At 43.6% G+C, this 230,686-nt stretch carries 251 protein-coding genes, 1 other RNA gene, 3 riboswitches and 1 other annotated feature (1 of these 256 cut by a window edge); of the genes, 219 read left to right on the forward strand and 33 right to left on the reverse strand.

Features of this window, described 5'->3' with window-relative positions; all coding sequences use genetic code 11:
- Nucleotides 1–77 precede the first annotated feature (77 nt).
- Nucleotides 78–698 carry a transcriptional repressor LexA gene (lexA, locus tag ABE021_RS01860; protein ID WP_430286469.1) on the reverse strand — a complete coding sequence of 207 codons (621 nt, stop codon included), beginning with the start codon at nt 696–698 and terminating at the stop codon, nt 78–80.
- 188 nt (nt 699–886) lie between these two features.
- Between lexA and yneA the strand changes: the two genes are divergently transcribed.
- The 6 genes from yneA (at nt 887) to ABE021_RS01890 (ending at nt 5,318) form a co-directional block, all read left to right on the forward strand.
- Nucleotides 887–1,201, forward strand: a complete 315-nt coding sequence (gene yneA, locus ABE021_RS01865; RefSeq protein ID WP_430286470.1) for a cell division suppressor protein YneA — start codon at nt 887–889, stop codon at nt 1,199–1,201.
- The gene (locus ABE021_RS01870; protein ID WP_430286471.1) at nt 1,201–1,860 is read left to right on the forward strand and encodes a YneB family resolvase-like protein; all 660 of its coding nucleotides are present in this window, start codon (nt 1,201–1,203) and stop codon (nt 1,858–1,860) included. Before yneA ends, ABE021_RS01870 begins: the two co-directional genes overlap by 1 nt.
- 65 nt (nt 1,861–1,925) lie before the next feature.
- Nucleotides 1,926–2,159, forward strand: a complete 234-nt coding sequence (locus tag ABE021_RS01875; protein ID WP_191688170.1) for a DUF896 domain-containing protein — start codon at nt 1,926–1,928, stop codon at nt 2,157–2,159.
- Nucleotides 2,160–2,266: 107 nt separating this feature from the next.
- Nucleotides 2,267–4,273, forward strand: a complete 2,007-nt coding sequence (gene tkt, locus ABE021_RS01880) for a transketolase (RefSeq protein ID WP_430286472.1) — start codon at nt 2,267–2,269, stop codon at nt 4,271–4,273.
- A 206-nt stretch (nt 4,274–4,479) separates the two neighbouring features.
- Nucleotides 4,480–4,926 carry a sporulation inhibitor of replication protein SirA gene (gene sirA / locus ABE021_RS01885; protein ID WP_430286473.1) on the forward strand — a complete coding sequence of 149 codons (447 nt, stop codon included), beginning with the start codon at nt 4,480–4,482 and terminating at the stop codon, nt 4,924–4,926.
- Between the two features lie 155 nt (nt 4,927–5,081).
- Nucleotides 5,082–5,318 carry a YneF family protein gene (locus ABE021_RS01890; RefSeq protein ID WP_430286474.1) on the forward strand — a complete coding sequence of 79 codons (237 nt, stop codon included), beginning with the start codon at nt 5,082–5,084 and terminating at the stop codon, nt 5,316–5,318.
- 86 nt (nt 5,319–5,404) lie between these two features.
- Here ABE021_RS01890 and ABE021_RS01895 read toward each other — a convergent pair whose 3' ends face one another.
- Nucleotides 5,405–6,331, reverse strand: coding sequence for an alpha/beta hydrolase (locus tag ABE021_RS01895; protein WP_430286475.1), 927 nt, complete (start codon nt 6,329–6,331; stop codon nt 5,405–5,407).
- Between the two features lie 13 nt (nt 6,332–6,344).
- A complete protein-coding gene (locus ABE021_RS01900) occupies nt 6,345–7,247 on the reverse strand; it encodes a hydroxymethylglutaryl-CoA lyase (RefSeq protein WP_430286476.1) in 903 nt (300 codons plus the stop codon).
- A gap of 118 nt (nt 7,248–7,365) precedes the next feature.
- Between ABE021_RS01900 and ABE021_RS01905 the strand changes: the two genes are divergently transcribed.
- The 4 genes from ABE021_RS01905 to ABE021_RS01920 all read left to right on the forward strand — a co-directional run bounded on the left by ABE021_RS01905 (nt 7,366) and on the right by ABE021_RS01920 (nt 10,563).
- The gene (locus tag ABE021_RS01905) at nt 7,366–8,550 is read left to right on the forward strand and encodes an acetyl-CoA C-acetyltransferase (protein WP_430286477.1); all 1,185 of its coding nucleotides are present in this window, start codon (nt 7,366–7,368) and stop codon (nt 8,548–8,550) included.
- Nucleotides 8,551–8,572: 22 nt separating this feature from the next.
- Complete coding sequence (locus ABE021_RS01910) at nt 8,573–8,824, forward strand: YqkE family protein (protein WP_430286478.1); 252 nt, start codon at nt 8,573–8,575, stop codon at nt 8,822–8,824.
- 60 nt (nt 8,825–8,884) lie between these two features.
- Nucleotides 8,885–9,994, forward strand: a complete 1,110-nt coding sequence (gene menC / locus ABE021_RS01915) for an o-succinylbenzoate synthase (protein WP_430286479.1) — start codon at nt 8,885–8,887, stop codon at nt 9,992–9,994.
- A 68-nt stretch (nt 9,995–10,062) separates the two neighbouring features.
- A complete protein-coding gene (locus tag ABE021_RS01920; protein WP_430286480.1) occupies nt 10,063–10,563 on the forward strand; it encodes a YhcN/YlaJ family sporulation lipoprotein in 501 nt (166 codons plus the stop codon).
- Nucleotides 10,564–10,608: 45 nt separating this feature from the next.
- On the opposite strand, the gene ABE021_RS01925 is transcribed toward ABE021_RS01920, so the two are convergent.
- Nucleotides 10,609–11,703, reverse strand: a complete 1,095-nt coding sequence (locus ABE021_RS01925) for a branched-chain amino acid aminotransferase (RefSeq protein WP_430286481.1) — start codon at nt 11,701–11,703, stop codon at nt 10,609–10,611.
- Between the two features lie 197 nt (nt 11,704–11,900).
- On the opposite strand from ABE021_RS01925, the gene ABE021_RS01930 reads away from it, so the two are divergent.
- The 3 genes from ABE021_RS01930 (at nt 11,901) to ABE021_RS01940 (ending at nt 15,213) form a co-directional block, all read left to right on the forward strand.
- A complete protein-coding gene (locus ABE021_RS01930) occupies nt 11,901–13,019 on the forward strand; it encodes an NAD(P)/FAD-dependent oxidoreductase (RefSeq protein ID WP_430286482.1) in 1,119 nt (372 codons plus the stop codon).
- A 70-nt stretch (nt 13,020–13,089) separates the two neighbouring features.
- Nucleotides 13,090–13,191: riboswitch (purine riboswitch) on the forward strand.
- A 148-nt stretch (nt 13,192–13,339) separates the two neighbouring features.
- A complete protein-coding gene (locus ABE021_RS01935) occupies nt 13,340–13,924 on the forward strand; it encodes a xanthine phosphoribosyltransferase (RefSeq protein ID WP_430286483.1) in 585 nt (194 codons plus the stop codon).
- Nucleotides 13,921–15,213, forward strand: a complete 1,293-nt coding sequence (locus tag ABE021_RS01940; protein WP_430286484.1) for a nucleobase:cation symporter-2 family protein — start codon at nt 13,921–13,923, stop codon at nt 15,211–15,213. Before ABE021_RS01935 ends, ABE021_RS01940 begins: the two co-directional genes overlap by 4 nt.
- A 58-nt stretch (nt 15,214–15,271) precedes the next feature.
- Here ABE021_RS01940 and ABE021_RS01945 read toward each other — a convergent pair whose 3' ends face one another.
- Entirely contained in the window at nt 15,272–16,174 is a 903-nt protein-coding gene (locus ABE021_RS01945; protein ID WP_430286485.1) for an aldo/keto reductase, read from the reverse strand.
- 62 nt (nt 16,175–16,236) lie between these two features.
- On the opposite strand from ABE021_RS01945, the gene ABE021_RS01950 reads away from it, so the two are divergent.
- The 12 genes from ABE021_RS01950 to ABE021_RS02005 all read left to right on the forward strand — a co-directional run bounded on the left by ABE021_RS01950 (nt 16,237) and on the right by ABE021_RS02005 (nt 26,681).
- Complete coding sequence (locus tag ABE021_RS01950; protein ID WP_430286486.1) at nt 16,237–16,782, forward strand: NUDIX hydrolase; 546 nt, start codon at nt 16,237–16,239, stop codon at nt 16,780–16,782.
- A 56-nt stretch (nt 16,783–16,838) separates the two neighbouring features.
- Nucleotides 16,839–17,354, forward strand: a complete 516-nt coding sequence (locus tag ABE021_RS01955) for a hypothetical protein (RefSeq protein WP_430286487.1) — start codon at nt 16,839–16,841, stop codon at nt 17,352–17,354.
- A gap of 83 nt (nt 17,355–17,437) precedes the next feature.
- Nucleotides 17,438–17,896, forward strand: coding sequence for a Fur family transcriptional regulator (locus ABE021_RS01960; protein ID WP_430286488.1), 459 nt, complete (start codon nt 17,438–17,440; stop codon nt 17,894–17,896).
- A gap of 104 nt (nt 17,897–18,000) precedes the next feature.
- Complete coding sequence (xerD, locus tag ABE021_RS01965) at nt 18,001–18,897, forward strand: site-specific tyrosine recombinase XerD (RefSeq protein WP_430286489.1); 897 nt, start codon at nt 18,001–18,003, stop codon at nt 18,895–18,897.
- 26 nt (nt 18,898–18,923) lie between these two features.
- Nucleotides 18,924–20,123: a phosphopentomutase gene (gene deoB / locus ABE021_RS01970; RefSeq protein ID WP_430286490.1), complete on the forward strand. Its 1,200-nt coding sequence runs from the start codon at nt 18,924–18,926 to the stop codon at nt 20,121–20,123.
- 5 nt (nt 20,124–20,128) lie between these two features.
- Entirely contained in the window at nt 20,129–21,430 is a 1,302-nt protein-coding gene (locus ABE021_RS01975) for a pyrimidine-nucleoside phosphorylase (protein ID WP_430286491.1), read from the forward strand.
- Between the two features lie 234 nt (nt 21,431–21,664).
- Complete coding sequence (locus tag ABE021_RS01980; protein ID WP_430286492.1) at nt 21,665–22,018, forward strand: anti-sigma factor antagonist; 354 nt, start codon at nt 21,665–21,667, stop codon at nt 22,016–22,018.
- On the forward strand, nt 22,008–22,454 hold the full coding sequence (gene spoIIAB / locus ABE021_RS01985; RefSeq protein ID WP_430286493.1) for an anti-sigma F factor: 447 nt from the start codon (nt 22,008–22,010) through the stop codon (nt 22,452–22,454). Before ABE021_RS01980 ends, spoIIAB begins: the two co-directional genes overlap by 11 nt.
- 3 nt (nt 22,455–22,457) lie before the next feature.
- On the forward strand, nt 22,458–23,249 hold the full coding sequence (locus tag ABE021_RS01990) for a SigF/SigG family RNA polymerase sporulation sigma factor (protein ID WP_430286494.1): 792 nt from the start codon (nt 22,458–22,460) through the stop codon (nt 23,247–23,249).
- Nucleotides 23,250–24,698 (forward strand): spore germination protein, encoded by a 1,449-nt coding sequence (locus ABE021_RS01995; RefSeq protein WP_430286495.1) that lies wholly within the window; start codon nt 23,250–23,252, stop codon nt 24,696–24,698. It begins immediately after the preceding gene.
- A gap of 111 nt (nt 24,699–24,809) precedes the next feature.
- Nucleotides 24,810–26,135, forward strand: coding sequence for a diaminopimelate decarboxylase (gene lysA, locus ABE021_RS02000; protein ID WP_430286496.1), 1,326 nt, complete (start codon nt 24,810–24,812; stop codon nt 26,133–26,135).
- 177 nt (nt 26,136–26,312) lie between these two features.
- Nucleotides 26,313–26,681 carry a GNAT family N-acetyltransferase gene (locus tag ABE021_RS02005; RefSeq protein WP_430286497.1) on the forward strand — a complete coding sequence of 123 codons (369 nt, stop codon included), beginning with the start codon at nt 26,313–26,315 and terminating at the stop codon, nt 26,679–26,681.
- Here the strand turns inward: ABE021_RS02005 and ABE021_RS02010 are convergent.
- Entirely contained in the window at nt 26,678–27,190 is a 513-nt protein-coding gene (locus ABE021_RS02010) for a DUF309 domain-containing protein (RefSeq protein WP_430286498.1), read from the reverse strand. The genes ABE021_RS02005 and ABE021_RS02010 overlap by 4 nt on opposite strands.
- Before the next feature lie 52 nt (nt 27,191–27,242).
- Between ABE021_RS02010 and ABE021_RS02015 the strand changes: the two genes are divergently transcribed.
- The 12 genes from ABE021_RS02015 to ABE021_RS02070 all read left to right on the forward strand — a co-directional run bounded on the left by ABE021_RS02015 (nt 27,243) and on the right by ABE021_RS02070 (nt 39,482).
- Nucleotides 27,243–28,004, forward strand: coding sequence for a segregation/condensation protein A (locus ABE021_RS02015; protein WP_430286499.1), 762 nt, complete (start codon nt 27,243–27,245; stop codon nt 28,002–28,004).
- Entirely contained in the window at nt 27,997–28,605 is a 609-nt protein-coding gene (gene scpB / locus ABE021_RS02020; RefSeq protein WP_430286500.1) for an SMC-Scp complex subunit ScpB, read from the forward strand. Before ABE021_RS02015 ends, scpB begins: the two co-directional genes overlap by 8 nt.
- 5 nt (nt 28,606–28,610) lie before the next feature.
- Complete coding sequence (locus ABE021_RS02025; protein ID WP_430286954.1) at nt 28,611–29,603, forward strand: serine hydrolase; 993 nt, start codon at nt 28,611–28,613, stop codon at nt 29,601–29,603.
- Nucleotides 29,604–29,813: 210 nt separating this feature from the next.
- Nucleotides 29,814–30,545, forward strand: a complete 732-nt coding sequence (locus tag ABE021_RS02030; RefSeq protein WP_430286501.1) for a pseudouridine synthase — start codon at nt 29,814–29,816, stop codon at nt 30,543–30,545.
- 126 nt (nt 30,546–30,671) lie between these two features.
- A complete protein-coding gene (gene resA, locus ABE021_RS02035; protein ID WP_430286955.1) occupies nt 30,672–31,199 on the forward strand; it encodes a thiol-disulfide oxidoreductase ResA in 528 nt (175 codons plus the stop codon).
- Between the two features lie 15 nt (nt 31,200–31,214).
- Complete coding sequence (gene resB / locus ABE021_RS02040) at nt 31,215–32,870, forward strand: cytochrome c biogenesis protein ResB (protein WP_430286502.1); 1,656 nt, start codon at nt 31,215–31,217, stop codon at nt 32,868–32,870.
- Nucleotides 32,870–34,054, forward strand: a complete 1,185-nt coding sequence (ccsB, locus tag ABE021_RS02045; RefSeq protein WP_430286503.1) for a c-type cytochrome biogenesis protein CcsB — start codon at nt 32,870–32,872, stop codon at nt 34,052–34,054. Before resB ends, ccsB begins: the two co-directional genes overlap by 1 nt.
- Before the next feature lie 178 nt (nt 34,055–34,232).
- Nucleotides 34,233–34,952 carry a response regulator transcription factor gene (locus ABE021_RS02050; RefSeq protein ID WP_430286504.1) on the forward strand — a complete coding sequence of 240 codons (720 nt, stop codon included), beginning with the start codon at nt 34,233–34,235 and terminating at the stop codon, nt 34,950–34,952.
- Nucleotides 34,949–36,712 (forward strand): ATP-binding protein, encoded by a 1,764-nt coding sequence (locus tag ABE021_RS02055; RefSeq protein ID WP_430286505.1) that lies wholly within the window; start codon nt 34,949–34,951, stop codon nt 36,710–36,712. The genes ABE021_RS02050 and ABE021_RS02055 overlap by 4 nt, the downstream gene beginning before the upstream one ends.
- Before the next feature lie 59 nt (nt 36,713–36,771).
- The gene (locus tag ABE021_RS02060; protein WP_430286506.1) at nt 36,772–37,320 is read left to right on the forward strand and encodes a sigma-70 family RNA polymerase sigma factor; all 549 of its coding nucleotides are present in this window, start codon (nt 36,772–36,774) and stop codon (nt 37,318–37,320) included.
- Entirely contained in the window at nt 37,298–38,497 is a 1,200-nt protein-coding gene (locus ABE021_RS02065; protein WP_430286507.1) for a hypothetical protein, read from the forward strand. The genes ABE021_RS02060 and ABE021_RS02065 overlap by 23 nt, the downstream gene beginning before the upstream one ends.
- A 74-nt stretch (nt 38,498–38,571) precedes the next feature.
- A riboswitch (FMN riboswitch) is annotated at nt 38,572–38,704 on the forward strand.
- 196 nt (nt 38,705–38,900) lie between these two features.
- Nucleotides 38,901–39,482 (forward strand): ECF transporter S component, encoded by a 582-nt coding sequence (locus tag ABE021_RS02070; RefSeq protein WP_430286508.1) that lies wholly within the window; start codon nt 38,901–38,903, stop codon nt 39,480–39,482.
- Nucleotides 39,483–39,527: 45 nt separating this feature from the next.
- Here the strand turns inward: ABE021_RS02070 and ABE021_RS02075 are convergent, their stop codons facing one another.
- Complete coding sequence (locus ABE021_RS02075) at nt 39,528–39,785, reverse strand: ferredoxin (RefSeq protein WP_430286509.1); 258 nt, start codon at nt 39,783–39,785, stop codon at nt 39,528–39,530.
- A gap of 107 nt (nt 39,786–39,892) precedes the next feature.
- Between ABE021_RS02075 and ABE021_RS02080 the strand changes: the two genes are divergently transcribed.
- The 39 genes from ABE021_RS02080 to ABE021_RS02270 all read left to right on the forward strand — a co-directional run bounded on the left by ABE021_RS02080 (nt 39,893) and on the right by ABE021_RS02270 (nt 74,040).
- Nucleotides 39,893–40,939: a helix-turn-helix domain-containing protein gene (locus ABE021_RS02080; protein ID WP_430286510.1), complete on the forward strand. Its 1,047-nt coding sequence runs from the start codon at nt 39,893–39,895 to the stop codon at nt 40,937–40,939.
- Nucleotides 40,939–42,375, forward strand: a complete 1,437-nt coding sequence (locus ABE021_RS02085; RefSeq protein ID WP_430286511.1) for a RecQ family ATP-dependent DNA helicase — start codon at nt 40,939–40,941, stop codon at nt 42,373–42,375. The genes ABE021_RS02080 and ABE021_RS02085 overlap by 1 nt, the downstream gene beginning before the upstream one ends.
- A gap of 79 nt (nt 42,376–42,454) precedes the next feature.
- Entirely contained in the window at nt 42,455–43,198 is a 744-nt protein-coding gene (locus tag ABE021_RS02090) for a LysM peptidoglycan-binding domain-containing protein (RefSeq protein WP_430286512.1), read from the forward strand.
- Between the two features lie 61 nt (nt 43,199–43,259).
- The gene (locus tag ABE021_RS02095) at nt 43,260–44,066 is read left to right on the forward strand and encodes a metallophosphoesterase (protein ID WP_430286513.1); all 807 of its coding nucleotides are present in this window, start codon (nt 43,260–43,262) and stop codon (nt 44,064–44,066) included.
- Complete coding sequence (locus ABE021_RS02100; RefSeq protein WP_430286515.1) at nt 44,059–45,033, forward strand: YpdA family putative bacillithiol disulfide reductase; 975 nt, start codon at nt 44,059–44,061, stop codon at nt 45,031–45,033. The genes ABE021_RS02095 and ABE021_RS02100 overlap by 8 nt, the downstream gene beginning before the upstream one ends.
- A gap of 59 nt (nt 45,034–45,092) precedes the next feature.
- A complete protein-coding gene (gene prsW / locus ABE021_RS02105) occupies nt 45,093–45,764 on the forward strand; it encodes a glutamic-type intramembrane protease PrsW (RefSeq protein WP_430286516.1) in 672 nt (223 codons plus the stop codon).
- 142 nt (nt 45,765–45,906) lie between these two features.
- Nucleotides 45,907–46,674, forward strand: a complete 768-nt coding sequence (gene sleB, locus ABE021_RS02110) for a spore cortex-lytic enzyme (protein ID WP_430286956.1) — start codon at nt 45,907–45,909, stop codon at nt 46,672–46,674.
- Nucleotides 46,675–46,737: 63 nt separating this feature from the next.
- Nucleotides 46,738–48,024, forward strand: coding sequence for a PepSY1/2 domain-containing protein (locus tag ABE021_RS02115; RefSeq protein WP_430286518.1), 1,287 nt, complete (start codon nt 46,738–46,740; stop codon nt 48,022–48,024).
- 68 nt (nt 48,025–48,092) lie between these two features.
- Nucleotides 48,093–48,728, forward strand: a complete 636-nt coding sequence (locus ABE021_RS02120; protein WP_430286519.1) for a flagellar brake protein — start codon at nt 48,093–48,095, stop codon at nt 48,726–48,728.
- 78 nt (nt 48,729–48,806) lie between these two features.
- Entirely contained in the window at nt 48,807–49,484 is a 678-nt protein-coding gene (cmk, locus tag ABE021_RS02125) for a (d)CMP kinase (RefSeq protein WP_430286521.1), read from the forward strand.
- Complete coding sequence (locus tag ABE021_RS02130) at nt 49,481–50,062, forward strand: lysophospholipid acyltransferase family protein (RefSeq protein ID WP_430286522.1); 582 nt, start codon at nt 49,481–49,483, stop codon at nt 50,060–50,062. Before cmk ends, ABE021_RS02130 begins: the two co-directional genes overlap by 4 nt.
- Before the next feature lie 78 nt (nt 50,063–50,140).
- Complete coding sequence (gene rpsA / locus ABE021_RS02135; RefSeq protein WP_430286523.1) at nt 50,141–51,280, forward strand: 30S ribosomal protein S1; 1,140 nt, start codon at nt 50,141–50,143, stop codon at nt 51,278–51,280.
- A gap of 113 nt (nt 51,281–51,393) precedes the next feature.
- Complete coding sequence (gene der, locus ABE021_RS02140; protein ID WP_430286524.1) at nt 51,394–52,704, forward strand: ribosome biogenesis GTPase Der; 1,311 nt, start codon at nt 51,394–51,396, stop codon at nt 52,702–52,704.
- A gap of 27 nt (nt 52,705–52,731) precedes the next feature.
- Entirely contained in the window at nt 52,732–53,748 is a 1,017-nt protein-coding gene (locus ABE021_RS02145) for an NAD(P)H-dependent glycerol-3-phosphate dehydrogenase (RefSeq protein ID WP_430286525.1), read from the forward strand.
- A 185-nt stretch (nt 53,749–53,933) separates the two neighbouring features.
- Complete coding sequence (locus tag ABE021_RS02150) at nt 53,934–54,137, forward strand: DUF2768 domain-containing protein (protein ID WP_430286526.1); 204 nt, start codon at nt 53,934–53,936, stop codon at nt 54,135–54,137.
- A 4-nt stretch (nt 54,138–54,141) separates the two neighbouring features.
- Nucleotides 54,142–54,861: a hypothetical protein gene (locus ABE021_RS02155; RefSeq protein WP_430286527.1), complete on the forward strand. Its 720-nt coding sequence runs from the start codon at nt 54,142–54,144 to the stop codon at nt 54,859–54,861.
- An 81-nt stretch (nt 54,862–54,942) separates the two neighbouring features.
- Nucleotides 54,943–56,421, forward strand: coding sequence for a stage IV sporulation protein A (gene spoIVA / locus ABE021_RS02160; RefSeq protein WP_430286528.1), 1,479 nt, complete (start codon nt 54,943–54,945; stop codon nt 56,419–56,421).
- Nucleotides 56,422–56,575: 154 nt separating this feature from the next.
- A complete protein-coding gene (locus tag ABE021_RS02165; protein ID WP_430286529.1) occupies nt 56,576–56,848 on the forward strand; it encodes an HU family DNA-binding protein in 273 nt (90 codons plus the stop codon).
- A 157-nt stretch (nt 56,849–57,005) separates the two neighbouring features.
- A complete protein-coding gene (gene folE, locus ABE021_RS02170; RefSeq protein ID WP_430286530.1) occupies nt 57,006–57,569 on the forward strand; it encodes a GTP cyclohydrolase I FolE in 564 nt (187 codons plus the stop codon).
- 73 nt (nt 57,570–57,642) lie between these two features.
- Nucleotides 57,643–57,864 carry a trp RNA-binding attenuation protein MtrB gene (mtrB, locus tag ABE021_RS02175; RefSeq protein ID WP_025784889.1) on the forward strand — a complete coding sequence of 74 codons (222 nt, stop codon included), beginning with the start codon at nt 57,643–57,645 and terminating at the stop codon, nt 57,862–57,864.
- A gap of 51 nt (nt 57,865–57,915) precedes the next feature.
- On the forward strand, nt 57,916–58,632 hold the full coding sequence (locus ABE021_RS02180) for a heptaprenyl diphosphate synthase component 1 (protein ID WP_430286531.1): 717 nt from the start codon (nt 57,916–57,918) through the stop codon (nt 58,630–58,632).
- A 22-nt stretch (nt 58,633–58,654) separates the two neighbouring features.
- Nucleotides 58,655–59,350: a demethylmenaquinone methyltransferase gene (locus tag ABE021_RS02185; protein WP_430286532.1), complete on the forward strand. Its 696-nt coding sequence runs from the start codon at nt 58,655–58,657 to the stop codon at nt 59,348–59,350.
- Nucleotides 59,351–59,376: 26 nt separating this feature from the next.
- Complete coding sequence (locus tag ABE021_RS02190) at nt 59,377–60,351, forward strand: polyprenyl synthetase family protein (protein WP_430286533.1); 975 nt, start codon at nt 59,377–59,379, stop codon at nt 60,349–60,351.
- 99 nt (nt 60,352–60,450) lie between these two features.
- Nucleotides 60,451–60,897: a nucleoside-diphosphate kinase gene (ndk, locus tag ABE021_RS02195; RefSeq protein ID WP_430286534.1), complete on the forward strand. Its 447-nt coding sequence runs from the start codon at nt 60,451–60,453 to the stop codon at nt 60,895–60,897.
- Between the two features lie 74 nt (nt 60,898–60,971).
- Complete coding sequence (locus ABE021_RS02200) at nt 60,972–61,742, forward strand: CheR family methyltransferase (RefSeq protein ID WP_430286535.1); 771 nt, start codon at nt 60,972–60,974, stop codon at nt 61,740–61,742.
- Between the two features lie 114 nt (nt 61,743–61,856).
- Nucleotides 61,857–63,038, forward strand: coding sequence for a chorismate synthase (gene aroC, locus ABE021_RS02205; RefSeq protein ID WP_430286536.1), 1,182 nt, complete (start codon nt 61,857–61,859; stop codon nt 63,036–63,038).
- A 3-nt stretch (nt 63,039–63,041) separates the two neighbouring features.
- Nucleotides 63,042–64,184, forward strand: coding sequence for a 3-dehydroquinate synthase (gene aroB, locus ABE021_RS02210; protein WP_430286537.1), 1,143 nt, complete (start codon nt 63,042–63,044; stop codon nt 64,182–64,184).
- A complete protein-coding gene (aroH, locus tag ABE021_RS02215; protein WP_430286538.1) occupies nt 64,144–64,509 on the forward strand; it encodes a chorismate mutase in 366 nt (121 codons plus the stop codon). Before aroB ends, aroH begins: the two co-directional genes overlap by 41 nt.
- A gap of 25 nt (nt 64,510–64,534) precedes the next feature.
- A complete protein-coding gene (gene hisC / locus ABE021_RS02220; protein ID WP_430286539.1) occupies nt 64,535–65,626 on the forward strand; it encodes a histidinol-phosphate transaminase in 1,092 nt (363 codons plus the stop codon).
- Between the two features lie 4 nt (nt 65,627–65,630).
- Nucleotides 65,631–66,743: a prephenate dehydrogenase gene (locus tag ABE021_RS02225; protein WP_430286540.1), complete on the forward strand. Its 1,113-nt coding sequence runs from the start codon at nt 65,631–65,633 to the stop codon at nt 66,741–66,743.
- A 14-nt stretch (nt 66,744–66,757) separates the two neighbouring features.
- Nucleotides 66,758–68,065 (forward strand): 3-phosphoshikimate 1-carboxyvinyltransferase, encoded by a 1,308-nt coding sequence (gene aroA / locus ABE021_RS02230; RefSeq protein WP_430286541.1) that lies wholly within the window; start codon nt 66,758–66,760, stop codon nt 68,063–68,065.
- A gap of 39 nt (nt 68,066–68,104) precedes the next feature.
- Complete coding sequence (locus tag ABE021_RS02235; protein ID WP_430286542.1) at nt 68,105–69,376, forward strand: tetratricopeptide repeat protein; 1,272 nt, start codon at nt 68,105–68,107, stop codon at nt 69,374–69,376.
- A 1-nt stretch (nt 69,377) separates the two neighbouring features.
- Nucleotides 69,378–69,932: a ReoY family proteolytic degradation factor gene (locus ABE021_RS02240; protein ID WP_430286543.1), complete on the forward strand. Its 555-nt coding sequence runs from the start codon at nt 69,378–69,380 to the stop codon at nt 69,930–69,932.
- A gap of 46 nt (nt 69,933–69,978) precedes the next feature.
- Nucleotides 69,979–70,425: a DUF2487 family protein gene (locus tag ABE021_RS02245; protein ID WP_430286544.1), complete on the forward strand. Its 447-nt coding sequence runs from the start codon at nt 69,979–69,981 to the stop codon at nt 70,423–70,425.
- 186 nt (nt 70,426–70,611) lie between these two features.
- Nucleotides 70,612–71,115 carry a ubiquinol-cytochrome c reductase iron-sulfur subunit gene (locus ABE021_RS02250; protein WP_430286545.1) on the forward strand — a complete coding sequence of 168 codons (504 nt, stop codon included), beginning with the start codon at nt 70,612–70,614 and terminating at the stop codon, nt 71,113–71,115.
- A 22-nt stretch (nt 71,116–71,137) separates the two neighbouring features.
- Nucleotides 71,138–71,812, forward strand: a complete 675-nt coding sequence (qcrB, locus tag ABE021_RS02255; protein ID WP_430286546.1) for a menaquinol-cytochrome c reductase cytochrome b subunit — start codon at nt 71,138–71,140, stop codon at nt 71,810–71,812.
- A 41-nt stretch (nt 71,813–71,853) separates the two neighbouring features.
- On the forward strand, nt 71,854–72,618 hold the full coding sequence (locus ABE021_RS02260; protein WP_430286547.1) for a c-type cytochrome: 765 nt from the start codon (nt 71,854–71,856) through the stop codon (nt 72,616–72,618).
- A 73-nt stretch (nt 72,619–72,691) separates the two neighbouring features.
- A complete protein-coding gene (locus ABE021_RS02265; RefSeq protein WP_430286548.1) occupies nt 72,692–73,309 on the forward strand; it encodes a DUF1405 domain-containing protein in 618 nt (205 codons plus the stop codon).
- Between the two features lie 59 nt (nt 73,310–73,368).
- Nucleotides 73,369–74,040, forward strand: coding sequence for a zinc metallopeptidase (locus ABE021_RS02270; protein ID WP_430286549.1), 672 nt, complete (start codon nt 73,369–73,371; stop codon nt 74,038–74,040).
- Nucleotides 74,041–74,078: 38 nt separating this feature from the next.
- On the opposite strand, the gene ABE021_RS02275 is transcribed toward ABE021_RS02270, so the two are convergent.
- A complete protein-coding gene (locus tag ABE021_RS02275) occupies nt 74,079–74,951 on the reverse strand; it encodes a YitT family protein (protein ID WP_430286957.1) in 873 nt (290 codons plus the stop codon).
- A 116-nt stretch (nt 74,952–75,067) separates the two neighbouring features.
- On the opposite strand from ABE021_RS02275, the gene ABE021_RS02280 reads away from it, so the two are divergent.
- The 15 genes from ABE021_RS02280 to ABE021_RS02350 all read left to right on the forward strand — a co-directional run bounded on the left by ABE021_RS02280 (nt 75,068) and on the right by ABE021_RS02350 (nt 89,700).
- Nucleotides 75,068–75,403, forward strand: a complete 336-nt coding sequence (locus ABE021_RS02280) for a nucleotide pyrophosphohydrolase (protein WP_430286550.1) — start codon at nt 75,068–75,070, stop codon at nt 75,401–75,403.
- Nucleotides 75,403–76,200: a 4-hydroxy-tetrahydrodipicolinate reductase gene (dapB, locus tag ABE021_RS02285; protein WP_430286551.1), complete on the forward strand. Its 798-nt coding sequence runs from the start codon at nt 75,403–75,405 to the stop codon at nt 76,198–76,200. The genes ABE021_RS02280 and dapB overlap by 1 nt, the downstream gene beginning before the upstream one ends.
- A gap of 33 nt (nt 76,201–76,233) precedes the next feature.
- Nucleotides 76,234–77,370 (forward strand): N-acetyl-alpha-D-glucosaminyl L-malate synthase BshA, encoded by a 1,137-nt coding sequence (gene bshA, locus ABE021_RS02290; RefSeq protein ID WP_430286552.1) that lies wholly within the window; start codon nt 76,234–76,236, stop codon nt 77,368–77,370.
- Nucleotide 77,371: 1 nt separating this feature from the next.
- Nucleotides 77,372–78,550, forward strand: coding sequence for a CCA tRNA nucleotidyltransferase (locus ABE021_RS02295; protein WP_430286553.1), 1,179 nt, complete (start codon nt 77,372–77,374; stop codon nt 78,548–78,550).
- The gene (locus tag ABE021_RS02300) at nt 78,528–79,508 is read left to right on the forward strand and encodes a biotin--[acetyl-CoA-carboxylase] ligase (RefSeq protein ID WP_430286554.1); all 981 of its coding nucleotides are present in this window, start codon (nt 78,528–78,530) and stop codon (nt 79,506–79,508) included. The genes ABE021_RS02295 and ABE021_RS02300 overlap by 23 nt, the downstream gene beginning before the upstream one ends.
- A gap of 243 nt (nt 79,509–79,751) precedes the next feature.
- A complete protein-coding gene (gene panB, locus ABE021_RS02305; protein ID WP_430286555.1) occupies nt 79,752–80,591 on the forward strand; it encodes a 3-methyl-2-oxobutanoate hydroxymethyltransferase in 840 nt (279 codons plus the stop codon).
- On the forward strand, nt 80,588–81,454 hold the full coding sequence (gene panC, locus ABE021_RS02310; RefSeq protein ID WP_430286556.1) for a pantoate--beta-alanine ligase: 867 nt from the start codon (nt 80,588–80,590) through the stop codon (nt 81,452–81,454). Before panB ends, panC begins: the two co-directional genes overlap by 4 nt.
- Nucleotides 81,455–81,458: 4 nt before the next feature.
- Complete coding sequence (panD, locus tag ABE021_RS02315; RefSeq protein ID WP_430286557.1) at nt 81,459–81,839, forward strand: aspartate 1-decarboxylase; 381 nt, start codon at nt 81,459–81,461, stop codon at nt 81,837–81,839.
- A 221-nt stretch (nt 81,840–82,060) separates the two neighbouring features.
- Nucleotides 82,061–84,835 carry an ATP-dependent DNA helicase DinG gene (gene dinG, locus ABE021_RS02320; protein WP_430286558.1) on the forward strand — a complete coding sequence of 925 codons (2,775 nt, stop codon included), beginning with the start codon at nt 82,061–82,063 and terminating at the stop codon, nt 84,833–84,835.
- A 79-nt stretch (nt 84,836–84,914) separates the two neighbouring features.
- Nucleotides 84,915–85,400, forward strand: coding sequence for a DUF5590 domain-containing protein (locus ABE021_RS02325; RefSeq protein WP_430286559.1), 486 nt, complete (start codon nt 84,915–84,917; stop codon nt 85,398–85,400).
- A gap of 31 nt (nt 85,401–85,431) precedes the next feature.
- Nucleotides 85,432–86,631, forward strand: a complete 1,200-nt coding sequence (locus tag ABE021_RS02330; protein ID WP_430286959.1) for a pyridoxal phosphate-dependent aminotransferase — start codon at nt 85,432–85,434, stop codon at nt 86,629–86,631.
- A gap of 51 nt (nt 86,632–86,682) precedes the next feature.
- Complete coding sequence (gene asnS / locus ABE021_RS02335) at nt 86,683–87,978, forward strand: asparagine--tRNA ligase (RefSeq protein WP_430286560.1); 1,296 nt, start codon at nt 86,683–86,685, stop codon at nt 87,976–87,978.
- Between the two features lie 27 nt (nt 87,979–88,005).
- Nucleotides 88,006–88,719, forward strand: coding sequence for a DnaD domain protein (locus tag ABE021_RS02340; protein ID WP_430286561.1), 714 nt, complete (start codon nt 88,006–88,008; stop codon nt 88,717–88,719).
- Nucleotides 88,720–88,724: 5 nt separating this feature from the next.
- Nucleotides 88,725–89,375 carry an endonuclease III gene (nth, locus tag ABE021_RS02345; RefSeq protein WP_430286562.1) on the forward strand — a complete coding sequence of 217 codons (651 nt, stop codon included), beginning with the start codon at nt 88,725–88,727 and terminating at the stop codon, nt 89,373–89,375.
- Complete coding sequence (locus ABE021_RS02350; RefSeq protein ID WP_430286563.1) at nt 89,368–89,700, forward strand: YpoC family protein; 333 nt, start codon at nt 89,368–89,370, stop codon at nt 89,698–89,700. The genes nth and ABE021_RS02350 overlap by 8 nt, the downstream gene beginning before the upstream one ends.
- A 39-nt stretch (nt 89,701–89,739) precedes the next feature.
- On the opposite strand, the gene ABE021_RS02355 is transcribed toward ABE021_RS02350, so the two are convergent.
- Both ABE021_RS02355 and recU read right to left on the reverse strand, forming a co-directional pair.
- Entirely contained in the window at nt 89,740–92,532 is a 2,793-nt protein-coding gene (locus ABE021_RS02355) for a PBP1A family penicillin-binding protein (protein WP_430286564.1), read from the reverse strand.
- Complete coding sequence (gene recU / locus ABE021_RS02360) at nt 92,532–93,167, reverse strand: Holliday junction resolvase RecU (protein ID WP_430286565.1); 636 nt, start codon at nt 93,165–93,167, stop codon at nt 92,532–92,534. The genes ABE021_RS02355 and recU overlap by 1 nt, the downstream gene beginning before the upstream one ends.
- A gap of 196 nt (nt 93,168–93,363) precedes the next feature.
- Between recU and ABE021_RS02365 the strand changes: the two genes are divergently transcribed.
- From ABE021_RS02365 to ABE021_RS02395, 7 genes are all read left to right on the forward strand, one after another.
- Nucleotides 93,364–93,726 carry a YppE family protein gene (locus ABE021_RS02365; protein WP_430286566.1) on the forward strand — a complete coding sequence of 121 codons (363 nt, stop codon included), beginning with the start codon at nt 93,364–93,366 and terminating at the stop codon, nt 93,724–93,726.
- Entirely contained in the window at nt 93,716–95,998 is a 2,283-nt protein-coding gene (locus tag ABE021_RS02370) for a DEAD/DEAH box helicase (protein WP_430286567.1), read from the forward strand. The genes ABE021_RS02365 and ABE021_RS02370 overlap by 11 nt, the downstream gene beginning before the upstream one ends.
- Nucleotides 95,988–97,265: a ribonuclease H-like domain-containing protein gene (locus ABE021_RS02375; protein ID WP_430286568.1), complete on the forward strand. Its 1,278-nt coding sequence runs from the start codon at nt 95,988–95,990 to the stop codon at nt 97,263–97,265. The genes ABE021_RS02370 and ABE021_RS02375 overlap by 11 nt, the downstream gene beginning before the upstream one ends.
- A gap of 86 nt (nt 97,266–97,351) precedes the next feature.
- Nucleotides 97,352–97,648 (forward strand): cell division regulator GpsB, encoded by a 297-nt coding sequence (gene gpsB, locus ABE021_RS02380; RefSeq protein WP_430286569.1) that lies wholly within the window; start codon nt 97,352–97,354, stop codon nt 97,646–97,648.
- Nucleotides 97,649–97,711: 63 nt separating this feature from the next.
- An RNA gene (rnpB, locus tag ABE021_RS02385) (RNase P RNA component class B) lies at nt 97,712–98,096 on the forward strand.
- A 137-nt stretch (nt 98,097–98,233) separates the two neighbouring features.
- Nucleotides 98,234–99,361, forward strand: coding sequence for a THUMP domain-containing class I SAM-dependent RNA methyltransferase (locus tag ABE021_RS02390; RefSeq protein ID WP_430286571.1), 1,128 nt, complete (start codon nt 98,234–98,236; stop codon nt 99,359–99,361).
- Nucleotides 99,362–99,424: 63 nt separating this feature from the next.
- Nucleotides 99,425–101,335 carry an ATP-dependent DNA helicase gene (locus tag ABE021_RS02395; protein WP_430286572.1) on the forward strand — a complete coding sequence of 637 codons (1,911 nt, stop codon included), beginning with the start codon at nt 99,425–99,427 and terminating at the stop codon, nt 101,333–101,335.
- An 89-nt stretch (nt 101,336–101,424) separates the two neighbouring features.
- Here the strand turns inward: ABE021_RS02395 and ABE021_RS02400 are convergent, their stop codons facing one another.
- Complete coding sequence (locus ABE021_RS02400) at nt 101,425–101,880, reverse strand: chemotaxis protein CheX (RefSeq protein WP_430286573.1); 456 nt, start codon at nt 101,878–101,880, stop codon at nt 101,425–101,427.
- Between the two features lie 162 nt (nt 101,881–102,042).
- Between ABE021_RS02400 and ABE021_RS02405 the strand changes: the two genes are divergently transcribed.
- From ABE021_RS02405 to ABE021_RS02415, 3 genes are read left to right on the forward strand one after another with little or no spacing between them, the layout of a single operon-like run.
- Nucleotides 102,043–105,642: a dynamin family protein gene (locus ABE021_RS02405; RefSeq protein ID WP_430286960.1), complete on the forward strand. Its 3,600-nt coding sequence runs from the start codon at nt 102,043–102,045 to the stop codon at nt 105,640–105,642.
- Nucleotides 105,643–106,485 (forward strand): sulfurtransferase, encoded by an 843-nt coding sequence (locus ABE021_RS02410; RefSeq protein WP_430286574.1) that lies wholly within the window; start codon nt 105,643–105,645, stop codon nt 106,483–106,485. It abuts the gene before it with no gap.
- Nucleotides 106,482–107,075: a metallophosphoesterase family protein gene (locus tag ABE021_RS02415; RefSeq protein ID WP_430286575.1), complete on the forward strand. Its 594-nt coding sequence runs from the start codon at nt 106,482–106,484 to the stop codon at nt 107,073–107,075. Before ABE021_RS02410 ends, ABE021_RS02415 begins: the two co-directional genes overlap by 4 nt.
- Before the next feature lie 3 nt (nt 107,076–107,078).
- On the opposite strand, the gene ABE021_RS02420 is transcribed toward ABE021_RS02415, so the two are convergent.
- Entirely contained in the window at nt 107,079–107,468 is a 390-nt protein-coding gene (locus tag ABE021_RS02420) for a ribonuclease HI family protein (protein ID WP_430286576.1), read from the reverse strand.
- A 195-nt stretch (nt 107,469–107,663) separates the two neighbouring features.
- Between ABE021_RS02420 and ABE021_RS02425 the strand changes: the two genes are divergently transcribed.
- Entirely contained in the window at nt 107,664–107,852 is a 189-nt protein-coding gene (locus ABE021_RS02425) for a zinc-finger domain-containing protein (RefSeq protein WP_039041742.1), read from the forward strand.
- 35 nt (nt 107,853–107,887) lie between these two features.
- Here the strand turns inward: ABE021_RS02425 and ABE021_RS02430 are convergent, their stop codons facing one another.
- Nucleotides 107,888–108,100 carry a cold-shock protein gene (locus ABE021_RS02430; protein ID WP_430286577.1) on the reverse strand — a complete coding sequence of 71 codons (213 nt, stop codon included), beginning with the start codon at nt 108,098–108,100 and terminating at the stop codon, nt 107,888–107,890.
- A gap of 122 nt (nt 108,101–108,222) precedes the next feature.
- Here ABE021_RS02430 and ABE021_RS02435 point away from each other — a divergent pair, with 122 nt between their 5' ends.
- Both ABE021_RS02435 and ABE021_RS02440 read left to right on the forward strand, forming a co-directional pair.
- Nucleotides 108,223–108,537 carry an HD domain-containing protein gene (locus tag ABE021_RS02435; RefSeq protein ID WP_430286578.1) on the forward strand — a complete coding sequence of 105 codons (315 nt, stop codon included), beginning with the start codon at nt 108,223–108,225 and terminating at the stop codon, nt 108,535–108,537.
- A complete protein-coding gene (locus ABE021_RS02440; protein WP_430286579.1) occupies nt 108,476–108,853 on the forward strand; it encodes an HD domain-containing protein in 378 nt (125 codons plus the stop codon). Before ABE021_RS02435 ends, ABE021_RS02440 begins: the two co-directional genes overlap by 62 nt.
- 18 nt (nt 108,854–108,871) lie before the next feature.
- On the opposite strand, the gene ABE021_RS02445 is transcribed toward ABE021_RS02440, so the two are convergent.
- Both ABE021_RS02445 and ABE021_RS02450 read right to left on the reverse strand, forming a co-directional pair.
- A complete protein-coding gene (locus ABE021_RS02445) occupies nt 108,872–109,408 on the reverse strand; it encodes a transcription repressor NadR (protein ID WP_430286581.1) in 537 nt (178 codons plus the stop codon).
- 29 nt (nt 109,409–109,437) lie between these two features.
- Nucleotides 109,438–110,727, reverse strand: coding sequence for a replication-associated recombination protein A (locus ABE021_RS02450; RefSeq protein WP_430286582.1), 1,290 nt, complete (start codon nt 110,725–110,727; stop codon nt 109,438–109,440).
- 135 nt (nt 110,728–110,862) lie between these two features.
- On the opposite strand from ABE021_RS02450, the gene cymR reads away from it, so the two are divergent.
- The 15 genes from cymR (at nt 110,863) to mtnN (ending at nt 125,571) form a co-directional block, all read left to right on the forward strand.
- A complete protein-coding gene (cymR, locus tag ABE021_RS02455) occupies nt 110,863–111,285 on the forward strand; it encodes a cysteine metabolism transcriptional regulator CymR (RefSeq protein ID WP_191688058.1) in 423 nt (140 codons plus the stop codon).
- 14 nt (nt 111,286–111,299) lie between these two features.
- Complete coding sequence (locus ABE021_RS02460) at nt 111,300–112,448, forward strand: cysteine desulfurase family protein (protein ID WP_430286583.1); 1,149 nt, start codon at nt 111,300–111,302, stop codon at nt 112,446–112,448.
- A gap of 23 nt (nt 112,449–112,471) precedes the next feature.
- Nucleotides 112,472–113,593 (forward strand): tRNA 2-thiouridine(34) synthase MnmA, encoded by a 1,122-nt coding sequence (gene mnmA / locus ABE021_RS02465; protein WP_430286584.1) that lies wholly within the window; start codon nt 112,472–112,474, stop codon nt 113,591–113,593.
- 13 nt (nt 113,594–113,606) lie between these two features.
- Complete coding sequence (locus tag ABE021_RS02470; RefSeq protein WP_430286585.1) at nt 113,607–114,284, forward strand: tetratricopeptide repeat protein; 678 nt, start codon at nt 113,607–113,609, stop codon at nt 114,282–114,284.
- Nucleotides 114,285–114,298: 14 nt separating this feature from the next.
- Nucleotides 114,299–116,812, forward strand: coding sequence for an SF1B family DNA helicase RecD2 (gene recD2 / locus ABE021_RS02475; protein ID WP_430286586.1), 2,514 nt, complete (start codon nt 114,299–114,301; stop codon nt 116,810–116,812).
- A 43-nt stretch (nt 116,813–116,855) separates the two neighbouring features.
- Nucleotides 116,856–117,061 (forward strand) — a binding site (T-box leader).
- A gap of 97 nt (nt 117,062–117,158) precedes the next feature.
- Nucleotides 117,159–119,789 (forward strand): alanine--tRNA ligase, encoded by a 2,631-nt coding sequence (alaS, locus tag ABE021_RS02480; protein WP_430286587.1) that lies wholly within the window; start codon nt 117,159–117,161, stop codon nt 119,787–119,789.
- 83 nt (nt 119,790–119,872) lie between these two features.
- Nucleotides 119,873–120,145: an IreB family regulatory phosphoprotein gene (locus ABE021_RS02485; protein WP_430286588.1), complete on the forward strand. Its 273-nt coding sequence runs from the start codon at nt 119,873–119,875 to the stop codon at nt 120,143–120,145.
- Nucleotides 120,142–120,561 carry a Holliday junction resolvase RuvX gene (ruvX, locus tag ABE021_RS02490; RefSeq protein WP_430286589.1) on the forward strand — a complete coding sequence of 140 codons (420 nt, stop codon included), beginning with the start codon at nt 120,142–120,144 and terminating at the stop codon, nt 120,559–120,561. The genes ABE021_RS02485 and ruvX overlap by 4 nt, the downstream gene beginning before the upstream one ends.
- Before the next feature lie 9 nt (nt 120,562–120,570).
- On the forward strand, nt 120,571–120,867 hold the full coding sequence (locus tag ABE021_RS02495; RefSeq protein ID WP_125103655.1) for a DUF1292 domain-containing protein: 297 nt from the start codon (nt 120,571–120,573) through the stop codon (nt 120,865–120,867).
- Between the two features lie 113 nt (nt 120,868–120,980).
- Nucleotides 120,981–122,105 carry an endolytic transglycosylase MltG gene (mltG, locus tag ABE021_RS02500; protein ID WP_430286590.1) on the forward strand — a complete coding sequence of 375 codons (1,125 nt, stop codon included), beginning with the start codon at nt 120,981–120,983 and terminating at the stop codon, nt 122,103–122,105.
- 20 nt (nt 122,106–122,125) lie between these two features.
- Nucleotides 122,126–122,764, forward strand: coding sequence for an O-methyltransferase (locus tag ABE021_RS02505; protein WP_430286591.1), 639 nt, complete (start codon nt 122,126–122,128; stop codon nt 122,762–122,764).
- A gap of 36 nt (nt 122,765–122,800) precedes the next feature.
- The gene (gene udk / locus ABE021_RS02510) at nt 122,801–123,439 is read left to right on the forward strand and encodes a uridine kinase (protein WP_430286592.1); all 639 of its coding nucleotides are present in this window, start codon (nt 122,801–122,803) and stop codon (nt 123,437–123,439) included.
- Between the two features lie 106 nt (nt 123,440–123,545).
- Nucleotides 123,546–124,019 carry a transcription elongation factor GreA gene (gene greA, locus ABE021_RS02515; protein WP_191688048.1) on the forward strand — a complete coding sequence of 158 codons (474 nt, stop codon included), beginning with the start codon at nt 123,546–123,548 and terminating at the stop codon, nt 124,017–124,019.
- Between the two features lie 105 nt (nt 124,020–124,124).
- Nucleotides 124,125–124,850, forward strand: coding sequence for a DUF1510 family protein (locus ABE021_RS02520; protein WP_430286593.1), 726 nt, complete (start codon nt 124,125–124,127; stop codon nt 124,848–124,850).
- A 28-nt stretch (nt 124,851–124,878) separates the two neighbouring features.
- The gene (gene mtnN, locus ABE021_RS02525; protein ID WP_430286594.1) at nt 124,879–125,571 is read left to right on the forward strand and encodes a 5'-methylthioadenosine/S-adenosylhomocysteine nucleosidase; all 693 of its coding nucleotides are present in this window, start codon (nt 124,879–124,881) and stop codon (nt 125,569–125,571) included.
- 218 nt (nt 125,572–125,789) lie between these two features.
- On the opposite strand, the gene sigK is transcribed toward mtnN, so the two are convergent.
- Entirely contained in the window at nt 125,790–126,494 is a 705-nt protein-coding gene (sigK, locus tag ABE021_RS02530) for an RNA polymerase sporulation sigma factor SigK (RefSeq protein ID WP_430286595.1), read from the reverse strand.
- Between the two features lie 179 nt (nt 126,495–126,673).
- Here sigK and ABE021_RS02535 point away from each other — a divergent pair, with 179 nt between their 5' ends.
- The 11 genes from ABE021_RS02535 to ABE021_RS02585 all read left to right on the forward strand — a co-directional run bounded on the left by ABE021_RS02535 (nt 126,674) and on the right by ABE021_RS02585 (nt 135,271).
- Nucleotides 126,674–127,189 (forward strand): YqeG family HAD IIIA-type phosphatase, encoded by a 516-nt coding sequence (locus ABE021_RS02535; RefSeq protein WP_430286596.1) that lies wholly within the window; start codon nt 126,674–126,676, stop codon nt 127,187–127,189.
- Nucleotides 127,186–128,289 (forward strand): ribosome biogenesis GTPase YqeH, encoded by a 1,104-nt coding sequence (yqeH, locus tag ABE021_RS02540; RefSeq protein ID WP_430286961.1) that lies wholly within the window; start codon nt 127,186–127,188, stop codon nt 128,287–128,289. Before ABE021_RS02535 ends, yqeH begins: the two co-directional genes overlap by 4 nt.
- A 16-nt stretch (nt 128,290–128,305) precedes the next feature.
- Nucleotides 128,306–129,148 carry a shikimate dehydrogenase gene (gene aroE, locus ABE021_RS02545; protein ID WP_430286597.1) on the forward strand — a complete coding sequence of 281 codons (843 nt, stop codon included), beginning with the start codon at nt 128,306–128,308 and terminating at the stop codon, nt 129,146–129,148.
- Nucleotides 129,135–129,425, forward strand: coding sequence for a ribosome assembly RNA-binding protein YhbY (gene yhbY, locus ABE021_RS02550; protein WP_430286598.1), 291 nt, complete (start codon nt 129,135–129,137; stop codon nt 129,423–129,425). The genes aroE and yhbY overlap by 14 nt, the downstream gene beginning before the upstream one ends.
- An 11-nt stretch (nt 129,426–129,436) precedes the next feature.
- Nucleotides 129,437–130,009, forward strand: a complete 573-nt coding sequence (locus ABE021_RS02555; protein WP_430286599.1) for a nicotinate-nucleotide adenylyltransferase — start codon at nt 129,437–129,439, stop codon at nt 130,007–130,009.
- Complete coding sequence (gene yqeK, locus ABE021_RS02560) at nt 129,996–130,550, forward strand: bis(5'-nucleosyl)-tetraphosphatase (symmetrical) YqeK (RefSeq protein ID WP_430286600.1); 555 nt, start codon at nt 129,996–129,998, stop codon at nt 130,548–130,550. Before ABE021_RS02555 ends, yqeK begins: the two co-directional genes overlap by 14 nt.
- A 15-nt stretch (nt 130,551–130,565) precedes the next feature.
- A complete protein-coding gene (gene rsfS, locus ABE021_RS02565) occupies nt 130,566–130,916 on the forward strand; it encodes a ribosome silencing factor (RefSeq protein ID WP_430286601.1) in 351 nt (116 codons plus the stop codon).
- Nucleotides 130,913–131,647 carry a class I SAM-dependent DNA methyltransferase gene (locus tag ABE021_RS02570; protein ID WP_430286602.1) on the forward strand — a complete coding sequence of 245 codons (735 nt, stop codon included), beginning with the start codon at nt 130,913–130,915 and terminating at the stop codon, nt 131,645–131,647. The genes rsfS and ABE021_RS02570 overlap by 4 nt, the downstream gene beginning before the upstream one ends.
- Nucleotides 131,648–131,737: 90 nt before the next feature.
- Nucleotides 131,738–132,373, forward strand: coding sequence for a helix-hairpin-helix domain-containing protein (locus tag ABE021_RS02575; RefSeq protein WP_430286603.1), 636 nt, complete (start codon nt 131,738–131,740; stop codon nt 132,371–132,373).
- Between the two features lie 40 nt (nt 132,374–132,413).
- Complete coding sequence (locus tag ABE021_RS02580) at nt 132,414–132,977, forward strand: ComE operon protein 2 (protein WP_430286604.1); 564 nt, start codon at nt 132,414–132,416, stop codon at nt 132,975–132,977.
- Between the two features lie 50 nt (nt 132,978–133,027).
- Nucleotides 133,028–135,271, forward strand: a complete 2,244-nt coding sequence (locus ABE021_RS02585; protein WP_430286605.1) for a DNA internalization-related competence protein ComEC/Rec2 — start codon at nt 133,028–133,030, stop codon at nt 135,269–135,271.
- Nucleotides 135,272–135,322: 51 nt separating this feature from the next.
- On the opposite strand, the gene ABE021_RS02590 is transcribed toward ABE021_RS02585, so the two are convergent.
- Complete coding sequence (locus ABE021_RS02590; RefSeq protein ID WP_025784809.1) at nt 135,323–135,457, reverse strand: YqzM family protein; 135 nt, start codon at nt 135,455–135,457, stop codon at nt 135,323–135,325.
- A gap of 156 nt (nt 135,458–135,613) precedes the next feature.
- Here ABE021_RS02590 and holA point away from each other — a divergent pair, with 156 nt between their 5' ends.
- On the forward strand, nt 135,614–136,624 hold the full coding sequence (gene holA, locus ABE021_RS02595; protein WP_430286606.1) for a DNA polymerase III subunit delta: 1,011 nt from the start codon (nt 135,614–135,616) through the stop codon (nt 136,622–136,624).
- 39 nt (nt 136,625–136,663) lie between these two features.
- Here the strand turns inward: holA and rpsT are convergent, their stop codons facing one another.
- The gene (gene rpsT / locus ABE021_RS02600) at nt 136,664–136,915 is read right to left on the reverse strand and encodes a 30S ribosomal protein S20 (RefSeq protein WP_191688036.1); all 252 of its coding nucleotides are present in this window, start codon (nt 136,913–136,915) and stop codon (nt 136,664–136,666) included.
- A 196-nt stretch (nt 136,916–137,111) separates the two neighbouring features.
- Between rpsT and gpr the strand changes: the two genes are divergently transcribed.
- The 25 genes from gpr to recO all read left to right on the forward strand — a co-directional run bounded on the left by gpr (nt 137,112) and on the right by recO (nt 161,853).
- A complete protein-coding gene (gpr, locus tag ABE021_RS02605; protein WP_430286607.1) occupies nt 137,112–138,155 on the forward strand; it encodes a GPR endopeptidase in 1,044 nt (347 codons plus the stop codon).
- Between the two features lie 44 nt (nt 138,156–138,199).
- Nucleotides 138,200–138,997 carry a stage II sporulation protein P gene (gene spoIIP / locus ABE021_RS02610; protein WP_430286608.1) on the forward strand — a complete coding sequence of 266 codons (798 nt, stop codon included), beginning with the start codon at nt 138,200–138,202 and terminating at the stop codon, nt 138,995–138,997.
- 183 nt (nt 138,998–139,180) lie between these two features.
- Entirely contained in the window at nt 139,181–141,004 is a 1,824-nt protein-coding gene (gene lepA, locus ABE021_RS02615; RefSeq protein WP_430286962.1) for a translation elongation factor 4, read from the forward strand.
- Nucleotides 141,005–141,075: 71 nt separating this feature from the next.
- On the forward strand, nt 141,076–142,209 hold the full coding sequence (gene hemW, locus ABE021_RS02620; RefSeq protein WP_430286609.1) for a radical SAM family heme chaperone HemW: 1,134 nt from the start codon (nt 141,076–141,078) through the stop codon (nt 142,207–142,209).
- 95 nt (nt 142,210–142,304) lie between these two features.
- Nucleotides 142,305–143,357 carry a heat-inducible transcriptional repressor HrcA gene (hrcA, locus tag ABE021_RS02625; RefSeq protein WP_430286610.1) on the forward strand — a complete coding sequence of 351 codons (1,053 nt, stop codon included), beginning with the start codon at nt 142,305–142,307 and terminating at the stop codon, nt 143,355–143,357.
- Entirely contained in the window at nt 143,354–143,926 is a 573-nt protein-coding gene (gene grpE / locus ABE021_RS02630) for a nucleotide exchange factor GrpE (RefSeq protein WP_430286611.1), read from the forward strand. Before hrcA ends, grpE begins: the two co-directional genes overlap by 4 nt.
- Before the next feature lie 47 nt (nt 143,927–143,973).
- Nucleotides 143,974–145,800, forward strand: coding sequence for a molecular chaperone DnaK (dnaK, locus tag ABE021_RS02635; RefSeq protein ID WP_430286612.1), 1,827 nt, complete (start codon nt 143,974–143,976; stop codon nt 145,798–145,800).
- Nucleotides 145,801–145,927: 127 nt separating this feature from the next.
- Nucleotides 145,928–147,061 carry a molecular chaperone DnaJ gene (gene dnaJ, locus ABE021_RS02640; RefSeq protein WP_430286613.1) on the forward strand — a complete coding sequence of 378 codons (1,134 nt, stop codon included), beginning with the start codon at nt 145,928–145,930 and terminating at the stop codon, nt 147,059–147,061.
- A 15-nt stretch (nt 147,062–147,076) separates the two neighbouring features.
- On the forward strand, nt 147,077–148,021 hold the full coding sequence (gene prmA, locus ABE021_RS02645) for a 50S ribosomal protein L11 methyltransferase (RefSeq protein ID WP_430286614.1): 945 nt from the start codon (nt 147,077–147,079) through the stop codon (nt 148,019–148,021).
- Nucleotide 148,022: 1 nt separating this feature from the next.
- Nucleotides 148,023–148,763, forward strand: a complete 741-nt coding sequence (locus ABE021_RS02650) for a 16S rRNA (uracil(1498)-N(3))-methyltransferase (RefSeq protein WP_430286615.1) — start codon at nt 148,023–148,025, stop codon at nt 148,761–148,763.
- Between the two features lie 16 nt (nt 148,764–148,779).
- Nucleotides 148,780–150,123 carry a tRNA (N(6)-L-threonylcarbamoyladenosine(37)-C(2))-methylthiotransferase MtaB gene (gene mtaB, locus ABE021_RS02655; protein WP_430286616.1) on the forward strand — a complete coding sequence of 448 codons (1,344 nt, stop codon included), beginning with the start codon at nt 148,780–148,782 and terminating at the stop codon, nt 150,121–150,123.
- A gap of 116 nt (nt 150,124–150,239) precedes the next feature.
- On the forward strand, nt 150,240–150,890 hold the full coding sequence (deoC, locus tag ABE021_RS02660) for a deoxyribose-phosphate aldolase (RefSeq protein WP_430286963.1): 651 nt from the start codon (nt 150,240–150,242) through the stop codon (nt 150,888–150,890).
- A gap of 100 nt (nt 150,891–150,990) precedes the next feature.
- Nucleotides 150,991–151,164 carry a 30S ribosomal protein S21 gene (rpsU, locus tag ABE021_RS02665; protein WP_025784794.1) on the forward strand — a complete coding sequence of 58 codons (174 nt, stop codon included), beginning with the start codon at nt 150,991–150,993 and terminating at the stop codon, nt 151,162–151,164.
- A 268-nt stretch (nt 151,165–151,432) separates the two neighbouring features.
- On the forward strand, nt 151,433–152,773 hold the full coding sequence (locus ABE021_RS02670; protein WP_430286617.1) for an NfeD family protein: 1,341 nt from the start codon (nt 151,433–151,435) through the stop codon (nt 152,771–152,773).
- A complete protein-coding gene (floA, locus tag ABE021_RS02675) occupies nt 152,773–153,774 on the forward strand; it encodes a flotillin-like protein FloA (protein ID WP_430286618.1) in 1,002 nt (333 codons plus the stop codon). Before ABE021_RS02670 ends, floA begins: the two co-directional genes overlap by 1 nt.
- A gap of 36 nt (nt 153,775–153,810) precedes the next feature.
- Nucleotides 153,811–154,341: a hypothetical protein gene (locus tag ABE021_RS02680; RefSeq protein ID WP_430286619.1), complete on the forward strand. Its 531-nt coding sequence runs from the start codon at nt 153,811–153,813 to the stop codon at nt 154,339–154,341.
- A 57-nt stretch (nt 154,342–154,398) separates the two neighbouring features.
- The gene (locus ABE021_RS02685) at nt 154,399–154,656 is read left to right on the forward strand and encodes a hypothetical protein (protein ID WP_430286620.1); all 258 of its coding nucleotides are present in this window, start codon (nt 154,399–154,401) and stop codon (nt 154,654–154,656) included.
- On the forward strand, nt 154,646–155,740 hold the full coding sequence (locus ABE021_RS02690) for a sporulation protein YqfD (protein ID WP_430286621.1): 1,095 nt from the start codon (nt 154,646–154,648) through the stop codon (nt 155,738–155,740). The genes ABE021_RS02685 and ABE021_RS02690 overlap by 11 nt, the downstream gene beginning before the upstream one ends.
- Nucleotides 155,741–156,697 (forward strand): PhoH family protein, encoded by a 957-nt coding sequence (locus ABE021_RS02695; protein WP_191688018.1) that lies wholly within the window; start codon nt 155,741–155,743, stop codon nt 156,695–156,697.
- A 53-nt stretch (nt 156,698–156,750) separates the two neighbouring features.
- A complete protein-coding gene (locus ABE021_RS02700) occupies nt 156,751–158,868 on the forward strand; it encodes an HD family phosphohydrolase (protein WP_430286622.1) in 2,118 nt (705 codons plus the stop codon).
- Nucleotides 158,869–158,887: 19 nt separating this feature from the next.
- Nucleotides 158,888–159,361 carry an rRNA maturation RNase YbeY gene (gene ybeY, locus ABE021_RS02705; protein WP_430286964.1) on the forward strand — a complete coding sequence of 158 codons (474 nt, stop codon included), beginning with the start codon at nt 158,888–158,890 and terminating at the stop codon, nt 159,359–159,361.
- Between the two features lie 4 nt (nt 159,362–159,365).
- The gene (locus ABE021_RS02710; protein WP_430286623.1) at nt 159,366–159,716 is read left to right on the forward strand and encodes a diacylglycerol kinase family protein; all 351 of its coding nucleotides are present in this window, start codon (nt 159,366–159,368) and stop codon (nt 159,714–159,716) included.
- A gap of 18 nt (nt 159,717–159,734) precedes the next feature.
- Nucleotides 159,735–160,142 carry a cytidine deaminase gene (locus ABE021_RS02715; RefSeq protein WP_430286624.1) on the forward strand — a complete coding sequence of 136 codons (408 nt, stop codon included), beginning with the start codon at nt 159,735–159,737 and terminating at the stop codon, nt 160,140–160,142.
- The gene (era, locus tag ABE021_RS02720; RefSeq protein ID WP_430286625.1) at nt 160,129–161,037 is read left to right on the forward strand and encodes a GTPase Era; all 909 of its coding nucleotides are present in this window, start codon (nt 160,129–160,131) and stop codon (nt 161,035–161,037) included. The genes ABE021_RS02715 and era overlap by 14 nt, the downstream gene beginning before the upstream one ends.
- 30 nt (nt 161,038–161,067) lie before the next feature.
- Nucleotides 161,068–161,853: a DNA repair protein RecO gene (gene recO / locus ABE021_RS02725; RefSeq protein ID WP_430286626.1), complete on the forward strand. Its 786-nt coding sequence runs from the start codon at nt 161,068–161,070 to the stop codon at nt 161,851–161,853.
- A 173-nt stretch (nt 161,854–162,026) separates the two neighbouring features.
- On the opposite strand, the gene ABE021_RS02730 is transcribed toward recO, so the two are convergent.
- Nucleotides 162,027–163,406 (reverse strand): glycine--tRNA ligase, encoded by a 1,380-nt coding sequence (locus tag ABE021_RS02730; RefSeq protein WP_430286627.1) that lies wholly within the window; start codon nt 163,404–163,406, stop codon nt 162,027–162,029.
- Between the two features lie 326 nt (nt 163,407–163,732).
- Between ABE021_RS02730 and ABE021_RS02735 the strand changes: the two genes are divergently transcribed.
- The 9 genes from ABE021_RS02735 (at nt 163,733) to ABE021_RS02775 (ending at nt 172,354) form a co-directional block, all read left to right on the forward strand.
- Entirely contained in the window at nt 163,733–164,362 is a 630-nt protein-coding gene (locus tag ABE021_RS02735; RefSeq protein WP_430286628.1) for a helix-turn-helix transcriptional regulator, read from the forward strand.
- A 10-nt stretch (nt 164,363–164,372) separates the two neighbouring features.
- Nucleotides 164,373–165,215, forward strand: a complete 843-nt coding sequence (locus tag ABE021_RS02740) for a pyruvate, water dikinase regulatory protein (RefSeq protein ID WP_430286629.1) — start codon at nt 164,373–164,375, stop codon at nt 165,213–165,215.
- Between the two features lie 163 nt (nt 165,216–165,378).
- A complete protein-coding gene (gene dnaG / locus ABE021_RS02745; RefSeq protein WP_430286630.1) occupies nt 165,379–167,190 on the forward strand; it encodes a DNA primase in 1,812 nt (603 codons plus the stop codon).
- Nucleotides 167,191–167,223: 33 nt separating this feature from the next.
- Nucleotides 167,224–168,342, forward strand: a complete 1,119-nt coding sequence (gene rpoD / locus ABE021_RS02750; protein WP_430286631.1) for an RNA polymerase sigma factor RpoD — start codon at nt 167,224–167,226, stop codon at nt 168,340–168,342.
- A gap of 60 nt (nt 168,343–168,402) precedes the next feature.
- Nucleotides 168,403–168,960: a hypothetical protein gene (locus ABE021_RS02755; RefSeq protein WP_430286632.1), complete on the forward strand. Its 558-nt coding sequence runs from the start codon at nt 168,403–168,405 to the stop codon at nt 168,958–168,960.
- An 84-nt stretch (nt 168,961–169,044) separates the two neighbouring features.
- Nucleotides 169,045–170,187: an acyl-CoA dehydrogenase family protein gene (locus ABE021_RS02760; protein WP_430286633.1), complete on the forward strand. Its 1,143-nt coding sequence runs from the start codon at nt 169,045–169,047 to the stop codon at nt 170,185–170,187.
- A gap of 145 nt (nt 170,188–170,332) precedes the next feature.
- Complete coding sequence (gene cccA, locus ABE021_RS02765; RefSeq protein ID WP_430286634.1) at nt 170,333–170,707, forward strand: cytochrome c550; 375 nt, start codon at nt 170,333–170,335, stop codon at nt 170,705–170,707.
- Between the two features lie 142 nt (nt 170,708–170,849).
- Complete coding sequence (locus ABE021_RS02770) at nt 170,850–171,548, forward strand: tRNA (adenine(22)-N(1))-methyltransferase (RefSeq protein ID WP_430286635.1); 699 nt, start codon at nt 170,850–170,852, stop codon at nt 171,546–171,548.
- Nucleotides 171,545–172,354, forward strand: coding sequence for a Nif3-like dinuclear metal center hexameric protein (locus ABE021_RS02775; RefSeq protein ID WP_430286636.1), 810 nt, complete (start codon nt 171,545–171,547; stop codon nt 172,352–172,354). The genes ABE021_RS02770 and ABE021_RS02775 overlap by 4 nt, the downstream gene beginning before the upstream one ends.
- Nucleotides 172,355–172,398: 44 nt before the next feature.
- Here the strand turns inward: ABE021_RS02775 and ABE021_RS02780 are convergent, their stop codons facing one another.
- Nucleotides 172,399–173,370 carry a 4-hydroxy-3-methylbut-2-enyl diphosphate reductase gene (locus tag ABE021_RS02780; RefSeq protein WP_430286637.1) on the reverse strand — a complete coding sequence of 324 codons (972 nt, stop codon included), beginning with the start codon at nt 173,368–173,370 and terminating at the stop codon, nt 172,399–172,401.
- A gap of 67 nt (nt 173,371–173,437) precedes the next feature.
- Nucleotides 173,438–173,917, reverse strand: a complete 480-nt coding sequence (gene vrrA / locus ABE021_RS02785; protein WP_430286638.1) for a VrrA/YqfQ family protein — start codon at nt 173,915–173,917, stop codon at nt 173,438–173,440.
- A gap of 111 nt (nt 173,918–174,028) precedes the next feature.
- Here vrrA and ABE021_RS02790 point away from each other — a divergent pair, with 111 nt between their 5' ends.
- The gene (locus ABE021_RS02790) at nt 174,029–175,324 is read left to right on the forward strand and encodes a DEAD/DEAH box helicase (protein WP_430286639.1); all 1,296 of its coding nucleotides are present in this window, start codon (nt 174,029–174,031) and stop codon (nt 175,322–175,324) included.
- An 11-nt stretch (nt 175,325–175,335) separates the two neighbouring features.
- Complete coding sequence (locus tag ABE021_RS02795) at nt 175,336–176,238, forward strand: deoxyribonuclease IV (RefSeq protein ID WP_430286965.1); 903 nt, start codon at nt 175,336–175,338, stop codon at nt 176,236–176,238.
- A gap of 99 nt (nt 176,239–176,337) precedes the next feature.
- Here ABE021_RS02795 and ABE021_RS02800 read toward each other — a convergent pair whose 3' ends face one another.
- Nucleotides 176,338–176,526: a hypothetical protein gene (locus ABE021_RS02800; protein ID WP_430286640.1), complete on the reverse strand. Its 189-nt coding sequence runs from the start codon at nt 176,524–176,526 to the stop codon at nt 176,338–176,340.
- Between the two features lie 159 nt (nt 176,527–176,685).
- Between ABE021_RS02800 and ABE021_RS02805 the strand changes: the two genes are divergently transcribed.
- Genes ABE021_RS02805 through ABE021_RS02815 form a run of 3 tightly spaced genes read left to right on the forward strand, consistent with a single transcriptional unit; the run spans nt 176,686 to nt 178,722 of the window.
- Nucleotides 176,686–177,459, forward strand: a complete 774-nt coding sequence (locus ABE021_RS02805) for a metal ABC transporter ATP-binding protein (RefSeq protein WP_430286641.1) — start codon at nt 176,686–176,688, stop codon at nt 177,457–177,459.
- Nucleotides 177,452–178,315, forward strand: a complete 864-nt coding sequence (locus tag ABE021_RS02810) for a metal ABC transporter permease (RefSeq protein ID WP_430286642.1) — start codon at nt 177,452–177,454, stop codon at nt 178,313–178,315. Before ABE021_RS02805 ends, ABE021_RS02810 begins: the two co-directional genes overlap by 8 nt.
- The gene (locus tag ABE021_RS02815) at nt 178,312–178,722 is read left to right on the forward strand and encodes a Fur family transcriptional regulator (protein WP_430286643.1); all 411 of its coding nucleotides are present in this window, start codon (nt 178,312–178,314) and stop codon (nt 178,720–178,722) included. The genes ABE021_RS02810 and ABE021_RS02815 overlap by 4 nt, the downstream gene beginning before the upstream one ends.
- Nucleotides 178,723–178,759: 37 nt before the next feature.
- On the opposite strand, the gene ABE021_RS02820 is transcribed toward ABE021_RS02815, so the two are convergent.
- The 4 genes from ABE021_RS02820 to ABE021_RS02835 all read right to left on the reverse strand — a co-directional run bounded on the left by ABE021_RS02820 (nt 178,760) and on the right by ABE021_RS02835 (nt 181,459).
- A complete protein-coding gene (locus ABE021_RS02820) occupies nt 178,760–179,344 on the reverse strand; it encodes a 5' nucleotidase, NT5C type (RefSeq protein WP_430286644.1) in 585 nt (194 codons plus the stop codon).
- Nucleotides 179,341–180,465, reverse strand: coding sequence for a flavodoxin-dependent (E)-4-hydroxy-3-methylbut-2-enyl-diphosphate synthase (gene ispG, locus ABE021_RS02825; protein ID WP_430286645.1), 1,125 nt, complete (start codon nt 180,463–180,465; stop codon nt 179,341–179,343). The genes ABE021_RS02820 and ispG overlap by 4 nt, the downstream gene beginning before the upstream one ends.
- A 92-nt stretch (nt 180,466–180,557) precedes the next feature.
- Nucleotides 180,558–180,893 (reverse strand): hypothetical protein, encoded by a 336-nt coding sequence (locus tag ABE021_RS02830; RefSeq protein ID WP_430286646.1) that lies wholly within the window; start codon nt 180,891–180,893, stop codon nt 180,558–180,560.
- Between the two features lie 44 nt (nt 180,894–180,937).
- Nucleotides 180,938–181,459, reverse strand: coding sequence for a DUF1189 family protein (locus ABE021_RS02835; protein WP_430286647.1), 522 nt, complete (start codon nt 181,457–181,459; stop codon nt 180,938–180,940).
- A 198-nt stretch (nt 181,460–181,657) separates the two neighbouring features.
- Between ABE021_RS02835 and ABE021_RS02840 the strand changes: the two genes are divergently transcribed.
- From ABE021_RS02840 to ABE021_RS02855, 4 genes are all read left to right on the forward strand, one after another.
- The gene (locus ABE021_RS02840) at nt 181,658–183,289 is read left to right on the forward strand and encodes a Na/Pi cotransporter family protein (protein ID WP_430286648.1); all 1,632 of its coding nucleotides are present in this window, start codon (nt 181,658–181,660) and stop codon (nt 183,287–183,289) included.
- Between the two features lie 16 nt (nt 183,290–183,305).
- Entirely contained in the window at nt 183,306–183,788 is a 483-nt protein-coding gene (locus ABE021_RS02845) for a DUF456 domain-containing protein (protein WP_430286649.1), read from the forward strand.
- An 84-nt stretch (nt 183,789–183,872) separates the two neighbouring features.
- Complete coding sequence (locus ABE021_RS02850) at nt 183,873–184,481, forward strand: superoxide dismutase (protein ID WP_430286650.1); 609 nt, start codon at nt 183,873–183,875, stop codon at nt 184,479–184,481.
- A gap of 104 nt (nt 184,482–184,585) precedes the next feature.
- On the forward strand, nt 184,586–186,775 hold the full coding sequence (locus tag ABE021_RS02855) for a peptidoglycan D,D-transpeptidase FtsI family protein (protein ID WP_430286651.1): 2,190 nt from the start codon (nt 184,586–184,588) through the stop codon (nt 186,773–186,775).
- A gap of 33 nt (nt 186,776–186,808) precedes the next feature.
- Here ABE021_RS02855 and ABE021_RS02860 read toward each other — a convergent pair whose 3' ends face one another.
- Entirely contained in the window at nt 186,809–187,264 is a 456-nt protein-coding gene (locus ABE021_RS02860) for a hypothetical protein (protein WP_430286652.1), read from the reverse strand.
- Nucleotides 187,261–187,620, reverse strand: a complete 360-nt coding sequence (locus ABE021_RS02865) for a hypothetical protein (RefSeq protein WP_430286654.1) — start codon at nt 187,618–187,620, stop codon at nt 187,261–187,263. Before ABE021_RS02865 ends, ABE021_RS02860 begins: the two co-directional genes overlap by 4 nt.
- A 169-nt stretch (nt 187,621–187,789) precedes the next feature.
- Between ABE021_RS02865 and rpmG the strand changes: the two genes are divergently transcribed.
- The 4 genes from rpmG to ABE021_RS02885 all read left to right on the forward strand — a co-directional run bounded on the left by rpmG (nt 187,790) and on the right by ABE021_RS02885 (nt 190,782).
- Complete coding sequence (rpmG, locus tag ABE021_RS02870) at nt 187,790–187,939, forward strand: 50S ribosomal protein L33 (protein ID WP_025784754.1); 150 nt, start codon at nt 187,790–187,792, stop codon at nt 187,937–187,939.
- Between the two features lie 62 nt (nt 187,940–188,001).
- A complete protein-coding gene (locus ABE021_RS02875; RefSeq protein ID WP_430286655.1) occupies nt 188,002–188,574 on the forward strand; it encodes a 5-formyltetrahydrofolate cyclo-ligase in 573 nt (190 codons plus the stop codon).
- The gene (locus ABE021_RS02880) at nt 188,556–188,762 is read left to right on the forward strand and encodes a YqgQ family protein (RefSeq protein ID WP_430286656.1); all 207 of its coding nucleotides are present in this window, start codon (nt 188,556–188,558) and stop codon (nt 188,760–188,762) included. The genes ABE021_RS02875 and ABE021_RS02880 overlap by 19 nt, the downstream gene beginning before the upstream one ends.
- A gap of 118 nt (nt 188,763–188,880) precedes the next feature.
- The gene (locus ABE021_RS02885) at nt 188,881–190,782 is read left to right on the forward strand and encodes an LTA synthase family protein (protein WP_430286657.1); all 1,902 of its coding nucleotides are present in this window, start codon (nt 188,881–188,883) and stop codon (nt 190,780–190,782) included.
- Nucleotides 190,783–190,874: 92 nt separating this feature from the next.
- On the opposite strand, the gene ABE021_RS02890 is transcribed toward ABE021_RS02885, so the two are convergent.
- Complete coding sequence (locus ABE021_RS02890; protein WP_025784750.1) at nt 190,875–191,054, reverse strand: DUF2759 domain-containing protein; 180 nt, start codon at nt 191,052–191,054, stop codon at nt 190,875–190,877.
- 161 nt (nt 191,055–191,215) lie between these two features.
- Here ABE021_RS02890 and ABE021_RS02895 point away from each other — a divergent pair, with 161 nt between their 5' ends.
- Nucleotides 191,216–191,851 (forward strand): MBL fold metallo-hydrolase, encoded by a 636-nt coding sequence (locus ABE021_RS02895; RefSeq protein WP_430286658.1) that lies wholly within the window; start codon nt 191,216–191,218, stop codon nt 191,849–191,851.
- 31 nt (nt 191,852–191,882) lie between these two features.
- Here the strand turns inward: ABE021_RS02895 and ABE021_RS02900 are convergent, their stop codons facing one another.
- Nucleotides 191,883–192,125 (reverse strand): DUF2626 domain-containing protein, encoded by a 243-nt coding sequence (locus ABE021_RS02900; RefSeq protein WP_430286659.1) that lies wholly within the window; start codon nt 192,123–192,125, stop codon nt 191,883–191,885.
- A 264-nt stretch (nt 192,126–192,389) separates the two neighbouring features.
- Between ABE021_RS02900 and comGA the strand changes: the two genes are divergently transcribed.
- The 10 genes from comGA to gcvPB all read left to right on the forward strand — a co-directional run bounded on the left by comGA (nt 192,390) and on the right by gcvPB (nt 200,967).
- On the forward strand, nt 192,390–193,391 hold the full coding sequence (comGA, locus tag ABE021_RS02905) for a competence type IV pilus ATPase ComGA (protein ID WP_430286660.1): 1,002 nt from the start codon (nt 192,390–192,392) through the stop codon (nt 193,389–193,391).
- Nucleotides 193,354–194,439 (forward strand): competence type IV pilus assembly protein ComGB, encoded by a 1,086-nt coding sequence (gene comGB, locus ABE021_RS02910; RefSeq protein WP_430286661.1) that lies wholly within the window; start codon nt 193,354–193,356, stop codon nt 194,437–194,439. The genes comGA and comGB overlap by 38 nt, the downstream gene beginning before the upstream one ends.
- 14 nt (nt 194,440–194,453) lie before the next feature.
- The gene (comGC, locus tag ABE021_RS02915) at nt 194,454–194,783 is read left to right on the forward strand and encodes a competence type IV pilus major pilin ComGC (protein WP_430286662.1); all 330 of its coding nucleotides are present in this window, start codon (nt 194,454–194,456) and stop codon (nt 194,781–194,783) included.
- Between the two features lie 20 nt (nt 194,784–194,803).
- Entirely contained in the window at nt 194,804–195,217 is a 414-nt protein-coding gene (locus ABE021_RS02920) for a hypothetical protein (protein WP_430286663.1), read from the forward strand.
- Nucleotides 195,210–195,506: a hypothetical protein gene (locus ABE021_RS02925; protein ID WP_430286664.1), complete on the forward strand. Its 297-nt coding sequence runs from the start codon at nt 195,210–195,212 to the stop codon at nt 195,504–195,506. Before ABE021_RS02920 ends, ABE021_RS02925 begins: the two co-directional genes overlap by 8 nt.
- Nucleotides 195,503–195,949 carry a competence type IV pilus minor pilin ComGF gene (gene comGF, locus ABE021_RS02930; protein ID WP_430286665.1) on the forward strand — a complete coding sequence of 149 codons (447 nt, stop codon included), beginning with the start codon at nt 195,503–195,505 and terminating at the stop codon, nt 195,947–195,949. The genes ABE021_RS02925 and comGF overlap by 4 nt, the downstream gene beginning before the upstream one ends.
- A gap of 161 nt (nt 195,950–196,110) precedes the next feature.
- Nucleotides 196,111–196,671, forward strand: a complete 561-nt coding sequence (locus ABE021_RS02935; protein WP_430286666.1) for a shikimate kinase — start codon at nt 196,111–196,113, stop codon at nt 196,669–196,671.
- A gap of 90 nt (nt 196,672–196,761) precedes the next feature.
- Nucleotides 196,762–196,853: riboswitch (glycine riboswitch) on the forward strand.
- A gap of 141 nt (nt 196,854–196,994) precedes the next feature.
- Nucleotides 196,995–198,095, forward strand: coding sequence for a glycine cleavage system aminomethyltransferase GcvT (gene gcvT, locus ABE021_RS02940; protein ID WP_430286667.1), 1,101 nt, complete (start codon nt 196,995–196,997; stop codon nt 198,093–198,095).
- Nucleotides 198,096–198,143: 48 nt separating this feature from the next.
- Nucleotides 198,144–199,490, forward strand: a complete 1,347-nt coding sequence (gcvPA, locus tag ABE021_RS02945) for an aminomethyl-transferring glycine dehydrogenase subunit GcvPA (RefSeq protein WP_430286668.1) — start codon at nt 198,144–198,146, stop codon at nt 199,488–199,490.
- Entirely contained in the window at nt 199,483–200,967 is a 1,485-nt protein-coding gene (gcvPB, locus tag ABE021_RS02950; RefSeq protein ID WP_430286669.1) for an aminomethyl-transferring glycine dehydrogenase subunit GcvPB, read from the forward strand. The genes gcvPA and gcvPB overlap by 8 nt, the downstream gene beginning before the upstream one ends.
- Nucleotides 200,968–201,009: 42 nt before the next feature.
- Here the strand turns inward: gcvPB and ABE021_RS02955 are convergent, their stop codons facing one another.
- Nucleotides 201,010–201,354, reverse strand: a complete 345-nt coding sequence (locus ABE021_RS02955) for a rhodanese-like domain-containing protein (protein ID WP_430286966.1) — start codon at nt 201,352–201,354, stop codon at nt 201,010–201,012.
- A 148-nt stretch (nt 201,355–201,502) separates the two neighbouring features.
- Between ABE021_RS02955 and ABE021_RS02960 the strand changes: the two genes are divergently transcribed.
- A complete protein-coding gene (locus tag ABE021_RS02960; protein ID WP_430286670.1) occupies nt 201,503–202,336 on the forward strand; it encodes a lipoate--protein ligase family protein in 834 nt (277 codons plus the stop codon).
- Nucleotides 202,337–202,376: 40 nt separating this feature from the next.
- On the opposite strand, the gene ABE021_RS02965 is transcribed toward ABE021_RS02960, so the two are convergent.
- Nucleotides 202,377–203,357 (reverse strand): DUF1385 domain-containing protein, encoded by a 981-nt coding sequence (locus tag ABE021_RS02965; RefSeq protein WP_430286671.1) that lies wholly within the window; start codon nt 203,355–203,357, stop codon nt 202,377–202,379.
- 137 nt (nt 203,358–203,494) lie between these two features.
- Here ABE021_RS02965 and ABE021_RS02970 point away from each other — a divergent pair, with 137 nt between their 5' ends.
- The 25 genes from ABE021_RS02970 to ABE021_RS03090 all read left to right on the forward strand — a co-directional run bounded on the left by ABE021_RS02970 (nt 203,495) and on the right by ABE021_RS03090 (nt 225,129).
- Nucleotides 203,495–203,923 carry a hypothetical protein gene (locus ABE021_RS02970; RefSeq protein WP_430286672.1) on the forward strand — a complete coding sequence of 143 codons (429 nt, stop codon included), beginning with the start codon at nt 203,495–203,497 and terminating at the stop codon, nt 203,921–203,923.
- Between the two features lie 60 nt (nt 203,924–203,983).
- On the forward strand, nt 203,984–204,430 hold the full coding sequence (gene aroQ / locus ABE021_RS02975; RefSeq protein ID WP_430286673.1) for a type II 3-dehydroquinate dehydratase: 447 nt from the start codon (nt 203,984–203,986) through the stop codon (nt 204,428–204,430).
- The gene (locus ABE021_RS02980) at nt 204,430–205,488 is read left to right on the forward strand and encodes a M24 family metallopeptidase (RefSeq protein ID WP_430286674.1); all 1,059 of its coding nucleotides are present in this window, start codon (nt 204,430–204,432) and stop codon (nt 205,486–205,488) included. The genes aroQ and ABE021_RS02980 overlap by 1 nt, the downstream gene beginning before the upstream one ends.
- A 20-nt stretch (nt 205,489–205,508) precedes the next feature.
- A complete protein-coding gene (efp, locus tag ABE021_RS02985) occupies nt 205,509–206,066 on the forward strand; it encodes an elongation factor P (protein ID WP_430286675.1) in 558 nt (185 codons plus the stop codon).
- 126 nt (nt 206,067–206,192) lie between these two features.
- Nucleotides 206,193–206,402 (forward strand): hypothetical protein, encoded by a 210-nt coding sequence (locus ABE021_RS02990; protein ID WP_025784730.1) that lies wholly within the window; start codon nt 206,193–206,195, stop codon nt 206,400–206,402.
- Nucleotides 206,381–206,779, forward strand: a complete 399-nt coding sequence (locus tag ABE021_RS02995; RefSeq protein WP_430286676.1) for a hypothetical protein — start codon at nt 206,381–206,383, stop codon at nt 206,777–206,779. The genes ABE021_RS02990 and ABE021_RS02995 overlap by 22 nt, the downstream gene beginning before the upstream one ends.
- Before the next feature lie 7 nt (nt 206,780–206,786).
- Nucleotides 206,787–207,689 (forward strand): stage III sporulation protein AE, encoded by a 903-nt coding sequence (locus tag ABE021_RS03000; protein WP_430286677.1) that lies wholly within the window; start codon nt 206,787–206,789, stop codon nt 207,687–207,689.
- 258 nt (nt 207,690–207,947) lie between these two features.
- Complete coding sequence (locus ABE021_RS03005) at nt 207,948–208,379, forward strand: hypothetical protein (RefSeq protein ID WP_430286679.1); 432 nt, start codon at nt 207,948–207,950, stop codon at nt 208,377–208,379.
- A complete protein-coding gene (locus tag ABE021_RS03010) occupies nt 208,366–208,911 on the forward strand; it encodes a SpoIIIAH-like family protein (protein ID WP_430286680.1) in 546 nt (181 codons plus the stop codon). Before ABE021_RS03005 ends, ABE021_RS03010 begins: the two co-directional genes overlap by 14 nt.
- A 151-nt stretch (nt 208,912–209,062) precedes the next feature.
- A complete protein-coding gene (gene accB / locus ABE021_RS03015; protein WP_430286682.1) occupies nt 209,063–209,590 on the forward strand; it encodes an acetyl-CoA carboxylase biotin carboxyl carrier protein in 528 nt (175 codons plus the stop codon).
- Between the two features lie 14 nt (nt 209,591–209,604).
- Nucleotides 209,605–210,957: an acetyl-CoA carboxylase biotin carboxylase subunit gene (gene accC / locus ABE021_RS03020; protein ID WP_430286683.1), complete on the forward strand. Its 1,353-nt coding sequence runs from the start codon at nt 209,605–209,607 to the stop codon at nt 210,955–210,957.
- Nucleotides 210,958–210,975: 18 nt separating this feature from the next.
- Nucleotides 210,976–211,374 (forward strand): Asp23/Gls24 family envelope stress response protein, encoded by a 399-nt coding sequence (locus tag ABE021_RS03025; RefSeq protein ID WP_430286685.1) that lies wholly within the window; start codon nt 210,976–210,978, stop codon nt 211,372–211,374.
- Nucleotides 211,375–211,484: 110 nt separating this feature from the next.
- Nucleotides 211,485–211,871: a transcription antitermination factor NusB gene (nusB, locus tag ABE021_RS03030; RefSeq protein WP_430286686.1), complete on the forward strand. Its 387-nt coding sequence runs from the start codon at nt 211,485–211,487 to the stop codon at nt 211,869–211,871.
- Between the two features lie 5 nt (nt 211,872–211,876).
- Nucleotides 211,877–212,737, forward strand: a complete 861-nt coding sequence (gene folD, locus ABE021_RS03035) for a bifunctional methylenetetrahydrofolate dehydrogenase/methenyltetrahydrofolate cyclohydrolase FolD (RefSeq protein ID WP_430286688.1) — start codon at nt 211,877–211,879, stop codon at nt 212,735–212,737.
- Nucleotides 212,738–212,823: 86 nt separating this feature from the next.
- Nucleotides 212,824–214,176 carry an exodeoxyribonuclease VII large subunit gene (xseA, locus tag ABE021_RS03040; RefSeq protein ID WP_430286690.1) on the forward strand — a complete coding sequence of 451 codons (1,353 nt, stop codon included), beginning with the start codon at nt 212,824–212,826 and terminating at the stop codon, nt 214,174–214,176.
- On the forward strand, nt 214,177–214,419 hold the full coding sequence (locus ABE021_RS03045) for an exodeoxyribonuclease VII small subunit (protein ID WP_430286692.1): 243 nt from the start codon (nt 214,177–214,179) through the stop codon (nt 214,417–214,419).
- Nucleotides 214,412–215,296, forward strand: a complete 885-nt coding sequence (locus ABE021_RS03050; RefSeq protein ID WP_430286694.1) for a polyprenyl synthetase family protein — start codon at nt 214,412–214,414, stop codon at nt 215,294–215,296. Before ABE021_RS03045 ends, ABE021_RS03050 begins: the two co-directional genes overlap by 8 nt.
- Nucleotides 215,297–215,393: 97 nt before the next feature.
- On the forward strand, nt 215,394–217,292 hold the full coding sequence (dxs, locus tag ABE021_RS03055) for a 1-deoxy-D-xylulose-5-phosphate synthase (RefSeq protein ID WP_430286696.1): 1,899 nt from the start codon (nt 215,394–215,396) through the stop codon (nt 217,290–217,292).
- On the forward strand, nt 217,289–218,110 hold the full coding sequence (locus tag ABE021_RS03060) for a TlyA family RNA methyltransferase (RefSeq protein ID WP_430286698.1): 822 nt from the start codon (nt 217,289–217,291) through the stop codon (nt 218,108–218,110). Before dxs ends, ABE021_RS03060 begins: the two co-directional genes overlap by 4 nt.
- A gap of 79 nt (nt 218,111–218,189) precedes the next feature.
- A complete protein-coding gene (ahrC, locus tag ABE021_RS03065; protein ID WP_430286701.1) occupies nt 218,190–218,639 on the forward strand; it encodes a transcriptional regulator AhrC/ArgR in 450 nt (149 codons plus the stop codon).
- Between the two features lie 17 nt (nt 218,640–218,656).
- Entirely contained in the window at nt 218,657–220,351 is a 1,695-nt protein-coding gene (gene recN / locus ABE021_RS03070) for a DNA repair protein RecN (RefSeq protein ID WP_430286703.1), read from the forward strand.
- A 136-nt stretch (nt 220,352–220,487) separates the two neighbouring features.
- Nucleotides 220,488–221,462 (forward strand): SpoIVB peptidase S55 domain-containing protein, encoded by a 975-nt coding sequence (locus ABE021_RS03075; RefSeq protein ID WP_430286705.1) that lies wholly within the window; start codon nt 220,488–220,490, stop codon nt 221,460–221,462.
- A 224-nt stretch (nt 221,463–221,686) separates the two neighbouring features.
- Nucleotides 221,687–222,481 carry a sporulation transcription factor Spo0A gene (gene spo0A / locus ABE021_RS03080; protein ID WP_430286707.1) on the forward strand — a complete coding sequence of 265 codons (795 nt, stop codon included), beginning with the start codon at nt 221,687–221,689 and terminating at the stop codon, nt 222,479–222,481.
- A 318-nt stretch (nt 222,482–222,799) separates the two neighbouring features.
- A complete protein-coding gene (locus tag ABE021_RS03085; RefSeq protein ID WP_430286708.1) occupies nt 222,800–224,371 on the forward strand; it encodes a DUF342 domain-containing protein in 1,572 nt (523 codons plus the stop codon).
- Between the two features lie 29 nt (nt 224,372–224,400).
- Nucleotides 224,401–225,129 (forward strand): glycerophosphodiester phosphodiesterase, encoded by a 729-nt coding sequence (locus tag ABE021_RS03090; RefSeq protein WP_430286709.1) that lies wholly within the window; start codon nt 224,401–224,403, stop codon nt 225,127–225,129.
- A 132-nt stretch (nt 225,130–225,261) separates the two neighbouring features.
- Here the strand turns inward: ABE021_RS03090 and ABE021_RS03095 are convergent, their stop codons facing one another.
- The gene (locus ABE021_RS03095; RefSeq protein WP_430286711.1) at nt 225,262–225,489 is read right to left on the reverse strand and encodes a DUF2627 domain-containing protein; all 228 of its coding nucleotides are present in this window, start codon (nt 225,487–225,489) and stop codon (nt 225,262–225,264) included.
- A 125-nt stretch (nt 225,490–225,614) separates the two neighbouring features.
- Here ABE021_RS03095 and ABE021_RS03100 point away from each other — a divergent pair, with 125 nt between their 5' ends.
- The 4 genes in view from ABE021_RS03100 to buk are tightly spaced (at most 38 nt apart) and all read left to right on the forward strand, a layout consistent with a single transcriptional unit that may run on beyond the window.
- Nucleotides 225,615–227,603 (forward strand): sigma 54-interacting transcriptional regulator, encoded by a 1,989-nt coding sequence (locus ABE021_RS03100; protein WP_430286713.1) that lies wholly within the window; start codon nt 225,615–225,617, stop codon nt 227,601–227,603.
- An 18-nt stretch (nt 227,604–227,621) separates the two neighbouring features.
- Entirely contained in the window at nt 227,622–228,533 is a 912-nt protein-coding gene (locus ABE021_RS03105) for a bifunctional enoyl-CoA hydratase/phosphate acetyltransferase (RefSeq protein WP_430286715.1), read from the forward strand.
- A 23-nt stretch (nt 228,534–228,556) separates the two neighbouring features.
- Nucleotides 228,557–229,654 carry a Leu/Phe/Val dehydrogenase gene (locus tag ABE021_RS03110; RefSeq protein ID WP_430286717.1) on the forward strand — a complete coding sequence of 366 codons (1,098 nt, stop codon included), beginning with the start codon at nt 228,557–228,559 and terminating at the stop codon, nt 229,652–229,654.
- Nucleotides 229,655–229,692: 38 nt separating this feature from the next.
- A protein-coding gene (gene buk / locus ABE021_RS03115) for a butyrate kinase (protein ID WP_430286719.1) crosses the window boundary here: on the forward strand, nt 229,693–230,686 show its 5' portion. The gene runs 137 nt beyond the window's last position; the window shows 994 of its 1,131 coding nt (coding positions 1–994); it begins with the start codon at nt 229,693–229,695; its stop codon lies beyond the right edge, outside the window.

A 230,686-nucleotide genomic window follows, 5' to 3' on the forward strand; every position in this document is an offset into this window, starting at 1 on the left:
CCAACAAATATTATAGAACCAAAAAACTGCGTACCTGTCATTTTAGGATGACGGGTACGCAGTTTTTATATACAAAATTAGTGAATCGTTCGGTATACACCGACCACTTTACCGAGAATGGATACGTTCTCAATAATAATAGGATCCATTGAAGAATTTTCAGGCTGCAAGCGGAAGAAGTCTTTTTCTTTAAAGAAACGTTTCACAGTGGCTTCATCTTCATCTGTCATCGCAACCACAATTTCTCCATTGCTCGCAGTATGTTGCTGCTTCACAACGACGCGATCGCCATTTAAAATGCCTGCTTCGATCATACTATCCCCAACAATCTCCAACATGTACAAGTTATCTTCCGAAGTTCCGAAGGTATCTGGAATAGGAAAGTATTCCTCGATATTCTCAATTGCTGTAATTGGAATACCAGCTGTGACTTTACCGACCAGAGGAACATGAAGGACACCAGTCTTTAACTCGTCCATTCCATCCTGGTCCAAAATTTCAATAGCGCGGGGCTTCGTCGGGTCACGTCTGATGAGTCCTTTGCTTTCAAGTCTAGCTAAGTGGCCATGAACAGTTGAGCTGGAAGCAAGTCCGACGGCCTCACCAATTTCCCGTACGGAAGGCGGGTACCCCTTTTTTTGAACTTCGTCTTTAATGAAAGTCAGGATATCCTCCTGTCTTTTGGAGATCTTTTTCAATATGTTCACCTCTTCACTTTTTTTGCAGCGGACGGTGCTCTGCGCGATGTTTCTATGAAAATAGTATAACAGGTGTTCGTACGCATAGCAAACAAAGGTTCTAATTTTTAGTGTTGACACACAAACCTTTGTTCGCATATAATGAAAAGCATAGAAGCGAACGTACATTCTGAAAGGGGAAATCATTTATGAAACTAATTAAGAAAAACAAGAACATCGTAGCTGCATTCCTATTGTTTACAATACTGACATTCGTCCTAATTCATAGACTTTCCGTTCCACAAGACTTTATTGAAGTGACAGTCGTTGAAGGGGATACGCTTTCTGAATTAGCAGAACGCTTTGCTGGAGATACGCCTGCCGATCGTTGGATACGCGAAGTTGCAGCACTGAATAATTTAACTGATTCTGCTATTATTGCAGGTGAAGAACTCAAATTGCCTGCATATTTCGAGTTGGAGGCGGATGATACTCGCCTCGTGCTGGCGGAGGAGGGGGAATAATGGGGAAACGAGGCAATTGCGTCTTATACTGCAGAGTAAGTACTGAAAAAGATACGCAGGAGCTATCGCTCTCTCGCCAATACGAAGAACTGACAACATTGGCGGATACATTGAATTTTAATATAGCTGCTTCATTTACTGACAAACATAGTGGATATGAATTGGATCGAGACGGGTTATTGGATCTCTTGGACCTTATTAAAGAGGATTCCATAGACGCTGTTCTCATTCAAGATGAAACACGTCTCGGCAGAGGGAATGCACGTGTTGCGGTGTTACATCTGCTTGCGAAAACGAATACTTCCGTCTTTACGAATCATGACAATGGCCCACTGGAATTGAACGAAATGGACTCCATGCTTCTTGAAATCCTAGCGATAGTTGAGGAGTATCAGCGGAAACTACATAATGCGAAAATTCGACGGGGGATGAAACGGGCAGTGGAGGCAGGATACCGGCCTGAACGTAATTTACGCAACCAAGGGAATGCGGAAGGCAGGGAGCGGGTTGAGGCACCTGTCCAGGAGATTGTTTCCTTGCGCGAAAAAGGACTCACTTTTGAAGAAATCACCTCTGTCCTTAAGGGACTTGGCCATCACGTGAGTAAAGCGACGGTACATAGGCGGTATCAAGAGCATATTGTAGAAGAGGAAGGCTAATTGGTTGCACTTCCTTCTGTTTTTGTTTACGTTCTTATTGACGAAGTTGAACTGGAGGGAACGTTATGTTGGAAGAAAATAAGATAAAACGTATTAATGAACTTGCAAAAAAAGCGAAAACTTCAGGTCTTTCCATTGAGGAAGCGAAAGAGCAATCTCAGTTGCGCAGTGAATATTTGAAAACTTTCCGTTCAACAATGAGAGACACCATTGAAAATGTTAAAGTGGTGGACCCTGATGGAAATGACGTAACTCCTGAAAAAGTGAAGGAAGCTCAAAACAAGAAGTTTTTAAATTAAGCAGTACGCCATTCTTTCTGACCGCAGTTTGTATTCCTGCGGTTTTTTCATTACAATGAATAAGGAATCTAGTTTAAATAAGAGAATTCGAAAGGGTGTAATTACCGATGACCAACACTATTGATCAACTGGCGATTAATACGATCCGGACGTTGTCGATCGACGCTATCGAAAAAGCGAATTCAGGCCATCCCGGCCTACCTATGGGAGCTGCACCAATGGCATATACACTTTGGACACAGCACATGCACCATAACCCATCCAACCCATCGTGGTTTAACCGGGATCGGTTCGTATTATCAGCGGGGCACGGCTCAATGCTGCTTTATAGTATGCTCCATTTAAGCGGTTATGATTTGCCGATGGACGAGCTGAAAAACTTCCGGCAGTGGGGATCTAAAACACCGGGGCATCCTGAGTACGGTCATACTGCTGGAGTCGAAGCGACTACAGGACCGCTAGGACAAGGTATCGGAATGGCTGTCGGCATGGCAATGGCTGAAAAGCACCTTGCAGCCACATACAATAAGCCAGGTTATGACATTGTCGATCATTACACGTATGCACTTTGTGGTGATGGAGACTTGATGGAGGGTGTTGCGGCTGAGGCTATTTCACTCGCGGGTCACTTGGAATTGGATAAGCTGATTGTTCTCTACGACAGTAATGACATTTCACTAGATGGTGAATTGGATATGTCTTTCACAGAGAAAATACAGAAACGGTTTGAGTCGTATGGTTGGAATTATATTCACGTTGGGGACGGAAATGACACAGCTCATTTGTCTGAAGCGATTGAACAAGCAAAACGGAATACAGGCGGCCCGACACTGATCGAAGTGAAAACTGTCATCGGTTATGGCTCACCTAACAAATCCGGTAAATCGGATGTCCATGGAGCGCCTCTTGGTGAAGATGAGATGAGACTGACAAAAGAAGCGTACAAGTGGACTTTTGAACAAGACTTCCACGTACCCGATGAAGTGTATGAGACATTCAAAACGTCTATTCAGAAACTTGGTGTAGAAACTGAATCCGAGTGGAACAAATTATTCGATGCTTACGCGAAAGAGCATGGCGAACTTGCTGAACAATTGAAAAATGCAATCGATGGAACAGACAAAGCTGCAATCGAAGCACATTTACCTGTTTATGAAGCAGGTAAATCCGTCGCGACGCGTTCAGCTTCAGGTGATTCCATCAATGCAATCGCAAAGGTCCTACCTTCATTCTTTGGAGGAAGTGCAGACTTAGCGGGTTCCAACAAAACTGCTATCAAAGAGGCAGGGGACTTCCTTCCGGGTAGTTTTGATGGTCGCAATATTTGGTTCGGTGTCCGTGAATTTGCTATGGGTGCAGCTCTGAATGGGATGACTCTTCACGGGGGTCTGAATGTATTTGGAGGAACTTTCTTCGTCTTTAGTGATTATGTTCGTCCCGCAATCCGTCTATCTGCTTTGATGGGCATTCCTGTCACATATGTATTCACACACGATAGCATTGCGGTAGGTGAGGATGGCCCTACCCACGAACCAGTCGAGCATTTAGCCTCTCTTCGTGCTATGCCTGGCTTGTCCGTGATTCGCCCTGCTGACGGTAATGAAACATCCGCAGCATGGAATATAGCTGTAACTTCAACGGACAAACCGACAGTACTTGTATTGTCCCGTCAAAACTTGCCAATACTTGAAAAATCAGCGGAACTTGCTTCATCAGGAGTCAGCAAAGGTGCGTATATCGTATCTCCATCTAAAGCTGATAAGCCGGAAGCGATCTTGATTGCAACAGGTTCTGAAGTTAGCCTCGCCGTTGAAGCACAAACTGTCCTGCTTGAAAAAGGTATTGATGTCTCAGTTGTCTCCATGCCTTCATGGGACCGTTTTGAAGAGCAAGACGCAGCCTACAAAGAACAAGTACTTCCTAAAGCAGTAACCGCACGACTATCACTCGAAATGGGTTCTTCCCTCGGCTGGCATAAATATGTTGGAAACGATGGGGACGTCCTAGCAATCGATACATTCGGTGCAAGTGCTCCAGGAGAAATTGTCATGAAAGAATACGGATTCAGTACAGAAAATGTTGTGGCAAAAGTATCGACTATGCTCGGTAAGTGATTTTGAAATAATAAAAGCAGGGGCGGACTCAGCCTCTGCTTTTATTATTTAATATAACTTTACATAGAAAAATCATGTCATATCTGTAGTTTTAATTAAATATTTGTTTATTAAGACAATTCGACATAAATAGTGGTGTTCTATTCCGGGAAGTGACAGCCTTTGCGGGAACCCTCCTGTACGATCATGTAAAGGAGTGGTCATACATGCGAACATACGGAATTTATAAAATCAAAGAAATGTACCAGACATTTGTCTTGGGACGTGAAAGACTGCTATATGATTTACTGAAAGCAGATGGAAGGGAAAATCATTTACAGGAAGTCCGCTATCTATGCGATCAATTAGAAATTAGAGATATAGAACGAGCAATCATGAGTGAACTCGGAAAAAACTTTCACACAGTGGAAGCGGGAGATATGAAATATACACTGACCCATCCATTAAAAGGAACGATTGATATCGGATTTTCGTCCCATGCTTTGCATGCAGCTTGTCATGGGTCCAGAATGCTCGATTTAGATTTGTTTGTTGCTCTTTCCAGTGTGGAAGACCGATATTTCGCAATTATGGATGAAGCGGGCGAGTGGGGCTGGCTAAAGCCGGTCAGGTATACATCTTCTCCATTAGAGCCTCAATATGTATTCGTATGATTAATAACATATAGGTAAATATTATGTTAAATCGACTTATCCTGCAGCAGAAAACATGAATCTGCTAATTGATACGTTGCGTACTGGGGTTCGGATGCTGTATAATCCTTCTTGGTGGAAACACTTGGACTATTGCAGTAGGGGAGGTAGTACGTATGACTGTTTGGTGGATCGTTGGAATTATTGTTGCACTCGCAGCAGGAGTTGCCCTTGGTTTCTTCTTAGCTCGTCAATATATGATGAAGTATTTGAAAGATAACCCACCGATTAATGAAGATATGCTCCGAATGATGATGATGCAGATGGGGCAGAAACCTTCTCAAAAGAAAATCAATCAAATGATGGCTCAAATGTCTAAAGCGTCTGAAAAAGATGCTAAGAAAAAGAAATAAACGCGTTGATATAATTCGTATTTACGGCACCATGAATAATAAAAATAACAACACCCGTTCAATGTATTGACATCGAACGGGTTTTTTTAATTTGAAAATCCATACTTTCTCAAGAACCTTTTAACTGTCGCTTCATATTCATCCGGATTTTCATTAAAGGAACGGGCGTGTGCCCCTTTCGGGAAAAGTTTAATCGACTTCGCCCCATTTTTAAGCTCATACAACTCTTCAGTCATACGTGGAAGGATAAAGTCATCTTCCAAACTATGAATGAAAAGCATAGGATGTGCCACCTGAGCGATGACTTGTTTTGGTGAGACTAAAGAAGTAGTGTACCCGTCGCGTATTTTCAAAAAGATATTAGCTATTCGAATGATCTTCGCCGTACGAAGTGGTGTGGTCGTTTTCAAAATATGAAAAACCTGCTCCGTGAAATCTGAAAAAGGGCAATCAGCTACATAAAAATCGGCTTCTTCCGGGTAGGTTCCCGCTGTTAAAATCATCGTTGCGGCTCCCATTGACTCGCCGTGAATTCCAAGTAGGGCTCTTCGGCCGATACGCTCGCGAACTGCCTGAATGATGGCACGCAAATCCATTTTTTCATAGAACCCAAAACTGGTCGTTTTCCCTCCAGACTCTCCATGCCGGCGGTGATCGTATACCACAGAGTTAAATCCAAGTCGTTCAAACATACGGGCAAACTTCATGGAATTAATTTTGTTTTCTGTGACGCCGTGGCAGATAATCACTGTTCTTGTAGTATCAAGAGGACGTAAATAGATTGCGTGCAATAAATAGCCATTCGGCGATTGAATGCGCATGGTGGTTTTCGGTACTGTCTCATACCAGTGCGCATCGAATCGTCTTGCGATGGACTCCCGTTTTAAAACAACCTCAGCATCTTTGATTTTGAGGAACATTAACCGATTGGTAGCAAGGATTCCAAATGCTGTTACTGCAGCGGTCACAATGAATGTGACTCCACCTGTGATGGCAAGCAGACGCTTTCTCAATAGATTCAGCTCCTTAGATCCTTCCGTTTTCATATAAACGGTACATGCCGATCTCGATAGGGCGGGACACATGTGGAGCAATTTTTTCGACTGCTTCACACACTTGTTTAACGTCGATACCTGTGGAGATACCTAAAGAGTCCAGCATGTTCACTACGTCCTCTGTCGCAACATTACCTGTGGCACCGTCAGCAAATGGACACCCGCCTAATCCGCCAGCTGCCGAATCGAACCGATCCACTCCTGCTTGTAAAGATGCGAAAATGTTGGCGAGGGCCATTTTTCGAGTGTCATGAAAATGAGCGGTTAACAGGACTGTAGGAAATGACTGACGCAGGCGTGTGAAAAGTTCGAAGCTCTGGACAGGATTTGCCATTCCGACCGTGTCTGCCACACTCAGTTCGTCAACTCCTAATGCGACAAATTGTCTGCATAGTTCGATACAATCATCCACTTCAATCTTTCCTTCATACGGACAGTAAAAAGCAGTTGAAATGCAAGCGCGTACAAAAACACCTTCTTCTTTCAGTTTGATAAGGACAGGAGCGAGTGCCTCTATACTTTCAGCAGTCGTACGGTTAATATTTTTTTGATTGAATGTATTACTTACCCCGACGAAAACAGCAATACTTGTTGCCCCTGATTGTTGAGCGAGTGCTACACCTTTCGCGTTTGGTGCAAGTACAATGGAGCGTTCCACTGGATCAGCCTGTTCCATTATCACTCGGGCATCGCTCATTTGAGGTACCCACTTAGGGGACACGAACGACGTGAACTCCATTTCTGTGACGCCTGATTTTTTTAATAGACGGATAAATTCAAGTTTTACATCTGTTTCAACCTGGTTCTTCTCGTTTTGCAAGCCATCTCGCGGTCCAACCTCGATAATTGTCGCTTTTTTTGGTAAACTAAACATACAATCCCTCCTATAGCCTATTCTAACGGACTGTAGCAGATGCAGGCAATTCATATGTGGGAATGTTCTGTATTTCACAAATGGGAAGAGTTTCATAACACAAATTGGGGGAATCGGAATGTCTGAACAAATCGTAATTGTGAGTGCGGTCAGAACACCAATCGGATCATTTTTAGGATCACTGAAAGACGTGAGTGCTATAGAATTAGGCGCACTGGTCATTAAAGAAGCTGTAAACAGGGCAGGGATTTCAGGAACAGATGTAGATGAAGTCATTATGGGGAATGTACTTCAAGCGGGTCTCGGACAAAATCCGGCTCGTCAGGCATCGATGAAAGCAGGTCTTCCTGAACAGGTTCCAGCGATGACGATCAACAAAGTCTGTGGTTCTGGATTGAAAGCTGTCCAGCTTGCCCGTCAAGCGATTCTATCGGGCGACGCAGACATAATTGTTGCAGGCGGTATGGAAAATATGAGTCGGGCTCCATTTATCTTGAATAATGCACGTGAAGGATTTAAAATGGGCGATCAAAAAGTGGTGGACACTATGATTTCTGACGGTCTTTGGTGTGCATTCAATGATTACCATATGGGGAATACTGCCGAAAATCTGTGTGATCGTTACCAATTATCACGTGAAGAACAAGATGAGTTCGCTGCCAATTCTCAGAAGAAGGCATCTGAAGCACGCATTTCTGGAAAGTTCATAGATGAAATTGTAGCAGTTGAAATTCCGGTGCGACGCGGTGAACCTATCCTTTTTAAAGAAGACGAATATATTAAGGATGGTACGACTGCTGAGAAACTTGCTAAACTTCGTCCTGCATTTAAAAAGGATGGAAGTGTGACTGCAGGTAACGCTTCCGGACTGAATGACGGCGCTGCAGCATTAGTGATCATGTCTCAGTCCAAGGCGGATGCATTAGGCATAACACCTCTTGCAACCATTACTGCGAATGCAAATGCAGGTGTGGATCCAGCGGTTATGGGCATAGGTCCTGTTCAAGCAGTGTCGAATGTATTGAAACGTGCACATCTTGCATTGGAAGACATGGACCTGATAGAAGCGAACGAAGCATTTGCCGCTCAATCACTTGCAGTCGATCGTGAATTGAAATTCAATCCCGAAAAATTGAATGTCAATGGCGGTGCCATCGCACTCGGACATCCGATCGGTGCTAGTGGTGCGAGAATACTCGTGACTCTGATACATGAGATGAAACGACGTGACGCAAAACGCGGACTAGCTACATTATGTATTGGCGGCGGTCAAGGTGTAGCAACGATAGTCGAACGTCCGTAAGCAGAAAAGAGGAGAACAACTGATGGCGAAAAAAAAGGAACAGCATCGTTCAGAAACCAAACCGAAAGAGGATGGAGCACTCCGGCTCGCAGATTCACTAGGAGAGGATGTTCTTTCTAAACTGAAAATCGCGAAAGAAGAACTTTCCCAAGCGGAATCCAAAGCTGAAGAAGCTCGCAAAGAGCAGATGATTAAAGAAAGAAAAGAGCGCGAAGCAAATAAGAGCTTTGCTGAATTACTTGACGAATTTGAAGGGAAAACACGTAAATACTAATGAAAAAAGCCGCATGTGTTTCACTCGTGCGGCTTTTTCCATGAAGAAAGGATGGAGGAAATGATTATTCGTGAAGTCATCATTCGCAAGCTGGAAATGACGATGAAAAATCCGTTTTCAACAAGTTTCGGAACGATGCACGACCGACAATTTCTTGTAATTGAAGTAATCGATGAAGAAGGAAACCACGGTTATGGAGAGGGAGTAGCATTTTCCATTCCCTGGTACACGGAAGAGACTACTAACACTTCTTTACATATGATCCGAGATTTCTTAGTTCCGTTGTTAAAAGAAAAGAGAATCCAGCACCCGGATGAAGTGAATGGGATTTTCAAATCGATTCGGAAAAATAATATGGCCAAAGCAGCGGTGGAATGTGCAGTATGGGATTGCTGGGCAAAACGTCAGGGTATGACGCTTTCAGAAGCGATCGGAGGGAAGAAAGATCGAATCGATGTCGGAATCAGCATTGGGATTCAACGGAATTTCCATACACTCGAAGAAAAGATTAATGAGAGTTTGAACTCTGGATTCAAACGAATAAAAGTGAAAATAAAACCCGGCTATGATATTAAACTGCTCTCGGAAATCCGTGACCGATTTCCAGATGTTCCGCTCATGGCGGATGCAAATTCCGCTTACACATTGGCTGATATAGAGTTATTAAAAGAGCTTGACCAATTCAACCTCACTATGATCGAACAACCGCTCGCATCAGATGACATCGTCGATCATGCATCCCTGCAACAGCAAATCCAAACACCCATTTGCTTAGATGAAAGTATCCTTTCGGCTGAGGATGCAAGAAAAGCGATTCAGCTCGGTAGCTGTCGTGTCATCAATGTGAAAATTGGACGAGTTGGAGGGATTACAGAAGCGAAGCGAATTCACGACGTTTGTCAGGAATCGGGAATACCGGTTTGGTGCGGAGGAATGTTGGAAGCAGGAATTGGACGAGCGCATAATATCGCATTGACCACACTGCCGAATTTCAAATTCCCTGGAGATACGGCGGGATCCTCATCCTATTGGAAACATGATATCATTTCTCCTGAAGTGATTGTCGAGGAAGGAACCATCACGGTTCCTCATTTGAATGGAATTGGGTACGAGGTTGATTTCAGCGAGATAGAGCAGCATTGTATTGAGCGTATAGAAATGCATTTATAAAATTCGTGCACATATTTTTTTGATTCTTGTCCATACTGAACTCAAACGGATATGGAGGAGAGAGACTCATGAAGAAAATTTGGCTATTGTTTTCAGCTTGCCTGCTAATGCTTTCACTTGCTGCATGCGGTAAAAAAGAAACAAATGTGGAGAACCAGACGAATGACACCGGTGTAGTGGAGAATGAAACCGGTACAACGACAGACATGGATGGAACAAATGATAATGCCACAAACGACCAAGCCGTGGAGAATGCAGATGAAATTGCTGATGCAGTCACAACCTTGGATGAAGTCGAACATGCAAGCGTACTTAAGATGAACAACAGTGCATATGTCGGGGCAACTCTTAAAGAAGGCACAACAGAATCCAAAAAACTGGAAGAGAAAATTGCCGACAAAGCTAAAGAAGCAGGGACCAATACCGACAAAGTATATGTCTCTACAAACCCTGATTTCACTAAACAAATTGATGATTACAGTGAAAAGATCCGAAACGGTAAACCGGTCGAAGGATTGTTTGCTGAAATAGGCGACGCCTTAAAAAGAATGTTCCCGGATGCTCATTAACCAAATAAAAATAACCCGTCACATTTAAGTGACGGGTTATTTTTATTACATTGTTTTTACAAAGGATGGCGAAAGCTCTGTTACCCACTGCAGTGTATCTTCTTGATCACCCACTTGTATTTTCGTTAACGTATCATAGATTTTCTTGGAGAGAGCGCCAGTTTTACCGTCATTTATGGTCATGATGTTACCATTCCAGTTCAATTCGCCAACCGGAGATATTACAGCAGCTGTACCGGTACCGAAAACTTCTTCCAATTTCCCCGCTGCATGTGCTTCGGCTAATTCTTGCATGGATATTTTGCGTTCCGTTACCGGGATGCCCCAATGTGCTAGGAGCTGGATGATGGATTTACGTGTAATCCCTTCCAGGATGCTTCCGTTAATGGAAGGAGTAATCACTTTCCCATCAATTATGAAGAATATATTCATGCTCCCAACTTCTTCTACGTACTTTCGTTCCACACCATCGAGCCACATCACTTGAGAATAGCCTTGAGCACTTGCAGTTTCTTGTGCTTTCAGTGCAGAGGCATAGTTCCCGGCTGTTTTTGCACCTCCAGTGCCCCCTTTGACAGCCCGCACAAACTCATTTTCCACTAAGATTTTAACGGGATAGATCCCTTCCTCATAGTAAGATCCGACTGGAGATAGGATAATATAAAATTGATAAGTGGTTGCCGGAGCAACGCCTAAGAAAGCTTCCGTTGCGATGACGAAAGGACGAATGTAAAGTGAATTTCCTTCTGACCTAGGCACCCATTCTTCCTCTATTCTCAATAATTCAAGAAGTGAATCGATAGCTTTCGCTTCATCCACTTGAGGCATGCAGAGTCTGTCTAGCGAACGGTTCAGACGTTTGAAGTTCTCTTCGGGCCGGAAAAGAAGAATGGAATTATTTTTTGCGCGATATGCTTTCAGTCCTTCGAAAACTGTCTGACCATAATGGAACACAATAGCGGCAGGATCGAGGGAAATCGGTGAATATGGGACTATGCGATGGTTTTGCCAACCGATCCCTTTGACATAATCTGCGATGAACATATGGTCTGTGAAATGACGGCCAAATGCAAGATTCTCTTCATTCGGTTTTTCTTTACGGGAATCGGTAAGGTTAATTTCAATCTTAGATGTCGTCATGGCTTATTTCCCCTTTTCAAATAAAAGTCATTTGCAATTGATATATCGAATACTGCCATTATACGCCATTCTGATAAAAATGAAAGAATAGTCCGTATATTAATTTTATTACAATTTTGAAAACGATTACAGAGTCCTTGGTTTGAGGAATTCGGATGTCCGTTGTACACTGTTAGGGAGAAAAGGAGGGAACTCAGTTGGAACAGATCATCATAATAGGATCCGGAATCCTGGGATCATCTACAGCGTACGAACTTGCAAAACGAGGGGCCTCTGTAACAGTCATCGACCGAGATGATTTAGGAAGTGCAACAAGAGCCGCAGCTGGAATCATCTGTCCCTGGCTATCTCAACGCAGAAATCAGGATTGGTACAAACTTGTCCGGAACGGCGCGAAGCATTATAGAACCCTCATCACAGAACTCGAAGCGCTCGGAGAGACCGAAACCGGTTATCGTCAAGTAGGGGCCATCAGTTTGTTTGCTGATGATCGTAAACTTCAAAAAGCATATGAACGTGCGCTCACAAGAAGAGAGCAAGCACCTGAAATTGGTGACATTGTTAGGCTGGGTGAAGTACAAACTAAGCAGTATTATCCTCCGATTGCGGAAGGATTTCAATCGATATACATATCCGGAGCAGCGCGTGTCGATGGACGGCAACTCCAACAAGCTTTAATCCGTGCCGCGGAGCACTATGGTGCTGTTTTTCTGAAAGGAAATGCAACTCTTTCTAAGGATACAGATGGGAACATTCAAGTGATGTATAACGATAAGACCCAGAAGGCAGATAAGATAATATTGACAACAGGTGCCTGGGCGTCTGATTTGAGTCCACTCAACATGCGTCTGAATGTGAGAGGACAAAAAGCTCAAATTGTCCATATGCAGCCATCTGATGAGAATAGTCTGAACTGGCCTGTCGTCATTCCGCCAGGTGACCAGTATCTACTCTCTCTCGATGACGGACGTGTCATTGCGGGGGCGACCCATGAAGACGAAGCTGTGTTTCGTCAGGCTCCCACAGCGGGCGGGGTCCAAGAAGTGTTGTCAAAGGCATTGAACGTGGCGCCAGGACTTGAAGATGCGGAGTTATTGGAAGTCCGTACAGGCGTACGACCTTTTACTCCCGGTTTTCTACCGGTTATTGGTCCATTGCCGCGTCATCCTGCGATTTTTGTAGCAAATGGATTAGGCGCATCGGGTCTCACGGCAGGCCCTTTCTTAGCGAAGTTGTTAGCCCAGCTAATTTCAGGAGAATCAACTGATATTGATCTATCGCCGTATTCGGTAGAGCAAGCCATCGAATTTAACTGAAAGAATCCGCTTACATTTTTTCCGTTAGAGAATAGGTCTTGTTTTCTTGAATGAGCGTGCTATACTAAAGTCAAAATCGAATACATTCACTCATATAATCGCGGAGATATGGTCCGCAAGTTTCTACCGGTTTGCCGTAAACAAACTGACTATGAGGGCAACGGACATGAGGATTTCTGCAGAACGACTGCAGATTTTCGTATGTTTCCATCTGGTGAATTATAAGCCGTGATGACCTTTGCTCCACTCATAGATATGACTGGATGCGCGGATCATACGGCTTTTTTGTATGTCCGCCATATCATTGAGGAGGAAATGCAATGCAATTGTTAAAAGACAAGATCATGAAAGAAGGAAACGTGTTACCAGGTGACGTTTTGAAAGTAGACTCCTTTTTGAATCACCAAATCGATGCAGAACTCATGCAGGCTGTTGGGAACGAGTTTGCAGAAAAATTTGCAGATGCAGGCATCACCAAAATCTTAACGTTGGAGTCATCAGGGATTGCCCCTTCAGTTATGGCGGCACTTCAGCTGAAAGTACCCGTAGTGTTTGCACGTAAAAGAAAATCACTGACTCAGAACAGCAATCTATATAGCGCCTCTGTTTACTCCTATACAAAACAGGAATCGAACGAAATTTCGGTATCTGAAGCACATATCAATTCACAAGATACATTGTTGATCATTGATGATTTTCTTGCAAATGGACAAGCGGTTCTAGGGTTATTGGAAATCGCGGAACAAGCAGGAGCGGCTACAGCAGGGGTTGGGATCGTAATAGAAAAAGGATTCCAGCCGGGTGGCGCAATGTTACGGGAGAAAGGGATTCGTGTAGAATCGTTGGCAATTATTGAATCACTGGAAGACTTGCAAATCACTTTCAAGGAGGCTGTCGAACAATGAAAACGACGCTTCTTGGAATACAGCATCTGTTAGCGATGTACGCAGGTGCAGTTCTTGTTCCGCTTATTGTTGGCGGCGCGATTGGACTGACACCTAAACAGCTTACGTATCTTGTGTCTGTCGATATTTTGATGTGTGGGGTGGCAACACTTCTACAAATTATGACAAATCGTTATTTTGGTATTGGACTCCCTGTTGTGCTCGGATGTACGTTCACAGCTGTCGGACCGATGATCGCAATCGGAAACTCATTCGGCTTATCTGCAATTTATGGATCGGTCATTGCGTCCGGGGTTATTATTGTGCTTATCAGTGGGTTCTTTGGTAAACTCGTCAAGTTTTTCCCACCCGTCGTTACAGGTTCCGTAGTTACAATAATCGGCATTACACTCATTCCAGTTGCGATCAATAACATGGGTGGTGGACAAGGTGCTGCTGATTTCGGCTCACTAACTAATATAATGTTATCATTCGGTACACTTGCTTTCATCGTTCTCGTCTATCGATTTTCTGCAGGATTTTTACGTGCAATTGCAATCCTGATCGGGTTGGTTGGGGGAACGATCGCCGCGATGTTCATGGGCGTCGTTGATTTCTCAGCAGTGGGTGAAGCATCATTTTTCCATATTGCTCAACCGTTTTTCATTGCAACACCGACATTCCATTGGCAGCCGATTTTAACCATGACAATTGTGGCTATGGTATCTCTTGTCGAGTCAACTGGTGTCTATTTTGCACTGGGGGATATTTGTGAGAAAGACATCAAGTCCAAAGATCTTGAAAAAGGGTATCGTTCAGAGGGGCTTGCATCTGTTATTGGGGGAGTTTTCAATGCATTTCCATATACGACTTTCTCTCAAAACGTCGGTCTCATTCAAATGTCTGGTGTGAAATCGAGAAAAGTTCTCGTGATTACAGCAGGCATGCTGATCGGACTAGGGTTCATGCCTAAAGTTGCTGCTTTGGCTACGGTTATTCCGAATGCTGTACTTGGCGGAGCGATGGTTGCCATGTTCGGAATGGTCGTTTCCCAAGGGATCAAAATGCTCGGCACCGTCGTTGTTAAGTCACAGGACAATGCGATGATCGTTGCTTGCTCGGTTGGAATCGGACTAGGTGTGTCCGTGGTGCCGGAATTATTCGCAAAACTTCCTGAAGGCATACAACTACTTACAAGTAATGGAATCGTTGCAGGCAGTTTAACGGCGATAACGTTAAATATTATTTTCAATATGTTACCGAAGAGAAAGCGGAAAAAAGTCATTGTGTTAACTGAGCAAGAAGCGTAATAAAAGAGAGTGGGGGCTTAATACAGCCTTCCACTCTCTTCCTTGTTTCACTATCGATTCAGATTCGATGCTGGCCATAGTTGTGCAAATCGAGAAATTTAATCAGGGAGTCCAATGTTTCACTACTAACAGGTGTCTCATAAGCGAGAATGGAATCCATCAGCTGATCGGTTGTCCGTGAGCCAACTAACGTCGACGCGACAGTCTCGTTCCGAAGACAAAATTGAATGGCAGCCGCATGCAGATTTGTTGTATTTTCTGTTAAATTATGGACGACCTCACTTAGAGCAGGTTGTTCATATTCAACAAACGAATCAGTTTGACCTACACGCTTCTCACTCTCAGCCGTCAAAAGACCTTTCGCCAAAGTACCTCTGGCGATAACTGAAGCGTTCTGATCAGCAATCATTTTAAACCATTCTTCAGGTCGCCGGTCGAGCATATTGTATTGCATCATGATGGAAACAGCATTACTTTCATTCAAAAACCGCTGAATCACATTCGGTCGGATTGATGAAATGCCATATTGTCGAATAATCCCCTCATCTTTCAACCGCTCAAACGCTTCAATCACTTCATCGATATTGTCTTCCATTGTTCCTCCATGCAGCTGATACAAATCGATATAATCCGTGCCAAGTCTCATAAGACTTGCTTTAACACCTTCCATGATATGTTCTTTTGAAGCATCCCAATGCCATGTTTTTCCGTCAGGATTCATTTTATTCCCGACCTTTGTTGCAAGGACAATATCATCTCTGCGATTGCGGATTGCATGTCCCATGACTTCTTCATTAGCACCGCTGTCGTACAAATCTGCCGTGTCAAAAAATGTGATACCCGCGTCTAGAGCAGCAGCTACGACATTGTCTACCTCATTTCGGTCAGTTGGCAGTGACATACAGCCCAATCCAAGCTCAGAAACAGAAAGACCACTATTTCCTAGTTCTCTTGTCTTCATCCAAACACCTCCATAACCCCCATGGTATACTGGACGAAACAAGATGGAAAGTGGGGGACCTTATGAAAAAATTCGAAGAACGAACGGTTACCAGTGAAACTCTATACAATGGCAAAATTATTGAACTCCGAGTGGAAGAGGTCGAACTGCCGGACGGCAAACGAGCAAAACGAGAGCTGATCAAGCATCCCGGTGCAGTCGCAATCATCGCCATAACAGATCAGGGGAAACTCGTTCTGGTTGAACAGTTCAGGAAAGCACTTGAACGGTCCATCATCGAAATTCCTGCAGGTAAAATAGAGCCTGGGGAAGATCCGGAGAAAACTGCAATCCGGGAGTTGGAGGAAGAAACAGGCTACCGAGCGAAAGAATTTACCTATATCCAGTCTTTTGCAACTTCCCCCGGATTTGCAGACGAAGTCATACATCTCTATTTAGCTAAATCCTTGGTAAGGGTGGAAAATCCAGCAGCGGGTGATGAAGACGAATTCATCAATCTTCAGGAAAGTACTATCGATGAAGCCGAGGAAATGATGAAAGACGGACGGATTTACGATGCCAAAACTGCTTTTGCTGTGCTGTATATAAAAGAACTCCTGAAAAAATGAACTAATTGTAACCGGACAAGCATAGAGTAATACAAACTATTCGGAGGTGCTTGTCTATGGTTCGTTCGTTATCGTTCTTGCAGTTGTTTGTAATACTCGCAGTAGGTTACATAGGCGGCGTGTTACTCTATCGGGGCATTCCAGAAGCGGATTTTACGTTTCTAGTCCAGCTGTACGATAGTCGTGCTGCACAAAACAGTTCCGCTTCTTTACTCATTCAACTAGCAACGGTCCTTTCTTTTTACGTTGTCGCAATGGTTCTGTCCTTCTCTAAGAGAACGAGATGGTTTGTGATGCTTATAGGCGCACTGAAGGCTGTATTATTCGGGCTTGCCTCCTCTCATATACTAGCGGGTGGTGTGAATATGCTCGCTTATACAGGGTGGTGGTTTCCGTTTAAACTGCTGGGGACTTTTCTCGTATTGTTATTTTGCTGGACGCTATCTCCTCCTTTCTTCACTCGCAAATCTGTTAAGCGAACCAACAACCTCAAAATACCTTTAATGATTGCCGGGGTCGGACTGGCCCTTTTCTTCGCAGACAAGGCTGTATACAGTCTCTTAGGAAATTAAAGGCGCTATAGGGCGGTTTCCTTTCTATTGTCATAACGAATGACGGTTTGCTATAATAGAATCATTCTTGAGGGGGGCGTCCTATGGAAAGCCGAATCGAACGCATAAAAAAACAATTACATGGGGCCAGCTATAAATTGACGCCTCAACGGGAAGCTACAGTCATGGTGCTTTTGGAAAACGAAGCAGACCATTTAAGTGCAGAAGATGTGTTTCTGCTCGTAAAGGAAAAAGCCCCTGAAATTGGTCTAGCTACTGTTTACAGAACACTAGAATTGTTAACTGAATTGAAAGTCGTAAACAAAATTAATTTTGGAGATGGCGTTGCGCGCTACGATCTGCGTAAAGAAGGAGCTGCGAGATTCCACCATCATCTAATATGTATTGAATGCGGAGCAGTCGATGAAATTCAAGAAGATCTCCTCGGTGAAGTAGAGAAAGTCGTTGAGAAACGTTTTGGATTTACAGTAAAAGATCATTGGCTCACCTTCCACGGGATTTGCAAACGTTGTAAATCCGAGGGGGATGCAAAGGGAAAGTGAGAGAGGACGGCAACATGCTGTCCTCTTTTAGCGTTTGAGTTGAACAAGGAGGGAAGGAGTCTGTGTCTGCAGGATAACCCTGTGTCATCAGGCATCCGAAACATGTGAGAGACTTAAAATTCGCTCTTCAAGATTATTTACACTTTCTAAAAGTTGAACGGCAGCTGGCGGACAATACCATTTCTTCTTACAAACGGGACTTAACTGCATATACGAATTGGCTATCGTCGACGTTAGCACCAACAGATACAGTTGACCACCAACAGATTACAGCATACTTACACCAGTTGAAAGAGCAAGGGAAATCCTCCAGAACCATCTCAAGACATATCTCATCGATCCGTTCCTTTCATCAATTTATGCTAAGGGACAAAGTTTCAGACACAGATCCCACGGTACACCTGGAGCTGCCTAAGCTGGAAAAGAAATTGCCCCGTGTTCTTTCCGTATCAGCCATTGATCAGCTAATCAATTCAGTTGGCACAGCGACCCCGCAGACTATCCGGGATACTGCCATCCTTGAACTGTTATACGGAACAGGAATGAGGGTAAGTGAACTAATAGGGATGAATGTGGAAGACGTTAATTTAACAATGGGATTTGTCCGCGTTTTCGGTAAAGGAAGTAAAGAACGGATTATCCCTTTAGGGAATACTGCCGTGAAAGCGTGTACACGTTACATTGAACATGTGCGACCGGAGTTTGTTTGTTCAGGTGCAGGGAAAGATGCGCTCTTCTTAAATGCCAGAGGAGGCCGGCTGACGCGTCAAAGTATTTGGAGTCTTTTACAAGACGTCTCTGAAAATTCGGGGCTGACTCAAAAGTTGACTCCTCATATGCTGCGTCATTCGTTTGCCACACATCTTGTTGAAAACGGTGCTGATCTCAGGGCTGTACAGGAAATGCTCGGGCATGCTGATATTTCAACGACCCAAATATACACACATGTCAGCCGAACGCGACTGAAGGATGTATACAGTCAGTTTCATCCAAGAGCATAAAGATTTTATTATAGGAGGTAATTCAAATGACTACACAACCATTTAAAAGAATTCATTTAATCGTATTAGATTCTGTCGGAATTGGAGAATCACCGGACGCGCATTTGTTTGGGGATGAGGGTGCTGACACGCTCGGTCATATCGGCGAACATATGGAGAATGGCCTGCATATGCCGAATTTGGCTCGTATGGGCTTGTCCAATATTAAAAAGATACAAGGAATTCCTGAAGAACAGGCTCCGATAGGGCTGTACGGTAAAATGCAGGAAGCCTCTGTCGGTAAAGATACAATGACAGGACACTGGGAAATGATGGGCCTGAATATTGACAAACCATTTAAAGTATATCCCAACGGATTTCCTGCTGAACTAATTGAAGAGTTGGAAAAGCGGACAGGCCGCAAAGTGATTTGCAACGAACCGGCAAGTGGAACAGCTGTCATAGAAGAGTATGGAAAAGAACATATGGAAACAGGTGCGCTCATTGTTTACACCTCAGCGGATCCGGTCCTACAAATTGCTGCGCATGAAGACATTATTCCAATTGAAGAGCAATATCGTATTTGTGAAATTGCGCGTGAACTGACACTTCAGCCGGAGTTTCTAGTTGGTCGTATCATTGCGCGTCCATTTGTCGGAGAACCAGGAAGCTTTGCACGCACATCGAATCGTCATGATTACGCGCTTAAACCGTTTTCGCCTACAGTCATGAATGCATTACAAGACATTGGAAAAGATGTGGTTGCTGTAGGTAAAATTTCGGACATATTCAATAATGAAGGTGTAACTAAAGCGGTTCGTACAAAGAGCAATATGGATGGTGTCGATAAGCTTCTAATTGAAATGGATACGGATTTTGAAGGATTGAGTTTTACAAATCTAGTGGACTTCGATGCGCTATTTGGACACCGTCGTGATCCACTGGGCTACGGTCTGGCGCTACAAGAATTTGATGCGCGGATGCCTGAAATAATGAGCCGCTTGAAACCGGATGATTTGTTAGTCATCACTGCTGATCATGGGAACGATCCAATCCATGAAGGAACAGATCACACCCGGGAATTTGTCCCATTACTCGTGTACTCCCCGCGTTTTAACAGTGGCGGAACACTTCCGCTACGCAAGACGTTTGCGGATATCGGAGCAACTATTGCGGAGAATTTCGAAGCCGAAGCGCCAAATTTCGGAGAGAGTTTTTTACCTTCACTAATTGAAAAGGTAAGGTGATCCTAATGAGAATGGTTGATGTGATTCAGAAAAAAAGAGATGGTCAGAAATTGTCTGAGGAAGAAATCCGATTTTTCGTTAATGGTTACACGGAAGGCTCTATCGCCGATTACCAAGCGAGCGCTTTCCTTATGGCTACCTACTTTTCGGATATGGATGCAGAAGAGCAAGGCTACTTGACGATGGCGATGGTCCACTCAGGCGACACTATCGATTTATCGGCAATTGAAGGTGTTAAAGTCGACAAACACTCAACAGGAGGCGTCGGAGATACAACGACGCTCATTTTGGCACCACTGGTAGCTGCGTGTGGGGTTCCTGTTGCTAAAATGAGCGGGCGTGGACTTGGGCATACAGGTGGTACGCTCGATAAGTTGGAAGCAATCGAAGGCTTCCATGTTGAAATTACGGAAGAGCAGTTTGTTAAACAAGTGAACGACTTAAAGTTAGCGGTTATTGGACAAAGCGGTAATTTAACGCCTGCCGATAAAAAGCTATATGCACTCCGCGATGTTACAGCAACTGTAGACAGCATCCCGCTCATTGCAAGCTCCATTATGAGTAAAAAGATTGCAGCGGGTGCAGATGCAATTGTGTTGGATGTGAAAACCGGTGATGGGGCGTTCATGAAGACTACTGAAGATGCAGAGGCACTTGCGCGATCAATGGTAGCAATCGGCAGGGAAGTCGGGCGGAATACGATGGCCGTCATTTCAGATATGAGCCAGCCGCTTGGATATGCAATCGGAAATGCACTGGAAGTGAAAGAAGCGATTGATACGTTAAATGGGAATGGACCGGAAGATTTAACAGAGCTGTGTCTTGTTCTCGGAAGTAAGATGTTGATTGCCGGTGAAAAAGCAAAAGATACACAAGATGCCCGCAATCAGTTGAATCAGGTTATTCAAGATGGTTCTGCACTCGAACTGTTCGCTAAGTTCCTTGAAGCACAGGGAGGGAATCCTGAAATTGTGAAAAACCCGGACTTATTGCCGAAAGCTGCACATCAATTTGAAGTGAAGTCGACCTCGACTGGTTTTGTAACAAAGATGGAAGCGGATGAAATCGGAGTTGCAGCAATGCTTCTGGGAGCTGGCAGAGCGACGAAAGAAGACGACATTGACTTGGCGGTAGGTATTGTCCTCAAGAAAAAGATCGGGGATGCGGTTAATACAGGGGAGACGATTGCTGTCATTCACTCGAATACAGATGACGTCTTACTAACTGAAAATTTGCTGCTGCAGCATATTCACATTTCTCAACACGCTGCTGTACGTCCTCAACTTATTCATAAAGTCATGGAGTGAAAAAAGAACAAGTAAAGTCATCCACGAAAAAAGCACCGATCACGATTTACGTGATCGGTGCTTTTTTGACGTCGAAAATAGAATCATCGTCTAGAGACTGTCATTTTTGGACATGCTGTCTGTATGTTCTGTTGTCGGTTCATGTAACGTGAACACTAGTTTTGACTAGTTTTGTCACGAAGAAGGGTTCCGCATTCCTTCCGTTGAATAGTTGGCGAGAAGGAGGGATTAACGATGACAGATATAGCAATTACAAAAAATGGCATCATTGTTGTGACGTTGCGCGGAGAATTGGGGAATCATGAAGCCAATCGCATCCGGACACAAATTTCATCGGAAATCTTTAGTGGTAAAGTGCATGGGATTATATGGGATTTGACGCATCTTGGATTCATGGATAGTTCGGGTATAGGTTTGATTTTAGGAAGAATGAGAGATCTTTCTCCGCAAAATGGGGAGACACTTATTTTGAATCCCTCTGGCACGATGGAGAAAATTTTTCAATTCTCAGGTCTTGGCGAAGTGGTGAGGCATTGCACCGTAGAAAAAGCTATAGGTGAAATCGGAGGGGTTTTACATGAACAATGAAATGACATTGTCATTTGTCGCAATTGAAGAGAACGAGGCATTGGCTAGAATGACGATGACGTGTTTCATAACACCATTAGATCCGACGATTGAAGAGTTATCCGAATTTAAAACGATAGTGTCTGAAGCTGTGACAAATGCAATTATTCATGGTTATGACTGTGATGGGAAAAGGGAAGTAACGATTCATGCGAGAATTGAAGACAGCAAAGTGACAATGACCGTAACGGATGAAGGAAATGGGATTTTCGATGTCGACCAGGCGATGGAACCGATGTTTACAACGAAACCGTTGCTGGAAAGATCCGGAATGGGTTTTACAATCATGGAAAGTTTTGCTGACAATTTGTCGGTTGAATCCGCCATTGGGCAAGGGACTGTTGTACGGTTTGAAAAAACATTTTCTCCGGTCACGGAAAAAAGCAGAATGAGGTGACCTATGGAAATGTCTGTTGAAAAAAACGGAGCACTTCTGTCCCAAGAGGAAATGCGCATGCTGATTCAACAGTCCCAAGCAGGCGATAAGGAATCACGCAGGCGTATGGTGGAAGGGAATACACGCCTCGTCTGGTCCATTGTCCAGCGGTTCGCTTCGCGTGGTGCAGACTTGGAGGATCTGTTTCAAATCGGCTGTATCGGTCTCATGAAATCGATTGATAAATTCGATCTATCCTACGAGGTGAAGTTCTCGACATACGCAGTGCCGATGATTGTAGGAGAAATACAAAGGTTCCTTCGAGATGACGGAATGGTGAAAGTGAGCCGTTCGATTCGTGAACTTAGTTTTAAAATCAGACATGCCACTGACAGTTATGTTAAAGAGCATGGGACATCCCCTTCAATATCCGAGCTTGCTGAAACACTTGAAGTAACGATTGATGAAATCATTCTGGCATCGGATGCCTTACGCGATCCAGCATCGTTACACGAGCAGTTATATGACAGTGACGGCGATAGCCTGACACTGATGGACCAGCTCAAAGACGACCGCTCCACGAGGCTGTTTGATCATATTCCACTTCGTGATGTTGTTTCAAAATTAAACAAAAGAGATCAGACAATTATTTATATGCGTTACTATTTAGATTGTACCCAAAGTGACATTGCAGAACGAATTGGAATATCTCAAGTCCAGGTATCACGATTAGAAAAGAAAATACTAGCCCAGCTGAAGACATGGATGGGTGCAAGTGTAGAAGAAACGTTAGATAAAGCGAGGGCTGATCGGTAAATGAACCCATTATTTACATCTAAGACGGAAGCAGAAGCGTGGTTTGTCGATAAGTTTGGCACGGGAGAAACGTTCGATGCCACTTTACGGGAAATTCACATATGGGAAATGCCAGTACTTCTTCTATATATCAATGGACTAGTCGATGGTCAGACGATCACGACGTTACTTACTGAAATGCAAAATGCAGACAGGGGGGATGAAGCTTCTCACCATTCAGGTGAGAAGCTGCTCTCTTACTTTCCATATCACGCCGTAGAACAGGCGAAAAGTCGCGATGAATTCCTAACATCGATATTGAGCGGACTTGCAGGGTTTGTGACCGATGATGGCTTCACTTTTCTTATCGATATTAGAAGCTATCCAGGGAGACAGCCGGAAGAGCCGGATAATGAAAAAGTGATCCGTGGATCGCGGGACGGTTTTACGGAAAATATTCTTCAAAACACAACGTTGATCAGAAGAAGATTACGGACACCGGAACTTCGATTTGAAATGCATAAAGTCTCTGCAGTCGGAAAAACAGATGTGGCCATTTCCTACATCAAAGGAGCGGCCAATGAAGATATATTGGATGGAATCCGAAAAAGAATGGATGAAATTGAAACGGACGGCTTAACGATGACGGATAAGTCTTTAGAAGAGTTTCTTTTCAAGCAGAAATTTAATCCGATGCCGTTTGTACGATATACGGAACGACCTGACATTTGCGCAGCCCATCTGTTGGAAGGGCATATTGCTCTTGTAGTCGATACTTCTCCATCTGCTATCCTCGTGCCTACCACCATATTTGACCATATGCAACATGCGGAAGAGTATCGGCAAGCTCCCTTCATTGGTACATTTGTCCGGATGATTCGTATGATCGGCGCAATATCCAGCCTTCTATTACTGCCGTTTTGGTATTTATTGGCAACAAGGACGGAGCACATACCACAATTTTTGCATTACATTGGTCCAAATGATCCAGGAGCTGTTCCGTTGTTCGTCCAGTTGTTGCTGGCCGACTTAGGTATAGAAGTGCTAAGAATGGCGGCCATCCATACACCGACTCCCATGACAACCGCCATGGGACTGGTTGCAGCAATTGTCATCGGACAAGTAGCGATTGATGTAGGACTGTTTACTCCAGAAGTTGTCCTATATGTCTCAGTCAGTGCCATTCTCACATTTTCAATCCCCTCTTATGAATTGAGCATCACGACAAAAATATTCAGGATCGCCTTACTCATTGCGGTTGCTGTAGCCGGCGCGCCAGGCTTTTTCATCATGCTTGCCGTATTGTTCTATTACTTGAGCTCGATGAAACCGCTGAATGTTCCGTACCTATGGCCGGCGCTGCCATTTTTCCCGAAAGCGATGCTTCGTGTCATCTTGCGCCAACCAATGACTAAAGACACACCAAGACCTTTTATCACCCACTCACCTAGCCGGAATAGAATGCCGTAAACAATTGCCTGTCCCAATAAGTTGTGATAAATTTGTCCATAGACTATTCCTTTTATATTGAAAACCTGTAAGGGGAGATTAATCGCAAATATTGGAGTGGAGGCGTACCCGATGGACTTATACGGAACTCAAGAAGTGAACGGCAAAGGGCATTTAGTCATAGGTGGATCAGACACCATTGACCTTGCGCATGTGTATGGCACACCGCTCGTTGTCTACGATACAGCGTTATTCCGGAAGCGGGCTGCAGGATTTCAAGAAACGTTCAAAAAAATGGGAATCCGGGCACAAGTAGCCTATGCGAGCAAAGCGTTTTCATCGATAGCCATTTATGAATTAGCAGCTGAAGAAGGGTTATCATTGGATGTTGTTTCAGGCGGAGAATTGTTCACTGCCGCAAAAGCCGATTTCCCTAGAGAACGAATTCACTTTCATGGCAATAACAAAAGCTATACAGAATTGAACTTTGCGTTTGATGAAAAAATAGGCTGTATTGTAGTCGATAACTTTTTAGAGTTGTCCATGGTTAAAGAAATCGCATCTACACGAAAACAGAAAATGAATATCTTGCTTAGAGTTACGCCAGGTGTTGAAGCTCACACACATGAGTTCATTACAACGGGCCAGGAAGATTCCAAATTCGGATTCGACTTGAAAAACGGTCAGGCGGACCAAGCATTTGAGCTCGCTTATGACGCGCCGTATTTACAATTATTAGGCCTCCATTGTCATATAGGGTCTCAAATTTTTGAGACGGATGCATTCACCCACGCTGCACACGTACTGATGGAAAAGATGCAAGCATGGAAGGAAACTCACTCGTTTGTTTGTGCTGTCTTGAACTTGGGTGGAGGATTTGGTATCCGCTATACGGAAGAAGATCAGCCGCTTGAACCTTCTCAATATGTAGAAAAAATGGCGGAAGTTGTTCTTGGACTTTCTGAGAGGTGGGCCTATCCTCTGCCGGAAATCTGGATAGAGCCTGGCCGTTCACTAGTAGGGGATGCAGGAACAACCCTTTACACAGCTGGAAGTGAAAAGGAAGTTCCAGGGGTACGCACATACATTGCAGTGGATGGTGGGATGTCTGACAATATCCGTCCGGCCCTATATGATGCAAATTATACAGCGGCTGTGGCGAATAGGATGACAAGTCCTCATGATAAGACAGTTACGATAGCGGGGAAATGCTGTGAGTCCGGTGACAAACTAATTGTCGACGCTAAACTTGCAGATGTATCTGAAGGCGATATCCTTGCTATGTTTTGCACTGGAGCGTATACGTATTCAATGGCGGGAAATTATAACAGGCTTCCTAGGCCAGCGGTCATATTTGCAGAAGAGGGACAGCATCAGCTCGTCATTCGTCGAGAGACGTATGAAGATATCACTCGATTAGACCTCTCCTTGCAACAGAAGGTGAGGAAAGAATCATAATGAGAAAGCGAAATTTACTCCTGTTTACAGGAATTGTCATCATGACATTAGTATGGGGAGCTGTCTACTGGTACTTAGTCGTACCGATTATCGATCCCCGATAAGGCTCAAGTTGATAAATGATGGACAGTCCTGTAAAATCGAGCAGACAGTATTATTGAAAGTGAAGGGATACCCATGAAACTTGTTCGTTACAAGAAAGCGTATCATAAAATAGCAATGGGATTTCTTTCATACAGCTCCGGTGATCAGCCTGTCAAACAATTACAAGAGACGATGACACGCTATGAGACAGATGACAACTGGGAAATGTATTTAGTGAAAGAACAAGAAGATCTCATTGGAATGGTCGGTGCTGAAGTCGCAGATCATTCGTTTGTCGTCCAGCATCTTTCCATAAACCCCTCTTTTAGAGGGGAAGGCATCGGGAAAGAGATGGTTGCGAAACTGCAAGAGGAATTCCCGGACAAAACTCCCTATGGGAATGAATATACGGATGCATTCGTCAGTAAATGTGTTCTGGAAGAAACAAGAGCGGAACGCTAACGTCCGCTCTTCTTCTTTTCGTTGCGAAGTTTTAGAATATCACTTCTGTCACGTCGCATATGTTTATGAATAACGTCATCGCTTCCTGCTGTGAGTAAGGTCAGGCTCTGCTTGGTTGTCTGCACTAAATCAATCAGTCGCTGAGATTGGATTGTGATTTCCATCGCATCAAAAGAATGTCCAGATGATAGTTCTTGCTTTGCATAAGCGATGTCTTGAATAAGTTGATCAAAATCAACCATTTCTTTATATTCATCGTATATGGGCGAAAGAGAGGTGAATCGCTGAAGTGCTTTGCTGATCGTTCGGGAAGCTCCATCCAGATTACCACGTCTCCAATGATACATCCCTGTAGACAATAGTATATAAGCGGTTAGTGGATGAGATTTTGAATATCCCGGAATCGACTTCCAATAGTCTTCTAACACTTCATGCCCCTCGAAATAATCTTGATTGTCATTAAAATACACGAGAAACTCCACGAAGAGCGGATGAAAATAAGGATGCATACAATCACTCCTTTCCATTAGTCCATCTGCTGTGAGCAGAAAAGGTGAAAAAATGTCTTATAATGTAAAACTAGAAGCATTCGAAGGTCCACTCGATCTATTGCTGCACTTAATTAACCGATTGGAAATTGATATTTATGACATTCCAATGGCGCAGCTGACAAACCAATACATAGAACACTTACATGCAATGCGTGTACTCGAACTCGATGAGCTCAGTGAATATTTGGTTCTTGCCGCCACCTTGATAGAAATCAAGAGCAAAATGCTGCTTCCTGTACATGAAGGCGATGTATTCGATGAAGAAGGGCAAGAGTACGACATGGAAGAAGACCCCCGTGAAGAACTGATTGCACGAATTCTAGAATACAAAAAGTATAAAGAAGCAGCAGTTCAACTGAAAGAATCTGCCGATGAACGTGCTGTTCACTTCACAAAACCACCTTCCGAATTAGAAGCGTATGGAGGCGTCATACCGGCAGATCCGGGTGATGAACTCAATGTATTCGATCTGTTAGGTGCTTTCCAACGCATGCTGCAACGCAGGAGGCTGAAAGCGCCTATGTCTGCAAGTATAACAAATAACGAAATTTCTGTCGGCGATAAGATGGATGAAATCATGAGTCATGTAGAACGTAAGGGAGGTACTTGTGATTTTGAAGAGTTGTTTGAAGAAGGAGATATTAGTGGATTAATCATCACATTCCTGTCAATTCTTGAACTGATGAAACGACTTGATATCGTTGTTGAGCAACATGGGAACTTTGACAGGCTAAAGATTCGGATGCAAATGGAGGAACAATCGTATGAATGAAAATAACACGCTTGCAGCTACTATAGAAAGTTTTCTTTTCGTTTCAGGCGAAGAGGGACTGACGTTAAAACAACTTGCTGCATTGACTGTATCCACCGAGGGTGAAGTTACAGATGCTCTGGAACAGTTGCTCAAAGGCTACGAAGAGCGGCCTGCAAGCGGAATTACATTGCGTCAGTATGGCGGCGTGTTCCAGCTTGTCACAAAAGCGGATTATGCAGAAGATATCAAACGGTTGTTTGAAAATCCACCTTCAAAAATGATGACGCAGGCAGCTCTTGAAGTATTAGCAATAATAGCTTACAAACAGCCGGTGACTAGAATAGAAGTGGATGATGTCCGTGGTGTGAAATCCGAAAGAGCCATCCAGACGCTTGCTTCTAAAGGATTCATCATGGAAAAAGGGCGTTTGGAAGCGAGTGGTAGACCCATTCTATATGCCACGACATCGTATTTCTTAGATCGTTTCGGTCTGAATTCATTGGCAGACTTACCGCCTCTACTTCAAGATACAGAAGAAGATGAAGACACAGACTTATTTTTAACGAAGTTTCAGGACATATTAGAAGCACAAGAAGAAGAAGGAGGAAACAGTGTTTGAAAAGAGTGCTTAGTATACTGATACTAACTGTTTCGATGGTACTCATGTCCATTCCAACAGCTTTTGCCGCCAATTCATCGTGGGTGGTCATCGATGCAGACAACGGAAGAATATTGGATGGCGCCAATCCGCATGATCGATTGCCGATTGCGAGCTTAACAAAAATTTGGACGGCACTGACGTTTCTTGAATCTGGAACAGCTCAAGAACAAACCATCATTTCTTCTCGGGCCGCATCTGCAGAAGGATCTTCCATCTATCTGGAACCTGGGAGTAAGATATCAACAGACGAGCTGCTCCATGGTCTCATGATGCGATCTGGAAATGATGCCGCCATGGCACTTGCTGAGCATGCAGGGGGATCCGAAGAAGGGTTTGTTCAATTGATGAACGAACAAGCAGACCTTTACGGACTTAAGGATACGCATTTTACCAATCCTTCAGGTCTACATGATGAACAACACTTATCATCCGCTTATGATACTGCGATGATGCTCTACTATGGTATGAAAAATAAGGAATTCAAAAAGATAGCATCTACAGAACAATACTCCCGGAAAGGGAAACAAGCAGGAGTATGGGAAAACAAACATCGACTGATTACATCTGACACGGATGCTGTTGCGGGTAAGACTGGTTTTACGAAAGCGGCAGGCAGGACATTAGCCACCTACTTTGAGAAGAACGGCAAGAAAGTGATTGTCGTGACATTGAATAACGGAAATGACTGGAATGTCCATAAATCCTTGTCTTCTAAAGTTTTTAACGAGTATTCAATTGTAACAATCGCAAAAAAAGGGGACTATGCGGTACTGCCTGGTATCACAGCGCATCTAAAGAAACCAATAAAGGTGTTGCTCAATCAGGAAGAGAAGAGTAGAGTTAGTTCAGTCATGCGGATTCCGCGAAGTGAAGCGCAATCATCATTTGGCGAATGGATAGTCTCACTGGATCAAGAGCAAGTAGTGACTTCGGAAGTTGAACTTAAACGTGAGTGAACTCTTTGTCCGAAAAAGATGACGGAGTACGTTGATAGCTTTTGCAGCAGAGGACTACTCAAAGCCTCTGTTTTTTTCTTTTTTGAAAAAGGTAGGCAATGCCGTGAATAGAGCAAGAATTCCTTAGCTTATGGTCATTTTAGGCGGTCTTCTTTTCATTTGTATTAAAATATGACATAATTTTTGAGACTGAAGAATGAGGTGACGGAAATGGAAAGACTACAAAAAGTATTAGCAAGAGCTGGTGTTGCATCCCGGAGAAAAGCCGAGGGGTTAATCTTGGAAGGCAAAGTAAAAGTGAACGGTTCCGTGGTAACTGAACTTGGAACAAAAGTATCAAATGCAGACAGAGTGGAAGTTGAAGGAATCCAAGTTGTAAAAGAGAATTTCGTCTACTACCTGCTTTATAAACCAAGGGGCTATATTTCGACTGTACACGATGAAAAGGGACGAAAAACGGTGTTGGACCTACTTCCAGGCGTTGAGGAGCGGATTTTCCCCGTTGGCCGTTTGGATTATGACACGTCAGGTGTCATCATCATGACAAATGATGGAGACTTTTCTTATACAATGACCCATCCGAAGTTCGGGATAAAGAAGCAGTACATTGCAAAAGTGAAAGGCATCCCAACTCGTGAAGCACTTAAGAAGCTTGAACATGGAATTGTATTGGAAGATGGTTTAACTGCTCCCGCGCATGTGAAAATGCGAACAATGGATAAAAAAGCCCAAACCGCTCTTATTGAAATTACGATTTCAGAGGGGAAAAACCGTCAAGTGCGCCGTATGTTCGATGCCATTGGGTGTCCAGTAGTGAAATTACGAAGGGAATCATTTGCCCACCTTACTACGGTAGGTTTAAACGCGGGTGAAGCACGCGAGTTGACTACCCATGAAGTGAAACAACTTCGTGTTCTAGCGGAAACTGGCAAAATCGGCTAATTTGTGACACAAATGTTTCACAAAGCCCTCACGAACGAAGCCGATAAAAAAACACATCTTTGTTATAATGAAGGATGCTAGGTATGATTCGAATTACCAACGTCAGGGGGGAGTGAAGTGGCTAAGATGGACAAAAAGAAAAAACGCTTGATCATTAGAGGAGCGATCTTACTCGTATTATCGGCGGCTATTATCTTTGCACTTACTTCAAAAAAAGAGATGAAAGTGCTTGCAGTCGGGGATAAGGCACCGAACTTTGAACTGCGGGATATGAACGGCGAGAGTGTGAAGCTCTCTGACTATGAAGGACAAGGTGTGTTCTTGAATTTCTGGGGTACATGGTGCCCTCCTTGTAAAAAAGAAATGCCATATATTGAAAAGCATTCCAAAGAGTTCACGAAAAAAGGGGTACAAGTTCTTTCAGTGAATATCGGGGAATCGGAATTTAAGGTGAATACGTTTATTGACCAATACGGGCTTACATTCCCTGTTTTGATCGACAAAAATAAAAGTGTAAGCCGGAATAGTTACAATGTCGTTCCGCTTCCGACTACTATGCTGATTGATAAAAATGGCGTTATCAAACAAATTGTTACGCGTGAGATGAGCGAAGCTGAAATTGTGTCTCTAATGGAGAGCATTCAACCCGAATAAGGAGTATGGTACCCAATGAGCAAAATCAAATGCCAGTGCGGTCACGAAAATCCTTTCGGAACCGTCCTTTGCGAAAAGTGCGGCCGACCGCTTACAGACGAAGCGCAAAATAGTAAAATGGTCGACATGCGTTATGAAGGATCTGCTAGACGTTCGCAAACCTATAAAAAATCTATTATCGATAAAATCTGGAACTTCTTTTCAAGCGTAAAAATCGGAGTCAGTATCATTATTGCAGTTTTGTCAACTTCTGCAATCGGTACGATTTTCCCTCAAAAATTTTACGTCCCTGTTAATGGAAATGATCCATCCGAGTATTTGGAGTACTATGAACGTCTTTATGGTACCGTCGGTAAACTGTATTACCAACTTGGTTTTTATGATATGTACAACAGCTGGTGGTTTAAAATCTTAATCGGCATGCTGGGGACATCAATTATAATTGCCAGTTTAGACCGAGTGATTCCACTTTACAAGTCACTCAAAAAACAACGTACAAAACGTCATCCGTCGTTTATGAAGCGTCAGAGGATTTATGGGGAAAGTGAAATTACGGATTCCGATAAATCGCTTGAAAATGCCGAGAAAGCGTTAAAGGATTTACACTACAAGGTTAAAGTTGAAGATGGTGCGATCCTTGCCGAGAAGAACAGGTTCGGTCGTTGGGGTCCATACGTCAATCATACAGGACTCATCATATTTTTATTAGGTGTGCTCATGCGCGGCATTCCAGGATTTTACGTGGACGAAACGATGTGGATCCGTGAAGGGGAGACGCGGGAAATTCCAGGCGCTCCTGGATATTTACTTGAAAATGTCGACTTCTCTGTTGAAACGTATTCAAAAGAAGAGGCAGACGAAGTATTCGGTGAAGCACTTGATAAAAATGGCGCCATAGTAAGCGAGTTTAAATCAGACGTCAAACTCTATAAAGAAAAAGAAGGTTCTTTACCGGGTTCTTCGGATGTGGAGTTCATAAAAGAATATCCGATCATTGTCAACAAACCATTGAAGTTCGATGGATATAGCATTTTTCAGATGGATTACAAAACGGGTGAATTGAAAACAATGTCGTTCACATTGGTGAATAAAAAGACAGAAAAATCTTTAGGTGAATTCACAATTGACTTGAACGAGCCTGCTAAGAATTACGATCTTGGTAAGGGAGCTTCAATTGAACTCATGGAATACTATGCGGATTATGATGGTATTGTAGATGGACAACCATCCTCGAAATCACCCATCCCTAATAATCCTGCCTTCATATTCAATATGAAGACACCTGAACATCCAGAGGGCGAGAAGAGTTTTGTAGCTATCCGGCAAACTTTAGAAGTAGAACCGAATGACTATGAAGTTAAGTTCAAAGCTGCGGAAACCAGAGATGCCTCAGGTCTCACCATCCGTAAAGATAAGACGCTTTATATTCTTTTGTTAGGCGGAATCATCTTTATGATCGGTGTGATCCAAGGATCGTACTGGCAGCATAGAAGGATTTGGATCCAAAAAGGAACCGGTTCTGAAATGCTTATCGCAGCCCACACTAACAAAAACTGGTATACACTTAAAAAGGATTTGGACAAAGTGAAAGAAGTAGCTGCACTTCCGGAGTATACCGATAAGCAGGACAAAGAAGCTGTCACTGATACGACGGAAGGAGAGACAAAATAATGGATTACGCTGCATTGAGTGCAAATTTACTGCTAGTATCATTTGTTGCCTACCTAGTCGGCACCTTCTTTTTCGGAGGAGCAGTCAAGGGCTCTAAAACCGAAAAAACTTACAAAGATAGCATGTGGGGGAAAATCGGGATTGTTGTGACCATCATTGGTTTTGTTACACAACTCGGATATTTCATTACTCGCTGGATTGCATCTGGCCATGCTCCTGTCAGTAATATGTTTGAATTTACGACGGCGTTCAGTATGATGCTTGTCGGATCATTCATTCTCATTTTCTTCATCTATAAAACACCTTCGCTCGGATTGTTTGCGCTTCCGATAGCGATTGTCATCATTGCATATGCGAGTATGTTCCCTAGAGAAATCACACCGCTGATTCCGGCTCTTAAGAGTTATTGGTTAACAGTGCACGTGATCACTGCCGCTCTTGGTGAATCCATTCTTGCGATCAGTGCGGTAGCGGGACTGATCTATCTTGTTAAGAACGTCGATCTAACAAGGAAATCCAAGGAGAGATTTTGGCTGGAAGCGGTTATGTTCACTGTCGTTCTAGTTCTCGGATTCGTGTTATCTTCTTCAGCGTTCAGCATTGCTGGGTATGAAGCGGACTTCACGTACGTGGACAAAAACGGAAAGCCTTCAGAAATCACGTATAATATGCCGCCGTTATTTGGTATGAATGACTACGAGCAAGTGACCACTGGAACGATGAAGCCGTGGGTTGAAACACCTGCGATCGTGAATGCGAAAACACTTACTACTTTCGTATGGTCGTTATTCTCGGGGATTGTCCTCTATATACTGATCAGGCTTATCTTCCGACGACCGATTGCTGCGCTCTTGCAGCCGTTTGCTAAGAAGGCGAATTCACAATTGATGGATGAAATTGGATATCGATCTGTGCTAATCGGTTTTCCTGTCTTTACACTTGGAGCACTCATCTTTGCTATGATTTGGGCGCACGAAGCGTGGTCGAGATTATGGGGCTGGGATCCAAAAGAAGTATGGGCTCTTATCACCTGGCTGTTCTATGCAGCATTCTTGCACCTTCGTCTATCACAAGGTTGGGAAGGTAAGAAATCGGCATGGCTTGCTGTCGCTGGATTCGTTATCATCATGTTCAATCTCGTAGCCGTCAACTTGATTATCGCCGGTCTACACTCATACGCATAATGGAAACTGTGCAGCCTAATCCGCTGTACAGTTTTTTCGTTACATCATGATATATCATTCTGTTTCTATAATTATGTGCTCGGGATATGAGGGGATTGCGACAAATAGGTATACTAGTTTCTTTTTTCGCGCCGGACAAGTACAATGAAAGAAGTAGTTTTGAAAGGAGCAATCGTCAATGGATGAAAACGTAAAATTGCTCGTCGTGGACGACGAAGACCGAATAAGACGACTTCTGACCATGTATCTCTCTCGAGAGGGCTATGAAATGGACGAAGCGTTTAATGGGGCGGAAGCGCTTGAGAAAATCGAAGCAAATCATTATGACTGTATCTTACTTGATGTCATGATGCCTGAAAAAAACGGAATGGAAGTATTGGAAGAACTGAGAATAGCTGAAAACCAAACTCCAGTCATCCTATTGACTGCAAAAGGGGAAGAATCGGATAGAGTCTCCGGCTTTGAAACGGGTGCCGATGATTACATCGTCAAACCTTTCAGTCCTCGTGAAGTGGTTCTGCGTGTGAAAGCCCTATTGCGGCGTACAGGATCATTTAACGGAGCACCAAGCACGGCAAACACCAAGGATCTAGTCGTATTCCCGCAACTAACAATCGATCACGATGCACATCGGGTCACAGCTGAAGGGAAAGAAGTCAGCTTGACACCAAAAGAGTATGAACTGTTATATTTCCTCGCAAAAGCTCCGGACAAAGTATTTGACCGTGAACAATTATTGAAGGAAGTATGGCATTACGAGTTTTTTGGTGACCTTAGAACAGTGGACACACATGTAAAGCGCTTAAGAGAGAAATTGAACAGAGTTTCTGAACGGGCTGCTAAAATGATTGTGACGGTTTGGGGAGTCGGCTATAAGTTTGAGGTGCCCTCTGAATGAATAGAATATGGAATTCAATCGTCGGGAAGCTATGGGCAACCATATTGCTTCTCGTTTCATTTGTCCTGTTTATTGTCACAGCGCTTTTATTGGAATTCTTTGATAATTTCCATACCCGTCAAGCCGAAGAAACCCTTGCACGTGAGGCGAAAACTGTCGGGAATATTATCATCGATCACGAAAACGAATCTGCTATGAAACTCGTCGTCAACGATATACTGAACAATGGCACTCAAGCCATGGTTGTCGGTAAAGACGGGCAAGTCGCTTACTCATTCCATGATGGTGTGACAAATGTTCAATCGATTGAAGAGAAGATTCTAAGTGAACAATTATTTAGTGAACGTAAGGAAGGGAATTCCTCAAAACAAATGATTCTTCCTTCCCTCTCTGGAAAAGAAGTTTCTGAACGCTATATAGTATCCTCCACTCCTTTGCCGAATAAGGGGGACGGTTATGTGGTGTTGTACCAGAGTTTCGAAGCAATCCATGACACGACAAAATGGACAACACACATCGTCTTGCTTTCTGCTTTTATTGCATTCATTTTGACAACATTTTTCGCATTCTTCCTTTCGACACGCATAACCCGACCTTTGCGCCAGATGAAAGAAGCTGCCTTTGAGTTATCGAAAGGTAATTTTGATGCTAGGATTCCTGTTAAGCAAAATGATGAAATTGGTCAACTCTCAACTGCATTTAACCAAATGGGCCGCCAGTTGAAATATAACGTGGAACTCATTAAGCAGGACAAAGAGCAATTATCGAGTATTTTGACCTCCATGACAGACGCTGTCATTACCTTCAATCGGGATAATACAATCCTGCTCAGTAATCCTCAAGCGGAGAAAGTGTTGCAAAAATGGTCATTTATTAACCAGGAGTCAAAAGAGCTGCTGCCTCCGGAAATTATTCACATGCTAGAACATGCTGTCATGTTTGCAGAGGAAGTGGATGCTGAACTAGAGCTCGGAAAACGGTTTTTCGTCGTAAAAATCAGTCCCTTGTACAGTAAGAATAGCATACGTGGGGCAGTAGCTGTTCTTCGTGATATGACAGAACAACATCAGCTTGACAAATTACGCTCGGACTTCATCGCAAATGTGTCGCACGAGTTACGAACGCCCATCTCCATGCTTCAGGGGTATAGTGAGGCCATACTGGATGGTGTTCCTGAGACGGCTGAGGAAAATCATGAAATGGTGAAAATCATTCATGATGAGTCACAGCGGATGGGGCGATTGGTGACAGATTTGCTAGATCTTGCACGCATGGAATCGGGACATATGCGTTTGTATAAATCGGAGATGGCAGTTGTTTCATTTTTAGAGCGGATGCGTAACAAATTCGCTCAAGTTGCGAAGGATGCAAACGTCAATCTTGAAGTGGAAGCGAATGGATCTGAAACACTTCATCTACAAGCAGATGAAGACCGGATTGAACAAGTCTTCACCAACTTAATCGACAATGCGATTCGTCATACACCTGACGGAGGGCGTGTGAAACTTTCTGTTGAGAAATATCCTAAATCGGTTGCCATCTCTGTCATAGATACGGGAAGTGGGATACCTGAAGAGGATTTACCTTTTGTTTTTGAGCGGTTCTATAAAGCGGACAAGGCTCGGACGCGTGGGAAAAGCGGAACTGGACTCGGACTTGCAATTGCTAAAAATATTGCAGAGTCCCATGGCGGGAGTATTAGTGCTAAAAGGGGGAATAAGGAAGGCACAATCTTCACTTGTGTGTTGCCTCTTGAATAAATGGCCGTGTAACTTAACGGTGTTTTAGCCGTCAACTTATTTGAACGAGGAGGATGATTGTGGACGACTCCGTATTCCATCATTTATATGATGCGTATCATCATGATGTATTCAACTTCTTGACATACTTGACGAAAGATCGTCAACTTGCAGAAGACTTGTCTCATGAAGTATACGTGAAAGCGATTCGTGCCTATTCCGCGTTCGAGGGACGGAGCAGCGAAAAAACATGGTTGTTCGCCATTGCTAAAAATGTATCGATTGATCATTTCCGGAAAAAGAAAGTTCGCAGCAAATATGATGCAACATTTTTCGACTGGGACAAAGATGACTTGAAAGCGATTGACAAGACGCCTGAACAGCAAACCCTTGAAAATGAAGTAATGCGTTCAGTTCTTGAAAAACTGGATTTGTGTACACTGGATCAGCGTCTTGTCATCATTATGCGCTATTTCAATGACTTGTCGATTGCAGATACTGCAGAAGTGTTAGGGTGGTCTCACGGGAAAGTGAAAACTACACAACATCGAGCACTGAAAATCTTAAGGACAAAAACTTTGGCGGAATTAGAGAGGGGGGAGCCGAATGGATCACAAACAAGAAGATGATGATTTGGAAAAGCTCCTGCACTCTATGCCGAAAATAAAGGATACCCGTTCTAAGGAAGAAGTTATGAAGCGTCTGGGGAACGATGAGCGACTACTCACCACCCCTTTAAAGCCGTTACGCAAGCGAGGAAAAATAGCGCCTCTCCTAGTCGCGGCAGCAGCGGTATTACTAGTTGCGGTGCTGATACCTTCCTTTATGAACTCAATGGATAATGGGACACACAGTGCAGATGAGGCCACCATACAAGAGTCTAGGGGAGTACCTGCAACTGCAAGAGAAGAAAAAGAAACGGAGAATTTTTCAAGGGATGCTACCGCAGAACCTTCCGCTTTTAAAGGAAATACTTCTCAATATGCAGTTTATCCTGCTGATCTGCAAGGGGGACGAATAGTGCATATGGGGGTGCAGGGCGGTCAGGCAGTTGCTCTTCCAATTTCGATTCTTTTGACTAGGGAACAAATCGAGGCCGAGGGGCTAACCGAATCTTCAACAGAACTTGAACTTTACAAGGCGTTCATCGGATTGGTGGATGAGCAAGCGTTAGGTTTTGAACCATTTCAACCAATGGATGCAACCTATACAGAAAAGGGTGATCAGCTGAACGTCGTTCTGAATGACACCCATGCTTATGATCAGTCAAGCTCTGCGCAGGAACTGTTTCTTCAATCCCTCATGCAAACGTTCCCATCTTACCGTGAAATTCATATACTAGATGGATCCGGGAATCCGGCAGAGTTTGACCAAGTCGGTCAACTTGAGCCGTTACGGATGCAAGGAGTCCAGGCGCATACGCCATATTACGTCTATCGACAGAAAAACGGTCAAGAGTACCTGTCGCCGAATTTTATGCAGCAAGCTGCTTCTTTTGAAGAGGCGCTTAAAGTCATGCAAATCGCACCAAACGATCTATTTGCAGCCGCGATTCCTGAAGAGTTGGATTTCACAGTGACGGAAAAGTATGGAGTGGCAGAAGTTGAATTCAGTGAGCGTGTTCGTTTTGATACCATGGATTTGGAAGAAGCAAGTCGACTGATAGATGCTCTTACGTTAACGGCAGCTAGTTTTGATGTCCAGTTGAAACTTTCCAATGTTGAACCGTTGGAATGGAATGGCTGGGATTTCAGGAAGCCCCTGCCGACTGCACTTGGTGCGAATCCCGTACAATATAACGAGTAATACTGACAGTCTGTAAACATACAAGTTTACAGACTGTTTTTTTTTCGGTATACTTGTCGTGTAACTAAATATTGATTCATCTTCGGGGCAGGGTGTAATTCCCGACCGGCGGAAATAGGAGCGAAAGCTTTTTAGCCCGCGAGCGTAACAGCTGATTCCAGTGAGATTCTGGAGCCGACAGTATAGTCTGGATGGGAGAAGGTGAAGGCGAAGCCGTCTTTTTGTCTGTTAGGCAACGGCTTATTTAAGTGCGGGCGTTCTTCTGAATGCTGGTGTCTTATTTAAACACGTCTACTCACTCCCTTTTGCATTTGTTTGCTTAAGGGAGTTTTTGTGAAGACAGACGAAAGATCAGGCGGAACCTTTCCTCTTTGTGAAGTGAATCGCAAAAGGAGAGAGTAGTATGAACAGTAAAAAATTAAGGGTGATGATTTTAGTCGCCATCCTAGGTAGCATTTCCACAGTTCTTATGCAGTTTAACTTCCCGCTGCCTGCGTTACCAGGATTTCTGAAAATCGACTTTAGTGAAATCCCCGCCGTATTAGCGGTGATGACATTAGGACCGGTTGCAGGAATCCTCGTAGAGTTATTGAAGAATATTCTTCATTGGTTCTTATCAGGAAGTCCGACAGGTGTACCTGTGGGGGAAATAGCGAACTTTGTGACGGGCATTTTATTCATCATGCCGATATACTTCATTTTCAACAAATTCCGTAACTCGCGCGGCTTAACTGCCGGTCTTCTAGCAGGTACAGTTTCTATGGCTGCAGGCATGAGTCTTTTGAATTATTTGGTCTTTTTGCCGGCATACACGTATTTTTTGAATGCACCCCCTGTAACAGGAGATGGGCTGTACAAAATGATCGTATTAGGAATCTTGCCTTTCAACCTCATTAAAGGTGCTATCTTAATGGCGATTTCTTTACTCCTCTTTAAAAGTATGCAGAATTGGATTTCTCAGCAGCATCGCAAATTATCGGTCTAACATAGAAAAGCAGGCTGTCCACGAAAGTTGTGGGCAGCCTGTTTTTCAATCTTCATATTTGAGTGGATCGCCTTCAAATGGATTGTCTGCGATTTTAATGGAGTCTGTTGGACATCCGTCAAATGCGTCTTCAAGGTCCTCCAGCAGTTCTTCTGGAACTTCAGTATTTCCCGTGTTATCATCGAGGATAACAAACGCAATTCCTTCATCATCGTAATCATAAATATCAGGCGCTGCAGCTCCGCAAGCCCCACAAGCGATACATGTGTCCTGATCTACGATTGTAAACTTTCGAGTAGACATGTTCGTTCTCTCCTCTTTTCTTCGCACTAGCAACTAGGTACTTCATCCATTCTAAAACGGTTTTCAGCAGTTTTCAACCTTTAACCACTAGAAAGTAGGGATTCTTCGTGAAGTTGAGTTCAATAATATTAAAGATAGCAGTAAAAATGGATGGGCAAAGGTCTTTGAATGCCAGTTTACATATCTTGCGTGGTAAGCGTTCAGGACAAACACTCCAAGACGTCGACTACTTTTCTGTCAAACCTTATTTCTCGATTCTTCCCAAACTTTCAGACTCAACTTTTGCAGAAGCTGTCAACTCCCTTCAATATGCAGGAATGATCAGTGAGAGTGAAGGGATTGTGACAGTCACTGCAATAGGAAAGGGAAAGGCGGATGAATTATCTGACTTTCAGTTCGATGGATGGCATTACAGAGGCCGTGAAGAAATTTTCTTTTTGCGGTTGGTTTTATTGGTTCAAACACTCTCTCAGTTACGAAATTCCCGAAACTCCTTTCATCCAATAACGAATGATCGTAAAATTCAACAGTTTGTCAAAGAAGTCCTGCATGCTCAAAGAGGTTCACGCACAAGTAGCGCTTGCTCTCTCGCTGAAGAATTGTTACTCGCGTTGAAAATGACCGGTATTTCTGATTTGCAGGCAGCATTGGTGAGTCATCGTTTAACCGGTGCTGATGCATCAGGGTGGACATGGGAGCAGCTTGGAGAATCCACCGGAGAGACGGTCGGCAGTCTGCAGCTTGAGTATCTTGAAGCGCTCCACCGACTGATCGCTGTATTAGAAAGAGTAGATGCAGCAAACCAACTGCCCTTATTACATATGCTCGCAGCGGGTATTCGCATTGAAACCCCTCTCACAGAATCGACAGCGGTTACAAAAAAATTATTTGACCAAGGGTTATCTATCGATGAGATTTCAGTTGTCCGGCAATTGAAAGTGAATACCATTGAAGATCATATTGCTGAAATTGCAGCGAACGACAGAGATTTCCCTATTCTACGATTTGTGCAGTCTTCGGATCAGTTGGCGGTTCAACAAGAAGTAAATAGAAACAGCGTGAAGCGGCTGCGTCTTTTAAAAGACAAGTTTCCCCACTTATCCTATTTTCAGTTGCGTCTTATATTAAGTACATCGAAAGGAGAACTTGTATAATGGATCTTCATCAGGAACTTAAAAGCCGATTCGGATTTAACCATTTCCGTCCAGGTCAAGAAGAAGTCATCCTCTCCGTATTGAAACGTAATGATACGATTGCCATACTGCCTACAGGAGTGGGAAAGTCTTTGTGCTATCAGTTACCCGGTGAAATGATGGATGGACTTGTCCTCGTCGTGTCACCTCTTGTTTCGTTAATGGAAGACCAAGTGGCGAGTATTCGGAAACGTGGTGAAAAACGCGTGGCGGCACTCAATTCTTTTCTATCCTCTGAAGAGCGGAAATCTGTATTGGATGAAATCCATAAAATCAAGTTTCTGTTCATCTCACCTGAAATGATCAGCCGTCCGGATATGACCAACTTTTTGATGAAATTACCGATTTCAATTCTCGTAGTGGACGAAGCCCATTGTATTTCACAGTGGGGATTCGACTTTCGTCCGGATTATTTACGATTAGGGGAATTCATCCGCTCAGCTGGAAATCCACCTATTCTTGCGTTGACTGCCACTGCAGATGCGCGGGTGGAAACGGATATCATCCGCTACTTACATATGTCTAAACCGAACGTTATCCGGCAGTCATTGGATCGGCCAAACCTAACATATACGGTCCAACAGCTGGAAATGGAAGCGGATAAAACAGCATGGCTGAAGGAACGCTTGATCACAACAAAGGGACCTGGAATCATATATGTTGCTTCTAGGAAACGTGCGGAAGAACTGACGCGTGTACTACAACAAGAAGGGATCGCGATTGCTTCGTACCATGCCGGTAAAGAAGCGGGGGACCGGAATATAATCCAGCAACAATTTCTAACTGGAGAAATAACTTGGATTTGTGCGACCAATGCTTTTGGAATGGGTGTACACAAAGATAATATCCGGCAAGTCATCCATGACCAATTACCGCAATCTGCGGCTGCCTATGTCCAAGAAGCAGGACGTGCTGGAAGAGATGGAGAGCTTTCTGCAGCAGTGTTGTTATATGTCATGGGCGACGAACAAAAGGTTCGTTTCATAGTGCAGCATGACTTGCCTGATGAATCGCAGGTCCGTCATTTTGCAGCGATGCGGACATCTGGCCAGTCGATTGAATCATCGGCGGAACTGGCCGGGATTTCTGAAACAGGCTCTAGGATCCTGCGGTATTATTTAGAGACCCATTCAATAGACGGCGTTCTCAAAATGTTCACAAAGCTAAAGTACGACAAAGAAGAGAAGCTAAGGCAAATGATTGCATATGTCCAAGCGGACTCCTGTTTACGAGCACAATTACTCTCTTATTTTGATGAAAGCTCTCCGCTCAAGCATGATATGTGCTGTTCCGTATGCGGTACGGCTAATGATGAATGGCTTTTAAGTAACGGGCGGCCAGCGAATCCAAGAAGACTCTTGCCGTGGCAGGAGAGAATTCGGCTATTGCTTTGTTAGGAGACCTCATTGACGTTTACATTTACGACAAAATTCGTCATAATAAAGATATAGTAATAGGGGATAGGAGAATGCCACTATGACAAAAAGTGACTATAACTCAGAGTTCGAAGAAAATAGAAAAGAGATCGACTTAGGTGAGAATACCAATGGCGATCTCCCCTCTCGCGTTAAATTAAGACAAAATAAGAATGGAACACCCAAGAAGAATAAGAAAGAATCAAGAAAAGGGCTAACGCTCATAAATGTTGTTCTTGTTCTTTTTACATTGATTCCGATTGGGATATTTGTGTATGTCCTTTCAGATTTGTATAATCCTAAAGATGAAACGACCGTCAATATTGAAAAATCAGGGGTAACCTATGAACTCGGTGCCAGTCAATCACCGAATTCTTCGAGCGATGCTCCGGCGGATGCTGATGAAAATAAAGAAGATGGCAAAACAAAGACGGATGAAGACGCAAAAAAAGATGATAAAGTGGAAGCTCCGAAGCCGGAACAAAAACCTGAGGTCACAGAAAAACCGAAACCGAAACCGGATCCTAAACCGGAACCAAAGCCGGAACCAAAACCGGAACCAAAGCCGGAACCAAAACCGGAACCAAAGCCGGAACCAAAACCAGAACCAAAACCGGATCCCAAGCCTGAAACTAAACCAGAAGTGAAACCAGTTGCAAAATCACATACCGTTCAGCCGAAGGAAACGCTTTACCGGATTTCGGTCACTTATTATGGTTCAGGCAGCGGTGTTGAAAAAATCAAAGCAGCAAATGGTTTATCGTCAAATTCAATCAGTGTTGGACAAACGCTGGTTATTCCTTAATTACAAATTTTGAAAAGGCAAAGTACGCTGACTTTGCCTTTTTCATATGGCAGGTGGATGTATGAAAAATTTTTGGATAGCAATGAGTGTATTATTCACAGGTTTAGGCTTTTTGCTGGGAGGTATGTTTTATAGTGCACATCGGACTTCTTTAAAGATCCACCGAATGAAAGTGAACGCGTCATCGACAGCTGACCGGGAGCTCACTGCATTTTTCATTAGTGATGTGCACAGGAGAAGGATTCCTACGAAACTTTTAAATAAAGTCAGATCTCATTCCAGTTCGGTCGACCTCGTTATTATTGGCGGCGATCTAGCGGAAAAAGGTGTCTCCCCAGTACGTGTGAAGAATAATATTCGGAAACTTGCTGCTTTAGGACCTGTCTATTACGTATGGGGTAACAATGATCGGGAAATAGGGGAAACGACCATTCGGCAAGTTATTGCAGATGTCGGTGGGACCATACTGGATAATAGAAGTGTGCGTATCCCTGATCACCCGGACTGGATTATTAGCGGTGCAGATGATCCTTCAAGCGGAAATACGGATTTACAAAAAGCAGTGTCATTTGAGGAAGATTATTCGTATCAGCTTGTGGCAGTCCACAATCCATCACTGTTCAATAAGATTCAGCAAATTTCTCAACCTGATCTCCTCGTAGGGGGGCATACGCATGGAGGACAGATTCGATTCGGTCGATTCGGCATGCAGCCTAGGGGAGAGTTCAAAGTTGAAACGTCTTGTGTACGACTGATAAGTAATGGATTTGGAACCACGTTGGTCCCGTTGCGTTTCGGCGCCCCCCCAGAAACGCACTTGATAATAATTCGGTACGAAAAAAGGAGTGGAACAAGTCGACATGCTTAAAACGGATGCCATTATAATAGGAGCAGGTCCTTGTGGACTATCTGCTGCTATCCATTTACAACGGTTAGGTCTGGATGTATTGCTTATTGAAAAGGGGAGTATAGTGAACTCCATCAATCGCTATCCAACTCATCAGACATTTTTTAGTTCCAGCTTGAAATTATCGATAGGCAATATTCCATTTATCACCGCGAAAGATAAGCCTCAACGCAATGATGCGCTTGTTTACTATCGCACAGTAGCTGAACTCGAACAATTGACGATAAACAGTGATGAAACGGTTTTGTCTGTAAAAAAATCAGGGCAGGTTTTTCATCTCACTACGGAAAAGGCTGTGTATGAAACTTCGTACGTCGTAGTTGCGACAGGTTATTATGACCAACCGAACCGCCTTGAAGCAGTCGGTGCAGACTTACCACACGTCCATCACTATTTTAAAGAAGCACATCCATACTTCCGCAAGAATGTAGTAGTGATTGGTGGTAAAAATTCTGCAGTAGATGCTGCACTTGAGCTCCAGCGGGCAGGCGCTAACGTAACAGTCGTTTATCGTGGATCATCCTATTCATCCAGTGTGAAGCCATGGATTTTACCTGGATTTGAAAGTCTGGTGAATAACGGGCAAATCAGAATGATGTTTCAAGCTGCTGTTGAAGAAATAACAGAGGATTCTGTTCGTGTCCAAACAGAATCGGGCGTACAAGAAATCCAGGCAGATGCTGTATTCGCCATGATTGGTTATCATCCTGACTATACTTTCCTAAAAAGTATAGGGATCCAGTTGGAACAGGAAAGCGGATGTCCCTTGTTCAACGAAGAAACAATGGAAACTTCAGTAGAGGGTCTATATATTGCCGGGGTAATTGCTGCGGGGAATAATGCCAATTCAATTTTTATTGAAAACGGCAGGCATCATGGAGAGGCAATTGCCTTATCGATTTCCGATAAGATAAATACAAATTGCTAACAAAACAGGTAATTGTTGTTCTAATTATGTTATAATCTCCCTGACTGGGGGTGCGAAGCTTGATAATTTTGTTTACTGTTGCGATTGCTCCTTCACTGGCATTATTCAGTTATTTATACTTGAGAAAAGAAATTTCAAGGGAACCTTCGCGCACTCTTTTTCAGGCATTTGTCTACGGAGCGGTCATGACCTTTCCTATCCTGTTCATTCAACATGTTTTTGAGCAGGAACAGGTTTTCGAAAATGCATTTTTACAGAATACTCTTTTCACGGGTATTTTGGAAGAATTTTTCAAATGGCTCATTTTACTAGTCTTTGTTTATAAAAATTTCGAGTTTGAGGATGCCTACGATGGAATTCTTTTTGGAGCCAGTGTTTCTTTAGGATTCGCGACTGTTGAAAATATTTTATTTTTGTTCACATTCGGACTGGACACAGCATTTATCCGTGCGTTATTGCCGGTATCGAGTCATGCATTGTTCGGTGTTGTAATGGGATACTATTTTGGAAGAGCTAAATTTGCTACAACAGATAAGAAGAAACTAAATTTATTCCTTGCTTTTGTTTTTCCTTTTTTGTTGCATGTTACGTACAATGCAATTTTGGAGATTCATGATCTGTGGCTCTATTTAATGATCCCATTCATGCTTTTTTTATGGTGGTTTGGGCTCACGAGGGTGAAATATGCACATGTATTTGCAATGAGGCAATTTCAAAAAAGATCAAGATAGTGATCAAGCCATCCGTTTCCAATGGATGGTTTTTTTTTGTGCGCAATTGGAACTGTGTGTCATAAATCCAGTAATTTAGGACAGTCTAAGTTCATTAAGAAGAACGACTGGAGGAAACGACATGAAGAAGACATTGCGGGTAATGTTGATTGGCTTTTTGTTTTTTGTTGGCATTCAATTCTCACTATCAACTGATTCCCACGCTTTTACTGATCGGCAATTAGCAAAAGGGACAAAAGGAGACGATGTCATTGAACTTCAAGCGAGGCTTCAATTTATCGGATTCTTCAAAGGGAAAATAGATGGAAACTTTGGGTATCAAACGTATTGGGCATTGAGGGAGTTCCAGGAAAAGTATGGAATGCCCGTGGATGGAATAGCGGGGACTAAGACAAAGAAAAAGTTGACAGCGATTTCTTCATATGACAAGAAGTTTGTTATGGATAATATTAAGAACGGAAAGGAATTCACTCACTATGGGGGGAAACCATTGTCTTCCCAAGTGAAAGGGGGAACGGCTGCTAAAAAGCCAAGTACACAAGTCCCTTCAAAATATAGTGCAGATGATTTAAAGCTGTTAGCTAATGCTGTGTACGGTGAATCTCGAGGAGAACCTTATGAAGGACAAGTTGCTGTAGCAGCTGTCATCTTAAATCGGATTGAGCATCCGGATTTCCCGAATACAGTGGGCGGAGTGATTTTCCAGCCGGGGGCTTTTACTGCTGTGTCAGACGGTCAAATTTGGTTGACGCCGAATGAACGGGCAAAAGAAGCGGTAATTGACGCCATGAATGGATGGGATCCTTCTGAGAATGCAATTTATTATTTTAACCCGGTGACAGCTACGAGCAAATGGATCTGGTCCCGACCGCAAATCAAGAAAATAGGAATGCATATATTTTGTGATTAACAAGAATTCCGCTTCACAGTAAGAAATTAAAATTTATACAGAAAGCAGGTGCATCACGTACTCATGAAAAGAATAGTGTTTCTCGCTGTATTCGCGATTGTTTCTTTGTCTGTATATTCCTATTCAATAGCTATGCAAAATAAGGACTTGCAAAATGCCCTGTCTGTCCAGTATGCAAAAAATATTTCCGATGCTTCATCGAAATTACAAGAGCTTGATGGAGCTGTAAAGAAGACGTTGCTGTTCAATCAGGGTCAAGGAGATCTTGAGGCGCGTGAGGATATTTGGCGGTTATCTTCGGATATCCAACAGTCCGTGGCGTCACTCCCTCTCGATCAACGTTTTTCAACGACATGGATGAACTATTTAGGCAGGTTAGGGAAGTTCTCGAAAGAAGGGGATGAACGAACCGATCCTGCAGAATTCCACAAAGTCATGGATCGTGCTTCTCAAAACATTGAAAGTCTTTCTGACCAATGGTCAATTGCAACTGCTGATATGGCAAATGGTAATCTTTCGATGAAAGAATGGCAAGATAAACTGGATGGCGAGAAGGCCACTTTTGATTGGAAAGGATTAAGTGCCTCTATCCAACAATATACGGAAAGTGATTTTCCTCTAACGGCGAGTGAATCGGATGCATTAAAGAAGAAAGAATTGAAGCATATCAAAGATCCGAAAATCACGAAAGAAGAGGCACTTGCCAAGTTCAAAAAACTTTTTCCGGATGTGTCTGACCAAGTGATCGACACGACAAATAGTAAACCAGGAGCAGCGTATCCTTTTTACCATATCCGATTTTCCGATCAAGATTCAATCGGTTATATCGATATTACACAAAAGGGCGGACATATCCTGTCTTTCCTTACAGAACGTCCGGCAGGAACAGGAACTATGGAATTGGAAAGTGTACGTAATCGGGTAGAAACGTTTTTAAAAGATTCAGGATACACAGATGTGGTCTATGAAGAGGTAAGGGAAAATGATACGGCATTCCACTTTGTCTATACACGAGTAGAGAAAATGCATCAAGCAAAAGTTTTATCCGACACGATTCAAATCAAGGCCGCAAAAGAGGATGGGCGGATATTAGGGCTCAACGCCGCAGAGTATATACGAAAAGAACAACTTAAAGACCAGCCGATGATAAAAATTGATTGGGGGACTTTTTTCCATAAGAATGTCAAAGTGCACAAGCAAGAATTGGTTTATGTTGAAAATGAACATGGAATCCAGCGGCTCGCTTATTCCTTAACGGTGACATTGGAAGAAAATGGTGAGACTGGAACGTATGTCGTCCTTGTGGATACGGAAACAAAAGATGTCATCCGCACGGAGAAGCAAGCTTAAAATAGGGATTGGAAAATCCCGGTTATCGTGTCATACTAATAGTATGAATCATGACAGGTGGCGGTTTGATGAAGCTTGCATTGGGAACCTCAATCACAATAGACAAAGACTATACTGAAGAGGGAGAAAAATATAAAAGCCGAGTTGTGGACCTCGGGAATGATTGTGTGATGATCGATTATCCCACTCATCTTGAGACAGGAAGAACCGCTTTCTTCATGGACGGTACTCAACTTCTTATCTCTTTTGTCGATGAGTTGAAAATGGCGTACGTCTTTAAAACGGAAGTGATGGGAAGACTGAACAGGGGAATTCCGATGCTGCAGCTCACCTATCCTGGAGATGGGGGGCTGATTAAAATACAACGCCGCGAATTTGTTCGGGTTGACTCGTCCTTGGACGTTGCGGTGGACAAAGATGGCACAATCCACCAGCTTGTCGCCGAAGACATCAGCGCAGGCGGGATGGCGGTCAATCTATCAAGAACAAATTTGGAAGAAGATGATATCGTCAAGCTGACAATTGTACTTCCATATGCGAATAGTTCGATAAAATATGTACGGGTGAACGCGAGAATCGTTCGTATTTGGGAGAAGGATGGCCGTCGAATTGCATCGATGCAATTCGACCAGATCGATTCCGAATCCCGTCAGCAAATCATTCGGTTATGCTTTGAAAGACAATTAAAAAAAAGGAACGAATAGGAAAAGGTCTTTACGAATAAGACTTTTTCCTTTTCGCTATGGTACAATGTTTTCGAATTGAGTACGGGGGTAATAGATATGGAAAATGGAATACAAATCGCTATAGATGGACCTGCAGCTGCAGGAAAAAGCACCATTGCAAAAATTACTGCAAGTAAATTAGGATATACGTACATCGATACAGGTGCAATGTACCGAGCTCTGACATATAAGGCGTTGAAAGAGCATATAGATGTATATGACGATGACGCACTCTCTCAATTGTTAGAGCGGATTGTCATTGAATTGGAACCTACGGAAAATGGACAAATTGTAAGGGTGGATGGCGCGGATGTAACTGACGCAATCCGTTCACAAGAAGTGACGTCAAATGTATCTGCTACTGCTGCTCAACCACGAGTAAGAGAGATGATGGTGGAAAAGCAACGACTTTTAGCCACTAGCAAAGGTGTTGTCATGGACGGCAGGGATATCGGGACAGCGGTACTCCCAAGTGCAGAATTGAAGATATATATGACAGCATCTGTGGAAGAGCGTGCTGCACGACGTTTTGTTGAAAACACAAAAAGAGGAATTGATCGTCCTTTGGATCAGCTATGCCAAGACATATCCAATCGGGATAAGGCCGATATGGAACGGGTCGCATCACCTTTGAAACAAGCAAGTGATGCAATTCTTATCGACACCACATCGATGAGTATTGAAGAGGTTGCTGATACGATCATTCAGCATGCGGAAAAGAGGAAAAGCCGATGAATCTATATCCTCTTGGTAAAGTACTTTGTACTGCTGTGTTAAAACCTTTCTATCGAATCAAAGTTATAGGTAAAGAGAATTTCCCTAAAGAACAGGGGGTCCTGTTATGTACGAATCATATCGATAACCTGGATCCGCCTGTTGTCGGGTTGACAGCACCCCGTCCCGTGCACTTCATGGCGAAAGAAGAACTCTTTCAATTACCTGTCTTGAAGTCTGTACTGCCGAATGTGAACGCATTTCCAGTAAAACGCGGACTTAGCGATCGCCAGGCAATCCGTAAAGCGCTTGAATTACTTCGGTCCGGACAAGTAGTTGGAATGTTTCCTGAAGGAACAAGGAGTAAAACTGGAGAATTAGGGAAAGGATTGACAGGAGCAGGTTTTTTTGCACTAAAAGGCGATGCGTTAGTCATGCCTTGTGCAATAATCGGCTCATATCGTCCATTCCAACAGCTGAAAGTGGTATACGGGGAACCAATCGATATGAGTCCGTTACGTGAACGTAAAGCTTCTGCAGAAGAAGCTACAGAAGTGATTATGAGCGCCATACAACAGCTAATAGAAAAAAATCGTTGACAAACAAGTTCAATTTTTTGTTTTTATGGGTATATTCCAATAGTATAGAACTATGATCAATATGGAGGAGGACTACATATGACTGAAGAGATGAATGTAGAAGAGATGGACGGGTATAATGAAGGAGATCGCGTGACGGGCAAAGTAACAAAGATAGAAGATAAGTCTGTCACAGTGGAAATTTCTGGTGCACCATTTGACGGCGTGATTCCAATCAGTGAATTATCTAGTCTTCACATTGAAACAGCATCTGATGCAGTAAAAGAAGGCGATGAACTTGAGCTTTCCATTATTAAGGTGGAAGATGACGCTTTCGTATTATCAAAACGAAAAGTAGATGCTGAAGATGCATGGGGGACATTGGAAGAGCAATTCAATAATGCGGTAACGATAACAACTGAAGTGAAGGACGTTGTCAAAGGCGGCCTTGTTGTCGACCTGGGAGTGCGCGGGTTCATCCCGGCATCACTGGTGGAAGACCATTTCGTTGAATCCTTTGAAGAATACAAAGGGCGCACTATGGACTTTAAGATTGTGGAAATGGACAAAGAGAAAAATCGATTGATACTATCACATCGTGCTGTTCTCCAAGAAGAGAAATCTTCGAAAAAAGAAGAGATCCTTGCAAATCTACACGAGGGTCAAGTTCTGGAAGGTACCATTCAGCGCATCGCTTCATTTGGTGCATTTGTAGATTTAGGCGGTGTGGATGGGTTAGTCCACATTTCACAGATCGCTCACGGGCACGTGGAAAAAGTTTCGGATGTCCTGAATGAAGGCGACAAAGTTGAAGTGAAAATTTTGGCTGTTGATCGCGATGCTGAACGTATCAGCTTATCCATTAAAGATACGCTAGCTGGACCGTGGGAAGGTATTGAAGACAAAGCTCCTAAAGGTGCGGTGCTGCAAGGTACTGTGAAACGTCTTGTATCTTATGGAGCTTTTGTAGAAGTGCTGCCGGGAGTGGAAGGTCTTGTCCACATTTCTCGGATTTCACATGATCACATCGGAACTCCGAACGAAGTCCTATCTGAAGGACAGACCGTCGAAGTGAAAGTGTTGGATGTTAATCCGGACGACAAACGTCTATCTTTAAGCATTAAAGATTTGACTGAAAAAGAAGAGGACACTTATGATGGCTATGAAATGCCTGAAGAACCCTCTGGTTTTTCGATTAGTGATGTCATCGGAGATCAGTTAAAAAAGTTCTCAAACTAATATGATTTGTGGACTTGTAACAACTGTTAATGAAAGAGATGGCTCTTTTTTGAGCGCCATCTCTTTTTTTTGTGTATAATATGCAGAAGATAGCTTGGAAGGATGAATGACTAATGAGTAAACCAACAGTAGCCATCGTAGGACGTCCGAATGTAGGGAAGTCCACGATTTTTAACAGAATTGTCGGAGAACGTATTTCAATAGTAGAAGATGTTTCCGGAGTGACGCGGGATAGAATTTATAGTGCAGCAGATTGGCTGTCTCACGAATTCAACTTGATTGACACAGGTGGGATCGCTATAGGAGACGAACCGTTTTTGGTCCAAATCCGTTTGCAAGCTGAAATTGCGATTGAGGAAGCGGATGTGATCATCTTCCTTACAAATGGAAGAGAAGGTGTTACCGATGCTGACGAGCAGGTGGCAAAGATCTTGTATAAAACGAAAAAGCCGGTGGTTCTTGCTGTAAATAAAGTGGACAACCCTGAGATGAAAGACATGATCTATGATTTCTATTCACTCGGTTTCGGTGATCCGCATCCTATTTCGGGGTCTCACGGTTTAGGGCTTGGTGATCTATTAGATACCGTAGCAGAAAACTTCCCTGACCCATCAGAAGAAGAGGTTGAAGAAGATGTCATCCGTTTTTCTTTAATTGGCCGGCCGAATGTCGGTAAGTCATCATTAGTTAATGCTTTACTTGGTGAAGAACGTGTGATTGTAAGTGACGTTGCAGGAACCACCACGGATGCGACTGACTCTTCTTATGAATATGAAGGACAGAAATTCAAAATTATCGATACAGCCGGGATGCGCAAAAAAGGGAAGGTTTACGAAAATACGGAGAAATACAGTGTACTTCGTGCCTTGAAAGCCATCGACCGCTCAGATGTAGTGCTGATCATCATAAATGGGGAAGAAGGTATCCGTGAGCAGGACAAACGGATTGCTGGATATGCAGAGGAAGCAGGGAAGGGGATTCTTTTCGTTGTAAATAAGTGGGATGCCCTTGAGAAAGACGAGAAAACGATGAACCGTTTTACCGAAGATATCCGAAAAAACTTTTTATTCCTGGATTACGCGCCGATTGCTTACGTATCTGCAAAAACCAAGCAAAGAGTTCGCTCATTGTTTGACATGATCGTGACTATTAGTGAAAGTCATTCGATGCGTATTCAATCGAGTGTACTGAACGAAGTGATTGAGGATGCCATCGCTAGGAATCCAGCTCCTGCAGACAAAGGGAAGCGTCTCCGTATTTATTATTCAACACAGGTTGCAGTCCGGCCACCGGCTTTTGTTGTATTTGTAAATGATACGGAGTTGATGCACTTTTCTTATGAAAGATTCCTTCGTAATCGCTTGCGTGAATCTTTCGGATTTGAAGGGACGCCGATTCGAATTATCACTCGTGCTAGAAGTTAATGAAACTGTAGGGAAGGATGAGGAATCTTGAAAAAAGTTTCTGTAATTGGTGCGGGAAGCTGGGGGACAGCACTAGCTTTTGTTCTTGCGGAAAATGGGCATGACTGTATGATTTGGGGCAGAAGACAAGAACAGACTGATGAAATCAACGATAAGCACACCAACGAAGCTTACTTGAAAAACTGTCACTTGCCTGAATCATTGAAAGCCAGTTCCAATCTTAAACACGTTGTAGATCATGCAGACATTCTCGTTGTTGCTGTTCCTACAAAAGGTATGCGCGAAATAGGTGCGCAATTGAATGGCCTAATCCAACAGCCGAAACTTATTGTACATGTTTCCAAAGGGATTGAACCGGACACCCTCAAGCGCATTACCGAAATGCTTGCGGAAGAAATTCGTCCGGCAGCGCGTAAAGGACTTGTTGTGCTCTCTGGACCTTCTCACGCAGAGGAAGTCGTATTACGTCATCCAACGACCGTGACCGTGGCATCAGAGGACGCGGATGCAGCGAAAGAGATTCAAACGCTTTTCATGAATTCCTACTTCCGTGTATATACGAATGAGGACGTTCTTGGTGTTGAACTCGGCGGTGCCCTTAAAAATGTGATTGCACTGGCTGCAGGGATCACGGATGGCTTGAATTATGGTGACAATGCCAAGGCGGCTTTAATCACGCGAGGCCTAGCTGAAATTACACGCTTGGGTGTCAAAATGGGCGCAAATGCTTTGACGTTCTCGGGTCTCGCAGGAATGGGGGATCTGATTGTTACATCTAACAGCGTCCATTCACGTAACTGGAAAGCAGGGAATATGCTTGGGAAAGGCTATTCTCTCGCAGAAGTGACAGAAGGCATGGGAATGGTGATTGAAGGTGTTCGCACAACTAAAGCCGCTCGTCAACTTGCAGAGCAGTATGATGTCTCTATGCCGTTGACAGAAGCTTTATACTCTGTCTTGTTTGAAGGTCATGAACCTAAGGAAGCGGTGGATTGGTTAATGAATCGCGGGAAAAAGAACGAAACTGACGACTTCTCTAATTGATCCAAGGTCTGCTTTGTCTATATTTGTTGAGCTGAAGATTTACGTCCTCCGAATACGAAGTGTTTGAAACGGAAAGCATTCGCCTAAAGTGGAAACCAAGGGTACTGAGTGGTATTGATTAAATCAACACATAGACAGTTCACTTATTTCATGCATAAATTTACGATTGGAAGGAATGACGTACTTTGTCCTCGCTGGATAAAATGTGGCTGTCTTTTTACGCCATGGGCTTCATGATGGTTTCCATGGGACTCATTCATGTTAGCCGCACCAAATTAACAAACAAGTTTCTGAAGATAGTATTTGCTGTCATTGCATACGGTCTGCTGATTTTTTCATTCTTTGCAATGATCTACCTCGTCTTTAACGGACCTACGGGAGGCGCATAAGACTATGAAAAGAGTGCTATTTCTTCCTATTGTGGTCATAGTTTCCGTTTTTTTGTCAGGATGCATGTACCCGCAAGATGAAATGGAAAGTAAGCAGAGACCTTATGAGGATCAGCTGGAAACTGTACAAAAAGCGGTCGATACGTACCAGGAACAGTCGGATGGTTTACTGCCGATCAAAACAAAGGATATGGCTACAGATCAGTATATTAAGTATCCAATCGACTTTGCTAAAATCGTTCCTTCATTAACAGAGAAAATCCCATCAAACGCTTACGAACAAGGTGGTATTTATCAATACGTTTTAATGGATGTAGAAGAGAATCCAACTGTAAAACTTGTGGATTTACGCGTCGCTGAACGGATTAGGGAACTGATTTTGCGGAAGACCGTGAACGGAGTACTTCCTTTCAAAGATGCTGTACAAGAAGGTGCGAATGTCTACGAAGTTGACTTTGAAAAAATGGGACTTAAAGAACCGTTGACTGTTGAGAGCCCTTATTCTGACGCTCTTCTGCCTCTCGTGGTAGGTGGGGATGGAAAATTCTATATCGATTATTCCATTGACTTAAACCGTATTTTGGAGAAGGAAAAACCTTCAGTGAAGCCTGGAGACGACATCCGTTTCTTACTTTCGGACAACTATCCGATCCTCCCTGCCTATTCGTTACCATACACGGTGAACGAAGACAACGAACCAATTTTCATGAAATCGTCTAACTGAACAAAAACGTTTCATGCTTTTATGCATGAAACGTTTTTTGTTTTCATAAACTACTATGCGTAGAAAAGGAGGACGATGGAAATGAAAGAAGAACTATATGAAAACTTAGCGAGACGAACAGATGGCGATATTTATATCGGAGTGGTAGGTCCTGTTCGTGTCGGAAAATCCACTTTTGTTAAACGTGTCATGGAAGAAGTAGTTATCCCCAATATGAGTGATCAGGCAGACCGGACCCGTGCACAGGATGAGCTTCCACAAAGCTCTCCGGGCCCCGTCATTATGACAGCGGAACCGAAATTTGTCCCTGCGCAAGGAACTGCAGTTTCGATTGGAGAAGGGGAACTCTCTTTTCAAATTCGCTTAGCTGACTGTGTCGGGTATGTCATTGACGGTGTGAAAGGCTACGAAGACGAAGACGGACCTAAATATGTCCATACTCCGTGGCACAATGAACCCATTCCATTTGAAGAGGCTGCACGTATCGGGACAGACAAGGTCATCCGGGATCATTCAACGATCGGGATCTTGCTAACAACTGACGGAACAGTGAACAATATTCCTAGAGCCTCTGCGGAAGCGGCTGAAACGGAAATCGTGTCCAAATTGAAAGAAATCGGTAAGCCGTTCGTCATTGTTTTAAACTCTAAAATGCCAGCACATGAAAAAACGGTTCAGCTCAAACAACAATTACAAGAAGAGCATGGAGTCCCTGTCATTGCAATTAGTGCAGATCAGTTGAATGCACAGGAAATCCAATTGATATTAAAGGAAGCCCTTTATGAATTCCCGATTACTCACATCGATCTGCAAAAGCCTGACTGGATGGATGTGTTAGGAGCAGAGCATTATTTGAATGCAAATATTGATGAAATAATCAATGAAGGATTTCTAGAGGCCTCCAAAATCCGGAAGGTCCAACAACTTGCCGAGCGGTTGAATGAAGAAGATTACATCAAACACGCTGAAGTTATCGAGGTGGATGCAGGTAAAGGAAGAGCTATCCTAGACTTGAAAATAGATGAACAAACGTATTTGAGTGTTTGTGAGTCGTATATGGATACCGAGATGAAAACAAAGAAAGATTGGCTAGTGTTCATTCAAGAAGCGGTCAAAGCGAAAAAATCGTATGATATGTTTGCTGAAGCGATCGAGACTGCGAAACAGGATGGATATGGTGTTGCCCTTCCAACCATTGCAGATTTCCAACCAACACAACCAGAACTTATTAAGCAAGACTCATTTTACGGAGTCCGCATGAAAGCGACCGCTCCGGCATTACATGTCATCAGAATCGATATGGAAGCGGAATTTGCGCCGCTCATCGGCTCTGAATTCCATAGTCACCACTTGTTGAAAGAGCTGAAAAACGCTTACTTACATGATCGCGATGCGCTTTGGGAGACACAGTTGTTCGGAACTCCCCTGCATGAAGTGATGAAAGAGAGTATCCGTTTCAAAACGTCTGCAGTACCGTCCAGTGCTCGCAGAAGACTGCGTGAAACCATTGAAAAAATGGTGAATGAAGGAAATAAAGGCATGGTGACATTTATCGTCTAAAGAGTGAAGATCCGTCTACAGCGGGTCTTTTTTCTGTTTTTGAGAGAACTTAGAAGGACCTGAACCACAATATTGTTGCACCGCAGAAATGGTTATGTTACTCTTTTTACAGTGTTAAAGAGGTTTTATAAACGTTTGAGAGGAGGTGAACGAGATGAACAAAACTGAATTGATCAACTCCGTAGCAGAAGCAGCAGATCTTTCCAAGAAGGATGCAACAAAAGCTGTCGAAACTGTTTTCGAAACAATCCAAGACGCTCTTTCAAAGGGTGAAAAGGTACAATTGATTGGCTTCGGTAACTTCGAAGTACGCGAGCGTGCTGCTCGTAAAGGCCGTAACCCTCAATCTGGAGAAGAAATTGAAATCGCAGCTAGCAAAGTTCCTGCATTCAAAGCAGGTAAGGCATTGAAAGATGCTGTAAAGTGAGTTCAATTACATAGAAGCCCGTCAGATGTCCTATACGGATAAGCTGGCGGGCTTCTTTCCGTTTAGTGAGTGAAATTCAGAGCCGTCAACTGTACTGAATGAGTGGAGTATGCTACTATTTTGAAAGACTAGATGTGCAACAGAGGAGGTTCCGGCAATGGAAGAAGTGGATTTTGGTAAAATAGAACAAGCGGTCACGATGATCCTCGAAGCAATTGGCGAAGATCCGGATCGAGAAGGCTTATTGGAAACACCTAAGCGAGTCGCGAAAATGTATGCGGAAGTATTCGCAGGAATGGCGGACGATCCTCGCATGTATTTTGAAACGGTTTTCCATGAACAGCATGAAGAAGTTGTGTTAGTGAAAGATATCCCTTTTTACTCGATGTGTGAACATCATCTCGTTCCATTTTTTGGTGTCGCCCATATTGCATACATACCTCGTGACGGCGTTGTGGCAGGTCTCAGTAAGTTGGCAAGGGCTGTTGAAACTACGGCGAAGCGTCCACAACTGCAAGAGCGGATTACAACAACCGTTGCAGATGTCATGATGGAAATGCTGAAGCCGCTCGGTGTTTACGTGATCATCGAAGCGGAACATATGTGTATGACGATGAGAGGGATAAAAAAACCCGGATCTAAAACGATTACAACCGCAGCAAGAGGGATTTACGAACATGATGATGTGAAAAGGTCGGAAATTCTGTCTCTTGTAAAGTAAGGTCTTGGTCCTTTGCGGATCGCCGTTTAACTATGATATGATAGGTGAGATATGAAAGACAGGAGAGAGAATTATGACTGCACCGGATTACATCGTCATTAAAGCAAAAGAAGATGGTGTCAGCGTTATCGGTTTAACTCGAGGTAACGACACGAAATTCCATCATACGGAAAAACTTGACTGTGGAGAAGTGATGATTGCCCAGTTTACGGAACACACATCCGCTATGAAAATCCGTGGGAGTGCAGAGATAACCACTGCACACGGGGTCGTCTCCAGTGAAGAGAGAGCATAACAGCAACCTGCATCGTTCACTTGTCAGATGCCTTGGAATGGAGAAACGGTGATGAACAAACAAGAATTGAATTCAATTGTTGAAAACTATATAAACGACCTGCAATTCGCACTTCGTGAATCCATTCTGAAAAGAGAAATCGGTCTTTTTCCTTTAGACTCAGTGAAAGCATTTTTTCTTTTGCTTCCCATTGTTAACGAAGAAATCAAAGAGGACAGGCTTTACAAGATTACATTGTCTCTTGGAGCGATTCACGCAGCGCTTGATGTTCACGATCGCATTGAAAGAACACAAGCGACTTCGGCTGAACAACAACTGACTGTACTTGCAGGAGATCATTTCAGCGGAATACATTATCGTATTTTAGCTGAAATTGGTGAGTTCGCATTTATTCGCGAATTGTCTAAAACGATTGCCCATATTAACGAACAGAAAACTGCATTGCATAATGAACGGAATATAACCGGTCCTGTTCTATTGGAGAGGCTAAGAGTTATCGAGTCAGGGTGTATTGCTGTTTTTTACAAATCTTATGGATTTGAGAGTTATCTTGAGCTTGCGGAGACTGTGTTATCTCTTGTGCGACTGGATAAAATGGATAACTCCAATGAACAGCAAGCATTCGTTGTAGACAAACCCATTATCCAACAGGCATCGGATTTACTCTTACCCAAGCTTAAGCAAGAGCTGGAACAGATGGATTCGCTGCATCCGATACTTCGAGAGGCGGTTCAAGAACTCGTGAACTCGATGAAATCGCTTAGCTGACATTGAAAAGAGGAGATACCACTTGAGTCAATCTAAAGAACAGAAAGTCCACTCTGTATTCGAATCGATATCAACGGACTATGACAAGATGAATTCTGTCATCAGTTTTAACTTGCATAAAAGATGGCGTGCTGACATCATGGAGCGCATGGATGTGAAAGCCGGATCCAAAGCCCTGGATGTCTGTTGTGGAACAGGTGACTGGACCATATCCATGGCCCAATCAGTAGGTAGCCGAGGAGATGTGACCGGGCTTGATTTCAGCAGCGCAATGTTGTCATCGGCGGCTCCTAAAACTGGAGAGTATCCTAACATTACCTTGATTCAAGGTAATGCGATGCAGCTGCCATTTGAAGAGAATACATTTGACTACGTGACAATCGGTTTCGGCTTACGGAATGTACCCGATTATGAAACCGTATTAAAAGAGATGTTCCGAGTAGTTAAACCGGGAGGGATTGTTGCATGTTTGGAAACTTCCCAATCAGAGATTCCTGGTTATCGTCAGTTGTTCAGACTTTACTTTAATAACATTATGCCCATATTCGGAAAACTGTTCGCAAAAAGTTATAATGAGTATTCGTGGCTTCAAGAATCTGCTGATGATTTCCCGGGCCGTGAGGAATTAGCTCAGCTATTTAAGTCTGCTGGATTTACTCGGGTCGATTATCGTCCTTATAGTGGCGGGGTAGCTGCCGGACATATCGCAATCAAATAATAAGCAGGCGGGAGAAGGGAAACATTTTGGAAAAGTTGAAGGCAATGGCATTATATACCGATTTCCGAAAGGAACTCATCTATATTGAGAAAGAGCTTGAGAATGCCGTTCAATCGGATTCTCCGCTTATTCAGCAAGCCTCCATGCATTTGCTGAGAGCTGGAGGAAAGAGGATCCGTCCAATTTTCGTATTTCTTTCTTCCAAGTTCGGAAATTATTCAATGGAAACAACTGCGAAAGTTGCCGTTTCCCTGGAACTCGTTCACATGGCTTCTCTCGTTCATGACGATGTCATTGATAATTCTAATATGAGAAGAGGACGTAAAACTGTAAAAGCGAAGTGGGATAACCGGGTTGCTATGTATACTGGTGATTTCATTTTTTCACGCGCATTATCTTCAATTGGTGAAATCGAAATGGCCTCCGTCCATCGGTTATTAGCGGATACGATGCTTGAAATCTGTAAAGGTGAAATCATTCAATTCGATTACCAACGAAGAATGGACCAATCATTCCGGGATTACTTGCGTCGTATTAAGCGGAAAACAGCGCTCCTTCTCTCTTCCAGCTGTGAGTTAGGCGCGCTGATTTCCAATGCCGATGATGAAGTGGTGCGCAGACTTAGAAACTTCGGATACTATGCGGGGATGGCCTTCCAAATAGTTGACGATATACTGGATTTGACATCTTCGGATAAGCAGTTAGGGAAACCAGCGGGTTCTGATTTGTTGAATGGACATCTGACATTGCCTATTTTGTACATACGTGACGAACCGGCCTTCCAGCCATACTTGACTAATGCGTTCAATGGCACGTTATCAGAAAAGGAACGTGCTGAAATGCTCCGCTATATTCGAGAAAGCGGTGCAATCGAAAAAGCTCATAAGGTAAGTGATCTGTATTTGGAAAAAGCAACGGCTGAGATTCTGTCTTTACCGGATAGCGATGCGAAAAAAGCATTTGAACAAGTAGCGGACTTTCTTGCGAAACGAACTTTTTAAATTCTCGAAGAAAAAGAAAAAATTGAAAGATCGCTTGACCTTTGGTACGATCAGTAGGGGTAATCCCGATTTGTCACTATGAAGGAGTGTAATTGAATTATGGAAAAAACATTTTTAATGGTAAAACCTGACGGCGTGCAACGTGGTCTGATTGGTGAAATCGTTAACCGTTTCGAAAGCAAAGGATATCAGCTAGTTGGAGGCAAATTGATGACAATTTCCCAAGAACTTGCAGAGCAGCATTATGGTGAGCACAAAGAGCGTCCTTTCTTCGGTGAGCTTGTGGACTTCATCACATCGGGACCTGTATTCGCTATGGTATGGGAAGGCGAAAATGTCATCTCAACAGCACGTCTGATGATGGGTGCTACAAACCCTAAGGAATCAGCACCAGGAACAATCCGCGGTGATTTCGCAGTCACTGTAGCAAAAAACATCATCCACGGTTCAGATTCACCAGAATCTGCAGAGCGTGAAATCAATTTGTTTTTTAAAGAAGAAGAACTTTCTTCATACGAAAAAGTAGTAAACAGCTGGATCAACTAATACAAAGCAAAAACAGCCTAGCGGGTTCCGCCGGCTGTTTTTGTTATACATAATTGCTGGATGGAGGTAAACAATTGTCCGATTACATTAAATTTATCGCCAGTGTCAAACAAAAAACGGGAATCGACCTATCTCTTTACAAAGAAGCTCAAATGAAAAGACGTCTTACTTCGCTTTATGAGAAAAGGGGATGTAAGAACTTCACGGAGTACTTTGAGTTGATCCGCAATGATCGATCCATGATGGATGAATTCCTGGACCGAATGACGATAAATGTATCTGAATTTTATAGGAATTCGCAACGCTGGGATGTATTAGACAAAAAGATTCTTCCTCAGCTTCTGCAGAAAACTAAAAAGCTGAAGTGTTGGAGCGCTGCGTGTTCTACAGGAGAGGAACCTTATTCCATGGCAATGGTCTTATCCAACCACATTCCGTTAAGGGAGATAGTGATTTCTGCAACTGATTTGGATAACGGGGTACTTGAAAAAGCAAAGGTCGGCTTATATCCGGAACGTTCGTTAAAAGAAGTGCCTTCGGAAATGAAACAAAAGTATTTTAAGCAGGATGGCCAGTTTTTCCAAGTGACAGACGAAGTGAAGAAAACCGTTGTCTTCAAACGACATAACTTGCTTGATGATGCATATGGGAACGACTTTGACTTAATTGTCTGTCGGAATGTGATGATCTATTTTACTGAAGAAGCGAAAGATCGAATCTATACAAACTTTGCAAAAGCGTTGAAACCTGGTGGGATTCTTTTCGTTGGAAGTACTGAGCAGATTTTCAGTCCTGAGCGTTATGGGCTGGAATCGGAGGACACCTTCTTTTATAAGAAAATATGAAAAATCCGGACTTTTCCGGATTTTTTTGTTTAAACAAGTAGTCAACTTTGCTCTAGTTTGGTAAAGTGCTAACAATGGTTGCATTTCAGCAAGTATTAAAAGGGGGACTTCAAGATGAGAGTATTAACAGCTGGGGAATCGCACGGTCCGGAATTGACCGCTATTATTGAAGGGTTACCGGCTCAATTGCCGTTGACGGCCGAAATGATCACTAGGGAGTTGTCGCGTCGTCAAGGCGGACATGGCAGAGGACGGAGAATGCAGATTGAAAAAGATCAGGTAGTTATTTCATCTGGTGTCCGCCATGGAAAAACTCTGGGTTCACCTGTGACATTGACAGTTGTAAACGATGATTGGAAGCATTGGACCTCCATAATGGGCATAGAACCCCTGTCAGAGGACGTCCGGCCGGAGGATATTAAGCGTCAGATCACGCGTCCGCGGCCTGGACATGCAGACTTAGTCGGAGGCATCAAGTACGGACATCGAGATCTAAGAAACGTACTCGAACGCTCATCAGCTCGTGAAACGACGATGCGTGTAGCTGCTGGTGCTGTGGCGAAACAATTCCTGCGTGAACTCGGTATCCATACAATTGCACATGTCGTCGAAATCGGTGGAGTTGTCGCTGATTCCGCTGCAACCGCTGATCTTTCAATGGAAGAGATCCGTATGCGAGTAGAGGCCGATCCAGTATACTGTGCGGACCCTTCTGTGTCACAGGCGATGGTTGACGCGATCGATGATGCCAAGGGCCGTGGTGACACCCTTGGGGGGGTTGTGGAAGTCGTGATAGAAGGATGCCCTCCAGGTATGGGAAGCTATGCGCAATTCGATCGCAAGTTGGATGGACGTCTTGCTGCTGCTATGATGTCTATTAATGCGTTCAAAGGCGTAGAGTTTGGAATCGGCTTTGAAATGGCGAAACGATTCGGAAGTGAAGTGCATGATGAAATTGCATGGTCCGAAGAGAAAGGCTATTATCGAAAAACGAATCGTCTTGGCGGTTTGGAAGGCGGAATGTCGACAGGTATGCCGATTGTCATTCGAGGGGTTATGAAACCGATTCCGACGTTGTATAAGCCGCTGGAAAGTGTGGATATCGATACAAAAGAGCCATTTACTGCAACTATCGAGCGGTCAGATCCATGTGCGGTCCCAGCAGCGTCAGTAGTAGCGGAGCATGTGATTGCAACTGAGTTAGCCAAAGTGATCATCGAAGAGTTCCGTTCTTTTGAAATGGATGGACTGAAAGCTGACATCGAGCAATACCTTCTTTACGCAAAGGAGTTTTAACCGATGAAACAACTCACCGTTAAAACAAAGAGCACTTCATACGACGTCCACATAGGCGAAGGGGTATACGACCTATTTGCCACGCAATATGAAGAATTACTGAATAATGCGGATAAAGTTGGAGTTTTTGCAGATGCCACAGCTGCGTCATACCATTTGGAAAAACTTGAACAAGCGTTAAAGGCAGCCAATATACCCTTTGTACTTCATATCCTTCCAGCTGGGGAGGAAAGTAAAACCCCTATCGGTTTTATGAATTGTCATTCGTTCCTGCTTCAGCATCATTTCACAAGACAATCTGTTTTGATTGCATTCGGCGGAGGAGCTTGTGGGGATCTGACGGGTTTTGTAGCTGCGACTTTCATGAGGGGGATTCCTTTCCTGCAATGTCCAACAACTATACTTGCTCACGATAGCGCTGTCGGTGGAAAGACTGCTATTAACATGCCCGAAGGTAAAAATATGGTAGGGTCGTTTCATCAGCCGGCTGGAGTCCTTTTTCAACCTGAATTATTTACGACTTTGCCGAAACGGGAAGTACGTTCCGGTATGGCCGAACTCGTAAAACATGCGTTGATTTCAGACGCTGATTGGACGAGGTCACTTCTTTTGAATTCTAACTTCCCGCACTTTTCTGCTGAACTGTTATCTACTGAGCTCCTCAAAGGGATTCAGGTAAAAGCGGATATTGTGGCACAAGACGAATTTGAACAAGACCTGCGTAAGTTTCTAAACTTCGGTCACACGCTTGGCCACGCGGTGGAAGCCTATTTCGGATTCGGAAAAGTAAGTCATGGCGAATGTGTCATGATCGGAATGACGTATAGTCTCCTATTGAGTGAGACTTATGGCAACATATCCTCTGAATTCACAAAAAGCTTTATCCGCTTTGCTGAACATGCAGGTTATCCGATTCAAGCGATTCAGGATGTTGAATTTAATTCACTCTTGAAATTCATGAAAATGGATAAGAAGGTATCATCAGGTGAACTGGTTTTCGTCTTGCTTCACAGTCTAGGACATCCGTTTACACAAAAGGTTTCAGAAAGACAATGTGAACAGGCTTACCTTGAATTGAATTCCCGTATAAAGGAGGAAGTGTTCGATGACAGTAAGAGGAGTAAGGGGAGCAACAACCGTAAGTGAGGATGAACAACAAGCCGTTTTGACAGCAACCGAGCAGTTAGTTCAGACAATGGCGATGGAGAATGATTTGAAAGCTGACGATATCGTTTCAGTTCTCATCTCTACGACAATCGACGTGCAGTCCGCATTTCCTGCAAAAGCGGTCCGCACAATCGAAGGATGGAACTATGTACCTGTTATGTGCATGCATGAAATGGATGTACCTGGCGGGATGCCGCTTTGTATACGTGTACTCATGCACGTCAATACAGACGTGGCACAGCAAGACATCGTTCACATTTATCAAAACGACGCAGTTCAGTTAAGACCGGATCTTAAGAAATAGTACAGTATACAGGAGGAATCCGAACATGAATTGGAAACCAGCATTAGCAACTATGAATCCTTACAAACCAGGGCGTTCTATAGAAGATGTCCAAAAGGAATTTGACTTGGTAGAAATCGTGAAGCTTGCATCTAACGAAAACCCTTATGGATGCGCACCTTCAGTCCGGAGGATTATGGAGAACCCAGGCGTTCAGGTTGAAATGTATCCCGAAACTTCAGCTCCTCCGCTGCGAACGAAGCTTGCAAGGAAATTAGGAGTGGAAGAATCCAATATCATTCTCGGGAACGGATCGGATGATCTGATCACGATCATTTGCCGTGCGATTCTCAACCGTGAGTCGAATACATTGATGCCAACTCCATCATTTCCCCAATACGCACACAACGCAAAAATAGAAGGAGCTGAAATCCGTGAAATCCCGCTTGTGGACGGAAGACACGATCTTGACCGTTTCTTACAAGAAATCGATTCCTCCACGGCTGTCATTTGGATTTGCAGCCCGAATAATCCGACAGGTGATCTCATCCCATCTGAACGCTTAAGGAAATTTTTGGACGCAGTACCCCGCACTATTTTGACAGTTTTGGACGAAGCATATTTTGAATACATAACTGAGGAGAGTTATGAAAATCCGATTCAATGGCTATCCGAATACCCGAACCTCATGATCTTACGGACATTCTCAAAAGCATACGGTCTTGCATCATTCCGTATCGGATATGGAATCGCTTCCTCTGAAATTATTACAGAACTTAACAAAGTGAGAAATCCGTTCAATACTAGTTCGTTAGCTCTCCTTGTAGCTGAGCAGGCTCTGGCAGACCAGAAATTCATTGATGAATGCCGCATGAAAAATGATCATCAGCGTAAGCGTTTTGAACAGTTTGCCCAAAAGCACAACTTGCACATCAACCCATCAGAAGCGAATTTCGTCTTGATCGAAGTACCGATGGATGCCGATGAAGCAACTGACAAGTTACTGCAGCAAGGATTTATCGTAAGAAGTGGCAATTTACTAGGAACACCGAACCGGGTTCGGGTCACCATCGGTTCTGAAGAACAAAATGATGGGTTCTTCAAAGCATTCGAATCACTTTTGACAAATAGAGGGTAAAAATATGACAACTAACGTATCTATCATCGGGCTAGGGCTGATTGGCGGTTCCCTGGCATTGGCACTGAAACGCAATCAAGAAATCATAGTCACTGGATTTGACCGATCATATAAATCTGCAGATGAAGCTTATCGGAGGGGCATTATTGACGCGGTCGCACCTTCAGTCAAAGCGGCGGCCAAAGAGGCAGATTACCTCATATTTGCTGTGCCTGTTGCTGCAACGGCGCAACTGCTACAAGAAGCTGTATTTTGGGATTTGAAGCCATCGGTTATCGTAACTGATACGGGAAGTACCAAACAACCCATTATGAGTGCCGCAAAGGGGTTAATCGACAAAGGGATCACCTTTATTGGAGGTCATCCGATGGCGGGTTCCCACAAAAGCGGAATTTCGGCAGCTATCGAGCATCTATTTGAAAATGCCTATTATGTGCTAACGCCTGCAGAAAGCTGTCATCCTGATGACCTTGAGCGCATCAAAACTTTGTTAACAGTAACACAAGGGAAATTAGCTGTGCTGGATGCAACCGAACATGATCAGATGACTGCCGTCGTCAGCCATTTTCCGCATATTATCGCATCTTCTCTTGTGAACTTGCTGGCTTCGCAAGAACAGAGGCAGCCGTTTGTTAGGAGATTGGCTGCTGGCGGTTTCCGTGACCTTACTCGAATCGCATCCGCGGATCCAATCATGTGGCGGGATATCACTGTCCAGAATAAAGAAGAGCTGATAACTCAACTGGACAGATGGGTTTCTGAAATGCAGACAGTCCGGGAAATGTTAAATGACAATGATCCCGATTCGATTCAACAGTTTTTCGAACAAGCGAAACAGTTTCGTGACCAGCTCCCATCAGTAACGCAAGATGAAGCTCAAGGAGCACTATATATGCAATTCGACCTGCATATTGATGTTCCGGATCATCCAGGAGTGATATCTGAGATAACGCGCATTCTGGCTGTAAAAGAGATCAGTTTGACGAACATCAGAATCGTTGAGACACGCACGGATGTGTATGGAATCCTTGTAATCAGCTTCCGTTCTGCAACAGAACGGAACGAGGCTGCACAAGTTCTCGAGAAAGAAACCGATTACTCTATGCAAATACTTTGACGGAGGTGCTTTTTATGGAGAAAATAGACATGATCACAGCTTCCTATGAAGGGGATGCTTTGAAGGGGACTATTCGCGTCCCTGGAGACAAATCGATTTCCCATCGCGCTGTCATGCTTGGGGCGATTGCAAAGGGTACAACGACTATTAGTGGTTTTCTAGCAGGAGAAGATTGTCTCGCGACGATACGGATCTTCTCTCAGCTCGGAGTGGAAATCGAGAGAACCGGAACGGATGTAACCGTTATAAGTCCGGGAATCAAAGGATGGAGAAATCCAAATGGAGCATTGGATGCTGGAAACTCAGGAACGACCGCTAGACTCTTGCTTGGCATTCTGGCAGGATCGAATGTCACTGCAGAAGTGACTGGTGACCGGTATTTGTGCAAACGTCCGATGCGCCGTGTTACCGCTCCATTGAGAGAAATGGGGGCGATATTTGAGAGTGCCCATGAGACAGGGACACTGCCATTGACAGTTAAAGGCACCCGGCTTCAATCGATGTCATATGATATGCCTATTGCTAGTGCGCAAGTGAAATCAGCAATTTTGTTTGGCGGTTTTTCTGCAGATGGAATAACAACTGTTACTGAAGCGGCCGTTTCACGTGACCATACTGAACGAATGCTACGGCAGTTTGGAGCCGACGTTCAAACGGAAGCAAACTCTGTCTCAATAGTTGGTGGACAGTCCTTGCAAGCATGTGAGGTGAAGGTGCCGGGCGACATTTCTTCAGCTGCTTTTTTCATGTGTGCAGCGGCTATGGTATCGGGAAGTTCACTTACATTTGAAGAGGTGGGGCTCAATCCGACTCGCACTGGAATTATTGATGTTTTGAAAGATATGGGGGCAAAAGTATCTATTAAAAAGAACGGTGAGGGGGAAGGCGAGCCATATGGCGAGCTAACAGTACAATCAGCTGATTTGCATGCTGTCGAAATTAGCGGTTCATTGATCCCCAGATTGATTGACGAACTCCCAGTGATTGCATTGCTCGCGACGCAAGCAACCGGTACAACAGTCATTAAAGACGCGGAAGAACTTCGGGTGAAGGAAACCGACAGGATTGAAGCGGTTTGTTCTGAATTGCAAAAATTAGGAGCTTCAATCGAGTCGACCCCCGATGGAATGCGGATTACAGGGCCGACAAAACTTAAAGGTGCAATACTTAGCTCTCATGGGGATCATCGATTAGGAATGATGGCTGCCATTGCGTCATTAGTGACTGAGGGCCCAGTAGAGATTGAAAATGCGTCCTGTATCAATGTTTCTTATCCTGGTTTTTTTGACCATCTTAATTCATTGACACAATCGAAACTCTAACGGAATTTTTGTATACAACGCGTTAAAAAAGGAGAAACTATGGAGCAGGTACAGCAATTAGAAAACATGATTATGAATGGAAATTTGCAAGCTATTGAAGAAACGGTTGAGCAACTTACCAAAAGCATTGAATTCGATGCGATTTATGACAGTGCCACTCTTTTGATGGAGTATGGTCTTGTCCCACAAGCGGATCAGTTATATGATGTTTTACTTGCTCATTTGCCGGATGCGGGTCAATTGAAAATCGATCGGGCAGAAGCGATGATGGCATTGGGAAGAGAAGACGAAGCATTGTTATTGCTGACAGATATCCATAAAGAAGAAGACGAATATCTCCAAGCACTTCTGCTGTTAGCCGATTATTATCAAACTATAGGAATGGCAGAGGTTGCGCTCTCGAAAATTGAAGAAGCAGAGGACCTTGCTCCGGAAGAACCGGTGATTCGATTTGCGAAAGCGGAACTTTTACTGGAAAGTGGTAAATATTCTGAAGCTGCCCGTCTCTATTTGCAGTTGAGAGAACGTGGATTGGACGACGTTGGCGGGACTTCCCTGGATTCGCGGATAGCAGAAGCTTACAGTGCTGGCGGAGCCTATGAAGAAGCGGTCCCTTATTATGAGTCACTCCTCGAGGGCGGCAAAATACTTCCTGATACCCTTTTCGGCGCAGCTTACAGCCAGTATCAAAGCGGTCACCCACAGCCGGCCTTGCGACATTTAAATCAACTAATCGATATGGATCCAGATTATTTCTCCGCATACATGCTGGCAGGTCAAGCGAGTCTCTTATTGGAGGAAAATGAGAATGCTTTGACTTTCTTCACGGAAGGGATACGCAGGGACGAATTTGACAAAGAACTGCATCTGGCAGCAGGTAAAATTGCTCTGAAGCTAGGGCGGCCAGAAGATGCAGCACGCTATCTGGGAGACGCACTAGCTTTAGATCCCGAATATGTAGAAGCCCGTATTTCGTTAGCATCAATGTTTGAACACCTGGAGCAATATGAAAACCTAATTGATCTGCTTCAAGATACATCCGAAGAACAGTTGGAGATCCCTTTACTTGCTGCGTTCAAAGCATATGCTGAAGAGAATTTGGAACAATACGCCGAGGCATACGCTTCTTACGTTCAGGCATACACTGGCATGAAGGAAGATCCGGAATTTCTAGAAAGATACGCTAAGTTCTTACTAGAAGAGGGGAAACGATCGGAAGCGGTGAACATTATAAAGGAACTGACGGCACTCGTACCGGACCTTCCTGAATGGACATCATTTCTAGAGGATCAGGAAGAAGAGGAGGCGTAAGATGGAAGCCATGATTCCTGTCGCTGCCAAAAAAGATTTCATTAGGTGGTTTTTAAAGCGCTATCGTTTAAAGCGCCGGGAATGTGTCTGGATTTTGAATTACTTATTGAGTCACGAGAAAATTTTGAGGAACGTTCACTTTACAGACGACGCGCATTTTTGTCCAAGGGCTATGGTGATTTCCACTACAGACTCGAATGGTGTGCCGTTCAGGTTTTACAAAGGAAGTCTAATGACAACGGATGCAGAAAAATCATTTCATGATTTACGGCTGCATCCGGATGAAAAAATGTTCATTCAACTTAACTTCCTGAAAAGCAACAGTTCGCCACATTATGCGAGTGTTCTGGAAGACAATCCCTATTTTCCGATGGATCAGCAAGTCAGTGAACGGGATCGTCAAATCGCTCAACAATTGTTGAAAGAAAGTATGACAACTTTGACCAAAGAGACGCTCATGAAACATGTAGATGAAGCTCTCGATGCGAATGACGAAGAACAGTTTTTGGCCTTGTCCGCTATGTTGAATGAATTAAATATACTTGAAGAACGATGACTCCATCTTTAAGGATGGAGTCATTCTCCTTGAAAGGTAGGATACTATGAATTGGAACGCTTCTGATATGAATTTGTTCTTGCAGCAAAAAGATTACATAGATACGTTAGTGGTACCGCTTCTTAAAGTTGAGACACTTGAAGAGAAAATGAAAGCAAGCGCATCCTCAACAGATTTTCTAATGAATTTAGTAGACTATATTGAACTGCAATTCAAAGGAAGAATTATGGTTTCACCGCCATTTGCCTATTCGCCATCGATGGAACTTCAACAATTTGGCGAGGTGTTAGCTGGTGATTTCTCGAAGTCTTCATTTAAACATGTGTTTTATGTGACGACTGACTCGGATTGGACAACCATTAATATACAAGGAAAAGTTTTATGGCTGCCTTATATTCCTATCGAACATATGGATGACCGATTGAAACAGTCCATATTAGAAGACCAATTGAAACAGCTTCTGCCTCAATTGATGGAAGAATGGAGAAAATAGGTAATCTGTAGAAGAAATTGTGAATTTTAATTGAGAAAAATTCATTATTTGTTCACAAACACGAATCCTGCGTAAATGCAACGTTGAATTTAAAGTGGTGGTAGGATATTATAGATATGTCCTAGTATTAACAATTAGCAAAAGTATGTCCGTTGGACTGACTTTGGAGTAAGAGGAGGGAAATGAATGAGCAGCAAAGTGTCTAGACGCCAATTCCTTAACTACACATTGATGGGTGTCGGCGGATTCATGGTTTCAGCAGCAGCAATGCCGATGATTCGCTTTGCAATTGACCCGGTATTAGCATCATCAGATGGTGGCGATTATGTCCCGACTGACCAGAAAGCGGATGATGTTACAGAAACGCCAGTACGTATCGATTATACGATCAAAGATCGTAAAGATGCATGGTACAAATCAGATGTTTCAAACACTGCTTGGGTATATAAAGATGGCGATAAGATCATCGCATTATCCCCTGTTTGTAAACACTTAGGTTGTACTGTGAACTGGGCGGGCGACGAATCGCATCCTAATCAGTATTTTTGTCCATGCCATGCAGGTCGTTATGAAAAAAATGGTAAAAACATTGCTGGAACTCCACCATTGGGTCCACTCGACCAATATGAAGTTGAAGTTATTGACGGTTTTGTCCACCTCGGCAAAACAATGCCGAACACATTAGTCTAATTAGTCAGGGGGTACAATCAAATTGATGAACAAAATTTATGATTGGGTCGATGAACGGCTTGATATCACCCCGATTTGGCGCGATATCGCTGATCATGAAGTACCTGAACACGTAAACCCCGCACATCATTTTTCTGCATTCATCTATTGTTTCGGAGGATTGACTTTCTTCGTCACGGTAATCCAAATTCTATCCGGTATGTTCCTCACAATGTATTACACACCGGACATTGAAAATGCTTGGAAATCCGTTTATTATCTTCAAAACGAAGTTGCTTACGGAGAAATCGTGCGTGGTATGCACCACTGGGGAGCCTCTCTCGTAATTGTTATGATGTTCCTACATACATTGCGTGTATTCTTTACAGGTGCTTATAAGAAACCTCGTGAATTGAACTGGGTAGTCGGCGTTCTCTTGTTCGTTGTCATCTTAGGTCTTGGATTCACTGGATACTTATTGCCATGGGATATGAAAGCTCTATTTGCTACAAAAGTAGGGATTGAGATTGCAGCTTCTGTTCCATTTATTGGTGAGTGGATTAAGGTCCTTCTTGCGGGTGATGCAACAATCCTTGGAGCACAAACGCTAACGCGATTCTTTGCGATTCACGTATTCTTCCTGCCTGCAGCACTTCTTGGATTGCTTGCAGCTCACTTTATCATGATCAGAAGACAGGGTATTTCCGGACCGTTGTAATACCGGATCTTCCCATGATTTCTCACTAAGGAGGGAACAAGATGCAACACGGAAAAGGCATGAAATTCGTTGGTGACTCGCGTATTAAGGCGACTCGGAAATCCAACGTTCCTAAAGACTATTCCGAATATCCGGGTAAAACGGAAGCCTTCTGGCCAAACTTCCTCTTAAAAGAGTGGATGGTCGGTGCGATCTTCCTAATCGGTTATTTGATTATTACACTTGCGCATCCATCACCGCTTGAACGTCAAGCGGATCCGACGGATACGACATACATTCCTCTTCCAGACTGGTATTTCCTTTTCATGTACCAGTTGCTGAAGTATGAATTTGCGTCCGGTCCATTCAACGTCATTGGAGCGATTGTTGTTCCGGGACTTGCGGTCGGTGCGTTAATGCTTGTTCCGTTCATGGATACTTCAAAAGAACGCAGCCCATGGAAGCGTCCATTGCCAACAGGCTTTATGCTTCTTGCATTCGCGGCTATTTTCTACCTAACTTGGGAATCTGTTGTGAACCATGACTGGGAAAAAGCAAAAGCTCAAGGAGCTATTGTTGAAGAGGTTGAATTTGACACAGAGGCTGAAGGGTATAAACTTTACCAAGGCTCCAGCTGTATCGGGTGTCACGGTGATCAGTTCCAAGGCGGATTAGGTCTGCCGCTAACTGATACGGGACTTACGCCGGAAGAAATTGAAAAAATCGCCCATGAAGGTATTGGTACAATGCCAGCAGGTCAATGGGATGGTTCCGATGAAGACTTGGCGACTATGGCTGAGTTCATCTCGAACCTAGGTAAAGAATAACAAAAAGGAGTCAGGAAACTGACTCCTTTTTTTATACATATATTCGCATTCTGAAGTGCTTGGAGTGATCGGTATGCAACTCGCGATAACATGGTTAAGAATGATTTTGTTCAACAAATCCTTCCTCTGGGTATTATTATTCATCAATATTATAGGAACCGTATACGGTTATGATTGGTATATGTGGCAACTGGATATTACCGAACCGGTTTTTTGGATATTTGTCCCAGATAGTCCGACGGCAAGTCTATTTTTCTGTTTTGTGATTACCGGCTGGTTGTTGAATGTGAATTTTAGACTATTCGAAGCACTCGCACTCATTACTTTAGTGAAGTACGGCATCTGGGCGGTTGTAATGAATCTCCTCACATTAAACGAATCGGGTTCGATCGGTGCGGCTGGTTGGATGCTTGTCATCTCGCATGGTGCCATGGCTCTTCAGGGAATCCTGTATTGGAGTAACTATAGATTCGGGCTCATCTCAATTATTGTGGCGGCTATTTGGACATTGCACAATGACGTGATCGATTATGTTTTCGGGCAAATGCCTATCTATGGGGACCTCATGCAGATCATGGATAAAATAGGATACTTCACTTTCTGGTTATCCATCGTTTGTGTAACACTTGCGGTATGGAACTGGAAGCACCGTCATAGAATTGTAACAGTGCCAGATCATCTGGTATCTTAAAAGTTGCGAGTCGCTTTCCAGCCCATTAAAATAGAGAGTAGAGAAAGGGTGAGAAACCGTTGAATTTCTTAGTGTATTTAGGCATCATCATACTGTTGCCATTGTATGCACAGTTTAAAGTGAAAAGTACGTATAACAAATACTCAAAAGTGCGTTCCACTTCCGGAATGACAGGTGCCCAGGTCGCTCGTCTAATTTTGGATCATAATGGCTTACAAGATGTAAAAGTCGTTGAGACACAAGGGGTTTTGAGTGATCACTACAATCCTGTAACGAAGATTGTTGCATTATCCAGCCAGAACTACCACGAAGCCTCTGTCGCAGGGACGGCTGTAGCCGCACACGAAGTGGGACACGCGATTCAGGACAAAGAAGCATATTCGTTCCTGCGTGTTAGACATCGTCTTGCTCCAGTAGCAGGAATCACTTCAAACGCCAGCTGGTTCTTTATCATGGCTGGGCTGATCTTTTCCAGTATGAACAGTTTACTAGGAATCGGAATCGTCATGATGGCAGTTGGAGTCGTTTTTCAGATCGTCACACTGCCCGTTGAATTCAACGCTTCTAGCAGAGCGATGACACAAATTGTACAGCTGGGGATAATTCGCAACGAAGAAGAGCCCCATGCGAAAAAAGTGTTAAGTGCCGCCGCAATGACATATGTTGCAGCAGCTGCAGTAGCCGTACTTGAATTGCTGCGTCTAGTAACGATTTTCTTGAATCGCGACTAAAAAAGTGCCCACGCTGATGATTCAGCGGTGGGCATTTTTTATCTAGGAATCGGTTGTTTTTGTTCATCTAACGTAAAACCTTCCCCCATGACGTCATGCACCTCTGATACGGAGACAAAGGCATGCGGGTCTACTGAAGTGATGATATTTTTCATCCTCATAATTTCGTTTTTTGCGATGACACAGTACAAAATACTGCGATCTGCTTTTGTGAAGTGGCCGTACCCTTTGAATACAGTTACACCACGATCCATTTCCAGTGCGATTTTAGTGGCAATGGCATCTTGATGATCCGAAATGATGAATGCCCCTCTTGCGGCATAGGCACCTTCTTGCACGAAGTCAATCACACGGGCTCCTACAAATAATGCAACAAGTGTGTACATGACAGAACGATGATCGAGATAGACGTACCAAGAGACTAGAATGACCGCTGCATCGAACATGAACATCGTCTTCCCGATGCTCCACCCCCAATGGATTTGTGCGAGACGTGCAATAATGTCTACGCCTCCAGTTGTCCCTCCGAATCTAAAGATGATTCCAAGACCGACCCCCACAAAAACACCTGCAAATAACGAAACGAGGAACATGTCCCCTTCCAGATGGATATCGATCTGATACTTCATGAATACCTTCAGAAAAAGAGAAACTGCGAGTGTCCCAACTACAGTATAGGTGAATATACGTTTTCCTAGCATACGCCAGCCGATGATGAACATAGGGATGTTGAGAACTAAGTTCATAATGGCAGGATCCCATTTGAATGCAAAAAACAGAATCAAAGTAATTCCCGTGAAACCGCCTTCTGCTAACTCGTTTTGAATATTGAAATGCACGAGCCCAAAGCTGAAAATGGCCGCACCGAGGACAATGAAAAACAAATTTTTAATCTTAATATCCTTGAACATTCCGTTGAACATTTCATCACTCCCCTGAAAGCACTAGTGTTATTATCATCCATCCAATATATTTTGACAATAGCAAGATGAATGAATACGATAAGTATTGAAAGGTGTGAGCGAAAATGAGTGAATTGAAAACGATGAACAATATGCAAAAAGAAGTGGATGCATACATTTCAAGCTTTGAAGAAGGGTATTTTCCACCAATGGAGCTCATTGCCCGTTTGACTGAAGAACTAGGTGAACTATCAAGAGAAGTTCAGCACGTATATGGCATGAAAAAAAAGAAAGGTTCTGAGAGCGCGAGTACCTTAACTGAAGAGACCGGTGATTTGTTATTTGTCCTCATCTGTTTTGCAAATGCACAAGGGATCGAATTGACGGAGGCATTGGATACCGTGCTGAATAAGTTTAAAACGCGTGACGCAGACCGTTGGACTAAAAAGGGGGAAGTGTAATGACAATCCGTGTCGCTATTGCAGGTGCCCGGGGAAGAATGGGAAGTACAGCAACAGCAGCGATCGCTGAAGCACCAGATATGGAGTTTGTAGGGGCTCTTGACTATAAATACGATGGTTGGTACATAAATGAAGGGACACTCATGGAACAATCGCCGGGAGTTCGTGTCTATACTTCCATTGCTGAACTAGCTGAAGCGGAACAACCCGATGTCCTCCTTGATCTAACCGATCCGGAAGCCGTATTCCCAAATGCGCAGAAAGCGATTGCGCTAGGAATACGACCTGTTATCGGTACATCCGGCTTGACACTGGAAGAAATTGATCAATTGCAAATCATGAGTGAGCAAAAAGGGTTATCTTGTATCTTGGCTCCGAACTTTTCAATCGGTGCTGTGTTAATGATGAAGTTTGCAGCGCAAGCGGCTCATTATCTAGGGGATGTTGAAATTATTGAGATGCATCATGATCGGAAATTGGATGCTCCTTCCGGGACAGCAGTGAAAACGGTTGATATGATTTCAAAAGTTAGAACACCCCACTTACAAGGTCATCCCGATGAACAAGTGAACGCTTATGGAGCAAGAGGAGCCGACGTTCAAGGGATGAAAATCCACAGTGTCCGTTTACCTGGATTGCTTGCGCATCAGCAAGTATTACTTGGTGGAGAGGGAGAATTGCTGTCCATACGTCACGACTCGTTTGATCGCAAAAGTTTCATGCCAGGTGTTCTTCTTGCTGTGCGCGAATCTGTTGGCAGCCAACAATTTATCAATGGATTAGAACAGCTTATTTAAATTCACGAGATTAATAATGTAAGGGATGATGGGATGGAACGATTGAAAATTGGTGTCATATGCTATCCATCCTTAGGAGGATCCGGAGTAGTAGCTACTGAGCTTGCTATTAAAATGGCAGCGAAAGGTCATGAAATTCATTTCATTACCTCTAGTTTGCCATTTCGATACAATGAGCCTCATGAAAATATACACTTTCACGAAGTGAGAATAGATGGGTATGCCGTATTCAAGTATCCACCATATGATATCGCACTTGCAAACCGGATCGGGCAGGTCGTGGAGGAACAGCATTTGGACCTGCTCCATGTCCACTATGCCGTACCTCATGCAGTCTCAGCCGTTTTGGCGAAAGACATGATCCAATCAGATATTGGGATCATCACGACGTTGCACGGAACAGACGTCACCATTCTGGGACACGATCCTGCTCTGCGTAACACGGTTAAATACGGAATTGATAAATCAGATATTACGACTGCGGTTTCAGAATCGCTTCGGAAAGAAACCATCGAGCTGATTGAACCTGCTAAAAACATCAGGACAATCTACAATTTCATAGACGAAGAAAAGTATCACCCTGTGGAATCGGGGACTTTACGCTGTGATTTAGGTATTCAGCAGAATGAAAAAGTAATCATCCACATTTCGAATTTCAGAAGTGTCAAGAGGATTCCGGATCTGATCCGGGCTTTTGCACTGGTTGTCGAAAAACTCCCGTCAAAACTTCTTTTAGTGGGAGAGGGGCCTGAAATGCCTAGAATCAGAAGATTAGTGGACATGCTGGGTGTTACTGATCATGTGTTGTTCACCGGAAGACGTGACGACTTGCCGGAACTTTTATCATTCAGTGATGTCATGGTACTGCCTTCGGAAAAAGAAGCATTCGGTCTCGTGTTATTAGAAGCATTCGCTTGTGGGGTGCCCGCCGTAGGGACAAATGCAGGGGGTATCCCGGAAGTGATCGAAGAGGGCATTAACGGATATATTGTGCCGATTGGTGATCCGGATGCGATTGCAGAAAGAACACTTCGAATTTTAAGTGACAGCACATTGCATCCTAAGATGAAGGAGCAAGCGATGGAAACTGTGAAAGGGAAGTTCTCATCAGATATCATCGTCGCTCAATACGAAAAGCTTTATTATGACTTGCAAAAGAAGGAATGCTAATATGTTTGGAACTCGTCAAAGCCGTACAGTTATAACACGTTTGAACGAAGCAGGTTTTGAAGCGGTTTTTGTAGGAGGGGCTGTCCGCGATTATCTGCTTGGTAAAGATCCAGCGGATATCGATATCGCCACTTCTGCCACACCGGAACAAGTGAAATCGGTTTTCCAGAATACAATTGACCTCGGAACGGAGCACGGTACTGTAATGGTCATTGAATGCGGGCAGCCGATTGAAGTGACCACCTATCGGACGGAAGGAACGTATTCGGATAATAGAAGGCCTGATGAAGTCCAGTTTGTGACGTCTTTGGAAGAAGATCTTAAAAGGCGTGATTTCACTATCAATGCCCTCGCTCTTCGGATTGATGGGGAAGTGGTAGATCCATTCCAAGGAAGAGAGGACTTATCCAAGAAAACAATCCGGGCAGTCGGGAATGCGAGTGAACGTTTCAGCGAGGATGCACTTCGAATGATACGAGCTGTTCGGTTTGTCTCAGTACTTGGATTCAAACTTGAATCTTCGACGAAATCTTCCATTACTGCATTGCGCAGTACTATCGGAACTCTTTCTGTTGAACGTATTAAAGCAGAGTTCGATAAATTGTTTCAAGGTGCGTTTGCTCACGAAGCACTGAAGTTGATTGCTGAAACAAAGTTGTCAGAGGTGTTTCCTTTATATCCCGCTCAGCAAGATGCATGGTTAAAGTGCAGCCCTTTTCGAAACTCACTTGACGGGTGGGCATCCTTGATGATTGCGGGACGGTTTGAAGCATCAGAAGTGGCAAATGCATATAAATTATCAAACAAGGAACGTTTGTTTTTGCAGTCGGTCCAGAAATTCCATGTAATCAGGCAGCAGCGGTCTTATACAATCGAAGATTTTTACAATGCGGAGTATTCGATATTGGTGACTGTAGAAAAACTGATAGGTGCATTAACCCCTCAACAACCGATTGATGAACATGCAATCAGGAAGGCCATCGAATTGCTGCCTATCCGTTCCGGACAAGAATTGGCTGTTAGAGGCAAAGAGATTATGGGATGGACTGGAAGAAGAGGGGGGCGCTGGCTTGGTGAAGCACTCCAAGCTATAGAACACGCTGTTTTATACCAAGTAATTCCGAACGAACACAATGCGATAAAGGAATGGTTCTTACATGAATACGAATGTAAAGAGTGAGTTACTGAAACGGATGTCTGCAGGAAAAGACAATCCGGTATCAGGACAGCAAATGGCGGATGAGTATGGCATATCCCGAACAGCTATCTGGAAATATGTAAAAGAACTTGAAAGTGAAGGATATGAAATTGGCTCTATCCGAAAGAGAGGGTATTATTTGATCGACTCACCAGATACTGTAGTTCCTGCTGCGATTCAACAGTTTTTGCAGACGGATCACTATGGGCGCAGCCTTCGTCATGTTGACTCCTGTCTATCGACACAAATGCTTGCACACGAAGAAGCTCAAAATGGAGCCCCGGATGGTATGGTCATTATTGCGGATGAGCAAACGGCAGGCAAAGGGAGATTGTCACGCCCCTGGTCATCGGTTGCCGGTAAAGGGATATGGATGAGTGTCATAACGCGTCCAGAACTGACCCCACAGCAAGCCCCTCAAATGACACTGGTCGCCGCCGTCGCTATTGTTCGGGCTATCGAGGAGCTGACTGATGTCACCCCCACTATTAAATGGCCCAATGACATTTTGGTTGGCGGTCGTAAACTAACAGGGATTCTGACAGAGCTCCAAGCCGATCCCGATCGTGTCAAAGCGATCATCTTAGGTATTGGCATGAACGTCAATCAGCAGTTACAGGATTTCCCTGAAGAGATACGTACAATTGCCACCTCCCTCAGTATCGAAGAAGGTCAACCGGTGAATCGGGCAAAGCTGACTGCCAAAGTTCTGGATTACTTGGAGTTATATGTTGCCCTTTACGTTGAGAAAGGGTTCGCGCCTATTAAAATCCTCTGGGAAAGTTATGCGGACTCTATTGGCAAACGAGTTCGTATATCGACACTGCAGGACACCTATGAAGCGACAGCTCGAGGAATCTCAGAAGACGGGCGTCTAGAGGTAGTGCTGGACGATGGAACGATCAGAGGAATCTATTCGGCAGATATCCACATTGTCTGAACAATGAAAAACCATTTGGCAATTCCCTGTACGGAGTGTTATAGTGAATGAGAAGGGCGATATCATCCTGAATCGCACCTGTAAGATAATCACATGAACGTCAACTGAATAATTCTGCCTTGATCATATTGACAGGGACGGAGGAAACCTATGACGATATCCTACACAACCCTTCTGTTTTTTATGACTGGAAGGGTTTTTATGTTTTGGTTTTCTCCTGAAAAGGAGAGGGGAAGAACAACAATGAAAACGATTACTGAGTTAAACCAGATGAAGACTGAGGGCGATAAGATTGTGATGATGACAGCATATGATTATCCGACAGCCATTTTTGCTGAAAAGTCGGATGTCGATGTTCTATTGGTAGGGGACTCACTTGGAATGGTTGTACTCGGATACCCTTCGACCGTATTTGTGACTTCCGATGACATGATTCACCATGGAAAAGCAGTTAGACGTGGAGCGAGAGACACGTTTCTAGTCGTCGATCTGCCATTCGGGACTTTTCGAGGGTCACAAGACCGAATCCTGAACGAAGCAATCCGTGTCTTTCAAGAAACGGGTGCCGATGCACTGAAGGTCGAAGGGGCAGACGAAGTTTTGGAAACCATTCAGCTGCTAACGAACACGGGCATCCCAGTTGTTGCGCATCTAGGGTTACTCCCTCAATCGGCGTCTGTTACTGGCGGCTATAAAGTTCAAGGAAAGACAGCGGACACTGCACGCAAGCTGCTGGAGGATGCGAGACTGTGTGAACAAGCGGGAGCCTGCATGATCGTTGTTGAGTGCATCCCTCATCAGCTGACAGCACAATTAACCGAGGCAGTCAGTATTCCCATTATCGGTATAGGCGCTGGTGCAGAAGCGGACGGTCAAGTACTTGTGTTCCATGATCTCGTGAAATACGGAGATCATCGTCTTCCGAAATTTGCGGAAAGTTTCAGCGATGCAGGAGGAGTTATTCTAGATGGGATGACATCCTATACAAATGCTGTGAGAGCAGGGACATTTCCTGGCAAACAGCATCAGTTTTCGATGAAGGAAGAAGAATTGCTGAACTTGTATGGAGGTGGAAACCATTGACTGAGACAACGGCTATGCAATGCACACCGGCAATCTCGAAAATGATTGATTGGCAACAGGCGATGAAAACGACAAAACAGACCATCGGTTTTGTTCCGACGATGGGATTTCTGCATGAAGGTCATGCGGAATTGATAAAGGAAGCAAAAAAAAACAATGACCGCGTCGCTGTTAGCATATTTGTAAATCCTGCTCAATTCGGACCAGGGGAGGACTTTGAAGAATACCCTCGTAATTTGGATGCTGATATACGACTCGCTTCACAAGCGGGTGCCGACATTGTATTTTGTCCAGGAGTAGAAGACATGTATCCAACGGACGGTGGCATTCGAATTGTGCCAGGTCCTCTGGCAGACCGATTATGCGGAGCCTCACGACCAGGACACTTTGATGGTGTATTGAAGGTTGTTCTAAAACTCGTGAATATCGTGCAGCCGGATACTGTTTACTTTGGCATGAAGGATGCGCAGCAACTTGCGATTATTGAAACATTTTTCCGGGACTACAACTGTCCGGCCGTCATTGTTCGGGTGCCGACAGTCCGTGAAATGGACGGATTGGCGAAAAGCTCGAGAAATGTGAATCTTTCCGTCCAAGAAAGAAACGAAGCGCCCGTCATATATGAAGCGTTACAACAGGCTGAGCTGTTAGTGAAAGAAGGGGGCTCACTTGAAGGCATCACACAATTTGTAGAAAATACACTTAGGGAAAAGACATCGGGTGCCGTTGACTATGTATCCATACTTACCTACCCGCAATTGGAAGAACCGACAGCGGTATCGCAAGATCTGATCATCGCGTGTGCTGTCCAATTTTCAAAAGCCCGTTTAATCGATAATATCATCTTCAAGAGGGAAGGCTGACATCATGTTCCGTACTATGCTCACAAGTAAATTACATCGCGCGACTGTCACAGAAGCGAATTTGAATTATGTAGGAAGTATTACAATTGACGAAGACTTACTAGAAGCAGCCAATATCCTCGTCAACGAAAAAGTGCAAATCGTCAATAATAACAATGGTGAACGATTCGAAACGTATACCATTCCAGGAAAACGCGGCAGTGGTGTAATTTGCGTCAATGGAGCCGCTGCAAGACTCGTTCAGCCAGGTGACATCGTCATTATACTTGCTTATGCCATGATGGCGGACGAAGAGGCCCTCCGACATACTCCAACCGTTTTACTGCTGGATGAACACAATAAAATTGAACAGCACATTCAGGAGTCCCACGGTGTCATAGTTTGACAAGTTCCATTCAAAGGGTGTTATGAAATATCCAAGGTTGAGGCGAACGCCATTCGCTCCTCTTAATGACTCACTATCCATCGCTATCTGGAAACCAGTATCTACTGACTTTCCGGATGGCGTTTTTATTTTTATCGTGGTTCGCGCCCTTCCTTTAGAGCCTATACTGAATATATGGTACAATCTGCAGTAGGAAACCGATACAGGAAGTTGATGAATCCATGGAAAATCTAAAATTTGCAGTAGTCGATTTGGAGACAACCGGTCATTCACCTGAAAAAGGTGACCGGATTATTCAAATTGCCATCATGTTCATTGAAGACGGCATCCTCACAAACGAGTATGTCCGCTTTGTCAATCCGGGTCAAAAAATCCCTGTTTTTATTCAAGAATTAACGGATATCACCCACACTGAAGTGAACGATGCGCCACATTTTGAAGAGATTGCGCATGAAGTGAGAGACTTATTGGAAGGTTGGATTTTTACCGCACATAATACGAATTTCGATGTAACATTTCTGCAAAAAGAATTTCAACGTTGCGGGATTCCGAAGTGGCAAGGAAAACAGATTGATACAGTGGAATTCTCGAAAATCATGTTTCCCTCTGCAATGAGTTATCGCCTGAAGGAATTGTCGGAGGAACTGGGTATTGAGCTGTCTGCTGCCCACCGAGCTGATGACGATGCAAAGGCGACAGCGGATTTACTGTTGAAGTGTATTGAAAAAGTGAAATGTCTTCCTGAACAAACTCTTTCACGCTTACATAAGCGCTCTTTTTATTTGAAAACCGACCTATCGGTGATTTTTTACCTAGCGTTAGTAGAAGCACGTAACAAAACGCTCAACTCGAATCTATCTCAATTTCGCGGCATTCCGTTCCGTCAGGCAGAAATCATTCGAAATGTTGAACCGAGAAAACTTATCTATCCAACCAGTCAAGATGAAAAAGACCAGCTGCTCATTCAAGCTTATCCCTCTTACGAATCCAGAAGCGCGCAACTGCAATTCATGGACGCTGCGTGGAACTCGTTTCGCTCCGGGACGGAGATCATGGTCGAGGTCCCTACGGGAATCGGGAAGACCGTTTCTTATTTGCTGCCTGCAGCTATTCGTGCAGTAGAAACAAAAAAAGCAGTCATCATCAGTACGTATACAAATCATTTAGCGGACAAAATCATGGCAGAAGAAATTGACGTCGTCTCCAAAGCATTGTCTGTGCCAGTTCAAGCTGCTGTGCTAAAGGGACGTTCCAACTACATCTCGTTGGCTAAGTTTGCTGAACTGCTATTAAGTGGTGAATCGAGTTATGACAATATATTCACTGAAATGCAACTCCTAGTCTGGCTTACGGAAACCATGACGGGAGATGTCAATGAGCTGAATCTTTCAGGCGGCGGCATGCTGTATATCGATCGGATCCGTAAAAGATCTTCAGTTCTCGCGGAAGATGAAAATGGTGTGGATTTTCATCAAGTTGCATTAGAAAATTGCCGTCATGCAGATATCATCATCACAAACCATGCTTTACTCCTTAGTGAGGGTTCCAGTAAGGAACAAATTATTGAGGAAGCATGCGGCCTCGTAGTAGACGAAGCCCATCAGTTCATACATGCTGCCTATAAAACGAATGAAATCATCTTCTCTTATACGAATTGGAAATATGTAATGGGACAGATCAGCTCTGAGTCGGACGGCCAAGTTAGCCGTCGTATCGAAGAGATACTTATTCGGAAAAGGGGACATCGTTCTCGTGAGCGTTCCAACCTTCTGGTGGCATTTGAAAAATTCTCATCTGCGTTTGATGTTGCCATACATGAGTTAATAGGGTCTGAATCGGTCAAAAAGGGACATGTGAAGGGAAGTCGGCTTCATGTTGCTATCGAGGACATTTCAACGGATCGGATCATATTTGAAAATGTCTTTCAATCGATGAGTGACTTCATAGAAAAAGCCTCCTCATATGTCAGATTGTTGGATCATGAAGTGGAAAGCCTTTCAGACAAAGAACAAGCGATTCTAGCTGAATGGCACTACTGGGTGGATGAACTTCGTGTGAAAATCGGAGAGTGGGTTGAATTATTCCTTGATAAGGAATCAGACGGAACCGTTTGGATTGAGCAGGACCAAAGAAGTATACCTGGAAGTCTCACGGTCATTAAAAGTCCCATTGACAGCGCACCCGTGATCCGAAAAGCACTGGAATCCCTTTTCTCGAAGGATAAGGGAGTCATCTGGACATCAGGGACATTATCTGTGAAAAGTGATGAGCGTTTCGTGGCACGGCAATTGGGTGTGGCTCAAGAAGTACCTGTTTTGAAATTGCTGGCTCCTGACCACTTCTATACAGGTGCCCAGATCTTTCTCATAGATGATATGCCAAACATTCAGCAAGTCGCGCAACAGGAATATGTGGAAGAAGTGGCAGAAGCGATCGTCCAGACGGTTATGGTAACTGAAGGAAGACTGTTTGTTCTCTTTACGTCGCAAGATATGCTTAACCAAACACATGAACTCATTTCAGACAGCGGACTATTGGAAGACTATGCACTCATCGCACAAGGAATTAGCTCTGGAAGCAAGTATCGATTGTTAAAATCATTCCGTCAATATGAGAAAGCGGTATTATTCGGAACGAACAGTTTTTGGGAAGGTGTTGATGTCCCTGGTAACTCATTATCCGCTATCATCATTGTGCGTTTACCATTCTCTTCACCTTCCGAACCTGTCTTCAAAGCGAAGACCGCACGACTCAATCAGATGGGAAAAAACGCTTTTACTGCCTACGCATTACCTGAAGCTATACTAAGACTGCGGCAAGGATTCGGAAGACTCATCCGTTCATCCACGGATACTGGTTTTTTCATCATCTTGGACCGTCGGATTGAAACAAAATCATACGGAAGTAAATTTTTGGAAGCGCTGCCCGATGTACCTGTTAAAAAAGTATCACTTGCACGTATGGTAGATGAACTTAATAATTGCTATAATAAATGAGTGTATCAGACTTACATGATGGTGATCAGGCTCGCCTATAGAAGTCTATGGAAACCCATATGGAGTGGGATGTGAAATCATGATTAACTGGATAAAATTTTTCATCATTTTTCTCTTCACACTGACACTAGTGTTGACGTCATTTGTTTTTTACAAAGCATATGAACCGGCCTCTTCCCTTAAAGGGAATGCAACCCGTCAAGTAGTGGATGCTGGCATATTAGTGGAGGCGGAGCGTGCAGAAGTGTATAACGGTACAGCCTCTTTCACTGTCGTCTACGGAAAAGATGACAAGGGAGTTGCAAAAGCCGTTTTCGTAAACGAGAAAGTGAAAAACGAAAAGGATTTAAAAGTGGTTGTCCTTGAAAAAGGCATTACAGCAAAACAGGCACTCACTTCTGTCAAACAAGAAATGAACGTCAATAAACTCATCCATGTTAAACTAGGTGTGGAAGACGATGCTGCTGTATGGGAGGTCGTATTCAAAAACGAGGCAAATAAGCTGAATTATGTCTATGTCGCATTTTCAGACGGACAGTGGCAAAAGCGAATTTTAAACTTATAGGAAGTGCATGAACGCACTGGTAAAGGGAGCGATGGATTTGGCGAAGCAATTAGCATCCAGAGTAACTACACTTTCACCCTCAACCACTTTGGCGATAACAGCTAAAGCGAAGGAAATGAAAGAATCTGGTATCGATGTGATCGGTCTTGGAGCAGGGGAGCCGGACTACAATACACCTGAACCTATACTGGAAGCTGCATGGCGTTCCATGAAAGAAGGCAAGACGAAGTACACTCCGTCTGGTGGATTGCCCGCTCTGAAGGATGCAGTCATCGGGAAGTTGGAACGTGACCAAGGCTTAACGTATACACGTACTGAGGTCATGATCGGGATCGGAGCAAAACATGTATTGTATACATTGTTCCAAACGATTCTTGATCCAAATGACGAAGTGATCATTCCTGCACCATACTGGGTGAGTTATCCCGAGCAAGTGAAACTTGCAGGTGGAGTTCCCGTTGTCGTTCAGGCATCTGCCGAATCGGAGTTCAAAGTGACGTCCGTCCAAATTGAGGGTGCAATTACATCTAAAACAAAAGCACTGATTCTGAATTCACCGGGTAATCCAACTGGCATGGTGTACACAGAGGAAGAACTTATGGCGATTGCCGAAGTTTGTAAGGCTCACGATATTTGGATCATCTCAGATGAAATCTATGAAAAACTGGTCTATGGCACAGCGAAGCATGTTTCTATCGCAACGCTGTCTGAAGACGCTAAGAAACGGACACTCGTCATTAATGGCGTTTCAAAATCGCATTCAATGACTGGATGGCGTATCGGATTCATCGCAGGGGATGGAGACGTCGTAAAAGCGATGACGAACCTCGCAAGCCATTCTACATCTAATCCGGTAACTACTTCACAATATGCTGCAATTGAGGCGTATAATGGTTCCCAGGATGCTGTAGAGATGATGCGCAATAGTTTCAGCTCTCGTTTAGAGAGGATTTATCCGCAAATTCAAGCGATTCCAGGTTTCCATACCGTGAAACCACAAGGTGCTTTTTACCTGCTTCCAGACGTTTCAGAAGCGGTGAAACATACAGGATTCAAAAACGTGGATGCTTTTGCAAAAGCATTGCTTGAAGAAGCAAATGTGGCGGTCATTCCTGGCAGCGGATTCGGTTCAGAAGAAACAATCCGTTTATCCTATGCGACTTCGATCGACCTGTTAGAAGAAGCGGTGCGCCGTATCCACCAATTTGTTAAATCTAAATGGATCGACTGATTGAAAACTGACTAGGTAGTACACATACCTAGAGAAAATTTGGAGGCTCTTATGAAAACGATTATGATTCACGAAATGCCCGATCATGAAGGCGAAACAGTAAGAATGGGTGCATGGCTTGCCAATAAGCGGTCAAGCGGAAAAATTGCATTCTTACAATTACGGGACGGTTCGGGATTTGTCCAAGGAGTTGTAGTTAAAGAAGACGCCGGTGAAGAGCTTTTTGCAACAGCAAAAGGGTTAACACAAGAAACTTCACTATATGTAACGGGTGAAGTTACTGTTGACGAGCGCTCAAGCTTCGGCTATGAATTGCAGGTTAAAGGAATCGAAGTAATTAAAGTTGCAGAGGATTATCCGATCACGCCGAAGGAGCATGGAACAGAATTCCTGATGGATCACCGTCATCTATGGCTGCGTTCACGCAAGCAACATGCAGTGATGAAAATCCGTGATGAAATCATTCGCGCAACTTATGAATTTTTCCACATGAATGGATTCATTAAAATCGACCCGCCCATTTTGACGGGATCTTCTCCTGAAGGAACTTCAGAGTTGTTCCATACGAAATACTTTGACGAAGATGCTTATCTTTCCCAGTCAGGTCAGTTGTATATGGAAGCAGCTGCGATGGCTCTAGGTAAAGTATTTTCTTTCGGCCCTACATTCCGTGCGGAAAAGTCGAAAACCCGACGTCACTTGATTGAATTCTGGATGATCGAGCCTGAAATGGCATTTGTAGAACATGCACAAAGCTTGGAAGTACAAGAGCAATATGTTGCACACGTTGTGCAATCGGTTCTTCAAAATTGCAAACTCGAGTTGGAACGTCTAGGTCGGGATACATCGAAATTGGAAAAGATCCAAGCGCCTTTCCCACGGATCACATATGACGATGCAATTGAGTTCCTTCACAAAGAAGGGTTCGATGATATTCAATGGGGAGACGATTTTGGAGCCCCTCATGAGTCCGCGATTGCTGAAAGTTATGATCTGCCTGTATTCATCATGAACTACCCGATCGGCATCAAGCCATTCTACATGCAGCCGCATCCTGATCGGGAGGATGTCGTTCTATGTGCAGACTTGATTGCTCCTGAAGGATATGGTGAAATCATCGGAGGCTCAGAGCGTATCCATGATTATGATCTCATGAAGCAACGTATTGAAGAGCACCAGTTGGATGCTTCAGCATATGAATGGTATTTGGAGTTAAGTAAATATGGCGCAGTGCCGCACTCTGGATTCGGACTTGGATTAGAGCGTACTGTCGCTTGGATTTCAGGGGTTGAGCACGTACGTGAAACGATTCCGTTCCCACGTCTACTTAACCGTTTGTATCCTTAATAACGTAACAAGGAAGGAGTTCGCCATATGCAACAAGATGACCGGCTCCGGATGTGGATTGAGCAGGGGAATGTTACTATTCCCCAGCTTTTTTTTAGCTCATATAAAAAACTAGGTATCCAAGATTCAGATGCCATGCTCATTTTACAAATGGAAGCCTACCATGCTCAACAAATCGAATTTCCGACGCCCTCCGCTTTTTCCTCACGGATGAATCTCACGGAAAATGAGGTCTCCCAAGTATTACAGCGACTCATGCAAAAAGGATATTTGAAAATTGACCAAGCTAGTGATTCCAATGGAGTGCTATATGAACAATTTTCATTACACCCTTTATGGGAAGCGGTTTTGGATTGTGAAATTGCGAGTAAGAATCAAACAGTGGAAGCACAAAATAAGGATGAAGAGGGACAGATTTTCCAGATTTTTGAACAAGAATTCGGACGACTGCTTTCTCCGATGGAATGTGAAACGATTGCGATGTGGATTGATCAGGATCATCACGGGATTGATATAATAAAAGCGGCTCTCAAAGAGGCTGTCATCGCTCAGAAACTGAGTATGCGTTATATAGATCGGATTTTGTTTGAGTGGAAAAAGAAACACGTCACGACATTGGCAGATGTCGAAAAGCAAACAAAAGCTTTCCGTTCCCCAACACAATCTATACGGCAAGGAAAAGAACAAGGAACTGTGAAACGGGTTCCCTTATATAACTGGCTTGAACAGCGGGATGGATGAGTGGAATGTTAACTAAAACTGAGTGGAACTATTGTTTAGAGGAAATCGACAAGATGTTTCCGGATGCACATTGTGAACTTGTACATGAAAATGCATTTGAATTAGTGATCGCGACTCTTTTATCGGCTCAGTGTACAGATGTGTTAGTCAATCGTGTAACTGCAGAGCTATTTCAGAAGTATAAAACTCCAGGTGATTATTTAGAAGTTCCTATCGAGGAATTGCAGCAGGATATTCGTTCCATCGGGCTATATCGCAACAAAGCGAAGAATATACAAGCATTATCACTTATGCTTTTAACTCAATTTGGCGGGGAAGTCCCGGAAGATCGTGACGTTCTGACCACACTACCAGGCGTTGGCAGGAAGACGGCGAATGTTGTCGTTTCAAATGCATTTGGCGTTCCGGCACTTGCTGTCGATACACATGTTGAGCGGGTAGCAAAGCGGTTAGCAATGAATCGTTGGAAAGACTCAGTCATGGCAGTGGAAGAAAAGATTATGAGGTGGACACCGAGAGAACGATGGACTCAGACGCATCATCAGCTTATTTTCTTTGGTAGGTATCATTGCAAAGCCCAAAAACCGAACTGTCCGGAATGTCCCTTACTTTCTGTATGTCGGGAAGGAAAGAAGAGGATGAAGCAGTATGGATAAGTCGACATCAGTCATTACGAAAGAACAAGTCATGCCTTTCTTTGAAAAGTGGGATGCTCTGAAACCGGAGATTCAACAGCTTTATGATGAAAAGCATAGCGGCGCTGCTGAATTGATGAGGAGTGCGATTGCAGACTATGAACAGTTGCTTGAAGTGTGCGCACCAGCTGGTGGCTCTGACCGCCGTACAAAAATGGAGCCACTGAATGGGGAGGAGCGACTTCAGTTTATCAAGGATAAGGTGATCAGTCCGTTTGCGCTCATTCAGTTGAGCTTGCTCTATATGGAACTAAGAAAAAAGATTGCCAGATTTATTGGCACTTAAAAAACCGCAACTTCGTATTCGAAGTTGCGGTTTTTGTTATCAGTTATCGTTTGGTGTTGTCGTTTCCTCAGGCTTGGTTGCTGAAGGTTTCGTTGAACTTGCTGTGTTGGAGTTCGGGTCTTTGGAAGGCTTACTGCTAACTCCGTCTGAGCCTTCCTCACCGGTGCCACCCCCATTATTCTCAGTATTCGTTCCATCTGTACCACTTCCATTGGTACCAGAGTTGTTTCCGTTGTTTTCATTGTTTCCGTTGTTGCCATTGTTTCCGTTATTACTGTTGCCATTGTTCCCGTTATTATTGTTCTCGTTATTGTTTCCGTTGCCATTGTTATTTTCATTATTTGAGCCATTATTTTGACCCTCATCCCCGTTGTTCTGATCCGTATCTCCTTGCTGTTGGTCCTCAGGTTTTTCTTCGGGTTTTTCTTCTTCTGTCGCCTGAATCATAAGTGTAGTGGAGGCAGGAGAACTAACAAGACTGCCAGCTTTTGCGATGACAGAAAATGTGTACGTATGTCCGGGTTCCACATTTCCGAATGTAAAGGAGCCATCACCTGTTTCAGTCAATGCTTGGGTTGCTCCACCGTCTACAGATACTGAAACCGCAAAGGTGACATCGCCATCAATAGTATCCGAATCCGGTTTGTTGTGCTTCCACTTCAAGTCTATTTCCTGTTTATCGGCATTATATTCTGCTCGTAAGTCAGAAGGCGCTTCAAGTTCAGCCACTTCTTCCTCAGGCTCAGGTTCTACATATGTGCGCTTAGGAAGTGTGCCGCGTACAAATAGTTCATCCACTTTCAAGTTGGTCGGTGTGCTGTTATTTGCCAACTGAAGCGGTTGGGAACCTGCGACGATGGTAGCTTCTTCGACTGAACTAGGTTTTTTGAACTTTTTAGGGTAGTTCCCAGAAGTGATATCATTCATTACTTGACGGAACAGCACCTTTGGCATATCACGCCCGCCTTGGAAACCTACGATCGGTTCATTTCGTTTTTCATGACCGCCCCAAACGGCAATCGTGTAATCGGTTGTATATCCTGCAAACCAAGAGTCAGGAACACTGTTTTTACCGATGTTATAGAGTTTTTTATCCTCTGCAGAATAGTTAGTTGTACCAGTTTTACCTGCGATATCCATTCCGGGGATATTTGCTTTCGTTCCAGTGCCATTTGGTTTTGTCATTACGTCACGAAGCATATCTGTCACCATGTAAGCGGTGGAATCCTTCATGGCAGAAACAGGATCTGGAGAAAGGTTGATTTCAGTTTTTCCATCTCGCAAAATTATTTTTTTCACTGCATGAGGAGTATTGTAGATCCCTTCGTTTCCGAATGCGGCGAATGCTCCTGCCATTTGCAGAGTGGAAAAGTCGTTTTTAGATCCGCCGATAGCATCGGATTGGTACAACTCTTTAACTGGTAATCCAAGGGAATTTGCAAATTTTGCAGCGTTTTTAGTACCCACTTCTTCGAAGGTCTTAATCGCTGGAATATTGCGGGATTCATACACTGCTTGGCGTATCGTGATGGGTCCCTTGAATCTGTTATCAACATTGTTTGCTTTGATGCCCTTTGTTTTTTCGTCTACAATCGTTTGACCTGTAGACCAATTCAAATATTCAATCGCTGGTCCATAGTCAAGAATTGGTTTAATGGAAGAACCAGGTTGTCGCTTTTGGTCACTTGCGAAGTTATGGTTGAATAATTTGTAGTCACGACCGCCGCCAACTGCCACAATTTCGCCTGTTTTCGTATCGACAACCGTCATACCTGCTTGAATGGTGTCTGATTCAAAATTGCTTGGATCTGCAAGTGCCTTTTCGACAGCTTCTTGAGCATTGGGATCGAGCGCAGTTTGAATTGTAACACCATCTGCCTCAATGTCTTTGTATCCGGCTTTTTGTAATTCATCCATTGCAATATCGATATACGCTTGGTATTTAATGTCGGTCGGTTTTTCACGTTTCTCTTCCGGAAGAAGTGAAGCAGTGACCGGTATGGATTTTGCAGTATCCATTTCTTCTTGTGTGATTTTTTTATGTTGTGTCATTAGCTTCAATACTATGTCACGACGTTTTTGCGCACGTTCAGGATGCTTGAAAGGATTGTAGGCGTTCGGTGATTGAGGCATTCCGGCTAGCATAGCCATCTCAGGAAGTTCCAATTCTTTTAACTCTTTTCCGAAAAAGTACTCAGCACCTGTTCCAAATCCATATTTATTACCTGACATGAGAACTTTGTTGAAATACATTTCAAAAATTTCTTCCTTGGAATAATTACGTTCAAGTTTAAAAGCAAGCCAAGCTTCCTGCGCTTTTCGCTTCAAGGTTTTTTCATTTGTGAAGAAAGAGTTTTTAATAACTTGCTGTGTTAAAGTCGATGCACCCTGAGAGCCGAACCCGCTTTTTAGATTGGCAAGTACTGCTCCTCCAAGACGCCAAAGGTCAATTCCGTGATGTTTGTAAAACCGGGAGTCTTCGGTTGCAAGAATAGCCGCTTCCAGTTCTTTTGGAATTTCGTCATATGGGGTATATTTGCGTTTTTCATTCCCTGTTGTATAAATGACATTTTCATTACGATCTAAAACTTTAGATGATAGAGGATCTTTTAGAAGATTTTCATCCAGTTCAGGTGCTGTACTCGCGTAGTACGCGAATAATCCACCGCCTGCCGCTAAAAAAAGTAATCCGATGATGACAATCGCCTTAAAAAGGGTCTTCATGAGACCTTTTTTCTTTTTAGGTGTTTTTTTGTGCTTTCGTGATGATTTCTGTTCCGCCTCTGCTTGTTGTCTGCGTGCGGTCCTTGAATTTGGAGTATTATTATCCATTAGGATTCCTGCCTTTCAGTTCGTTCGCCGGTTGGCTGTTCAACCATACCGGTTATCGCTTGCAAATAATCGAGACGTGGGTGATAGCCTGGCTTTAACTCAACAGACATTTCTTCGATTTCTTCAAGAGTAATCGATTTTCTGCCACCCTCAATCATCCGTTTCCATTTTCCGATGAAGCTTTTGAAGGGTACTACAAAATAACGTTCTAAGAGAGAGAAGCGTATGATTAGAAACGCAATACCACCTTGATCATGAACTTGGGACATATGCTCAACCTGATGATCATGTATATTTTGTAAAGGAAAAGAAGTTTTGTTTTTCGTCTCCTTTGCTTCAAAATCGACATATTTCCCTTGCCAAACACCGTTATAGTCAGTAGTGGAAGCAGTTTTAAAATAGGCTTCGGTAATGACTGCAGCGCTTCTTGCTGGATAGCGGACGTTGACAATTTGAATAGGTACGGGTTTTTTATGAATAACTGCGATCCCTCTACTCGTATAATACTCATTACTGTCATTCAGTTCATCTTCCAACGTTTTACCACGGTTGCTGAAAGTTGAAGAAGTCGTTTTGGCCACTGTATTCGCTGTAGTAGATATATACTTTTTGCCGTTTGGATAGCGTATCGCCAACATACTCACCTCACATCATCAGTGTATCATACCACAATATTGAGACGTTAAAACGCAGTTTAGGTTGCAAACTATAAAATCCTCTACATATTTCAAGAAGAATACATGTTCGACAATGTTGGAACTGTCAGCTTAAATTTGATAAACTTAGAATAGAAGTAGTAGAAAGGTGATAAGTGGTATGAGGTTAAAGCAGTTGACAGAAAAATTACTTGAAATATGCGACGAATGTTCAGTTCGGCATAGCGACATGCGCAAGGAAAATCGCGATCCCGACTTTTATAAAGAAGTAAAACCATATGCCGATTATACGCATCAGATGATAGATGAATGGGACGAACTCGTTCAACAGTGGATCCGTACTAGCCGCCCAAAATACGTCAGACCTATTCAAATTTCAACGTTGAATGACCTGATGAAGCAGTTCACTGTTCAATCCTTTTATCAAAAAACGGGGAAGAAACGTTTTGTCCAATCGATACAATCCGCAAATTATACACTGAACACTGTACGGATCGCGTTGGAAAAAGAGAAAGAGGAGGGCGGGGATGGTAACTAGCAAAAATCTCCAATCATTTATTGACGAGCTGAAACAAGATCCGGAATTCGCGAAAAATGTGAAGCATTACAAAGTGACGGAAGGAAAGGAGGCCATCTATGCCCCTTTTCCTGAAAAATTGCATCCTTCATTAAAGAAAGCTCTTTCATATAAGGGAATCCAGAAGTTATACAGCCATCAGCGGAAAGCATTTGACTTTGCCCAGCAAAAAAAGTCATACACTGCAGTCACTCCTACTGCCTCAGGTAAATCGCTTTGTTATCACTTGCCTGTCCTTCAGAGCATATTGGAGAACGATGCATCCCGAGCATTATATCTATTTCCAACAAAAGCACTTGCACAAGATCAGTTAGCTGATTTACATGAACTTATTGAAGCTAGTGGAGAGACAATCCTGAGTTATACGTATGACGGGGATACAGCACCCGGTCTCAGAACAAAAGTTCGTAAATCAGGGCATGTCGTGTTAACAAATCCGGATATGCTCCATTCCGGAATCTTGCCTCATCATACAAAATGGGTATCACTTTTTGAGAACTTGAAGTATATCGTGATTGATGAATTGCATACGTATAAGGGAGTGTTTGGTACACATGTTGCCCATGTGTTAAGACGCTTAAAACGAATATGTGCATATTATGGAAGCGATCCAGTATTCATCTGTACTTCGGCAACCATTGCTAATCCTCAGCAGCTGGCAGAAAACTTGACGAATTCTTCAATGGAGCTCATTGCTGATAACGGAGCGCCTGCTGGCAGGAAGCATTTTTTGTTTTACAATCCACCCGTTGTCCATGAAACGTTCGGAATTCGCAGAAGTGCCGTTTTGGAAGTTCGGGATATTGCTTCCCGTCTTTACAGGGAAGGGGTTCAAACCATCATTTTTGCTAAAAGCAGAGTGCGGGTGGAAATGCTTGTGACGTATATGAAAGAGCTCACAAAAAAGAAATTGATGGATGAGACGATCATGGGATACCGAGGGGGTTATCTTCCTTCAGAGCGCCGTAAAATTGAAAAAGGACTTCGGAATGGGTCGATTAAAACAGTAGTCAGTACAAATGCACTGGAACTCGGAATCGATATCGGTCAACTCCAAGCATGTGTTATGACGGGTTATCCGGGTAATATCGCAAGTGCACTTCAACAAGCAGGCAGGGCAGGAAGACGGCAAGACGACGCCTTAATCATCTATGTAGCGCAGTCCATGGCGTTGGACCAATATATCATTGAGCATCCTGATTATTTATTAGGCGGCTCTCCGGAAGAAGCGAATATTCACCCTGACAATATTATCATTCTCATGGACCATCTTAGATGCGCATCATTTGAACTTCCTTTTTCTGAGAATGACTTGTATGCAGAGTTCGATGTCCAGCAACTGCTGGAATTTTTAGCGGCTGAAGGAGTTCTCGTTTTGGCAGGGGACCACTGGCATTGGATGACAGAGCGTTTTCCTGCAAGTGAAGTTAGTTTACGTTCAGCTTCCCAAGAGAATGTAGTGATTATTGATAAGACCCGTCCGAAAGAAACGACGGTCATTGGGGAAATGGATCGATTCAGTGCGATGACTCTGCTACATGAAGAAGCGATCTATTTACACCAAGGCACACAATACCAAGTGGAAATGTTGGATTGGGAAGAAAAGAAAGCTTATGTGACGGAAGTAGATGTCGATTATTTCACGGATGCCAATCTAGCTGTTGAACTGAAAGTGATCAGTGAAGATAAAATGCAGGAACATAATACCGGTAAAGTGGCATTTGGCGATTTAGCAGTACTGGCCATCCCAACAATCTTCAAAAAGATCCGGTTCGATTCCCACGACAATATCGGTTCCGGACCTATTCATCTACCTGCTGAAGAGCTCCACACGGCTTCCACGTGGCTGGCATTCGATGTACCTGAAGGATGGACAGAAGCTACTTTGACTGATGCGATGACGGGTGCAGCACATGCGATGCAATCTTTCATTCCGTTATTTGTTCAATGTGACAGGACGGATATTCATGTCGTGCCGCAAGTGAAAGCCGTTCATACTGGAAAGCCGACTTTTTTCATCTACGATAGTTATCCGGGAGGAATCGGATTGAGTGAAAAGATGTACGGCCAATGGAATGCATTGCTTCGTCAAGCTGTGTCACACGTAAGTTCCTGTGAATGTGAGGCGGGCTGTCCAATTTGTACAGGTCCGCCGGAATCGGATATGAATCTGAAGCTTGGGGCTGAAGAGCTTTTAAAGAGTTTGGCAGGCGGTGAAACGCATGTCCTATGAACAAAATTTGATGAAGATGAAAAGCATGTTGAAAAAACCGGAAACGGACATTTCAACTCAAAAGGAATCCAAAAAGATCGTTCAAGCGTCACCTCCCAGTTATGAATCACAGTGGCTGGCGGAGGGCCTTATAAAAGAGATCAATCTTTACGGGACAGTCTATAAGAAAGTCGTGGATTACGATGAATCCTATACACATGGAAAGTATCAATTGAATGAGTTGACTGCCACGCTGCAAAAATGGATGAGCTCAGGAGAAAGACATCCGTTAGCACCTGATCCAGAGAAAAAACTTCTTTTTTTCGATACGGAAACAACAGGATTGAAAGGGACGGGCACACTTATTTTTTTGATCGGTTTAATCGAACAACGGGAGAATGGCTTCAGATTGACGCAATATGTCCTTCCTGGTCCTGCGCACGAAGCTGCGTTCCTATATGCAACGGGGTTATGGGAAAAGCCGGTTACATTGGTCATGTATAATGGAAAGAGTTTCGATATGCCCCAATTGGATACCCGATGGACAATGAACCGGAACTTATTGCCTCCATTACCGAAGCACGATCAGATCGACTTGCTGCATGGCTCCAGACGCATATGGAAGCATGAGATGGATTCATTCAAGTTACCGGCAGTTGAAGAGGAACAGCTTGGTTTTGTGCGGGAGGATGATATGCCAGGTCACATGGCGCCGATCATCTATCAAGACGCTGTGAAAAATGGACGTGCAGAAATGCTGATGAAGATTTTGCAGCACAATGAGCACGATATTTTATCACTTGTTACGCTGTATATTCGCTCAACTGATCTTCTGTTACAAGAGGAGTCAGCAGGGACAGCGATCAGTCAAACGAATATCGGAAAATGGTATGCTGATCTGAAGTCCCACAGTCGAGCTGCGACAGTACTAGAGCAGGTAATCGAGGAATATGGGACACAGCATCCGACTACTCACTTCCATTTTGGTTTCCTATTAAAAAGGAACGGGAAATATAGAGAATCATTGGAAGCGTTCGGTGTCTGTATGACGAAATCCATCGGGCGGGAACGGATTATTGCACTTGAGGAAATGGCGAAAATTTATGAGCACAAAAACAAAGACTGCACTAAAGCATTGCAACTTTGCGGTGTAGCCAAAGGTTTGTTATCACGTGATGGCTCTTTGAACAGTCCTTTTTCTGTGCGAATGACCAAGGAATTCACGAAACGGGAAATGAGACTGAAGAGAAAATTATTTCCCGGGCAAGCGCAGGACTCGACAAAATAACACTTCTAATCTTGACGCAAGCAGACAGGATTGGACATGATATGCTATACTTAGATTAGTTACCACTGACGGAAGGACGTTGTTGAATGGAGATTAAATTGGATTCAAAAACGATTCTAGAAAAAGAGTTTAAAACAGGTATGCGCGGTTATAACCAGGAAGAAGTCGATTTGTTTTTAGATAGTGTGATCCATGATTATGAAAGCTTTAAAAAGCGGATCGCTGAACTAGAACGCGAAAATGCAGAACTTCAAAACGAATTATCCACTGTACAGAAGCGTCCGGCATCGAGTGCTCCTGGCACAACGAACTTCGACTTGTTAAAACGTATTTCTAATTTGGAAAAAGCTGTTTTTGGAAGCAAACTTTCAGGAAACGAATAAGATGAGCCCCACTTACCCTTGCGGTAAGTGGGGTTTTACTGTATACTAAGCAAGCCATGACGGAAATTCAGGTAATTGCTGCAGTGCTAGACACTGGAGAGGAAAGTCCATGCTCACACGGTACTGAGATGTCCGTAGTGTTCGTGCCCGGCCAAAAAATAAGCCGGGGCGCTGTTTACTCAGCTGACGGCGGAAATAATTCCTAAGTCCTTTACAGGATATGGAAGACGTTTCCTGAAAAGTGCCACAGTGACGGAGCTGTATCGGAAACGGTACAGGTGGAACGAGGTAAACCCCGCGAGTGAGAAACCCAAATTATGGTAGGGGCGCTCTTCCGAAGGAAATGAACGGAGGAAGGGACAGACAATCGTCTGTAGATAGATGATTACCACCCTGAGTACGAGGTGTAAACCGTTTGAGTACAAGGGAACAAAACATGGCTTACGAATTTCCTGATGGTACTTACATGTATACATTCGTGCTCTCCTGTATTTATGGAGAGCATTTCTGCGTTAGAAAACTGGTTTGTCCATATATAGCACGTACATAAAGTGATTCAAAAGTGGAGAGGAAGTGTTACAGTTCATGAAAGAATACAAATTAGTAGCAACTGCAGCAATGGGTCTTGAGGGACTGGTTGCAGAAGAAGTGAAAGCATTAGGATATGAAACAAGGACTGAGAATGGAAAAGTGTATTTTTCCGGCGATGCTCATGCAATTGCAAAAGCGAATATGTGGCTGCGGATTGCGGATCGCGTACGGATCATCGTAGGAGAATTCAAAGCGACTACTTTTGATGAACTATTTGAAAAGACAAAGGAATTGCCATGGGACGAATTCCTTCCAGTCGATGCGGCATTCCCGGTTGCAGGGAAATCCGTCAAGTCGATTCTGTACAGTGTACCTGATTGTCAAGCGATCGTGAAAAAGGCAATTGCAGAAAAACTCAAAACTGTTCATGGACGCGTAGGTTTTTTAGATGAAACCGGTCCGTTATTCAAATTGGAAGTATCAATTTTAAAAGATAAGGTGACACTAACAATCGATTCGAGCGGCGCGGGTCTGCACAAACGTGGCTATCGTATTGGACAAGGTGATGCTCCGTTAAAAGAGACGTTAGCTGCTGCCCTCGTTAAATTGACGAAGTGGAACCCAGATCGTCCATTTGTTGATCCGTTCTGTGGGTCGGGTACAATTCCAATTGAAGCTGCGATGCTGGGACAAAACTTGGCGCCAGGCTATAATCGGGAATTTTTAAGCGAACAGTGGCCATGGATGGCAGAATCCGTTTGGGATCGAGTTCGTGAAGAGGTGGAAGACGTTGCGGACTATGATCGCAAACTGATGATCACGGGTTCTGACTGGGATCCAGCGATGATCAAGATCGCGGAAAAAAATGCTGCCGAAGCAGGATTCTTAGATATCATCAACTGGAATGTATGCAACGTGGCGGATCTTTCGCTTGAAGGGGATAACGGCGTTCTAGTCGGAAACCCACCATATGGTGAACGTCTAGGTGAATTAGAAGAAGCTGAAGACATCACTGCTACACTCGGGTCTGTTATGAAATCCTATCCTTCTTGGTCCGTTTACATGCTCTCTTCACTTGAAAATTACGAGACGATGTATGGTAAAAGAGCCACTAAAAAACGCAAACTATTCAATGGCTTCATCCGCACAGACTTATACCAGTTCTGGGGCAGACGCAGCTAAGCTCAATAGATTGAAAAGAGAGGATTTTCCTCTCTTTTCTTATGTAATAGAAAGGGGTTCACTATGACTGGAAAGCTACCATTTGCACTTACTCGAGAGAAAACATTCTACGAATCACTGAATGAGTGGATCGGGGATACATTATATGATGAACTCACTGAAAAAGGATTTGACTGCAGGGATGAACAGATTTATATGTCTTTCCAAATCGAGCAAGCCCTTCGAGAAAAAGAAGTCCTATTCGCCGAGGCTGGGGTTGGAACAGGAAAGACGATCGCTTATCTGCTTCCAGCCATTGCATATGCTCGTTACACAGGAAAACCAGCGTTAATCTCTTGTGCTGACGAAACATTGATTGACCAACTTGTTAAAGAAGAAGGCGATATCCGTAAACTTGGTGAAGCGCTGGAACTCACCATTGATGTCCGTCTCGCCAAATCACGTAACCAATACCTCTGTCTGAAGCGCTTGGAAGAAATGAACCGAACAGGTGAAGAATATGCTGAGAATGTAGAAGACAGCCTTCCTGATTTCGTCTATGGACCCGCTTCATTGTCTGAAGTATATTCTTATGGAGAGCGCTCTTCCTATCCTGACCTGAGCGACGGGGAATGGGAGACGATTAATTACCATCCAATCCAGCAATGTGGCGGCTGTGACTTGCGGAACCGATGTGGGCAAACAATCCACCGCAGTGAGTATCGCCAAGCCTCGGACCTGATCATCTGTTCACATGATTTCTTCATGGAGCACCTTTGGACGAAAGAGTCTAGGAAACGACAGGGGCAGCTTCCTTTATTACCCGAAGTTTCAATGGCTGTTTTCGATGAAGGCCACTTACTTGAATATGCCGCACAACGAGCTCTAACATATGAAGTACAAGATAGCACGTTACTTGGATTACTTGAGCGTGTCATGACGGACGGGGTTCGGGAGCAGACGCTTCAGTTGATGGAACAACTGATGGAGTGCCATGAGTTGTTCTTCGACTACCTTTCTGAATGTGCACAAGAAGATGGAGAGGAACGTCTAGCGATTCAAAAGACTGTCGAACTTGTGAGCACAGCCCGTAATGCAGTGCGTCTTTCCAACGCATTACTTGAAGAATTTGTCTTTGATAGCGAGCTCTATGTGATACCGGAGTATGACTTAAGAATGGTAGAGGAATACCTCGAACAATATATTTTCTCGTTAGAGTTGTTTTCTGACAATGCAGAAGCTGTCGATTGGGCGGAAGATCGGGAAGGGGAACTGACTCTCGTTATTATGCCGAGACTTGTGACTGACGTGTTACAGGAACGATTGTTTTCAGAAAAACTACCGATTATTTTCTCATCTGCTACATTGTCCGTGCAGAATGATTTCTCGTTTTTAGCGAATAACTTAGGGATAGAACACTCGATTTCCTTCTCCATTGAATCGCCTTATGATTATGAGGAAGTCATGGATCTGACAATTGAGTCTTTACCTGAAGATGGAAAAATGGGCCGGCTTGTTGAGTTATTGAATGATGGAGAACAGACATTGGTGCTATTCAAGTCCAAACAGTCCATGGAGAGTTTCCGGGCACAATTGCCTGAAGGACAACTTCCTTTTACTGCGTTTGAAGGAGATCGTGAACTTTCATCCATAGTGAAAGAATTTCAAGCGAAACAGTGGTCTGCATTTTGCTCGTATCATCTATGGGAAGGCTTGGATATTCCACATGATGCGTTAACAAGAGTAGTCATTTATGATTTGCCGCTACCGCCTTCAGATCCGTTATTCAATGCGAAGCGCAGTCATGCAGCATCACCATTCGAGGAAGTGGATTTACCGTATATGTTACTCCGTTTACGTCAAGGCGTTGGCCGGCTAATACGGACTGCAACAGATTCAGGTTCCATCCATATTTTGTTGAACCCTGAAGAATCTAAATTAGTACCTACATTTGATTCGATTTTTCCTGTTGCCCCGAAAGTGAAATTAACATGACAAACATATAGAGTAATACAAAAAGCAGCAGGGCATATGCCTTGCTGCTTTTTGAATGATCATCCGGCATTGTTTCTGTATACACTCGCTTAAGCATCATCGATTGTTAACAACACATTAGAACGAGGGGCATTGTTGAAACTTAGCGGTAATTTAAATGCTTGTTGGAAGCCATAGAACTTCGTTTCACCGGTTAATACTGTCGGGGGTGAAATATCCAAGGTGAATGCATCTTTTTCAAGTAAGGTGCACAAATTTCCTGCAACCATATTACCGAGTTCCCCGGCGAACGATTCAATCATTTCACCTTCTATGGTCATTCCGAACATTGCCTCACCAATGTATGAAATTGTTGGTTCATTTGTATCGATGATAAGTCTTCCGCGTACATCTCCAAGCAATGCAATAAGTACGCTTAGTTCTTTTTGTTCATAGGGCTGGGTGATGAGTGATGGTGGAAGAACATCAAATTCAATTGGGATAACAGTGGTTAGAGATTGTATAGTACTATTTAATATGTGTTGTATCGTTTTTGCATCAGTCATTTAGACACCTCTTTGTCGGCTAATAATAGTTCAATGATACCACCTGCATAATTAGTTGTATAGAGTATTTCAATAATTTGAAACGCAGAATATATGAATAGAGAGTGAACGAGATATAATGGTATGATAGACAAAGCTCTAGCAGAAGGGATCGAAGTGTTTATGACTCAACATATGGAACTTTTAGACAAAACCGCAATTCTTGGGTTGCTTTGTAAAGAAGACGGCGATCAGGAACGCTATCAAAAGGCGGCAATGCTTGCGAAGAAACTCGTAAAGAATGACTATACCATTGCATTTGCCGGCCATTTTTCAGCAGGTAAATCCTCGATGATCAATGCCCTCACAGGAGAGGATCTGCTGCCATCGAGTCCTATACCAACAAGTGCAAATATCGTGAAAATACATAAGGATGTCGAAGACTATGCAATCGTGCATCGGCAGGATGGAACTTCAGTAAAAGTTATCGGTGAAGGATTCTCCCAAGCTGTAAAAAAGATGAGTAAGGAAGGGGCATCCATTGCTTCGTTGGAAATCGGCCACACCGCTTCCAATCTCCCAGCAGGTATTTCGGTGATGGATACACCTGGTGTCGATTCCACAGATGATGCGCATAGGCTCTCTACAGAATCCGCTCTGCATTTAGCCGATGTGGTGTTCTATACAATGGATTATAATCACGTGCAGTCTGAATTGAATTTCCGGTTCACAAAAGAACTGATGCGTTATAATCCTAATGTCTATTTGATTGTCAACCAGATTGACAAACATCGATCCAATGAGCTGTCTTTCGATGAATTCAAGGAATCTGTCAGACATTCCTTTTCTCTATGGGGCGTTGAGCCGAAAGGGATCTTTTTCACTTCTCTCAAACAGCGGGATATAGAAGGTAATGACTTTGACGCGGTGAAAGAAATTGTCAATGGTTCCATGGAGCACCGTGATGAGCATTTTGATAGGAATGCAGAAAATGCTCTTGCCCAGTTGACTGAAGAGCATATCGATTATTTAAAAGAAGAGATTAAACAGTCGAGGGATACCCGCCAGGAGATAACAGAGGATCAATGGGCGAATCCAGAAGAGTTTGAACAAGAGACGGAAGAACTTCGAATGCGTCTGTCCTTAACACATGGCGATGCATTCCATCTCCATTTCGAGAAAGAGCGAAAGGGACTTTTACAGAGTGCTTCGCTGACGCCTTATGAAATACGTGAGCTGTTAAAAGAGTATTTAGAGTCGCAAACGAGTCATTTTAAAGTGGGTCTATTCTTCAGTTCCAAGAAAACTGAAGAAGAACGGGAACGAAGACTTCAAACCCTTAGTGAGTCGTTAGAAAAATTAGCCCATACTCAAATCGAAATCCACCTTCGTTCACTTATGAAAAACGTACTGAAACAAGCAGGTTTGTTAACAGATGAACGATCATTGCAAATCGATGAAATGGACTTGGCATTCAGATTCAACGAGATCGCTGGTAAGATAACAACACCTGACATTCTGACTGGTGAGCTGATCTTGAATGCCTCAAGTCAAATGCGTGAAGCGGTGCTGAACCTGTACAAGCGGAAAACAGATGAGTGGAAAATCCACCTTTCGGAAATAGCGAAACGTGAAGGGGAGCATACTTCTGCAAAACTTCAAGTGCAACTAGACGATGCAGAAATGAAACTGGATGCAATCCGTCTCGTCCAAGCACGAACAGCAAACCTCCAGTTATTCGAATCCGGTCAGAAGCATGATTGGTCGAAAGAGGAACTTGCCTCTTTGGAAAAATTGAAAGAGGAATGGAAAGCTCAATCCGAGCCGGAAATCCTTGATGTCCAACAGCAAGAGACTGAAGTGAACCGGGAGTACACTGAGCATGATCAAACTGTCTATGACCAAAGGGAGGAACTGTACAAAGGGGATCTTGAACTTGTCGTCAAGCGTGCGCAGCATGTGGCTGACGAAGTTATTCAAATACCGGGTTTCAAAGACCTTTCTGTATACTTGCAGTCCAAGTCGAAAAGACTCGAACAGCAAGAGTTTACAGTGGCATTGTTTGGAGCTTTCAGTGCAGGAAAGTCATCTTTCTCAAATGCGTTGCTCGGCGAAGCGGTATTGCCGGTTTCCCCGAATCCGACAACTGCAGCCATCAACCGGATCCGACCGACTTCCGACAAACATGTGGATGGTACAGCGGATATTCACTTTAAAGCACCTGAGCAGTTGACACAAGATACAGTCGATGCATTCGCGATGCTTGGTCTAACCATTTCATCACTTGAAGAAGCGTTTGCGCGTTCAGAAGAAGCGCTGAAACTTGACCTGGTTGAAGAGTCACTTCATATCCATAAGTCATTCATACGTGCATTTCAAGCAGGCTATCCAACGTATCGAAATCTGCTTGGCACCGTTCTGACTGCTGAGCGAGAGGAATTCGTCCGATTTGTAGCCGAGGAAGAGCGCAGTTGTTTTGTGGAGTCAATCGACTTGTATTACGATTGTGAGCTGACGCGCCAAGGGATTACCTTGGTGGATACTCCAGGCGCTGATTCGATAAATGCACGGCACACCGACGTGGCATTTGAGTACATTAAAAATGCGGATGCTATTTTGTTTATCACGTATTATAATCATGCATTTTCACGTGCGGATCGAGAGTTTCTAATCCAGCTTGGGCGTGTGAAAGATGCGTTCGAAATGGACAAGATGTTCTTTGTCGTTAACGCAATCGACTTGGCTGCGAACGAAGAGGAAGCGCAGGAAGTCAAAGGATTTGTAGCAGAGGAACTTGTGAAATTCGGGATCCGGAATCCCCGCGTACATGGAATTTCCAGCTTGCAAGCACTGGAAGCGAAGCGGAAAAGTGAAACAGAACCGAAGATGAATGACTTTGAAACGCGTTTTTATTCGTTTTTAGAACATGATCTCAATTCATTAGCCGTTCAAGCATTGGATGAAGAGACTGCGAAAACGATAGAGCGTCTAGCTGACCTCATTGAACGGACTGAGAAAAATCGTGAGAGGAAAGCCGAAAGATTAGAGGAACTTGCTTCCTTTGAGCAGCGTGTCAGAGAACATTATAGCGAGAGTTTCGCACCAGTTCTGAAAAAAACTGTTCGTGAAGAGTTGAAAGAACTGATTTTCTATATCCAGCAACGCGTTTTCCTTAGATTCCCGGATTTCTTCAAAGAAGGCTATACCCCGTCGTTATTTGTACGTCATCAGGCTTCGGAAGCACTACGTCTTGCTCTAGAAGAAACAATAGAGATGACTGGCTTCGATTTTGCCCAAGAACTGAAAGTGACCAATTTACGAATGCTGACGTTCATGAAGAAACAAGTGGATGCACGGCAGCGGACTGAACATCGTTGGCTAGCTGAAATGGACAGCGCACTGTCGCCTTCTCCGTTTGAATCAATGGATGCAGAGATGCTGAAATTTGCTGCGCCATTCCAACAGATGGAACGATACAGTGGGGTGAATCGACACTTCAAAAATGCGAAATCTTTCTTTGAAAAAGGGGATCGGAACACACTTCAGGAGCAGCTTACTGAATTGCTGAAGAAAGATGCTGCCACTTATTTAGAGCAAGAACAGCAACGGCTTGGGGAATGGACGACCCGATGGATAGACGATTCTGCAGCAGCGTTGACAGAACACTTATTACAGGAAACATTAGCTCAATTGGATGCGGAACGAAGTCTGCTGGATAGTCATGAGAAGCTGTCAGAGTGGCGGATGATCTATGAAAAAATCCGACAGAAGGAGCTGGTATAAGTGAACGTTTTCAAATCTATGTCGGCGCAAAATAGCAACCCACAGCTTAAATGGATTGACGCCCGGTTTTCATTAATGGAGCCGGAAGCGGGTGTGCAGCTCTATAGTGAAGGTCATATCGTCAATGCTGTCCATTGGGACCTTGAAAAAGATTTGTCAGATATGCAAAAAAGCGGTGGAAGGCATCCACTGCCTGATCTTGAAGCGTTAACTGATTTATACCGGAAAAGCGGTCTTGAATTGGATGATGAAATCATCATTTATGATAATGGGGGGGAACCTTTCGCAGCTCGTGCATGGTGGATATTGAATTTCGGCGGATTTAAAAATGTATCCATATCCTTGGACGGGTATGAAGAGCTTGTTAAGCTTGGCTTTCCAACAGATTCGAATGCTGTACATCCAGAGCGTTCATCAATAAAGCCTGAGTGGAATGATTCCATATTGGCGTCAAAAGAAGATGTGAAGGATCTGATTGAAGCAAAAAAGGATCTCCTATTAGATGCAAGGGCAGCAGCTCGCTACCGGGGAGAGCATGAGCCTCTTGATGCGATAGCGGGTCACATTCCTTATGCGCAAAATTTCGACTGGGCACAGCTTGCTGAAAATGGCCGTTTTGAAACTTCGGGAGAGGGAGTAAGCCGCTTGGAAAAGATGGCTGATCCCGAACAACCGATCACAGTCTATTGCGGGAGCGGTGTAACAGCAGCTCCACTCTTCGCGATGCTCACTGAAAAAGGGTATTCGAATGTCAAACTGTATGCAGGCAGCTATAGTGATTGGATTTCAGGCGGGGAGTTGCCCATTGAAACAGGTACTTATAAAAAGGATGATTTGTTGTGAAAGTAGCGTTTATTAGTGATATCCATTCTTCTTTAAATGAATTGAAAATGGTGCTGGAACAAATTGAAACAGTTGCACCAGATGCGGAAATAGTCGGAGTAGGCGATTTGTTTGAATGTACAATCGGAAAGAAAAAACTGGATGGCACGACCTATCCGCTTCTAAGCGAGGTCTTGCTCAATCCAGCTGGTTTTGAACAACTTCTTGACTTTCCTTCTATAAGAGGTAATCAGGAAGAGAGAATTCAACTCATTTCACGGTCAACGGAGCCGTTATTGCAACAAATCATTCAATTACCGGAACGGATGCGAATCGGAGATGCATTGCTCATTCACGGCCATCAATGGCCATATAATGAGCTCCCGCCGGAACGGATAACAGGGGGCGAACCCTTAGTAGTACACGGTCATACTCACAAATCATCTTGGTCCGTAGAAGGGGAAAAGCAAAGGTTTCAATTTTTCGAGCCAATTGAACTTCCGAATACGTCTGTAACAGTAAACGTAGGTTCAGTTGTCGATAACAAAGAGTGGGTGTTATATGATGACAGTGAGCGGACAATGACATTTATGAAAGTACAGCCTGAATAGAGATTATTGCTGCTTATGGATCGCTTGGCGAGCGAGTGCATCCGCTGCCCGATTGGTATCGTCTGCAATCCACTTGATAAAGAAGTATTCGAAGTTCCTTGTGAGCTCGAGTACTTTTTTTAAATGAGGCTTGTATAGATCGTTTTTGACGAATTCTTTTTCTACCGCCTGCACTACGAGTTGTGAATCGCTACGGACAGAAACGATTCCGGAGGTTAACTGTGCAGCTTCTTCAAGGCCTCTTATAAGGGCTAAAAATTCGGCTGAATGATTATCGCAAGGCGGAATCGATTCAGAAATTTTAAGGGAGTGCCCTTCTCCCGTAATGTAAATACCGATCCCACTTTTCCCAGGATTACCTGCGCTTGCACCATCCGTATATAATTCAATCATGTCAATAGGCCTCCCGTATAGTTGCATCCTCGCGCCAGAAAACTTACACTTATATAAGTTGAAGTTGGGAATCACCAGAGCTCAGGCACATTGGATGCTTGGAACCATAAGAGTCAATCTGCGGTGGAAACATCCGAAACTGATCGGATAAATTAATTTCAACATAGAAAACATAAGGTTTGAGGGGAGGGACTTATGAAAAAAACTACTGTCATTTCTGAAATCGATGAACTACTCGATATGTATTGTGAAGGCTGTCTAGTGAAAAAGCATTTGACACAAGAGCGCGGCAAAACAGAAGCACACAAGTTTTGTATACGTGAATGCACAGTGGGTGACCAACTTCGCTTTCTTGGGTCTGAAATGAATAAATTAATGAAATAAGATCCCACTGATTGAATCAGAGGGATCTTTACATTTTATGACGAGTGATCGGATGTAGACACATTTGCCGCTTGAGGACCACGATTACCTTCTATTATTTCAAAAGAGACTTGCTGTCCCTCATCCAGCGTCTTGAAACCTTCTGCTGTGATGCCTGTGAAATGGACGAAAACATCTTGTCCGTCATCCGCTTCAATGAAACCATATCCTTTTTCATTACTGAACCATTTGACTTTACCGTGGTACATAATTATTCCTCCTCGGCGTTGGATGTCTTCCCACTTGAACCATGGTTAAGTTTACTATAACCCAACCATTTATGAAGGTCAAACGCACTATCAGATTTTTGAAAACTACAAAAGGAGTGATTATGAAAATGACATATAGTGAACAGTGTGCGATAGTTACGAGAGAAATATACGGGAAATTTGATGCTAGTCATGATTTCGACCATATTCTGCGTGTTTTGCAAAATGCGCATGAAATTATGGAAGGGATGGACGGTTTGAATCGGACTGTGGTGGAATTGGCTGTCTATCTTCATGATGTGGATGATCCAAAGTATGCTGAAGTCACCGACACTTCAGCAACCGCAATTTTAAAGGGATTAGGCGTACCTCGTTTTGGCAGCAATAGAATCGGTATCGTTCAGCGGAGGAAATTCAAAAGAAATTGGTTCTTCTGAAGGTGCTGTCGTCCGTGATGCGGATCGGTTGGATGCGATAGGAGCTATTGGGATTGCGCGTACTTTCGCTTATGGCGGTGCGAAAGGCCGTAAATTATATGATCGAACTGAAAGTATACGCTCGGGGATGTCAGAACATGACTACCGGTCGAAAAAAACGGCTTCCCTTACTCACTTCCATGAAAAATTATTTTTATTGAAGGATCTAATGATAACAGAAAAGGGAAAGAAACTCGCCGAAGATCGTCATCAATTCATGAAACAGTTTGTGCGGCAAATGGAGATTGAAACAGGGCAATCTCTGGCGCCTGACTGAAAACTAAAAAAGCAGGCATCACTCAACGAGTATGCCTGCTTTACGTAATGCTTCAAACGCTTGATCGAGCTGTTTTACATTATCTGCCGTAACGGTATGTAAGTGTGTATGGTCTTCCGATAGAGCGGATAGGTAGACAGCATTGGCTGCAGTTATCTTTTCGAGGAATTCTTTTACTTCCATGCGATTCGTTACCATGATGGAGGCAGTCAAGTCTCCATATACAGGATGTTCGACCCGGACGTCTTTCACAGTTACACCGTGATCCACAAAAATCGTCAATTCTTCTTCAGTTTGGTCTGCAGTATGTTGGCAAACCGCAATTCTTTCGATTTGTCCATCCCCAACATATTCGTGCATATACAAGTATCCTCTGCTGGTAGCAACGATCGGCTCCTCCACCGCTTTCAACAAATTAATATCGCCAACCACTATTTGTCTGCTGACACCTGTACGCTCGCCGATTTCTTTTCCTGTCATAGGCGTATCTGCTTGTTTTAGCAACTCCAGAATTTGTGCTCTGCGGGTTTCGCTTGCTGACCGGTTTGTAGACATGGAATTGTCATCTCCTTTTTATCTGTCGTTCACTTCTTCTTCTTCCTGAACTCTTTTAACCGTTCATAGATCGCTGCAGTTTTTTTCTCTTCACCAGCTAAGACTGGCGAGTAAAATTGTAGGTTCTTAATGGAGTCGGGTAGATAGGATTGGTTTACCCAGCCACCGAAAGAACCGATTGGATGGTCATGGGGGTAAATGTAACCGCCGTGACCTAACTTTTCAGCACCGGCATAATGGGTATCCCGTAAATGCATGGGGATGTCTCCGGTTTTACCTTGGTGAATCGCTGCGATTGCAGCATCAAGTGCTTTGTAAGCAGAGTTGGATTTTGAGGCAAGGCACATTTCGATGACAGCATTTGCCAATGGGATCCGTGCTTCAGGCAATCCTAACCGAATGGCAGCCTCCGTTGCAGCAGCTACATGCTGGCCGACTTCTGGTGCAGCAAGGCCAACATCTTCGTATGCCATCACAAGCAGTCTGCGATTGACAGCGACCAGATCTCCAACTTCGAGTAAGTGTGCTAAGTAATAAAGCGCAGCATCCGTGTCGCTCCCTCTGACCGATTTTTGCAGGGCGGAAAGTAGATTATAATGATGGGAACCGTTTTTATCACCAAATACTCCGATTCGGCCTACCAAGTTCTTAATCAGCCAATCTTCGATTATGATTTTACCATCATCCTCATCAGATGCAGCAACTAGTGATTCTAGTAACGTCAGTGCTTTACGGGCATCCCCGTTGACTCCTTCAGCAATTGCTCCGACCTGGTGATCCGAGATTTCAATTTGCTGTTTTCCGAGTCCGCGGGTTTCATCGACAAGTGCTCTCTTTAGCAAGACGATTAAATCTTCTTTTTCGAGCCGTTTCAGCTGCAGGATTTCCCCGCACCTGGAGCGGATGGCTGGATTGACATCATGGAATGGATTTTCAGTCGTCGCGCCGATCAGCACTACAGAACCGTTTTCCACATGTGGCAAGAGGGTGTCTTGCTGAAGTTTGTTGAAACGATGGATTTCATCTAAAAACAGGATGACTTTCCCTGTAATCCGTGCTTCGTCCACAACGCGTTCAATATCTTTTTTTCCCGACGTCGTTGCATTTAATGGTATGAACGTTAAATTTGTAGATCCGGCAATCGCATAGGCAAGAGAAGTTTTTCCAATACCCGGCTCTCCGTATAGTAACATCGAAGGTACGTGGCCATTTTTTATCATCCGGTAAAGCGCTGTATCTTGGCCGATGACGTGCTGCTGTCCAGCGATTTCGTCAATCGTATGCGGCCGCATTCTAAATGCTAGAGGTTCGTTATGCATGGTATCCCTGCTTCCATTCAAAGTGTTCTGTTGTAATAAGTATACATGTGCGGTCGCATGAAGTCATTTCAAGGAAGCCGGGTGTTCGAATATGATATACTATCTGAAGCAATTTCAAAAAAAGGACGATGTCTTATGAGAATATCAACAAAAGGAAGATACGGATTAACTATAATTGTGGAACTTGGCAAACGGTACGGAGAAGGTCCGGTGCCATTAAGGAAAATCGCAGAAGAACAGACGCTGTCAGAAGCCTATTTGGAACAGCTTATTCCGTTACTTCGAAACGGAGGACTAGTGAAGAGTATACGAGGTGCATACGGCGGGTACAAATTGTCAAAAGAACCATGTGAAATGACAGCAGGAGATGTCATCCGCCTTCTGGAAGGTCCTATCCAGCTTGTAGAAGGGCTTGAAGAAACCGATATCCCTCAGCAATCACTTTGGCTGAAAATCAGTGAAGCTGTACGGGAAGTGCTCGACACAACAACAATAGAAGACTTAATCCAATCCGAGCGGAACCAACCTCAATCTGATGGCTATATGTTTTATATTTAAAGGAGTTTAACCGTATGAAAACACCTATCTATTTAGATCACGCAGCGACAACGCCTATACGACCTGAAGTCGCAGAAGTATATATGGAAACGATGCAAATGGTTCCTGGAAATCCATCCAGTGTCCACAGCCATGGAAGAGCTGCAAGAAAACATGTAGACAACGCACGGCAACAGCTGGCTCGCTCAATTCAGGCAGAACCGGGTGAACTCATTTTCACGTCAGGCGGGACGGAAGCTGATAACTTGGCGGTTACCGGAACAGCGATGAGCAGACAGCATCTTGGGAAACATATTATCACTACAGCGGTTGAACACCATGCAGTATTGACAACGTGTGAAGCACTTGAAAAAAACGGTTTTGACGTGACCTATTTACCGGTGGATCGAAATGGACTGGTAACTGTCCAACAAGTAGCGGAAGCACTTCGGGAGGATACCATCCTTGTTTCAATCATGTATGGCAATAACGAAGTGGGAACAATTCAACCAATCGGAGAAATCGGCAGACTGGTAAAAGACCATCAAACGCTTTTCCATACAGACGCAGTTCAAGCGTATGGAGTTCTTCCAATTGATGTGAGTGCATTACATGTCGACTTGCTCTCGGTTTCTTCCCATAAAGTGAATGGACCCAAAGGGGTAGGATTCCTTTATCAACGTAAAGGGATTGACCTTTTTCCAATCATGCATGGTGGTTCACAGGAGCGGAAACGGAGGGCAGGAACTGAAAACGTTCCTGCAATTGTTGCGTTCGCAACAGCGGTTCAACTTTCAGCTGCTGAACAACTTGAAAATGCTGTACGGTATACCTCGTTTCAAACGATCATGAGAGAAGTGTTCCAACAGTCTGGAGTAGAATACGAACCGACTGTTGAAGAGGGGATTCCTGTACTCCCGCATATTTTCAATGTTTACTTCCCGGGAACAGATATTGAATCACTGCTTGTCAATTTGGATCTGGATGGAGTATCCGTCTCAAGCGGATCTGCATGTACAGCGGGTTCGTTGGATCCTTCTCACGTCATGCTTGCCATGTTCGGTGAAAAAGCACCAAGGCTCAGGAGTTCTGTCCGAATCAGTTTCGGATATGGCTTAACGGAAGAAAATGTACATCAAGCGGCAGAACGGATTGCAGCTATAGTCAAACGTACTGCGAAATAACACCTAAAAGGAATGAATGATAAATGAGAATCGATAAAGCGAAAAAAGATACAAGAGTCGTCGTCGGGATGTCCGGCGGCGTTGACTCTTCTGTTGCAGCCTATTTGCTGAAGCAAGAAGGATATGAAGTCATAGGGATCTTTATGAAGAACTGGGATGACACCGATGAGTTCGGTGTGTGCACAGCTACCGAAGATTACGAAGATGTAATCAGTGTATGTAATCAGATTGGAATCCCTTATTATGCAGTGAATTTTGAACAGCAATATTGGGACAAAGTATTTACGTACTTTTTGGATGAATACAAAGCAGGTCGAACACCGAATCCGGATGTCATGTGCAATAAAGAAATTAAATTTAAAGCCTTCTTAGAGCATGCCATGAATCTTGGAGCAGATTTCCTGGCAACAGGTCACTATGCACGGATTGCCGAAACCGAAGATGGCGTTGCGATGCTTCGTGGCGTTGATACGAATAAGGATCAGACGTATTTCTTGAATCAACTGAACCAAGAACAACTGTCAAAAGTCATGTTTCCTATAGGAGATATGGAAAAAAGCCGGGTCCGTGAAATCGCGGAAGAGGCAGGTCTTTCTACAGCTAAGAAAAAAGACTCTACAGGAATCTGTTTCATAGGAGAACGGAATTTCAAAGAGTTCCTCTCCAATTACTTACCAGCACAACAAGGGGATATGAAGACGATGACGGGCGAAAAGCAAGGTCGTCACGATGGGTTGATGTATTATACAATTGGACAGCGTCATGGCCTGGGAATCGGTGGTTCAGGAGAACCTTGGTTCGTTATTGGTAAGGACCTTAAAACGAATACATTATTGGTCGGACAAGGATTTCACCACGAGGCGCTCTACTCGGACAGTTTAACGGCGACTGAAGTGAGTTTCACTACTGCGCGGACATTACCTGAAGAATTCAAATGCACGGCTAAATTCAGATACCGTCAAGCAGATACGGGAGTCACAGTTAAAATGACAGGTCCCGCAACTGCTGAAGTTGTGTTTGACACACCAGTACGTGCCATTACACCAGGTCAAGCTGTCGTCTTTTACGATGGCGATGAGTGTCTGGGCGGCGGAACGATTGATACGGTCATTAAAAATGGAAAAACACTCGACTATGTCGGATAAGGGAGAACTGAAAATGGGACACAATGAACAAGCAATAGAGGCATTGCAATCAGGTAACTTTGAAAAAGCGGTTGAAGAATTCATTAAAGCGGCAGAAGAAGCTCCAGACGATCCAGTCGGTTATGTGAATGTCGGAAATGTTTTTGCATCTATCGGCGACATTGAAAAGGCGGAACCGTTTTTCCAAAAGGCCCTCACATTGGATGGTGAAATGGGAACTGCCTATTATGGATTAGCAAATCTGTACTTCAACCAGGACCGTTACGATGAAGCAACTACGCTCTATGAAAAAGCGATTTCCTGCGGTGTACAAGAAGCGGATGTGTATTTCATGCTAGGGAAAAGTTTGGAGCGCGCAGAAAAAGGACGGTTAGCACTGCCTTATCTTCAACGGGCACTAGAACTCGCTCCTGATGATCTCGAAATCCGATTGTCTTATGGGATAGTCCTTGCGAACGAGGGTGTCTATGAACTAGCCGAAGACCAATTCAAAGCGATTTTAGAAGTGGAGCCGGAGAACTCTGACGCTCACTTCAACTTAGGATTCTTATATGCAGTGTCTACAGAAGATAAAGAGCAGGCGTTACATCATTTAGAACGCGCATACACGATTGACCCGGAACATGTCCAGGCAAGATATATTTATGACATGATTCAGATGGGGGAAGAAAACGAATCCGCTGACGATTGAGGTGACGCAAAACTATGGAAAAAACCGATTCAGCAGCTCAAGAAGAACCTTTTTTAATTGGCAGAGCAGTCGTAACGATTTTCCACAACACGGATAGCTTGTTTACGATTGCTAAATTGAAAGTGAGAAAAACAAATTGTTCGTTTGAAGGAAAGGAAATTGTCGTTAAAGGGAATTTCCCTAAACTATCCGAAGAGGAAGAATACCGATTTACTGGAAGGCTCATAAATCACTCAACATATGGCCAGCAATTTGACGTGAAAACTTTTCAAAAAGAATTGCCTGCGACTGAAACAGGGTTAATCCACTATCTGTCTGGAGACCTGTTTCCTGGGATAGGGAGAAAGACTGCTGAAACGATTATCAATCATCTTGGTCCTGAAGCGATCCGTAAGATTATGGAAAACGAAGAGGTCTTGGATGACATCCCTCGTCTTAACTCTGAAAAGAAAGAGACGATCGTTTCCGTTCTCCGCGATAATCTGGGACTGGAACGGACCATCGTCAAATTGAACGAGTGGGGGTTCGGACCTCAAATTGCTATGCGGATTTATCAAACCTACAGGGAAGAGACGATCGAAAAGCTGACTGAGAACCCTTATCGTCTCATTGAAGATGTGGAGGGGGTAGGATTCCAACGCGCGGACGAACTTGGCAGGCAGCTGGGGATCACGGGTACTCATACATCTCGCATCCAGGCTGCAATCCTGCATACGATCAATACTGGAATTCTCTCGAGTGGTCATGTGTACCTGGAAGCCGTTCAAGTATTGCCAGAAGTCAAACGGCTGTTGGAATCCAGTCAACCGGAGGAAATTCCTTACAAGTTGATTTCGAATGCTATTATCGAACTGGTTGAAGAAAGCAGATTGAGTGCAGAGCAGCGAAAACTCTATTTACCTTCCCTGTATTTTTCGGAGCTGGGAATCGCTTCAAAAATGGAGCGGATTCTGGATCAGGATCGGAAAAACACGTTTCCTTCTTCGGAAATGAGAAAAGCGATTGGCGAAACGGAAGAACGGTTGGAAGTCAACTATGCTGAAACGCAAATTGCTGCGATTGAACAAGCACTCAATTCACCTGCTATGATTTTAACGGGTGGGCCTGGTACTGGTAAAACTACGGTGGTAAGAGGTCTTGTAGAAGTGTATGCGGAGCTGCATGGGCTGACGCTCGACCCGAAGGAATATGCGAAAAAAGAGGAGCCGTTTCCAATCATTTTGGCAGCTCCCACAGGACGTGCCGCCAAAAGGCTCTCAGAATCCACCGGATTACCCGCTATGACGATCCATCGGCTTCTTGGCTTCACGGGGCAAGAAAAAGAGGAAGAGACCGAACGTGAAATCAAAGCCAGACTTGTAATTATCGATGAGGCATCCATGCTCGACACATGGCTAGCCCACCAGCTTCTGAAAGCGATCGATGATGACGCTCAGATATTATTTGTCGGAGATCAGGACCAGCTCCCTTCTGTGGGTCCTGGACAAGTGTTGCGTGACTTTTTAGAGTCAGGGACGGTTCCTGTCGTTGAGCTGACTGAAATCTATCGACAGAGTGCGGGATCCACAATAATTGAATTGGCGCACGCTATCAAAAAATCCGAACCACTTGGAAATTTAGCGATAAAAACTTCTGATCGATCATTCATTCGTACTGATGCGGATCAAGTACCTAAAGCAGTCAGCCAAATTGTTAAAAATGCGTTAGCGAAAGGTCAAGCCATTAAAGATATTCAAGTGCTAGCCCCGATGTACAAAGGTCCTGCTGGAATTGATGCATTGAATACCATGATCCAAGAAATGGTGAACCCCGCTTCCGCAGGACGCAAGGAAGTGACGTTCGGGGATGTCGTCTATCGAATTGGTGACCGTGTACTGCAACTCGTCAATCAGCCGGAAAGTAATGTATTCAACGGCGATATGGGTGAAGTGATTTCAATCTTGAAAGCCAAGGAAACGATTGAAAAGAAAGATTTGATGGTCGTGTCATTTGACGGGATTGAAGTGACGTACGAGAGGTCGGATTTGAATCAGCTGACACTCGCCTATTGTTGTTCCATCCATAAGTCCCAAGGGAGTGAATTCCCTACGGTCATCATGCCTGTTGTGCGAAGTCACCGGAAAATGCTGCGGCGCAATCTCCTCTACACAGGGATCACCCGAGCAAAAAACTTTTTGATCCTTTGCGGCAGCCCTGCCGAATTTGAAGAAGGTATTGCAAGGATGGAAGAACGGGAACGGCAGACTACATTGAAAGAACGTCTTAGAGGTGAAAGTCCAGAGCCCGGAGCAAATGAGGAGCCGATTGAAGCGGAGACACCTCCTTCGGTTATGGTAGAAACTTCTGATGCAAAAGATGATAAAGCGGAGTCGACCATTCAATTGGCACCATCTGCTGCAACAGAGCAGCCTATCCGCCCAGATAAGGAATTGGCGCATGTCCTGTCCATCGAAACAATACTGGATGTCGACCCGATGGTAGGGATGAATGGAGAAAGTCCATATGATTTTTTGCAGAGTGTGGATTGACAACACTTTAGGACTTCCTTATAATCCAAGTATAGCTTGAATACTAAACACATTGATGGAGAAAGTAAGCATGTTGAAGTGTGGAAAGAGAGGCTTCCCCCGGCTGAAAGGAAGCTCACACGTAACTGCTGAAAGCTGCTCCGGAGTGCGGGTGAACCCCGCCGTCTGCCGCGTTATGGCAACTCAAGATGCCGTAATCTACACTTTCGGCAATGAGGGTGGTACCGCGAACAATACTTCGTCCCTTTCCAGGGGCGGAGTTTTTTTATTTTCAGCTAGGTTGATTATTATGACTGCCAGCACCGAAGCATACTTTGAAAAGCTTATATCCAAGGAGGAATTGATGATGAAATCACTGACAGCATCTGAAATACGTAATTTATTTTTAGATTACTTTAAAGCGAAAGGGCACAGTGTTGAGCCTTCAGCACCACTCGTTCCAATCGACGACGCTTCTCTGCTATGGATCAACAGCGGAGTCGCAACGCTTAAGAAATACTTCGATGGACGGGAGGTCCCTGAAAATCCGCGGATTGTCAACGCTCAAAAGTCAATCCGTACGAACGATATTGAAAATGTGGGGAAAACTGCACGCCATCATACATTCTTTGAAATGCTCGGTAACTTTTCAATCGGTGATTATTTCAAAGAAGAAGCGATTTTTTATGCATGGGAATTCCTAACACATCCCGATTGGATCGGGTTCAATCCTGATTTGTTATCCATCACCATCCATCCGGAAGACGAAGAAGCATACTCCATTTGGAAAGAAAAGATCGGCTTGCCTGAAGAACGTATCATTCGTTTGGAAGGAAACTTCTGGGATATTGGGGAAGGACCTAGCGGACCGAACTCTGAAATTTTCTACGATCGCGGGCCAGCTTATGGAGATGACTTCTCTGATCCTGAACTCTATCCGGGAGGAGAAAACGACCGTTACCTGGAAATATGGAACTTGGTGTTTTCGGAATTTAACCATAATCCGGACCATACGTATACGCCGCTTCCTAAGAAAAATATTGATACGGGCATGGGACTGGAACGGATGGCTTCTGTCATACAGGAAGTCCCAACCAACTTCGATACAGATCTATTCTTGCCGATCATTAGAGCGGTTGAGAACGTTTCCGGAGAAGCTTATGGCAAAGATGAAGTGAAAGATACAGCGTTCAAAGTGATTGCGGATCACATACGTACCGTTGCGTTCGCAATTGGAGACGGTGCACTCCCTTCGAATGAAGGCAGAGGATACGTACTCAGACGCCTCTTACGCCGTGCCGTCCGATTTGCAAAACAGCTCGGCATCGATCGTCCATTCATGTATGATCTCGTTCCGGTCGTTGCTGAAAAAATGGAGGATTTCTATCCCCAAGTAAAAGAAAAACAGGAATTTATCATGAAAGTCGTTAAAAACGAGGAAGAACGATTCCATGAAACGTTAACAGAAGGCATGAGTATGCTGAGCGGTATATTGGAGAAAGCGAAAATAACTGAAAACCCAACTGTTTCCGGTGCGGACGCATTCCGGCTTTACGACACGTATGGGTTCCCGTTCGAGTTGACAGAAGAATTCGCTGAAGAGGCCGGAGTCGTAGTGGATGAAGCTGGTTTCCGCAGCGAAATGGAAGCACAGCGTAAGCGTGCTAGAAGTGCCCGACAAGATGTGGACTCCATGCATGTTCAGTCCGGGGTTCTTGGTAACGTCCATGAATCCAGTGAATTCATCGGTTATGATCAGTTGGAAAGTGAATCCAAAATTGTTGTTCTTCTAAAGGACGGTGAATTTGCTGAGCGGGCAACGGAAGAAGATGAAATTCAATTCATTTTGGATCGCACACCTTTTTATGCAGAGAGCGGGGGGCAGATAGCGGACAAAGGAATAATAGCAAATGATTCGTTTTCTGCTGAAGTCTTGTCTGTAAAGAAAGCGCCAAATGGACAGCATTTGCATACAGCAGTTGTGCGTTCAGGGGAAGTGACCCCTTCAACCTTTGTGCGCGCACAAGTGAATAAGGAAGATCGTTCCTATACAGTGAAGAATCATACGGCAACACACTTATTGCATAAAGCGTTAAAAACTGTACTTGGAGAGCACGTCAATCAAGCAGGTTCTTATGTTGGTCCAGACCGGCTTCGATTTGACTTCTCGCACTTCGGACAAGTTACAAAAGAAGAGCTGGAGCAAATCGAACAGATGGTAAATGAGAAGATTTGGGAAGATATCGCCGTTTCGATTGAACAAAAAGGCATCGAAGAAGCGAAGGAAATGGGCGCAATGGCATTGTTCGGAGAAAAGTATGGCGATGTTGTACGGGTCGTTTCGGTAGGGGACTACTCTTTGGAATTGTGTGGTGGATGCCACGTTCATTCTAGTGGAGAAATCGGGGTCTTCAAGATTGAATCAGAAGGCGGGATTGGAGCGGGAACTCGACGGATTGAAGCTGTGACTGCTAAGCAAGCGTATCGATCATTTAAGGAAGAAGAAGCTGTTTTAATTGAAGTTTCATCGCTTCTCAAGTCCAATCCAAAAGAACTTGCTACAAAAACTGCTGCTTTCCTGGGCGATTTCAAGGAACTGCAGCGTGAAAATGATTCGTTATCCGCTAAACTCGGGAATAGTCAGCTAATAGATGTATTAGCGCATGCAAAGCAGATTGACGATATGACCGTGATTGCTGCACGCGTTGATACAAAAGACAATAATGCACTTCGCCAGATGATTGACGAATTGAAGCAAAAGGTTGAAAAAGGAGTTATTGTTCTTGGTGCAGCTTCTGAAGGCAAAGTTATGCTTGCAGCAGGCGTAACTGATGATTTAAAAGGTGAGCAGCACGCTGGTAAAATTGTCAGTCATGCGGCCTCTCTATGCGGAGGTAAGGGCGGAGGCCGGCCTGATATGGCGATGGCCGGTGCAAAAGACGTCTCAAAACTTGATGAAGCGCTACTTTCCGTGTATGATTATGTCAAATCTGTTTAACTGAATCCGGCTTCCAGATGTGTGGCTCTCAAGGGCCGCAAAAAAGTCAGCCGATTTGACGAATTGAAAGCGGGGTGTCGATTGTGAATTCATATGACAAAACGATGAAGTTCAATTTTCCTGAGGAATCTATGGAGCAAGAGGTCAAACAGGTGGTGCTCCATGTGTACAAAGCATTAGAGGAAAAAGGATACAATCCGATTAATCAGCTTGTGGGCTATCTGCTCTCGGGCGATCCTGCTTATATCCCACGCCACGAGGATGCACGTAATATGGTCCGTAAATTGGAGCGGGATGAAATTTTGGAGGAACTTGTGAAGTTCTATATCCGTGAAAACGGAGGCAGTAAGAATTGAGAACGATGGGCTTGGATGTAGGATCTAGAACAGTGGGCGTGGCAATCAGCGATGCCATGGGTTGGACTGCTCAAGGAATTGAAACGATCCAAATCGATGAAGAATCAGGTAACTTAGGAATGAAGCGTATTAAGGAACTTGTCAAAGAGTACAACGTCAGTTCTTTTGTAGTCGGTCATCCTAAAAACATGAATAATTCGATTGGCCCTCGTGCCGAGGCTTCTGAGAAGTATGCCCAGCTGCTGAAAAAAAAATTCGAGTTGCCTGCAATCCTCTGGGATGAACGGATGACGACGATGGCTGCTGAGCGGATGCTGATCGAAGCGGATGTAAGCCGTAAAAAACGAAAAACTGTCATTGATAAAATGGCAGCAATCATGATTCTTCAAGGATATCTTGACTCAAAAAATTTATGAGGTGATCAAATGGAACACGGTATGGAAACAATGACAATTGTAGATGAAAAAGGGCAAGAACATGTATGTGAAGTGATTTTTACATTTGAATCCGAAGACTATGGTAAATCATACGTGCTATATCATGTACTAGGTGATGAGCCTGAAAACGAAGATGAAGAAATTGAAATCTTTGCTTCAAGCTTTGTTCCTTCAGAAGACGGTGAAGACGGGGATCTGATGCCTGTTGAGTCTGACGAAGAATGGGAAATGATCGAAGAAGTTTTCGGTACTTTCTTGGACGAGCAAGACGAAGACGAAGAATAAGCCATATGCGCACGTACGGAACGGTGCACACCGTTCCGTTTTTTTCATTGCAAACGATTGGTAGCGTTTAGTTAGCTGGCCCGTGATACAACGAGAAAGAGGTGACCTTCCATATGGCGAAGGGTTCAAAAAAAGATGTGATGTTTGAACGCATGCAAGAACAGAAGAAAGAAGTCAAAGTCGTACGTAAAATTGTCTTTTGGATAGCGATTGCATTGATTCTAGTTGTTGCTGTTGGTGGATTCTTCACTTATCGATACATAAAAAGTGCCCTTGAGCCAATCGAAGCGGAATCCGATAAGACGGTTCAGATTGAAGTTCCTATAGGATCCGGTTTGGATACGATTTCTCAGATTCTTGAAGAGAAAGGACTTATTAAAAACGCGAAAATCTTTAAATATTATGCGAAAGTGAATAACGAATCAGACTTTCAAGCAGGAACTTACGAACTTTCTAAGGCGATGACGCCTGATGAACTTTTGAAGAGTTTGAAAACAGGGAAAGTCTATAGGACTCCTGTATTTTCGATGACGATTCCGGAAGGGTTAACAGTTGAGCAAATTGCAGAACGAATCGCAGCGAAAACAACCGTAACAAAAGAAGAGTTTTTAACTTATATTGATTCAGATGACACCATCATGAATTTGCAAGCTATCTACCCGGAAATAATCACAGATGAAGTGAAAAACGAAAATATTCGACATCCGTTAGAAGGCTACCTATTCCCAGCTACTTATCCATTTTATGAAAAAGAACCAACCGTACAGACTGTGGTTGAAACATTGATAGATGGGACAAAAGCGAATGTTACGCCATATCTAGCGGCACTTGAAGAAGAAAAGAAGTCCGTTCACTGGCTGCTTACATTTGCATCATTATTAGAACGTGAAGCAACGGCACAAGCGGATCGCCAAACGATTGCAAGTGTATTTAACAATCGGTTAAAGGAAGGCATGCCTCTGCAAACGGATCCTACAGTTCTTTACTCATTAGGTGAGCATAAGGATAAAGTGTCTTTAAAAGATCTTGAAGTTAATAATGCGTATAATACGTATCAGAACAAAGGATTGCCTCCTGGTCCAATTGCAGCCCCAGGAGCTGCATCGATTGAAGCAGTCATCGATCCTTCTGATACATCTTATTTCTATTTCCTGGCAGACAAAACTGGGAAAAACCACTTCGCCAAAACATACGATGAACACTTGAAGCTAAAAGCTAAGTACATCGATGGCAAGTAAACTAGCAGGATGGAGTTAGTATGATGACGAATTATGAAACCTATAGATTGAACTTCGAGAAGGAAGTACAACCTCTTATAAAGGAAATGGAAGCGTATGCCGAAAAACAGTTCATACCGATCATGGATCGCATAGGAATCGAAACGTTTATCAGTTTGTTGACTATTCAAAAGCCGACTACATTGCTGGAAATCGGGAGTGCTATCGGATATTCTGCAATTCGTCTTGCACAGGCGGATTCTCAGCTGCATATTGCAACGATTGAACGTGACGAAGAACGACATGCAAAAGCGGTTCACTATATCGAACGCGCTAAGCTCAACGATCGAATTTCTCTGTTTAAGGATGACGCCTTGACTTTGGATACAACATCTCTTCCGTTCGCTTGTTTTGATGCCTGTTTCATAGATGCGGCGAAAGGTCAGTACAAACGTTTCTTCGAGAAGTACGAACCTCTTGTAAAAACAGGTGGTATCATATATTGTGACAATATGTTTATGCATGGACTGGTGTTTCTGGAAGACCAGGAAGTACCTAAACGAAGTCGTACGATGATTCGAAATTTAAAAGCATTTACAAAATGGATAATGGATAATCCTGAGTATGAAACTTCCTTACTTCCTGTAGGAGACGGAATTTTAATCGCTCGAAAAAATTGATGGAATTACACACACTACAGAGGAGGAATTAGGAAGATGGCAACGCAAAAACCATTAATCATTGGCATTGCTGGAGGCTCAGGATCTGGTAAAACAAGTGTTACAAAAAAGATCCATCAAGTTTTTCAAGAGCATTCAGTAGTTGTAATCGAGCAAGATTTTTATTATAAAGATCAGTCTCATCTAGAGTTTGAAGAACGTCTTTCCACAAATTACGATCATCCCCTTGCCTTCGATACGGATTTGTTAATCGAGGATCTGGAAAAACTCCTTATTCGCCAGCCTATCGAAAAGCCGGTTTATGACTATGCTTTGCATACGCGCTCGAATGACAAGATTGCGATCAAACCGAAAGATGTAATCATCCTCGAAGGGATCCTGATCTTGGAAGATAAGCGTCTCCGTAATTTAATGGATATTAAGTTATTTGTCGATACGGACGCGGATTTAAGAATCATTCGAAGGATCTTGCGGGACATCAATGATCGGGGCAGAACAATCGAATCTGTCATTGACCAATACATGAGCGTTGTCCGTCCAATGCACAACCAGTTCATCGAACCTACTAAGCGGTATGCGGACATTATTATCCCTGAAGGTGGTCATAACGAGGTCGCTATCGACTTAATGGTAACGAAAATAAAAACAATTCTTGATTCTGGTAATGATTTGTAATATGATGTTGTCAGATATTCATATAGTAAACACTATGTCGCATACCTTTCTATAAGGAAGGTGCGACATATTATTTTGATGATTTTGCAAATTGAGGAGTGAGGAAATGGTTTCTGAAAAAAAATATCCAATGACTGTTTCAGGTAAACAGAAATTAGAGGATGAACTTGAATTTCTGAAAACGGTAAAACGTAAAGAAGTAGTGGAACGTATCAAAATAGCGCGTAGTTACGGAGATTTGTCTGAGAACTCTGAATATGATTCTGCTAAGGAAGATCAGGCGTTCATCGAAGGGAAGATTTCATCGCTTGAATCTATGATTCGTAATTCAGTTATCATATCAGAAGCGACACGTACTGAAGAAGCGCAGCTAGGCAGCACAGTCACGTTTAAGGAAATCCCTGATGGGGAAGTTGAAACGTATACGATAGTCGGATCCGCGGAAGCTGATCCATTAGAAGGGTTGATTTCAAATGATTCACCCATAGCCAAAGGTATTATTGGCCGTAAAAAAGGGGATCAAGTGAAAATCATAACACCCGGTGGCGAAATGCAAGTTGAAATCACAGAAGTGAAGTAACAGAGAGATGCCGCCTTCAAGTTAAAGGCGGCTTTTTTTGTGAAACATCACGCATGAAGAAACGTCCAATCGTTAGAGACGTGGAACTAAAGGAGATGATTTCAAATGAGTGAACAAAAACCTGAGTTTTCAAGGGTACGTCGGAAACGGCAAAACAATAAAGGAAATAAGATGTTGAACTGGATGATTGCGATTGTTGTTTTGTTAATTGTCCTTGTAGGTGTGAAAATACTTTCAAGTGACAGTGCACCGAAGGAAAAAGAAGTAGCTATAACTGAAACAGCCCCTGACGAAGAAACGGGCAGTACTGAAACGGATACAGGTACTGAAGGATCTGACGGGGATGAGAAAGTGGAGGATTCCGATCAGGGAGCAGATGCTGGCGAGAAGGATTCTTCAAAAGAAGGAACTGTCAGTGACGAATCGGGTGGAGATGAAGAAAGTGATGCATCTTCAAAAAAACCTGAAACTGAGAAAGAGGGAACTGTTACATACACAGCTAGTGAAGACGCCGTTGTTGACGAAACGGTTTCAAATACATCGTGGAAGCCTGTTGGGACGACACAATCAGGTAATCACGTATCACAGTATGATGGTAAGTCAGTGGATTGGCAGGAGAAAAAGAAAGCCTTAGCTTACGCAACGGGCATGACCGAAAACGAGATGATATTTTTGAAGATTAAAAATGGCGGCAGCCCCCAGAAGTCAATTGGGATCGTCACTTCAAAAGACAAAGTGAAAAAATATAGAGTCTATTTGGAATGGGTCGATGGTGAAGGTTGGAAGCCGACACAAATGGATGTGTTGAACACGCTCGACTTTAACTACTAATAGGTCTGTAAAGATTGGAGATATAACGATGAAAGTTGGAATTATTGGAGCGATGGAAGAAGAAGTCACCATCCTCAAAAATCAGTTACAGTCCGCTCGCCATACAATAATCGCGGGTTATGAGTTTAGTGAAGGGACACTTGAAGGCCGTGAAGTCATTCTTGTGAAAAGTGGTATCGGTAAAGTGAATGCTGCGGTGGCGACTACGTTACTGCTACAGCTATTCAAGCCGGATGCAGTGCTGAATACAGGTTCCGCAGGCGGAATCGGTGAAAATTTGGAAGTCGGCACAGTTGTGTTATCGAGTGATGTTATACATCACGACGTCGACGTCACTGCATTTGGATATGCACTTGGCCAAGTTCCGGGCGGGCCAGCCACATACGTCGCGGACGCAACGCTTCTGCAAGTTGCTTCAAAGGCAGTTGAGGATGTCGGGAAGCACGCGCATGCTTCAGGCTTAATCGCTTCGGGAGACGTGTTTATGAGTGACCCTACCCGTGTATTGAAAGTGAAGCAGCTATTTCCCGGTCTTATCGCTGCAGAGATGGAAGCTGCTGCAGTCGCCCAAGTGTGTCACGAATTCAAGGTGCCTTTTGTTGTCATAAGAGCACTATCCGATATTGCTGGGAAAGAGTCATCTTTGTCGTTTGACGAATTTCTTCCGGCAGCGGCACAACATTCTTCAGAAGTTGTTCTTCAAGTCATCTCGAAACTTTGATGAATTCGTGGTAAACTGGTGATACGTTAGTAAAACCTAATTCATGGAGCGAGGAGGCAACTAGTATGTTACTTTTAATGTTAGGCGCATTTATCGTCACGACCGCTCTTACAGGCGTGATCTACTTTGAAGTGAAAGCTGATTGAAGCTGATCAGTGTAGACGTCTCCAGCGAGGGTACGAATGCTGGAGATGTCTTTTTTTCTTTGGGGATTCTTGTTATTTGGAGTCTTGTTCGCGTTTGAACAACTGATACAATTTGACAATCGCCCTTTTTTCAATTCTTGAGACATAACTGCGAGAAATTTGAAGCTGATCTGCAATTTCTTTTTGAGTCATCGGTTTGTCATTTAACAAGCCGAAACGTTTTTGAAGAATCTCGAGTTCACGTCCTTCTAGTTTGTGCAAGTGACGATAAAGTCGCTCTTTCCGTTCATTCAATTCGGCTTGGTCATGAGGAGATTCTTCGTCAGTTTGGAGGAGATCTGCAATTTCTAATGACTGACCTTCACTGTCTGTGCCGATCGGTTCGTATAAAGAGATATCTTTCTGAGTTTTTTTCTGAGTGCGCAAAAACATTAAGATCTCGTTTTCGATACAACGGGCTGCATACGTTGCAAGTTTTGTTTTACGATCCGGTGTGAAGCTGGCTATGGCTTTCATGAGACCGATTGTGCCAATCGAAATGTAATCGTCAAGCTGTTCATGCTTAGGGTGGAACTTCTTGACGATATGGGCAACGAGCCTCATATTGCGCTCGATCAGTTCATCACGGGCATCTTCGTCCCCTTGGGCTAAACGTTCGAGACAATCGGCTTCTTCCGCTTTAGATAGGGGGCGTTTAAACGCCTGACCTCGAATGTATCCTAAAACTGCTGGAATTTCGAGCCATAGTTGGACGATCGCCATCACTAAGCCGCTCAATTGATCCACCTCCTGTGTCGTTGTCTGACATCCTATGCGGTATTCAGATGGCGTATCACCGCTGATTTTGGCGGACAGGCAGTTTTTGAGTAGCAAGGCTGTCTTCAGTTAGTCAGCAAGTATTTGAGCATGGATATGGTATAATAAGTGCGAATCAGCACAGTAATGGAGTGGATAGGATGTACAATATTTTCTTGCCGGATGAATATGTTAAAGATGTTTATCAGCTTTCGCCATCTGATTTTATAAATAAAGGCATTAAGGGGATCATTACAGACCTCGACAATACGCTTGTCGCTTGGGATCGTCCTGATGCAACTCCGGAAATTGCTACTTGGATTAAAGATATGCAAGATGCCGGTCTTCAAGTAACGATATTATCGAACAATAATGAGCTTCGTGTAAAAGCATTTTGTGATCCGATTGAAACACCATTCATCTTTTCCGCGAGAAAACCTTTGTCTAAAGCGTTTAAAAAAGCGCTCACACAGATGGAACTCCAAAAAGAGGAAGTTGTGATGATAGGGGATCAGCTAATGACGGATATTCTTGGGGGCAATCGATTCGGATTGCATACAATTCTGGTTGTACCCGTTGCGAGTTCTGATGGCGTCATGACGAAATTCAATCGTCAGCTGGAACGTCGTATAATGAAAACGCTGAAACGAAAAGGAATGATTTCTTGGGAGGAATAGATTTGGAACTCACTTGCATTGGATGCGGTATTGCCATTCAAACGGAAAACCCTGCAAAAGAAGGATATGCACCACCCGCTTCACTAGAAAAGGAGGAGGTTATTTGTCAACGTTGTTTCCGATTGCGGAACTACAATGAACTCCAGCCCGTCTCCCTATCGGGGGATGATTTCCTAGCAATTTTAAACGGTATCGGTGACCGGGAAGGTCTAGTCGTCCTTGTAGTTGATATCTTTGATTTCAATGGCAGCTGGATACATGGTCTTCAACGCTTTGTCGGTAAAAAAGATATTGTTTTGATTGGTAACAAAGTGGATGTGCTGCCGAAATCGGTGAATCGCAATAAGCTGATCAATTGGATGAAGGAACAATCCGCTAAACTTGGTTTGAAACCTGTAGACGTGATGCTGGTATCTGCGGTGAAGGGACAAGGTGTCCCTGAAGCATTAGAAAGAATTGATGAGTTGCGTAAAAGACAAGACGTATATGTAGTGGGATGCACAAATGTCGGAAAGTCCACATTTATCAATAGGATCATCAAGCAAGCTACAGGTATTGGAGAAGTGATTACGACTTCTCATTTCCCGGGCACGACTTTAGATCTTGTTGAAATCCCACTGGATGACGGAAAAGCGATTTATGACACACCGGGTATTATTAATAGCCATCAGATCGCCCACTATTTAGATCCGAGCGAACTGAAAGCCATCACTCCTAAAAAGGAGATCAAACCGAGGATCTTCCAGTTGAATGCAGAGCAGACGCTTTTCATCGGTGGCTTAGCCCGCTTTGACTTCATGAAAGGTGAGCGTTCGTCGTTTAACGTATACACTGCAAACGCACTTCCGCTCCATCGGACAAAGCTTGAAAATGCAGCTGCATTATACGAAACACATTTCGGTGACATGCTGTCTCCGCCAGGCAAACAATCTTTGGAGTCATTCCCTGAACTGATACGCCATGAGTTTTCTGTCAAAAAGGCAAAGACGGACATTGTCATTTCAGGTCTAGGTTGGATTACAGTTCAGCACCCTAATGTAGTAGTGGCTGTTCATGCTCCTCGCGGCGTTGACGTCGTCTTACGCCCGTCACTAATCTAACAAGGGGGAATTCACGATGAAAAAATGGTTTGCGGTCATTGGAGACCCGGTTGCACAATCGATGTCTCCTGGTATGCACGATTACTGGCTCCGGGAAAATGGGATCGATGCCGCATATCTACCCATTCATGCGAAATCCGAAAATCTGCAGGCCGTTACTGAGAGCTTGAAATCATTAGGCTGTAGTGGTTGGAATGTGACGGTGCCGCATAAAAGTGATATACTCCCTTTTCTAGGCAGTGTCGATGATGCAGCTGCACTTATGGATGCGGTCAATACTGTAGTGATTGAGGAAGAAGGCTCATTAGTTGGGTATAATACGGATGGACCCGGTTTTGTGCGTGCACTGGAAGAAAAGTATGGCGATGACCGTAAAGCAGATGAGATATTAATCATTGGAGCTGGCGGCGCCGCGAAGGGGATTGCTTTTGCACTACGCAGTGCTGGATACGGACCGATTACGTTCACCAATCGCACAATGGCGAATGCTGAGGAGTTAAGTGAACGATTATCTGATTCTAGTTGTATAACGATCGCCGAAGCAGAGCGGCAACTTGCACGTTACGGAATCATTATTCAAACGACTTCTGTAGGAATGGCGTATTCCTCTGAGGGCATGCCTCTGGAACCTTTAAATATTGCACCGGGAACCGCCGCCATTGATATTATCTATAATCCTCTGGAAACGGAATTTTTAGCAACTGCCCGGAAAAATGGAGCAGAAACAGCAAATGGGATTGGTATGTTTGTCCACCAAGGAGCACTTGCTTTTGAGAAATGGACAGGCATTCGCCCAGGTACTGTTGAAATGATGGAACGACTTACACAACAATTGGAGGATCAACATGCTGACAAGTAAACAAAAGAGCTATTTACGTAGTGAAGCGCATCACTTACAACCTATATTTCAAATTGGTAAGAGTGGTTTGACGGACGCAATCATAAAACAAATTGAAGAAGCATTAGAAGCTAGAGAACTGATTAAACTATCTGTACTGCAAAATTGTGAGCAGGACAAAGAAGAGATTGCTGACATTCTGGGGCAGCAGGCTGGATTCGAAGTTGTCCAAATCATTGGCAAAACGATTGTTCTTTATAGAGAGTCAACGGAGAAGAAGAAGATCGTTTTACCATAAGGAGTGAAGACATGCGGAAAATCGGGATTCTTGGCGGTACGTTTAACCCGCCGCATATCGGACATCTCATTATGGCAAGTGAAGTGCGAGAAGCACTTGGATTGGAAGAAGTGTGGCTTATGCCGACAGCAATTCCTCCGCATAAGAAATTGCCTGATACTGCCACATCCAGTCAGCGTCTTGCGATGACGGAGCTGGCAGTGCAAGGAAACCACTATCTACGCAGTTGTGATGAAGAAGTGCGTTTCGGGGGCGTTTCTTATACGCTCGATACAATGCAGCGTCTACTTGCAAAAGAACCGGATACCGAATTTTATTTCATAATCGGCGGAGATATGGTGGATTCTTTGCATACTTGGTACAAAATCGACGAACTGATCAAGATGGTTCGTTTTGTCGGTGTCCAGAGACCGGGTACTTTGCGTATAACGGACTTTCCAATTATCTATGTAGACACGCCGTTAATTGATGTCTCTTCCACTCTCCTTAGAGCAAAATATGCATCACATAAAACGACTGCCTATTTATTACCGAGGGGTGTGGATGACTATATACGTCAGGAGGGCTTATATGGAACCTGCTAACCTTATTCAGGAATTGCAAGAGCGGATGCCCCATCAGCGTTTCCAGCACGTGTTACGTGTGACTGAGACGGCTAGATCACTTGCTGGAATGCATGGCGAGTCGGTTGAAGAAGCAGAAACGGCTGCTCTATTTCATGATATTGCGAAATTCATGGATACCGAGGAAATGCAGAAACTTTTAATGGCACATCAAGAAAATCCAATGTTATTTGACTTCCATAAAGAGCTATGGCATGCCCCTGCAGGAGCTATCATAGCCCGTGAAGAGTTCGGAGTGCAGAGCGAAGACATTTTAAATGCAATTCGCTTCCACACGACTGGCAGAGCAAATATGTCCAATCTGGAAATGATTTTGTATATTGCAGATATGACAGAACCTGCCCGGAACTTTCCCGGGATTGACGAATTGCGTCATTCTGCAGAAGGCTCGTTACACCAAGCAATGCGGGCATGCATTACGCATAGTATTACATACTTAATTGGAAAACAGGTACCAGTATACCCGGACTCGATTGAGTGCTACAATTATTTTGTGAAGTGAAAGGAAAGTGAAACAATGCCAACATTATTAGAAGTAACATTTAAAGCAGCTGACGACAAACGTGCAGAAGACATTGTCGTACTAAATATGGAAGGCGTCTCTTTAATTGCAGACAACTTTGTAATCTGTCATGCGAACTCTGAGCGTCAAGTGCAAGCCATTGCTCGCGAAATTGCGGACAAAGCCTCTGAAGAAAATTATGAAGTAAAACGGATCGAAGGAATGGATTCAGGCCGCTGGGTACTGGTGGACCTTGGGGATGTTGTTGCCCACATATTCCACAAAGACGAGCGCGGCTTCTATAACTTGGAACGGCTTTGGGGCGATGCTCCGATGATCGAAGTTGGAGACAGCTCAGTCCAATGATGTATGCTCAATTTGCGTCTGTATACGATGAGCTGATGTTAGATATTCCATATCCGGCATATGTCGACTTAGTGGATACAGCGTTACATGGGTTATCAGGTAAAAAGATCCTGGATGTCGCTTGCGGCACCGGGATTCTTTCCGTTCTTCTTGCCGAAAGAGGGGCAGACGTCACGGGAATTGATTTGTCTAAAGAGATGCTTGCTGTCGCTAGAGATCGGGCAAGTGAGCGTTTTCCATCTATTGAATTTTTACATCAGGCTATGCAGCACTTGAGTGTATCTGGACAGTACGATGCGGCAGTGATTCCGATTGATTCACTGAATTACCTGGAAAACGAGCACGATGTGAAACAAACATTCAAAAAGGTACATGAGGCGCTTCGTCCAGGTGGGGTGTTCCTGTTCGATGTCCATTCCACATACAAAACGGATGTACTTTTCATGGAAAGTCCATTCACCTATGATAGTAAGAAGATATCGTACATATGGGAGACGGAAGAAGGGGAAGAACCTCATTCTATTCACTCGGAACTCGCCTTTTTCGTACGTGAAGAAGATGACCGTTATACTCGTTTTGACGAAGTCCATTATCAACGGACGTTTCCGGTCATGACATATGTAGAATGGCTGGAGCAAGCAGGATTTTCTGTGGAACGAATTTTTGCGGATTGGTCGGATGAAGCACCAGAAGAAGAGAGTGAGCGAATATTTTTTCAACTCCGTAAATAACTGTACCGCTTCCTTTGATTATGCGGTATAGTATAGGGGACTCCATGCATCAGCATGTCAAAGAAAGGGTGAAATAGTCTGTTTTCTGAATTGATCTTTGGAAAATGGCGGAAGTTCACCACTCCTCTTGCAATAGCGGCAGTTATCTCTGCCTTTTTGTTCTTTCCCCGAGGACAAGGAGATGACGAGCTTCTCCCTGATGAAAGTTTGTACGACTCACTTGAAATGCCGTCTGAAAATGAAGTGATAGAAGAGGCTTCTGAACCTGTCATCCAGCCTCCCCAAATTATTGTCGTAGATGTGAAAGGTGCTGTTCTGCATCCTAATGTGTATACACTACAGGAAGGACAGCGTCTGATTGACGCCATAACGGCAGCAGGAGGTTACACGTCTGACGCAGACAGCAGACTTCTCAATCACGCACAGCGTCTGACTGATGAGGCGGTAATCTATGTGCCGCTGGTTGGTGAAGAGCTGCCTGTATTCGAATCGTCCACAGTTGAAGAGACCGGTTCAAGTGAATCGGGTTCGATATTAGTTAATATTAACATTGCGGATGAGACTCAGTTGATGACCTTAACGGGAATCGGGCCGTCTAAGGCCGCAGCTATCATCAAATATCGAACCGAACAAGGTGCATTTCAAACAAAAGAGGATTTAACGAAGGTTTCGGGTATCGGCGAAAAGACATTTGAAGCTTTGTCCGATGCGATTACCGTTAAGTGAACGGACATGTCATCACAATGTAAAGTACGGAGGGGAATGTATGGAGAGAATTACATGGGAACAGTTTTTTATGGCGCAATGCAGCCTGCTTGCTGTTCGAAGTACGTGCACACGGCTGGCTGTAGGCGCAGTCATTGTACGGGACAATCGAATTATTGCTGGAGGGTATAACGGATCTGTATCTGGCGGTGATCATTGCATCGACAAAGGATGCTATGTTGTTGACAATCATTGCATCCGTACGATTCACGCGGAAATGAATGCTCTTTTACAATGCGGTAAATACGGGATTCCTGCTGCAGGTTCCACGTTATATGTGACGCATTTCCCTTGTTTGCAATGTTCAAAAGCGATTATTCAAGCTGGTATTTCCAAGGTCTATTACGGTACGGATTATCGCAATAGTGAGTATGCAATTGAATTGTTTAAGCATGCAGGAATTGACGTCGAACATATTCCATTTGATGGACGCACCTTGGATTTCGAGAAAGCTTCTAAGGAGAAACTGTTTAACGATATGCTGCAAACAATGCAACAGATGGATGTTCCAGAAAACGACCTGAAAAGTTTTTCGGAACGTGCACAGAAGCTATTCGGAAACTAATACCGAAAACTCGCTTGATATACTGGACAATTTCAGTAACCGTATCAGCTATGGCTGCATACGGTCCTACTGGATTGTTATGGTTCAACATCCTTCTGCTTCCCCTCATTCTGACTAGAAAAAAAGACTTCCCCAATTTACTCATACTGCTTGCAGTCAGCTCGCTTTCTTATTACTACTTCGTAAATTATATATCCACACACACACCTATTCAGACCGACGAACCTATAATACAGTCTTTGCAATGGACGGAAGCTGTCAAAATTGATGGCGGTAAAGTGAAAGGTTTTGCAAAAAACTCTGATGGAATAGCATATTACGTCATATACTCTATCGAAAGTGAACAAGAAAAAAATCGTCTGCTGGAAATTCACTTGGCAGGCAGGAGGGTTTCCGTACAAGGGACACTTGAACTTCCAGAACCTCCTGCACATGAGTTTTCATTTAATATGGCTTCTTATCTCCGTATGAATGGTGCCTCCTTTCTCTTCCGTGCAACACAAATGTCTGTACACGGAAGAGTGGATCGGCCATGGACTCGATTAGCAGAGAGACGAACTGCTGTTAACAATCACATTAAGAACGCGTTTCCCGTTTCCTTGCAAACAGAAGCTGAAGCATTACTTATAGGTGATCGGAGCGGCATGGATGCGGAACTATCATCTGAATATAGGAAACTGGGCATCACCCACTTGTTCGCAATCTCTGGACTTCATGTTGGTCTATTAACGGTTATGCTCCGTATCATGGCAAAACGGTTACGCGTCCGCATTGAGACGATCGATGCGATCTTGCTATTCCTCTTACCTTGCTATGCGCTGATCGCAGGAGGCGCGCCTTCAGTCTGGCGTGCCGTTTCCGTGACGATGCTGTTGCTTGTATCAGCAACCGGAAAATTGAAATTGAAAATGGACGACGCGTTAGCGCTGAGTGCGATAGGGTTTATCGTGATTAAGCCATATGTGCTGTTTCAACCAGGATTTCAGCTTTCCTATATGGCTGCTTTCTCGTTGCTGTATTCTGCGTCTTATCTGCAGAAACAACAATCGGTTCTTGCAATTTCCGCAAGTGTCACAGCGATTACACAAGTGGCGCTTGCGCCGATCTTATTAGTTCACTTCTATGAATTATCACTGTCGTCCTTTCTTGTGAATTTAGTATACGTCCCTTTGTACTCGATAATCATTCTGCCGAGTAACATTGTATTACTGTTCGTGTCATTCCTTTCTCATGCAGTTTCAGCACCTTTGTTCTACATATATGAACCGTTCCGTAACACCGTCTCAACCGCTACCAGTTGGTTGGCTGACATACCTTGGCAAGTCTGGACCGCCGGTAAACCGGAAACACCATGGTTGATAGGCATGTGTCTGAGCATTGCGTGTGCCTTTCTCGTGATCGAACGGTGGAATAGGAAACTAGTAGGACTTGTAATTGTCCTCGTTCCAGCGATTCTTTTTCATATCAAACCGTATATGGATTCCACTACGTATGTTTCTTTTTTGGATGTCGGACAAGGAGACAGCATCGTAATTGAACTCGGTTATCGCAAAGGAGTATATGTGATCGATACTGGAGGGTTTGTCTCAATCGGCCCACCAACATGGAAAACCCCTGAGAAACAATTTGAAGTAGGCAGACAGATTGTGGTCCCCTATTTAAAAGGAAAGGGGATCAGCACGATAGACAAGTTAATCATTTCCCATGCTCACGATGATCATATGGAAGGATCGGAGGAAGTGCTCCAAGAACTCAGGGTCAAGGAGGTCCATGCCCCTGTTGGAAGTTTGATAGAAGAAAATATGATTCCTCTGTTAGGGGAAGCACAGCGTAAAAAGATACAGGTCCTTAGCATGCGGGCGGGAGAGGGGTGGAGAACCGATCGAACGGAATTTACGTACGTATCGCCATTCGATGAAGAATACTCACATAATGACAGTTCACTCGTATTACTGATGAAAAATGATTATGGCTACTTGTTATTCACGGGTGATTTGGAAATGAAGGGAGAACAGAAGATCATTCAGAAATACAAAAAGACAGCACTTACACCGCTTATTTTGAAAATCGGTCACCATGGAAGTAAGACCTCGACAACGGAAGAGTTCTTAAACTTGTTGCAGCCCGACTTCGCGGTCATTTCTGTTGGTCGCAATAACCGGTATGGACATCCTCATGATGAGGTCGTAGAACGTCTTTTAACTCGAAATGTAAAAGTGTTTTCAACAGCCGAGCATGGAACTGTCATCTTGCACATAGATGGAGATACGTTAATACCAACGTTTACAAGATAAAAAAGAAAGACTCCAAATTGTGGAGTCTTTCTTTGTTCAGCTATTGTCTGATCAGCGTGCAGCGACTTCGACAATCGTAGCAATTACCCAAATTAAAGAGAAACCTACGAAAGATACAATGAAGCCAACACCTGAGTCAAGAAGATCGTTACGTTTGGACTGGACGTCCTTTTCGAATTCGTTCATTGCTACACCTCCTGATTCAACTTCAAGTATAGAACAAAGGAACTTAAAAATCCACAGTAAAACAGAGATATGGCAATTGCGTTTCAATTTGTCACAAATTCTCCATACACAACATCTGTCATGTATAATTAGAATTAGCGAATGAGGTGATTGACTATGGTGTCAGCAGCATGGAAAGAAATAAGAAAAAATCCGGAACAGCCTGTTTATTTATTAACAGGAACTGAGCTGTATTTGTTACAGCAGACATTGGCTAAAATCATTACTGAAATGCCTGGTATAGAGCATCAGGATATCATGTACTTCGACATGGAGGAAACATCCGTCGATCGTGTAATCGAGGAGGCGGATACGCTCCCTTTCTTACAAGAACGAAAGGTGATTGTCGCTAAAAATGCATCGTTCCTAAAAGCGAAAGAGCGAGGAAAAGAAAAGATCGAGCACCCGCTTGATCAACTTGAAGCATGGCTGCAAAATCCCTCGCCGACAGCGACGGTTATTTTTACGGCACCTTATGAAAAATTGGATTCCAGGAAAAAAATCACGAAAATGATGACGTCAAAAGCAATTGTCATTGAAGCGAATAAGCTGTCTGGGACTGACCTGACAGTTTGGGTGCAGCAGCAAGGGACGGCTTTCGGAGTGGTGATAGATAGGGATATAGCTGACTACCTCGTGGAAACAACGGGGGAGAATATGATGCAGCTGTCTAAAGAACTTGAGAAACTTGCTTCTTATTTAGGGGAGGCAGGGATGGTTACAAGAGAAGTAATTGATAATTTGGTTCCAAGATCTCCGGAAACAGAGATTTTCAGACTAACGGATACTTATATTGCTGGAAATCGAGCGCAAACGTTGGCGATGTATCACGATCTATTGAGAAGTGGCGAAGAACCGATTGCTATGACTTCGTTAATAGCCGGTCAAGTCCGTCTCATGTTGCATGTGGGAACGTTAAAGAGAAAAGGGTACCATCAACAACAAATTGCCAGTGCACTCAATGTGCATCCATACCGTGTGAAATTAGTCATGAATAATCGAAACAGTCCTTCAGAACAACGGTTATTGCGAGTATTGAATGAACTCGCGACGATCGATTTGAAATTGAAATCCACTTCCGGAAGCCGGGAAAGGGTCCTCGAACTGTTTTTCATGGAAAAACTATAACAAAAAAAGCTGCCCGTCATTGACGGACAGCTTTTAAAATTACAAAGCTTTTTTTGTAAGACGTGCTTTTTGACGTGCAGCTGTATTTTTATGGATAAGGCCTTTGCTGGCAGCAGTGTCCAATGATTTAATAGCAGCGCGCTTCAATTCCTCTGCATTGTCAGCTTTGTTGTCGATTGCAACATCAGCTTTACGCAAAGCAGAACGCATTGCAGACTTTGTGCGTGAGTTTTGTTCGTTAGTCGCGTTGCTCTGCTTAACGCGTTTGATTGCACCTTTAATGTTTGGCATTTCATTCACCTCCAGAAATCAGGTAAGAAGAGTGTTTCCACGATCTCTCGGATATCTCTTTATAACAAAAATAATTTTATCAAACTCAGGCCATTTATGCAACAACTAAACGCAGATAGGAAGAATCTCCTGTCAAAAAAACGACAAAGCATAAAAAGTAACCATCACGTACACACTTGTAAAAGAGGTGATGATCATGGAAAACTACGACTTTTATAGGACGGATCTAGTCGTTGAGAGTGAAGAGATGGTGAGACACCGAACTTCAGAGGAAAAAGAAAAACTCGATGAGTCAGCTGGTATTCAGTTCAACGAAGAAAAAAAGGACAGAACGATTTTAACTACAGTAGTTGTCGACGGAGAAGGGGAGAAACGGATAGGGAAGAAAAAGGGGACGTACATTACGCTGACAGACCCCTTGTTACATGCAGATGACCATGCAGGGTTAAAGAAATTAGCGAAAATGATGACACAGCAGCTGAAAAAATTGACAGAGCCTTTGCAGTTGAAGGAAGATAGTAAACTTTTATTCATAGGACTTGGTAACAAAGACGTAACTCCGGATGCGGTTGGTCCGTTGACAATGGAGCGTCTTAACGCAGTTGTACCTGATTACTATAAAGAGGATGGCGCTGATGTATTTGTATATTCACCAGGTGTGACGATTCAAACAGGATTGGAAACAGCAGACTTTATAAAAGCGGTCGTGGACGTGGTTCATCCGGATTTACTCATAGTCATTGATGCCCTTGCCGCACGCGACAGTTCGAGATTATGCAGAACCATCCAACTCACAGACACCGGAATCCACCCGGGTTCTGGTGTGGGAAATAGCCGCAAAGAAGTGTCACAAGAAACGTTAGGCGTGCCTGTTATAGCAATTGGTATCCCGACGGTAGTGGATGGTCCTGTACTGATAGCGGACGCAATTGATACGTTATTCGGATATATGGCCGCTAAAATCGAAGAAGAAAGCAAACCGTCTTCACGACTTTCAGTTACACCGTGGCTCCATTCCGATACTAAAAGTGCTGATCGGCAAAACTTAGTGCCGGTGTTTGGGGATTGGGCCTCGTGGCCTCACGAAGAGCGTGTCCAATTATTTGAAGAAGTCCTGTCCAACCATCAGTTGAAAACGTTCATTTCACCTAAAGAAATCGATAGCTGGGTACAACATTATTCCGCAGCCCTTTCGACTTCCCTTAGCTGCTGGATACGTAATATTAAACAGAGTTCTTGACTTGCGTCTTTCTGCATATAGTAGCGGAGACGGGGGGATGACTCTTGAAAAAAACACTGAAAATCTGGACTCTTGCTGTACTTATCCTATTTCTATTTCCAATCCTGCTGCAATTGCTTCCCGCGAAACAATCGGACAGTTCATCCGTAATGCTGAAACAAAAGGCATATATTGTTTACGCATCCAATGTACTCGAAGCACCAAAACCTTCAAGTGATAAGAAAGTATTGATCCATTTTACACATTCTGAAGAAGCTTATGAGCCGATTACTCTCGCTAATGACGGAAAAGTTGCGGTTTCTCACAAATCGGAAAACATCACGAAATTAGGAGAGAAACTTCAATTGCAGTTTGCTGCATTTGGGATCGAAGCCGATTTGCTACCAGTTGATATTCAAAAGGTGATGGCGAAAAAGGGAATCCCTTATCATCGATCCTATAAAGCGATTCGTCCTTATTTACAGGAATCACTTGCAAACAAAACCTACGATATCGTATTGGATATTCATCGTGACTCTGTGACTGCGGACAAAACCACAGTTACTGTGGATGGAGAGCGATATGCCAAAATAGCATTTGTCATCGGCAAAGAACATAAGAATTATTCTAAGAACTACGAAGTAGCTAAGCGGTTAAATGGGCATTTGGAAGCCCGAGTACCGGGGATCACACGCAATATTCTTGTTAAAGGGGGCCCGGGGGTGGATGGAAAGTACAATCAGGACCTCCATCCTGGCTTGGTTCTCGTGGAACTTGGAGGAATCGGAAATACCGAAGAAGAATTGAATCGGACGATTTCTGTAATCGCGGAAGCGGCTGCTTCGTCATTTGCAGATGAATAAATGGATGGAATCGAGAAAGCATGAGAATAAGTACGGGTATAGAAAGGGAAGCGTTTCCAGCTTCCCTTTTTTTGCGTTTTTCTTGGAAACATGGAATTAATACGGAGGTAAAAGGAAATGTGTAACACCCCAGCCCGGTTTCTGCTATAATTCATACTAGCCGAATTAGGAGTGAAAATTATGATGAATCATCAACAGAAATTGGATAGACAGAAAAACATACGGAACTTTTCAATCATCGCTCATATTGATCACGGGAAATCCACTCTCGCAGATCGCTTGCTTGAAAAAACTGAGACGATATCTGCGCGTGAGATGAAATCCCAAACCTTGGACTCGATGGATCTTGAACGTGAGCGAGGAATCACCATTAAACTGAATGCGGTACAGATTTCATATACTGCTAAAAATGGGGAAGATTATACTTTCCACTTGATTGATACACCAGGACACGTCGACTTTACGTACGAAGTATCCCGCAGCTTAGCAGCATGCGAAGGGGCAATCCTTGTAGTGGATGCTGCTCAAGGTATCGAAGCGCAGACGCTTGCAAATGTATACTTAGCTCTGGATAATGACTTGGAAATCATCCCGGTTATCAACAAAATCGATTTGCCGGCAGCTGATCCTGAACGTGTGAAAGACGAAATCGAAAATGTAATCGGCATCGATGCATCAGAAGCAGTCTTGGCATCAGCAAAAGCAGGAATAGGAATTGAAGAAATCCTTGAACAAATCGTTGAAAAAGTACCAGCTCCAACAGGTGACCCGAGTGCGCCTCTGAAGGCATTGATATTTGACTCCCATTACGATCAATATAAAGGGGTCATCGTCAATATTCGAATCATGGAAGGTTCCGTTAAACCAGGAGACACCATTCGAATGATGGCAACAGGCAAAGAATTCGAAGTCGTCGATCTCGGAGTCTTCACTCCGAAGATTTCACCGCGTGACGAATTGACTGTAGGAGATGTTGGCTATTTGTCTGCGGCTATAAAAACAGTCGGGGATACACGGGTGGGTGATACGATAACACTTGCAGAGAACCCAGCAGACAAAGCTTTAGAAGGGTACCGTAAGATGAACCCTATGGTGTTCTGCGGACTGTATCCGATTGATACATCCAAGTATAACGACCTCCGTGAAGCACTTGAAAAACTGGAGCTGAATGACTCGGCTTTGGAATATGAAGCAGAAACTTCACAAGCACTCGGCTTCGGCTACCGTTGTGGGTTTTTAGGACTCCTTCATATGGAGATCATACAAGAGCGGATTGAAAGAGAGTTCAATATCGATCTAATCACAACGGCACCAAGCGTAATCTACAATGTTGTCTTGACGGATGGCAGTGAAATGAAAGTGGACAATCCTTCCATGATGCCGGATGCTCAAAAAACGGAATACGTAGAAGAACCTTATGTGAAAGCATCGATTATGGTACCGAATGACTATGTCGGTGCAGTCATGGAACTCTGCCAGAAAAAACGCGGGAACTTCTTAACAATGGATTATATGGATTCTTCCCGTGTCAATATTATTTATGAACTGCCATTGGCTGAAATCGTCTATGATTTCTTCGACCAGTTGAAATCGGGGACAAAAGGGTATGCATCGCTTGACTACGAATTGATCGGGTATAAGAAATCGAAACTGAATAAAATGGATATTCTGTTGAACGGGGAAACTGTGGATGCGTTAAGCTTCATCGTACACCGTGATTTTGCTTACGATCGAGGGAAAGCCATTGTTGAAAAGTTGAGATCCTTAATTCCGCGTCAGCAGTTCGAAGTTCCCGTTCAAGCTGCAATCGGACAAAAAATCATCGCACGTTCAACAATTAAGTCCATGGGGAAAAATGTTCTTGCAAAATGCTATGGAGGAGACATTTCCCGAAAAAGAAAACTTCTTGAAAAGCAAAAAGAAGGTAAGAAAAAGATGAAACAAGTAGGATCTGTAGAAGTGCCTCAAGAGGCGTTCATGGCAGTACTGCGTATGGACGAGGAATAATTGAACGACAAGCTGCACAAACAGAGGGCGTATAGCCCTCTGTTTGGCGTTTACAGGAGGGAAAGCAACTAATGAGAGGTATATACATCCACATCCCATTCTGCCACCAGATCTGCCACTACTGCGATTTCAATAAAGTTTTTTTTGAAAACCAGCCAGTGGATGAATACATTGAAACGATAGACCAAGAGCTGACGCTATTAAAACAAAGTGGAACCGATTTCACTAAAATCGAAACAGTCTTCTTTGGAGGAGGAACTCCTACAGCGCTGACTGCAAAACAGTTAGATCGATTACTTGAGATTGTCCATAGTCACGTAAACGTGAACCGTCTATCTGAGTTTTCAACTGAAGCGAATCCCGATGAGTTAACACAAGATAAGTTGACTGTCTTGAAAAATGGACAAGTCAAGCGGCTAAGTCTCGGTGTTCAGTCATTCGATGAAGAGCTTCTGACAAAAATCGGACGCTCCCACAGCCCGCAACAAGCGATTGACGTCGTGAATAATGCTAGACAAGCCGGCTTTGACAATATTAGTATCGATCTCATATATGCATTACCCGGCCAAACCCAAGTTCAATGGAAAAACACATTGGACCAAGCATTGGCTCTTGAGCTCCCCCACTATTCAGGATACTCGCTGATTGTAGAGCCGAAAACAGTGTTCTATAATTTGATGAACAAAGGACGACTGCCGCTGCCAGGAGAAGATGAAGAGACCGTCATGTTCGATGAACTCATAAATAGGATGGAGCAGGCAGGAAGATTGCAATATGAAATCAGTAACTTCGCAACTCCTGGGCAAGAATCCATCCATAATATGATCTATTGGGAGAATGATGAATACGCGGGAATCGGAGCAGGTGCACATGGCTATCTTAACGGTGTGCGTTATGCCAATATCGCACCGCTCAAACGCTATATGGAGCATGTGAAAACCGGGCAACTGCCGAGGATAGAAGAAAATACTGTAACTCCTAAAGAAAGAATGGAGGAAGAAATGTTCCTCGGGCTTCGAAAAATAGAAGGAGTCTCAATCAAACTTTTTGCAGAAAAATTCGGGGTCTCAATGGAAGAGAGATATGGAGCGGTCATCCAGGATCTGATCCGAAAAGACTTGCTAGAACTGCATGAGAACCGAATTCGCCTCACGCGAAGCGGTCTATTCAAGGGGAATGAAGCTTTTCAGCAATTTCTTGGGTGAAAACGATTCAAATGTTTGACACTGTCCTTTTGATTTGATAAATTATGAATAGTATTAGCACTCATTAATAAGGAGTGCTAACAGGAGTGATGATTATGTTGACAAACAGACAATTGCTTATCTTGCAACTGACGGTTAACGACTTCATCGAATCCGCTCAGCCTGTGGGCTCCCGGCAGCTTTCCAAAAAGGAGGAGGCTCCTTTTAGTCCGGCGACCATCCGTAATGAGATGGCGGATCTAGAAGAGATGGGTTTTCTTGAAAAACCTCATACATCTTCCGGAAGGGTTCCTTCTGAAAAAGGATATCGATTTTATGTCGACCACTTGCTGACACCTCAAAAGCTGAAAATGGAAGATAACCTTCAATTACGGTCCGTATTCCAGGAAAAAGTTCTGGAAGCGGAAGTGCTTATCCGAAATTCAGCATCTATTCTATCGGAACTGACGAACTATACGACTGTTTTGCTTGGTCCAGATACTACGGCTCATAAAGTGAAACGGTTTTCAATTGTGCCATTGTCAGGAACGAAAGCAGTCGCCATTATGGTGACGGATAGCGGAAGAGTGGAAAATCATGTATTCGATGCAGCAGATGGGTTAACACCTTCGGATATAGAGAAAATGGTCAATCTGTTGAATGAACGTCTCATCGGGACTCCGCTATCTGAAATTCCGCGTAAACTAGCTACTGAATCGAAACTGCTTTTTGAGCGGCATGTCAAAAATGCAGGTAATATTCTTACTTCCTTACAAGACGCAATGTCTGGTAAAACAGAGGAAAGACTATTTTACAGCGGACAGATGAACATGATGAAACAACCTGAATTCAATGATGTTCAAAAAGTAAAAACGTTTTTAGAAGCAATCGAGCAAGGAATGCCGCTCACATTGTTCAAAAATGATCTTGCTGGCATACAAGTCCGGATCGGTTCCGAAAACAATGAGCAAACACTGGATGATTTTAGTGTCATTACGACAGCATACGCTGTTGGTACGAATATGACGGGGTCGATTGCAATCATTGGGCCAAAACGGATGGACTATGGAAGAGTGATAACTTTACTTGATATTTTAAGCGATGATCTTTCTAGCGCGCTAGCGAGACTTACGATTGATGGAAGAACGGACAGGAGGAACGAATCATGACAGAAAAAAACCAAACATCCGAAGAGTTGGAAACTGAAGCGATTGCAGAGCAGGACGAGGTAGTTGCTTCTGAACCAGTTGAAGAAGAGCAAGTGACTCTGACAGCAGAAGAGATGAAGGATGCTGAAATAGAAGAGTTGAAATCGGAATTGCAGGAAGAAGAGAACAGACGTCTTCGAGTATTAGCGGACTTGGATAATGTCCGTAGAAGGGCAGCGCTGGATAAAGAAGCACTGCAAAAGTACAGTGCACAGGAAGTGTTAACTAGTCTTGTTCCTGTATTGGATAACTTTGAACGCGGACTTTCTGTGAAAGTTGAAAGTGACGATGCTAAATCTCTTCTTACCGGAATGGAAATGGTATTCAGGAGCCTGGAGGAAGCATTGAAATCATCCGGATTAACTGAAATTGAGGCAGCCGGAATTGAATTCGATCCGAATTTCCACCAAGCTGTCATGACGGATTCGGATGACAACTTCCCTTCGGGATCTGTGCTTGAAGTATTGCAAAAAGGGTATATGTTGAAAGATCGTGTACTCCGGCCGGCAATGGTTAAAGTGAACGAATAAGCATTCAACTAAAAACTTTGATGAATCAAATTAGGAGGAATTTTAATATGAGCAAAATTATCGGTATTGACTTAGGAACAACAAACTCAGTAGTTTCAGTATATGAAGGCGGAGAAGCGAAGGTAATTCCAAATCCGGAAGGTAACCGTACAACTCCATCTGTTGTTGCATTTAAAAATGGAGAACGGCAAATCGGTGAAGTTGCTAAACGCCAGTCAATCACGAACCCTAACACGATCATGTCTGTTAAGCGTCACATGGGAACGGACTACAAAGAAAAAGTGGAAGATAAAGAATACTCTCCACAAGAGATTTCTGCTATGATCCTTCAATATATGAAAGGGTATGCTGAAGAGTATCTAGGTGAAAAAGTTACTAAAGCTGTAATTACAGTACCTGCGTATTTCAACGATGCACAGCGTCAAGCAACAAAAGATGCAGGTAAAATCGCTGGACTTGAAGTTGAACGAATCATCAACGAGCCAACAGCCGCAGCACTTGCTTACGGGTTGGATAAAACCGAAGAAGACCAAACCATTCTGGTGTATGACCTCGGGGGCGGTACATTTGACGTATCCATCCTTGAACTTGGTGACGGAGTATTCCAAGTGCGCTCAACTGCCGGAGATAATAAATTAGGTGGAGACGATTTCGATGATGTGATCATCGATTATCTTGTACAAGAGTTCCGCAAAGAGAATGGAATCGATCTTTCTAAAGATAAAATGGCGATGCAGCGTTTGAAAGATGCCGCAGAAAAAGCTAAAAAAGATTTGTCGGGTGTCACATCTACACAAATCTCTCTTCCATTCATTACAGCTGGAGAAGCAGGACCTCTTCACTTGGAGATTTCGTTAACTCGTGCTAAGTTCGACGAATTGACAGCTGCACTTGTTGAGCGTTCAATGATTCCAACTCGTCAAGCTATCAAAGATGCTGACCTATCCCCTTCAGATTTGGATCGGGTAATTCTAGTTGGTGGTTCTACACGTATTCCAGCAGTGCAGGAAGCTATCAAGAAAGAAACAGGCAAAGAGCCATTTAAAGGCGTGAACCCGGACGAAGTAGTAGCGATGGGTGCGGCTGTTCAAGGATCTATCCTTACTGGTGATGTAAAAGACGTAGTATTGCTTGACGTTACACCATTATCTCTTGGTATTGAAACGATGGGCAGTGTATTTACAAAACTAATCGAACGAAATACAACGATTCCGACAAGTAAATCTCAAGTATTTTCAACTGCTGCGGATAACCAGCCAGCAGTAGACATCCACGTGTTGCAAGGTGAGCGTGCGATGGCAACTGATAACAAGACGCTTGGCCGTTTCCAATTGACGGATATTCCACCGGCTCCACGCGGCGTTCCGCAAATCGAAGTAACATTCGATATCGACAAGAACGGTATTGTTACAGTTAAAGCAAAAGATATGGGAACTCAAAAAGAGCAGAATATTACAATCCAGTCTAGTTCAGGTCTTTCTGACGATGAAATCGATCGCATGGTAAAAGACGCTGAAGCACATGCGGAAGAAGATAAGAAACAAAGAGAAGAAGCGGATCTTCGTAACGAAGCAGACCAACTCGTATTCATGGCTGAAAAGACATTGAAGGACTTGGAAGGCAAAGTATCTGAAGAAGAAGTGAAAAGCGTTGAAGATGCGAAAGACGCATTGAAAGCTGCTATTGAAGCGAACAACCTGGAAGAGATGAAAGAGAAGAAAGATGCACTTGAACAAGTCGTTCAACAAATGACGATGAAAATGTATGAGCAAGCTCAAGCAGAAGCTAATGCACAAGGCGAAAACGCAACAGGTTCCGATGATAGTGTCGTTGATGCTGACTTCTCGGAAGTAGAAGACGATAAGAAAAACTAAATCAGCAAAAGATTGACGGAAAAGTCAAAGTCCGATATTCCGGCTTTGGCTTTTTCGTTTGTTACCAAACTAACTCAAAAAGTGTTACAATGCACACAATGCTAAATGAGTTTCGGGAGTGTGGACAATGAGTAAACGGGATTATTATGAAGTGCTTGGCGTGCCGAAGACGGCTACTAAGGAAGAAATCAGGAAAGCGTATCGTAAGCTTTCCAAGCAATATCATCCTGACTTGAACAAACAGGAAAACGCAGAAGAACAGTTTAAGGAAGTAACAGAAGCTTTCGAAATATTAAGTGATGAGAATAAGCGCGCATCCTATGATCAGTATGGTCATGCAGATCCTAACCAAGGTTTTGGCGGTGGTGGATTCAGTGGTTTTGGTGGAGGCGATGGCTTCGGCTTTGACGACATTTTCAGTTCATTCTTTGGAGGTGGCGGAAGCCGGCGTCGCGATCCGAATGCACCGCGTAAAGGCGACGATCTCCAATATACAATGACTGTGGACTTCATGGAGGCTGCTTTCGGCAAAGAAACGGAAATTGAAATACCGCGTGAAGAAGTTTGTGATACTTGTGACGGGTCCGGTGCCAAAAAAGGGACCTCAGTGAAAACTTGTACAAATTGTGGCGGTGCAGGACAGATTTCAGTTACTCAAAACACACCTCTCGGTCAGATGGTGAACCGTAAAGTATGTAATGTCTGTCAAGGGACAGGGAAAATCATTCCAGAGAAGTGTGAAACTTGTCATGGCAGCGGTAGAGTCAATAAACGCAAAAAAATCAAGGTGACAATCCCGGCGGGTGTAGATGATGGGCAGCAACTTCGTGTAGCCGGTCAAGGTGAAGCGGGTGTGAATGGCGGACCTTCAGGAGATTTGTATATCGTATTCCGTGTACGTCCGCATGAAAAATTCATCCGTGAAGCGGATGATATCCTTTTGGAAGTCTCACTGACATTCCCTCAGGCCGCGCTCGGCGATGAGATAGAAGTACCGACGATTCATGGGTCGGTGAATTTGAAAATCCCTGCCGGTACACAACCAGGAACTACATTCCGTTTACGCGGGAAAGGGATTCAAAATGTTCATGGGCATGGAATCGGTGACCAGCATGTAATTGTGAAATTATTGACACCTAAGAAAATGACGGAAAAACAAAGGGAACTGTTGCGGGAATTTGCTTCAATTGATGGAGGAGCCCCAGGAGAATATTCAAGTTCGCTGTTCGACAAAATCAAGCGATCGATTAAAGGTGATTGAAAGGATTGAGAGTACGTGAAATGGTCTGAAATAGCAATTCACACGACAAATGAGGCTACTGAGGCAGTTGCTAACATTCTCCATGAAGCAGGCGCAAGTGGTGTAGTCATTGAAGACTCCGGCGAACCGGAACGCACTCACGAAGATCGTTTTGGAGAAATCTATGACCTGGATCCACAAGACTTTCCTTCAGAAGGCGTTTTAGTGAAAGCGTATTTACCGGCTAGCAGTTTCTTGAAAGAAACGATACAAGAAATCAGTGAATCGATTGATAAGCTAAAACAATATAATTTGGATACAGGTAAAAAAGCCATCACAACGACTGAAGTCGATGAAGAAGATTGGGCGACTGCATGGAAAAAGTATTATCATCCGGTGAAGATTTCCGGTCGTTTCACGATTGTTCCAACCTGGGAAACCTATGTACCGGTCGAATCCGATGAGCTGATAATTGAGCTGGATCCAGGAATGGCGTTCGGTACAGGAACACATCCAACTACGGTCATGTGTTTACAAGCGCTTGAAAAGTATGTGCAGCCCGAGGACTATGTCATCGACGTAGGAACGGGTTCAGGCGTGCTCGCAATCGGAGCAACCTTGTTGAATGCTAAGCAAGTCCTTGCTTTGGATTTAGACGAGGTTGCGGTTCGATCGGCTAAAGAAAACATTGCGTTAAATCATTGCGATGAAAAAGTGGAAGTCCTTCATGGCAACTTATTGGATTCTGTCAAGGAGCCTGCAAATTTAATTGTCGCGAATATATTGGCGGAAGTGATTGTTACGTTCTCTCAAGATGCGCATCATTTATTAGCCGACAATGGATTATTCATCGTATCCGGAATCATCGGTGCTAAAAAAGATTTTGTAAAAGAAAACCTCATTCAAAAAGGATTCGAAATCATTGAATCTGTTGTAATGGAAGATTGGGTTGCATTGGTTGCCCGCAAACGGGGGGAATAACGTGCAGCGCTATTTTCTTACAGAGCCGTTTGACGAAAATGGCTTTGCGATTATAACGGGTGAGGATGAAAAACATATTACGCGTGTAATGCGTATGCGTGAAGGTGAAGAAATCTGTTGTGTATCTGAAGGGATTGGTCGCATTGCGTCAATTCATCAATTTGATGAAAATGGTGTAACTGTCATGGATACAGGCAATACATTTTCAACCAGCGAGCTTCCTGTCCAAGTTACATTAGCATGTGGTTTACCAAAAGGCGATAAGCTGGAGCTCATTGCTCAGAAAGGTACTGAACTTGGAATGACAGGGATGATACCTTTTCAAGCGGAGCGCTCGGTTGTGAAATGGGATGAAAAAAAAGGAGACAAAAAAACAGCTAGGCTACGTAAAATTGCAAAAGAAGCTGCTGAACAGTCTCACCGGACAGTCATTCCAGAGATTACCGAGCCGCTTACCTTTAAAAACCTGTTGAAACACGCGGAATCTTTCCAGGTTCTTCTCTTCGCAGATGAAGAAGAAGCGAAAGAAGGAACTTCAAATAAGATTGCGGTACGTCTTAAGAAGGTGTATCATGGACAATCGATACTGGTCCTATTCGGGCCAGAGGGCGGTCTTTCGAGAACTGAAGCGCAAGAGTTGAGAGATGCCGGGTTCTTGCCTATTTCACTTGGTCCGCGCATTCTACGCACAGAAACCGCGCCATTATATGTTTTATCCGCCATGTCTTACGAATTCGAATGAAAGAGGTGAGCAGCTGATGTCATTGGTTGCCTTCCATACATTGGGCTGTAAAGTGAATCACTATGAAACTGAAGCAATCTGGCAGCTTTTTAAAGACGCTGGTTATGAACGTACTGACTTTGAAAAAAACTCCGATGTGTATGTCATCAATACTTGTACTGTAACCAACACAGGAGACAAAAAAAGCCGGCAAGTTATCCGTCGTGCCGTTCGTCAGAATCCGGATGCAGTCATTTGTGTTACAGGATGCTATGCACAAACTTCGCCCGCGGAAATCATGGCGATCCCTGGTGTCGATATCGTAGTCGGGACGCAAGACCGCACGAAATTACTTGGATTAATCGAGCAGTTTCGCGAAGAACGCCAGCCCATCAATGCTGTGCGCAACATTATGAAAAATCGGGTGTACGAGGAATTGGATGTACCTGCATTCACTGACCGTACGCGTGCATCATTGAAAATCCAAGAAGGATGCAACAATTTCTGTACATTTTGTATCATTCCATGGGCTCGTGGACTTATGCGATCCCGTGATCCTGAAGAAGTTGTTCGCCAGGCTCAGCAGCTGGTCGATGCAGGATACTTGGAAATCGTTTTAACAGGCATTCATACTGGTGGCTATGGTGAGGATTTGAAAGACTATAATCTTGCTAAATTGCTGATCGATCTCGAAACGAAAGTCAAAGGTCTGAAGCGGCTTCGGATTAGTTCCATTGAGGCAAGCCAGCTGACGGACGAAGTGATTGAGGTGCTGAATAACTCTTCAATCATAGTTCGCCATTTGCATATTCCGATCCAATCCGGCTCCAATACCGTTCTGAAAAGAATGCGCCGTAAATATACGATGGAGTTCTTTGCAGAGCGTTTGGATCGTCTGCGTGAGGCATTGCCTCATCTAGCCATCACATCAGATGTGATCGTCGGATTCCCGGGTGAAACGGAAGAAGAGTTTATGGAGACCTATAACTTCATTCGCGACCACCGTTTTTCGGAGTTGCATGTTTTCCCATATTCAAAACGAACAGGCACACCTGCAGCACGCATGGAAGACCAAGTGGACGAGGACGTCAAAAACGATCGTGTCCATCGTCTGATTGAATTGAACGATCAGCTTGCGAAGCAATATGCCGCTGAGTTTGAAGGCGATGTTCTTGAAGTCATCCCTGAGGAGAAATTCAAAGAGGACATGGATAGTGATTTATACGTAGGGTATACAGACAATTATCTAAAAGTGGTGTTTCCTGCTGAAGAAGCATTGGTGGGCAAAATCATCCGTGTGAAAGTATTGAAAGCTGGATATCCTTATAATGAAGGTCAATTCGTCCGAGTGTTGGAAGAAGAACAGGAATTAGTCCATTAATAGCGACCGCCGGGCATTGTGCCGGGCGGTTTCTATTCTATTGTGTTTTATTCTGATAAGATGAATAAGGTACGAACATCCTCCAGGAGGTCATAAAATTGAATACAATAGCAAAAATGATCGATCACACATTATTAAAAGCAGATGCGACAAAAGAACAAGTGGTGGAAATTTGTAACGAAGCCAAGCGTTATGAATTCGCTTCTGTATGTTTGAACCCGGCTTGGGTCAAAACAGCTGCGGAATTGCTTGAAGGAACTTCTGTAAAGGTTTGCACAGTTATTGGATTTCCGCTCGGTGCAACAACATCAGAAGTCAAGGCTTTTGAAACAAAAAACGCAATTGAGCACGGTGCCGAAGAAATCGATATGGTCATTAATATCGGGGCCTTGAAGAGTGGTGACACTAATTCGGTCCGACAGGATATCGAAGCCGTGGTGAATGCTGCAGCCGGACAAGCCATTGTAAAAGTGATCATTGAGACTGCATTGCTTACTGACGAAGAAAAACGTTCCGCATGTGAATTATCGGTACTCGCAAAAGCGGATTTTGTGAAAACTTCTACAGGATTTTCAACTGCGGGAGCTACGGTTGAAGATGTTAAGCTGATGCGCAGTACGGTTGGTCCTGAAATGGGTGTGAAAGCTTCAGGCGGTGTTCGTAGTCTAGAAGATTTGACTGCACTGAAAGAAGCGGGCGCAACACGCATCGGTGCAAGCTCTGGAGTGGCGATTATGAATGGCCTTCAATCAAAATCTGAATATTAATTTCTTCTTTTATATTGACCATTAGAAAATAATACGTTATAATTTTCAAGTACATAGCAGTATGCTATGTTCGAAGTGTGTTCGGAGGGAGGGACAAGAGATGACTAAAACAACTGTTCGTAAGAACGAATCACTTGAAGATGCTCTTCGCCGCTTCAAACGTACTGTATCAAAGAGTGGTACGATACAAGACGTAAGAAAGCATGAGTTTTATGAGAAGCCAAGTGTTAAGCGTAAAAAGAAATCTGAAGCTGCTCGTAAACGCAAATTCTGATTAACTCCTATATTGTTTGCTTAAAGCAACGTTAACCCAGTAAAATGCGCGTAAGCCGGAAAATCCTTTGGATTTTCCGGCTTATTTTTTTGAGCCACTCATGCAGTTCTTTATTTACAGAGCTTCAGAAATAGATCCGTTACCCCGCACAAATGACCGGCGAACTTATTTTTCATCAAAAACTTTTCATATAGTGAAACTTACGTGTGTTTCGTCCGTATAATAGGTATACTTGATGAACAATCAACTTAGAGAGTAGGTGGAATTCTTGCAGAAGCTCATAAAAGGATTTCTGCTTTTGACACTTATCGTATCAGCCGTTGCACTTCCATTTTCGACTACATCGCAGGCGAAAACTGGAACCGTTTACAAAGTTCCGATTCATAATGAAGTAGAAAAAGGCTTGTATGCGTTTTTAAAGCGTTCTTTCAGTGAGGCTGAAAAAGCAGGTGCAGATGTAATTGTACTTGATATCAATACACCAGGAGGCTTTACAGATGCTGCAGGTGAAATCGCCAAGTTAATGGATGAGACTGAACCTAAAATTGTTGCATACATCAACAAACGGGCTTTATCAGCTGGGGCTTTCCTTGCCCTCCATGCAGACGAAATCTATATGGCACCAGGTTCTACAATGGGTGCCGCAGCAGTAATTGACGGGTCTGGCAATGCTGCGGAGAAGAAAGCACAAAGCGCATGGTCTGCGGATATGATTAATGCTGCAAAGTCACAAGACAGAAACCCGAAATTTGCGCTAGCAATGGCGAATCCCGAGGAGGACATTCCGGAATTTCGTGCGGGTAAGGGTGAATTGTTAACATTAAGAGATGAGGAAGCCGCGCTACCTGAAGTAGGCTACAGTGAAGGAACAGTCGCTAATTATGATGAATTGTTGGCGAAAATCGGCATGAAAGATGCAACAACTATATCGACTGATCCGACATTTAGTGAAAAGATTGCACGTTTCATCACCAATCCTGTAGTTGTTCCAATATTACTTTCAATTGCAGGTCTTGGATTGATCGTGGAATTGTATTCCCCAGGATTTGGAGTGGCGGGTACGATGGGAGTTTCAGCTCTATTACTCTTTTTCTACGGACATTTGATCGCTGGTTTAGCAGGCTATGAAGCGATTCTCTTGTTCCTCCTTGGTGCGGGATTGATTGTCGCAGAGTTGTTCCTGCCCCATGGGATTGCAGGAATAGCAGGTGCGGTCGCTGTCACCGGCAGTATTATCATGGCAGGTGCGAATCCTGCATATATGGCGATTTCCGTGCTCATCGCACTCATAATCGCTACAACGGGGATGGTGGTTATTATGAAATTCTTTGGAAAGAAACTGCACTTGTTGAACAGAATGATTCTCATGGATGCGACGGATACGGAAAGTGGGTATGTGTCGAACGTGAATCGTATCGACTGGCTGGGGAAAACTGCAGTCACTCTTACACCGCTTCGTCCGTCAGGAGCAATTGTAATGGATGGAGAACGGATTGATGTAATTTCAGAAGGAAACTACATTGACAAAGGAAAGCGTGTTAAGATAGTGAAAGTTGAAGGATCTCGGACGGTAGTCAGGGAACTTCAAGAAATGGAGGGAAATGAATAATGATCAGTGGTAGTTTAATTAGTATTGTAGTAATCGCCGTTGCAGCGATTATCGTGTTGTCTGTGTTCTTTACGTTTGTCCCTGTGGCATTGTGGATTTCCGCAATATCTGCAGGTGTGCGAGTGAGTATCTTAACACTCGTCGGTATGCGTCTCCGCCGAGTTATACCGAGCCGGGTTGTAAACCCGCTCATTAAAGCTCATAAAGCTGGTGTGGACGTGACGATTAATCAGCTTGAGAGTCACTACTTGGCTGGTGGTAATGTGGACCGTGTTGTGAACGCTCTAATCGCAGCACAACGAGCAAATATTGAATTGACGTTTGAACGCGCAGCAGCAATTGACCTAGCAGGTCGTGACGTATTGCAAGCTGTACAAATGTCCGTTAACCCTAAAGTTATCGAAACACCATTCATCGCAGGTGTTGCGATGAATGGTATCGAAGTCAAAGCAAAAGCACGGATTACCGTCCGTGCTAACATCGACCGCCTTGTCGGGGGTGCAGGTGAAGAGACGATTGTTGCTCGTGTAGGTGAAGGGATTGTTAGTACAATCGGTTCTTCAGTGGATCACGCAAAAGTGTTGGAGAATCCGGATTTGATTTCTCAGACGGTCCTTACAAAAGGATTGGATTCTGGTACAGCGTTTGAAATCCTCTCGATTGACATCGCTGACGTTGATATTGGTAAAAACATTGGTGCAGAACTGCAAACTGAGCAAGCACAAGCTGATAAGAATATTGCACAGGCGAAAGCGGAAGAACGTCGGGCAATGGCTGTTGCAAGCGAACAGGAAATGAAGGCCAAAGTTGTTGAGATGCGCTCTAAAGTTGTGGAAGCAGAAGCAGAAGTACCACTTGCTATGGCAGAAGCACTTCGTAACGGCAATATTGGTGTGATGGATTATATGAATTACAAGAACCTTCAAGCAGATACAGGTATGAGGGATTCCATCGGGAAAATAAGCGGTTCTGGTGATGAGGACAATAAGCCGAAGAACTAATAGTTAGCCGCAACTTCCCGGAAAGGGGATGTGCTGATGGAACAAATTATTATTTTGATTGTGATCGGACTTCTCAGTACGTTATTCGGTAAAAAGAATAAGGGTGCAGTAGAGAATCAGGAGCAAAGAACGCCTCAAAAGACAGTGATACCGAATAGAGGGCCTGATACAGCTAGACCACCCATGCCTCAAAGAGCAGAAGCAACTCAAACTCGACAGGCATCCACTTCTGATCAGAAAGATCCTTTTAAAAGATTAAAAGAGCTTACAGGTGAAATTTATAAGGAAATTCAGGAAGACCAACGGAAAACGGCCGACGAACCATCTGTACAGATCGAGCCTGCTGCAATTCCTGAAGCTTCTAGAAATAAGCATTTGAATACTACGCCAGTTCGATCTGAAAGACAGGCGAACGCACGATCTTCAGGTAGACTTTCGACACACAATCCCGAGCAACAGCGGTTTGTGCAGAGTGAATCCCTGAATGTAGATGTTACGAGTAAACAAGATATACTGAAAGGGATTGTATTTTCAGAGATTTTGGGACCTCCGAAATCTAAACAGTAAACCAATACGCATTGACCCCCTGTACCGAGCATAAGAATGGTATAGGGGGTCAATGCGTTGAGAAAACTATTTGAGATGAGTTCTTTGATATCGGTAGAAGATTTATCATCACTCAAGATACTTGGCGGTTATGAGCTTGTAATCATTTCCGAAGGTTTGGCGAAAATACGTAAGGAAGGCTATCTCATATCGATTAAAGGAACGGACATTCATTTTGACATGCTTATGGAACAATCAGCGTTACTTTCCTTCACTGAACTTCATGAACTCCGGATTTCTAAAGAGTTGAAGGAAGGAGAGCCGTATGAAACGTAAGTTATATGACGTTGAATTGAGTGGAGATGGAAAGCCTGCCCATCTGGTCAATGAATTGATCCGGAATAAGAGACGCGTTTCAAAACTCGAACATACAGAAGGGGCAATCTGGTTTCAGACAGACGCCAGAGGTTTGCGGTATATCCGGTCAAATAGGCGGCGGTTCAAACTTAAAGTCCATGTACTGCGCTTAGGTGATGGTACGCCTGTCAATCGACTGTTCCATTCATGGGTTGCTCTCCTTCTCTGCATCGTCCCATTCCTTGCTTCCTTATTTCTTTGGCAAGTGAATGTCGATGCAGAACATCCGGAAATCGCTGAACGAATTGAACAAAAATTGGAAAAGTCGGCAGTAGTGCCAATGAAATTGCTACATCAGTTACCTGACGAAGGAACCATCCGAAGTCTGATCATGACTGATGAGCCTGACTTATCTTGGGTACGCTTTGAAAAGAAAGGTGCAACACTTACAGTAATTCCAATGATCTCACCGAAAACGTCAAGCAAGTCCGAAATAGCGCGTGAACCAGGGGACCTCGTAGCACGCACTGGAGGCGTCATTACAGGCTTTCAACTCAAAAGCGGAGAAAGGGTTGCCCGACTCAACCAAACCGTTAAAAAAGGGGATCTGCTGGCGACAGGCGTATTGGAACAAGGCGACAAGGTAGCTATAGTTGGAGCGGAGGGTTCGGTCTTTGCGGATTATTGGCTTGAGTACAAATTCTCTCTGCCTAAAACGATTCAATACCGTGCGGCCGGGGAGAAACGAGTGATCATAGAATGGAACATACCTGGATTGAAACAAAAAGCCGTAAATCGCCCATTTTGGAAATTTGTAGAGTGGAACGAAGAGGTGGACGACACGTTAAAAACAATCACATTAGAGGAAGGAATGGAAAAAGATTTCCTGGTTCCGTTATTAAAACATAAATTGCTTTCTGAAACCTCGTATGAAAAGGATATTAAGGATGAAAATATTTTACAGGTGACGTTTGACAATGATAAAGTAACAGGGACTATCCTTTTTCTGATCAACGAAAATATTGCGGTAAAAAGACCATTATCCCAAGGGGGAGACGATTGATTGAGTGAACAACAACTTCAACTACACCTAGAAGATCCAAACGAGGCGATCATGTTACTCGGCATTTCCGACCAGAACATAAAGCTTATTGAAGAAAATCTATCCGTTGCTGTACTTTCACGAGGTGAAACGATTTCTCTCAAAGGATCCGAAGAGCACACTGAAGCAGCGAAACAGCTCTTGGAGCAATTATTAAAAGTGATTCGCAAAGGAATCCAGATCAACCAGCGGGATGTTGCAACCGCGATTGAAATGGTGAATAATGGAACTATAGAATACTTTGCTGAACTGTATGACGTGGAAATTGCCCGTAATAGTAAAGGTAAAGTGATTCGAGCTAAAACAATCGGTCAACGTGAATACGTTCAAGCAATCCGTCAGAACGATCTGACATTTTGCATTGGACCTGCCGGAACAGGGAAGACGTACCTTGCCGTAGTACTTGCAGTTCATGCCATGAAAACCGGTTCCGCTAAGCGGATCATTTTAACGCGCCCGGCTGTAGAGGCTGGGGAAAGTCTAGGTTTTTTACCTGGCGACTTGAAAGACAAAGTCGATCCATATTTACGGCCGCTCTATGATGCGCTCCATGATATGTTAGGAGCTGAGCATACGGAACGCCTAATTGAACGTGGAACGATAGAAATTGCACCGCTTGCTTACATGAGAGGACGAACACTCGATGATGCGTTTGTCATTCTCGATGAAGCGCAAAATACAACACACGCTCAAATGAAAATGTTCTTAACACGTTTAGGGTTCGGTTCAAAAATGGTCATCACAGGAGATAAGACACAAATCGATTTACCGAAAGGGGCAAAATCAGGACTTATTGCAGCAGAATCCATTTTGTCGAAAGTTCGGGAAATCCACTTCCAATATTTAGAGCCTGCCGATGTGGTCCGACATCCTATCGTTGCAAAAATCATAGATGCATACGAAGAAGAGCAGTCCTAACCGGGCTGCTCCTTACATACTTTTGCATTTCAGACTGAAAGGGGATTCAAGGGATGTTAAAGCCGTTGGTCCAACTGTTCAAGTCCTTAAAATTTCATGTAATTGCCTGGCTAGTTATTGGACTGTCTGCAGTCCTGCTATTTTTCTTCCTCTATGATGATGTAAAACAAGAGACATATGAGTTAACACCTTTTCAAATCGCACCGAGTACCATCCGCTCTTTAAAAACGGTTGAGGACACTGTGAAAACAGAAGAAGAGCGTGAACGTGTTGCGGAAGAACAACCACCCGTGTACCAGTTCAATGACGAGATATCCACGAATAGGCAGTCGATTGCTGCGTCGCTTTTCGACTACATTCTTGAAGTGAAGAAAAGCACATTGAGTGAAGAAGAGAAAGTTTCGGCTCCAACACTTAAAGCAGCACTTCGTGAAATGAATAAGAAGTTAAAGGAGTTAAAAGAAACTGAACCTGACTTTTACTTGAGTGAAACCGTTTTGGCAGGACTTCTTACGGAAGACGAAGCGGTGTTACTGGAAATGCGCTCTGAGCTAACTAGAATCCTGGCAGAAGAACTCTCGAAACCGATTAAAGAAAAAGATGTCTCCGTAGCCCAATATGATGCGGAACGTAAACTCAGAACTTCTTCAAAAATACCAGATGGACAAGTCCAAACAATGATTCAGCTTGTGCGTCCTTTGATTATTCCTACGGAAACCATAAATGAAGAGTTGACAGAGCAACGATTGAAACAAGCGAGAGACAGCATAGAACCAACTAGAATACTTCAAGGTCAAGTGATTGTTCGGGAAGGCCAAGTGATCGATAAGGAAATTTACCGACAGCTTGAAGTTACGGGGTTACTAACAAATCAAACATCTACAAAGCCGTTAATAGCGTTGTTTTGTTTGATTGTTCTGCTATCAGGTCTCGTCTATATTCACTTCATGTCCAGAAAAGAAGATCAACAGGTTTTGAAGAAATCGTTACTCATCTTTTACTCGATTTTTTTTCTAGTCGTTGTAATGATGAAGTTCACAGGTGTTTTGGATAAAGAGTTCGATGTGCAAGTTTCATTTCTTTTTCCTGTCGCATTGGCTCCGCTGCTTGTAAAAATCCTGACGAATGAGCGTCTAGCCATTCTCTCTGTCGTAATGATTGCTGCCACGAGCGGCCTCATCTTACAAGAAGGTGTCACGTCAATCATGCAAATGGAAGTGGTATTGTATTTCTTGCTGAGTGGTATAACGGCATTGCTAGCTCTTGGTGAAAGCGGAAGACGTCTTACGATTATGAGAACAAGCATGGCGGTTGCCATTGCTAACGTTTTATACATTGCGTTTTACCTTCTAATGACCCAATCTTCCTATACACTGTCGGAAGTACTTTTCTACATAATAGCTGCTATCAGCTCAGCTATTCTTTCTGCAGCGCTTACGATTGGCTTACTGCCGTTCTTTGAGTCAGTATTTGGAATTGTCTCGGATATGCGTCTAGTGGAGTTGTCCAATCCAAATCATCTACTATTGAAAAAGGTGTTAACAGAGACACCGGGCACGTACCATCACAGTGTGATGGTTGCCAATTTAGCAGATGCTGCATGTGAAGCGATTGGTGCGAACGGGCTCCTAGCACGGGTCGGCAGTTATTATCATGACATTGGGAAGAGTGTCCGTCCTTTGTACTTTATCGAGAATCAGCATGGTGTGAATCCACATGATCAGTTAACTCCTGAGGAAAGTCGTGATATCATAATTGCTCATGCGGCTGATGGTGCAAACCTATTAGCTGCCAAGAAAATGCCTCAGCAAATTATAGATATTGCACGTCAACATCATGGAACCAGCTTCTTGAAGTTCTTTTATAATAAAGCAAAAGAGCAAGATGAAGATGTAGTGGAGGACGACTTCAGATACAACGGTCCTAAACCGCAGACTAAAGAAATTGCAGTTATTTCAATTGCAGATAGTTGTGAAGCTGCGGTTCGCTCCATGAAGGAGCCGACGCCAGAAAAAATATCAGGTTTGGTGAAATCGATTGTGAAGGACAAACTGAATGATGGTCAATTTGATGAATGTGAGCTGTCCATGAAAGAAATACGTATCGTGGAGCAAGTGATTTGTGAAACGTTAAATGGAATTTTCCACAGCAGAATCGAATATCCGAAATAAGCAGCACAGAGGAGGGAGAATTATGTTGGAGATTGATTTCATCGATGAAATAAATGGGGATGGAAAAGCTGCCGAACAGCTCATTCAGAAACTCTTATCTTTCGCTGCGGAAGCGGAAGGTCTTGAAGAGGGAACAGAGCTCTCTGTAACTTTTTTGGACGATAAAGCGATACAACAGATCAACCATGAATATCGAGGTAAAGATCAGCCTACTGATGTCATCTCTTTCGCGCTTGAAGAAGAAGTGGATGGAGAAGGTGCGATCTTCGGAGCAGAAGATATGCCACGACATTTAGGGGACTTGCTAATATCAGTGGAGACCGCTCAAAGGCAAGCTCAAGAATACGGACATAGCGTGGAAAGGGAACTGGGATTCCTAGCATTACACGGCTTCTTGCACTTGCTCGGATATGACCATATGACTGAAAACGATGAAAAGAAAATGTTCGGTCGACAAGATGAGATTCTGCAGTCGTTCGGACTCAAGAGATAAGACAATGAAAACATTTTTCAAGGCGTTCACCTATGCTTGGAAGGGCATTGTCCACGGAGCTGCCCAGGAACGGAACGTGAAGTTTCATCTAGTAGCGGCAATTGTTGTAATCATTGGGGGATGGTGGACAGGTTTAAGTCAACTCGAATGGTTAATTATTACCGCTGTTATTGGACTGATGATTGCATTAGAATTAATGAACGCTGCTGTTGAGCGTGTGGTAGACTTAGTAACGCAAGAAAGACATCCTTTGGCGAAACAAGCAAAAGACCTCGCAGCCGGGGCCGTGCTTGTTTTTTCTATCGCTAGTGCGATAATTGGTGTACTCATCTTTTTGCCGAAATGGCTGATATAAATGAATGGAGTGAAACTTTTGGACAAACAACAACTAATGGAACATGCAAAACATGCTATGCAAAATGCATACGTACCCTATTCGAAATTTCCTGTAGGCGCTGCTTTACTTACAGAAGACGGGACTGTATTTGAAGGATGTAATATTGAAAACTCCGCATATAGCATGACAAATTGTGCAGAACGTACGGCTTTTTTCAAAGCGATATCAGAAGGCAATCGTTCTTTTACAGCGCTGGCTGTGACAGGGGATACCGACGGGCCGATTTCACCTTGTGGCGCATGCCGACAAGTGATTTCTGAATTTTGCGCTGTAGATATGCCTGTCTATTTAACGAACCTTAAAGGGGATGTTCTGAACACGACAGTTGGAGAACTCATTCCCGGTGCGTTTCGTAAGGAGGACCTTGAATATGGCGCCAAGTGAATTCAAATCTGGATTTGTTTCAATCATAGGACGACCTAACGTCGGAAAATCAACATTTTTGAATCGTGTAGTCGGTCAAAAAATCGCTATTATGAGCGACAAGCCGCAAACAACGCGCAATAAAGTGCAAGGAGTCGTGACAGGTGATTCTTCGCAAATTGTATTCATCGATACACCAGGAATCCATAAGCCAAAGCATAAGCTGGGAGACTTCATGGTGAAATCCGCAACGAATACACTTAAAGAAGTAGACGTCATCATGTTCATGGTCAATGCGAACGAGAAGATAGGGCCTGGAGATCGCTTTGTTATTGAAATGCTTAAAGGTTCAAATACTCCGGTATTTTTGGTTATCAATAAAATTGATCTGGTTCACCCTGATGATTTGCTCGGAATCATTACATCCTACATGGACGAGTACGACTTCGCTGAAATCATCCCATTGTCCGCTTTGAACGGAAACAATGTGGAACGCCTGATGGAGACCTTAAACAAGTATCTCCCTGCAGGACCGAAATATTATCCGGATGACCAAGTTACGGATCATCCTGAGCGCTTCATCATCTCAGAACTGATTCGTGAGAAAGTACTCCATTTGACGCGAGAAGAAGTTCCTCATTCAATTGCGGTCGTTATTGAGAAGATTGCGCGCGACGAAGACAAGAACATAGTCAATGTGATGGCGACAATCATCGTGGATCGTGATTCCCAAAAAGGGATTGTCATCGGTAAACAAGGAGCCCTTCTGAAGCAGATCGGCACAAAAGCCCGACGTGATATTGAAATGTTGTTAGGCTCTAAAGTATTCCTAGAACTGTGGGTGAAAGTTCAAAAGGATTGGCGTAATAAACCTGGACAGCTGAAAGAATTCGGCTTCCGCGACGACGAGTATTGATTTTCCCGCACAGTAGTGGAGGCGAACGTCATGATGAACAAATGGGAAGGCATTGTACTGCGTACAATGCCTTATGGTGAGACAAACAAGATTGTCACGATACTAACGAAAGAAGCCGGGAAGATGACGGCGATGGCGCGTGGGGCAAAAAAACCGGCCAGCCGTCTTTCTTCTGTTTCTCAAGTGTTTGTCTATGGATATTTTCTGCTGCGAACCGGAAAAGGGATGGGATCACTTGAACAGGGCGAGCCCATCGATTCGATGCGGTACATACGTGAAGATCTGGAAGCGACCTCATATGCAAGCTATATTGTTGAGTTAGTAGATCGGCTTACGGAAGACGGCGAGCGATCAACGGGTGTCTTTAATCTTTTATATGAGGCATTGCACGCGATTAATGAAGGGTATGACCCAGAAGCCATTGCGTTATTCGTTGAGTGGAAGATGCTGCCGGTAGCAGGAATTCACCCTGTTTTGCATCAATGTGCATCCTGCGGATCGGTTGAAGGCGAATTTGCGTTTTCATTTCAGGAAATCGGTTTTTTGTGCCATCGCTGCTTCCATACTGATCCATATATCGTAAGGATCACTCCAGCACAATTGAAACTTATTCGGACATTTGCCACAGTACCGATCCCACAAGTAGGTTCTCTCACTTTGAAAAAATCGACGAAGCAGTTCATGAAGAAACTGGTTCGGCAAATATATGATGAACAAGTAGGACTTCGATTGAAATCACGATCATTTCTGGATCAGCTCGATCGAACTCCTAATCTTTTACCACCCAAAGAAAAACCGGCAGAATCAGATGAATAATCTGGATCTGCCGGTTTTTTGATTTTCACTTTGCTAAAATTGCGTCTAAAGCGTTTCGTGCTCGTTCTAAAAGTCTCATTCACTTAATTCCGCAAAAGTACGAAATCCTTTAAACGTATAAATTATCCAGCATCTCACTACATTTGGAAGTAGGAGACTTTTGTTGGATTCATTTAAAATGCAATACGTTCTTCGATATAAGCTTTCAGCTCTTCAATCGGCAAGCGGACTTGCTCCATTGAATCGCGATGGCGCACCGTTACTTGACGATCTTCCTCAGAGTCGAAGTCGTACGTAATACAGAACGGCGTTCCGATTTCATCTTGGCGACGGTAACGTTTGCCGATGGACTGTGAGTCGTCATACTGAACAGGGAAGTACTTGCAAAGCTCTGCGTACACCTCGCCAGCACCCTCAGCTAACTTCTTTGACAATGGCAACACAGCAGCTTTCACAGGTGCTAGAGCCGGGTGGAAACGCATAACTGTCCGTTTGTCATCGCCTTCAAGTTCCTCTTCGTCGAAAGCGTCACAAAGGAATGCAAGAGTGACACGGTCTGCACCAACAGAAGGTTCGATACAATAGGGTACGAATTTCTCGTTCGTAACCGGATCTTGATAATGGAAGTCTTCATTAGAGTACTCCATATGACGATTCAAATCGAAGTCTGTTCGGTTAGCGATTCCCCATAATTCACCCCATCCAAATGGGAATTTGAACTCGATATCGACTGTACCTTTAGAGTAATGGGAAAGTTCGTCTTCATTGTGCTCGCGAAGGCGCATATTTTCTTCCGAAAGGCCAAGATCGAGTAACCAGTTCTTAGAAGCATCACGCCAGAACGCATACCACTCTTCATCTTCGCCCGGCTTACAGAAGAATTCGAGTTCCATCTGTTCGAATTCGCGAGTACGGAATGTGAAATTACCAGGTGTGATTTCGTTGCGGAAGCTTTTTCCGATTTGAGCGATCCCGAAAGGAAGTTTTTTACGCATCGAGCGCTGGACATTTTTGAAGTTCACAAAAATACCTTGTGCTGTTTCCGGACGCAAGAAAATTTCATTTGCAGAAGAATCGGTAACACCTTGAGTAGTTTTGAACATCAAATTGAACTGACGGATATCCGTATAGTCCAATGATCCGCAAGACGGACATACAATATTATGCTCGATGATCAAGTCTTTCATCTTCTCAAATGGCATTCCGTCAACGACAATTTCCATGCCCTTTGCTTCGAGTGCATCCTCTATCAGTTTGTCTGCACGATGACGTGTTTTACATTTTTTACAGTCGATCATAGGATCATTGAAGTTCCCGATATGACCAGACGCTTCCCAAACTTTCGGGTTCATCAAGATTGCGGCATCGAGTCCTACGTTATGAGGAGATTCTTGAACGAATTTTTTCCACCATGCTCGTTTGATATTGTTTTTCAGTTCAATACCAAGTGGACCGTAGTCCCATGTATTCGCTAATCCTCCATAAATTTCAGATCCAGGAAATACGAATCCACGCTGTTTTGAAACGTTCACAATTTGTTCCATTGTATACATGTTAATCCCTCCAATTAAAATAAGCACCCATCCTCGGACATATGTCCGAGGACGGGTGCGTAACGCCCCGCGGTTCCACCTCGATTGACTGTACAAAAACGGACAGTCCTCTTTAAACTTACAATGGCTCCAGGTTGCCTTTTCATGTCAAATACGGGCTTTCACTATCCCCGATCGCTATATGCTGACAGTACTTATCGACCTATCTTCGCCTATTCAAATGTTGAGTTCAGTTTAGCATGGTTCACGATTCTTCGCAATAGAACTGAATGTGTTATATACTGTAGAGAGATTTGTTTAATTGAACGCTTAGGACGGTGACATAGATGGAACTCAATAAGCGCCAGACGGAGATTCTCGAGATCGTCAAGGCGGATGGACCGATAACGGGAGAACATATTGCCGAACGGTTGAACCTGACCAGAGCTACCATACGTCCAGATCTCGCCATCTTGACAATGGCCGGATACTTGGATGCTCGCCCGCGTGTCGGTTATTTCTATTCAGGCAAGAAGCAAGTGCATTCCGTGGGGGATGAAATGATTGGGATGCAAGTAGGCGATTTCCAATCCACACCTGCTGTCGTGACCGAGCATAGCTCAGTCTATGATGCGATCTGTCAGATGTTTCTACAGGATGTCGGTACACTGTTTGTGGTAGACGAACAATCCTGTTTGACAGGAGTTCTTTCCCGAAAAGATCTATTAAGGACGAGTATCGGAAATACGGAGCTTGAAAAGATACCAGTGCATGTCATTATGACCCGAATGCCCAATATTATTTACTGTCACAAAAAAGACACACTTTTATCTGCTGCCCGTAAAATGATCGACAAACAAATCGATTCATTACCTGTAATTGGGACAGCCGGATTGGGTTTGGAAGTAGTGGGCAGAATTACGAAAACAAATATTACAGCAGCATTTTTAACACTGGCACAAGATCATGAGCTATGAGGTGGGTCCTATGAAAAAACTCAAGTTTTTTATTGTTTCAGATTCTGTAGGTGAAACAGCTGAACTGGTTGCAAAAGCAGCGGCAAGTCAATTTCGTCAAGATTTGGATACAGTTTCGATGAAACGTTTTTCACACATTGAAGAAAAAAGTCAGTTGAAGGAAATTGCGTGGCTTGCGGAACAACAGCAGGCAGTTATCGTCTATACACTTGTCCGCAGCGAGATGCGGGAAGCCCTCATCCTGTGTTGTGGACAGCATGATGTACAGTGCATAGACCTTTTGGGTCCGATTATGCATTCTATTGAACATGTGCTCGATGAGAAACCTACGGAAGAACCAGGACTCGTCCGACAATTGGATGAGGACTATTTCCGGAAGATTGAAGCAATCGAATTTGCAGTCAAATATGATGATGGACGTGATCCCCGAGGGGTATTGAATGCCGATATCGTACTTGTGGGGATTTCAAGAACTTCCAAAACCCCGCTTTCCCAGTACTTGGCCCACCAGCGCTTTAAAGTAGCAAATGTCCCTCTTGTTCCGGAAGTTGAACCACCGGCGGAGTTATATGAAATCGATCCCAATAAATGTTTTGGTCTCGTCATCTCTCCTGAAATTTTGAATTCGATCCGGAAAGAGCGCCTGATTGCTTTAGGGTTGAAAGACGACGCAAGTTATGCCAAAATCGATCGGATTGAACAGGAGATCAACCATTTCAACAAGGTGGTAAATAAAATCGGCTGTACGGTAATCGACGTCTCGAATCGGGCGGTTGAAGAAACCGCAAATATGATTATATCGAATATGAATAGCAGAAAGTTCGAGAAAATTCGGAAGGACCTCCATCGATAAGGCGGTCCCTCTTTTTTCGTTCATGATTCAAGTTACATTCCTACTAGTATTCCTCATGGGTATCCTGTAAAATAACAGTTTCGGAGTAAAATAAAAAATTTGTCGAATAAGAAGGATTTTTAAAGGATACATCGAATCTATAGACAGTGAAGATGGTGATAGCATGTCAAAAATTCCGGAACAGACGATAGAAGAGATTCGCAGCAAGACAGATATAGTCGATCTAATCGGTGAACATGTCCGCCTTACCAAGAGGGGAAAGAACTGGTTTGGCCTTTGCCCATTCCACGGAGAAAGTACGCCTTCTTTTTCAGTGTCTGAAGAAAAACAGCTCTTTCACTGTTTTGGCTGCGGTGCGAGTGGCAACGCAATCACTTTTGTAATGGACATCGATAACCGCCCTTTTACAGAAGCAGTCGTTCATCTTGCAGAGCGGCTTGATATTCCGATTGATGCATCTGTTGAGATGGGAAGTCGATCAGAAAAAGATGTAGCGAACAAACAGATGTATGAAGCTCATGAGTTCGCGGCAAACTTCTATAACCACCTTCTTTTGAATACGGTAGAAGGTGAAAAGGGATATCAATATCTTGAACAAAGAGGATTTTCAAGGGAAAATATCGAAAAGTATAGTATTGGCTGGGCACTTGATGATTGGGAAGCGTTATCTTCCCTGTTGCAGCGCCAAGGTTTTGATATGAATGAGATGGAACAAGCCGGTCTTGTCATCCGACGTGATAATGGCACAGGTTTTTTTGATCGGTTTCGTGGTCGGGTCATGTTTCCACTTTATGACGATCATGGTACAATAGTCGGGTTCTCCGGTAGAGTGCTTGAGAAATCGGAAAAAGAAGCCAAGTACCTGAATAGTCCAGAAACACCCATATTCGAAAAAGGACGATTGCTGTACAATTTTCACCGTGCACGTCTTAATGCTCGGAAAAAGGGTAATGTAATAGTATTCGAAGGATTTATGGATACATTATCTGCAGATCGTAATGGGGTCGAAAATACTGTAGCAGTAATGGGGACCGCTTTATCGGATACACAACTCATCAAGTTAAAGAGGATTACTAACGACCTGATTGTTTGTTGTGATGGTGATAATGCCGGCTGGGAAGCTTCTAAACGGTTTGCAGAGCTGATTATGCAAAAGGGGTTTTCTCTTAAAATTGCAGTACTTCCCAATAAAATGGATCCCGATGATTACATTTCCGAAAACGGAATTGAAGCATTCAGGGAGAAAATTTTAGAGCGGCCGCACACGTATATGTCTTTCATTATGGCATATGCGAAAAGATCCAAAAATCTGTCACATGAAAATGATGTTTTGCAATATATCCATGAAGTGATGGAAGAACTTGCTGGGGTTTTAACTCCCGTCGAAAAAGACATGATGTTAAGGCAGTTGTCGATGGATACGAATGTATCTGTGGATGCACTCGAACAACAGTATGCAAGAGCAGCAGGGAAGGCTGTCAGGAAAACCCACACAGACAGCTTTTCAGAGCCTGTGATGCCGCTCATACCACAAAAGAAGAACAGCATTTCCGCAACTGAGCGTGCTGAGCAATTGCTACTAAGTCACATATTAAATGATGGCTCCTTATTTGACACGATTCAGAACGATCATGAGGAACTGTTTGTACATGAGGATTATGCTACAATATTTATCCACTTAGCAGGTTTCTATGAGAGATACGGTGCCCCTGATTTCCATCGATTTGCAGAAACGATTGAAGACCGCGGATTGCGCAGGATCGTACTGGAAGCTGCGGTGATGGAACGGGACCCTGAACATGCAGAGCAAGAAGTGGAAGATTGTGTTCTGCATTTAAAGAAACACCGGATTCAACAAATCATTACACAAAAAATGCATGAATCAAAAGACGCAGAAAAAATGAACGATTTCCCCGCAGCATTAGAGTTAGCGAGAGAGATCATACAGCTCCGGAAATCATTATCGGCAATGTAAGCCGACCGGCGTACTAAGGAGGAACAGGTTATTATGGCTAAAAAAGAGGAACTAACTGGAGAAACAGAGACAACGTTGGAGGAAGTCAAAGCTGCTTTGCTGGAAACCGGTAAAAAGAGCGGTGAGTTGACAATTGAGGAAGTCACTGAAAAATTGGCTACTTTTGAAATGGAGCCCGACCAGTTTGAAGAGTTCCTCGATCAAATCGAGGCAGCTGGTATTGAGATGGAAGGCAAAGATGAAAGTTCTGAGGAAGCGCCGGGCAAACCTGCTGCAGATGAAGAACGGTTCGATCTGAATGACCTAAGTGTTCCGCCGGGTGTGAAGATAAATGACCCCGTACGCATGTACTTAAAAGAAATTGGTCGTGTGGATTTGCTTACAGGCAAAGAGGAAGTAGCTCTTGCTAAGCGTATTATTGCTGGTGAGGAAGAAGCGAAAAAACGGTTGGCTGAAGCAAACTTACGTCTCGTGGTAAGTATTGCAAAGCGTTATGTCGGAAGAGGCATGCTTTTCTTGGATTTGATCCAAGAAGGAAATATGGGGCTTATCAAAGCTGTGGAAAAATTTGACCATACGAAGGGATTCAAGTTCAGTACGTATGCAACTTGGTGGATCCGTCAAGCGATTACACGTGCTATCGCTGACCAAGCGAGAACAATCCGTATACCTGTTCATATGGTTGAGACGATTAACAAACTTATTCGGGTACAGCGGCAGCTGCTGCAGGACTTAGGAAGAGAGCCTTCACCTGAGGAAATCGGGGAAGAGATGGAGCTGACTCCGGAAAAAGTTCGGGAAATCCTGAAGATTGCACAAGAACCGGTTTCATTGGAAACACCAATTGGTGAAGAGGACGATTCTCATCTGGGTGATTTCATTGAAGACTCGGAAGCCCAGTCACCATCGGATCATGCAGCTTATGAATTATTGAAAGAGCAGCTTGAAGACGTATTGGATACCTTGACAGATCGTGAAGAAAATGTGCTTCGCTTGCGTTTCGGATTGGATGACGGTCGAACTAGAACTTTAGAAGAAGTTGGAAAAGTTTTCGGTGTAACCCGTGAGCGTATCCGTCAAATCGAGGCCAAGGCGCTGCGTAAATTACGGCACCCATCTCGCAGCAAGCGCTTGAAAGACTTTTTAGAATGAGAAAAAGGCACCGGGCAAATTCATGCCGGTGTCTTTTTTCAGTAGAAGGAGAGTACGTTTATGAATGTACAGCGTAAACGAATCATTATGTCGGAAATACATTATTGGAAAAAAAATCGACTGTTACCAGAGCATTATTGTGATTTCCTGATTACTTTATATGCTCAAGGGGATGCAGACGCAGCAGCGAATGAAACTATTGAAAAAGCCATCTTGGAAAAAGAGAGTTCATCTGTCATGAAGAGAATGATCCTGTTAATACTTTTAGCAGCCGGGCTTTCTGCTATGATGTTTGCAGTTGGCAATTATCCTATAATTATGATTGCGGTTGCTTCCGTATTTGTTATCGGTTTACTTGCTAAGGTTATTTTCAGTCCATCTGTACGTTCCGCGCTTATTCCTTTTACTTATATTATTGCAGCTTTCATGTTACTTGGGATCTCACTTAAAGTATGGTTTACTTTCTTCGAAAGTGAAACGATGTTGTTATTAGGTATACTTATGCTGAACAGTATTCTTTGGCTGTTTGCCGGCCGTTTGCTCAAACTTTTGTATTTTACAATATCTGGTGCTGCAGGATTATTGATGATTATCGGATTTTTGCTCATATCATTTTGAGTGAAAATCCTTTTTTTCTATCAAACTATCGGCTAATTCTGTATAATGAGATTTGTAAGCGTTCACAAAAAAGGGGATGTCATAATGGATTTCAATTTAACTTCGGAACAACAAATGATACATCGGACAATTCGGGAGTTCGCTAACGAAGTTGTCGCACCAGGTGCAATCGACCGGGATCGAACAAATGAGTTTCCTATCGAAATTTTCCAGCAGCTTTCTGAAATGGGGATGATGGGGCTTCCGTTTTCAGAAGAGTATGGAGGGGCAGGGGCGGACACAATCAGTTTTGCTATCGTAACGGAAGAGTTGAGCCGGGCTTGTGCATCCACCGGGATTACTTATTCAGCTCATATTTCACTTGGTGGAGCGCCTCTTAGCCTATTCGGGACAGAGGAACAAAAACAGAAATATTTACGCCCCATCTGTGAAGGAACCTCATTTGGTGCGTTCGGCCTGACAGAACCGAATGCAGGATCAGACGCGGGGGGTACTCAAACAACAGCTAAACTTGAAGAGGGAACCTATACGATCAATGGTTCAAAAGTATATATAACCAATGCCAGTTATGCAAAAAATCTTGCGCTTACCGCGATTACAGGCAAGACGGAAAGAGGCGGAAAGGAAATCAGTGCAATTATCGTTCCTACTGATGCAGAAGGGTTCAAAGTGATTGATAACTATGAAAAGATGGGATTACATGCTTCCAATACGACAGAACTAATCATGGAGAACGTACAAGTGCCTGAGGAGAATCTGCTTGGAACAAAAGGAAATGGATTCCGACAGTTTTTAGTCACATTAGATGGTGGACGAATTGGAATCGGAGCCATGGCGGTGGGTATTGCACAAGCAGCGTATGATCGCGCCATGCAATATGCAAAAGAACGCAAACAGTTTGGTAAGTCACTATCCGAGTTCCAAGTGACACAATTCAAACTAGCAGCTATGGCACTGAAAATTGAGCTTGCGAGAAACATGGTGTACAAAGCGGCTTGGTTGAAAGACGAAGGAAAGCCATTTACAAAAGAAGCTGCGATGTGTAAATTGTATGCATCCGAGATGGCAATGGAAGTTGCGGATGAAGCCATTCAAATTCATGGCGGTTATGGGTATATGCGTGAATACGAAGTAGAAAGATATATGCGGGATGCAAAGTTATTGGAAATTGGTGAAGGCACTTCTGAAGTTCAGCATATGGTCATTGCTAGGCAAATCGGGTGTTAATGAAAAAAGTTCACAAAGTATGTCCAAAATGTCACAAAAGAGAAAAGTCTATTGATAAGTCTTTCGATTTTAGCCGTAATACAGTACAATAAGATATGTGCACTATATACTACAGAATAGTTTCTGGTGAAGGAGGTTAAGTTCGTTGAGTAAAAATCCTGTTATTCCTTATATTTTGATTTTCGCCCTAGGAATCGGACTCATTTTCTTCATGTCCCTTTATGGTATTGATCAGAAGAAAGAAATTGCCGATGCTGATGGCGAAGCAACTGAAGAAGGTAAGAAAGAAGATGAAGGCGCATCTGCTGAATTCGATCCTGAAGCTGTTGCTCAGCAGAAATGTATCGGATGTCACGGTGGAGATCTAGAAGGTGCAGTTGGTCCAAGCCTTCACGGTGAAGACAAAGATGCTAAAGAACTTCACGAAATCATCAAGAATGGTAAAGGCGGCATGCCTGGTGGACTCATCCCGGATGAGAACATCGATGCAATGGTCGAGTACATTCTAACCCTAAAATGATAATCTAGAGAGCAATCAGAGTGGCGGAACTCCGCTGCCTGATTGCTCTTTTGTTGATGCGTGCAAAAAAGCCCGGTTTTCGATAAGATGAAAGGAAGAAGTCGACGGTTGTGTCTACGTCTGCTGAAAGGTGGAACAAAAAGTGAACGCAAAAAAATTATCAGAGCGATTGCGATTGGTCGCATCATTTGCTGAACAAGGAACAGTCCTTGCAGATATCGGTAGTGACCACGCTTACTTACCGTGTTGGTTGGTCCAAAAAGGTCAAATTTCCCGAGCGATTGCGGGCGAAGTAGTAAAAGGTCCATTTGAGTCGGCCAAACGAAACGTTGCGAAAGAGGGTTTAACAAATAAGATCGTCGTACGGCTCGCAAATGGGCTCCAAGCCATTTCACCTGAAGATGGAGTCGAGAATGTGACCATTGCTGGGATGGGCGGCTCCCTGATTGCCACAATTTTAGAGAGTGATCCGGAAAGATTAGCTGGAGTTAATCGTATCATTGTGCAGCCGAATATACATGCAAAGGCAGTACGTGACTGGGCAGTCAGCCATTCATGGAAAATCGTGAATGAAGCGATTCTAAAAGAAGATCATAAAATCTATGAAGTTCTAGTGCTGGAACGAGGAGACCGAACTTATCGCCCTGAAGAGTTACTAATGGGTCCGATTCTTTTACAAGAACGTTCTCCGGCTTTTCAAGAGAAGTGGCAAGGGGAGCTCAATGAGATCGAACGGGTGATTCAACTGTTGACAGAAACGGCCCAATCCGAAGAAGCGAAAGCGAAACGCCAGCAATTGATGGATACGAAGGAAATGATTGAAAGGGTGTTGAAGTCATGAAAAACGTGAATGGTCATGAAATCATCCGGTTATTTGAAGAGTGGTCGCCGAAAAAATTTGCAATGGAAGGGGATCCCGTCGGTTTGCATATTGGTCAGTTGAATCGTCCGGTTGATACAGTCTTAGTTACGTTAGATGTGAACGAAGCGGTGGTCGACGAAGCGATTGAACGGGGTGCAACCCTTATCATCGCCCACCATCCCCCGTTGTTTAGACCAGTAAAGCATATTTTAACGGATACCCCTCAAGGACGAATGATTGAGAAATGCATAAAAAACGATTTGTCCGTTTATGCTGCTCACACGAACTTGGACATTGCAAGTGGCGGGGTGAATGATCTGCTGGCTTCAAGACTAGGACTCACTCAATTGAAATTAATTGAACGTACCTCTGGCGAGTCTGAGCAGGAGTATGGATTGGGAAGAGTGGGCTTGTTATCTTCCAGTATGACACTCGAACAGTTTGCGGGCTTTGTGAAAGAGAAATTAGAAGTACCTGCAGTCCGAATGGTGGGAGATAAGGATCGGCTCATTCAAAAAGTGGGAGTCTTGGGTGGCGATGGCAACAAATATATCTACGCCGCTAAGCGTGCTGGAGCTGATGTATTCGTTACAGGTGATTTGTATTACCATGTCGCCCAGGATGCTGAAGCAATTGACTTGTGTGTTGTAGACCCTGGGCATAATGTTGAAAAAGTGATGATTCAAGGTGTTGCAGAACATATGACGGCATTATGCGAAGAACATCTCTATAATGTAACCTTTATACAATCCCGAATAAATACCGAGCCGTTCACCTTCATTTGAAAAATCCCCCAGTTTCTCTTGTGAGAAGTGGGGGATTTCCTCATTTAAACATAAGGTTCGATTCTAGTGACAGGCATCGGTTTTTTAATCTTCGGTAACAGTCGATTCAAATCGAATTTGCGCTCTGCAATATGTGTTGACGGATCAGCTGGATCGAACTTGGTCAGGAATTCGATCACTTCGCGAACGATTAATGTAGGAGTGGATGCGCCGGCGGTGACGGCTACACGCTCGACTCCCTCCAACCAACTCAACTCGATTTCAGAGACATCTGAAATTCGATAGGATGGAGTATTGGCGATTTCAACAGAAACTTGAGTCAAACGATTGGAGTTATTGCTCTTCGGGTCACCCACGACAATGAGCAAATCCGCTTCGCCCGCTTGCTCAGCAACTGCTTCTTGTCTGACTTGCGTCGCCATGCAAATTTCTTTATGAACTTCGATTTGTGGGTATTTCTTTTTCAAGTCTTCCATAAGATGGACGACATCCCACTGACTCATAGTTGTCTGATTTGTGACAAGCAATTTGTCGTTATGAAGTGTCAATTGCTCAATATCCTTGGAATTCTCCACTAAATGGACCCTTCCAGGTGCTACACCAAGAGCGCCTTCTGGCTCAGGATGATGTGCTTTACCGATATAGATGATATCGTAGCCTTCAGCCGTCTTCTCGCGAATCAGGTCATGTGTGACCGTTACATCGGGACATGTGGCATCGATAGAAACCAGCCCTTTTTTACGCGCAAGTTCACGTACTTCAGGTGAGACACCATGTGCTGTAAAGATCACAGTACCCGTTTCGACTTTGTTCAGAATCTCGAGACGATTATTTCCTTCTAATGTGATGATGCCATCTTCCTCGAATGCATCCGTCACATGCTTGTTGTGTACGATCATGCCCAATATATAAATCGGTCTCGGCAATGATTCGTCGAGTGCCGCATTCCTAGCAATCACCATTGCATCGACGACCCCGTAACAATAACCTCGCGGGGATATCTTCATTACTTCCATTATTAAGCTCACTCCTCTAAAGGGATCTACCTCCATTATAGCTGAGTTAGCTTAAAGGTACAAAATCTTAGATTGGCGGCTGGAACACTTTAGGAACAGACGGCAATGGTCCCGAGGTGACAGGTGCTGCTCCGCGTGCGGCAGTAGCTGCCACAGATGCTCCTGCTGCCCCTGCATCCGGGAGGGATTGGAATCCACGATATAATTTCCACATAGCGGGTATATTTTGAATCATTGGTGCAAACTGTTGTACGATAGGTGCATATTGTTGCACAGTCGACATCAGTCGATTAGCGGTTTCCATATACATTTCTGGTTTTGAAAGACCAGCACCTGCAGGTGAGCCACCTTGTGCTTGCTGCTGATCGCCAAACCCTGGATTCATACCAAATGGGGAGGGCTGCTGATTCGCTTGGCTTTGTGGAAATGGTATCGAAGGTCCCTGCATAAAGGGATTTGCCTGCTGAATGTTTCCGCGGAACATCTGTTGGCCAGCAGGGGTTTGACGCTGCTGATTAGCAAATGGATAAAAAGATTGATATCTCATAATTATCTCCTTTCCCAAAGAGTACTTTGTCTATAATGTATCCTATGCGAAAAAAACAACCAGCGGTACAGTTTCGTGCTACAATGAAGGAATGAATAGGAGGACACGAACATGTCTAGATATACTGATTACCAATTTAAGCCGTTTCTTCGAGAAGCGATAGAACAAATGGGCTTCACGAGCCCGACCCCCATCCAAAAGGAAATGATTCCGCTCATTTTAAGAGGTCAGAGTGCAATCGGACAAGCACATACAGGAACAGGGAAGTCACACAGCTTCTTGATTCCGATTTTACAACGTATCAATGCTGATACAGATGAGCTCCAAGCAGTGATCACAGCTCCTACCAGAGAGCTTGCTATCCAATTGTTTGATGAATTGAAAAAGCTCACCGATTCTTCAGAAGTCCGCTCAAGTCTATTGATTGGCGGGACAGATAAAAAGCGTTCTGCCGATAAATTGAAATCAAATCCTCATTTAATCGTCGGCACACCTGGACGTATCCGGGATATGTCGGATACAGGAGCGTTATCGATTCATACAGCACGCATCCTCGTCATCGATGAAGCGGATCTTGCATTCGATATGGGCTTCATTGAAGACATCGACCAGTTTGCAGGGAAAATGCCAAGTGATTTGGAAATGTATGTATTCTCTGCGACAATACCAGAAAAACTGAAGCCGTTTCTTGCAAAATATATGAACTCGCCTGTTCATATTCAACTGGGGACGAAGAAGCCGTTGACAGAAGGCATGCACTATTCACTCGTTCCAGTCCGAGGAATGGATCGTAAAAAGAAACTTTTGAATGTCATACAGGCGATCAACCCATATTTGGCAATCATTTTTACCAATACAAAACAGAACGCAGATGAACTTGCAGGTTATCTAGCTGCACAAGGTATTAAGACCGGGAAAATCCACGGAGATCTGAATGCTCGGGAACGAACCCGTATGATGAAGCAAATACGTGACTTGGAGTACCAGTTCATCGTAGCGACAGACTTAGCGGCACGGGGTATCGATATCCCTGGGGTGAGTCATGTCATCAATTATGAGCTTCCTGAGGATCTTGAGTTCTATATACACCGTGTGGGACGTACAGCACGTGCTGGATTGGAAGGGGTCGCCATCACGTTATTTGATCCCTCCGAAGACGATGCCATTGTCAAGATTGAGAAAATGGGCATTCCGTTTGTACATGAAGATGTGAAAAATGGAGAATGGAGCCAGCTGAAAGACCGTCACTCCAGAAAAAATCGTCCAAAAGAACAGGACGAAATCGACAAGAAAGCTGCTTCTTTAATCCGAAAACCGACAAAAGTGAAACCGGGTTATAAAAAGAAAAGAGCTAAAGAAGTGGATCGCTTTAAGAAACGTGAAAGGAGAATGACTAAGAAAAAATGAGTGGACAATCTATTTTACTCGGATCCCACGTATCCATGAGTGGTAAGGGCATGTTACTTGGTTCTAGTAAAGATGCTGCCGAATTTGGGGCTTCAACATTCATGATCTATACAGGGGCTCCGCAAAACACACGACGTAAAGCAATAGAAGACTTGAACATTGCTGCTGGACAAGCCCATATGAAAGCAAATGGATTATCCTCTATGGTGGTCCATGCACCGTATATCATTAATATCGCTAACACCGTGAAGCCTGAAACGTTCAGATTGGGTGTAGACTTTTTGCAAGAAGAGATCCGACGCACGGAAGCTCTTGGTGCAAATCAGATTGTTTTGCATCCGGGAGCGCACATAGGTGAAGGCACAGATAAGGGAATTGCAAAAATCATTGAAGGGTTGAATGAAGTTTTAACTGAAGACGCAGATGTCCGGATTGCCTTGGAAACAATGGCAGGTAAAGGAACTGAGTGTGGAAGAAACTTTGAAGAACTTGCGAAGATTTTTGATGGTGTTCAAAACAATGATCGCCTTTCTGTGTGTTTTGATACGTGCCACGTCCATGATGCTGGATATGATATCGTGAACGATTTCGAAGGTGTTTTGGAAGAATTTGATCACTTCATAGGCAGAGACCGAATTTCCGTCATCCACGTCAATGACAGTAAGAATGTTCGTGGAGCAGGAAAAGACCGGCACGAAAATATCGGATTCGGAAATATCGGTTTTGAACCATTACACTACATTGTTCATCATCCGTCTTTCGTGAACGTTCCAAAGATATTGGAAACACCATTCATTGGAACGGATAAGAAAAACAAAACCGCGCCATACAAAGAAGAAATCATGATGCTGAAAAATGGCGAGTTCACTACCAAATACCGGGACGCATTATTAAACGAAGTGACGAACGAATAATATCTGTGTAAATGCTTTTCTCTCAAGTTAATACAATCCGGCATTCTAGTATTATATGAAAAAGGCTGTCGAGCAGCGGGTCTGCTCGATAGCCTTTTCCTACTTACGCATATTCAAGTAATCTTCCAACAACTGATTCGTTCTTTTCTGACCTAGAATCCGTTCCACTTTTGAAATGAAACTTTCAGGGACCCCTGTCAAAATCCAATGCATTGAAATTTCATCCAACAATGGCCTTAATAGTCCGATTTCCTCGACGGTGAAGTCTAATCCATAAGATTTAGACATTTTCAACATCTCATCATCGCTTCTTTTTTTCATCTCCAGGAGCAATCGTGTGTAATCCAACTTATCACCTAGCTTTCTTTAGATTTGTAAGCGCGGGGCATTTGGTTTATAATCATTTGAGTGAATCGTAATCATTACTATTAACCAAAGGATGATCGTATGCAAGGAAATCTAGTGGAATTAAAGAATGTAGCTTTTAATTATGGAAATTCAACTGTGTTGAAAGATATCACCTTGACCGTAAAACCAGGTGAATTCTGGGCACTTATTGGTCCGAATGGTTCTGGGAAATCGACCCTTATTAACATTCTTTTAGGATTGTTAAAGCCGGATACTGGATCAGTGGAACTATTTGGCGAGCCGATTTCGTCTGTCAGTCATAAAGAACGGATTGGGTACGTTTCTCAAAAATCGAATTCCTTCAATAGCGGATTTCCTGCAACGGTTCTTGAAGTTGTAAGAAGTGGCTTGACGAAAAAGACAGGATTGTTCAAGCGGTTTTCAAAAGAGGATACCGAAGCTGCTATGAATGCACTTCATGAAGTAGGTATGGAAAAATTCGCTGATCGTAATATTGGTGAGCTTTCTGGAGGACAGCAACAACGCGTCTTCATTGCGCGAGCACTCGCGGCAAAGCCGGATCTGCTCATTATGGACGAACCGACTGTCGGAGTGGACCAGCAAAACTCGGCTTCTTTCTATTCTATGCTCGAAAAACTGAATCGTGACAATGGCATAGCGATTATTTTAGTTTCCCATGAAATTGACCTTGTCACAGATCTCGCATCACACGTTGCTTGTTTGAATCGGACAATGCATTTCCACGGAGGAAGAAGAGATTTTGCGAAACTGAATGATTATGACCTATCACGCTGGTATGGCCATTCTGTCCGTCTCGTTCATCAGAAGGAAGGGGCACCTTCAAATGATTAATGCATTACTTTCTTATGAATTTCTCCAAAATGCATTCTTTTCGGGTTTAATAATCGGAGTGATTGCGCCGATGCTTGGACTTTTCATTGTTGTGAGGCGTCTCGCCTTGATTGCAGATGCACTAAGCCATGTTTCGCTTGCTGGGATTGCAGGCAGCCTGTATTTGAGTCAGCAAGTGTTGTTTTTCGCGGGCCTCAATCCGATTTACCTAGGAATGGCGGCTGCAGTAGGCGGCTCTTTGTTAATCGAACGGTTAAGAAGGGTCTATCGGAATTTTGAAGAGCTTGCGATTCCGATTATCCTCTCTGCAGGAATCGGATTCGGTGCTATTTTCATTTCACTGGCAAAAGGATTCGGGTCGGATTTAGTCGGCTATTTGTTCGGTTCGGTATCCGCAGTTAGCAGACAGGATTTATTAGTCGTAGCAATTCTTGCAATTGCTGTGTTTGGTTTCATTTATTTGTTTTATAAAGAACTTTTCACGCTATCGTTTGATGCGGATTATTCAAACGCATCGGGTATCAAAGGCCGCTGGATCCAAATGCTCTTCATGGTACTTACTGCATTAGTGATCGGGGCCTCTATGCGGATTGTAGGGATTCTACTCGTATCATCACTCATGACGCTTCCGGTTGCTGCTGCGATTCAAATAGCAAAAAGTTTTAAATCTGCTATGATGCTATCCGTTCTGTTTGGAGAAGTCTCTGTTATCGCTGGTCTGTTTGCTGCGTATCACTTGGATATCGCACCAGGGGGGACGATTGTTGTAACTGCCATTGTCATTTTGCTATTCGTGTTAATGGGGAAACGGTTGACAGGAAAAGGTACTGTGAGAAGAAGGGGGGAAGTGCTGTGAATGTTGAAAAAGCATGGGATACGTTAAAAGAACATTCTTTCAAACGGACGAAGAACAGGGAAGCGATTTTGGATTTTCTAGCAGAACGTGATGGATATACGGCTGCTATGGACGTTGGTGAATTTCTGAAAAAAGACAATCCTGGAGTAAGCTTCGATACAATTTACAGGAACTTATCCACTTTTGCAGAGCTTGGAATTCTGGAAGAAACCGATCTGAATGGGGAACGGCAATATCGCATGCACTGTGATCCTGGCGTTCATCATCATCACTTCATTTGTACTGTATGCGGGAAAACAAAACATATCCCTTCTTGTCCAATGGATCATATTGTGGTTAACCTGCCTGGTGTGGAAATACAAGGGCACAAATTCGAAGTTTATGGAAAATGTCCTCAATGCCAGTAAAAAAAGGAAAGGCTCAAGTTTAGGAGCCTTTCCTTTTCTATTTCACTGATGTTGTAAAGAAGTTATATTGGATCCACTCATTGGCCTCATTCCAGTTATTGACTCGGATAACGCCTTTTGGAATTGGATTCCGATTATATGGAGTATCAAAAAGAATAACAGGAATGTCGAGCTCTTCATGGAGGTCGACGGCATTATCGTGTTTGTCTTCAAAAAACACGTGAGTACCAAATTTGCGTGCTGTTTCAATTTTACGATGACTGCCGATCAATTCAACATGGTCAAAAGGGAGCTGCTCACGTTCGAACCATTCCATTGTAGCATCCATCACTTCAGACCCGCGGGCAGAGATGTAATATAGCTCTGCTTGCTGTTTCTGCCAATCCAACAAAAATTGTTTCGCTTGTTCTTGGATCGAGGATGTCAGACAAATCTCTGATTCGGCTTCTTTATACCACTTGTGAAATTCTGTAGGATCGACATCGAAAGCAGTTGTCAGATCATATTCTTTAATATCCTCTAAAACGAGCTCGCATCCGAACTTCTTGTTAATATGCGGAAGAAGAGAAGAAAGGGTCGTTACCGTTCCGTCGATATCGATGCCGAAACGATATTTTGTCAATTGGAAGCGCCGCTTTCAGCGAGCAGTTCTTCTTGTCTCTTTTTCTCGAAGTACTCTTCCGCAAGTTTATCGATTTCCATCTTCAATTCCTCGACCATTGTCTCTTCAGGAACTTTCCGCACCGTTTTTCCGTGCATGAAGAGGAGACCTTCCCCGCGAGCTCCTGCAATCCCTATATCCGCTTCTCTTGCCTCACCTGGACCGTTTACCGCACATCCTAGAACGGCGACTTTAAGCGGTGCTTTAATGTGTGAAATGTATTCTTCCACTTCGTTTGCAATCGATATCAAGTCAATTTCGATGCGGCCACACGTCGGACATGAAATGAGAGTGGCTGCATTCGATGAAAGTCCGAATACTTTCAAAAGCTCACGCGCCACTTTCACTTCTTGCACAGGGTCCGCACTCAATGAGACGCGCATCGTGTTTCCAATACCTGCGGATAGTAACGCACCGAGACCTGCAGAGCTCTTAATGGAGCCTGTAAATAGTGTACCCGACTCAGTTATGCCGAGGTGAAGAGGGTAATCGAATGCGGCTGCCGCTTTTTTGTAGGCTTCGATTGCCAAGTTCACGTCGGAAGCTTTCAATGACACAATGATGTCATGGAAATCGAGATCTTCAAGGATCTTAATATGATGCAGTGCACTTTCGACCATACCATCCGCTGTAGGATAACCATACTTCTCAAGGATCTTCTTCTCAAGTGATCCAGCGTTAACGCCGATCCGGATAGGAATCCCTTTTGCCTTAGCTGCATTGACCACAGCTTCGACTTTCGATTGCTTTCCGATATTGCCGGGGTTAATACGAATCTTATCAGCACCTTGTTCAATCGCGATAAGTGCCAGTTTATAATTAAAGTGAATATCGACGACGAGTGGTATGTTAATCTGTGCTTTAATTGCGCCGATTGAATACGCTGCACGCTCATCCGGACAAGCGACACGAACAATCTGGACACCTGCCTCTTCAAGGCGCTTAATCTCCGCCACAGTCGCTTCCACATCATGTGTTTTAGTGGTTGTCATACTTTGGATGAATAATTCGTTACTCCCTCCAATTGTCAGATTCCCGACTTTAACAGGACGAGTGTTGGATCGATGTATCATTTCAGTCATTATTTTCTCTCCTTACTTCGAATTACTACTGTTTACTAATGTACATTTTATCAATCATTGTGCTAAAAAGACAAGGAACTGCCCTCCGCACTCTATTGTTTCGAGCAAAATGTGACGGTTTCACTACTAAGTGGGATTTCAATCTGTTCGCCGCCAACGATGCCCTGAAGTTGCAAATGGGGGTTCAGTCCGTAAAAAGCTGTCAGACGGTCGATGAAAGGGATACTGGGATCAGGATAGAGTGCGAATAGCGATTCGATCGTATCGCCTTGCACCGTTGTGACAACAATCGATATAGGCTTGTCCACATCTTGGCAAGCGGGCTCGTCTGAAGCGAAGGCTGCAAGTTGAATCGTACCTTCTGTCAAATCACTTTTTAGCATATGAATAAGTGCGAATACGGCGAGTGCGGTAACTAGTAGTCTCATTAGTAAAGCCTCCCTTCGCTCACGATATGCAGGAAGAGAGGGAATTATGCACGAATGATTTTAGCTGACGGCTGTTTTGGATAGTACTTTGCAGCCAAATGTAAGTAGACGATATGAAGAGCGGCCGAAATAGGGAAATTGAAAGAGTTCTCGACATGGGCGACATCTAAAATCAAAGAAACTAAAATAGGAACAGTAATTGAGATGGCTGACGTGCGCCATATATGTCTGTATTCTCCGCGGCGCTTGAGAAGTTTAAGCAGACCAAGCCCTATAAGTCCGAAGAAGCTAATCCGGATGAATAAATAGAACGTACTGATGACAAGCTGAAGGACAAAGGCCATCGGATAGAGTAAACTGCCGACAGTCTCGGCGTATTCGACCAGCTCTTGTGATGTTCCGAACAAATCGATATCACCTTTCAGGAAACGTAGAAAGGAAACCAGAGTCGAAAGGATGACAAAAAGAAACACGTATTGAAAGACTTTTCCGATAGGGAGCAATCGGAAAGCTGCGAGTTTTTTTGGCTCGTGAATGGAAGCGATGAACAATTGTGAGTATTTCAAGATGATGACTCCTTTCTAAGCATACCGTTAGTTTATCATCGGTTGCATGTAATTGGGTAGGAATTGTCACAACATCCCTCACTTTTAGCATTCCAATTGTTAAGGGATTGTAAAGATTGACCGTTGTCTCTTTACATATGAGAAATCGGCGACAATAATGGGAAGGTATACATATCGCTATTGGAGGTTGCACATTACATGGATATCAATTGGCAGGAAGTGGCGTTTCAATTTCTTGGCGGGCTCGGTATTTTTCTTTTCGCCATTAAATACATGGGGGATGGTCTTCAGAAAGTAGCTGGAGACAGACTGCGTTCCATTTTAGATCGATTTACAACGAACCCGTTCATGGGTGTGCTAGTCGGTATTATCGTAACAGTTCTCATACAGTCCAGTTCAGGTACGACTGTTATTACTGTTGGACTTGTGAGTGCCGGTTTCATGAAACTGAGACAAGCGATCGGGGTTATAATGGGTGCCAACATCGGTACAACCGTTACCGCATTCATCATAGGTCTGGATGTTGGAGCATATGCGCTGCCGATCATGGCAGTGGGTGCATTCATGATTTTCTTCATTCAGAAAATGACTGTGAAACATATTGGCGAGGTCATATTCGGGTTTGGAGGGTTGTTCCTGGGTCTAGAGCTCATGAGTGACGGGATGAAACCTTTAAGGACACTTGAGTCGTTTACTGATTTGACTGTTTCGATGGCTGATCACCCGATGCTCGGGGTGGTTGCGGGTACAGTATTTACATTGATCGTCCAGAGTTCAAGTGCTACTGTAGGTATTTTACAAGGTTTGTATGCAGAGAATCTGATCGATTTGAAAGCTGCTTTACCAGTTTTGTTTGGGGACAATATCGGAACGACAATTACAGCGATATTAGCGGCAATCGGTGCATCTGTTGCTGCCCGCAGAGCAGCTGCAACTCATGTTTTGTTCAATATTGTGGGAGCAGTCATATTCATGATTCTACTCATCCCTTTCACTGCGTATGTGGAATGGATAACAGGTACACTCGGACTTGATAAGAAAATGCAGATTGCATTTGCGCATGGCTCTTTCAACGTTGTGAACACCATTATTCAATTTCCATTGATCGGGGCTTGGGCCTATTTTGTAACGAAATTGATACCGGGTGAAGATGTGACAATTGAGTATAATCCAAAGCATTTGGATCGGCATTTCATCCATCAATCCCCAGCTGTTGCTATCGGACAAGCAAAAGAGGAGATTATCCGCATGGGGTCGTTTGCTGTCCAAGGATTGGAACAAACTTTCGAATACTTGAAGAGCAGTAAGAAAAATCATGCAGAAACTGCTTATCAAATAGAAGATGCCATCAATAATCTGGACCGTAAAATCACGGATTATCTAGTTGAAATTTCTGCCGTCAACATATCACCGGTTGAATCTGTTCGGCACGTCATGTTGATGGATACTGTCCGAGACATTGAGCGAATCGGTGATCATTTTGAAAATATCATTGAACTGATCGACTTTAGGGAAGTGAACAAAGTGAAGCTTTCCGAGGATGCCATGGAAGAATTATCGGAAATGTTTGCGTTGACTATTGGAACTGTACAGAAAGCGGTGGATTCCTTGGATACGAATGATTGGGAACTTGCTCGCACTGTCGCTAAACAAGAAGAATTGATCGATAAAATGGAACGTAAATGCAGGAAAAGCCATATTATCCGTTTGAATGAAGGAAGCTGTACTGCTCAAGCAGGTATTGTTTTTGTCGATATCGTTTCCAATTTGGAGCGGATCGGAGACCATGCTGTTAATATCGCAGAAGCTGTATTAGGAAAACGGGCATAAGGGAGGGGGATATCGGATGGAATGGCTTGCGTGGATTGCAGCGGTCTTGTTTTTCGCTGTTGCTTTTATAGGGTTGGTCTATCCGGTCATCCCTTCTGTCCTTTTCATAATTGGAGGATTCTTGCTTTATGGTCTACTCGATACATTCGATTCGATGGGGTGGCTGTTTTGGATCATCCAGCTCCTCTTCACCATTCTGCTTTTCGGTGCGGACACCGCTGCAAATCTTTTCGGCATCAAACGTTTCGGAGGTTCCAATGCTGGAGGATGGGGCAGTACGATAGGTCTTCTTTTCGGACCTTTTGTCATACCAGTCGCAGGTATTTTAATCGGCCCTTTCCTGGGAGCTATAATAGCTGAATTACTCGTTACCCGTGCCGGTTTCAAACAAGCTTTGCGCTCCGGAGCGGGTTCGTTAATCGGTTTTCTCACATCAGTAGTTGTCAAAGCGGTCATAATGATCATCATGATTGGAATTTTCATTTTCTTCGTCACATAAAAGACAAGATAATTGAATGCCTATGGGAAGTTTGATACCCTTGGAGTGTAGGAAAGATTTCTATCATTCAAGGAGGAATTGGAAATGGCTTATAAATTACCTGAATTGCCTTATGCATATGATGCTCTAGAACCGCACATCGACAAAGAAACGATGGAGATCCACCACACGAAGCATCATAATACGTACGTTACCAATGTGAATAATGCGTTGGAAGGACATGCTGATCTTGCTGCGAAATCCGTAGAAGACCTTATCTCTGATTTGAATGCAGTCCCTGAAGATATCCGTACTGCAGTTCGCAATAATGGCGGAGGTCATGCGAACCATTCCTTATTCTGGACACTTCTCTCACCAAATGGCGGAGGAGCTCCAGCCGGTACTCTAGCTGATGCGATAGACAAGAAGTTCGGAAGCTTTGACAATTTCAAGGAAGAGTTTGCAAATGCTGCAAAAACTCGTTTCGGTTCAGGATGGGCATGGCTCGTTCTTGATAATGGCGAACTTTCAATCATGTCTACACCAAACCAGGATAATCCATTGATGGAAGGCAAGACTCCATTACTAGGACTTGATGTTTGGGAGCATGCATACTACTTGAACTACCAAAATCGCCGTCCAGATTACATTTCTGCATTTTGGAATGTAGTGAACTGGGACGAAGTACAAAAGCTTTACACAGAAAATAAGTAATTGATTGATGCAACCAAGCACACATCTTGTTCGTCAAGATGTGTGCTTTTCATTTTTTTAATGCTATAATTCATTGATATGCATTTAAGTAAGGAGGGGGAAAAGTGAGGAAAAATCAGCGTAAAGTCGATCAAGCAAAAGTACGTCAGCGCAAATTGACTTCCTTCAGAATGAACTTTTTATTCTTTTCTATCTTCGTTTTGTTTTCGTTGTTAATTTTCCGTTTGGGATATTTGCAGATTGTTAAAGGGGAAGATTATAAAACTGAGTTAGAACGTAAAGAAGAAATCGCAGTGAACACAAGTGTTCCGAGAGGACGGATTTTTGACCGAAGTGGCCATCTGCTTGTAGATAACGAACCGCGAAATGCAATTACATATACGAAAACAACTTCTACAACGTCGGAAGAGATGTTGAAAACGGCAAAAAAGCTTGCGGAGTTGATAGACAAACCGACGAACCGCATCACTCTGGGAGACAAAAAAGATTTTTGGATTCTTCTCCATCCGAAAAAAGCGCTCAAAAAAGTGACGGAAAAAGAATTGCTTGCGATTCAAAATGACGAATCATTGACAAAAAAAGAAGCCCAGCAGCAAATTACTAAAATGACTCGCGAACGGATAACAGACAAAGAGCTGGACTCATTTACAGATCGTGAGCTCGAAATTCTCGCCATTTATCGGGAAATGATGTCTGGTTATGCGTACACGCCCCAAGTTGTTAAAAGTGAAGACGTGACAGATGGTGAATTTGCCACTGTGTCTGAACAGTTGGCGTCACTCCCAGGTGTCAATACGACGACAGACTGGGAACGTGTCAAGATGTCTGACAGCGCAATACTAGGTACAACTACTAGCCCTCTCGAGGGAATACCTAAATCGGATCTGGACTATTTCCTAGCGCGCGGCTATTCACGGAATGATCGGGTAGGAAAGAGTTATATTGAAAGATATTATGAAGATTTGCTAAAGGGTCAGAAAACGGTTGTGAAAAATATTAAGGATAGAACGGGGAAAGTTGTAGAAACGAAGACCGTTCGAGAAGGTGAACCCGGGAAAGATCTAATGCTGACATTGGATACGGAACTGCAATCCCATCTTGAGAAAATCGTGGAAGACAATTTGTTGAAAGCGAAACGTATGGGGGGGTCCCAGTTTTTAGATCGCGCCTTTTTAGTAATGATGGACCCCAATACAGGTGAAGTCCTTTCAATGGTCGGCAAACGGATTGTCAAAGACAAAGAAACAGGAAAACTGACAGTCCAGGACTACACATTCGGCACATTCAGTACATCATATGAAGTTGGATCGACTGTTAAACTAGCAACGATGCTGACGGGTTATAAGTATAATGCAATTCGATTAGGTGAAACAAAAATTGATGAACCTATTTTTGTAGGTAAGCAACGCAAAGCTTCACTCTTCAACCAAAACTCACGGGTCGCGGTCAATGACGTAGAAGCACTTGGACGTTCTTCTAACGTTTACATGTTCAAGATTGCGATGAGTATAGCCAACTACAATTATGTCAAGGGAGGAAACCTGAAAATCGACTTTGACGCATTTACAAAAATGAGGGATGGCTATGCATCATTCGGTCTTGGCACCAAGACAGGCATAGACTTGCCAGGGGAAGTGTCAGGCTCTTCACCTGAACCGAATCGTAAAGAACCGGGTAAATTACTCGATTTAGCCATTGGACAGTACGATACTTATACTCCATTGCAACTCGCCCAATACGTATCTACAGTGGCAAATGGCGGGTATCGAATCGCCCCGCATGTTTTGAAAGCTGTTTATGAACCTTCTCCGGATGGAAAAGAATTTGGAGCTCTTCTGAAACAAAAAGACCCATTGGTGCTAAATCGAATAGACAATACGCCCGAGGAAATCGAAAGGGTCAAAAAAGGGATGCATTATACGTACTATCAGCCAAAAGGAACTGCTTATAATTTGTTCAAAGGTGAAGAGTTCGATGCGGCAGGAAAAACAGGGACGGCGCAAGCAGGGTATTACGAAGGGGATGATCGGTCTCTTTGGGGCACTCAAACAGTTTCCGTTACCCATGTAGGGTTTGCTCCTTATGATAACCCGGAGATTGCCTATTCAGTCATTGTACCTCACGTATCGACGTACAAGAATCCTCCGCATCCTAACAATGATATTGCCCAAGCAGCTGTGAAAGAATACTTTGCCTTAAAGAAGAAACGGGCTGAGGCTGAAATTTTTTCAACAGAAACACCAACTATTCAGAAACCGTCGGATGAAAAATCTGAAGCCGACAAAAAGGAATGAAAGCAATAGAAAAAGACAAGAGCTTGTCTTTTTCTATTGCTTTACGGTTGTCAGTTCTTTGGCGAGAGCTGCGAAATTCATGGAAGAGTCTACTTCGTGCTCTCCGATTTGTATCTTACCGGATAGATTATTCTTTGTTAAATAGCTTTCGAATTCTGTTGCGCTTTTAATGATTCCGGATTTTTCCAGAGAATCAGACGCATCTTTTGAAGTGTCACCAGAAGAAAGGGTGAGAATCATTTTTATCACCTGATCGCTTTTTTTAGGTGATTCAGGTACCGCAGAAGTCTCATCAGAAGCTTGAGAGGGTCGTTGTGCATCCGCTAACGCTGCTTTTACATCTGCTAGCTGTTGCTGAAGTTCTGAAATCTCCTTATCCTTATGAGCGTTTCCTTTGCTCTCGGATGACAAGGGTGCAGTTGTGAAATACAAAACAGCTCCAGCTGTTAAGAATGCAATACCGATCAGTTGAAGGAATTGGCGAATCATATGCGTACACCTTTCGAGCGCAGCACAGAGCGGACCTCATCCTCTGTAAGGGAGGAACGTTTGGAAATCTCCTCAACTGGATATCCTTGTCCATGAAGCGCAGTAATCTGACTGATAATAATCGAATGCACCGGTTTTGTTGTCTCAATGGATCGCATGGGTTGTTTCATCGGTGTGGGATCTATCATCAGCTCTTCTTCAAGTGCTTTTAAACGTTTTTTTAAATGACTGGTTTCTTGATGCAGACTGATTGAAACCTGTTCGATCTCATGAGCACTGTTTGATTTAGTTCCAGCAAAGATGGAAACGATCAATGCAGTAATCCCGATAATCATAAGGGAAATAGGCAGTGACACAGATGCCCCCTCCTTGGTTAGTAAGTTTACTTAATCGTACCATATAGAAAACCAATTAGGGAATTTTGATTTCACGCTAGACAATCATTGGATTTATGATACAATAGAAAAGTCGTATAAATCATGCTCATAAATACTCTACTATCGCTGATGAGTGGGAGGGACAACAATGCGCGTAAATATTACACTTGCTTGCACTGAATGTGGTGAGCGTAACTATATCACAAAGAAAAACAAGCGTAACAATCCAGAACGTCTTGAAATGAAAAAATATTGCTCACGTGAAATGAAGCAAACGCTTCACCGTGAAACAAAATAATTGCTCATGCCAAAACCATTACGGTTTTGGTTTTTTCTTTCAATAGGAAGGGAAGAAAGTGAATGAGAAAAAAATTGTTGAGAAATGATCATCTAGTTAAATTAAAAGAAATGTCCGATGAAGAATATAAGGATAAGTCGTATCGTATCCGGAAGCGTTTCTTTGATACTGCAGAGTTTAAAGAAGCTGAAACTATAGCAATCACAGTATCACGTTCAACGGAAGTTGATACGAGAACGATTATAGAAGCTTGCTGGGAAGCAGGAAAAAACGTAGTCGTCCCGAAATGTAATACGAAGGATAAAACCATGATTTTCAGGTCTATTGATTCGTTTGAGCAATTAGAGACAGTTTATTTGGATCTACAAGAGCCTAATCCGTTAACTACAGAATGTGTGAGAAAAAAAGATATTGATCTAGTTATCGTCCCGGGTGTTGTATTCACTTTAGATGGATATCGCATAGGCTATGGAGGCGGCTATTACGATCGCTATCTGGACACTTTTTCCGGATCGACATTATCGCTTGCTTTTGAGCTGCAGCTTGCCGAGGAAATACCAATCGAAGAACATGATTTGCCTGTTGGAAAAATAATTACAGAAGAGCGTGAATTTCAATGCAGCAATCAGGTTTAACAGAGTTTTGGGATGTCATTAGACTTATGAAACGTTTTGGCGCATATATCTATACGGGTGACAGAAGGGCAGATATTCTGCTAATGCAGTCCGAATTAAAGGATTTATATGATGATGGACTCATATTGAAAGAAGATTATATCAGCGCATCATTACTCATACGGAATGAGTTGTCGAAGTGCATGTGAACAGCTGGAAAGCTGAAAAATCATTCTGATGAAATTGTGTTAAACTGAAACTTATGTGTGACTCAATACGTTATAATAAGGTAGATGGATGTTTATGATTTAGAAAGGAAGAGATGACATGACCAGATTTACCTGGCCGAAACACTCGGTACTTGTGATTGCAGTAATTGCAACCTGGCTAACTACCTACTTCGGCTATCTGACGAGCTTCAATATGAGTATAGACAACATGGTTCAACAACTGATCCTCTTTATAAACCCCCTCAGTTTCTTATTATTAGTGTATGGAGCAGCGCTTTTTATCAAAACACCGAAGCGCCGTAATGCCTACCTGATCACTGTGAGTTTGTTGACATCTATTGTTATGTTTGCGAATGCGGTATTTTATCGTTTCTTCAGCGATTTCATCACGATTCCTACGCTATTCCAAACAAATAACTTTGGAGATTTATCTTCATCAGTCATGGCCAATATTCATGGAACTGATATTTTCTTCTTTACTGATGTAATTATTGTTGCACTTGCTGTGAAATTTATACCTCTATCAACGGAGTCGGTACGTCAATTTAAAATGGGGCGCCGGATTTACTTCATCGCAACAGCAGCTTTGTTCATGGTCAACTTAGGTCTTGCCGAAGCGGAACGTCCGCAATTATTGACACGAAGTTTCGATCGAGAATTGCTCGTGAAAAACATCGGTACGTATAACTATCACATTTATGATTTGATCATTCAGTCGAAATCTCATGCGCAGCGAGTACTTGCTGACGGAAGTGAGCTTACGGAAGTAGAGAACTATGTTCATGCAAATCATAAAGAACCAAGCGTAGATATGTTTGAAGATGCAAAGGGTCGTAATATAATTATGATTTCACTGGAATCACTTCAAAGTTTTGTCATTAATCAGGAAATGGATGGGCATGTAATTACACCATTCCTGAACGAGTTGACAAAAGATAAGGATACCTTCTACTTTGATAATTTCTATCATCAGACCGGACTAGGAAAAACATCGGATGCGGAATTCATTACAGAAAACTCGATCTATCCTCGAAACGGCAGTGCTGTGTTCTTTACACATAGCGGCAATACGTATGATTCCATGTCAGAAAAACTTGCTGACAATGGATATTTCACGAACGTCATGCATGCGAATAATCGAAGTTTCTGGAACCGCGACATTATGTACAAAGCGCTTGGTATTGAAAAATTCTATGATGTTGAGAGTTATACCATTGAAGAAGGCCAGGCTGTAAACTGGGGAATGAAAGACATCCCATATTTTGAACAGTCTGTACAGATGATGAAAGAAATGCCTCAGCCGTTTTCTTCACGTTTGCTGACTTTGACAAATCACCACCCATTTGATTTGGATGATGAAGATATGTTGATACCACCCTATACTTCAAATTCGAAAACATTGAATAAATACTTCCAGACTTCGCGTTATTTGGATGAATCCATCAAAGTACTTTTCGAAGAACTGAAAAAGAACGATCTTTACGATAATTCCATTATTGTGATGTACGGAGATCACTATGGTATTTCAGAAAATCACAATAAAGCAATGAGTATGTATTTGAACAAAGAGATTACTCCTTTTGATAATACTGAGCTTCAGAAAGTCCCTTTCTTCATTCACATCCCTGGTAACGGTAAGGGGAAAGTGATGCATGAAGTAGCAGGGCAAATGGATATTCGACCAACTGTTCTAAACTTAGCCGGAATTGACACGAAAGAAGACATGCAATTTGGTTCTGATTTGTTTTCTAAGGAGCATGAAGACTTTGTCATATTTAGAGATGGAAGATTCGTCACGGATAAATATGTCTACGCACATGAAGTCTGCTATGATGCTGAAACTGGAGAACCCACTGATAAAGAGCTTTGCGCGCCTTATATAGAGCGGGCGAATAAGGAACTCGAGTACTCAGATTCTATTATCAATGGTGATTTATTACGATTTAAAGATGGCCAGAAAGATCATCAAGAAGCGGAAACTGAAATAAAAGGCAAATAGTAAAAGAAAACCCGATTGTGTGTCTACAATCGGGTTTTCTTTCTTTAATACTAAAAAAACGTCCTTTGCACTTAAGCAAAGGACGTTTTTTATTAATGCAATGACGGTGGATAGCCTTGGAAAACAATTGTTGCAATTGTAAAGCCACCAAAAATTACGGCTGCCAATAGGTTGAAGACGATACTGAGCAAGTTGCGCTCTTTGAACCCTTGTACGGTTCCAACTACAGCTAAAATTGCAATAAGACCAAAAATAACCATTAAAAGATTCATAAATGATGACACTCCTTTCAAAAAAGAACAGATGAATGCCTAGTTAGCAATACTCACCTTCTATTGTACTGTTTCAATAACGGTTTGTCGAGCTGTAAACGTGACGATTGTTTGAAATCTTTTCGAAGATTCCGTACTATAAAGGGGAGGAGGCGATTCCTATGAAGATAAAAACATTGCCACTAGGACCTATTCAAGCAAATTGTTATCTCATTAGCGATAGCAAAGGCAGTTGCCTAATAATAGATCCTGGGGAACAGCCAGAGAAAATTATAGAAGTAATCGAATCAGCCAGTTTGAAGCCATTAGCGATTTTATTGACCCATGCCCATTTTGACCATATAGGTGCGCTTGAGACGATCCGTAAAAAATACGGCATTCCAGTCTACATCCATAAAGACGAAAATCTTTGGTTACGCAGCCCCGAGTTAAATGGATCTGCGAAATACCCGATGTTGCCACCCGTCGTGTGCGGACTTGCGGATCACGTCATTGAGCGTGATGGTGTCATGCAGCTGGGGCCCTTTGAATTTGAAGTGCGTCATACGCCAGGTCATTCTCCAGGAAGCGTAAGCTACGTATTCCATGATGATCGTTTCGTAGTTGTCGGAGATACATTATTCCGTCAAGGCATTGGACGTACAGACCTGCCAGGTGGCAACACACATCAACTGCTGACAGCTATTGAGCAGCAATTGCTGTCTTTGGATGATGACTACAAAGTCTATCCAGGCCACGGCCCGAAAACAACACCTAAAGATGAGATGGATTCAAATCCATTTCTAAACGGATTTTAAAAAAAACAGCCGAATTTCGGCTGTTTTACTTTTAGTGACCTGCTCCTGGTACGTGAATGAATGTTGCATAGTACGTGAACCCAACTGTAAATATCATCAAGTACGCGCCGAACATATACAAGTACATTCTTTCCGTGAGTTTCATGTAGCCAAGCAACATGAAGAAAATAGTACTAGCGACAAATAGAAGTGCGACTTGGTTCATGTGACCAACAAAAAACATAACTGCGAAAATCCCTGTCCAGAAACCACACAGCTTGAACATATTATCCATAAGTGCGTCCCTCCTTACAACAATACAATAAACTCCTCTTTATTATATAGGATAGAGCTGTCAAAAGTAAACTCAAAGTAAAGGACACGTTGTGACAGATCGGTGATGTTTACGGAATACTAAAAGAATTGAATATGAATTTATATACGGCGTTGGGTATCCATAATGCTATTTTCACGCAAAGCATTCCCTTTTGTTGAAGCTGGTATTATACTATGGGCAAGACATAAAGCGGTCTTATGTTTTAAGAGAGAGGGGTGTGCATTGGAAACTCAAGAAAACGTAATTGAACAAAAATGTTTTCAATTATTGCAGAAAGCCATTGACGTGGATGCAACAGACGTTCATCTCGTTCCTACAGAAGAGGGCTATGGCTTATTTCACAAAAGAAGTACGAAGCTGGAACGGATCGGTAAACTCCCCCCACAGTTGGCGACCCGGATGATTTCATTTTATAAATTCCTTTCTTCCCTCGATATCAGTGACCGCCGAAAACCCCAAAGCGGTTCTTTCCACAAACAATTCAACAATAAGAATTACTCATTTCGAATTTCAACAATTCCATCCATACATCTTCACGAGAGTGCAGTTATCCGAATTCAACAACATGACCGAGTTGTTCCGCTTGATCAGTTATGCTTGGATCCTTCCTGGGCAGACATGCTGAAACAGTCGATTACTCAGCGACAAGGACTTTTCATGATCACCGGTCCGACAGGCTCTGGCAAGACCACAACTATCTATTCGTTAACATCACATTGTGTCAATGAGTTGGATCGACATGTGATTACATTAGAAGACCCAGTTGAAAGTCCTCATAACCATTTATTGCAAATCCAAGTGAATGAACGCGCTGGAATGTCGTATGCCGCCGGACTCAAAGCGATTTTACGCCATTCGCCTGATGTGATCATGATTGGTGAAATCCGCGATGCAGAAACAGCAAAAATCGCTGTGCAAGCTTCATTGACAGGACATCTTGTTCTGACTACAGTCCATGCCAAAGACCCGCTAGGCTGTTTTTATAGGATGAGGGATTTCGGTATATCAGCAGAAGAACTTCGTCAAACAGCTGTTTGTATTTCCGCCCAGCGGCTTATTCGTAAATCTGACGGAGAATTGGCTGCTGTATTTGAAATCTATCAAGGTGAAGAGTTGGAAGAACTTAAAAATTCGCTCAGTAATAACCAACCTATTTCTCTTTATGAAGAAGGGAGAGTCGAAACCCTTGCGAGAAAGTACAGCAGCTCCAGTTCCACTCCGTGAACGTTGGTATTCAAGGAAAAAGGCGCGATTATATGTCCTGACTGACAAGTCGATGTTTTTATTGAGAGTATCTGAATTGCTCCAGGAAGGCTACACGATCCATGAATGTTTTTCGCTATTGCTACCTCATCATAGTAAAAATAGTTTAAGTCTAATAATGAAAGTGGAAGACATTTTCAGGGAAGGTGCTAATGTTTCCGAGGTATTGAGAGCGCTCGGTTTCCCGGATAGGATTTTGTTGTCTATCGAGCTATCCGAGAGTGATGGAAGATTAGCGGATGCATTGAATGGTGCTTCCGTCCGGCTAAAAGCAGCGGAAGTGCGTAAGCAGAAATTCATTCAAGCTGCGACCTATCCAGTGGTGCTCATGTTTGCCATGGCACTGCTGTTAATCGCTTTTAAAATCTACTTTTTACCAAACTTTGAAGCGCTGGCAACCTCGCGCTCCTCGGTGACTCAAGGGATTGAAAAGTACTTACCGCATATTGTTGCGAAAGCCCCTGATTTTCTTTTGGGTGCACTTGGAGTAGGCGGCTTCCTTTTCGTAACGGGTAGATTCTATTTGAGACGATTGCATCCTGAAGTGAAAATAAAGAAAGTGTTAGCGGTACCCATTGTTGGAGAGATGTATAGCAGTGCATGGACCCGGCTTTTTGCTTCTGAGACTGGTAATTTGCTCATAGCAGGAAATACCATACAGGAGGCCATGCTCATTTTAATACGACAGAAAACGGATCCTATTCTAGCGCAAATTGCACTTTCCATTCATAAGCAAGCGAGCAAAGGCGAACCTTTTCACATAGCGATCGATTTTACGGATGGGCTCACCCGTGAGTTGTCATTCTTCGCAAAGCATGGTTCGGATAGTGGCCATTTAGCTAAAGAGTTATTACTTTATAGCGAACAGTTGGGAAATGAAATCGATCGGAAAGTGAACAAGATGATGGCCATGTTACAACCTATTTTATTCGTTATTTTAGCGGTTTGTATAATTGCAGCATATTTAGCGCTTTTACTGCCCGTCTATGGAATGATAAAAAACATGTAAAAGGAGCAGATTCAATGAAATTCTTACGTAATGAGAAAGCGTTCACTTTGATTGAAATGATGATTGTCCTCTTAATAATATCCGTGCTTATTTTGGTGGCAATACCGAATGTGACCAAGCACTCGAAATCCATAGATGTAAAGGGATGCGATGCCTATTTGAAAATGGTGGAGGGACAAGTGCAAGCATATAAAATGGATACGAAAGGAATTCCAACGAGTTTGGCAGACTTAACTGCAAAAGGGTACTTGCCTGCAGAGCCGAAGTGTCCGGATGGGACCGAACTGACCATCAATGCAGAAGGAAAGGTGATTAATCCTAAAGCTGCTGCAGGAACTGAGTGATCACCATACAGGAACGAGGAATGACTTTTTTGGAATTGCTTCTAGTTCTTACAATAGTAGGAGTACTCACTGCGCTAGTCGTACCGGTGAGCAGCGGTTGGACAACTGTGCAATCGGAGCGGGATGGGCTCGAAGCCTTCAAGGCCACCATTCAGCACATGCAAGCCTATTCCATGGCTCACCAAACTACGACGTGGCTAAGTTTCACAAATGAGGGGAAATCGTATTCTGTGACCTACTCGGATAGTAATGAAAAAATTAAGACCGATTTTCCTCCATCCATAAAATTCGACAATACAAGTACATTGAAGAATATCAGTTTCATGGAAAATGGAAACATGTACAAAACAGGAACCATGAATTTTGAGACTTTCAGCGGATCGAAAAAAATAAAGTTCCAATTCCAAAGGGGGAGAATGCTGATCTATGAATGAGTCTGGTTACTCCTGGCCGGAAGCGATGTTGACGTTAACGATTATGGTGGTGATTTTCAGTACGCTATTGCCATTATCATTTCGGATGCTGTCTGGATTAGAACACAAAAAACACGAGATGAGAGCAAAAGAAACTTTGTATCAAGGGGCGCTCCTTTATAAGACTTATGGAATCAGTGAAGGCGTTCGTACCGAAGAGGGAATTGACTATGAATGGTCTGCGGAAAATGGTCAGCTGTGTGTCACATTCCCGTCGTCTTTTAGCACAGAAATGATTTGTACCCCATGAATTCAGTTCGTTGTGAGTCAGGCTATACTTTGCTCGAAAGTTTGTTACAACTAGTCATTGCGGCTGCATTCTTGCATCTCATCATCGTCTTTCTGCTTTATAAGGAATCTGCGTACCAACAATTGACAGATAGCGAAAGCACCGAATGGGAATTGTTTATGGTAGATCTGCAAGCGGATCTCTCAGCGGTGACTAGGATAGGGGTCAACTCTGATGGAACGGTTTTAACCGCGTATTCACTAAATCCATCAAATGATACCGAATATAGCAGCGTCGGAGGAGTGATTCGGCGTAGAGTCGCCAGTCAAGGGCATGTTCCGCTGCTCACAAACGTTAAAAAAGTGAAATTTATCGATGAAGGTCCATTACTAGTAGTCTCTGTAATGCTTCTAGACGGTACTGAACGTCAAAGGAGGGTTGCAGTTGGACTTCGTGAAAAATGAACGCGGAGTGGCTCTGGTAATGGCGCTTGCATTTTTATTTTTCGTCTCCCTCTTTCTTTTTACATTCGTTTCATGGCATAGTAGTTTATATGGAACTTATGATTCGCTGGGAACTTTTTACGAGAAGTCAGCGATAACTATAATGCAGAGCGGATGATTTTATGAACAAAGTATACCTAGTTGGATTCATGGGATGTGGGAAGAGTGCAATCGGCAAAAGGTTGAGTTTTTTTACCAAGCTCCCTTTTTATGACATGGATCATGAAATCGTACAAAAAACGGGTATGACAATCCCGCAAATATTTGCAACTTACGGTGAAGAGAGATTTCGTGATATGGAGACGGAATTCCTTCAGACATTTCGAGACGAAAAGTGTATTATTGCAACGGGTGGCGGCGTCGCCATGCGTAAGGAAAATCGGAAGCTCATGCGCGATAGTGGACTTGTCTTTTTCCTGGACGCCCCTTTTCGAGACATATGGCGCCGTATAGCGACAGATAAAAACAGACCGATCGTCCAGCGTTCAACACGTTCTGAAATTGAAAAACTTTATCAAAAACGGTACGATGCGTATAAAGAATCTGCGCATTTCGTTGTCCAGACACGACAGCGCTCACTCAGCAAAGTCACGGAATACATCGCTTTTCAAATGGAACGCTTGTCTGGTAACTCCAATTTGATCCCTGTTCATCGGGAGACGTCGAAAAACACCCAAAAATAATTGCACTTCAATCGTCAAACTGGTAAGATAGGTTCGATAGATGTTAGTTTTCCGAATCTTGAACTATTTCGAGTGAATTGAATAGTGCGGATGAATACATGGGGAGAGAGCGCTATAAGCGCCGCCGAAGGAGCAAGTGATCACGTCATGAATCTCTCAGGCAAAAAGACTCATGTTGGACGCATCTCTGAACAGTGTCGGACTAAGCTGACCACTGAAATTTGTTTCCGCTATGCGGAGCATTCAGTTGAATGGACAGGGGCTCTCTTTTAATAAAAGGGGGGCCTTTTTCTTTTTTTTGAAGATGAATGGGGGAGAATGGGTTGTCAGTATCATTGAAACGAACACCACTTTTTGAAAGCTACATACCTTATAATGGAAAAACCATCGATTTCGGTGGCTGGGAGTTACCGGTACAATTTTCAGGCATCAAAGCGGAACATGAGGCTGTCCGAACAGCTGCTGGACTCTTCGATGTATCCCATATGGGAGAAGTCGTTGTCAGTGGAGAAGGCGCACTTGCTTTCTTGCAAAAACTCATGACGAACGACGTTTCTAAATTAGTCGTTGGGCAAGCTCAGTATACCGCTATGTGTTACGAAGACGGAGGCACAATCGACGATTTGTTAATCTATAAACGGAGTGATAATGACTTCCTATTAGTCGTAAATGCTTCCAATATTGAAAAAGATGTCGGCTGGATGAAGCAGCAAGCAGGCAACGATGTTAAAATTGACAATCAATCAGAAAGCTGGTCATTGTTAGCGTTGCAAGGACCGAAAGCAGAAATGATATTACAGCGTCTGACAGATGAACCATTGGAAAAAATCAGATTCTTCCGTTTTAAGGACGATGTGAAAGTGGCTGGCGAAAAAACACTTCTCTCCCGAACAGGCTACACTGGAGAAAACGGATTTGAAATCTATTGTGCACCAGAAGCGGCAGTGAAGCTGTGGGATGCAATTTTAACTGAAGGCAAAGAAGACGGCCTCTTACCTTCAGGCTTAGGTGCTCGCGACACACTTCGTTTCGAAGCGGGTCTGCCATTGTATGGTCAGGAATTGTCGAAAGACATTTCTCCCCTGGAAGCAGGGCTTGGTTTTGTGGTGAAACTGAAAAAGGAAGAAGACTTCCTTGGGAAATCCGCGTTGGCTGCTCAGAAAAATGATGGGATTCCTCGTAAATTGGTGGGGATCGAGATGATCGATAAAGGAATTCCACGAACGGGCTATCCTGTGTACCACAACGACGAGTTGGTCGGTGAAGTTACGACTGGGACGCAATCCCCAACTTTGAAAAAGAACATCGGCTTTGCTTTAGTGAACCGGGATATTTCTGAATTGGGAACGGGACTTGAAGTGGAAGTCAGAAACAAAAGGCTGAAAGCTAGAATTATTGAAACACCATTCTATAAACGCTCATGAAGTGAAGCGGAAAAAATTTCCGTACAAAGGGAAAGAGGGGAACTGATTATGATGCATCGTTATATGCCAATGACAGAAGCTGATCGTGAAGAAATGTTGAACGTGATCGGAATTTCATCCGTGGACGAGCTTTTCTCAGACATACCTGAAAGTGTTCGCTTTACTAGGGATTTAGCAATAAAGGAAGCGAAGTCCGAATCTGCATTACTGAAAGAACTTTCACGAGTTGCTGCAAAAAATGCTGATTCCAAACAATACGCATCTTTTCTTGGAGCAGGGGTTTATGATCACTACAAACCGATTATTGTCGATCATGTAATTTCCAGATCGGAATTCTACACAGCCTATACACCATATCAGCCGGAAATTTCCCAAGGGGAACTTCAAGCGATCTTTGAATTCCAAACGATGATTTGTGAATTGACAGGGATGGATCTTGCAAACTCCTCAATGTATGATGGAGGGACTGCGCTTGCAGAAGCGGGAACGCTTGCAGCGGGACATACGAAACGCAAGAAGCTGCTCATTTCAGAAACGGTACATCCTGAATCCCGCGATGTCGTCCGCTCTTATGCGGATGGCCAGCTGATTGAAGTAATCACGATTCCACAGAAAGATGGCATGACGGATATTGAAGAATTAAAGAACTTGCTAGCTGATGATACGGCTGCTGTCCTTGTTCAATATCCGAACTTTCTTGGTCAAGTGGAAGAATTGCAGGAAATCGGTGAGTTAGCACATGATCACGGAGCATTGTTTGTCGTTTCGTCCAATCCATTGGCTCTTGGCATTTTAACCCCTCCTGGAAAACTTGGAGCAGATATTACGGTTGGAGATGCACAACCTTTTGGCATTCCAGAACAGTTCGGTGGACCGCACTGTGGATATTTTGCAGTGACGAAGAAATTGATGCGTAAAGTTCCAGGGCGTCTTGTTGGTGAAACGACAGATGAACAAGGACGCCGCGGGTATGTCCTCACATTGCAAGCACGCGAACAGCACATTCGTCGCGATAAAGCCACATCGAATATTTGTTCAAACCAAGCATTGAATGCCCTTGCAGCATCTGTTGCAATGACGGCCCTCGGAAAAACAGGTGCGCGTGAAATTGCTTATCAAAATTATGCAAAGACCCATTATGCTAAGCAAGCGTTCGAGAATGCCGGATTCACTGTTCTTGGTGGGAATAAGCACTTTAACGAAATCGTAGTCGATTGCAAACGTCCAGTTCAAGAGTTGAACAAACAATTGCTTGGACAAGGGATTATCGGTGGATATGACCTTAGTAAAACCTTCGAAGGAATGGAAAATCACGCATTGTTCGCAGTGACTGAGCAACGTACAAAAGAAGAGATTGATGCACTTGTGCAAGAAATGGAGGCCGTCCATGCATAACGAAAACCAACCACTCATTTTTGAAGTATCAAAACCTGGCCGTATTGGATACAGCCTAACTGAATTGGATGTTCCTGAAGTGGATTTGTCGGAATTGCTTCCTGATACAATGATCAGGAAGCAGGATGCAGAACTACCTGAGGTTTCTGAACTCGATATTATGCGGCACTATACTGCATTGTCGAATCGGAATCACGGTGTTGACACAGGGTTCTATCCGCTTGGCTCTTGTACAATGAAATACAATCCGAAAATAAACGAAGCGGTTGCGCGGATTCCAGGGTTTGCAAACATTCATCCTCTGCAAGACGAGTCCACTGTTCAAGGAGCAATGGAAATCGCTTACGACTTGCAGGAACATCTATGTGAAATAACAGGTATGGATGAGGTCACACTTCAACCTGCAGCTGGAGCGCATGGGGAATGGACTGCTTTGATGATGATCCGTGCATTCCACGAAGCCAATGGGGATACAGGGCGTACTAAAGTGCTTGTTCCTGACTCCGCGCATGGAACGAATCCTGCATCTGCAACAGTCGCCGGATTCGATACCATCACAGTGAATTCCGATGAAAACGGGCTCGTGGATATCGAGGACTTGAAAGCGAAAGTGGGAGATGATACGGCAGCTCTCATGCTGACGAACCCGAATACTCTTGGCCTGTTCGAAGAGCATATTATGGAAATGGCGAAGATCGTTCATGGTGTTGGCGGGAAGTTATACTACGATGGTGCCAACTTGAACGCAGTCATGTCCAAAGCAAGACCTGGAGATATGGGCTTTGACGCGGTTCACTTGAACTTACACAAAACATTCACGGGTCCACATGGCGGCGGCGGTCCTGGTTCAGGTCCGGTAGGCGTTAAAAAGGATCTTGCAGCCTTCTTGCCAAAGCCTGTTTTGGAAAAGCGCGATGACGTGTACACGTTCAACTATGACATTCCACAATCCATTGGTCGTGTGAAGCCGTTCTACGGGAATTTCGGAATTTACCTGCGCGCTTACACATATATCCGCTCGATGGGCCCGGATGGTTTGAAAGCAGTTACTGAAAATGCAGTTTTGAATGCAAACTACATGATGCGTCGTTTGGAACCGTATTTCGACCTTCCATACCGGCAGCATTGTAAGCACGAGTTTGTGTTATCGGGCCGCCGGCAGAAGAAACTCGGCGTCCGTACGCTCGATATGGCGAAACGCCTGCTCGATTTCGGTTTCCATCCGCCAACGGTCTACTTCCCGCTCAATGTTGAAGAAGGCATGATGATTGAGCCCACTGAAACAGAATCGAAAGAAACACTCGATTCCTTTATCGATGCGATGATCCAAATCGCTAAAGAAGTGGAAGAAAACCCTGAAATCGTTCAAGAAGCACCTCATACGACGGTCATCAGTCGTTTGGACGAAACGAAAGCAGCGCGAAAACCAGTGCTTCGTTACACGCCACAGACTGAAGAAGAATTAGTAAAAGCATAACAAAAGGACCGAAGCCTAAGGGCTTCGGTCCTTTTCATACCATTACTTTTTACTTTTCACTTTACCAGACCAAGTACGGAATCCGCCTTGTAAATGGTAAAGTTGCGTATAGTCCTTCTTTTTCAGGAATAAAGCTGTACGCGCGCTCTTCCCTCCATTTTGATCGTACAAGTAAACGGGTTTGTCAGCACGGATTTCTTTATACCGCTGTCGCAATTGAGTATAAGGGATATTGCGGGCACCAAGTATATGTCCTGCATCAAAATCTTTTGGTTCCCGTACATCGATCAGCTGCGCTTTCCGGTAACCTTCAATGAATTGCTCTTGAGTCAAATTCGTAACCGCTTTGCGTAGACGAAGAGCTGTAAAGACGAAATAAGCAATCATTACAACTAACAGTCCTATTAATACATACCAATTAGCATTCAAAACATCTTTCCCCTTTCTATCTCATTCTTCATTATAAGGATTAAGTGGCACATGTTCAATTGCAATGATAAAATTGAGTTCGTTAAGATGGGAAAGGCGGGGTGTAATGGAAAAAATGAAATGGAATTATATTCAGTCGGGGAAGTGTACACCATCCTTTAATATGGCATTGGACGAAGCACTGCTCGACTGGCATAGCAAAGGCGAGATCGGCCCGGTTCTTCGTTTTTACGAATGGGAACCTGCAACCCTCTCCATTGGTTATTTCCAAAGTGTGGCTAAGGAAATCGATATGGAAGCTGTGGAGCGGCATGGACTTGGATTCGTGCGGCGACCTACTGGGGGAAGGGGTGTGTTGCATGAACATGAACTTACATACAGTGTAATCGTTTCAGAAGACTATCCGGACATGCCTGAGACAGTGACTGAAGCTTATCGGGTCATTTCGGGTGGATTGCTTGAAGGATTCCGGAACCTCGGATTGGAAGCTTCTTTTTCGGTTCCTTCTGAACAAGTATCGGAACAGCTGAAACGTCCGAAAAGCGGAGTGTGTTTCGACACTTCCAGTTGGTATGAGCTTGTCGTGGAAGGGAAAAAAGTGGCGGGCAGTGCTCAAACACGTCAAAAAGGCGTGATTTTACAGCATGGAGCGATTTTACTCAGTTTGGACGAAGAAAAACTGGTGTCCCTCTTTAAATTCGCTTCAGAAGAAATCAGGGAACAAGTACGAAAAGGACTCCCGGAAAAAGCGGTCGCGATTGACCGGTTGACTGCTCGTGGCATCACGGTAGCAGATTGTTCTGAAGCCTTTTCTAAAGGATTTGAAAAAGCACTCAATCTCGAGCTGGTGCCCTACGTTCTCAGCCCGGAACAACTTAAGGTTGTCAGAGAAATTGAAGATCGGAAATACGCGAATGATGAATGGACATATCGAAAATGAAAAAGGAAGGCTCCCTGAAGAGGAAGCCTTCCTTTTTTCTTTATAGGTTCACAGTGCTCATTTCACTTTCCGGAGATAGAGGAGATGGATTCGTCAGGACTGCTTCACCATGTATTTCGATTTCACGCAATTTGTTGAAAGAAGCAATCGCGACTTCCACTTGATCATCATCGGGCTCTTTTGTTGTTAACAACTGGAGCCATAACCCTGGATAACCTAAGAAACGAAGTACTGGGACGCTGCGTACAGCATTCGTTAGTTGAAGCACTTCAAATGATACTCCGAGAACAACAGGGATCAGCAAAATCCGATTCACAATACGCAGCCAGAATGGATCAGTAGGCACTAGGAAATAAATGAACATCCCGACAATAACGGTGAATAATAAGAAACTGCTGCCACAACGATAATGCAATCGTGATTGAGCCTGTACATTCTCAACAGTCATTGGAAGGTCGTTTTCATATGCGTTAATGACTTTATGTTCCGCTCCATGATACTTGAAGACCCTTTTAATAAGAGGCGTCATCGAGATAAGGGATACGTAACTTAGTAAGAGAGTTAGTTTAAAAAATGTCTCCAACAGGATTTGTATAGTCTTTCCTGGGAAGATCGGATGGAAAAGCCCTGCAAGGAAAACTGGGAATAAGGTGAAAACGAACTTTCCAAAGACGAATGAGAGTACTCCGACTGCGGCTACTCCTAAAATCATAGTCAATTTAGAAGTATCTTCATCTGTTTTTTCAACTTCTTCACCAGGCATCACGTCGTAATGATCACTAGCGAATGTAAGATGTTTTGAGCCGAGCCCCGCAGATTCAATTAGGGCCACGATTCCTCTGACCAAAGGGATCTTTTTCAATTTTTGTCGGATAGGGCTGCTCTCTTTCAGTACGTGAAAATAATCAATCGTACCGTCTTTCCGACGAATTGCGGTTACTGTATGTTGTTTCCCTCCAAACATGACGCCCTCAATAAGAGCCTGACCGCCATAGGCAGGGGATTGCTGATTCTTTTCCATGTACAGCCCACACTTTCTTTATAAAATCTCAATTTTGTATCATCAATGTTTTTATTGTACAGGAAATCAAGTGATTGCTCCACCATCACGTTTAAAATCTTGAGATCGGTCGACACTTTAAGCAGGAGGGGACAACTATGCATAAACCTACACTTTTTTGGACAGCTTTAGTGGCTGGTTTACTAACCGCACTGAGTCTGAAATTTCTCAAGGTATTTCATTTTGTGAAATGGTCACCAATTGGATGGTCCCGGAAATGGGATATCATGCCTAAGGAATCGCCGATTGTGAAATGGCTAGTACTTATTATCGTTTTAGGCCTTGTATTCATCGCCCTTTACAGTGTTCTTCAGTTCACCATAAAAATACCTCCATCAATCACATCGATTGGGCTGGCTGTTATATTGGTTTGTGCAGTGGAATGGACGATTTCAAGACCTGTTTCTGTCGGATCTGCTTTTAAGTCAGTTTCGATCCCTTTTCTTTGTCTTATCGCCATGATTACTAGGTTTGTCGTCGGAACTGCAGTTTTTATGAAAACTGAGCTGCCAAAGAAAGCGAAATAGGTTACCTCGTCTAAATGTTATGATAAAATAGAAAGGAAAATAGCTAGGGGTTGATGGACAATGGATTTGTTGCTGCTGAATGGTCCAAATTTGAATCGGTTAGGAAAACGGGAACCTGATATATATGGTCATGAAACGCTTGGGGATATTGAAACTCGCATCCACACGTTATGCATGGATCATAATGTCGGGTTATCGTGTTTTCAATCTAACCATGAGGGGGCATTGATTGACCGCATTCATCAAGCGGCAGACGAGGGTGTCTTTGGGATCGTCTTTAATCCAGGTGCCTTCACTCATACAAGTGTCGCTATTCGAGATGCGATAGCATCTGTGAATCTGCCAGTGGTGGAGGTACACATTTCGAATATACATAACCGAGAGTCATTCAGGCAGAACTCTATGCTTGCTCCAGTATGTGCCGGGCAGATTTCAGGATTAGGCACCGATGGATATGAGCTGGGCGCGCTTGCATTGATCCGTAGAATGGAGAGGGAAAGAGAGTAATGAAACTTACAAAACTTAGAGAAATATTGGCTGAAAAAGAATTGGATGCACTACTGGTTACTAGTGGTTACAATCGCCGTTATATGACTGGCTTTACAGGGACTGCCGGTGTCGCAATCATATCCAAGGACGATGCGGTATTCCTCACCGACTTCAGATATATGGAGCAGGCAGCGGAACAAATCAAAGACTTCCGGATCGTTCAGCATGAAAAAACAATCATTGAAGAGGTTGCTCAACAAGTCGTTCAAATGAAAGTGGACCGTCTCGGATTTGAAAAAGAAGATTTAACATTTGGTTTGTACGAACTATATAAAAGTAAAGTGGCAGCTGAACTCATTCCAACTTCCGGTCTTGTTGAAAAACTACGGATTATCAAGACGCCTGAAGAGTTGGCTGTGCTAAAGCAAGCAGCTAAAATAGCGGATGATGCTTTCACGCACATATGTGGATTCATCAAAGCAGGTATGACGGAACTTGAAGTATCGAATGAATTGGAGTTCTTCATGCGTAAGCAAGGTGCAGCTTCTTCGTCATTTGATACAATAGTCGCTTCGGGCATTCGTGGTGCACTTCCACACGGCGTAGCGACCGACAAAAAAATTCAATCCGGAGAACTCGTGACATTGGATTATGGTGCGTTGTATAATGGATACATCTCTGACATAACGCGAACAGTGGCTGTCGGTGAACCTTCGGAAAAAATGCGGGAAATCTATGAGATTACTCTTGCTGCGCAGAAACTTGCAGTTGAAGGCATCAAACCAGGGTTGACCGGTATACAAGCGGATGCGATTGCACGGGATTACATTGTTTCAAAAGGGTACGGAGACGCGTTCGGTCATTCCACAGGTCACGGAATCGGTCTGGAAGTCCACGAAGCTCCTGGGCTGTCTTTCCGTTCGGAAACAATTCTTGTACCGAACATGACAGTTACGGCTGAACCAGGCATCTATTTGCCTGGCATCGGAGGCGTAAGGATTGAAGACGATCTCGTAATTACGGAAAATGGATGTGAACGGTTGACTCACTCTACAAAAGAACTGCAAATTTTATAAGAGCTATTGGAGGAAACGGAATGATTTCAGTAAACGATTTTAAAACAGGTTTGACAATTGAAGTGGACGGCGATATTTGGCGTGTCATGGAATTCCAACACGTTAAACCGGGTAAAGGTGCCGCATTTGTACGATCGAAATTACGTAACTTACGTTCAGGGAACGTCAACGAGAAAACTTTCCGTGCAGGCGAAAAAGTAGCTAAAGCACAAATTGATAACAAACGCATGCAGTATCTATATGCTAACGGCGACGAGCATGTCTTCATGGATAATGAAAGTTTCGAACAAATCGAGCTGCCTACAAAGCAGATTGAAGAAGAATTGAACTATTTGAAAGAAAACATGGAAGTGCACGTTATTCAATACAAAGAAGAAGTTCTTGGTGTTGAAGTACCGTCAACAGTTGTACTGGAAGTAGCTGAAACTGAACCAGGTATTAAAGGAGACACTGCGAGTGGCGGATCGAAACCGGCAAAACTTGAAACAGGTCTTACTGTACAAGTGCCATTCTTCATCAACATTGGGGACAAACTCATCATCAATACAGAAGAAGGGGAATATGTGTCACGCGCATAATCTCTTTAACGTTGGAATTCAATATCAGTGACCAATAGAACGCTTGCCTATTCAAATCGAATAGGTAAGCGTTTTTCATATTGTCTGAAGCTCTTGCGTATAGTGAAACAGGAGGAGGATCGCCGGATGGAATTGAATGACTTACTGCGAATTGCCGGCATCGGACTGGTTATCGGTTGTTTGCACATTTTCTTCGAACAGACAGGGAAGAAAGAGTTCTCTTTTTTCTTATTTTTCATTGCGTATTTGTACATCGCAGTCGAAATGATCCGATTTTTAAAGATTTTCTTCACTGAGATTTCCGAGTTCTTCCAATGGCTTTCTTTGGCGATGTAATGGCGCTCCTTTTTCAATTGCTGGCTGTTTTCCTATTGCTGCTCATCATCCGTTTTGCTGTCCCGCAGTTACATCCGATCTTGTATAGTGCACTGTTTCTGTTCGTCCTTGCGTACATCATGATGACTGTGCTGATTCCGTTCATTAAAAAGTTGAGTGATATTTTTCATGGTGTCCCTGAGCCGTATGGGCGACTACTGCTAATTAGCGCATTCCTATTTTTCATTTCAGAAGCGATAACACAACATTTAGCTGAATCCGGATATCCGTCGCTTGCAAATTTAGCTCAATTTGTGGTCAAAATCGCCATCCTGTCCTTCTGGCTGCCTGAGCTTATCAATCTCATACAGACACTCACCGCGCTTATCTCGCCGTGAATGGGGGATGATCACCATACTCGATTTCTTTCAATCACTAATTAGTGGCTTGCTTTATAGCTTCATAGTAGTACTGATTATTGCGCTCATGGCAACCGTCTTGAACTATCTATTCCCTTCATTCTCTGAGTGGACGAAGCAATTACTTTATATTGTGATTGTTCTTGTCGTTTTACGGCCGGCGTTTGAGCAGCTTTTAATGATACAAAAACTCATGAAGTCGATTGCCATGTTGTTTGTTACGAGCTATCCCATTCTGACTGCTGGAATGGCGATTTCAGGAAATGCACTAAGTCTGCTCAACTTCCAACCAGCATTGTTATTGTTCGCAAATGGGGCTGTGTTTTTTGCGGATAGATTGTTGTTGCCTTTAGTCACTACGGCTTTGCTATTCGATATCGTTACCCGGTTGAATCCTCTTATTTCGTATTCCAAACTTTCGGACATGCTGAGGACAACACTGTTAGCAGTGGTTTCTTCAATTGTTGCGGCTTATTCAATTTTCATCACCGCTGGAGGCGCGGTTTCTTGGGGGATTTCTGAGGCGGCGAGTGAGCCGCTGAAAGAATTGATTCGACAGAACATCCCGTTCGTCGGGTCTTTCGTAACAGATAGCATGGGAGCTCTTGGACGCTATTCTTCCGGAGCTGGATTCATGGTCGGGGGGTGGCTGTTAATAACGTTATGGGGAATCGCCATCCTGCCAGTCGTACAAACCTTGGTCTTGGCCTTTCTGTACCGTTGGTGCGCTGCTCTTATAGAGCCGTTCACTTCATCGGAGCTCTCAGATGTTTTGGACGATATCGGCCGTTCGTTATTTGTGCTATGTGCCATTACATTTCTTATGATTTTCGCTTTCGTTTATACGGTCTTATTTTTTATCGTTTTCGTGAAACTTTCAATGAGGTGACTGAAAAAGGGGGGGACTTGAAATGACAAGTTTCTAATGGGTGTTGTTTTGATTTCGGTTCTCTCAGGGGTGTTGTCTATGATGCTGCCAGAAACCAGAAGGGAAGAATTCGGACACTTGGCCAAACTTGCTGCTGGTATGTGGCTACTGCTGAATATCTTTTCCTTTCTAAGGTTATAGGAAGAGAAAAACGTGCATACATTGTTTCATAGATGAACAGGCCCCCGGTCCTAAACAGACAGATGGAATGGTGATGTCATGCAAAAACCGACTGGGAAAATGCAAGTGATCCTATTCATGGGAATCACGGTTCTCGTATTCATCTTACTCAATCCACCCTGGAATTCAGAAGGAACGACGTCCGGGAAGTCTATCGAAAAGGAGGGGAGCACAGAAGCTGCCGAACTTGAATCCGCATTGAAAAAGATCGACGGAGTGGGAGAGGTTTCCATATACCTTCATCCACCAAAGGGAACTGAAGAAAAATCACCGCTTACTGATTACTTCACCAAGTCAGCGGACTCCAGCACAAACGAAGCGACCGGTGTACTTGTTGTGGCGGAAGGAGCCGGCAAGCCGGGCCTCAAATCTGAACTTACAAGGATATTGTCTGCTGTCCTTCAAGTACCAGAACATCGAATTGTTATCGTGGAAATGACCAAAAGGGGGAACTATGATGAGAACAAATAAACGCACAGTATGGTTTTTAACACTAATGAGCCTTGTTGCTGTCATCTCGATTTACTATATTAAAGAGAAAGCACCTATGCCATTCGACGGGATCTCCATATTTTCTAGTGATATGACTGAAACGGCTGAAGTTCCTAAAAAGGGTTCATCCGATAAGCAGACGCCTGTGTTTGCAACGTCATATGTATTTGAAGAGATGCGGATGGCTGTGCGTGATGAGCGTAGCAAACAATCGGAGCAACTGAATGCTAAGATGACGTCCCCTGACTATACAGCTGAAGAGAAAAACGAAGCATTCGAAGAAATGTCTGAACTTAACAAGCGAGATTCCGCGGAAGCGTTACTAGAATTACAAATCAAGGCGCTCGGTTATCCAGAAGCATTTGTCCGAACAGAAAACGGGGAAGTGAAGGTGACAGTGCTTTCAACAGAAGGACATTCCAAACAATTAGCTGACGAAATCACTCAATACGTTCTAGCAAGTTGGGATGATGCTAAAAAGGTACAAGTCGATTTCACAGGGAATCAGTAATCCGTTAAAGACCCAAAATCCGGGTCTTTTTTTCTATTTACAGTTTTTTTAGAAGTGAAATGGGGGTTAACTATTTCAAAATCCATTAAAAACGTCTACTATAGAGGATGAGGGTGTAAAACAAAACTTTATGGAGTCAGGAGAATCATTCATGTTAAAGATTCAAGAAATTAGAGAAATCATTAAACTTATCGATCAGTCTTCAATCGACAAATTCACGTATGAAGCGGATGGAGCGAAAATTAAAATCGTAAAAAGCAATACGAGCGGTACAACTATGGCGCCCGTCCAAGTTCAAACGCCAATGCCGGACGTACAAGATTCCACTTCAGGGGCGAAGGCAGTTCAGCAGGCAGCACCTGAAAAATTGGCAGCACCTCAACAAATGGAAGCACCGGTAGCAGTACCTGCACCTGAAGAAAAAGTTGCAGATCCGTCTTTGAAAAGTATCGTATCTCCAATGGTCGGCACTTTTTACAAGTCGTCTTCTCCGGAAGCGGCTCCGTTTGTTCAAGTTGGACAAAAAGTCGGAACTGAAGATGTTGTCTGCATTGTTGAAGCTATGAAACTATTCAATGAAATTGAAGCAGAAGTATCTGGCGAGATTGTTGAGATCCTCGTCAAAGATGGACAGCTTGTCGAATATGGGCAGCCTCTTTTCCTTGTAAAAGAAAATTGAAGGGGGAATGGACGATGAAAAAAATTCTAATCGCTAATCGCGGCGAAATTGCTGTCCGTATTATCCGTGCATGTAAAGAGCTCGGTCTTGAGACAGTTGCTGTATATTCAGAAGCCGATCGCGATGCATTGCATGTCAAAATTGCCGATGAAGCATTTTGCATCGGACCAAAACTTTCAAAAGACAGTTACCTGAACTTTTCAAATATCATAAGTGTCGCAAAGATGACCGACTGCGATGGAATCCATCCAGGATATGGTTTTCTTGCGGAAAACGCAAGCTTTGCTGAGATGTGTGAAGAAGTGAATATTGAATTTGTCGGTCCCACTTCTGATGCGATTGCACGTATGGGGACTAAAGACGTCGCACGTGAAACAATGCGTCTAGCTGGCGTTCCAATTGTACCGGGATCCGATGGGCTAGTTGCAGATGAAGAGGAAGCGCTTACGGTAGCACACGAAATCGGATTCCCCGTCATCATTAAAGCAACTGCAGGTGGCGGAGGCAAAGGGATTCGCGTAGCACGTGATCCCGAGGAACTTAAAAAGGGGCTCAAGGTAACTCAAAAAGAGGCTGCGGCTGCGTTTGGGAATCCTGGCGTCTATCTCGAAAAGTTCATAGAAGTGTTCCGCCACGTTGAAATCCAAGTTTTGGCGGACAAGCATGGCAACACAGTTCACCTAGGTGAACGCGATTGTTCCATTCAGCGCCGTATGCAGAAATTAGTGGAGGAAGCACCATCTCCGGCAATTACACCTGAATTGCGAAAAGAGATGGGGCAAGCGGCTGTGAAAGCGGCAGAAGCCGTAAACTACAGAGGTGCTGGTACGGTGGAATTCATCTTCGATCATATCAATAAGAAATTCTATTTCATGGAAATGAACACAAGAATTCAAGTAGAACATCCTGTAACTGAAATGATCACGGGAATTGACTTGATTCAGCAGCAGTTGAAAGTTGCAGCTGGGGAAGAGTTGCCATTTAAACAAGAAGACATTAAAATCAATGGTTGGTCGATCGAATGCCGCATCAATGCAGAAAACCCTGAGAAGAACTTCATGCCTTCACCAGGTACGGTTGAAATGTACCTTCCGCCGGGCGGAAATGGAGTCCGCGTCGACTCGGCCGTCTATCCGGGATACAAAATCCCGCCGTTTTACGATTCTATGGTAGCTAAACTGATTGTTCATGCGGATACGCGAGAAGAAGCAGTAGCCCGCATGAAACGTGCACTTGATGAGTTTGTAGTAGAAGGAGTTAAGACAACGATTCCATTCCACTACAATCTCATGAAACATGACGTATTCAAATCAGGGGATTTCGACACGAAATTTCTTGAAACGTATGACATCATGAATTCAAACTAAGGAAGGAGGCGCGCGGATATGGCTGAAAAAGCAAATTCGTTTATAAAAGCAAACTCCTCTGCGAGCGAGAGTCTTGGCAAAATTGAGCTTGCTCCTGAAGTTTTGGAAGTTATTATTGGAATCGCGACTTCTGAAGTACAAGGAATTGCAATGACTTCAGGAAACTTTGCAACGGGGGTTGCAGAGCGGCTTGGGAAAGTTATGTACGGCAAAGGAGTAAAAACTGAATGGGTAGATAACAAACTCATAATTGACGTCTTTTGTATTGCAGAGGATGGCCAGCTTATTCCACAGGTAGCTGCAAATGTTCAAAGAAAGATCAAAGAAGCCGTCTATCATATGACTTCGATAGAAACAGGAGAAGTCAATGTCCACGTAACGGGAATCCGTTCTGAAATGACTTCAGTGACAGAATGACGAAAAGCATCATCTTCGGATGATGCTTTTGCCTGTTGTGACTGTATCTTCATACAGCATTTGTGCTATGATAAAGCCTAAACGAACCAGTGACGAAGGAGACAAATAGTATGAAACGAAGAGAAGCGAGAGAAAAAGCGGTTCAGACCCTTTTCCAGCTTGATGGAACAACCCTGCCCGTTGAAGAGGCAATTAGCTATATTTCTGAAGGACCGATCGATTCTTTTTATGAAATGCTTGTAAAAGGAACAAGTGAAAAGCAGGAAGAGATTGACAAAGTATTGACTGAGAAACTGGAAAACTGGTCATTGGACAGACTTCCGAAAATTGAACGGACAATTCTTCGGCTTGCGGTATATGAACTGCTGTACAACGAGGACGTTCCTCATAAAGTTGCAGTGAATGAAGCCATTGAACTTTGTAAAACATTTGGAGACGAAAAATCAGGACGATTTGTGAATGGAGTACTGTCGAAATTTGAACAACAAAGGATGTGACGGATTTGCCAAGTGTGCTAATAGACGGAAAAGCAATCGGTTCGAAAATTCGTGAAGAGATCAAAAGAGACGTGGAACGACTCATCGAGAGAGGATGTCGTCCAGGTCTTGCTGTTGTACTCGTAGGTGAGGATCAAGCTTCTCGTACATATGTTAGAAATAAGGAAAAATCGAGTACTGCAGTCGGCATGAAGTCGGAACTGATCGAGTTGCCTATCCAAGTGAGTCAGAAGGAATTGCTGGAAACTGTGGAACGGTTGAATAACGACCCGACTATACACGGCATTCTTGTTCAATTGCCATTACCGCCTCATATCGATGAAAGTAAAGTGATACGGGCCATCTCGCCAAAGAAAGATGTGGACGGTTTTCATCCGGAGAACGTCGGGAAAATGATTATCGGACAAACATCATATGTTTCGTGCACCCCTGCAGGTATTTTGGAATTACTTAAGCACACAGGCACTGAAATATCAGGAAAGCATGCAGTAATCGTGGGGCGCAGCAATATCGTAGGCAAACCGATGGGGCAATTGCTTCTTCAAAAAGATGCTACCGTGACCTACTGCCATTCCAAGACCGAAAATCTGATGGCTTTTACACGACAAGCCGACATCCTGATTGTTGCGATTGGTCAAGCAAAGTACATTACGGCTGATCATATTAAAGAAGGTGCAACCGTGATTGACGTGGGCATGAATCGTGACGAGAATGGAAAGTTATGTGGGGATGTCGATTTCGATAGTGTAAAAGAGAAGGCAGGTGCACTCACTCCTGTTCCAGGTGGAGTCGGACCGATGACTGTAACCATGTTGCTGAATAACACATTACAAAGTGCTCAATTGATGTGCAGTAAATATATTTAAAAAACGGCACTTGCCGTTACATAGAATTCAACAGCGCTGTTTCTTGTCAGAGAGAGACAGCTTTTTATTCGCAGGAGGGGAATTCGTTGTCTGGTAATCCATACTTAACCGTACAAGCTGTCACTAAATACATTAAGCGGAAATTTGATGCGGATCCACACTTGCGGAATGTCTATATCAAAGGTGAATTGTCCAATGTGAAAATTCATCCAAGCGGACACATTTACTTTACGTTAAAAGATGATAAAAGCAGAATTCAAGCAGCTATGTTCCGCGGCAATGCCTCGAGTTTGAAGTTCCGACCAGAAAGTGGCATGAACGTACTGATAACAGGCGATATTAATGTGTATGAAAGCAGTGGTCAGTATCAGCTATATGTTCAGTCAATGGAACCGGATGGCATTGGGGCTCTTTTTCTGGCCTTTGAGCAGCTAAAAGAACAACTAGGCAAGGAAGGCTTGTTCGACGTGCGCTGGAAACAGCCGCTGCCTTGGATTCCTAGGAAAGTCGGTGTAATTACCGCTGAATCAGGTGCAGCGTTCCAAGATATCTGCTCTACAATAAGTCGTAGATTTCCTATGGCTGAAATAGTATTATTTCCAGCCGCTGTACAAGGAAAACAGGCCGTTCCATCCATTGTCCAAGCGATAGGACTAGCGGAACGCCAAGGCGATATTGACGTCCTTATTGTTGGCAGAGGCGGGGGCTCGATAGAGGATTTATGGGCTTTTAACGAAGAAGCAGTAGCTCGTGCGATTTTCTCTTGTCGAATTCCTACAATCAGCGCTGTAGGTCATGAAACAGACACCACAATTGCGGATTTCGTTGCAGATCATCGTGCGCCTACCCCGACTGCTGCTGCTGAACTCGCGGTCCCTGCAAAGGAAGAATTGTCAGGTCGCATTTTGGATCGCAAAAGAGTGATCTATCGTTTTCTTGCCACTCGTCTATCCCAGGAACAAAAGCGGTTGGACCGTTTGAAAAGTGCATATCCTTTTCTATATCCTGAACGATTGTATCGTCCCTTTATTGAAAAACAATCATCGCTTGAAGAACGTCTTATTCGCGGCAATAGTGAATTGCTTTATCGGAAATCACAGAAACTGACTCAAAGCAATTCTCGGTTGCAAGGTGTTTCACCAACGGTGCGGCTGCAGCAACGCACAAAAGATTCGATTATGGCTGAAGAAAGGCTCCTGCGTGCGGCGAGTCTCTCTTTCGGACGCAAGCAAGATCGTTTCTTAACCAGTATCCGGATGCTGCAGGCACTTAACCCGCTGAGTGTCATGGAACGAGGATTTACAATTGTATACAAAGAAGGCGAACTGGTAAAGAAAGCCGAGTCATTAGCGCCTGGTGACGCTGTGGAGATGAATATGCAGGACGGTACTGTAATAGCGGAGATCCTATCGATTGAATCCCTTAAGGAGGAATCATGAATGGAAACAGATTCGATGAAATTTGAAGAAGCGATGCTGGAACTGGAAAAAATCGTTCAACAGCTTGAAACTGGGGATGTTCAACTCGAAGATTCCATTGCGTTGTATAAAAAAGGTATGGAACTTTCTGCATTTTGTCAGCAAAAATTGCAACATGCTGAGAAACAACTCGTCTCAATTGTAGACAAAAACGGAGAGACCACATCAATGGATCCTTCGAAGGGAGAGGAAACAAGTGAGTGAACAGCTGAAAAAATTCATGGATGAAAAAATTCCGCTTTTAGACAACCACTTTTCTGAGCTTTTTAACGGAAAGAATTATCCGGATATCTTGCAGGAAGCGATGGCTTATTCTGTAAGTGCAGGTGGTAAGCGAATCCGTCCTCTCCTGGTCCTGGCAGTTCTGCAAGATTTAGAAGTCAACTCAGATGATGCAATTCAAGTAGCGGGCGCCATTGAACTGATCCACACTTATTCTCTGATACATGATGACCTTCCATGCATGGATGATGATGATTTCAGGAGAGGAAATCCGACGAATCATATTGTGTTTGGAGAAGCGGCAGCTGTTCTAGCTGCAGATGCTTTGCAAACACTTGCGTTTGAACAACTTGCAACACTTCAACATACAGATCCAACAACGGTGCTTGCCATTTTGAAAGCTGTGAGCATCGCTTCAGGTGCGGCAGGAATGGTCGGCGGTCAAATTTTGGATATGCAAGGAGAAAGTAAACAACTCACCTTAACGGAACTCGAAGAAATCCATGTCCATAAAACGGGTGCCTTACTTGCATGTTGTATCGAGTCAGGCGCGCTGCTTGCAAGAGTATCCGATTCGAAAATGGAAAGTCTAAGAACGTTTTCAAGGCATATCGGACTTGCTTTTCAGATCAAAGATGACATACTAGACGTCACTGCTTCTACTGAGCAACTTGGAAAGACCGCAAACAAAGATACGGCCAGTGAGAAGAGTACATACCCTGCACTCCTGGGACTGGAAGGTGCTCAACAAAAACTTGCAGACCATCACAATCAGGCGCTTGGGGCTTTGGAGGAAATTGGTTTAGGAAGTTCATTGTTAGCGCAAATCGGAGATTATATTATCGATCGGAACGCATAAAGCAAGGCGTCTAAATGGTACTGTTTGTTTGATTGTTGATATAATGAGGAAAATGAACGGAAACAGTAGTATTAACTTATGAAGGTGTGTGATAAAGATGGATCTTACAAAGATCAGCAGTCCATCGGATATTAAAAACTTGAACCTAGAAGAGATGAAAGATCTCGCCTCAGACATTCGGAAGTTCCTTATAAACAAATGTTCTGTAACAGGCGGACATATCGGACCGAACCTAGGTGTAGTGGAGCTGACAATCGCGCTTCACAAATTTTTTAATAGTCCGCAGGACAAATTCATTTGGGACGTCGGACATCAAGCTTACGTCCATAAAATTTTAACCGGGCGTGCTGGTGATTTCGACACGCTTCGTAAATACAAAGGGCTAAGCGGTTTCCCGAAGATGGCAGAGAGTGAACACGATGTCTGGGAAACAGGGCATAGTTCAACTTCCTTATCTGCGGCGATGGGTATGGCAGCAGCACGCGATATCAAAGGGGATGATAACTACGTCATTCCAATTATTGGTGATGGAGCACTGACCGGCGGTATGGCACTTGAAGCACTGAACCATATCGGGAGCCAGCAGACAAACATGATTGTCATTCTTAATGATAACGAAATGTCCATTGCACCAAACGTAGGAGCACTTCATTCCGTATTAGGGAAATTACGTACGGCAGGAAAGTATAATAGTGTAAAAGATGATGTTGAAGAATTGATCAAACGGATTCCTGCTGTCGGTGGAAAAATGGCTTCTTTAGCTGAACGTCTTAAAGATAGTCTGAAATATTTAGTGGTATCCGGTGTCTTCTTCGAGGAACTAGGTTTTACGTATTTAGGTCCAATTGACGGCCATGATTTTAACGAACTCGAGCGTAACCTGCTTTACGCTAAAAAAATGGAAGGGCCAGTCCTTCTCCATGTGGTTACGAAAAAAGGCAAAGGGTACCATCCGGCTGAAAATGATAAGGTTGGGACGTGGCATGGTACAGGTCCTTATAAAATCGAAACAGGAGACTTTGTCAAATCACCTGCCAAAGGCCCTTCATGGAGTGGATTAGTCTCAGCGACTGTAGCGAGAATAGCTCGGGAGGATCGACGTGTTGCTACTATCACACCGGCGATGCCTGTAGGTTCAAAATTGGAAGCTATCTCAGCAGAATTCCCTGACCGTTTTTATGATGTCGGCATTGCCGAACAGCATGCCGCAACAATGGCTGCAGGAATGGCAACACAAGGAATGAAACCATTCTTGTCGATATACTCCACGTTCCTTCAACGGGCTTATGATCAGCTGGTGCATGATATTGCTCGCCAAAAGCTGAACGTATTCATCGGGATTGACCGGGCGGGATTAGTAGGTGCGGATGGGGAGACCCATCAAGGTGTTTTTGACATCGCGTTCTTACGTCATTTGCCGAATATGGTCATCATGATGCCGAAAGATGAAAATGAAGGTCAACATATGGTGAAAACGGCTTTAGCTTATGACGATGGCCCGATTGCCATGCGTTATCCACGTGGAAATGGATTCGGAATCCCGATGGATGAAGAATTGAAAGTGCTGCCGATCGGAAAATGGGAGAAGTTGACCGAGGGACAAGATGCGACAATTTTAACTTTCGGGACTACAATCCCGATGGCATATGAAGCTGCAGAATTTTTGACGGAGCGAGGGATTTCAGTGAGCATCGTCAATGCCCGTTTCATAAAGCCATTGGATGAAGAGATGTTGGATGAGCTCTTCGCAGCAGGAAAACCGATTATTACTGTTGAAGAAGCGGTTCTTGCAGGTGGTTTCGGAAGCGCGGTGCTTGAATATGCTCATGATTCCGGCGTCAATGCTCCGATTCACAGAATGGGTATTCCTGATCTGTTTATTGAACATGGGGATGTCGAAGCGTTATTAGCTGAGATCGGGATGACTCCAGGTGCACTTGCCGATTTGACTGCGGATGCAATCTCCTCCCAGGCATGTAAGAAGGAAATGCAATGACGAACACAGATCCTAAAGAACGGGTCGATGTCTTGCTAGTGCAACGTGGCCTAGTTGAAACCAGAGAACAGGCTAAACGGTCCATCATGGCAGGAATCGTCTACTCGAACGAAACCCGGATGGATAAACCGGGTGAAAAAATAAAAACCTCCCTCCCTTTGATGGTAAAAGGCTCGACGTTGAAATACGTGAGTCGCGGAGGATTGAAACTGGAAAAAGCGTTAGAGGAATTCAATGTTTCAGTGGGGGAAAGAATTATGCTGGACATCGGTTCTTCGACGGGCGGTTTTACAGATTGCGCTCTTCAGAACGGTGCGAAACATTGCTATGCGCTAGACGTTGGCACAAACCAACTTGCTTGGAAAATCCGTTCGGATCATCGAGTCACCGTAATGGAGAAATGCAACTTCCGTTATGCAACCCCTGACATGTTCACAGAAGGGTTACCTGATTTCGCGACGATAGATGTTTCCTTCATTTCATTAGGGCTGATTTTACCCCCTTTGAAACAAATTCTGATTCCAGGCGGAGATGTGTTAGCCCTTGTTAAACCTCAGTTCGAAGCAGGGAAAGAAAACGTAGGAAAAAAAGGGATTGTCCGGGATGTTGCAGTGCATAAGGAAGTATTGGGCAAAGTTGCGGAGTTTGCTTCCCGGGAAGGGTTCAGTCTACGGGATATGACCTATTCACCGGTTACAGGAGGGGAAGGGAACATCGAATTCCTTTTCCACTTGGTTGCTGAAGACCAGCCAGTAACAAAGTTTAATGACAAAGACTTCTTGGAAATAGTGAAGCGAGCTCACTCGGAATTAGCGTAACATGAAATGGGATTCATCTGAATTAACTGATGGAATCCCTTTCTGTTTTCATACAAATGATGTGCAGGGAGTGATTGATATGAACAAAGGGCAGCGTCATCTTCGCATCCGCGAGATCATTACAACGCAAGCGATCGAAACGCAAGATCAGCTCGTAGACACTTTGAAAAACGCAGGCGTGGATGTGACGCAGGCAACCGTTTCCAGAGATATTAAGGAATTGCACTTATTCAAAACGCCTTTGCCTGATGGACGTTACAAATATAGTTTACCTGCTAATCCACAATTCAATATTGAAGACAAACTGCACAGGATGCTGACAGATGCTTTCGTAAGCATCGATGGCGCAAGTCATTTTCTTATATTGAAAACGCTACCAGGGAATGCACATGCAGTAGGATCCTTAATCGATCATCTGGAATGGAAAGAAATGCTGGGTACCATTTGCGGAGACGACACGTGCATGATTATTTGCCGTGATGAAGCAGGTGCAGGATCTATTAAAGATCGCTTGCTTGCAATGCTGTAAGGAAGGGGGAGAATCCCTTGTTAAGTGAACTATCCATTAAGAATTTCGCAATTATAGAAGACCTTGATGTTTCGTTTGAAGAGGGACTTACCGTTCTAACAGGTGAAACAGGAGCAGGCAAGTCCATCATTATTGATGCTGTTCAGCTCGTAGCTGGTGGTAGAGGGTCTGTTGAATTCATCCGCCATGGAACCAAAAAAGCGGAGCTTGAAGCGATGTTTATCATAAGTGACCGCCATCATCCTGTCTTTTTAAAGTTGAGCGAATTCGGTATTGAAGCGGAAGATGGCACCATCATTTTGCGCAGGGAGTTAAACCAGAGCGGTAAAACGACTTGCCGCGTTAATGGGAAATTGGTCACGATTGCGATTCTTCGTGAATTGGGAAGTCAATTGATTGATATCCATGGTCAACATGAGAATCAGGAATTGATGCATCAGAAACGACATATCCATTTATTGGATTCGTTTGCCGGAGCGCCATTTAAACTAGCGATGAAGAGCTATACGGACTTATACGAAGCCTACATGAAGTTGCACAAAAAACTGAGTCTAGCTTCGGAAAATGAGCAACAAATCGCACAACGTATTGATTTGTATACGTTCCAGTTAACGGAGATAGATGAAGCGGCTCTCCAAATAGGGGAAGAAGAAACGTTGGAATCTGAACGAGTGAAACTTCAGCATTTCCATCGTCTTTTTGACCGTTTGAATAGCGCATATGAAGCTATACAAGGAGACTCCCGCACATTGGATTTTCTAGGATCGGCGATGAATGACCTGGAAGATGCCGCTTCAGTGGATGGAGATTTGAAAACACTGGCGGAAACAACGGGGGAGAGTTTTTACTCACTACAAGACGTAGCCCATGATATCAAAGGTATGATTGATGAAATGGAGTATGATCCGAATCGGCTGGAGATTGTGGAGGATCGCTTAGCGTTGTTTACAACGCTCAAGCGGAAGTATGGCACTTCCTTAGAAGATATTCTTCTATACAGAGACAAAATTGCCGATCGTTTGGATGAATTGGTGAATCGGGATGACCGTCTTGAGAAGGAACAAGAGAAGTTACAGCACTTAAGGGCGGACCTGGAAATTGAGGCAGGGGAACTTTCTGCCATCCGAAAGAAATCTTCATCGATGTTAGAGAAAGCAATTATGGAACAACTTGTTCAATTACATATGGGGAAAGCAGAATTCCAAGTCAAAATTGAACGCAAGGAAGCGGGCTCTTACGACTATAACGGGTTTGACGATGTTGCATTTTATATATCGACCAATGTCGGTGAACCCATGAAGCCGCTTGTCAAAGTTGCTTCTGGCGGTGAAATGTCGAGAGTGATGCTGGCTTTAAAAACAATATTCTCGAAACATCAAGGGATCACATCGATTATCTTTGATGAAGTCGATACAGGTGTGAGCGGCCGTGTCGCACAAGCGATAGCAGAAAAAATTGCGATGGTTGCCATGAATTCACAGGTATTATGTATTTCGCATTTGCCTCAAGTCGCTGCTATGGCAGATCATCATTACCTGATCCGTAAGGAAGTTACAAATGAACGCACGCGGACATCGATCCAGGATGTGTTGGCTGAAGATCGCACCAGGGAGTTGTCGAGAATGTTATCCGGTGCTGAAGTGACACCATTGACATTGCGGCATGCAGATGAATTGCTGCAACTTGCTGAAGTGCGTAAAAGTACATTGTAGAGAGCGGAAGAACGTCGGGATATCCAAGCCGGCATTCTTCTGCTTTTTTGAATTCCACCTTTGCATGTTTTACCCTTTCATAACAACCTCCAGAACGCACACTCTATAGTTAATCTACAATTGAAGGAGGTGACTTATGGAATGGAGTAGACAGCTGAAATTTTTCATATCGTCTGTTGTGATGATTGTTGTCATGTCCTATAGTAACATCGCTGCATTGGCTTCAAGTGGCACTTTGATTCCTATGGGGAATTCCATCGGAATCCAGCTGGAGCTAGCAGGTGTCTTTGTCACAAGCGATGTACCATTTAGTAAGAAAAACAGCTCTCTTCAAGCGGGCGATCAGTTAATGAGTATAGACGGAGTATCCGTGAAATCCCTGCAGATTCTCCATGACCAAGCGGGTAAGGTGGAAGATGAGGCAACGGTCAAACTCAAGCTCCGTCGTGAGGAAGCCGAAGTTGAAGTGGAAGCTGATGGCTTATCGTTTAAACGAGCGCTGCCTTTCTTAAAGGATACGACTGAAGGAACCGGTACGCTTACGTATGTCGATTTGAATGATGGCACATATGGGGCTCTCGGGCATCAGATCATCGACAGTTCATTGAACAGTGCACCGAATTTCGATAGTGGCTCCATCTACTTATCGGAAATCGAACAGATTAAGAAAAGTTCCCCGGGAAACCCAGGATATAAGATCTCTTCAATCATCGATCAGGAAAAAACACTCGGTTCAATTTTAACCAATAGTGTTTATGGAATTTTTGGCGATTGGAATACTTCTTATAAGCAAGTCTTGCCGGAAGCATTGGAAGTTATGCAACCAACGGATTTATCCGTCGGAAAGGCGGAAATTTTAACGACAATCCAAGGGACTGAAGTTGAATCGTTTGAAATTGAAATTTCCAAACTGGCACATGATTCTTTTCAATTTAAATTGACGGACCAACGTCTCCTTGAAAAAACAGGAGGCATTTTGCAGGGGATGAGTGGAAGTCCTGTCATCCAAAAAGGAAAGTTTGTCGGCGCAGTCACCCATATGTTTGTGGACGAGCCTGAAAAAGGAGCCGGTCTATTCCTCGGGAAAATGACAGAAGTAGGTGCTAAGTGAACCGGACAGCCAACTCGATTCCAGAGTTGGCTGTTTTTTTCTTCAATAAAAGTGTTAAAAAATAAAGGATTCTGTCGAAATAAAGAGAAACCGTACGCCATTGGATTCATTTTAACTTATAATAAAGGAAATTCAGAACCTTTGTCGAAAATTTCATTATGCAAGGAATCGACATGGAGTTGCAGCAAAAGACTTGCTGCGTGTCAATCAAGGGGGAATTGAGAATGGGTAAAATTAAAATTGCAATAGCTGATGATAACAAAGAGCTTGTGAAAACAATGACTGCATATTTTGAGAAGCATCCTGAAATAGACGTACTATGGACAGCTCAAAATGGAAAACAGTGTTTAGGAAACTTGGAACAATCGGTCCCCGACGTCTTATTATTGGATATCATCATGCCCTATCTGGACGGCATCGCTGTACTGGAAAGCATCCGCCATAATGAAGACACTTCAGATTTGAAAATCATTATGTTAACTGCCTTCGGACAAGAAGATGTCATGACGCAAGCTGCTGAATTAGGTGCATCTTACTTTATGTTAAAGCCTTTCGAATTCGAACAGCTGGTCAATCAGGTATTCCAAGCTGCCAGTGTACAAAAACCATCATCCTTACAACAGCCAGCCCAACAAAATGTTAAAGTTGAGGAGGGAGTTTCTCAGAAAGTACTGGATACAGCCATCACGACGACTATAAAAGAAATTGGTGTGCCTGCACACATTAAAGGATATTCCTATTTAAGAGAGGCCATACAAATGGTTTATAACGACAATGATCTGCTGGGTGCTGTTACGAAGATTTTGTATCCTGACATCGCTGAAAAATACAAAACGACTCCATCCCGTGTAGAACGTGCGATCCGTCACGCCATCGAAGTGGCATGGAATCGCGGGAATTACGAAGTCATTTCAAAAACGTTTGGCTACACTGTCCACCACTTGAAGAGTAAACCTACGAATAGCGAGTTCATCGCCATGATCGCTGACAAGATCCGCTTGGAGCATATGGCCAGCTGAACTCAGGACGGCAAATAGAGATTACGGAAAAACACGAATAACTTGATGAGATATCATGGGCAGGGAAAGTGGATCCTGCCTTTTCGTGTGCACTTATTTCCTATGGATTGTTGAGAGGCGATAAGTAGTAATATTTCCTATACAGTAAGTGTTAAGTTGAAGTCATCCTAACATTTCGAATTTGAATGCGGTGATGGAGACGCTAAATGAGTGGAAAGATTCAATACTGCAAGGTTTATGGAAATGTGGGTGGACCAACTATAGACGAAACACCTATTTCTTATAACGGGCAACGTTCTATAATGGGAGTAAGGAGAGGTGAACGGCTTGCTATTTGAGAACGATTACATCACACTGACAAAAATTGAGAACACTATTACAATGGTTACTAAAAAGGGCGGCTTTCCCATTAAGTCCTTTGATAAAATCACTCAAGAATTACCCAGATTGAAAATCACTTCGTTTCCGGAACTTCGTCGAGCGCTCGCAACAGAGGGCAATGAGAGTGAAATCGCTAGTTATGCTCCTGCGATTGAAATTATCGTGTCCCCCGATAAAATGAGGGCTGAAGCTGAGATATACTTGACAGAAAAGGAAATCGAGGAAAAGAAACATGAGCTGCCTGCAATGATGACAGAAGCATTAAGAACTAAAGGGATCCAACCTATGCTAACCGATATTAATTGGAGCGAGATTAGGACCCGACAATCCATTATCGTAGTAGAAGGAACCCCCCCGATAAAAGGCGATGATGCGGTGATTACATACATAGAAGCTCCAGAAAGACGTCCAGTCATAAGAGAAGATGGTTCCGCAGACTATTATGAAATGAATTTTGTCACTCCCATAAGAAAAGGGGATTGGTTAGGCGAAAAAATCCTTGCTCAAGAAGGCACAAATGGTAGGGATATTTTCGGAAATGAAATAGTGAGCAAGAAAGGGCTGGATAGCAAACTCTACTATGACCGAAAGTCTGTTGAAGAAGTACAAGAAAACGGAAAAATAGTACTTCGTGCAATCCATGGCGGGGTATTGGAATTTAAAAACGGAGTCGTCGGTATTGGTCAGCAGCTCGTCATAAATGGTGATGTTGGACCAGAGACAGGCTCTATAACGTTCGATGGTACCGTTGTCATTTCAGGTACAGTACTTGCAGGGTATAGTGTAAATGCTACAGGAGATATTTCTGTTGGTGCAAAAGAAGGGGTTACGAACGCAAAAGAGGTAAGATCAGAACAAGCTGACGTGTATATTCAAGGTGGTGTATTTGGCGGAGGATCTACCGTAATTGAAGCAAAAGGGACCATTTTCATTAAACATGCGAATGAATGTAATCTTTTCGCTCACACGATCCAGGTCGGACTGTATTTGCTAGGCTCCGAGGTCATTGCGGATTATGTTTATGTGGATCGCAACAAAGGACGGATTATTGGTGGGAATATTGAAGCGAAATATCGAATAGAATGTGCATTTGCAGGAAATCGCCACGAACGTGCTACCATGCTCTTTGCAAAAGGTGCCGATAAAGAAGCGCTTCAAATTGAAGTTCAGAAAATGGCTTTGTCAATAAAAAATTTACAAAAACAGATTATACAGTTAGAAGCACACTTAGAGCCTCTAGAAAAAAACGTGGAAACACTAGTGGCCGCGCAGCGCGAGGCGTTTGATAAGATTCAGGGGATACTCAGAAAAAGCCGAGAAGAAGTCTTTACTTTCGATCAAGCGATACAAGCCAACTTGCATATAATGAGAACAGCGATTGCGCCACAAATAGAAATTACACGAGAAGCGAGTCCGGGAGTGACGCTTCAAATTGGTTCCAGGACATCTACTCTTGAATCTCCAGCTAATGGGGTTTTTGAAATAATCGATGGGGTATTGAACATCTAAGACCACTTGTTTACCTAGGAGGCTGCAATATGTCTTTAGAGAATAAGGCCGATTCACGACGTGAAGTGTATGCCCATAGGGGAGCTTCCGGGAAGTATTTTGAAAATACGATGAAAGCATTTTACGGAGCTATTGAAGAAGGTGCGGATGGAATTGAATTAGATGTGCAATTATCTAAAGATGGTATCTTTTTCGTTATACACGATTCAGATCTGTATCGTCTATCAGGTGTACGTAAAACCATTTCAGACATGGAAGCGGCCGAAATCCAACAAATCCGTATAGGAAAACGGTTTGTTAGAGGGATAAAAGGAAGCTCGATTCCAACACTCTCCTCAGTTATCTCTTTTGCCGCGTTGGAATCCATAGGTCTAAATATTGAGTTGAAAGACACGATATCGAAAAATCCGGAATCGTTGCCTCGTTTATTGGATCAGATCTCCGTGCTCGATCAAGTTCACGTCTCTTCATTCGACTATAATTTAATCGAGACAGTAAAAAGATTGGATGCTTCAATGGAAGCTGGATTGCTATTGAAAAAATCGATGCTTGTGGATCACCAGCTGAATGATTACCGAGCTGCAGATGCATTTCACTTTCATAAGAGGATGATGAAAGAACCATACTTAAGTCAATGGCGTCAAACTGAGAAAACAATCCGCGTCTACGGAGTAGTAGGAGACGAATCATTTGTAAAAGAACCTCCAGAGTTCATTCAAGGATGGATTACAGACTATCCCGGGCGTTTCATCATCTGAAGTACCAATCATTTGAAAAATTGAATGGATTCGAATGAAGCTTAACGGAAAAGGCATATTGCAATCATCTTCAGCTTCAATTGGAGATTAAAAAAACAGAAGACATGGCATTGTCCGCCAAGTCTTCTGTTTTTATTTCTTTTTTTGTATTCTACCTGTTCTCTGATCACGCCGAAACAAAAATCCAGCGAAAAAACCGATGCTTATTGCAAGTAAAAGAAATCCTGCAACAAATTGCATCCATATGTATGGGAATGGGCTAAACAAGATACCGAATAATGCATCACGCATCAACTTTATGCCAAGGGCGGCGGCAATCCCTGGTATTACGAGCACTATGAACGCTGCCAATCGAGCCATACGAACCCCTCCAATCCTTATTAATTTTACCTGCTGTCGAAAGATTGTCAAGATGGGAAGGATGTTGTATGATTAACTTGGAAATGCAAAAGGTTGCACAAAGGTGAGAGGGGGATTGAACATCTTTGCAAAATGTAATAATTATTGATGCAGACAAAGAAAGCATCTCTGTGTTACAACACCTTGAGAAAATCGGATGCTATCGGATTGTCGGCATTGTAGACCGAACTGAGCAAGGCGATAGCAAGAAGTTTGCGATTCAAAGTGGAATCCCTCATGGGCCTGATCCCGAAAGTTTTCTTTCAGGAAACGTGCAGTTAGTGCTAGACTTTTCAGGTGAATCCCAATTTACTTGCAATCCAAAATATCCTCAAATTGTGGTCGTATCGAAACCTATTAGTCAACTAATTGTGAAGCTCTTTTCGTATCACTGCACCCACTTAAATTTAATTCAATCAGATATTGCTACATATACATCGATTTTCAACTCTGTCGGTGAAGGGATGATCGGAATCGATAAAACAGGTTATATTAACTTGTTTAATGATAGCGCTTCCAAAATGCTTGGTTTTTCAATTGATGAAGTCATCGGAAAGCAGATATTATCGATCATTCCTGAGTCGGGTTTGCCAGGCGTACTGCATACGGGTCAACCTGAGTCCAATGTGGAACTTCAACTAAATAATGGGTTGGATATTTTAAGTTCCAGATATCCACTCTTCTCACCTGATGGATCTACGAATGGAGCATTTGCTGTTTTCAAAGATGTGTCGGGTGTGATCCGTACTGCAGAAGAGATTACCGACTTGAAGCGCGTGAAAACGATGCTTGAAGCCATTATCCATTCAAGTGATGATGCTATCTCAGTCGTCGATTCGGATGGTTTGGGAATTCTTATCAATCCTGCATACACTCGGTTGACTGGACTGACAGAACGAGAAGTGATTGGTCAGCCAGCTACAGTGGATATTAGTTCTGGCGAAAGTATCCACATGAAGGTACTTGAAACAAAAAAACCCGTTCGCGGGGTGAATATGCAAATCGGAGAAAATAATCGGGATGTGATTGTGAATGTTGCACCAATCATCGTTGACCAGGAAGTAAAAGGCAGTGTTGGTGTCATTCACGATATTACTGAAATGCGAAGCCTTATGAAACAGCTCGATCATGCAAAAGCTCTGATTCGTGAATTGGAATCGACATATACGTTCGACGATATTATCGGGACCAATGAGGATCTTCTTGTAGCGGTCAGTCAGGCAAGAATTGCAGCAGGATCCGATATCCCCGTTATGCTACGGGGGGAGCCTGGGAGTGGTAAAGAACTTTTCGCACACGCAATCCATACAGGAAGCAAAAGAAGTGAAGGGGATTTCATCCGCGTTTCTTGCGCATCATTAGATGTCGAAGCAATAGAAGCGGCGTTGATGCATACAGAAATCCATCATGCTAAACGTTCAGGGACATTGTTTTTGGATGAAATCACTGAATTAAAACCGGATGTACAGAAAAATCTCTTAGAGTATCTCGATTCGGGAAGTATAACGGCAGCGGGGCAACCTATTCAACTATCGGTTCGGATCATCACGTCTTCAGCAGCTAATCTGGAACGTGCTGTTCACGAGGGAATACTGTGCGAAGACTTGTACTATCAACTTACCCGTATGTCGATCAGAATTCCTCCGTTGCGTACACGGACAAACGACATCGCGGATCTCACAGACAATCTAATCGCGATGCTTAATCAGGAATTCGGAATGACCATTCAGCATGTGACGCAGAAGGCGATGCAACGTCTTCAGTCATACGAATGGCCGGGAAATGTCCGAGAACTGGAAAACGTTCTCAGTCGAGCGATGATCCTCTCTGAAACAGGTACTGCAAAGCTTGATGAAGAGGATATCGTGCGAGCTTTGTCTTCACGCAGCGAAATGCAAATCGATTCTACTCTTCCTGAAAAGCGGACATTGGCTTCACTAATGGAAGACCACGAAAGGTTTTTACTCGAAGCCTCGATGAAGGAAAATAACGGCCATAAAGTGTTGACAGCAGATCGGCTTGGTATTTCACTTCGATCCTTATATTACAAATTAGAGAAATACAAATTGATTTAACTAAAGTGAGGTGACGGGATGGAGACACTTTCAGAAATTGTCGAGCAAGCAGCTGCTTTATCGGACAGGCCGTGTACCGCGATTGCCTGTGCAGCAGATGCAGATGTATTGGACTCCGTTGAACTTGCGGTTTCGCGTGGCCTGGCAACATTCAAGCTCTATGACAACAAGCAACTTTTAGTTAACGTGCTGCAAGCGAAGTATCCGCAGCTTGTCAATCATCCTGATATCGAGCTAGTGGATAGTAATGGAATACAGCAGGCAGCACAATTGGCAGTGGATGCAGTGGCCTCAGGGGATGCCCAAGTACTTATGAAAGGTAATCTCCCTACTGCGGCTCTGATGAAAGCGGCGCTGCGAAAAGAAGCAGGGCTGAGAACCGGAAACGTACTTTCTCACGTCGCTGTTTTCGAAATTCCAGGGTTTGACAAGTTATACTTTGTCACCGATTCAGCGATGAGTATTTTACCTGATCTGCAGGTGAAAGCACAAATTATCCAAAATGCTGTAACCGTTGCTAGAGCTTGCGGTGTAGAAGTTCCCGTAGTCGTGCCGCTAGCTGCGGTAGAGTCAGTTAATCCTGCGATGCAAGCAACGTTGGACGCAGCTTCCTTGACGATGATGAATCAGCGAGGGCAGTTGCAAAATTGTATTGTCGAAGGGCCAATGGCTCTGGATAACGCCATTTCACCGGAAGCCGCTCAACATAAAGGGCTTTCTGGTCCAGCAGCAGGAAAAGCGGATATTTTAGTAGCGCCCAACCTTGAGGCTGGAAACATTCTCTATAAATCGCTCACCTACTTCGCTCAGGCGAAAGTTGGCGGAATCATCCAAGGTGCGTCTGCTCCTATCGTTGTCACGTCCAGATCGGACAGCGCCGAGACGAAACTTCATTCACTAGCACTTGCACTATTAGTAAGTAAAAACTGATTGAATAATTGGAGGAATTACAAATGGAAATTATCAAATACATGGAAACTTATGACTACGAACAATTGGTGATCTGCCAAGACAAAACAACTGGCCTAAAAGCATTCATCGCGATTCACGACACAACACTTGGACCTGCTCTTGGCGGTACTCGCATGTGGACATACGCTAGTGAAGAAGAAGCGATTGAAGATGCGCTCCGCCTTGCACGTGGAATGACTTATAAAAATGCGGCTGCAGGTCTGAACCTAGGCGGCGGTAAAGCAGTTATTATGGGAAATCCTAAAACGGATAAAAACGACGAAATGTTCCGTGCGTTCGGCCGGTTCATCGAAGGCTTGAATGGCCGTTATATTACAGCTGAGGATGTCGGGACAACTGAACAGGATATGGACTTGATTCACCTTGAAACAGATTATGTAACAGGCGTTTCTGCAGAATTCGGTTCTTCAGGTAACCCATCACCAGTAACAGCACTTGGTGTCTATGTAGGGATGAAAGCAGCTGCTAAAGAAGCATTCGGCGATGATTCTCTTAAAGGCAAGACAATCGCAGTGCAAGGTGTTGGAAACGTTGCTTACACAATGTGTGAATACCTTCATGAAGAAGGCGCAAAACTGATCGTAACGGATATCAATGAAGAAGCAGTTCAACGTGCAGTTGACAACTTCGGAGCAACAGCAGTAGGCATTAACGAAATCTATGGCGTAGAAGCGGACATCTTCTCTCCTTGTGCACTTGGTGCGGTCATTAATGACGATACGATTCCACAATTCAAAGCAAAAGTCATTGCAGGATCTGCAAACAATCAGTTGAAAAATCCTGAGCACGGTGACAAGATCCATGAAATGGGATTTGTTTACGCACCGGACTACGTTATCAATTCAGGCGGAGTGATTAACGTAGCGGATGAGTTGGATGGCTACAACCGAGAGCGTGCATTGAAAAAGGTCAACACGATCTACGATACAATTGAAAAGATTTTTGCGATTTCGAAACGTGATCATATTCCTTCATATGTTGCAGCAGACCGTTTGGCTGAAGAACGTATTGAACGTGTTGCGAAAGCTCGTAATCAGTTTTTACAAAAAGAAAAAAGCGTACTCTCAAATCGCCGATAAGGAATTTTTGAGCTGTGCTGTGAAAGGGGAGAATACTTGTGCACCTTGCAGTTGCTAGAATTTTGACGATCAATCCTGGCTCTACCTCTACGAAAATCGGCGTGTTTGAGAATGATCAGCTCGTCATGGAAGAGACACTGCGTCATTCCACTGAACAACTTGCTCAGTTTGCTTCCGTTACCGCGCAGTACGAATTCCGTAAATCGATGATTGTAGATGAGCTCAGACAACATGAAATTGACCTATCCTCTTTATCGGCAGTATGTGGACGCGGTGGTTTGCTGCGTCCGATTGCTGGAGGTACGTATACAGTGAACGAGTCGATGCTCGAAGACCTTCGAAAAGGGTATTCAGGTCAGCATGCGTCGAACCTGGGTGGAATAATCGCCAATGAAATTGCGGCAGAAGCTAAGGTTCCTGCCTTCATCGTCGATCCGGTTGTAGTGGATGAGCTCCAACCCATCGCAAGGTTTTCCGGTTTTCACTTACTCGAACGCCATTCGATTTTTCATGCTTTGAACCAAAAAGCTGTTGCTCGAAGGTACGCTCTGCATACTGGTAAGAAATATGAGGAGTTAAGGCTCATCGTCACGCACATGGGAGGCGGGATAACCGTTGGTGCCCATCGCTATGGTGAAGTGATTGATGTGAATAACGGCCTGCATGGAGATGGACCATTCAGTCCGGAACGTGCCGGTACAGTACCTGCAGGGGATTTAGTGGATATCTGTTTTTCCGGTAAGTATTACAGGCAGGAAATTATGGAAATGCTCGTCGGAAAAGGTGGGCTGACTGCCTATCTAGGTACGAATAATGCAGTCCAAGTAGAGAAACGCATTGCGGATGGGGACGAACGAGCAAAAGAGGTATACAGCGCCATGGCGTACCAGGTTGCTAAGGAAATAGGCAGTGCATCTGCCGTACTTCAAGGTAATGTGGATGCAATAATTTTGACTGGCGGACTCGCATACGGTAAAGGATTTACAGCAGAGATCCAATCATACGTAGACTGGATTGCAGAGGTTGTTATCT

Origin of the sequence: Sporosarcina gallistercoris, from assembly GCF_050459885.1 — a bacterium.
GTDB lineage: Bacteria > Bacillota > Bacilli > Bacillales_A > Planococcaceae > Sporosarcina > Sporosarcina gallistercoris_A.

Coding starts and splice junctions, on each gene's coding strand:
- yneA (WP_430286470.1), top strand. CDS start 887: ATGAAACTAATTAAGAAAAACAAGAACATCGTAGCTGCATTCCTATTG.
- ABE021_RS01870 (WP_430286471.1), top strand. CDS start 1,201: ATGGGGAAACGAGGCAATTGCGTCTTATACTGCAGAGTAAGTACTGAA.
- ABE021_RS01875 (WP_191688170.1), top strand. CDS start 1,926: ATGTTGGAAGAAAATAAGATAAAACGTATTAATGAACTTGCAAAAAAA.
- tkt (WP_430286472.1), top strand. CDS start 2,267: ATGACCAACACTATTGATCAACTGGCGATTAATACGATCCGGACGTTG.
- sirA (WP_430286473.1), top strand. CDS start 4,480: ATGCGAACATACGGAATTTATAAAATCAAAGAAATGTACCAGACATTT.
- ABE021_RS01890 (WP_430286474.1), top strand. CDS start 5,082: ATGACTGTTTGGTGGATCGTTGGAATTATTGTTGCACTCGCAGCAGGA.
- ABE021_RS01900 (WP_430286476.1), bottom strand. CDS start 7,247: ATGTTTAGTTTACCAAAAAAAGCGACAATTATCGAGGTTGGACCGCGA.
- ABE021_RS01905 (WP_430286477.1), top strand. CDS start 7,366: ATGTCTGAACAAATCGTAATTGTGAGTGCGGTCAGAACACCAATCGGA.
- ABE021_RS01910 (WP_430286478.1), top strand. CDS start 8,573: ATGGCGAAAAAAAAGGAACAGCATCGTTCAGAAACCAAACCGAAAGAG.
- menC (WP_430286479.1), top strand. CDS start 8,885: ATGATTATTCGTGAAGTCATCATTCGCAAGCTGGAAATGACGATGAAA.
- ABE021_RS01920 (WP_430286480.1), top strand. CDS start 10,063: ATGAAGAAAATTTGGCTATTGTTTTCAGCTTGCCTGCTAATGCTTTCA.
- ABE021_RS01925 (WP_430286481.1), bottom strand. CDS start 11,703: ATGACGACATCTAAGATTGAAATTAACCTTACCGATTCCCGTAAAGAA.
- ABE021_RS01935 (WP_430286483.1), top strand. CDS start 13,340: ATGCAATTGTTAAAAGACAAGATCATGAAAGAAGGAAACGTGTTACCA.
- ABE021_RS01940 (WP_430286484.1), top strand. CDS start 13,921: ATGAAAACGACGCTTCTTGGAATACAGCATCTGTTAGCGATGTACGCA.
- ABE021_RS01945 (WP_430286485.1), bottom strand. CDS start 16,174: ATGAAGACAAGAGAACTAGGAAATAGTGGTCTTTCTGTTTCTGAGCTT.
- ABE021_RS01950 (WP_430286486.1), top strand. CDS start 16,237: ATGAAAAAATTCGAAGAACGAACGGTTACCAGTGAAACTCTATACAAT.
- ABE021_RS01955 (WP_430286487.1), top strand. CDS start 16,839: ATGGTTCGTTCGTTATCGTTCTTGCAGTTGTTTGTAATACTCGCAGTA.
- ABE021_RS01960 (WP_430286488.1), top strand. CDS start 17,438: ATGGAAAGCCGAATCGAACGCATAAAAAAACAATTACATGGGGCCAGC.
- deoB (WP_430286490.1), top strand. CDS start 18,924: ATGACTACACAACCATTTAAAAGAATTCATTTAATCGTATTAGATTCT.
- ABE021_RS01975 (WP_430286491.1), top strand. CDS start 20,129: ATGAGAATGGTTGATGTGATTCAGAAAAAAAGAGATGGTCAGAAATTG.
- ABE021_RS01980 (WP_430286492.1), top strand. CDS start 21,665: ATGACAGATATAGCAATTACAAAAAATGGCATCATTGTTGTGACGTTG.
- spoIIAB (WP_430286493.1), top strand. CDS start 22,008: ATGAACAATGAAATGACATTGTCATTTGTCGCAATTGAAGAGAACGAG.
- ABE021_RS01990 (WP_430286494.1), top strand. CDS start 22,458: ATGGAAATGTCTGTTGAAAAAAACGGAGCACTTCTGTCCCAAGAGGAA.
- ABE021_RS01995 (WP_430286495.1), top strand. CDS start 23,250: ATGAACCCATTATTTACATCTAAGACGGAAGCAGAAGCGTGGTTTGTC.
- lysA (WP_430286496.1), top strand. CDS start 24,810: ATGGACTTATACGGAACTCAAGAAGTGAACGGCAAAGGGCATTTAGTC.
- ABE021_RS02005 (WP_430286497.1), top strand. CDS start 26,313: ATGAAACTTGTTCGTTACAAGAAAGCGTATCATAAAATAGCAATGGGA.
- ABE021_RS02010 (WP_430286498.1), bottom strand. CDS start 27,190: ATGCATCCTTATTTTCATCCGCTCTTCGTGGAGTTTCTCGTGTATTTT.
- ABE021_RS02015 (WP_430286499.1), top strand. CDS start 27,243: ATGTCTTATAATGTAAAACTAGAAGCATTCGAAGGTCCACTCGATCTA.
- scpB (WP_430286500.1), top strand. CDS start 27,997: ATGAATGAAAATAACACGCTTGCAGCTACTATAGAAAGTTTTCTTTTC.
- ABE021_RS02030 (WP_430286501.1), top strand. CDS start 29,814: ATGGAAAGACTACAAAAAGTATTAGCAAGAGCTGGTGTTGCATCCCGG.
- resA (WP_430286955.1), top strand. CDS start 30,672: ATGGACAAAAAGAAAAAACGCTTGATCATTAGAGGAGCGATCTTACTC.
- resB (WP_430286502.1), top strand. CDS start 31,215: ATGAGCAAAATCAAATGCCAGTGCGGTCACGAAAATCCTTTCGGAACC.
- ccsB (WP_430286503.1), top strand. CDS start 32,870: ATGGATTACGCTGCATTGAGTGCAAATTTACTGCTAGTATCATTTGTT.
- ABE021_RS02050 (WP_430286504.1), top strand. CDS start 34,233: ATGGATGAAAACGTAAAATTGCTCGTCGTGGACGACGAAGACCGAATA.
- ABE021_RS02055 (WP_430286505.1), top strand. CDS start 34,949: ATGAATAGAATATGGAATTCAATCGTCGGGAAGCTATGGGCAACCATA.
- ABE021_RS02065 (WP_430286507.1), top strand. CDS start 37,298: ATGGATCACAAACAAGAAGATGATGATTTGGAAAAGCTCCTGCACTCT.
- ABE021_RS02070 (WP_430286508.1), top strand. CDS start 38,901: ATGAACAGTAAAAAATTAAGGGTGATGATTTTAGTCGCCATCCTAGGT.
- ABE021_RS02075 (WP_430286509.1), bottom strand. CDS start 39,785: ATGTCTACTCGAAAGTTTACAATCGTAGATCAGGACACATGTATCGCT.
- ABE021_RS02085 (WP_430286511.1), top strand. CDS start 40,939: ATGGATCTTCATCAGGAACTTAAAAGCCGATTCGGATTTAACCATTTC.
- ABE021_RS02090 (WP_430286512.1), top strand. CDS start 42,455: ATGACAAAAAGTGACTATAACTCAGAGTTCGAAGAAAATAGAAAAGAG.
- ABE021_RS02095 (WP_430286513.1), top strand. CDS start 43,260: ATGAAAAATTTTTGGATAGCAATGAGTGTATTATTCACAGGTTTAGGC.
- ABE021_RS02100 (WP_430286515.1), top strand. CDS start 44,059: ATGCTTAAAACGGATGCCATTATAATAGGAGCAGGTCCTTGTGGACTA.
- sleB (WP_430286956.1), top strand. CDS start 45,907: ATGTTGATTGGCTTTTTGTTTTTTGTTGGCATTCAATTCTCACTATCA.
- ABE021_RS02115 (WP_430286518.1), top strand. CDS start 46,738: ATGAAAAGAATAGTGTTTCTCGCTGTATTCGCGATTGTTTCTTTGTCT.
- ABE021_RS02120 (WP_430286519.1), top strand. CDS start 48,093: ATGAAGCTTGCATTGGGAACCTCAATCACAATAGACAAAGACTATACT.
- cmk (WP_430286521.1), top strand. CDS start 48,807: ATGGAAAATGGAATACAAATCGCTATAGATGGACCTGCAGCTGCAGGA.
- ABE021_RS02130 (WP_430286522.1), top strand. CDS start 49,481: ATGAATCTATATCCTCTTGGTAAAGTACTTTGTACTGCTGTGTTAAAA.
- rpsA (WP_430286523.1), top strand. CDS start 50,141: ATGACTGAAGAGATGAATGTAGAAGAGATGGACGGGTATAATGAAGGA.
- der (WP_430286524.1), top strand. CDS start 51,394: ATGAGTAAACCAACAGTAGCCATCGTAGGACGTCCGAATGTAGGGAAG.
- ABE021_RS02155 (WP_430286527.1), top strand. CDS start 54,142: ATGAAAAGAGTGCTATTTCTTCCTATTGTGGTCATAGTTTCCGTTTTT.
- spoIVA (WP_430286528.1), top strand. CDS start 54,943: ATGAAAGAAGAACTATATGAAAACTTAGCGAGACGAACAGATGGCGAT.
- ABE021_RS02165 (WP_430286529.1), top strand. CDS start 56,576: ATGAACAAAACTGAATTGATCAACTCCGTAGCAGAAGCAGCAGATCTT.
- folE (WP_430286530.1), top strand. CDS start 57,006: ATGGAAGAAGTGGATTTTGGTAAAATAGAACAAGCGGTCACGATGATC.
- mtrB (WP_025784889.1), top strand. CDS start 57,643: ATGACTGCACCGGATTACATCGTCATTAAAGCAAAAGAAGATGGTGTC.
- ABE021_RS02180 (WP_430286531.1), top strand. CDS start 57,916: ATGAACAAACAAGAATTGAATTCAATTGTTGAAAACTATATAAACGAC.
- ndk (WP_430286534.1), top strand. CDS start 60,451: ATGGAAAAAACATTTTTAATGGTAAAACCTGACGGCGTGCAACGTGGT.
- aroC (WP_430286536.1), top strand. CDS start 61,857: ATGAGAGTATTAACAGCTGGGGAATCGCACGGTCCGGAATTGACCGCT.
- aroB (WP_430286537.1), top strand. CDS start 63,042: ATGAAACAACTCACCGTTAAAACAAAGAGCACTTCATACGACGTCCAC.
- aroH (WP_430286538.1), top strand. CDS start 64,144: ATGACAGTAAGAGGAGTAAGGGGAGCAACAACCGTAAGTGAGGATGAA.
- hisC (WP_430286539.1), top strand. CDS start 64,535: ATGAATTGGAAACCAGCATTAGCAACTATGAATCCTTACAAACCAGGG.
- ABE021_RS02225 (WP_430286540.1), top strand. CDS start 65,631: ATGACAACTAACGTATCTATCATCGGGCTAGGGCTGATTGGCGGTTCC.
- aroA (WP_430286541.1), top strand. CDS start 66,758: ATGGAGAAAATAGACATGATCACAGCTTCCTATGAAGGGGATGCTTTG.
- ABE021_RS02235 (WP_430286542.1), top strand. CDS start 68,105: ATGGAGCAGGTACAGCAATTAGAAAACATGATTATGAATGGAAATTTG.
- ABE021_RS02240 (WP_430286543.1), top strand. CDS start 69,378: ATGGAAGCCATGATTCCTGTCGCTGCCAAAAAAGATTTCATTAGGTGG.
- ABE021_RS02245 (WP_430286544.1), top strand. CDS start 69,979: ATGAATTGGAACGCTTCTGATATGAATTTGTTCTTGCAGCAAAAAGAT.
- ABE021_RS02250 (WP_430286545.1), top strand. CDS start 70,612: ATGAGCAGCAAAGTGTCTAGACGCCAATTCCTTAACTACACATTGATG.
- ABE021_RS02260 (WP_430286547.1), top strand. CDS start 71,854: ATGCAACACGGAAAAGGCATGAAATTCGTTGGTGACTCGCGTATTAAG.
- ABE021_RS02265 (WP_430286548.1), top strand. CDS start 72,692: ATGCAACTCGCGATAACATGGTTAAGAATGATTTTGTTCAACAAATCC.
- ABE021_RS02275 (WP_430286957.1), bottom strand. CDS start 74,951: ATGTTCAAGGATATTAAGATTAAAAATTTGTTTTTCATTGTCCTCGGT.
- ABE021_RS02280 (WP_430286550.1), top strand. CDS start 75,068: ATGAGTGAATTGAAAACGATGAACAATATGCAAAAAGAAGTGGATGCA.
- dapB (WP_430286551.1), top strand. CDS start 75,403: ATGACAATCCGTGTCGCTATTGCAGGTGCCCGGGGAAGAATGGGAAGT.
- bshA (WP_430286552.1), top strand. CDS start 76,234: ATGGAACGATTGAAAATTGGTGTCATATGCTATCCATCCTTAGGAGGA.
- ABE021_RS02295 (WP_430286553.1), top strand. CDS start 77,372: ATGTTTGGAACTCGTCAAAGCCGTACAGTTATAACACGTTTGAACGAA.
- ABE021_RS02300 (WP_430286554.1), top strand. CDS start 78,528: ATGAATACGAATGTAAAGAGTGAGTTACTGAAACGGATGTCTGCAGGA.
- panB (WP_430286555.1), top strand. CDS start 79,752: ATGAAAACGATTACTGAGTTAAACCAGATGAAGACTGAGGGCGATAAG.
- panD (WP_430286557.1), top strand. CDS start 81,459: ATGTTCCGTACTATGCTCACAAGTAAATTACATCGCGCGACTGTCACA.
- dinG (WP_430286558.1), top strand. CDS start 82,061: ATGGAAAATCTAAAATTTGCAGTAGTCGATTTGGAGACAACCGGTCAT.
- ABE021_RS02325 (WP_430286559.1), top strand. CDS start 84,915: ATGATTAACTGGATAAAATTTTTCATCATTTTTCTCTTCACACTGACA.
- ABE021_RS02330 (WP_430286959.1), top strand. CDS start 85,432: ATGGATTTGGCGAAGCAATTAGCATCCAGAGTAACTACACTTTCACCC.
- asnS (WP_430286560.1), top strand. CDS start 86,683: ATGAAAACGATTATGATTCACGAAATGCCCGATCATGAAGGCGAAACA.
- ABE021_RS02340 (WP_430286561.1), top strand. CDS start 88,006: ATGCAACAAGATGACCGGCTCCGGATGTGGATTGAGCAGGGGAATGTT.
- nth (WP_430286562.1), top strand. CDS start 88,725: ATGTTAACTAAAACTGAGTGGAACTATTGTTTAGAGGAAATCGACAAG.
- ABE021_RS02350 (WP_430286563.1), top strand. CDS start 89,368: ATGGATAAGTCGACATCAGTCATTACGAAAGAACAAGTCATGCCTTTC.
- ABE021_RS02355 (WP_430286564.1), bottom strand. CDS start 92,532: ATGGATAATAATACTCCAAATTCAAGGACCGCACGCAGACAACAAGCA.
- ABE021_RS02370 (WP_430286567.1), top strand. CDS start 93,716: ATGGTAACTAGCAAAAATCTCCAATCATTTATTGACGAGCTGAAACAA.
- ABE021_RS02375 (WP_430286568.1), top strand. CDS start 95,988: ATGTCCTATGAACAAAATTTGATGAAGATGAAAAGCATGTTGAAAAAA.
- gpsB (WP_430286569.1), top strand. CDS start 97,352: ATGGAGATTAAATTGGATTCAAAAACGATTCTAGAAAAAGAGTTTAAA.
- ABE021_RS02390 (WP_430286571.1), top strand. CDS start 98,234: ATGAAAGAATACAAATTAGTAGCAACTGCAGCAATGGGTCTTGAGGGA.
- ABE021_RS02395 (WP_430286572.1), top strand. CDS start 99,425: ATGACTGGAAAGCTACCATTTGCACTTACTCGAGAGAAAACATTCTAC.
- ABE021_RS02400 (WP_430286573.1), bottom strand. CDS start 101,880: ATGACTGATGCAAAAACGATACAACACATATTAAATAGTACTATACAA.
- ABE021_RS02405 (WP_430286960.1), top strand. CDS start 102,043: ATGACTCAACATATGGAACTTTTAGACAAAACCGCAATTCTTGGGTTG.
- ABE021_RS02420 (WP_430286576.1), bottom strand. CDS start 107,468: ATGATTGAATTATATACGGATGGTGCAAGCGCAGGTAATCCTGGGAAA.
- ABE021_RS02425 (WP_039041742.1), top strand. CDS start 107,664: ATGAAAAAAACTACTGTCATTTCTGAAATCGATGAACTACTCGATATG.
- ABE021_RS02430 (WP_430286577.1), bottom strand. CDS start 108,100: ATGTACCACGGTAAAGTCAAATGGTTCAGTAATGAAAAAGGATATGGT.
- ABE021_RS02435 (WP_430286578.1), top strand. CDS start 108,223: ATGAAAATGACATATAGTGAACAGTGTGCGATAGTTACGAGAGAAATA.
- ABE021_RS02445 (WP_430286581.1), bottom strand. CDS start 109,408: ATGTCTACAAACCGGTCAGCAAGCGAAACCCGCAGAGCACAAATTCTG.
- ABE021_RS02450 (WP_430286582.1), bottom strand. CDS start 110,727: ATGCATAACGAACCTCTAGCATTTAGAATGCGGCCGCATACGATTGAC.
- cymR (WP_191688058.1), top strand. CDS start 110,863: ATGAGAATATCAACAAAAGGAAGATACGGATTAACTATAATTGTGGAA.
- ABE021_RS02460 (WP_430286583.1), top strand. CDS start 111,300: ATGAAAACACCTATCTATTTAGATCACGCAGCGACAACGCCTATACGA.
- mnmA (WP_430286584.1), top strand. CDS start 112,472: ATGAGAATCGATAAAGCGAAAAAAGATACAAGAGTCGTCGTCGGGATG.
- ABE021_RS02470 (WP_430286585.1), top strand. CDS start 113,607: ATGGGACACAATGAACAAGCAATAGAGGCATTGCAATCAGGTAACTTT.
- recD2 (WP_430286586.1), top strand. CDS start 114,299: ATGGAAAAAACCGATTCAGCAGCTCAAGAAGAACCTTTTTTAATTGGC.
- alaS (WP_430286587.1), top strand. CDS start 117,159: ATGAAATCACTGACAGCATCTGAAATACGTAATTTATTTTTAGATTAC.
- ABE021_RS02495 (WP_125103655.1), top strand. CDS start 120,571: ATGGAACACGGTATGGAAACAATGACAATTGTAGATGAAAAAGGGCAA.
- mltG (WP_430286590.1), top strand. CDS start 120,981: ATGGCGAAGGGTTCAAAAAAAGATGTGATGTTTGAACGCATGCAAGAA.
- ABE021_RS02505 (WP_430286591.1), top strand. CDS start 122,126: ATGATGACGAATTATGAAACCTATAGATTGAACTTCGAGAAGGAAGTA.
- udk (WP_430286592.1), top strand. CDS start 122,801: ATGGCAACGCAAAAACCATTAATCATTGGCATTGCTGGAGGCTCAGGA.
- greA (WP_191688048.1), top strand. CDS start 123,546: ATGGTTTCTGAAAAAAAATATCCAATGACTGTTTCAGGTAAACAGAAA.
- ABE021_RS02520 (WP_430286593.1), top strand. CDS start 124,125: ATGAGTGAACAAAAACCTGAGTTTTCAAGGGTACGTCGGAAACGGCAA.
- mtnN (WP_430286594.1), top strand. CDS start 124,879: ATGAAAGTTGGAATTATTGGAGCGATGGAAGAAGAAGTCACCATCCTC.
- ABE021_RS02535 (WP_430286596.1), top strand. CDS start 126,674: ATGTACAATATTTTCTTGCCGGATGAATATGTTAAAGATGTTTATCAG.
- aroE (WP_430286597.1), top strand. CDS start 128,306: ATGAAAAAATGGTTTGCGGTCATTGGAGACCCGGTTGCACAATCGATG.
- yhbY (WP_430286598.1), top strand. CDS start 129,135: ATGCTGACAAGTAAACAAAAGAGCTATTTACGTAGTGAAGCGCATCAC.
- ABE021_RS02555 (WP_430286599.1), top strand. CDS start 129,437: ATGCGGAAAATCGGGATTCTTGGCGGTACGTTTAACCCGCCGCATATC.
- yqeK (WP_430286600.1), top strand. CDS start 129,996: ATGGAACCTGCTAACCTTATTCAGGAATTGCAAGAGCGGATGCCCCAT.
- rsfS (WP_430286601.1), top strand. CDS start 130,566: ATGCCAACATTATTAGAAGTAACATTTAAAGCAGCTGACGACAAACGT.
- ABE021_RS02570 (WP_430286602.1), top strand. CDS start 130,913: ATGATGTATGCTCAATTTGCGTCTGTATACGATGAGCTGATGTTAGAT.
- ABE021_RS02580 (WP_430286604.1), top strand. CDS start 132,414: ATGGAGAGAATTACATGGGAACAGTTTTTTATGGCGCAATGCAGCCTG.
- ABE021_RS02585 (WP_430286605.1), top strand. CDS start 133,028: ATGGCTGCATACGGTCCTACTGGATTGTTATGGTTCAACATCCTTCTG.
- ABE021_RS02590 (WP_025784809.1), bottom strand. CDS start 135,457: ATGAACGAATTCGAAAAGGACGTCCAGTCCAAACGTAACGATCTTCTT.
- holA (WP_430286606.1), top strand. CDS start 135,614: ATGGTGTCAGCAGCATGGAAAGAAATAAGAAAAAATCCGGAACAGCCT.
- rpsT (WP_191688036.1), bottom strand. CDS start 136,915: ATGCCAAACATTAAAGGTGCAATCAAACGCGTTAAGCAGAGCAACGCG.
- gpr (WP_430286607.1), top strand. CDS start 137,112: ATGGAAAACTACGACTTTTATAGGACGGATCTAGTCGTTGAGAGTGAA.
- lepA (WP_430286962.1), top strand. CDS start 139,181: ATGAATCATCAACAGAAATTGGATAGACAGAAAAACATACGGAACTTT.
- hemW (WP_430286609.1), top strand. CDS start 141,076: ATGAGAGGTATATACATCCACATCCCATTCTGCCACCAGATCTGCCAC.
- hrcA (WP_430286610.1), top strand. CDS start 142,305: ATGTTGACAAACAGACAATTGCTTATCTTGCAACTGACGGTTAACGAC.
- grpE (WP_430286611.1), top strand. CDS start 143,354: ATGACAGAAAAAAACCAAACATCCGAAGAGTTGGAAACTGAAGCGATT.
- dnaK (WP_430286612.1), top strand. CDS start 143,974: ATGAGCAAAATTATCGGTATTGACTTAGGAACAACAAACTCAGTAGTT.
- dnaJ (WP_430286613.1), top strand. CDS start 145,928: ATGAGTAAACGGGATTATTATGAAGTGCTTGGCGTGCCGAAGACGGCT.
- mtaB (WP_430286616.1), top strand. CDS start 148,780: ATGTCATTGGTTGCCTTCCATACATTGGGCTGTAAAGTGAATCACTAT.
- deoC (WP_430286963.1), top strand. CDS start 150,240: ATGATCGATCACACATTATTAAAAGCAGATGCGACAAAAGAACAAGTG.
- rpsU (WP_025784794.1), top strand. CDS start 150,991: ATGACTAAAACAACTGTTCGTAAGAACGAATCACTTGAAGATGCTCTT.
- floA (WP_430286618.1), top strand. CDS start 152,773: ATGATCAGTGGTAGTTTAATTAGTATTGTAGTAATCGCCGTTGCAGCG.
- ABE021_RS02680 (WP_430286619.1), top strand. CDS start 153,811: ATGGAACAAATTATTATTTTGATTGTGATCGGACTTCTCAGTACGTTA.
- ABE021_RS02690 (WP_430286621.1), top strand. CDS start 154,646: ATGAAACGTAAGTTATATGACGTTGAATTGAGTGGAGATGGAAAGCCT.
- ABE021_RS02700 (WP_430286622.1), top strand. CDS start 156,751: ATGTTAAAGCCGTTGGTCCAACTGTTCAAGTCCTTAAAATTTCATGTA.
- ABE021_RS02710 (WP_430286623.1), top strand. CDS start 159,366: ATGAAAACATTTTTCAAGGCGTTCACCTATGCTTGGAAGGGCATTGTC.
- era (WP_430286625.1), top strand. CDS start 160,129: ATGGCGCCAAGTGAATTCAAATCTGGATTTGTTTCAATCATAGGACGA.
- recO (WP_430286626.1), top strand. CDS start 161,068: ATGATGAACAAATGGGAAGGCATTGTACTGCGTACAATGCCTTATGGT.
- ABE021_RS02730 (WP_430286627.1), bottom strand. CDS start 163,406: ATGTATACAATGGAACAAATTGTGAACGTTTCAAAACAGCGTGGATTC.
- ABE021_RS02735 (WP_430286628.1), top strand. CDS start 163,733: ATGGAACTCAATAAGCGCCAGACGGAGATTCTCGAGATCGTCAAGGCG.
- ABE021_RS02740 (WP_430286629.1), top strand. CDS start 164,373: ATGAAAAAACTCAAGTTTTTTATTGTTTCAGATTCTGTAGGTGAAACA.
- dnaG (WP_430286630.1), top strand. CDS start 165,379: ATGTCAAAAATTCCGGAACAGACGATAGAAGAGATTCGCAGCAAGACA.
- rpoD (WP_430286631.1), top strand. CDS start 167,224: ATGGCTAAAAAAGAGGAACTAACTGGAGAAACAGAGACAACGTTGGAG.
- ABE021_RS02755 (WP_430286632.1), top strand. CDS start 168,403: ATGAATGTACAGCGTAAACGAATCATTATGTCGGAAATACATTATTGG.
- ABE021_RS02760 (WP_430286633.1), top strand. CDS start 169,045: ATGGATTTCAATTTAACTTCGGAACAACAAATGATACATCGGACAATT.
- ABE021_RS02775 (WP_430286636.1), top strand. CDS start 171,545: ATGAAAAACGTGAATGGTCATGAAATCATCCGGTTATTTGAAGAGTGG.
- ABE021_RS02780 (WP_430286637.1), bottom strand. CDS start 173,370: ATGGAAGTAATGAAGATATCCCCGCGAGGTTATTGTTACGGGGTCGTC.
- vrrA (WP_430286638.1), bottom strand. CDS start 173,917: ATGAGATATCAATCTTTTTATCCATTTGCTAATCAGCAGCGTCAAACC.
- ABE021_RS02790 (WP_430286639.1), top strand. CDS start 174,029: ATGTCTAGATATACTGATTACCAATTTAAGCCGTTTCTTCGAGAAGCG.
- ABE021_RS02800 (WP_430286640.1), bottom strand. CDS start 176,526: ATGTCTAAATCTTATGGATTAGACTTCACCGTCGAGGAAATCGGACTA.
- ABE021_RS02805 (WP_430286641.1), top strand. CDS start 176,686: ATGCAAGGAAATCTAGTGGAATTAAAGAATGTAGCTTTTAATTATGGA.
- ABE021_RS02810 (WP_430286642.1), top strand. CDS start 177,452: ATGATTAATGCATTACTTTCTTATGAATTTCTCCAAAATGCATTCTTT.
- ispG (WP_430286645.1), bottom strand. CDS start 180,465: ATGACTGAAATGATACATCGATCCAACACTCGTCCTGTTAAAGTCGGG.
- ABE021_RS02830 (WP_430286646.1), bottom strand. CDS start 180,893: ATGAGACTACTAGTTACCGCACTCGCCGTATTCGCACTTATTCATATG.
- ABE021_RS02840 (WP_430286648.1), top strand. CDS start 181,658: ATGGATATCAATTGGCAGGAAGTGGCGTTTCAATTTCTTGGCGGGCTC.
- ABE021_RS02845 (WP_430286649.1), top strand. CDS start 183,306: ATGGAATGGCTTGCGTGGATTGCAGCGGTCTTGTTTTTCGCTGTTGCT.
- ABE021_RS02850 (WP_430286650.1), top strand. CDS start 183,873: ATGGCTTATAAATTACCTGAATTGCCTTATGCATATGATGCTCTAGAA.
- ABE021_RS02860 (WP_430286652.1), bottom strand. CDS start 187,264: ATGATTCGCCAATTCCTTCAACTGATCGGTATTGCATTCTTAACAGCT.
- rpmG (WP_025784754.1), top strand. CDS start 187,790: ATGCGCGTAAATATTACACTTGCTTGCACTGAATGTGGTGAGCGTAAC.
- ABE021_RS02875 (WP_430286655.1), top strand. CDS start 188,002: ATGAGAAAAAAATTGTTGAGAAATGATCATCTAGTTAAATTAAAAGAA.
- ABE021_RS02880 (WP_430286656.1), top strand. CDS start 188,556: ATGCAGCAATCAGGTTTAACAGAGTTTTGGGATGTCATTAGACTTATG.
- ABE021_RS02885 (WP_430286657.1), top strand. CDS start 188,881: ATGACCAGATTTACCTGGCCGAAACACTCGGTACTTGTGATTGCAGTA.
- ABE021_RS02890 (WP_025784750.1), bottom strand. CDS start 191,054: ATGAATCTTTTAATGGTTATTTTTGGTCTTATTGCAATTTTAGCTGTA.
- ABE021_RS02895 (WP_430286658.1), top strand. CDS start 191,216: ATGAAGATAAAAACATTGCCACTAGGACCTATTCAAGCAAATTGTTAT.
- ABE021_RS02900 (WP_430286659.1), bottom strand. CDS start 192,125: ATGGATAATATGTTCAAGCTGTGTGGTTTCTGGACAGGGATTTTCGCA.
- comGC (WP_430286662.1), top strand. CDS start 194,454: ATGAAATTCTTACGTAATGAGAAAGCGTTCACTTTGATTGAAATGATG.
- ABE021_RS02920 (WP_430286663.1), top strand. CDS start 194,804: ATGACTTTTTTGGAATTGCTTCTAGTTCTTACAATAGTAGGAGTACTC.
- ABE021_RS02925 (WP_430286664.1), top strand. CDS start 195,210: ATGAATGAGTCTGGTTACTCCTGGCCGGAAGCGATGTTGACGTTAACG.
- comGF (WP_430286665.1), top strand. CDS start 195,503: ATGAATTCAGTTCGTTGTGAGTCAGGCTATACTTTGCTCGAAAGTTTG.
- ABE021_RS02935 (WP_430286666.1), top strand. CDS start 196,111: ATGAACAAAGTATACCTAGTTGGATTCATGGGATGTGGGAAGAGTGCA.
- gcvPA (WP_430286668.1), top strand. CDS start 198,144: ATGATGCATCGTTATATGCCAATGACAGAAGCTGATCGTGAAGAAATG.
- gcvPB (WP_430286669.1), top strand. CDS start 199,483: ATGCATAACGAAAACCAACCACTCATTTTTGAAGTATCAAAACCTGGC.
- ABE021_RS02955 (WP_430286966.1), bottom strand. CDS start 201,354: ATGATTGCTTATTTCGTCTTTACAGCTCTTCGTCTACGCAAAGCGGTT.
- ABE021_RS02960 (WP_430286670.1), top strand. CDS start 201,503: ATGGAAAAAATGAAATGGAATTATATTCAGTCGGGGAAGTGTACACCA.
- ABE021_RS02965 (WP_430286671.1), bottom strand. CDS start 203,357: ATGGAAAAGAATCAGCAATCCCCTGCCTATGGCGGTCAGGCTCTTATT.
- ABE021_RS02970 (WP_430286672.1), top strand. CDS start 203,495: ATGCATAAACCTACACTTTTTTGGACAGCTTTAGTGGCTGGTTTACTA.
- aroQ (WP_430286673.1), top strand. CDS start 203,984: ATGGATTTGTTGCTGCTGAATGGTCCAAATTTGAATCGGTTAGGAAAA.
- ABE021_RS02980 (WP_430286674.1), top strand. CDS start 204,430: ATGAAACTTACAAAACTTAGAGAAATATTGGCTGAAAAAGAATTGGAT.
- efp (WP_430286675.1), top strand. CDS start 205,509: ATGATTTCAGTAAACGATTTTAAAACAGGTTTGACAATTGAAGTGGAC.
- ABE021_RS02990 (WP_025784730.1), top strand. CDS start 206,193: ATGGAATTGAATGACTTACTGCGAATTGCCGGCATCGGACTGGTTATC.
- ABE021_RS02995 (WP_430286676.1), top strand. CDS start 206,381: ATGGCTTTCTTTGGCGATGTAATGGCGCTCCTTTTTCAATTGCTGGCT.
- ABE021_RS03000 (WP_430286677.1), top strand. CDS start 206,787: ATGATCACCATACTCGATTTCTTTCAATCACTAATTAGTGGCTTGCTT.
- ABE021_RS03005 (WP_430286679.1), top strand. CDS start 207,948: ATGCAAAAACCGACTGGGAAAATGCAAGTGATCCTATTCATGGGAATC.
- ABE021_RS03010 (WP_430286680.1), top strand. CDS start 208,366: ATGAGAACAAATAAACGCACAGTATGGTTTTTAACACTAATGAGCCTT.
- accB (WP_430286682.1), top strand. CDS start 209,063: ATGTTAAAGATTCAAGAAATTAGAGAAATCATTAAACTTATCGATCAG.
- accC (WP_430286683.1), top strand. CDS start 209,605: ATGAAAAAAATTCTAATCGCTAATCGCGGCGAAATTGCTGTCCGTATT.
- ABE021_RS03025 (WP_430286685.1), top strand. CDS start 210,976: ATGGCTGAAAAAGCAAATTCGTTTATAAAAGCAAACTCCTCTGCGAGC.
- nusB (WP_430286686.1), top strand. CDS start 211,485: ATGAAACGAAGAGAAGCGAGAGAAAAAGCGGTTCAGACCCTTTTCCAG.
- ABE021_RS03045 (WP_430286692.1), top strand. CDS start 214,177: ATGGAAACAGATTCGATGAAATTTGAAGAAGCGATGCTGGAACTGGAA.
- dxs (WP_430286696.1), top strand. CDS start 215,394: ATGGATCTTACAAAGATCAGCAGTCCATCGGATATTAAAAACTTGAAC.
- ABE021_RS03060 (WP_430286698.1), top strand. CDS start 217,289: ATGACGAACACAGATCCTAAAGAACGGGTCGATGTCTTGCTAGTGCAA.
- ahrC (WP_430286701.1), top strand. CDS start 218,190: ATGAACAAAGGGCAGCGTCATCTTCGCATCCGCGAGATCATTACAACG.
- ABE021_RS03075 (WP_430286705.1), top strand. CDS start 220,488: ATGGAATGGAGTAGACAGCTGAAATTTTTCATATCGTCTGTTGTGATG.
- spo0A (WP_430286707.1), top strand. CDS start 221,687: ATGGGTAAAATTAAAATTGCAATAGCTGATGATAACAAAGAGCTTGTG.
- ABE021_RS03090 (WP_430286709.1), top strand. CDS start 224,401: ATGTCTTTAGAGAATAAGGCCGATTCACGACGTGAAGTGTATGCCCAT.
- ABE021_RS03095 (WP_430286711.1), bottom strand. CDS start 225,489: ATGGCTCGATTGGCAGCGTTCATAGTGCTCGTAATACCAGGGATTGCC.
- ABE021_RS03105 (WP_430286715.1), top strand. CDS start 227,622: ATGGAGACACTTTCAGAAATTGTCGAGCAAGCAGCTGCTTTATCGGAC.
- ABE021_RS03110 (WP_430286717.1), top strand. CDS start 228,557: ATGGAAATTATCAAATACATGGAAACTTATGACTACGAACAATTGGTG.